255 protein-coding genes, 4 tRNA genes, 1 pseudogene and 1 other annotated feature (2 of these 261 cut by a window edge) are annotated in these 222,021 nt (G+C 67.0%); of the genes and pseudogenes, 174 read left to right on the top strand and 86 right to left on the bottom strand.

Annotation, left to right across the window (positions count from 1 at the left end; all coding sequences use genetic code 11):
* Positions 1-50: pseudogene (locus AC0VYB_RS09040) on the bottom strand (hypothetical protein) (its annotated part extends 241 nt beyond the left edge of the window); the annotation flags it as partial.
* A 227-nt stretch (positions 51-277) separates the two neighbouring features.
* Between AC0VYB_RS09040 and mobF (AC0VYB_RS09035) the strand changes: the two are divergent.
* A complete protein-coding gene (gene mobF / locus AC0VYB_RS09035; protein ID WP_475385261.1) occupies positions 278-3,886 on the top strand; it encodes a MobF family relaxase in 3,609 nt (1,202 codons plus the stop codon).
* Positions 3,887-3,905: 19 nt separating this feature from the next.
* On the opposite strand, the gene AC0VYB_RS09030 is transcribed toward mobF (AC0VYB_RS09035), so the two are convergent.
* Positions 3,906-4,682 (bottom strand): SAVED domain-containing protein, encoded by a 777-nt coding sequence (locus AC0VYB_RS09030; RefSeq protein WP_231945518.1) that lies wholly within the window; start codon positions 4,680-4,682, stop codon positions 3,906-3,908.
* Positions 4,683-5,019: 337 nt separating this feature from the next.
* On the opposite strand from AC0VYB_RS09030, the gene AC0VYB_RS09025 reads away from it, so the two are divergent.
* The 4 genes from AC0VYB_RS09025 (at position 5,020) to AC0VYB_RS09010 (ending at position 8,206) form a co-directional block, all read left to right on the top strand.
* Positions 5,020-6,330 (top strand): hypothetical protein, encoded by a 1,311-nt coding sequence (locus AC0VYB_RS09025; RefSeq protein WP_259801012.1) that lies wholly within the window; start codon positions 5,020-5,022, stop codon positions 6,328-6,330.
* Between the two features lie 205 nt (positions 6,331-6,535).
* Positions 6,536-6,895 (top strand): Cd(II)/Pb(II)-sensing metalloregulatory transcriptional regulator CmtR, encoded by a 360-nt coding sequence (cmtR, locus tag AC0VYB_RS09020; protein ID WP_259801011.1) that lies wholly within the window; start codon positions 6,536-6,538, stop codon positions 6,893-6,895.
* Positions 6,892-7,485, top strand: a complete 594-nt coding sequence (locus tag AC0VYB_RS09015; protein ID WP_475385246.1) for a cadmium resistance transporter — start codon at positions 6,892-6,894, stop codon at positions 7,483-7,485. The genes cmtR and AC0VYB_RS09015 overlap by 4 nt, the downstream gene beginning before the upstream one ends.
* Before the next feature lie 79 nt (positions 7,486-7,564).
* Positions 7,565-8,206, top strand: a complete 642-nt coding sequence (locus AC0VYB_RS09010; RefSeq protein WP_259801010.1) for a signal peptidase II — start codon at positions 7,565-7,567, stop codon at positions 8,204-8,206.
* A 202-nt stretch (positions 8,207-8,408) separates the two neighbouring features.
* Here AC0VYB_RS09010 and AC0VYB_RS09005 read toward each other — a convergent pair whose 3' ends face one another.
* Entirely contained in the window at positions 8,409-8,813 is a 405-nt protein-coding gene (locus tag AC0VYB_RS09005) for a DNA processing protein DprA (protein WP_021009746.1), read from the bottom strand.
* Between the two features lie 202 nt (positions 8,814-9,015).
* On the opposite strand from AC0VYB_RS09005, the gene AC0VYB_RS09000 reads away from it, so the two are divergent.
* On the top strand, positions 9,016-9,387 hold the full coding sequence (locus AC0VYB_RS09000) for a sulfate permease (RefSeq protein ID WP_259801009.1): 372 nt from the start codon (positions 9,016-9,018) through the stop codon (positions 9,385-9,387).
* Between the two features lie 2 nt (positions 9,388-9,389).
* Here the strand turns inward: AC0VYB_RS09000 and AC0VYB_RS08995 are convergent, their stop codons facing one another.
* The 5 genes from AC0VYB_RS08995 to yczR all read right to left on the bottom strand — a co-directional run bounded on the left by AC0VYB_RS08995 (position 9,390) and on the right by yczR (position 14,601).
* Entirely contained in the window at positions 9,390-9,737 is a 348-nt protein-coding gene (locus tag AC0VYB_RS08995) for a hypothetical protein (RefSeq protein WP_021064891.1), read from the bottom strand.
* 352 nt (positions 9,738-10,089) lie between these two features.
* Positions 10,090-10,620 (bottom strand): methylated-DNA--[protein]-cysteine S-methyltransferase, encoded by a 531-nt coding sequence (locus AC0VYB_RS08990; RefSeq protein WP_131247575.1) that lies wholly within the window; start codon positions 10,618-10,620, stop codon positions 10,090-10,092.
* A gap of 80 nt (positions 10,621-10,700) precedes the next feature.
* Positions 10,701-12,137 (bottom strand): DNA-3-methyladenine glycosylase 2 family protein, encoded by a 1,437-nt coding sequence (locus AC0VYB_RS08985; RefSeq protein ID WP_063250623.1) that lies wholly within the window; start codon positions 12,135-12,137, stop codon positions 10,701-10,703.
* A 32-nt stretch (positions 12,138-12,169) separates the two neighbouring features.
* The gene (locus AC0VYB_RS08980; RefSeq protein WP_475385245.1) at positions 12,170-13,159 is read right to left on the bottom strand and encodes an arsenic resistance protein; all 990 of its coding nucleotides are present in this window, start codon (positions 13,157-13,159) and stop codon (positions 12,170-12,172) included.
* A complete protein-coding gene (gene yczR / locus AC0VYB_RS08975) occupies positions 13,156-14,601 on the bottom strand; it encodes a MocR-like transcription factor YczR (RefSeq protein ID WP_227007049.1) in 1,446 nt (481 codons plus the stop codon). Before yczR ends, AC0VYB_RS08980 begins: the two co-directional genes overlap by 4 nt.
* 93 nt (positions 14,602-14,694) lie before the next feature.
* Here yczR and yczE point away from each other — a divergent pair, with 93 nt between their 5' ends.
* Entirely contained in the window at positions 14,695-15,372 is a 678-nt protein-coding gene (gene yczE, locus AC0VYB_RS08970) for a membrane protein YczE (RefSeq protein WP_063250621.1), read from the top strand.
* Positions 15,373-15,449: 77 nt separating this feature from the next.
* Here yczE and AC0VYB_RS08965 read toward each other — a convergent pair whose 3' ends face one another.
* A complete protein-coding gene (locus AC0VYB_RS08965) occupies positions 15,450-16,823 on the bottom strand; it encodes a pyridoxal phosphate-dependent decarboxylase family protein (RefSeq protein ID WP_009375516.1) in 1,374 nt (457 codons plus the stop codon).
* Between the two features lie 199 nt (positions 16,824-17,022).
* On the opposite strand from AC0VYB_RS08965, the gene AC0VYB_RS08960 reads away from it, so the two are divergent.
* From AC0VYB_RS08960 to AC0VYB_RS08950, 3 genes are read left to right on the top strand one after another with little or no spacing between them, the layout of a single operon-like run.
* Positions 17,023-17,880, top strand: coding sequence for a TetR family transcriptional regulator (locus AC0VYB_RS08960; protein ID WP_009375514.1), 858 nt, complete (start codon positions 17,023-17,025; stop codon positions 17,878-17,880).
* A gap of 12 nt (positions 17,881-17,892) precedes the next feature.
* Entirely contained in the window at positions 17,893-18,804 is a 912-nt protein-coding gene (locus AC0VYB_RS08955) for a beta-keto acid cleavage family enzyme (protein ID WP_009375510.1), read from the top strand.
* Positions 18,801-20,267, top strand: a complete 1,467-nt coding sequence (locus tag AC0VYB_RS08950; protein ID WP_475385244.1) for a 3-hydroxyacyl-CoA dehydrogenase NAD-binding domain-containing protein — start codon at positions 18,801-18,803, stop codon at positions 20,265-20,267. Before AC0VYB_RS08955 ends, AC0VYB_RS08950 begins: the two co-directional genes overlap by 4 nt.
* Before the next feature lie 273 nt (positions 20,268-20,540).
* Here the strand turns inward: AC0VYB_RS08950 and bioB are convergent, their stop codons facing one another.
* Positions 20,541-21,734: a biotin synthase BioB gene (gene bioB / locus AC0VYB_RS08945; RefSeq protein WP_193338302.1), complete on the bottom strand. Its 1,194-nt coding sequence runs from the start codon at positions 21,732-21,734 to the stop codon at positions 20,541-20,543.
* A 212-nt stretch (positions 21,735-21,946) separates the two neighbouring features.
* On the opposite strand from bioB, the gene AC0VYB_RS08940 reads away from it, so the two are divergent.
* Positions 21,947-22,480: a YdeI/OmpD-associated family protein gene (locus tag AC0VYB_RS08940; protein WP_101623840.1), complete on the top strand. Its 534-nt coding sequence runs from the start codon at positions 21,947-21,949 to the stop codon at positions 22,478-22,480.
* 47 nt (positions 22,481-22,527) lie between these two features.
* Here the strand turns inward: AC0VYB_RS08940 and AC0VYB_RS08935 are convergent, their stop codons facing one another.
* Positions 22,528-22,791 carry a hypothetical protein gene (locus AC0VYB_RS08935; RefSeq protein ID WP_162909018.1) on the bottom strand — a complete coding sequence of 88 codons (264 nt, stop codon included), beginning with the start codon at positions 22,789-22,791 and terminating at the stop codon, positions 22,528-22,530.
* 74 nt (positions 22,792-22,865) lie between these two features.
* Positions 22,866-23,261: a DoxX family protein gene (locus AC0VYB_RS08930; protein WP_223289863.1), complete on the bottom strand. Its 396-nt coding sequence runs from the start codon at positions 23,259-23,261 to the stop codon at positions 22,866-22,868.
* A gap of 222 nt (positions 23,262-23,483) precedes the next feature.
* On the opposite strand from AC0VYB_RS08930, the gene AC0VYB_RS08925 reads away from it, so the two are divergent.
* The 5 genes from AC0VYB_RS08925 to AC0VYB_RS08905 all read left to right on the top strand — a co-directional run bounded on the left by AC0VYB_RS08925 (position 23,484) and on the right by AC0VYB_RS08905 (position 29,117).
* On the top strand, positions 23,484-24,152 hold the full coding sequence (locus AC0VYB_RS08925) for a DUF998 domain-containing protein (protein ID WP_475385243.1): 669 nt from the start codon (positions 23,484-23,486) through the stop codon (positions 24,150-24,152).
* Positions 24,153-24,452: 300 nt separating this feature from the next.
* Positions 24,453-25,010, top strand: coding sequence for a type IV toxin-antitoxin system AbiEi family antitoxin domain-containing protein (locus tag AC0VYB_RS08920; protein ID WP_063249806.1), 558 nt, complete (start codon positions 24,453-24,455; stop codon positions 25,008-25,010).
* A complete protein-coding gene (locus AC0VYB_RS08915; RefSeq protein WP_101623842.1) occupies positions 25,007-25,861 on the top strand; it encodes a nucleotidyl transferase AbiEii/AbiGii toxin family protein in 855 nt (284 codons plus the stop codon). The genes AC0VYB_RS08920 and AC0VYB_RS08915 overlap by 4 nt, the downstream gene beginning before the upstream one ends.
* 543 nt (positions 25,862-26,404) lie before the next feature.
* Entirely contained in the window at positions 26,405-27,430 is a 1,026-nt protein-coding gene (locus AC0VYB_RS08910; protein WP_036340952.1) for a hypothetical protein, read from the top strand.
* A gap of 313 nt (positions 27,431-27,743) precedes the next feature.
* Positions 27,744-29,117: an ISL3 family transposase gene (locus AC0VYB_RS08905; RefSeq protein WP_318604081.1), complete on the top strand. Its 1,374-nt coding sequence runs from the start codon at positions 27,744-27,746 to the stop codon at positions 29,115-29,117.
* Here AC0VYB_RS08905 and AC0VYB_RS08900 read toward each other — a convergent pair.
* Positions 29,034-29,429: a TetR/AcrR family transcriptional regulator gene (locus AC0VYB_RS08900; protein WP_164509702.1), complete on the bottom strand. Its 396-nt coding sequence runs from the start codon at positions 29,427-29,429 to the stop codon at positions 29,034-29,036. The two genes, AC0VYB_RS08905 and AC0VYB_RS08900, sit on opposite strands and share 84 nt — an antisense overlap.
* 171 nt (positions 29,430-29,600) lie before the next feature.
* Between AC0VYB_RS08900 and AC0VYB_RS08895 the strand changes: the two genes are divergently transcribed.
* Both AC0VYB_RS08895 and AC0VYB_RS08890 read left to right on the top strand, forming a co-directional pair.
* Positions 29,601-31,397: a carboxylesterase family protein gene (locus AC0VYB_RS08895; protein WP_475385242.1), complete on the top strand. Its 1,797-nt coding sequence runs from the start codon at positions 29,601-29,603 to the stop codon at positions 31,395-31,397.
* A 230-nt stretch (positions 31,398-31,627) separates the two neighbouring features.
* Positions 31,628-32,878: an IS256 family transposase gene (locus AC0VYB_RS08890; RefSeq protein WP_125106309.1), complete on the top strand. Its 1,251-nt coding sequence runs from the start codon at positions 31,628-31,630 to the stop codon at positions 32,876-32,878.
* Positions 32,879-33,147: 269 nt separating this feature from the next.
* Here the strand turns inward: AC0VYB_RS08890 and ychF are convergent, their stop codons facing one another.
* Positions 33,148-34,242, bottom strand: a complete 1,095-nt coding sequence (gene ychF, locus AC0VYB_RS08885; protein WP_125106310.1) for a redox-regulated ATPase YchF — start codon at positions 34,240-34,242, stop codon at positions 33,148-33,150.
* A gap of 309 nt (positions 34,243-34,551) precedes the next feature.
* Between ychF and AC0VYB_RS08880 the strand changes: the two genes are divergently transcribed.
* Positions 34,552-35,121, top strand: coding sequence for a BCCT family transporter (locus AC0VYB_RS08880; RefSeq protein WP_125106311.1), 570 nt, complete (start codon positions 34,552-34,554; stop codon positions 35,119-35,121).
* Here the strand turns inward: AC0VYB_RS08880 and AC0VYB_RS08875 are convergent.
* The gene (locus AC0VYB_RS08875) at positions 35,112-36,485 is read right to left on the bottom strand and encodes an ISL3 family transposase (RefSeq protein ID WP_475385241.1); all 1,374 of its coding nucleotides are present in this window, start codon (positions 36,483-36,485) and stop codon (positions 35,112-35,114) included. The two genes, AC0VYB_RS08880 and AC0VYB_RS08875, sit on opposite strands and share 10 nt — an antisense overlap.
* A 174-nt stretch (positions 36,486-36,659) precedes the next feature.
* Between AC0VYB_RS08875 and AC0VYB_RS08870 the strand changes: the two genes are divergently transcribed.
* Positions 36,660-36,842, top strand: coding sequence for a hypothetical protein (locus AC0VYB_RS08870; RefSeq protein ID WP_058630940.1), 183 nt, complete (start codon positions 36,660-36,662; stop codon positions 36,840-36,842).
* A gap of 101 nt (positions 36,843-36,943) precedes the next feature.
* Here AC0VYB_RS08870 and AC0VYB_RS08865 read toward each other — a convergent pair whose 3' ends face one another.
* On the bottom strand, positions 36,944-37,876 hold the full coding sequence (locus AC0VYB_RS08865) for a sce7725 family protein (protein ID WP_101556367.1): 933 nt from the start codon (positions 37,874-37,876) through the stop codon (positions 36,944-36,946).
* Positions 37,877-38,223: 347 nt separating this feature from the next.
* Here AC0VYB_RS08865 and AC0VYB_RS08860 point away from each other — a divergent pair.
* A protein-coding gene (locus AC0VYB_RS08860; RefSeq protein WP_100227560.1) for an IS3 family transposase occupies positions 38,224-39,371 on the top strand; the annotation gives its coding sequence in 2 pieces (ribosomal slippage) (positions 38,224-38,494 and positions 38,494-39,371; 1,149 coding nt in all).
* On the opposite strand, the gene AC0VYB_RS08855 is transcribed toward AC0VYB_RS08860, so the two are convergent.
* The 3 genes from AC0VYB_RS08855 to mobF (AC0VYB_RS08845) all read right to left on the bottom strand — a co-directional run bounded on the left by AC0VYB_RS08855 (position 39,351) and on the right by mobF (AC0VYB_RS08845) (position 45,229).
* Complete coding sequence (locus AC0VYB_RS08855) at positions 39,351-39,989, bottom strand: sce7726 family protein (protein WP_475385240.1); 639 nt, start codon at positions 39,987-39,989, stop codon at positions 39,351-39,353. The genes AC0VYB_RS08860 and AC0VYB_RS08855 overlap by 21 nt on opposite strands.
* Positions 39,986-41,524, bottom strand: a complete 1,539-nt coding sequence (locus AC0VYB_RS08850; RefSeq protein ID WP_080695011.1) for an SIR2 family protein — start codon at positions 41,522-41,524, stop codon at positions 39,986-39,988. Before AC0VYB_RS08850 ends, AC0VYB_RS08855 begins: the two co-directional genes overlap by 4 nt.
* A 144-nt stretch (positions 41,525-41,668) precedes the next feature.
* On the bottom strand, positions 41,669-45,229 hold the full coding sequence (mobF, locus tag AC0VYB_RS08845; RefSeq protein ID WP_231728764.1) for a MobF family relaxase: 3,561 nt from the start codon (positions 45,227-45,229) through the stop codon (positions 41,669-41,671).
* Positions 45,230-45,562: 333 nt separating this feature from the next.
* Between mobF (AC0VYB_RS08845) and AC0VYB_RS08840 the strand changes: the two genes are divergently transcribed.
* Positions 45,563-46,102, top strand: coding sequence for an ArsR/SmtB family transcription factor (locus AC0VYB_RS08840; RefSeq protein ID WP_052001286.1), 540 nt, complete (start codon positions 45,563-45,565; stop codon positions 46,100-46,102).
* Positions 46,099-46,983, top strand: a complete 885-nt coding sequence (locus tag AC0VYB_RS08835) for a M23 family metallopeptidase (protein WP_475385239.1) — start codon at positions 46,099-46,101, stop codon at positions 46,981-46,983. The genes AC0VYB_RS08840 and AC0VYB_RS08835 overlap by 4 nt, the downstream gene beginning before the upstream one ends.
* Here the strand turns inward: AC0VYB_RS08835 and AC0VYB_RS08830 are convergent.
* The 6 genes from AC0VYB_RS08830 to AC0VYB_RS08805 all read right to left on the bottom strand — a co-directional run bounded on the left by AC0VYB_RS08830 (position 46,974) and on the right by AC0VYB_RS08805 (position 52,814).
* The gene (locus tag AC0VYB_RS08830; protein WP_318604081.1) at positions 46,974-48,347 is read right to left on the bottom strand and encodes an ISL3 family transposase; all 1,374 of its coding nucleotides are present in this window, start codon (positions 48,345-48,347) and stop codon (positions 46,974-46,976) included. The genes AC0VYB_RS08835 and AC0VYB_RS08830 overlap by 10 nt on opposite strands.
* Before the next feature lie 124 nt (positions 48,348-48,471).
* Complete coding sequence (locus AC0VYB_RS08825) at positions 48,472-49,104, bottom strand: DUF1345 domain-containing protein (protein ID WP_052001289.1); 633 nt, start codon at positions 49,102-49,104, stop codon at positions 48,472-48,474.
* Between the two features lie 150 nt (positions 49,105-49,254).
* The gene (locus AC0VYB_RS08820) at positions 49,255-49,893 is read right to left on the bottom strand and encodes a GNAT family N-acetyltransferase (protein WP_036340964.1); all 639 of its coding nucleotides are present in this window, start codon (positions 49,891-49,893) and stop codon (positions 49,255-49,257) included.
* 32 nt (positions 49,894-49,925) lie between these two features.
* Entirely contained in the window at positions 49,926-50,498 is a 573-nt protein-coding gene (locus tag AC0VYB_RS08815) for a TetR/AcrR family transcriptional regulator (RefSeq protein ID WP_036340967.1), read from the bottom strand.
* A 55-nt stretch (positions 50,499-50,553) separates the two neighbouring features.
* Positions 50,554-52,056, bottom strand: a complete 1,503-nt coding sequence (locus tag AC0VYB_RS08810) for an MFS transporter (RefSeq protein ID WP_036340970.1) — start codon at positions 52,054-52,056, stop codon at positions 50,554-50,556.
* A gap of 116 nt (positions 52,057-52,172) precedes the next feature.
* Positions 52,173-52,814 (bottom strand): TetR/AcrR family transcriptional regulator, encoded by a 642-nt coding sequence (locus AC0VYB_RS08805; RefSeq protein ID WP_259790909.1) that lies wholly within the window; start codon positions 52,812-52,814, stop codon positions 52,173-52,175.
* Between the two features lie 211 nt (positions 52,815-53,025).
* Here AC0VYB_RS08805 and AC0VYB_RS08800 point away from each other — a divergent pair, with 211 nt between their 5' ends.
* The 22 genes from AC0VYB_RS08800 (at position 53,026) to AC0VYB_RS08695 (ending at position 79,760) form a co-directional block, all read left to right on the top strand.
* Positions 53,026-56,184, top strand: a complete 3,159-nt coding sequence (locus tag AC0VYB_RS08800) for a bifunctional cytochrome P450/NADPH--P450 reductase (protein ID WP_036340976.1) — start codon at positions 53,026-53,028, stop codon at positions 56,182-56,184.
* A gap of 254 nt (positions 56,185-56,438) precedes the next feature.
* Complete coding sequence (locus tag AC0VYB_RS08795) at positions 56,439-57,308, top strand: helix-turn-helix domain-containing protein (protein ID WP_080695013.1); 870 nt, start codon at positions 56,439-56,441, stop codon at positions 57,306-57,308.
* A gap of 281 nt (positions 57,309-57,589) precedes the next feature.
* Positions 57,590-58,555, top strand: a complete 966-nt coding sequence (locus AC0VYB_RS08790) for a bifunctional DNA primase/polymerase (protein ID WP_052001291.1) — start codon at positions 57,590-57,592, stop codon at positions 58,553-58,555.
* Positions 58,555-59,220, top strand: a complete 666-nt coding sequence (locus AC0VYB_RS08785; RefSeq protein WP_052001293.1) for a DUF2637 domain-containing protein — start codon at positions 58,555-58,557, stop codon at positions 59,218-59,220. Before AC0VYB_RS08790 ends, AC0VYB_RS08785 begins: the two co-directional genes overlap by 1 nt.
* Positions 59,217-59,678: a hypothetical protein gene (locus AC0VYB_RS08780; protein WP_052001295.1), complete on the top strand. Its 462-nt coding sequence runs from the start codon at positions 59,217-59,219 to the stop codon at positions 59,676-59,678. Before AC0VYB_RS08785 ends, AC0VYB_RS08780 begins: the two co-directional genes overlap by 4 nt.
* Positions 59,679-59,770: 92 nt before the next feature.
* Complete coding sequence (locus AC0VYB_RS08775; protein WP_036340978.1) at positions 59,771-60,619, top strand: hypothetical protein; 849 nt, start codon at positions 59,771-59,773, stop codon at positions 60,617-60,619.
* Positions 60,616-61,596 carry a ParB N-terminal domain-containing protein gene (locus AC0VYB_RS08770; RefSeq protein ID WP_058630943.1) on the top strand — a complete coding sequence of 327 codons (981 nt, stop codon included), beginning with the start codon at positions 60,616-60,618 and terminating at the stop codon, positions 61,594-61,596. The genes AC0VYB_RS08775 and AC0VYB_RS08770 overlap by 4 nt, the downstream gene beginning before the upstream one ends.
* Positions 61,597-61,632: 36 nt before the next feature.
* The gene (locus tag AC0VYB_RS08765) at positions 61,633-62,358 is read left to right on the top strand and encodes a hypothetical protein (protein ID WP_036340984.1); all 726 of its coding nucleotides are present in this window, start codon (positions 61,633-61,635) and stop codon (positions 62,356-62,358) included.
* A 16-nt stretch (positions 62,359-62,374) separates the two neighbouring features.
* Complete coding sequence (locus tag AC0VYB_RS08760; RefSeq protein ID WP_231728765.1) at positions 62,375-64,006, top strand: M23 family metallopeptidase; 1,632 nt, start codon at positions 62,375-62,377, stop codon at positions 64,004-64,006.
* A 12-nt stretch (positions 64,007-64,018) separates the two neighbouring features.
* Positions 64,019-64,285, top strand: a complete 267-nt coding sequence (locus AC0VYB_RS08755; RefSeq protein WP_036340989.1) for a DUF6112 family protein — start codon at positions 64,019-64,021, stop codon at positions 64,283-64,285.
* Positions 64,286-64,400: 115 nt separating this feature from the next.
* Complete coding sequence (locus AC0VYB_RS08750) at positions 64,401-64,670, top strand: DUF6112 family protein (protein ID WP_052001297.1); 270 nt, start codon at positions 64,401-64,403, stop codon at positions 64,668-64,670.
* A gap of 36 nt (positions 64,671-64,706) precedes the next feature.
* Positions 64,707-66,110 (top strand): hypothetical protein, encoded by a 1,404-nt coding sequence (locus tag AC0VYB_RS08745; protein ID WP_058630945.1) that lies wholly within the window; start codon positions 64,707-64,709, stop codon positions 66,108-66,110.
* Positions 66,111-66,116: 6 nt separating this feature from the next.
* Entirely contained in the window at positions 66,117-67,589 is a 1,473-nt protein-coding gene (locus AC0VYB_RS08740) for an SCO6880 family protein (protein WP_052001299.1), read from the top strand.
* A 52-nt stretch (positions 67,590-67,641) separates the two neighbouring features.
* Positions 67,642-68,442 carry a hypothetical protein gene (locus AC0VYB_RS08735; RefSeq protein WP_036340994.1) on the top strand — a complete coding sequence of 267 codons (801 nt, stop codon included), beginning with the start codon at positions 67,642-67,644 and terminating at the stop codon, positions 68,440-68,442.
* A complete protein-coding gene (locus AC0VYB_RS08730) occupies positions 68,439-69,941 on the top strand; it encodes an ATP-binding protein (protein WP_058630946.1) in 1,503 nt (500 codons plus the stop codon). The genes AC0VYB_RS08735 and AC0VYB_RS08730 overlap by 4 nt, the downstream gene beginning before the upstream one ends.
* Positions 69,938-70,390, top strand: a complete 453-nt coding sequence (locus tag AC0VYB_RS08725; RefSeq protein ID WP_036341000.1) for a hypothetical protein — start codon at positions 69,938-69,940, stop codon at positions 70,388-70,390. The genes AC0VYB_RS08730 and AC0VYB_RS08725 overlap by 4 nt, the downstream gene beginning before the upstream one ends.
* A 35-nt stretch (positions 70,391-70,425) precedes the next feature.
* Positions 70,426-70,941, top strand: coding sequence for a hypothetical protein (locus tag AC0VYB_RS08720; RefSeq protein WP_036341003.1), 516 nt, complete (start codon positions 70,426-70,428; stop codon positions 70,939-70,941).
* Positions 70,938-72,728 (top strand): TraM recognition domain-containing protein, encoded by a 1,791-nt coding sequence (locus tag AC0VYB_RS08715; protein ID WP_036341006.1) that lies wholly within the window; start codon positions 70,938-70,940, stop codon positions 72,726-72,728. Before AC0VYB_RS08720 ends, AC0VYB_RS08715 begins: the two co-directional genes overlap by 4 nt.
* Positions 72,729-72,949: 221 nt before the next feature.
* Positions 72,950-73,498, top strand: coding sequence for a hypothetical protein (locus AC0VYB_RS08710; RefSeq protein WP_036341009.1), 549 nt, complete (start codon positions 72,950-72,952; stop codon positions 73,496-73,498).
* Positions 73,499-73,557: 59 nt separating this feature from the next.
* The gene (locus tag AC0VYB_RS08705; RefSeq protein ID WP_231919627.1) at positions 73,558-78,567 is read left to right on the top strand and encodes a helicase; all 5,010 of its coding nucleotides are present in this window, start codon (positions 73,558-73,560) and stop codon (positions 78,565-78,567) included.
* 86 nt (positions 78,568-78,653) lie between these two features.
* Positions 78,654-79,154, top strand: a complete 501-nt coding sequence (locus AC0VYB_RS08700; protein WP_052001302.1) for a single-stranded DNA-binding protein — start codon at positions 78,654-78,656, stop codon at positions 79,152-79,154.
* Between the two features lie 15 nt (positions 79,155-79,169).
* The gene (locus AC0VYB_RS08695) at positions 79,170-79,760 is read left to right on the top strand and encodes a hypothetical protein (protein ID WP_036341012.1); all 591 of its coding nucleotides are present in this window, start codon (positions 79,170-79,172) and stop codon (positions 79,758-79,760) included.
* Positions 79,761-79,824: 64 nt separating this feature from the next.
* On the opposite strand, the gene AC0VYB_RS08690 is transcribed toward AC0VYB_RS08695, so the two are convergent.
* Positions 79,825-80,538, bottom strand: coding sequence for a DUF6349 family protein (locus tag AC0VYB_RS08690; RefSeq protein ID WP_036341015.1), 714 nt, complete (start codon positions 80,536-80,538; stop codon positions 79,825-79,827).
* Positions 80,539-80,724: 186 nt separating this feature from the next.
* Here AC0VYB_RS08690 and AC0VYB_RS08685 point away from each other — a divergent pair, with 186 nt between their 5' ends.
* Complete coding sequence (locus AC0VYB_RS08685; protein WP_036341018.1) at positions 80,725-81,141, top strand: hypothetical protein; 417 nt, start codon at positions 80,725-80,727, stop codon at positions 81,139-81,141.
* A gap of 62 nt (positions 81,142-81,203) precedes the next feature.
* Complete coding sequence (locus tag AC0VYB_RS08680; RefSeq protein WP_475385238.1) at positions 81,204-82,961, top strand: recombinase family protein; 1,758 nt, start codon at positions 81,204-81,206, stop codon at positions 82,959-82,961.
* Between the two features lie 8 nt (positions 82,962-82,969).
* Here the strand turns inward: AC0VYB_RS08680 and AC0VYB_RS08675 are convergent, their stop codons facing one another.
* Both AC0VYB_RS08675 and AC0VYB_RS08670 read right to left on the bottom strand, forming a co-directional pair.
* Positions 82,970-83,353 (bottom strand): ImmA/IrrE family metallo-endopeptidase, encoded by a 384-nt coding sequence (locus tag AC0VYB_RS08675; protein ID WP_475385237.1) that lies wholly within the window; start codon positions 83,351-83,353, stop codon positions 82,970-82,972.
* A gap of 17 nt (positions 83,354-83,370) precedes the next feature.
* Complete coding sequence (locus AC0VYB_RS08670; RefSeq protein WP_475385236.1) at positions 83,371-83,793, bottom strand: hypothetical protein; 423 nt, start codon at positions 83,791-83,793, stop codon at positions 83,371-83,373.
* A 180-nt stretch (positions 83,794-83,973) separates the two neighbouring features.
* Here AC0VYB_RS08670 and AC0VYB_RS08665 point away from each other — a divergent pair, with 180 nt between their 5' ends.
* Genes AC0VYB_RS08665 through AC0VYB_RS08645 form a run of 5 tightly spaced genes read left to right on the top strand, consistent with a single transcriptional unit; the run spans position 83,974 to position 85,647 of the window.
* The gene (locus tag AC0VYB_RS08665) at positions 83,974-84,228 is read left to right on the top strand and encodes a helix-turn-helix domain-containing protein (protein ID WP_475385235.1); all 255 of its coding nucleotides are present in this window, start codon (positions 83,974-83,976) and stop codon (positions 84,226-84,228) included.
* A complete protein-coding gene (locus AC0VYB_RS08660) occupies positions 84,225-85,025 on the top strand; it encodes a Rha family transcriptional regulator (protein ID WP_475385234.1) in 801 nt (266 codons plus the stop codon). The genes AC0VYB_RS08665 and AC0VYB_RS08660 overlap by 4 nt, the downstream gene beginning before the upstream one ends.
* The gene (locus tag AC0VYB_RS08655; protein ID WP_475385233.1) at positions 85,022-85,279 is read left to right on the top strand and encodes a hypothetical protein; all 258 of its coding nucleotides are present in this window, start codon (positions 85,022-85,024) and stop codon (positions 85,277-85,279) included. Before AC0VYB_RS08660 ends, AC0VYB_RS08655 begins: the two co-directional genes overlap by 4 nt.
* Positions 85,272-85,466 (top strand): hypothetical protein, encoded by a 195-nt coding sequence (locus tag AC0VYB_RS08650; protein WP_475385232.1) that lies wholly within the window; start codon positions 85,272-85,274, stop codon positions 85,464-85,466. Before AC0VYB_RS08655 ends, AC0VYB_RS08650 begins: the two co-directional genes overlap by 8 nt.
* Position 85,467: 1 nt before the next feature.
* Positions 85,468-85,647: a hypothetical protein gene (locus AC0VYB_RS08645; protein ID WP_475385231.1), complete on the top strand. Its 180-nt coding sequence runs from the start codon at positions 85,468-85,470 to the stop codon at positions 85,645-85,647.
* Between the two features lie 163 nt (positions 85,648-85,810).
* On the opposite strand, the gene AC0VYB_RS08640 is transcribed toward AC0VYB_RS08645, so the two are convergent.
* Entirely contained in the window at positions 85,811-86,203 is a 393-nt protein-coding gene (locus AC0VYB_RS08640; RefSeq protein ID WP_475385230.1) for a hypothetical protein, read from the bottom strand.
* 27 nt (positions 86,204-86,230) lie between these two features.
* Here AC0VYB_RS08640 and AC0VYB_RS08635 point away from each other — a divergent pair, with 27 nt between their 5' ends.
* From AC0VYB_RS08635 to AC0VYB_RS08380, 52 genes are all read left to right on the top strand, one after another.
* Positions 86,231-87,199, top strand: a complete 969-nt coding sequence (locus AC0VYB_RS08635; RefSeq protein WP_475385229.1) for a YqaJ viral recombinase family nuclease — start codon at positions 86,231-86,233, stop codon at positions 87,197-87,199.
* 2 nt (positions 87,200-87,201) lie between these two features.
* Positions 87,202-88,110, top strand: coding sequence for a recombinase RecT (locus AC0VYB_RS08630; RefSeq protein WP_475385228.1), 909 nt, complete (start codon positions 87,202-87,204; stop codon positions 88,108-88,110).
* Complete coding sequence (locus AC0VYB_RS08625; RefSeq protein WP_475385227.1) at positions 88,094-88,294, top strand: hypothetical protein; 201 nt, start codon at positions 88,094-88,096, stop codon at positions 88,292-88,294. Before AC0VYB_RS08630 ends, AC0VYB_RS08625 begins: the two co-directional genes overlap by 17 nt.
* Before the next feature lie 4 nt (positions 88,295-88,298).
* Complete coding sequence (locus AC0VYB_RS08620) at positions 88,299-88,601, top strand: hypothetical protein (protein ID WP_475385226.1); 303 nt, start codon at positions 88,299-88,301, stop codon at positions 88,599-88,601.
* Positions 88,598-89,155 carry a hypothetical protein gene (locus tag AC0VYB_RS08615; protein ID WP_475385225.1) on the top strand — a complete coding sequence of 186 codons (558 nt, stop codon included), beginning with the start codon at positions 88,598-88,600 and terminating at the stop codon, positions 89,153-89,155. Before AC0VYB_RS08620 ends, AC0VYB_RS08615 begins: the two co-directional genes overlap by 4 nt.
* 257 nt (positions 89,156-89,412) lie before the next feature.
* A complete protein-coding gene (locus AC0VYB_RS08610) occupies positions 89,413-89,883 on the top strand; it encodes a single-stranded DNA-binding protein (RefSeq protein ID WP_475385224.1) in 471 nt (156 codons plus the stop codon).
* Positions 89,880-90,290 carry a hypothetical protein gene (locus AC0VYB_RS08605; protein WP_475385222.1) on the top strand — a complete coding sequence of 137 codons (411 nt, stop codon included), beginning with the start codon at positions 89,880-89,882 and terminating at the stop codon, positions 90,288-90,290. Before AC0VYB_RS08610 ends, AC0VYB_RS08605 begins: the two co-directional genes overlap by 4 nt.
* On the top strand, positions 90,287-90,961 hold the full coding sequence (locus tag AC0VYB_RS08600) for a hypothetical protein (RefSeq protein ID WP_475385221.1): 675 nt from the start codon (positions 90,287-90,289) through the stop codon (positions 90,959-90,961). The genes AC0VYB_RS08605 and AC0VYB_RS08600 overlap by 4 nt, the downstream gene beginning before the upstream one ends.
* Positions 90,958-91,374, top strand: coding sequence for a hypothetical protein (locus tag AC0VYB_RS08595; RefSeq protein ID WP_475385220.1), 417 nt, complete (start codon positions 90,958-90,960; stop codon positions 91,372-91,374). Before AC0VYB_RS08600 ends, AC0VYB_RS08595 begins: the two co-directional genes overlap by 4 nt.
* A gap of 64 nt (positions 91,375-91,438) precedes the next feature.
* Positions 91,439-91,609, top strand: a complete 171-nt coding sequence (locus AC0VYB_RS08590; RefSeq protein WP_475385219.1) for a hypothetical protein — start codon at positions 91,439-91,441, stop codon at positions 91,607-91,609.
* Positions 91,610-91,663: 54 nt separating this feature from the next.
* Positions 91,664-92,107: a hypothetical protein gene (locus tag AC0VYB_RS08585; protein WP_475385218.1), complete on the top strand. Its 444-nt coding sequence runs from the start codon at positions 91,664-91,666 to the stop codon at positions 92,105-92,107.
* Positions 92,100-92,345 (top strand): hypothetical protein, encoded by a 246-nt coding sequence (locus AC0VYB_RS08580; protein WP_475385217.1) that lies wholly within the window; start codon positions 92,100-92,102, stop codon positions 92,343-92,345. Before AC0VYB_RS08585 ends, AC0VYB_RS08580 begins: the two co-directional genes overlap by 8 nt.
* Positions 92,342-92,515 carry a hypothetical protein gene (locus AC0VYB_RS08575; RefSeq protein WP_475385216.1) on the top strand — a complete coding sequence of 58 codons (174 nt, stop codon included), beginning with the start codon at positions 92,342-92,344 and terminating at the stop codon, positions 92,513-92,515. Before AC0VYB_RS08580 ends, AC0VYB_RS08575 begins: the two co-directional genes overlap by 4 nt.
* Complete coding sequence (locus AC0VYB_RS08570) at positions 92,496-92,930, top strand: hypothetical protein (protein ID WP_475385215.1); 435 nt, start codon at positions 92,496-92,498, stop codon at positions 92,928-92,930. Before AC0VYB_RS08575 ends, AC0VYB_RS08570 begins: the two co-directional genes overlap by 20 nt.
* Before the next feature lie 94 nt (positions 92,931-93,024).
* Positions 93,025-93,297, top strand: a complete 273-nt coding sequence (locus AC0VYB_RS08565; protein WP_475385214.1) for a hypothetical protein — start codon at positions 93,025-93,027, stop codon at positions 93,295-93,297.
* On the top strand, positions 93,294-93,818 hold the full coding sequence (locus tag AC0VYB_RS08560; RefSeq protein WP_475385213.1) for a hypothetical protein: 525 nt from the start codon (positions 93,294-93,296) through the stop codon (positions 93,816-93,818). The genes AC0VYB_RS08565 and AC0VYB_RS08560 overlap by 4 nt, the downstream gene beginning before the upstream one ends.
* A gap of 241 nt (positions 93,819-94,059) precedes the next feature.
* Positions 94,060-94,251: a hypothetical protein gene (locus tag AC0VYB_RS08555; RefSeq protein WP_475385212.1), complete on the top strand. Its 192-nt coding sequence runs from the start codon at positions 94,060-94,062 to the stop codon at positions 94,249-94,251.
* Positions 94,252-94,340: 89 nt separating this feature from the next.
* Positions 94,341-94,535: a hypothetical protein gene (locus AC0VYB_RS08550; protein WP_475385211.1), complete on the top strand. Its 195-nt coding sequence runs from the start codon at positions 94,341-94,343 to the stop codon at positions 94,533-94,535.
* 38 nt (positions 94,536-94,573) lie between these two features.
* A complete protein-coding gene (locus tag AC0VYB_RS08545) occupies positions 94,574-94,903 on the top strand; it encodes a hypothetical protein (RefSeq protein ID WP_475385210.1) in 330 nt (109 codons plus the stop codon).
* The gene (locus AC0VYB_RS08540; RefSeq protein ID WP_475385209.1) at positions 94,890-95,093 is read left to right on the top strand and encodes a helix-turn-helix domain-containing protein; all 204 of its coding nucleotides are present in this window, start codon (positions 94,890-94,892) and stop codon (positions 95,091-95,093) included. The genes AC0VYB_RS08545 and AC0VYB_RS08540 overlap by 14 nt, the downstream gene beginning before the upstream one ends.
* Complete coding sequence (locus AC0VYB_RS08535; protein WP_475385208.1) at positions 95,090-95,365, top strand: hypothetical protein; 276 nt, start codon at positions 95,090-95,092, stop codon at positions 95,363-95,365. The genes AC0VYB_RS08540 and AC0VYB_RS08535 overlap by 4 nt, the downstream gene beginning before the upstream one ends.
* A 4-nt stretch (positions 95,366-95,369) precedes the next feature.
* Entirely contained in the window at positions 95,370-95,735 is a 366-nt protein-coding gene (locus AC0VYB_RS08530) for a hypothetical protein (RefSeq protein WP_475385207.1), read from the top strand.
* Positions 95,736-96,031: 296 nt separating this feature from the next.
* Positions 96,032-96,544, top strand: coding sequence for a hypothetical protein (locus AC0VYB_RS08525; RefSeq protein ID WP_475385206.1), 513 nt, complete (start codon positions 96,032-96,034; stop codon positions 96,542-96,544).
* Positions 96,541-96,756 (top strand): hypothetical protein, encoded by a 216-nt coding sequence (locus tag AC0VYB_RS08520; protein ID WP_475385205.1) that lies wholly within the window; start codon positions 96,541-96,543, stop codon positions 96,754-96,756. The genes AC0VYB_RS08525 and AC0VYB_RS08520 overlap by 4 nt, the downstream gene beginning before the upstream one ends.
* Entirely contained in the window at positions 96,740-97,015 is a 276-nt protein-coding gene (locus tag AC0VYB_RS08515) for a DUF7352 domain-containing protein (RefSeq protein ID WP_475385204.1), read from the top strand. The genes AC0VYB_RS08520 and AC0VYB_RS08515 overlap by 17 nt, the downstream gene beginning before the upstream one ends.
* A complete protein-coding gene (locus tag AC0VYB_RS08510) occupies positions 97,008-97,226 on the top strand; it encodes a hypothetical protein (RefSeq protein WP_475385203.1) in 219 nt (72 codons plus the stop codon). The genes AC0VYB_RS08515 and AC0VYB_RS08510 overlap by 8 nt, the downstream gene beginning before the upstream one ends.
* 577 nt (positions 97,227-97,803) lie before the next feature.
* A complete protein-coding gene (locus AC0VYB_RS08505; RefSeq protein ID WP_475385202.1) occupies positions 97,804-98,016 on the top strand; it encodes a hypothetical protein in 213 nt (70 codons plus the stop codon).
* A gap of 12 nt (positions 98,017-98,028) precedes the next feature.
* Positions 98,029-98,226, top strand: a complete 198-nt coding sequence (locus AC0VYB_RS08500) for a hypothetical protein (RefSeq protein ID WP_475385201.1) — start codon at positions 98,029-98,031, stop codon at positions 98,224-98,226.
* Positions 98,219-98,542 (top strand): hypothetical protein, encoded by a 324-nt coding sequence (locus tag AC0VYB_RS08495; RefSeq protein ID WP_475385200.1) that lies wholly within the window; start codon positions 98,219-98,221, stop codon positions 98,540-98,542. Before AC0VYB_RS08500 ends, AC0VYB_RS08495 begins: the two co-directional genes overlap by 8 nt.
* Entirely contained in the window at positions 98,542-98,817 is a 276-nt protein-coding gene (locus AC0VYB_RS08490) for a hypothetical protein (RefSeq protein WP_475385199.1), read from the top strand. Before AC0VYB_RS08495 ends, AC0VYB_RS08490 begins: the two co-directional genes overlap by 1 nt.
* Complete coding sequence (locus tag AC0VYB_RS08485) at positions 98,814-99,308, top strand: hypothetical protein (protein WP_475385198.1); 495 nt, start codon at positions 98,814-98,816, stop codon at positions 99,306-99,308. Before AC0VYB_RS08490 ends, AC0VYB_RS08485 begins: the two co-directional genes overlap by 4 nt.
* Positions 99,305-99,556 carry a hypothetical protein gene (locus tag AC0VYB_RS08480; RefSeq protein ID WP_475385197.1) on the top strand — a complete coding sequence of 84 codons (252 nt, stop codon included), beginning with the start codon at positions 99,305-99,307 and terminating at the stop codon, positions 99,554-99,556. The genes AC0VYB_RS08485 and AC0VYB_RS08480 overlap by 4 nt, the downstream gene beginning before the upstream one ends.
* The gene (locus tag AC0VYB_RS08475) at positions 99,553-99,954 is read left to right on the top strand and encodes a hypothetical protein (RefSeq protein ID WP_475385196.1); all 402 of its coding nucleotides are present in this window, start codon (positions 99,553-99,555) and stop codon (positions 99,952-99,954) included. Before AC0VYB_RS08480 ends, AC0VYB_RS08475 begins: the two co-directional genes overlap by 4 nt.
* The gene (locus tag AC0VYB_RS08470; RefSeq protein ID WP_475385195.1) at positions 99,951-100,355 is read left to right on the top strand and encodes a hypothetical protein; all 405 of its coding nucleotides are present in this window, start codon (positions 99,951-99,953) and stop codon (positions 100,353-100,355) included. The genes AC0VYB_RS08475 and AC0VYB_RS08470 overlap by 4 nt, the downstream gene beginning before the upstream one ends.
* Positions 100,356-100,471: 116 nt before the next feature.
* On the top strand, positions 100,472-100,855 hold the full coding sequence (locus AC0VYB_RS08465; RefSeq protein ID WP_475385194.1) for a hypothetical protein: 384 nt from the start codon (positions 100,472-100,474) through the stop codon (positions 100,853-100,855).
* Between the two features lie 72 nt (positions 100,856-100,927).
* Positions 100,928-101,308 carry a hypothetical protein gene (locus AC0VYB_RS08460; RefSeq protein ID WP_475385193.1) on the top strand — a complete coding sequence of 127 codons (381 nt, stop codon included), beginning with the start codon at positions 100,928-100,930 and terminating at the stop codon, positions 101,306-101,308.
* Positions 101,305-101,787 carry a hypothetical protein gene (locus AC0VYB_RS08455; RefSeq protein WP_475385192.1) on the top strand — a complete coding sequence of 161 codons (483 nt, stop codon included), beginning with the start codon at positions 101,305-101,307 and terminating at the stop codon, positions 101,785-101,787. The genes AC0VYB_RS08460 and AC0VYB_RS08455 overlap by 4 nt, the downstream gene beginning before the upstream one ends.
* Positions 101,787-102,182 carry a hypothetical protein gene (locus AC0VYB_RS08450; RefSeq protein WP_475385191.1) on the top strand — a complete coding sequence of 132 codons (396 nt, stop codon included), beginning with the start codon at positions 101,787-101,789 and terminating at the stop codon, positions 102,180-102,182. The genes AC0VYB_RS08455 and AC0VYB_RS08450 overlap by 1 nt, the downstream gene beginning before the upstream one ends.
* On the top strand, positions 102,175-102,339 hold the full coding sequence (locus tag AC0VYB_RS08445; protein WP_475385190.1) for a hypothetical protein: 165 nt from the start codon (positions 102,175-102,177) through the stop codon (positions 102,337-102,339). The genes AC0VYB_RS08450 and AC0VYB_RS08445 overlap by 8 nt, the downstream gene beginning before the upstream one ends.
* Complete coding sequence (locus AC0VYB_RS08440) at positions 102,332-102,616, top strand: hypothetical protein (RefSeq protein WP_475385189.1); 285 nt, start codon at positions 102,332-102,334, stop codon at positions 102,614-102,616. Before AC0VYB_RS08445 ends, AC0VYB_RS08440 begins: the two co-directional genes overlap by 8 nt.
* On the top strand, positions 102,606-103,037 hold the full coding sequence (locus AC0VYB_RS08435) for a hypothetical protein (protein WP_475385188.1): 432 nt from the start codon (positions 102,606-102,608) through the stop codon (positions 103,035-103,037). Before AC0VYB_RS08440 ends, AC0VYB_RS08435 begins: the two co-directional genes overlap by 11 nt.
* Positions 103,034-103,189 carry a hypothetical protein gene (locus tag AC0VYB_RS08430; RefSeq protein ID WP_475385187.1) on the top strand — a complete coding sequence of 52 codons (156 nt, stop codon included), beginning with the start codon at positions 103,034-103,036 and terminating at the stop codon, positions 103,187-103,189. Before AC0VYB_RS08435 ends, AC0VYB_RS08430 begins: the two co-directional genes overlap by 4 nt.
* Complete coding sequence (locus AC0VYB_RS08425; protein ID WP_475385186.1) at positions 103,186-103,317, top strand: hypothetical protein; 132 nt, start codon at positions 103,186-103,188, stop codon at positions 103,315-103,317. The genes AC0VYB_RS08430 and AC0VYB_RS08425 overlap by 4 nt, the downstream gene beginning before the upstream one ends.
* Complete coding sequence (locus AC0VYB_RS08420; RefSeq protein ID WP_475385185.1) at positions 103,314-103,655, top strand: hypothetical protein; 342 nt, start codon at positions 103,314-103,316, stop codon at positions 103,653-103,655. The genes AC0VYB_RS08425 and AC0VYB_RS08420 overlap by 4 nt, the downstream gene beginning before the upstream one ends.
* Entirely contained in the window at positions 103,652-103,873 is a 222-nt protein-coding gene (locus AC0VYB_RS08415; RefSeq protein WP_475385184.1) for a hypothetical protein, read from the top strand. Before AC0VYB_RS08420 ends, AC0VYB_RS08415 begins: the two co-directional genes overlap by 4 nt.
* Positions 103,874-103,883: 10 nt before the next feature.
* Positions 103,884-104,090: a hypothetical protein gene (locus AC0VYB_RS08410; RefSeq protein ID WP_475385183.1), complete on the top strand. Its 207-nt coding sequence runs from the start codon at positions 103,884-103,886 to the stop codon at positions 104,088-104,090.
* Positions 104,087-104,293 (top strand): Hsp15 family protein, encoded by a 207-nt coding sequence (locus AC0VYB_RS08405; RefSeq protein ID WP_475385182.1) that lies wholly within the window; start codon positions 104,087-104,089, stop codon positions 104,291-104,293. The genes AC0VYB_RS08410 and AC0VYB_RS08405 overlap by 4 nt, the downstream gene beginning before the upstream one ends.
* Entirely contained in the window at positions 104,290-104,595 is a 306-nt protein-coding gene (locus tag AC0VYB_RS08400; protein WP_475385181.1) for a hypothetical protein, read from the top strand. The genes AC0VYB_RS08405 and AC0VYB_RS08400 overlap by 4 nt, the downstream gene beginning before the upstream one ends.
* On the top strand, positions 104,592-104,753 hold the full coding sequence (locus tag AC0VYB_RS08395) for a hypothetical protein (protein WP_475385180.1): 162 nt from the start codon (positions 104,592-104,594) through the stop codon (positions 104,751-104,753). The genes AC0VYB_RS08400 and AC0VYB_RS08395 overlap by 4 nt, the downstream gene beginning before the upstream one ends.
* Positions 104,754-104,918: 165 nt before the next feature.
* Entirely contained in the window at positions 104,919-105,164 is a 246-nt protein-coding gene (locus AC0VYB_RS08390; protein WP_475385179.1) for a hypothetical protein, read from the top strand.
* 168 nt (positions 105,165-105,332) lie between these two features.
* Positions 105,333-105,998 (top strand): hypothetical protein, encoded by a 666-nt coding sequence (locus tag AC0VYB_RS08385; protein WP_475385178.1) that lies wholly within the window; start codon positions 105,333-105,335, stop codon positions 105,996-105,998.
* 340 nt (positions 105,999-106,338) lie between these two features.
* Positions 106,339-106,581, top strand: a complete 243-nt coding sequence (locus AC0VYB_RS08380) for a hypothetical protein (protein ID WP_475385177.1) — start codon at positions 106,339-106,341, stop codon at positions 106,579-106,581.
* A gap of 188 nt (positions 106,582-106,769) precedes the next feature.
* On the opposite strand, the gene AC0VYB_RS08375 is transcribed toward AC0VYB_RS08380, so the two are convergent.
* A complete protein-coding gene (locus AC0VYB_RS08375) occupies positions 106,770-107,288 on the bottom strand; it encodes a hypothetical protein (protein WP_475385176.1) in 519 nt (172 codons plus the stop codon).
* 13 nt (positions 107,289-107,301) lie between these two features.
* On the bottom strand, positions 107,302-107,736 hold the full coding sequence (locus AC0VYB_RS08370; protein ID WP_475385175.1) for a hypothetical protein: 435 nt from the start codon (positions 107,734-107,736) through the stop codon (positions 107,302-107,304).
* 334 nt (positions 107,737-108,070) lie between these two features.
* Here AC0VYB_RS08370 and AC0VYB_RS08365 point away from each other — a divergent pair, with 334 nt between their 5' ends.
* The 52 genes from AC0VYB_RS08365 (at position 108,071) to AC0VYB_RS08110 (ending at position 146,552) form a co-directional block, all read left to right on the top strand.
* Positions 108,071-108,694, top strand: coding sequence for a ParB/RepB/Spo0J family partition protein (locus tag AC0VYB_RS08365; protein WP_475385174.1), 624 nt, complete (start codon positions 108,071-108,073; stop codon positions 108,692-108,694).
* Positions 108,695-108,991: 297 nt separating this feature from the next.
* A complete protein-coding gene (locus tag AC0VYB_RS08360; RefSeq protein ID WP_475385173.1) occupies positions 108,992-109,864 on the top strand; it encodes a hypothetical protein in 873 nt (290 codons plus the stop codon).
* Between the two features lie 37 nt (positions 109,865-109,901).
* On the top strand, positions 109,902-110,534 hold the full coding sequence (locus AC0VYB_RS08355; protein WP_475385172.1) for a formyltransferase family protein: 633 nt from the start codon (positions 109,902-109,904) through the stop codon (positions 110,532-110,534).
* Positions 110,531-110,812, top strand: a complete 282-nt coding sequence (locus AC0VYB_RS08350; protein ID WP_475385171.1) for a hypothetical protein — start codon at positions 110,531-110,533, stop codon at positions 110,810-110,812. Before AC0VYB_RS08355 ends, AC0VYB_RS08350 begins: the two co-directional genes overlap by 4 nt.
* A complete protein-coding gene (locus tag AC0VYB_RS08345; protein WP_475385170.1) occupies positions 110,809-111,225 on the top strand; it encodes a 6-pyruvoyl trahydropterin synthase family protein in 417 nt (138 codons plus the stop codon). The genes AC0VYB_RS08350 and AC0VYB_RS08345 overlap by 4 nt, the downstream gene beginning before the upstream one ends.
* 359 nt (positions 111,226-111,584) lie before the next feature.
* Positions 111,585-111,770 (top strand): hypothetical protein, encoded by a 186-nt coding sequence (locus AC0VYB_RS08340; RefSeq protein WP_475385169.1) that lies wholly within the window; start codon positions 111,585-111,587, stop codon positions 111,768-111,770.
* Positions 111,757-111,924 (top strand): hypothetical protein, encoded by a 168-nt coding sequence (locus tag AC0VYB_RS08335; protein ID WP_475385168.1) that lies wholly within the window; start codon positions 111,757-111,759, stop codon positions 111,922-111,924. The genes AC0VYB_RS08340 and AC0VYB_RS08335 overlap by 14 nt, the downstream gene beginning before the upstream one ends.
* A complete protein-coding gene (locus AC0VYB_RS08330) occupies positions 111,921-112,073 on the top strand; it encodes a hypothetical protein (protein WP_475385167.1) in 153 nt (50 codons plus the stop codon). Before AC0VYB_RS08335 ends, AC0VYB_RS08330 begins: the two co-directional genes overlap by 4 nt.
* Entirely contained in the window at positions 112,066-112,263 is a 198-nt protein-coding gene (locus AC0VYB_RS08325; protein ID WP_475385166.1) for a transcriptional regulator, read from the top strand. Before AC0VYB_RS08330 ends, AC0VYB_RS08325 begins: the two co-directional genes overlap by 8 nt.
* Positions 112,264-112,343: 80 nt before the next feature.
* Positions 112,344-112,535 carry a hypothetical protein gene (locus AC0VYB_RS08320; protein ID WP_475385165.1) on the top strand — a complete coding sequence of 64 codons (192 nt, stop codon included), beginning with the start codon at positions 112,344-112,346 and terminating at the stop codon, positions 112,533-112,535.
* Positions 112,536-112,614: 79 nt separating this feature from the next.
* Entirely contained in the window at positions 112,615-113,253 is a 639-nt protein-coding gene (locus AC0VYB_RS08315; RefSeq protein ID WP_475385164.1) for a hypothetical protein, read from the top strand.
* Positions 113,246-113,773: a helix-turn-helix domain-containing protein gene (locus AC0VYB_RS08310; RefSeq protein ID WP_475385163.1), complete on the top strand. Its 528-nt coding sequence runs from the start codon at positions 113,246-113,248 to the stop codon at positions 113,771-113,773. The genes AC0VYB_RS08315 and AC0VYB_RS08310 overlap by 8 nt, the downstream gene beginning before the upstream one ends.
* On the top strand, positions 113,770-115,251 hold the full coding sequence (locus AC0VYB_RS08305; RefSeq protein ID WP_475385162.1) for a terminase large subunit domain-containing protein: 1,482 nt from the start codon (positions 113,770-113,772) through the stop codon (positions 115,249-115,251). Before AC0VYB_RS08310 ends, AC0VYB_RS08305 begins: the two co-directional genes overlap by 4 nt.
* A 96-nt stretch (positions 115,252-115,347) precedes the next feature.
* Positions 115,348-115,749: a hypothetical protein gene (locus tag AC0VYB_RS08300; protein WP_475385161.1), complete on the top strand. Its 402-nt coding sequence runs from the start codon at positions 115,348-115,350 to the stop codon at positions 115,747-115,749.
* A gap of 61 nt (positions 115,750-115,810) precedes the next feature.
* Positions 115,811-116,014 (top strand): hypothetical protein, encoded by a 204-nt coding sequence (locus AC0VYB_RS08295; RefSeq protein ID WP_475385160.1) that lies wholly within the window; start codon positions 115,811-115,813, stop codon positions 116,012-116,014.
* Positions 116,011-116,352, top strand: a complete 342-nt coding sequence (locus tag AC0VYB_RS08290; protein ID WP_475385159.1) for a hypothetical protein — start codon at positions 116,011-116,013, stop codon at positions 116,350-116,352. Before AC0VYB_RS08295 ends, AC0VYB_RS08290 begins: the two co-directional genes overlap by 4 nt.
* Positions 116,349-116,621 (top strand): hypothetical protein, encoded by a 273-nt coding sequence (locus AC0VYB_RS08285; protein WP_475385158.1) that lies wholly within the window; start codon positions 116,349-116,351, stop codon positions 116,619-116,621. Before AC0VYB_RS08290 ends, AC0VYB_RS08285 begins: the two co-directional genes overlap by 4 nt.
* A gap of 98 nt (positions 116,622-116,719) precedes the next feature.
* Positions 116,720-116,950 carry a hypothetical protein gene (locus AC0VYB_RS08280; RefSeq protein WP_475385157.1) on the top strand — a complete coding sequence of 77 codons (231 nt, stop codon included), beginning with the start codon at positions 116,720-116,722 and terminating at the stop codon, positions 116,948-116,950.
* Between the two features lie 71 nt (positions 116,951-117,021).
* Positions 117,022-118,038 (top strand): DUF932 domain-containing protein, encoded by a 1,017-nt coding sequence (locus AC0VYB_RS08275; RefSeq protein WP_475385156.1) that lies wholly within the window; start codon positions 117,022-117,024, stop codon positions 118,036-118,038.
* A 142-nt stretch (positions 118,039-118,180) separates the two neighbouring features.
* Positions 118,181-118,789 carry a hypothetical protein gene (locus AC0VYB_RS08270; protein WP_475385155.1) on the top strand — a complete coding sequence of 203 codons (609 nt, stop codon included), beginning with the start codon at positions 118,181-118,183 and terminating at the stop codon, positions 118,787-118,789.
* A 33-nt stretch (positions 118,790-118,822) separates the two neighbouring features.
* Positions 118,823-119,119, top strand: coding sequence for a hypothetical protein (locus tag AC0VYB_RS08265; RefSeq protein ID WP_475385154.1), 297 nt, complete (start codon positions 118,823-118,825; stop codon positions 119,117-119,119).
* A 60-nt stretch (positions 119,120-119,179) separates the two neighbouring features.
* Complete coding sequence (locus AC0VYB_RS08260; protein WP_475385153.1) at positions 119,180-120,568, top strand: phage portal protein family protein; 1,389 nt, start codon at positions 119,180-119,182, stop codon at positions 120,566-120,568.
* Entirely contained in the window at positions 120,568-122,100 is a 1,533-nt protein-coding gene (locus AC0VYB_RS08255) for a hypothetical protein (protein ID WP_475385152.1), read from the top strand. Before AC0VYB_RS08260 ends, AC0VYB_RS08255 begins: the two co-directional genes overlap by 1 nt.
* Entirely contained in the window at positions 122,097-122,369 is a 273-nt protein-coding gene (locus tag AC0VYB_RS08250; protein ID WP_475385151.1) for a hypothetical protein, read from the top strand. Before AC0VYB_RS08255 ends, AC0VYB_RS08250 begins: the two co-directional genes overlap by 4 nt.
* Before the next feature lie 26 nt (positions 122,370-122,395).
* Positions 122,396-122,716, top strand: coding sequence for a hypothetical protein (locus AC0VYB_RS08245; RefSeq protein ID WP_475385150.1), 321 nt, complete (start codon positions 122,396-122,398; stop codon positions 122,714-122,716).
* Between the two features lie 54 nt (positions 122,717-122,770).
* On the top strand, positions 122,771-124,171 hold the full coding sequence (locus AC0VYB_RS08240) for a phage protease (protein WP_475385149.1): 1,401 nt from the start codon (positions 122,771-122,773) through the stop codon (positions 124,169-124,171).
* 2 nt (positions 124,172-124,173) lie between these two features.
* Positions 124,174-124,542, top strand: a complete 369-nt coding sequence (locus AC0VYB_RS08235) for a capsid cement protein (RefSeq protein WP_475385148.1) — start codon at positions 124,174-124,176, stop codon at positions 124,540-124,542.
* 13 nt (positions 124,543-124,555) lie between these two features.
* Entirely contained in the window at positions 124,556-125,443 is an 888-nt protein-coding gene (locus AC0VYB_RS08230; protein ID WP_475385147.1) for a major capsid protein, read from the top strand.
* A gap of 1 nt (position 125,444) precedes the next feature.
* Positions 125,445-125,807 carry a hypothetical protein gene (locus tag AC0VYB_RS08225; RefSeq protein ID WP_475385146.1) on the top strand — a complete coding sequence of 121 codons (363 nt, stop codon included), beginning with the start codon at positions 125,445-125,447 and terminating at the stop codon, positions 125,805-125,807.
* A 75-nt stretch (positions 125,808-125,882) separates the two neighbouring features.
* Positions 125,883-126,410, top strand: a complete 528-nt coding sequence (locus AC0VYB_RS08220; protein WP_475385145.1) for a hypothetical protein — start codon at positions 125,883-125,885, stop codon at positions 126,408-126,410.
* Positions 126,411-126,413: 3 nt separating this feature from the next.
* A complete protein-coding gene (locus tag AC0VYB_RS08215; RefSeq protein ID WP_475385144.1) occupies positions 126,414-126,875 on the top strand; it encodes a phage virion morphogenesis family protein in 462 nt (153 codons plus the stop codon).
* A 4-nt stretch (positions 126,876-126,879) separates the two neighbouring features.
* A complete protein-coding gene (locus AC0VYB_RS08210; RefSeq protein ID WP_475385143.1) occupies positions 126,880-127,467 on the top strand; it encodes a hypothetical protein in 588 nt (195 codons plus the stop codon).
* Positions 127,468-127,522: 55 nt separating this feature from the next.
* Positions 127,523-127,837, top strand: coding sequence for a hypothetical protein (locus tag AC0VYB_RS08205; protein WP_475385142.1), 315 nt, complete (start codon positions 127,523-127,525; stop codon positions 127,835-127,837).
* Between the two features lie 3 nt (positions 127,838-127,840).
* The gene (locus tag AC0VYB_RS08200) at positions 127,841-129,298 is read left to right on the top strand and encodes a hypothetical protein (RefSeq protein WP_475385141.1); all 1,458 of its coding nucleotides are present in this window, start codon (positions 127,841-127,843) and stop codon (positions 129,296-129,298) included.
* An 18-nt stretch (positions 129,299-129,316) separates the two neighbouring features.
* Positions 129,317-129,745, top strand: coding sequence for a hypothetical protein (locus tag AC0VYB_RS08195; protein WP_475385140.1), 429 nt, complete (start codon positions 129,317-129,319; stop codon positions 129,743-129,745).
* Between the two features lie 179 nt (positions 129,746-129,924).
* Entirely contained in the window at positions 129,925-130,488 is a 564-nt protein-coding gene (locus AC0VYB_RS08190) for a hypothetical protein (protein WP_475385139.1), read from the top strand.
* Between the two features lie 32 nt (positions 130,489-130,520).
* Complete coding sequence (locus AC0VYB_RS08185) at positions 130,521-130,673, top strand: hypothetical protein (RefSeq protein WP_475385138.1); 153 nt, start codon at positions 130,521-130,523, stop codon at positions 130,671-130,673.
* A gap of 18 nt (positions 130,674-130,691) precedes the next feature.
* Positions 130,692-134,735 carry a transglycosylase SLT domain-containing protein gene (locus AC0VYB_RS08180; protein ID WP_475385137.1) on the top strand — a complete coding sequence of 1,348 codons (4,044 nt, stop codon included), beginning with the start codon at positions 130,692-130,694 and terminating at the stop codon, positions 134,733-134,735.
* A complete protein-coding gene (locus AC0VYB_RS08175; protein WP_475385136.1) occupies positions 134,732-135,469 on the top strand; it encodes a LysM peptidoglycan-binding domain-containing protein in 738 nt (245 codons plus the stop codon). The genes AC0VYB_RS08180 and AC0VYB_RS08175 overlap by 4 nt, the downstream gene beginning before the upstream one ends.
* A gap of 38 nt (positions 135,470-135,507) precedes the next feature.
* Positions 135,508-136,347, top strand: a complete 840-nt coding sequence (locus AC0VYB_RS08170; protein ID WP_475385135.1) for a hypothetical protein — start codon at positions 135,508-135,510, stop codon at positions 136,345-136,347.
* A gap of 3 nt (positions 136,348-136,350) precedes the next feature.
* Positions 136,351-136,785 carry a hypothetical protein gene (locus tag AC0VYB_RS08165; protein WP_475385134.1) on the top strand — a complete coding sequence of 145 codons (435 nt, stop codon included), beginning with the start codon at positions 136,351-136,353 and terminating at the stop codon, positions 136,783-136,785.
* 278 nt (positions 136,786-137,063) lie between these two features.
* Positions 137,064-137,369 (top strand): transposase, encoded by a 306-nt coding sequence (locus AC0VYB_RS08160; protein ID WP_009381361.1) that lies wholly within the window; start codon positions 137,064-137,066, stop codon positions 137,367-137,369.
* Positions 137,330-137,458, top strand: a sequence feature (AL1L pseudoknot). Its footprint overlaps the gene before it by 40 nt.
* Positions 137,366-138,289 carry an IS3 family transposase gene (locus AC0VYB_RS08155; protein ID WP_009381362.1) on the top strand — a complete coding sequence of 308 codons (924 nt, stop codon included), beginning with the start codon at positions 137,366-137,368 and terminating at the stop codon, positions 138,287-138,289. Its footprint overlaps the feature before it by 93 nt. Before AC0VYB_RS08160 ends, AC0VYB_RS08155 begins: the two co-directional genes overlap by 4 nt.
* Before the next feature lie 119 nt (positions 138,290-138,408).
* The gene (locus AC0VYB_RS08150) at positions 138,409-141,288 is read left to right on the top strand and encodes a pyocin knob domain-containing protein (protein WP_475385133.1); all 2,880 of its coding nucleotides are present in this window, start codon (positions 138,409-138,411) and stop codon (positions 141,286-141,288) included.
* 2 nt (positions 141,289-141,290) lie between these two features.
* A complete protein-coding gene (locus AC0VYB_RS08145) occupies positions 141,291-141,767 on the top strand; it encodes a hypothetical protein (RefSeq protein WP_475385132.1) in 477 nt (158 codons plus the stop codon).
* A complete protein-coding gene (locus AC0VYB_RS08140) occupies positions 141,764-142,195 on the top strand; it encodes a hypothetical protein (protein ID WP_475385131.1) in 432 nt (143 codons plus the stop codon). Before AC0VYB_RS08145 ends, AC0VYB_RS08140 begins: the two co-directional genes overlap by 4 nt.
* Positions 142,196-142,231: 36 nt before the next feature.
* Positions 142,232-142,435, top strand: coding sequence for a hypothetical protein (locus AC0VYB_RS08135; RefSeq protein ID WP_475385130.1), 204 nt, complete (start codon positions 142,232-142,234; stop codon positions 142,433-142,435).
* The gene (locus tag AC0VYB_RS08130) at positions 142,432-143,430 is read left to right on the top strand and encodes a peptidoglycan-binding protein (RefSeq protein WP_475385129.1); all 999 of its coding nucleotides are present in this window, start codon (positions 142,432-142,434) and stop codon (positions 143,428-143,430) included. Before AC0VYB_RS08135 ends, AC0VYB_RS08130 begins: the two co-directional genes overlap by 4 nt.
* A gap of 1 nt (position 143,431) precedes the next feature.
* Positions 143,432-143,797, top strand: a complete 366-nt coding sequence (locus tag AC0VYB_RS08125) for a hypothetical protein (protein WP_475385128.1) — start codon at positions 143,432-143,434, stop codon at positions 143,795-143,797.
* 106 nt (positions 143,798-143,903) lie between these two features.
* Positions 143,904-144,260, top strand: a complete 357-nt coding sequence (locus AC0VYB_RS08120; RefSeq protein ID WP_475385127.1) for a hypothetical protein — start codon at positions 143,904-143,906, stop codon at positions 144,258-144,260.
* Positions 144,257-145,414 (top strand): hypothetical protein, encoded by a 1,158-nt coding sequence (locus AC0VYB_RS08115; RefSeq protein ID WP_475385126.1) that lies wholly within the window; start codon positions 144,257-144,259, stop codon positions 145,412-145,414. The genes AC0VYB_RS08120 and AC0VYB_RS08115 overlap by 4 nt, the downstream gene beginning before the upstream one ends.
* 1 nt (position 145,415) lies before the next feature.
* Positions 145,416-146,552 (top strand): hypothetical protein, encoded by a 1,137-nt coding sequence (locus tag AC0VYB_RS08110; protein WP_475385125.1) that lies wholly within the window; start codon positions 145,416-145,418, stop codon positions 146,550-146,552.
* Here the strand turns inward: AC0VYB_RS08110 and AC0VYB_RS08105 are convergent.
* The 3 genes from AC0VYB_RS08105 to AC0VYB_RS08095 all read right to left on the bottom strand — a co-directional run bounded on the left by AC0VYB_RS08105 (position 146,549) and on the right by AC0VYB_RS08095 (position 148,426).
* Positions 146,549-146,914 carry a hypothetical protein gene (locus AC0VYB_RS08105; RefSeq protein ID WP_475385124.1) on the bottom strand — a complete coding sequence of 122 codons (366 nt, stop codon included), beginning with the start codon at positions 146,912-146,914 and terminating at the stop codon, positions 146,549-146,551. The genes AC0VYB_RS08110 and AC0VYB_RS08105 overlap by 4 nt on opposite strands.
* 54 nt (positions 146,915-146,968) lie before the next feature.
* The gene (locus tag AC0VYB_RS08100) at positions 146,969-148,138 is read right to left on the bottom strand and encodes a tyrosine-type recombinase/integrase (RefSeq protein WP_475385123.1); all 1,170 of its coding nucleotides are present in this window, start codon (positions 148,136-148,138) and stop codon (positions 146,969-146,971) included.
* A 215-nt stretch (positions 148,139-148,353) separates the two neighbouring features.
* Positions 148,354-148,426: transfer RNA gene (locus AC0VYB_RS08095), tRNA-Ala, on the bottom strand.
* Positions 148,427-148,607: 181 nt separating this feature from the next.
* Between AC0VYB_RS08095 and AC0VYB_RS08090 the strand changes: the two genes are divergently transcribed.
* A complete protein-coding gene (locus tag AC0VYB_RS08090; RefSeq protein WP_009375462.1) occupies positions 148,608-149,816 on the top strand; it encodes an NAD(P)/FAD-dependent oxidoreductase in 1,209 nt (402 codons plus the stop codon).
* An 8-nt stretch (positions 149,817-149,824) separates the two neighbouring features.
* Positions 149,825-150,547 (top strand): alpha-ketoglutarate-dependent dioxygenase AlkB, encoded by a 723-nt coding sequence (locus tag AC0VYB_RS08085; protein ID WP_475385122.1) that lies wholly within the window; start codon positions 149,825-149,827, stop codon positions 150,545-150,547.
* 59 nt (positions 150,548-150,606) lie between these two features.
* Here the strand turns inward: AC0VYB_RS08085 and efeB are convergent, their stop codons facing one another.
* The 9 genes from efeB to AC0VYB_RS08040 form a co-directional block, all read right to left on the bottom strand.
* The gene (efeB, locus tag AC0VYB_RS08080) at positions 150,607-151,857 is read right to left on the bottom strand and encodes an iron uptake transporter deferrochelatase/peroxidase subunit (RefSeq protein WP_475385121.1); all 1,251 of its coding nucleotides are present in this window, start codon (positions 151,855-151,857) and stop codon (positions 150,607-150,609) included.
* Positions 151,857-153,008 (bottom strand): iron uptake system protein EfeO, encoded by a 1,152-nt coding sequence (gene efeO / locus AC0VYB_RS08075; RefSeq protein ID WP_095375866.1) that lies wholly within the window; start codon positions 153,006-153,008, stop codon positions 151,857-151,859. Before efeO ends, efeB begins: the two co-directional genes overlap by 1 nt.
* 132 nt (positions 153,009-153,140) lie before the next feature.
* A complete protein-coding gene (gene efeU / locus AC0VYB_RS08070; protein ID WP_095375865.1) occupies positions 153,141-153,992 on the bottom strand; it encodes an iron uptake transporter permease EfeU in 852 nt (283 codons plus the stop codon).
* Between the two features lie 119 nt (positions 153,993-154,111).
* Entirely contained in the window at positions 154,112-154,534 is a 423-nt protein-coding gene (locus AC0VYB_RS08065) for a cation:proton antiporter (RefSeq protein ID WP_009375456.1), read from the bottom strand.
* Complete coding sequence (locus tag AC0VYB_RS08060; protein WP_009375453.1) at positions 154,534-154,794, bottom strand: monovalent cation/H+ antiporter complex subunit F; 261 nt, start codon at positions 154,792-154,794, stop codon at positions 154,534-154,536. Before AC0VYB_RS08060 ends, AC0VYB_RS08065 begins: the two co-directional genes overlap by 1 nt.
* Positions 154,791-155,219, bottom strand: a complete 429-nt coding sequence (locus tag AC0VYB_RS08055; protein WP_162909019.1) for a Na+/H+ antiporter subunit E — start codon at positions 155,217-155,219, stop codon at positions 154,791-154,793. Before AC0VYB_RS08055 ends, AC0VYB_RS08060 begins: the two co-directional genes overlap by 4 nt.
* A complete protein-coding gene (locus tag AC0VYB_RS08050) occupies positions 155,216-156,733 on the bottom strand; it encodes a monovalent cation/H+ antiporter subunit D family protein (protein WP_009375450.1) in 1,518 nt (505 codons plus the stop codon). Before AC0VYB_RS08050 ends, AC0VYB_RS08055 begins: the two co-directional genes overlap by 4 nt.
* Positions 156,730-157,062 carry a sodium:proton antiporter gene (locus tag AC0VYB_RS08045; protein WP_009375449.1) on the bottom strand — a complete coding sequence of 111 codons (333 nt, stop codon included), beginning with the start codon at positions 157,060-157,062 and terminating at the stop codon, positions 156,730-156,732. The genes AC0VYB_RS08050 and AC0VYB_RS08045 overlap by 4 nt, the downstream gene beginning before the upstream one ends.
* On the bottom strand, positions 157,059-160,109 hold the full coding sequence (locus tag AC0VYB_RS08040) for a DUF4040 family protein (RefSeq protein WP_063249801.1): 3,051 nt from the start codon (positions 160,107-160,109) through the stop codon (positions 157,059-157,061). Before AC0VYB_RS08040 ends, AC0VYB_RS08045 begins: the two co-directional genes overlap by 4 nt.
* Before the next feature lie 108 nt (positions 160,110-160,217).
* Here AC0VYB_RS08040 and AC0VYB_RS08035 point away from each other — a divergent pair, with 108 nt between their 5' ends.
* Positions 160,218-161,348: a glycosyltransferase family 4 protein gene (locus AC0VYB_RS08035; RefSeq protein WP_009375443.1), complete on the top strand. Its 1,131-nt coding sequence runs from the start codon at positions 160,218-160,220 to the stop codon at positions 161,346-161,348.
* A 23-nt stretch (positions 161,349-161,371) separates the two neighbouring features.
* Here the strand turns inward: AC0VYB_RS08035 and AC0VYB_RS08030 are convergent, their stop codons facing one another.
* From AC0VYB_RS08030 to AC0VYB_RS07975, 12 genes are all read right to left on the bottom strand, one after another.
* Complete coding sequence (locus AC0VYB_RS08030) at positions 161,372-161,968, bottom strand: histidine phosphatase family protein (RefSeq protein WP_009375442.1); 597 nt, start codon at positions 161,966-161,968, stop codon at positions 161,372-161,374.
* Complete coding sequence (gene rsfS / locus AC0VYB_RS08025) at positions 161,965-162,372, bottom strand: ribosome silencing factor (protein ID WP_009375441.1); 408 nt, start codon at positions 162,370-162,372, stop codon at positions 161,965-161,967. The genes AC0VYB_RS08030 and rsfS overlap by 4 nt, the downstream gene beginning before the upstream one ends.
* Positions 162,373-162,407: 35 nt before the next feature.
* Positions 162,408-163,814: a hypothetical protein gene (locus AC0VYB_RS08020; protein ID WP_009375439.1), complete on the bottom strand. Its 1,407-nt coding sequence runs from the start codon at positions 163,812-163,814 to the stop codon at positions 162,408-162,410.
* Positions 163,807-164,412: a nicotinate-nucleotide adenylyltransferase gene (gene nadD, locus AC0VYB_RS08015; RefSeq protein WP_040340979.1), complete on the bottom strand. Its 606-nt coding sequence runs from the start codon at positions 164,410-164,412 to the stop codon at positions 163,807-163,809. The genes AC0VYB_RS08020 and nadD overlap by 8 nt, the downstream gene beginning before the upstream one ends.
* A 1-nt stretch (position 164,413) precedes the next feature.
* Positions 164,414-164,566: a hypothetical protein gene (locus AC0VYB_RS08010; protein ID WP_162909020.1), complete on the bottom strand. Its 153-nt coding sequence runs from the start codon at positions 164,564-164,566 to the stop codon at positions 164,414-164,416.
* Between the two features lie 97 nt (positions 164,567-164,663).
* Positions 164,664-165,953 (bottom strand): glutamate-5-semialdehyde dehydrogenase, encoded by a 1,290-nt coding sequence (locus tag AC0VYB_RS08005; RefSeq protein WP_063249794.1) that lies wholly within the window; start codon positions 165,951-165,953, stop codon positions 164,664-164,666.
* 3 nt (positions 165,954-165,956) lie between these two features.
* On the bottom strand, positions 165,957-167,123 hold the full coding sequence (gene proB, locus AC0VYB_RS08000) for a glutamate 5-kinase (RefSeq protein WP_095375864.1): 1,167 nt from the start codon (positions 167,121-167,123) through the stop codon (positions 165,957-165,959).
* Entirely contained in the window at positions 167,120-168,664 is a 1,545-nt protein-coding gene (gene obgE, locus AC0VYB_RS07995; protein ID WP_063249789.1) for a GTPase ObgE, read from the bottom strand. The genes proB and obgE overlap by 4 nt, the downstream gene beginning before the upstream one ends.
* A gap of 86 nt (positions 168,665-168,750) precedes the next feature.
* Positions 168,751-169,002: a 50S ribosomal protein L27 gene (gene rpmA, locus AC0VYB_RS07990; protein WP_009375430.1), complete on the bottom strand. Its 252-nt coding sequence runs from the start codon at positions 169,000-169,002 to the stop codon at positions 168,751-168,753.
* A gap of 15 nt (positions 169,003-169,017) precedes the next feature.
* Positions 169,018-169,326, bottom strand: coding sequence for a 50S ribosomal protein L21 (gene rplU / locus AC0VYB_RS07985; protein ID WP_009375428.1), 309 nt, complete (start codon positions 169,324-169,326; stop codon positions 169,018-169,020).
* A gap of 181 nt (positions 169,327-169,507) precedes the next feature.
* Positions 169,508-169,813, bottom strand: a complete 306-nt coding sequence (locus AC0VYB_RS07980) for a chorismate mutase (RefSeq protein WP_009375426.1) — start codon at positions 169,811-169,813, stop codon at positions 169,508-169,510.
* 80 nt (positions 169,814-169,893) lie between these two features.
* Positions 169,894-171,426 (bottom strand): alanine/glycine:cation symporter family protein, encoded by a 1,533-nt coding sequence (locus AC0VYB_RS07975; protein WP_009375424.1) that lies wholly within the window; start codon positions 171,424-171,426, stop codon positions 169,894-169,896.
* A gap of 142 nt (positions 171,427-171,568) precedes the next feature.
* Between AC0VYB_RS07975 and AC0VYB_RS07970 the strand changes: the two genes are divergently transcribed.
* Positions 171,569-172,687: an SPFH domain-containing protein gene (locus AC0VYB_RS07970; RefSeq protein WP_082834906.1), complete on the top strand. Its 1,119-nt coding sequence runs from the start codon at positions 171,569-171,571 to the stop codon at positions 172,685-172,687.
* Between the two features lie 120 nt (positions 172,688-172,807).
* Here AC0VYB_RS07970 and AC0VYB_RS07965 read toward each other — a convergent pair whose 3' ends face one another.
* Complete coding sequence (locus AC0VYB_RS07965; protein ID WP_223289861.1) at positions 172,808-175,729, bottom strand: Rne/Rng family ribonuclease; 2,922 nt, start codon at positions 175,727-175,729, stop codon at positions 172,808-172,810.
* A gap of 303 nt (positions 175,730-176,032) precedes the next feature.
* On the opposite strand from AC0VYB_RS07965, the gene AC0VYB_RS07960 reads away from it, so the two are divergent.
* Entirely contained in the window at positions 176,033-176,695 is a 663-nt protein-coding gene (locus AC0VYB_RS07960; RefSeq protein WP_009375419.1) for a vitamin K epoxide reductase family protein, read from the top strand.
* Positions 176,696-176,869: 174 nt separating this feature from the next.
* Here the strand turns inward: AC0VYB_RS07960 and ndk are convergent, their stop codons facing one another.
* The 6 genes from ndk to AC0VYB_RS07930 form a co-directional block, all read right to left on the bottom strand.
* Positions 176,870-177,283, bottom strand: coding sequence for a nucleoside-diphosphate kinase (gene ndk, locus AC0VYB_RS07955; RefSeq protein WP_063249784.1), 414 nt, complete (start codon positions 177,281-177,283; stop codon positions 176,870-176,872).
* Positions 177,284-177,350: 67 nt separating this feature from the next.
* The gene (locus tag AC0VYB_RS07950) at positions 177,351-177,716 is read right to left on the bottom strand and encodes a DUF4233 domain-containing protein (RefSeq protein WP_063249782.1); all 366 of its coding nucleotides are present in this window, start codon (positions 177,714-177,716) and stop codon (positions 177,351-177,353) included.
* Complete coding sequence (locus AC0VYB_RS07945; RefSeq protein ID WP_063249781.1) at positions 177,713-179,083, bottom strand: bifunctional folylpolyglutamate synthase/dihydrofolate synthase; 1,371 nt, start codon at positions 179,081-179,083, stop codon at positions 177,713-177,715. The genes AC0VYB_RS07950 and AC0VYB_RS07945 overlap by 4 nt, the downstream gene beginning before the upstream one ends.
* Positions 179,080-182,358 (bottom strand): isoleucine--tRNA ligase, encoded by a 3,279-nt coding sequence (gene ileS / locus AC0VYB_RS07940; protein WP_063249779.1) that lies wholly within the window; start codon positions 182,356-182,358, stop codon positions 179,080-179,082. Before ileS ends, AC0VYB_RS07945 begins: the two co-directional genes overlap by 4 nt.
* A gap of 357 nt (positions 182,359-182,715) precedes the next feature.
* Positions 182,716-183,471, bottom strand: a complete 756-nt coding sequence (locus tag AC0VYB_RS07935; RefSeq protein WP_063249777.1) for an SDR family oxidoreductase — start codon at positions 183,469-183,471, stop codon at positions 182,716-182,718.
* Positions 183,472-183,562: 91 nt separating this feature from the next.
* Complete coding sequence (locus AC0VYB_RS07930) at positions 183,563-184,654, bottom strand: acyltransferase (RefSeq protein ID WP_475385120.1); 1,092 nt, start codon at positions 184,652-184,654, stop codon at positions 183,563-183,565.
* 129 nt (positions 184,655-184,783) lie between these two features.
* Here AC0VYB_RS07930 and valS point away from each other — a divergent pair, with 129 nt between their 5' ends.
* The 3 genes from valS (at position 184,784) to AC0VYB_RS07915 (ending at position 189,166) form a co-directional block, all read left to right on the top strand.
* Positions 184,784-187,429 (top strand): valine--tRNA ligase, encoded by a 2,646-nt coding sequence (gene valS / locus AC0VYB_RS07925; protein ID WP_119296279.1) that lies wholly within the window; start codon positions 184,784-184,786, stop codon positions 187,427-187,429.
* A 192-nt stretch (positions 187,430-187,621) separates the two neighbouring features.
* On the top strand, positions 187,622-188,311 hold the full coding sequence (locus tag AC0VYB_RS07920) for an AIM24 family protein (RefSeq protein ID WP_009375398.1): 690 nt from the start codon (positions 187,622-187,624) through the stop codon (positions 188,309-188,311).
* A 447-nt stretch (positions 188,312-188,758) separates the two neighbouring features.
* Positions 188,759-189,166, top strand: a complete 408-nt coding sequence (locus tag AC0VYB_RS07915; protein WP_095375859.1) for an SRPBCC family protein — start codon at positions 188,759-188,761, stop codon at positions 189,164-189,166.
* Positions 189,167-189,272: 106 nt separating this feature from the next.
* Here the strand turns inward: AC0VYB_RS07915 and AC0VYB_RS07910 are convergent, their stop codons facing one another.
* The 7 genes from AC0VYB_RS07910 to AC0VYB_RS07880 form a co-directional block, all read right to left on the bottom strand.
* Positions 189,273-189,509: a hypothetical protein gene (locus AC0VYB_RS07910; protein WP_063249765.1), complete on the bottom strand. Its 237-nt coding sequence runs from the start codon at positions 189,507-189,509 to the stop codon at positions 189,273-189,275.
* Between the two features lie 394 nt (positions 189,510-189,903).
* Positions 189,904-191,190, bottom strand: a complete 1,287-nt coding sequence (locus AC0VYB_RS07905) for an MFS transporter (protein ID WP_095375858.1) — start codon at positions 191,188-191,190, stop codon at positions 189,904-189,906.
* A 15-nt stretch (positions 191,191-191,205) separates the two neighbouring features.
* Positions 191,206-192,492 (bottom strand): ATP-dependent Clp protease ATP-binding subunit ClpX, encoded by a 1,287-nt coding sequence (gene clpX / locus AC0VYB_RS07900; RefSeq protein WP_095375857.1) that lies wholly within the window; start codon positions 192,490-192,492, stop codon positions 191,206-191,208.
* A gap of 272 nt (positions 192,493-192,764) precedes the next feature.
* On the bottom strand, positions 192,765-193,406 hold the full coding sequence (locus tag AC0VYB_RS07895; protein WP_040340976.1) for an ATP-dependent Clp protease proteolytic subunit: 642 nt from the start codon (positions 193,404-193,406) through the stop codon (positions 192,765-192,767).
* A gap of 26 nt (positions 193,407-193,432) precedes the next feature.
* On the bottom strand, positions 193,433-194,029 hold the full coding sequence (locus AC0VYB_RS07890; RefSeq protein ID WP_009375387.1) for an ATP-dependent Clp protease proteolytic subunit: 597 nt from the start codon (positions 194,027-194,029) through the stop codon (positions 193,433-193,435).
* A 235-nt stretch (positions 194,030-194,264) separates the two neighbouring features.
* Positions 194,265-195,617, bottom strand: a complete 1,353-nt coding sequence (tig, locus tag AC0VYB_RS07885; protein WP_009375385.1) for a trigger factor — start codon at positions 195,615-195,617, stop codon at positions 194,265-194,267.
* Positions 195,618-195,820: 203 nt separating this feature from the next.
* Positions 195,821-197,155: a glycoside hydrolase family 15 protein gene (locus tag AC0VYB_RS07880; protein ID WP_259801708.1), complete on the bottom strand. Its 1,335-nt coding sequence runs from the start codon at positions 197,153-197,155 to the stop codon at positions 195,821-195,823.
* Positions 197,156-197,863: 708 nt separating this feature from the next.
* Between AC0VYB_RS07880 and AC0VYB_RS07875 the strand changes: the two genes are divergently transcribed.
* The 3 genes from AC0VYB_RS07875 (at position 197,864) to AC0VYB_RS07865 (ending at position 201,668) form a co-directional block, all read left to right on the top strand.
* Positions 197,864-199,021 (top strand): hypothetical protein, encoded by a 1,158-nt coding sequence (locus tag AC0VYB_RS07875; RefSeq protein WP_259801709.1) that lies wholly within the window; start codon positions 197,864-197,866, stop codon positions 199,019-199,021.
* Between the two features lie 340 nt (positions 199,022-199,361).
* Entirely contained in the window at positions 199,362-200,621 is a 1,260-nt protein-coding gene (locus AC0VYB_RS07870; protein ID WP_259801710.1) for a hypothetical protein, read from the top strand.
* Positions 200,622-200,894: 273 nt separating this feature from the next.
* Complete coding sequence (locus AC0VYB_RS07865; protein ID WP_366231747.1) at positions 200,895-201,668, top strand: hypothetical protein; 774 nt, start codon at positions 200,895-200,897, stop codon at positions 201,666-201,668.
* A 319-nt stretch (positions 201,669-201,987) separates the two neighbouring features.
* Here the strand turns inward: AC0VYB_RS07865 and AC0VYB_RS07860 are convergent, their stop codons facing one another.
* From AC0VYB_RS07860 to AC0VYB_RS07850, 3 genes are all read right to left on the bottom strand, one after another.
* The gene (locus AC0VYB_RS07860; RefSeq protein ID WP_475385119.1) at positions 201,988-202,416 is read right to left on the bottom strand and encodes a site-specific integrase; all 429 of its coding nucleotides are present in this window, start codon (positions 202,414-202,416) and stop codon (positions 201,988-201,990) included.
* Between the two features lie 92 nt (positions 202,417-202,508).
* Positions 202,509-202,913, bottom strand: coding sequence for a tyrosine-type recombinase/integrase (locus AC0VYB_RS07855; RefSeq protein WP_144589600.1), 405 nt, complete (start codon positions 202,911-202,913; stop codon positions 202,509-202,511).
* A gap of 158 nt (positions 202,914-203,071) precedes the next feature.
* Positions 203,072-203,145, bottom strand: a tRNA-Gly gene (locus AC0VYB_RS07850).
* A 126-nt stretch (positions 203,146-203,271) separates the two neighbouring features.
* On the opposite strand from AC0VYB_RS07850, the gene AC0VYB_RS07845 reads away from it, so the two are divergent.
* A tRNA-Pro gene (locus tag AC0VYB_RS07845) sits at positions 203,272-203,345 on the top strand.
* A 120-nt stretch (positions 203,346-203,465) separates the two neighbouring features.
* Positions 203,466-204,704: a PQQ-dependent sugar dehydrogenase gene (locus tag AC0VYB_RS07840; RefSeq protein WP_475385118.1), complete on the top strand. Its 1,239-nt coding sequence runs from the start codon at positions 203,466-203,468 to the stop codon at positions 204,702-204,704.
* An 86-nt stretch (positions 204,705-204,790) separates the two neighbouring features.
* Here the strand turns inward: AC0VYB_RS07840 and AC0VYB_RS07835 are convergent, their stop codons facing one another.
* From AC0VYB_RS07835 to AC0VYB_RS07825, 3 genes are all read right to left on the bottom strand, one after another.
* Positions 204,791-205,903 carry an alcohol dehydrogenase catalytic domain-containing protein gene (locus tag AC0VYB_RS07835; RefSeq protein WP_009375379.1) on the bottom strand — a complete coding sequence of 371 codons (1,113 nt, stop codon included), beginning with the start codon at positions 205,901-205,903 and terminating at the stop codon, positions 204,791-204,793.
* Between the two features lie 37 nt (positions 205,904-205,940).
* Entirely contained in the window at positions 205,941-206,414 is a 474-nt protein-coding gene (locus tag AC0VYB_RS07830) for a ribose-5-phosphate isomerase (protein ID WP_009375377.1), read from the bottom strand.
* A gap of 111 nt (positions 206,415-206,525) precedes the next feature.
* Positions 206,526-207,131 carry a mycothiol-dependent nitroreductase Rv2466c family protein gene (locus AC0VYB_RS07825; protein ID WP_009375375.1) on the bottom strand — a complete coding sequence of 202 codons (606 nt, stop codon included), beginning with the start codon at positions 207,129-207,131 and terminating at the stop codon, positions 206,526-206,528.
* 165 nt (positions 207,132-207,296) lie between these two features.
* Between AC0VYB_RS07825 and pepN the strand changes: the two genes are divergently transcribed.
* The 3 genes from pepN to AC0VYB_RS07810 are packed head-to-tail and all read left to right on the top strand — an operon-like array spanning position 207,297 to position 211,508.
* Complete coding sequence (gene pepN, locus AC0VYB_RS07820; RefSeq protein WP_475385117.1) at positions 207,297-209,957, top strand: aminopeptidase N; 2,661 nt, start codon at positions 207,297-207,299, stop codon at positions 209,955-209,957.
* A 13-nt stretch (positions 209,958-209,970) separates the two neighbouring features.
* On the top strand, positions 209,971-211,107 hold the full coding sequence (locus AC0VYB_RS07815) for a mechanosensitive ion channel family protein (protein ID WP_119296287.1): 1,137 nt from the start codon (positions 209,971-209,973) through the stop codon (positions 211,105-211,107).
* The gene (locus tag AC0VYB_RS07810) at positions 211,104-211,508 is read left to right on the top strand and encodes a globin (RefSeq protein ID WP_119296288.1); all 405 of its coding nucleotides are present in this window, start codon (positions 211,104-211,106) and stop codon (positions 211,506-211,508) included. The genes AC0VYB_RS07815 and AC0VYB_RS07810 overlap by 4 nt, the downstream gene beginning before the upstream one ends.
* A 64-nt stretch (positions 211,509-211,572) precedes the next feature.
* On the opposite strand, the gene AC0VYB_RS07805 is transcribed toward AC0VYB_RS07810, so the two are convergent.
* Both AC0VYB_RS07805 and AC0VYB_RS07800 read right to left on the bottom strand, forming a co-directional pair.
* The gene (locus AC0VYB_RS07805) at positions 211,573-212,232 is read right to left on the bottom strand and encodes a DUF8185 domain-containing protein (RefSeq protein ID WP_119296289.1); all 660 of its coding nucleotides are present in this window, start codon (positions 212,230-212,232) and stop codon (positions 211,573-211,575) included.
* Positions 212,229-212,762 (bottom strand): acyl-CoA thioesterase, encoded by a 534-nt coding sequence (locus AC0VYB_RS07800; RefSeq protein ID WP_119296290.1) that lies wholly within the window; start codon positions 212,760-212,762, stop codon positions 212,229-212,231. Before AC0VYB_RS07800 ends, AC0VYB_RS07805 begins: the two co-directional genes overlap by 4 nt.
* 85 nt (positions 212,763-212,847) lie before the next feature.
* Between AC0VYB_RS07800 and AC0VYB_RS07795 the strand changes: the two genes are divergently transcribed.
* Both AC0VYB_RS07795 and AC0VYB_RS07790 read left to right on the top strand, forming a co-directional pair.
* Entirely contained in the window at positions 212,848-213,759 is a 912-nt protein-coding gene (locus AC0VYB_RS07795) for an acyl-CoA thioesterase (protein ID WP_119296338.1), read from the top strand.
* Complete coding sequence (locus tag AC0VYB_RS07790) at positions 213,756-214,004, top strand: hypothetical protein (protein WP_119296291.1); 249 nt, start codon at positions 213,756-213,758, stop codon at positions 214,002-214,004. Before AC0VYB_RS07795 ends, AC0VYB_RS07790 begins: the two co-directional genes overlap by 4 nt.
* 198 nt (positions 214,005-214,202) lie before the next feature.
* On the opposite strand, the gene ettA is transcribed toward AC0VYB_RS07790, so the two are convergent.
* From ettA to AC0VYB_RS07745, 9 genes are all read right to left on the bottom strand, one after another.
* Entirely contained in the window at positions 214,203-215,885 is a 1,683-nt protein-coding gene (ettA, locus tag AC0VYB_RS07785) for an energy-dependent translational throttle protein EttA (protein WP_119296292.1), read from the bottom strand.
* Between the two features lie 44 nt (positions 215,886-215,929).
* Positions 215,930-216,583, bottom strand: a complete 654-nt coding sequence (locus tag AC0VYB_RS07780; protein WP_119296293.1) for a DUF6993 domain-containing protein — start codon at positions 216,581-216,583, stop codon at positions 215,930-215,932.
* 256 nt (positions 216,584-216,839) lie between these two features.
* The gene (locus AC0VYB_RS07775) at positions 216,840-217,667 is read right to left on the bottom strand and encodes a single-stranded DNA-binding protein (protein ID WP_119296294.1); all 828 of its coding nucleotides are present in this window, start codon (positions 217,665-217,667) and stop codon (positions 216,840-216,842) included.
* Between the two features lie 176 nt (positions 217,668-217,843).
* Positions 217,844-219,424 carry a GTPase gene (locus AC0VYB_RS07770; RefSeq protein ID WP_063249738.1) on the bottom strand — a complete coding sequence of 527 codons (1,581 nt, stop codon included), beginning with the start codon at positions 219,422-219,424 and terminating at the stop codon, positions 217,844-217,846.
* Positions 219,421-221,118, bottom strand: a complete 1,698-nt coding sequence (locus tag AC0VYB_RS07765; RefSeq protein ID WP_227007047.1) for a dynamin family protein — start codon at positions 221,116-221,118, stop codon at positions 219,421-219,423. Before AC0VYB_RS07765 ends, AC0VYB_RS07770 begins: the two co-directional genes overlap by 4 nt.
* Before the next feature lie 77 nt (positions 221,119-221,195).
* Positions 221,196-221,269: transfer RNA gene (locus AC0VYB_RS07760), tRNA-Arg, on the bottom strand.
* 105 nt (positions 221,270-221,374) lie between these two features.
* Positions 221,375-221,584, bottom strand: a complete 210-nt coding sequence (locus AC0VYB_RS07755; RefSeq protein ID WP_009375340.1) for a hypothetical protein — start codon at positions 221,582-221,584, stop codon at positions 221,375-221,377.
* Between the two features lie 69 nt (positions 221,585-221,653).
* A complete protein-coding gene (locus tag AC0VYB_RS07750) occupies positions 221,654-221,974 on the bottom strand; it encodes a thiamine-binding protein (protein WP_101623868.1) in 321 nt (106 codons plus the stop codon).
* Between the two features lie 22 nt (positions 221,975-221,996).
* A protein-coding gene (locus tag AC0VYB_RS07745) for an acetyl-CoA C-acetyltransferase (RefSeq protein ID WP_095375847.1) crosses the window boundary here: on the bottom strand, positions 221,997-222,021 show its end. 1,166 nt of this gene lie beyond the right edge of the window; the window shows 25 of its 1,191 coding nt (coding positions 1,167-1,191); the start codon falls outside the window, past its right edge; its stop codon occupies positions 221,997-221,999.

Raw genomic sequence — 222,021 nt, 5'->3', positions numbered from 1 at the left:
GTGCATGAAGTCTGCTCCGGTGACGGTCGTTCTCGGCATCCGTGCCTCATCGAGAACTGATGCCGAGCTGGTCACCTGTCAGGTGCACGGCTCCGACACGCGCCTGCTGCTCGAATGAGCCCTCGCTTGCCGCCGCCCGAGGTCCTCCATCTCCGGCCTCAGCTCCGACCGCCATCCGAGGTCACACGCGTCTTGCAGATCGAGGTGGTGCGGGCACTACCGCGTCCGAGATCACCGGGTGCGGGTGCTCACCTACCCGGCAGGAGCGGAGGTGAGCATGACGGTTTCGATGCGTGTGATGTCGGCGGGCGACGGCTACAAGTACCTGCTCAAGACGGTCGCGGCTGCCGACGGCAACAGGCCGCTCTCGACGCCGCTCACTCGCTACTACATGAAGGAGGGCACACCTCCTGGTCGCTGGATCGGCGCGGGAGTAGCGGCCCTCGGCAAGGGCGAGATTCATGTGGGCGACCGAGTATCGGAACACCAGCTCCAGCTCCTGATGGGGACCGGCCATGATCCGATCACCGACGAGCCGCTCGGGCGAGCGTTCCCGAACTACAAGAGCCCGGAAGAGCGGATCGAGGCGCGGATCGCTGACCTCGAACCGACGACGACGCCCGGCGCCAAGGGCGAGGCTGTCGCGCAGATCGTGGCCGAGGAGACTACCCGGAGCACACGGCGTGCGGTGGCGGGCTTCGACTTCACCTTCTCGATCCCGAAGTCCGCGTCAGTGTTGTGGGCGGTCGCCGATGCCGGGGTCCAAGCGCTGATCGCGGAGGCGCATCATCGCGCGGTTGCGGAGGTGGTTGCGTTCATGGAGCGCGAGGTTGCAGCCACCCGTACCGGCGCAACCGCCGGGGACGGCGCGGTTGCACAGGTCGATGTCACCGGGCTCATCGCGACCGCATTCGATCACTTCGACTCCCGCGCCGGCGACCCCCACCTCCACACGCACGTCGTCATCAGCAACAAGGCCAAGACCGTCCTCGATGGCAAGTGGCGCTCGCTCGACGGCAGACCGATGCACGCCGCCGTCGTCGCGCTCTCCGAACTACACGAAGCCGTGTTCGCCGACCAGATGACCCGAACATTCGGCGTCTCCTGGGAAGCGCGCGAGATGGGCCGCGACCGGAACCCAGCATGGGCGATCACGGGAGTTCCGGAAGGGCTGGTCACAGAGTTCTCTACCCGCGCCCGCCACATCGACGCCGAGAAGAACCGGCTCATCGCCGAGTACGTCGCCCAGCACGGACGCCAACCATCGAACGCGACGATCCTCAAACTGCGAGCCCAAGCCACACTCGCGACCCGCCCCGAGAAGCAGGTCCGATCCCTTGCTGACCTGACCGCCGAGTGGCGAACGCGAGCGAGCAAGACCCTGGGCCAGGACGCGACGTTGTGGGCGCGCGAGGTCACCGACAACGACAAGCCGATGCTCCTGCGTGCCGACGACGTGCCGCTCGACGTGATCAGCGAGCTGGGGCGTACGGTCGTCGAGGTGGTCGGTGAGAAACGGTCGACCTGGCGGCGATGGAATCTCATGGCCGAGGCATCCCGGCAGACGATGGGGTGGCGGTTCGCCACCATGCAGGACCGGGAAGCGATCGTCGCGATGATCGCCGACGCCGCCGAGCTCGTCTCGCTGCGGCTGACGCCACCTGAGCTCGCCACCTCGCCGGTCGTGTTCCGTCGCCCCGACGGCACCTCGGTGTTCCGTCCGAAGAGCTCGACCGTATTCACCTCCGAGTCCCAGCTCGCGGCCGAGGACAGACTCCTCGAACGAGCGGCCAACCTCGGCGGGTCGACGGTGACGCTTGCCACGGTCGAGAAGATCACGTACAGACCCGACGCGGACGGTCGGATGCTCGGCGATGACCAAGCCGATGCCTTGACCCGGATCGCGGTGTCGGGTCGGATGCTCGATATCCTCGTCGGTCCCGCGGGGGCGGGCAAGACAACCGCTATGAACGCGCTCCGCCGCGCGTGGGAAGCCGAGCACGGCTCCGGGGCCGTCGTCGGGCTCGCGCCATCAGCGGTCGCCGCCCAGGTCCTCGCCGACGACCTTGGAATCGAGACTGAGAACACCGCGAAGTGGTGGCAGAACCACCTCGTCCACGGCACCACGTTCGAGGCGGGACAGCTCGTCATCATCGACGAAGCCTCCCTCGCCGGCACCCTGTCACTGGACCGCATCACACACATCGCTCAAGACGCTGGCGCGAAGGTGCTGCTGGTCGGCGACTATGCCCAACTGCAATCCGTAGACGCCGGCGGCGCGTTCGCGCTGATCGCCAGGGACCGGGCCGACACCCCCGAACTGGTCGACGTTCACCGCTTCACCCACACCTGGGAGAAGACCGCCTCGCTGGAGCTACGCCACGGACGCACGGCGGCTATCGACACCTACCTCGCCCACGAGCGCATCGCGGAGGGCGACGGCGAGGCGATGACCGACACGGCCTACAACGCCTGGCGTGCCGACCGGGACGCCGGGCTCGTCTCTGTGCTGATCGCCGAGACCCACGAAGACGTGACCACGCTGAACGGTCGCGCCCGCGCCGACCTGATCCTCAGCAAGACGCTGAACCCCGACCGCGAAGTCGAGCTGCGCGACGGCACCGCCGCAGGCGTCGGCGACACCATCATCACCCGACGCAACAACCGGAACCTCCGCACCCTGGCCGGGCGGGACTGGGTGCGCAACGGCGACATCTGGACCATCAAGGCCGTCGGCGACGACGGGACCGTCGCCATCGCACGCGACTACGGGGCCGGCACAGCGGTCAAGGAAGACGGAACCATCACGTCTCGCAGGCGTGGCCGCAGGTTCGGTGGCAGCATCGTGCTTCCAGCCTCGTACGTAGGTGAGCATGTCGATCTCGGCTACGCAGTCACCGCCTACCGTGCGCAGGGCATCACTACGGACACGGCGCACGTGTTGGTCGAACCGACCTCGACGAGGGAGACCTTCTACGTCGCGATGACACGAGGGCGGCACGCGAACCACGCCTACGTGACTCTCGACCGCGCCGACGACCACGGCCAGCCACACCCTGGCGACGACCCGCATGCCACTGCGCGAAGCGTGCTCTACGGCGTTCTGCAGCACAGCGCGGCCGAACTCTCTGCGCACGAGACCATCGTGACCGAGCAGGAGCAGTGGGGCTCCATCGCGCAGCTCGCCGCCGAGTACGAGACCATCGTCGCCGCAGCCCAGCACGACCGTTGGGCCGCTCTCGTCCGCGGCTCCGGGCTTACCGCGGAACAGGCCGAGAGCGCCGTCGAGTCCGATGCGTTCGGCCCGCTCGCGGCTGAACTCCGTCGTGCCGAAGCCAACCATCACAATGTCGATGCGCTCCTCCCGCGCCTCGTGGCCGCGCGCGGATTCGGTGACGCCGACGACATCGCCGCCGTTCTCCACTACCGGGTCGACCGGGCGACCGCGCGTCCCGCAGGCTCCGGCAGGACACGCAAGCCAGCGCGACTCATCGCCGGCCTCATCCCGCAGGCGCATGGTATCATCGACGCCGAGATGCGAGCAGCCCTTGACGAGCGAGAAGCGCTGATCGAGGCCCGTGCCGACGCCGTACTCGAAGCTGCGCTGACCGAGAGTGCACCGTGGACGAACGCCCTTGGAGCGCCTCCCGCCGACCGACGACGAGCCACAGCGTGGCGCAAGGCCGCACGCGTGATCGTCGCATACCGCGACCGCTACCGCGTCACCGACGACGCACCCCTCGGCACCCCGCCCGAGTCCGCCGCGCAGAAGATCGACGCCGCACGAGCACGAACTGCCCTCGATCGAGTTCGTGGCTTCATCGCTGAGGTGAGCGAAGTACCGCAGCATTCACAGGGACGCTATGGCGCCGAGCGCTCACTGTGAAGCGCGCCGACTGCCGTAGTCAACACGCATCCGGGAGAAGCACCTCTTCGATCACCCCTGCGCTAGCGGACGTACGTACACGAAGGGTAGGCACGTACCTTGCGCGGTGATCTTCACCAGTGATGGGATCGGAGTCATCCCACTCGTGGACGACCACGCGCAGGGTATTGGTGAGCCTCCCGATGAGCAGCGCAAGTGGGAACGGGCACCGTAGCAGGAGGTGCACCTCGGCGTTGGAGTTGTCGTTCGACAGGGCACGAATGTGCGCGGCAACGTCTGCGGCGATCAGGCCTGCATCAGAGGGGTCGAGTAGCGTGCCGCTCGCACTTGTGAGATGACGCCAAGCCGCGAGAAACGGTTCGTGGGCTTCGATGTACCGAACGAAGGCGGTGTCGCTGCGTTGCGGCAGGAGATCGACGTAGACGGCTACGGAGGGCCGGCCGGCTGTGATCGCCGAAGGACTTCGCCCCTCTCCTGCGACTTGTACTTGTGGTTGGGCGATGAACCGCGCCTCACCATCGCTCGCCCAGGTGGCGCCCTGTTGGTCAATCACGTCCATGTATCCGATACGAGACGATGGCAGGGCAGCCCCGACTGCGAAGGCCACGGAGAGATGAGCCCCTCCAGCGACACGTAGGCGATGTGCCCCAGAACGGGTCACTGCATCGGGGAGGAGACCGATGGTGTCCTTGAGGTCTTGGAGCCCGCCGACGCTCGGAAGCCGCTCATGAACAGAGGGTCGGAGCCGGATATCCAGTTCGTCGCCGGTCCGGTCATAGACCTGTGGCGTGTTCATGTGCTGGCGATGCCGGGCCGTCCCGGTCCCGGACGTCTGCACCCGATGCGGCACCGAGGCCGAGTGCCGGTTCCAAGGCACTGATAGGGCGACCTGCCTCGCGTGCTACGCCGCTGCACGGATGGACACCTGCACCCGGTGCGGATCGAGGGGCGAGTGCAAGTTCGCAGCCACGGACAAGGCGATATGCCTGCCGTGCGACCGCCGTCCCGAGCCGTGCTCGCTCTGCGCCCGACTCACCGTGCCGAGAGCTCGAGACGCCGATGGCGCACCGATCTGCTGGGCATGCGTCCCCCAGAACATCGAGCGGTGCATCAACTGCGCGCTGCCCAAGCGGGTGAACGCGCGCACGACCGTCGGACCGCTGTGCCTCAGCTGCTCGACCAACAGCCCGCTGATGCATCGAGATTGCAAGCGATGTGGAACTCGAGCGCGCCTCCACCTGCGAAAGTGGTGCAGTCGCTGCTACGCCGACGACAAGCTCTATCGACTGCTGCCCGATGAACTCATCGCGGCCCGACCCGCCCTGGCTCGACTTCGGGAGCGCTGCCTCGCCGCCGATGCGCGCCGCACCCTGCGCGCCTTCCGACGCAACACCACCACAGCAAAGCTTGCCCTGGCCCTCTCGAGGACGGACACGCTAAGCCACGAGCTCCTCGACAGCCTCGGCAGTCTCGACGAGGTCGCACCGGTGCGCTCGCTCCTCGTTGAGAACGAGCTCCTGCCGCCACGTGACGAGCACCTCGTCCGCTTCGAGCGATGGTGCGCCGAAACGGCAGCCCGCATCACGGACGCTGCGCACCGCCGCGCCTTCGAGAGATTCGCGCGCTGGCGACCGCTACGACAGTTGCGCGAGCAGGACCGCCCAGTCACACCGGGGCAGACCTCCGGCCGACGCGACGAGCTGCGGCAGGTCTTGAGTCTGCTCGCCTGGCTCACCGACCGGTCCGAGTCCATCACCCAGCTCGACCAAGCCAGACTCGACCTCTGGCTCTCGACGGGCACGACCCGCCGGGTTCGAACCGCCGCATTCCTGCGCTGGGCAGCGCGCAACCAGCTGTGCCCCCGACTCAGGGTGCCGCCGCAGCGCAAGTCGACCCTCACGCCGACCGGCTCGAGCGTTGAGGAGCGATGGGAGCTGCTCGAACGCCTGCTCCACGAACGGGCCATCGACCCGCGGACTCGTCTCGCCGGCGTGCTCGTGCTGCTCTACGGCACTCGGGTCGTGCAGCTGCGGCGACTGCGCGTCACCGACATCACCGGGGAAGCTGGGCGAGTTGCCATCCGGCTCGGTGCCGACCCACTCGATCTGCACGGCGCGATAGGCGAGCTGGCGGTAGTGGCTAGAGGACATCGAGAAGCGCCGCGGCTTCTCTCCGACGCAGGTGAGGATGACTGGCTGTTCCCCGGCCAATACCACGGCACCTCGATCTCTACGGACGCCCTCACCGACCGCCTCAACGCGGTCGGTGTGCGCGTGCGTGCTGCCCGAACCGGCGCGGTGGTCTCGCTCGTGCAGGAACTCCCGGCGCCGGTCGTGGCGCGGCTCACCGGCCTCTCGACCGCGACGTCCTGGGCGCAGGCAGTCGCCGTCAGCGACGGCCGCTACGCCGCCCGCACCGGCCTCTTCGACGATGGCGGCCCTTAGACTGTTTGCCGAGCCCCGGCCTACCTGCGCCGCTCTGGTTCGCGCCTGCAGCCGAGGATGATCCGCTCCTTGGGAGCGGAGGATGCCGAAGCGCTTGGGGCGCCGACGCAGCGCACTCCGGGGCCTGACACCCTCGCCATGTCGACGACGAATCGGACGGCGCGAGTGCCGATCGCAGTTCAGTGAGTGCTGTATAGTTCAGCATATGCTGATTATTGCTTCTCGTGTGGATGTGATGAACCGGTTGGGGCGCGCCATGTCCGACCCGACGCGATCCCGGATACTACTGACGCTGCTCGAGGCGCCGGCTCACCCCGCGGAGCTTGCCGAAGCTCTGGGGTTGACGCGCTCGAACGTGTCGAACCATCTGGCGTGCCTGCGCGACTGCGGCATTGCGGTCGCCATACCCGAGAGCCGGCAGACGCGATATGAGATCGCCGACCCGCACCTGTCGCGGGCACTGACCGCCCTGGTCGACACCACCCTGGCGGTCAACGAGGACGCACCCTGCCTCGACCCGGCCTGCTCGGTGCCCGGTTGCTGCGAGACGGGTGCGGGCGCATGATCCTGTCCTCGGTCCTGCAAGCGATCGGCTTGTTCCTCGCCACCAACATCGACGACATCATCATCCTCTCGCTGTTCTTCGCCCGAGGCGCCGGTGAGCGCGGCACCACCGCCCGCATCCTCATCGGGCAGTACCTCGGGTTCATCGGCATCCTCGGTGCGGCCGTGCTGGTGGCCCTGGGAGCCGGGGCGTTCCTGCCCCCGGAGGTCATCCCGTACTTCGGCCTCATCCCGCTGGGCCTGGGGTTGTGGGCCGCCTGGCAGGCTTGGCGCGGGGGCGACGACGACGACGCGAAGATCGAAGGCAAGAAGGTCGCCGTGTGGACCGTCGCCGCGGTGACCTTCGCCAACGGCGGAGATAACATCGGCGTCTACGTCCCAGTGTTCCTTAGCGTGGGCACGGCCGCCGTGATCGCGTACTGCGTCGTGTTCCTCGTGCTGGTGGCGGTGCTCGTGGGCTTGGCCAAGTTCGTTGCCACCCGCCGACCGATCGCGGAGGCGCTGGAGCGCTGGGAGCACATCCTGTTCCCGCTCGTCCTCATCGGCCTCGGCATCTTCATCCTGGTCAGCGGCGGAGCCTTCGGGCTCTGACTCGACCGGGGATGCTGCACCAAGGTGCGCATGACCCGTGCGGCACCACACAATCGAAACGGCGAAGGATGTACATCCATTGAATGCGGACCAGATGCCGTCAGAGGCCGCGGACCCGGACTTGCCGCGCGCACTGATCGCGGATGGCGATGTGACCCAGGCCACCGATGCGAGCGCGCCCTCGGCGGCGGCCGGCGCTACCGCCTCGCGATGGGACGGCCGACCACGTCGTCGAGCGGCCATGCTGGGATTCGTTGTGGCCCTCGTCGCGGGTTCGGTCGATCAGCTCACCAAGGTCTGGGCGGAGGCGACGCTCGCCCTAGGAGAGCGGCAGCCCTTGCTCGGCGACCTGCTCGCCATTCAGCTTGCCTTCAACCCCGGCGCGGCGTTCTCGCTGGGCGCCAGCGCCACCCCGATCATCACGGTCATAGCCATTGCCGGCTCCGCGGTCGCTGCTTGGCTCATCGGGAGGACGACGTCGCTGCCCTGGGCGGTGGGACTCGGACTGATCCTCGGTGGCGCCTTCGGGAACGTGGTCGATCGCCTGACACGAGCCCCTGGTCCGGGTAGGGGCCACGTCGTTGACTTCATCGCCTATGCCGACTGGTTCATCGGAAACGTCGCAGACGTCTTCGTCTTTGCTGGCTTGGCGCTGTGCGTGATCCTGGCGGCCAATGGCAAGCGAATGCGTCCCGAGCACGCGCCGCGGTCCACCTGCTAGCGGCACGAACTCCACCGACGCCGCGCCGAGCGCGCCAGCCGAGGCCGCTTTGAACGCTGGAGAGCGATGACGCCGCTGGCCCATCCTCCAGGAGCTTTGCCTGGCCCCGGAGACGGACCACTGAGGGAAGCTCCGTCGCCCTGAAATACCCCGGAACGAGAGCCTCGAATCTGACCGAGTCCGGAGCTATAGCGTCAAGTTGCTACAGCGCAGGTTGCCAGTCGAGATCATTGAGCGGTCGCGCGAGGAAAGATGTCGTGCCACGAGTCCACAGGACGTATGGCCGTCGGTCGCCAAGCTCGTCGAGCGCAGAGGGCCATTCCTTGTCGCCGGGGATCAGCGTGCCGATACCGGCGCGCTCGGCGTCGACGATGCGCTGCTCAAGTGTCTGAGCGTCTGAGCGCTCGAACTGGGCGCGCCACACCTGAGCGTCAACAGCACTGAGGCCTGTCACGGCGTCATCACGCTCGGCGAGTCGGAGCACCTCAAGCGCTCCCAGGTCGCCCAGGAGACGGCCTGTCACGGCGTCGTCTGGCTCGACGATCATCGACAGCAGCATCCGTGCTGTGCGCTCGTCCTGGACTACCTGGCTCAGGGTCGTCGTCATCGTCGGGTCCTCTCACTCGTATAGAGAGGTGCGCGCGGCGACGCGGGGAGCCCGAGGGCGAGGGTTCCATGAACGCCGACCCCGGCGTACAGTGGATGGTGAGGCAGGTTCTCCTAATATTGCGGGTCCTCCGGGACGGCCTTCGGGCACTCACACACGTTCTGCCTCCTCGACGGAGTAACACGTGTGACGAGAGGCCGTCATGTTCCGCCTTATCTGGACGCTCAGCGTTCACACTCGCGACTATCTGCACCGCTACATGCCGAGCAACCGGCTGCTCGCTGCCATCCGCACCCGTCGCGGACTCAAGTGGGGGATACCCGCGATGCTGGTCGCGCTTCCGTACATCCTGATCGCCAGCGTCTGCTCTGGCGCGGCAGCCGACGGCGGCCCCGGCTGGCTCCACCTAATCATGCTGTGGGCCTGCTGGAACGCACTGAAGTTCATCATCATGGGACCCGTGAGCGTCGTCTTGCTCATCCGCGCGCGCCTGCGCGAGGCCGCGAACCGTCGTCACCAGCGCCGCGAAGCGGTCGCCGAAGCAGACACTCGTGTGCCGGTCCTTCGTTCCTAGGCTCAACCGCCCACGGCAGCGGATGCTGTGATGCTAGAACCACGGCGCCCGCCAGGCCGGATCACGACACCGTGCGAAGCGAGCGCTTGCCGGACTGCCTGAGGCCCCACCCCAACCTTCACGCCGACCTCTACCAGCGTCAACCCGCTGAGGTAGAGGTCGGCTGCTTCGTGGATGCGGGCAGGATCGAACCGCCCGCGGCGGATCGTCACCTCCCGACGGGTGAGGTGCATGGCGACCGTGCGGCGGTTCACTCCGAAGCGGGATGCCAACTCGACGAGCGTCGCGCCCTCGCGATACTGCGCTACCAAATCGTCGACCTGCTCCGGGCGAAGGAGGGTTTGAGCCATCCCAAGTGATCGCACCATCCGACCCCTGGAGTCGGAAACGGTAGGCTCGGAGGAACGCTGGTCGTGGTCGTAGAAGCCCCGTGACCTGCGCAAAGACAGAGTTTTCAGGTGTGGGCAGGGGTTCTCAAACTCTCTACGGAGGTCCACCGCAGGGCGAAGGCCCCGGACCGATCGGTCCGGGGCCTTCGTCGTTCTCGCAGGTCAGTGCCGCAGCGCAGCGTGCTCGTTCAGGTGAGTCGCGGCGAAACGTTCTCTCCCGGGTCAGTTGCGGCACCGCTCCGAGGCAACCGCTCGGTGTCGGTCCGCATGGTACGGATCGATCCATGCCATGCGGATCCAGACCGCGCGGTCATCACCGGCGGGCCGTCACTCCTTCGAGGTCGAGCAGCGTGCGCTTGCGCTCCTCTCCCCACGCGTAGCCGGTGAGCGCGCCGCTGGCGCCGATGACCCGATGGCAGGGCACGATGATGCTGATCGGATTCCTCCCATTCGCCGCACCGACCGCCCGCGAGGCCCTGGGACGGTCGATCCGCGCGGCGAGTTCGCCGTAGCCGGCTGTGGTGCCGAACGGGATCGTCGTCAGCGCCTCCCACACCTGCAGCTGGAAGTCGGTGCCTGACGGCGCAAGAGGCAGCTCGAAGGTCGTCCGCTGTCCGGCGAAGTACTCCCCCAGCTGCGCAGACGCTGAGACGAGGACGGGAAGGTCGGGACTCTCGACCGCCTCGGCGCCGGTGCGCAGGGACAGCCGCTCGAGGACGGCCTCGAAGCCGTCGAGGTAGACCCCGGTGAGGTGCTCGTCGTCGGCGGTGAGGAGGATCTCCCCGACGGGTGAGTCGATGGAGGTGAAGTGCAGGACGTCGGTGTTCGGTGCGGAGAAGCGCATGGCGGTTCCTCTCTGGGATGTCGCGGCTGGGATGGTCTGGTCTGGTGTGGTCGGCGCTGGGCCGGTGCGCGTCGGCGTCATCATGGCACCGATCGCGCGTGGGCTGCCCACAGCAGGTGGGTGAGGTAGGACCGCCACGGTCGGGCAGCCGCGAGCTGCCCGTCGGTGAGCGGCACCGGGAGGGCGTCGAGAGCCTTCCTCACTCCGAGGTCGGAGGCGAGGAGGACATCGGGGTCGCCGAGTGCGCCCATCCGGATATAGCCGACGCTCCACGGTCCGATCCCTGGCAGGGCGAGCAGAGCTCGGGCCGCCTCATCCCGGTCGGTGCCCGGACCGAGGTCGATGGTCCCGTCCGCGAGTGCTCGCGCCAATGTGCGCAGGGTCGCGATCCGTCGCCGAGGCAGCGCCCAGTCATCATCGGTCAGCTCGGTGATCGCCTCGGCGGTGGGGAAGATCCGATCGACGGTGCCGCAACGCAGCTCCTCGGGCAGGCTCTCCCCTGCGATCTCGACGAGTCGGCGCAGGTGGGTCTGGGCGGCGCGCACGGAGATCTGCTGTCCGAGGACGGTGCGGATGGCGAGTTCGACGGGTTCCCCGTGCCCGGGCGAGCGGATGCCCGGGATTCGGCCGACGAGGTCGCCGAGCCCGGCGTCGGTGAGGGTCGAGTGCACCGCGGCGGGGTCGGCATCGAGGTCGAGGATGCGTCGCGCCCGCGCCACGGCTGCCCCGAGGTCCCGGGTGTCGGTCAGGCGCAGTCGGCAGGTGACGAAGTCGCCGTCGCCGGGGGTGAGCGTGATGATGGCGGGCCCGTGGGCGAGGCGCAGCGAACGACTGTAGTGATGGGCCCCGACGTCCTCGACTCCGGGGATCTCGCGCAGCCCGAGGTAGGCGAAGAGGTGGTCGAGGTCGATGGGGGCACGGTACGCCAGACGTACCGCGAGGTCGTCGGCGCGGGCGGGAGCCGCACCCGTGCGCAGCCGACCCGGGGCCATGCCGTACGTGTCCTTGAACGTGTCGTTGAACTGTCGGATGCTCGAGAATCCCGAGGCGAAGGCGACCTCGCTCATCGTCATCCCCGTCGATTCGACGAGGGTCCGGGCAGTGCGCACTCGTTCGCTGCGGGCCAGGGCCAGGGGGCCGGCACCGAGTTCGGCGTGGAGGACGCGACCGAGTTGGCGGCTGCTGTATCCGAGCGCCGACGCGAGCCCGGAGACTCCGGCGCGGTCGACGAGACCGTCGCGGATGAGGCGGAACGCCCGGGCGCTGACATCGGCGCGGACGTCCCAGTCCGGGGAACCGGGGCTGACATCGGGACGGCAGCGCTTGCATGCCCGATACCCTGCTTCGACCGCGGCCGCAGCCGTCGGAAAGAAGTCGACGTTCTCCCGCAGCGGGGTGCGTGCCGGACACGAGGGTCGGCAGAAGATCCGGGTCGTCGCCACGGCGGTGAAGAACATTCCGTCGAAGCGCCGGTCGCGTCCGGTCACCGCCTGATAGCACTGGTCCGAAGTGAGCATACGGCTATTCTGCTCCTCCCAGGAGACCAGTGCTAGCGGTTTTCGGACATCGCAGTTGAGGGGACTATCCGCGGGACGAGCCAGACGAGGACAGCCATGACGACGAGTTCGACGAGAGTCTGCGTGACGACGGCGGCCGTGCCGGGTCCCTCACGATCGACGGCGCGGACGAGCGGAAGCACGACGAGGGAGTTGCGGGTCACCCCGGTGAAGACGAGCGCACGCCTCTCTCCTCCGTCGGCGAGCACCACCCGGCCGATGCCCCATCCGAGGCCGACCATGACGGCTGCGAAGAGCACGCAGGCGAGGACCGCCGGTCCGAGGTCGGGCAGGTACGGCAGGACGGTGCGCACCTCGGCGGCGGTGATGACGATGAACGTGAGGAGCATGACCGGCATCATCACGTGCTCGCTGACGCTGAGGGTGCGTCGGGCACAGGCCGAGCGGCGGGCGAGCAGACGGAGGACCAGCGCGGCGAGAAGGGGGACGACGATGAAGGTGACGAGGGCTGCGAGGAACGGGCCCGGGGTGATGAGCACGGTCGCACGCTCACCGAGGATGAGGCGCAGCCAGACCGGAAGGAGGACGATCTGGACGACCATGAGGACGGGGGTGAGCGCGAGCAGGCGTGCGCTTGCGCCGCCGGCGAGGCCGGTGAAGACGATGACGTAGTCGATGCACGGGGCGAGGAGGACGATGAGGACGGCGACGACGATCGTGCTCGCCAGCGGGATCGCCCAGTGGAGGCCCGCGACGACGAGGGGGACGAGGACGAAGTTGAGCACGAGGACGGTGACGGCGAAGCGTCCCCCACCGCGCATCCCGGTGAGCCGTTCGAGCGGGATCTCGGTGAACGTCGTGACGAGGAGGACGACGAGGGCCGGTGTGACGAGGGCTGAGGCCGCCTCGCCGGGACCGGGGACGAGCGTGCCGAGCAGCACGCCGATGACGATGGCACCGAGACAGGCCGGCGCCGTATGCCGGGTCAGCCACTCCGAGACGGCAGCCGCGCCGGTGCTCATGCGACGATCCGCGCGCGATCGGCTGGGCGCGGATCGGACATCGCCTGTGCATCCTCCCACGCCGCGGCCAGGCGGGGGGCGACGTCGGCAAGCTCCGCCTCGGCGACCGTGAAGGGCACGCGGATCCAGCGGTCGAGACCACCGGCGGGGGCGAAGTTCGGCCCTGAGGCGAGCGTGAGCCCATGCGCGAGCGCAGCGGAGACGAGGGCTCCGGAGCGCTCCTCGGGCAGGCGCACCCACAGGGCCATGCCCCCGGACGGCACGACGACGTGCCAGCTCGGCAGGAGCGCCCGGAGGTCGTCGACGAGTCGGTCACGGGCGACGGCAAGGCGGGCGCGCATCTGCATGAGGATCGCGTCGTCGGCGGCGAGGAGCTCGGCGGCGACGAGCTGTTCGAGCACCGGTGCCCCGAGGTCGAGGGTGAGGCGCACGGCCGCGGCGTCGTCCATTCGGGACGCGGGCACCCGCATCCAGCCGATGCGCACGCCGCCCCAGAAGACCTTGCTCATGCTCCCCACGGAGATCGCGTCGGGCGCGAATGCACCGAGTGGGGTCTGCGGTGCAATCCCGTCGAGCCCGAGGTCGACGAGGGATTCGTCGATGACAGGCACGACGGAGGAGCGGGTGAGCTCCTCGGCGAGTTCGACGCGCTGTTCGGTCGGCATGAGGGCACCGGTGGGGTTGTGGAAGTCGGGGATGAGATAGGCGGCGCGCACTCGCCCTTCGCGCATCGTCTGCCCCATCGCCGCGACGTCCCAGTGGTGTCCCGCCTCGGTGATCTCGAGCGGATAGGGCACGATGCGGGCGCCGGCGGCGGCGATCGTCGCGATCGCATTCGGGTAGCTCGGACTCTCGACGAGCACGCCGCCGCTGCCGTTGAGCAGCGCGCGGATGCCGATGGCGGCACCACCGAGCGCCCCGGAGGTGATGAGGATGTCGTCGGGACGGGTGGGCAGTCCGCGACGGGTGTACCGGTCGGCGATGAGTTCGCGCAGCTGCGGGATCCCCGAGGGGTAGTACCCCGTGCCGGGAAGGTACGCGTGGAGCTGGGAGAGCGCGCGTTCATAGGCGTCGAGGAGTCCGATGGGGGCGACGGTGGCAGTGCACGTGAGGTCGATCCCGTCGGCGGCGGGACCGGTCGGTGAGAGGAGGTGGTCGATCCTGCCGCCGGGCACCTGCGGCAGTTCGACGAGACTGCCCGAACCGCGGCGGGTGCGCACGTAGCCGAGTTCGCGCAGCTGCGCATAGGCCCGCGTCGACGTCGTCCGCGACAGGCCGAGCGCTGCGGCGAGTTCCCGTTCGCTCGGCAGGCGCACGCCGACGGGAACGCGGCCGTCGGTGATGGCGTGGGCGATCGTCCCGGCCAGGGAGTCGTAGGCCGGGGCGGGCCACGGTCCCGTGCCGATGATGGCTGCGAGTCGTCGGGCGCTCATCGTCGTCATAGAACCACTTTCCTGCAATTGGCTCTTTTTCGCAATGCCAATCCGGTCCATGATGGGGTGACGACAACACAGACCCCACCGAAAGAGCACTCCATGCCCACGACTCCACCGCAGCGCCGGGAACTGGCGAACGCCGGTCCCCTCGAACAGCTCCGAGGCGGCCGACTCCCCCGCCGGCTTCTCCAGCTCGTCGTCGGCCTCTACCTCTACGGCGCGTCGATGGCGATGGTCGTCGTCTCCGGTCTCGGCATGATCCCCTGGGACGTCCTCCACTCGGGGATCCTCCGCCACGTCCCGCTCACCTTCGGCACGATCATCACGATCACCTCGGTGCTCGTCCTCCTCGCCTGGATCCCGCTGCGACAGCAGCCGGGGCTCGGCACCGTGCTCAATGCGCTGAGCATCGGTCCCGCGCTCGACCTCACGCTCCTCTTCCTCCCCCGCCCAGAGGCGCTGGGGTGGAACATCGTCCTCCTCGTCGCAGGCGTCGTCCTCAACGGCGTCGCCTCGGCGATGTACATCGGCTCACAGCTCGGGCCCGGACCCCGCGACGGGCTTATGACCGGCCTCTCCCGTGTCACGGGACGCTCGATCCGCCTCGTGCGCACACTCATCGAGGTCACCGTCGTCGCCGTCGGCTGGGCGCTCGGCGGCGTCGTCGGCATCGGCACCGCCCTCTACGCCGTGAGCATCGGACCGATCACCCAGGCGCTGCTGCCCTTCTTCACCGTCGCACTCCGCCCCCGCCGCACGGCCTCGCCCGACGAGTGAACGGCACCGGCCGGGTGCCCGTTGCGGGCACCCGGCCGGTCGCCGTCGTCATCGGGCACGCACGGTGCCGATGAGCCTCATTCCATCGTGTCGAGGATGTCGACGAGGTCGTCGAAGGTTGTCAGCGGATTGACGATCGCAAACCGCGCATTCGGCTTGCCCTTGTGCGAGCTGGGCACGACGAAGGCCCGCTGCTCTTCGAGAAGCCGGTCCGACCACGCGTCGTAGTCCGCGCGCTCCCAGCCGACGCGTTCGAAGACGACGACCGAGAGCTCGGGGTCGCGGACGAGGCGGAGGTTGGGCCGCTTCCTGATCTCGGTGCTGATCTCGCGGGCAAGCTCGATCGAATGGCTGATCGCCGCCCGGTAGGTCTCCGCCCCGTAACTGGCCAGGGAGAACCACAGCGGCAGGCCGCGGGGCCGGCGGGTGAGCTGGATCGCGTAGTCCGAGGGGCTCCACTCGTCGGATTCGGTGAGCGTGTCGAGGTACTCAGCGTGCTGGGTGTGCGCACGGCGCCCGTTGCGCGGGTCGCGGTAGATGAGCGCACAGGCATCGAAGGGGGCGAAGAGCCACTTGTGCGGGTCGACGATGACCGAGTCGGCATCCTCGACGCCGGCGAACTTGTGCTTGGCCAGCGGAGAGAGCATCGCCGCGAGGCCGTAGGCGCCGTCGATGTGGAGCCAGAAGTCGAACTCCTTCTTCAAGGCGGCAATCCCGGCGATGTCGTCGATCGTGCCGAAGTTCGTCGTGCCCGAGGTCGCGACGACGGCGATGACGGCGTCGCCGTGCTCCTCGAGGGCCGCACGCACCCCGTCGGGACGGAGGATGCCGTCGTCGTCGGTGGGAACGGGGGCGACGTCGACGTCCATGACGGCGGCGGCCGAGGCGACGGAGGAATGCGCCTCGGCGCTGCAGACGATGACCCAGCGGCCGGGGCGCTTGTCCCCGAGTTTCGCCTTCTGGGCCTCACGGGCGGCCACGAGGGCGGAGAGATTGCCGATCGTCCCGCCCTGGACGAAGACGCCGCCTGCCGTCTTCGGCAGACCGAACTCGGCGGCGAGCCACGAGAGGACCTCGTTCTCGGCGTGGACGACTCCCGCGCCCTCGAGCCACGAGCCGCCGTAGAGGGCACTGGCGGAGACGACCAGGTCGAAGGCGACAGCGGCCTTCGTCGGTGCGCTGGGGATGAAGGAGAGGTACTTCGGGTGGTCGGTGGTGATGCAGGCAGGAGCGAAGATGTGCTCGAAGATCGCCAGCGCCCGCGCCGATCCCACGCCCTCCTCGCTGATCGTCGGACCGGCGAGGCGGGTGAGCTCGGAATCCTTCATCGGATGGTCGAGCGGGGTGTCGACGGACAGGGTCCGGCGTCGGGAGTAGTCGAGGACGAGGTTGACGAGGTTCTGGGTCTCATCGGAGACGACGTGCATGCGGGAGTGGAGATCGGTGTCCATGGGTGCCTCCGAGGGTGAGTGCGTGGTGTTCATCCGTTCGAGGATATCCGCTGCGGGAGGTCGGCGGGGCGAACGCAACCCGGAACGACCGACCACCGGACCGCGACCGCCCGGCGATTCCCGAATCCACCGATCGCAAGTTCTGACTTCTCATCACATATGCTTGCGATTCCCGCAGGGGCTCGGGTAGGTTCGAAGCATGGCTGCCACGATCGCCGCTCGAGCACGGGAGTCCGTCGCCGAGAGCGGACTGTCCCAGCGTCATCTCGCTCGAGTCATCGGCATCGACGAGACGAAGCTGTCGAAGTCGCTCTCGGGTCGGCGCAGGTTCACCGCCGAAGAGCTCCTCGGCCTCGCCACGGCGACCGGGGTGACGGTGCGCTGGCTGCTCGGAGACGAATCGACGGTCTCGGCCGTGCCGACCGGGCTGCGCGACGCGGCCCCGGCCGCCGCCGTCGATCCGGATTCGCCGCGGCGTCTCATCGTCGAAACCGCCTGGGATCTCTTCGCCCGCCGCGGCTACGACGCGGTGCGCATCGCCGACATCGCCGAGGCGGCCGGAGTCTCGAGCGCGGCCGTGCACTACCACTTCGACGGCAAGTCCGAACTCTTCGACGCCACCCTCGAGTTCTCGGTCAAGCTCGCCTTCGACCGGCAGGTCGCGTGGCTCGATGAGATCGTCTCCCCCAGGCGTCGCCTCGAGCGGCTCCTCGAGCTGCAGTCCCCGATCGGTCCCCGCGCCCGCAGCGAGTGGTCGATCTGGATCCAGACGTGGAGTCGCCTCGCCGTCGAGGATCCCGACGAATCGGCCTATCCGGCCGGCTACGACCGGTGGTCGCGCACGGTGCGGGCGACGATCGAGGACGGCCAGGCCCGCGGAGTGTTCCGTCCCGGAGACTCCGGACCGATGACCGACGAGCTCACCTCCGTCCTCGACGGACTCGGCATCAAGGTCGTCACCGGGATCATGGACGTCCCGACGTTCCGTGACCGTCTCGAGGACTACGTACAGCGGGCGATCATCGCGCCCGGCACAACCGACCCATCCACCGACTGACGAGGAGTCATCATGAATCGCAAGGTCATCCTCACGTGCGCCGTCACCGGCGCCGGCGATACGACGGGCAAGAGTGAGCACGTGCCGGTCACCCCCGAGGAGATCGCCGCCGATGCGATCGCCGCCGCCCGCGCGGGCGCGTCGGTCGTCCACATCCACGTCCGCGACCTCGAGACCAAGCAGGGCTCGCGGGAGGTCGCCTACTACCGGGAGGTCGTCCGCCTCATCCGCGCCTCCGACGTCGACCCGGTCATCAACCTCACCGCCGGCATGGGCGGTGACCTCGTCATCGACCCGCAGGATCCGACGACGCACATGCCCGGCACCGATCTCGTCAATGCCCTCGAGCGTCTCCCCCACGTCGAGGAGCTCCTGCCCGAGATCTGCACCCTCGACTGCGGTTCGCTCAACTTCGGTGAGGGCTCGAACCTCTACGTCTCGACCCCCGACATGCTTCGCGAGGGGTCGAAGAAGATCCAGACGCTCGGCGTCCGCCCCGAGCTCGAGATCTTCGACACCGGCAACCTCTGGTTCGCCAACGTCCTCGTCGAGGAGGGGCTCATCGATCCGCCGCCGCTCTACCAGCTGTGCATGGGCATCCCCTACGGCGCCCCGGTCGACGCCGGCCTCCTCCAGGCGATGGTCCATCTCCTGCCCAAGGGGGCCGAGTTCACGTCGTTCGCGATCGGACGCAACCAGCTTCCGTGGGTCGCGCAGTCCGTCCTCGCCGGCGGTCACGCCCGCGTCGGCCTCGAGGACAACCTCTACATCTCCAAGGGCGTCAAGGCGACGAACGAGGCGCTCACCGACCGTGCCGTCTCGATCATCGAGGACCTCGGGGCCGAGGTCGCCACCCCCGCCGAGGCGCGCGAGATCCTCGATCTCCGCGTGCAGACCCCGACCGCGAAGGGAGCCGATCTGTGACCGACACCTCCTTCCCCGACCCCGGCTCCGTCCGCACGATCACGTGCATCGGGGCGGGCACGATCGGCGGCGGCTGGGCCGCCTACTTCCTCGCCCGCGGGTTCACCGTCAAGGTGTGGGACCCCGACCCGAACGCCGGGGACAGGCTCGCCCGCCTCATCGACGCCGCATGGCCGGCCCTGGCCGAACTCGACATGGTCGACGGTGCCGACCGGAATGCGTGGACGGTGCACACCGACCTCGCCGAGGCGCTGGCCGGCACCGACTTCGTCCAGGAGTCGGCCCCGGAGAACCTCGACCTCAAACGGCAGCTGCTCGCCGACATCGACGCGCTCACCCCCGCCTCGGTGCTCGTCGGCTCCTCGACGTCGGGGTACGCGATGACGGAGATGGCCACCGAGGTGGCCCGCCCCGAGCGCTTCGTCGTCGGGCATCCGTTCAATCCGCCCTACCTCATCCCCCTCGTCGAGGTGGTCGGCGGGGAGGCGACCGCGCCCGCGGCCGTCGACTGGGCAGCGGAGTTCTACGACCTCATCGGGAAGTCCGTCATCCGCATGGACCGTGAGGTGCCGGGGTTCATCGCCAACCGCCTCCAGGAGGCGCAGTGGCGCGAGGCCCTGCACATGGTCGCTGCTGGTGAGGCGAGCGTCGAGCAGATCGACCGGTCGATCACGGACGGACCCGGCCTGCGCTGGCCCTTCCACGGACCGATGCTCACCTTCCACCTCGCCGGCGGACCCGGCGGGATGGGGCACATGCTCGACCACTTCGGGCCCTCGCTCAAGTCCCCGTGGACCCGGCTCGAGGCCCCGGAGCTGACGACAGGTCTGCGCGACGCCGTCGTCGCCGGGTGCGAGGACGAGGCCGACGAGCGGTCGATCGCCGATCTCGTCGCCGAACGCGATGCCGGCATCGTCGCCCTGCGGAGGCTCACGGCCTCCCTCGCCGGTGACGCGACTCCGCAGTCGGCCGACGAATCCTCGGCGACGGCCTCCGCGCCCGCCGCCTCGGCAACGGTGGAGGGGCGGCAGCTCGCCGACTATTCGACGCCGGTGCGTGAGGAGTGGATCGACTACAACGGGCACCTCTCCGAGGCGTTCTACGTCCTCGTCTTCGGCTTCGCGACCGATCAGGTCATGGACGAGCTCGGTCTCGACGCCGCCTATCGTGCGGCGAGCGGCTGCTCCCTCTACACCGTCGAGTCGCATGTGCGCTACCTCGACGAGGTCTCGCTCGGGGCGACGCTGACCGTGCGTCCGCGGCTCGTGTTCGCGGGGGCGAAGAAGCTCCATCTCGCCTACGAGATGCTCGTCGACGACCGGGTCGTCGCGACCGAGGAGATCCTTGCCCTCCACGTCGATCAGAACGCGGACCGGGCCGTCGGGTTCCCAGCGGAGATCGCTGAGCGCATCGCCGAGGTGGCCCGCTCCACCCCGGAGTGGAGCGGGCGCAGCGTCGGCTGATCGATGACGGCGTTCGACCGGCCGGGGTTGGTCAGTCGAACGCCGTCCAGGCCGGGGCCTCAGAGACCGTCATCGCACCCGCAACGGTGAATCCGTGCTTCGAGCGCACAACGCACCCGTAGCAGTGGATCGCACCCCGAGCGTCATATCCGCGGCGAAGAACGCCACACACCACCCGGAGCGTCACGTCCTACGTCTGCAGAGGTAGGACGTGACGCTCCGGGTGGTGCTGGTCGCAGGTCGCCTCCGCGGGCACTCATCGCAAGGGCGTCATCACGCATTCGGTGAGACCGTGGTGCCGGCGCCGCGACGGCGGATGGTCGGGACGAGCACGTTCTCACGGCCGTCGTCGGAGGCTCCGCTCGGGACGGTCTTCCCGCACGGCAGGGTCGAGGCGGGTGCGGCCTCGTCGGTCGGCTCCGGTGCGCCGAAGGCGGCGGTGTGCGCGGCCTTCTCGGCGCGCACCCGGTCCCGCAGCGCCTCGGCGCTCTCGTGACCGATGATGGAGAAGCCGCCGTCGACGATCATGTCGAGGTCGGCTTCGGCGTCCTGTCCCTCGCTGGTGAGGTAGTCGCCGAGGAAGAGGGAGTTCGCGACGTGGAGGGCGAGCGGCTGGAGGGTGCGCAGGTGCATCTCCCGTCCACCGGCGATGCGCAGCTCGCTGTCGGGGCACATCAGCCGCACGGCGCAGAGGATGCGCAGGCAGTGCTGCGGGGTGAGCTCGTAGGTGCCGGCCAACGGCGTGCCTTCGAAGGGGATGAGGAAGTTGACCGGGATCGAATCGGCGTCGAGGTCGCGCAGGGCGAGGATCGCCTCGACGATCTGCTCGTCGGACTCCCCCATCCCGACGATGAGTCCCGAGCACGGGGAGAGTCCGGCCGTGCGTGCCTGCTGCACGGTGTCGACGCGGTCGGCGAAGGTGTGGGTCGAGCAGATCTCCGCGTAGTTCGACTCCGCGGTGTTGAGGTTGTGGTTGTAGGCGTCGACCCCGGCGGTGCGCAGGCGCTCGGCCTGACCGTCCTTGACGAAGCCGAGGCACGCACAGACTTCGACGTCGGGATTGTTCGCCTTGATGTCCTCGGTCATCGCCGCGACACGGTCGACGTCCCGGTTCGAGGGCCCGCGACCGCTGGCGACGAGGCAGACGCGGGAGGCGCCTCCGGCCAGTCCGAACTCGGCCTGACGGCGGGCTTCGTCGCCCGGCAGCCACGAGTACTTGAGGATCTCGGTGTCCGAACCAAGTCGCTGGGAGCAGTAGCCGCAGTCTTCGGGGCAGAGACCCGACTTGAGGTTGACGAGATAGTTGACCTTGACCGATCGGCCGAAGAAGTGCCGCCGGACGCGGCCGGCGGCGGCGACGAGGTCGAGGAGTTCGTCGTCGGCGGACCGCAGGATCGTCAGCGCTTCCTCGGCGATCGCAGGGTCACCGGCACAGGCGCGTTCGGCGAGAGTCGTCATCATCGTCATGCCCAGATCATTGAACAGTGTTCAGGAAAAGTCAATTCACCGTTCGCATCTCCGATGCCGCTGCCGTACCCCGGCCTGCCCACTCGTGCGCCCGGCCGCATCCGTCAGGATTCGAGAAGTCCCCGCTGATCCGCCGAGGCTATCCTGGAGTCCTCAGATCCGTCCGCCTCCGGGCGGCTCACCCCCATATCCGGTTCAGCTTGAGGAGAACCATGACGACGACGAAGCAGGCAGAGATCACGTTCGACGCCGAGGTGGAGACCCTCGGCGACCGCGTCCTCGTCCGGTTGCCGGCCGAGGCCAGTGCGGAACTGCCCTCACGCGGTCAGGTGGCCGCCGAGGCGGTCGTCGACGGGGCAGAGTTCCCTACCGTCGTCGAACCCGACGGAATGAGGGGGCACTGGCTCAACCTCGACGACCAGACGGGGCTGAGCGACGGTCAGTCCGTGCATGTCTCGCTCACCCCGACCAAGGCGTGGCCGGAGGTCGTCGTTCCCGAGGATCTGCGGTCGGCGCTCGATGAGGCCGGCGATCTCGATGACATCTGGGAGAGCCTCACCCCGATGGCCCGCTGGGAGTGGGTGCGCTGGATCAAGGCGACGAAGAGCGAGGCGACCCGCGCCAAGCGCGTCGGCGTTGCCATCGACAAGCTCGAGAACGGCAAGCGTCGGCCGTGCTGCTTCGACCTGTCGTCCTGCACGGATCCGGAGCTGTCGAAGAGCGGAAAGCTCATCAGTCTGAGCTGAGGCGGCATCACAGCAATTCTGCGGAGCATCGTCGCGCCTGCCTGAGATCAACTGACAGAGATCACGGACGTCGCGTAGACCGTGCCCGGCCTCGAGCGATCACGTCGCATCGCATCGATCGCGATGGTCGGAATCGCCTGCAGGCCCGCCATGGCAAGCTCCTCGTCGAGCCCCCCGAGGTCCCGCACACGCACCGTACCCGGAAGACGCTGTCCTGCCCGCTCTCCCCAGCATTCGAATCGAAATCCGTCAACCTCGGCTAACTGTGCGCAGACGATTTCCGTGTCTGGGGAAACGATCGCGATGTCCATGGACTATAAGTACCACCGGGCAGACAGACTGCGCGGTCGCCGTTTCATACGCAGTCACAGCCACTCCCAAGGAGTCAGTCGCCGTTGCGGGCGATTGCCCATGACATCTGCACGAGCGGGATCTGCAGGGGCAGCCTGGCCAGCGCGATCGCGCGGCCCTTCGGTGACTTCCAGTGCTTGACCACGGTGTAGATGTTGGCTGGATACACAGCGACCATGAGCGCCGCCGTCGCCGCACCGCCGAGGCGTCGCGTGGCGGGAACGGCGAGGAGTGCCGCGCAGCCGATCTCGGCGACGCCGCTGGCATAGGTCCAGGCGCGCCGGTTGCCGAGGCTGGGCGGAACGATCGAATCGAACGGCTGCGGTCGGATGAAGTGCATGGTCCCGGCGAAGCCGAGAAGACCGCTCATGAAGAGGGCGCGCGGAGTCGTCGACCTTCCGCGCCCTCGCTTGCCTGGTGAAAAGGTCATGGACACGATTGTGCCTGAGATCCGCCGACGTTCCGCGCTCCTCCCCGCCGGCGAGTCACCTTGCCGGAACCGGACACCACACGACACGCACCGACTGCGTCGGAAGGGTGCCGCCGCCGATCGGTGCCCTACGATGAACCCTTCGGAGCCCCACCGTCAGTCGAGCCGCACCGGCGAGCACGGCGCGATGGTTCGGATGCTCCGGCCGAAGCGTGGGACGTGATGACTCAGCGATGGCGCATCGGAGCCGTACTGTGGGTGGCCAGTGCCGTGCTTCTGCCGATCCAGCTCGTCGTCGCCGTGCAGTGGCCGCAGGGCTACTCCGCGACGGCGAATGCGATCAGCGATCTCGGAGTCACCGTCTGCGGCCTGTTCACCGAAGGCGGCCAACCCAGGGAGGTGTGCTCACCGTGGTTCGCCGTGTTCAACATCGGCTTGGTCGCCTCCGGTGTCCTCACGGCGCTCGGGGCTATCCTCCTCCACGGACGCTGGTCCAGCCGATCCGGTCGCGTAGGGACGATTCTCATGGCCGTGGTCGGGGCCTGTGTCGTGGTCGTCGGCTTCGCGCCATGGGATCTCCAACCGGGCCTCCACGACAGTGCTGCCGCAATCCAGGCCCTGGCACAGTGGGTGGCGATGATCCTCCTCGCCGTCTCGGCCGGCCGCGGACTCTTCCGAGGGCTGACGATCGCGACCGTCATCGTCTCGGTCATCGGGTTCGCAGCGTTCCTTCTCGCGCTCGACGGGGCCGCGATTCCGGGACTGAGCTTCGGCATCGCCGAACGCCTCTCGTTCGACACACTGACCGTATGGACCGCCGCGGTGGGCGTCGCCGTTCTCGCCCAGCGCAGTCACCACGAAATCGGCGCCTCGGACGAACCAGTGCGCTGACCCGATTGTCGGGAAGGGCCGATCCCTCGCACATGCCAGGCGGTCCTGCACTGGACGACGACTCAAACCGCACGAGGCCCGAAGAGTCGCAGGCAACCCTCGGTCGGCGGCGTTCACAGGCGGGCCATGAACACTATGCGGGTCCGGCAGATGCCACACCTGCCGGTTGCCATCGGTCGCGTCGACGGGGCATTGGCGGCGGGTTGGACGCATGCTTCCTCTCGGCCGCCCGTCGTGGCACAATTCGTCATCAGATATGCTTACGTGTATACAGTTTGTATCATTTGAAGGGTGGCGACGATGGCGACGTTGAGGCCGAGCGCGGCCGAGGAAGCCGGCATGTCACGCAGCGGGCTGTACCGTGCGGTTCGCGAGGGGCGACTGGCGCGAGTCGCGCGGGGCATATACCTTCCGGCGGATGCGGCTGCGGCGGACTGGGACTGGATCGAGGCCGCTGCTCGTCGCCCGAATGCGACGATCTGTTTGGCCTCAGCACTTGCTCACCACGATCTGACAGATGTGATCCCCGCCGCTTTGGATGTCGCGATCCCGCGTGGGTCGCGCACACCGGCGAGCGATGGTGCTATCGCCTGGCATCAGTTCGACCGGTCCACATTTGACATCGGACGTGAGGAGATCCTGATTCCGGGCACGGATCAGGCGATCCGGATCTATTCGCCTGAGCGATCGATCGCTGACGCGTTCCGACTGCGGGGCGAGGTCGGGTATGAGCTGGCGCGGGAGTCGCTGAAGGAGTGGCTGCGTCGTGGCGGGAAACCTGCTCGGCTCATGGAGATCTCCTCTCGGCTTCCTCGCGCGAAATCTCCCGTGCTTCAGGCTTTGGAGGCGCTGTCGTGAGTACGGGCGATGAAGTGTTCCGCCGCGTCCAATCCGCGGCACGCGCCGCGGGCACGAAGGTTGGGACAGGTGCGCCGACGCAGGAATATCTGATCCGGCACACGCTGGAATCGTTCCTCGATCGCTTCTCCCGCACTGCTCATGCCGAGGACTTCGTGCTCAAAGGCGGGATCCTGCTGGCCGCCTACGGTGTACGTCGTCCGACCAAAGACGCCGACGCGAATGCCATCGGAGCCGACGTCACCGCCGATCACCTCATTGAGGTCGTCCACGACATCAATGCCATCGAGACCGGCGACGGGGTAGCGTTCGATCTCGGCTCGCTCAGTGTGCAGGAGATCCGCGAGCACGCCGACTACCCAGGCTTCCGGGTGCGGGTCGGTGCGTCGATCGGACCGTGGAAGGGCACCGCGCCGTGGGATGTCTCCACCGGAGATCCGATAGTGCCCGCGCCTCGGCAGGTACGCATCGACCGCATTTTGGGAGACCCGATCGTGCTCTTCGGCTATGCACCCGAAACCACGATCGCCGAGAAGGGCGTCACCATCCTGGAGCGGGGCATCACGAGCACGAGGTGGCGCGACTACGTCGACATCGTCCAGCTCGGCCGGCAGGGCATCGACAGTGACGAGCTATTCCGCTCCGCTCTGGCCGTTGCCCGCTACCGCGGCGTCACCCTCGAACCCGTTGCGCCACACGTCGTCGGCTACGGGCGGATCGGGCAGGCTAAATGGGCAGCGTGGCGTCGCAAGGAGCGACTGGAAGCAGTCTGCGAAGCGGACCTCGATGAGCAGATGGCACTGGTGTCTTCGTACCTCGACCCTGTATTCGATCTCGGAGACACCACGTAAGCTCGCACTTAGCGCCTGTGCGCCTGTCGAAGCGTTGGAGGTCTGACTGTCGCAACCACAGAGAACCCGTTGTCGCCGCTTCGAACCGTGATCTCTGTCGACAGAAGAGCAATGTGTCGCGACACCGTAGGAACGATGTCGCGACACTTCATGGGGTGGACGCGGGTGGACTCAAACCGAACACCTGGCAGCGATTGGAGCGGCTGAGTTCCGCGTGGAATCAGGCGAAGCTCGTGCTCGGCGACCAGCCGGACGGCGCAGCTGACGATGAGCCGGGAGTCGTCGTGAACCCTAGGAGACGAGCTAGAACACCCCTCACGGAGAGCCAAGTGGACGCTATCCGAACAGCCCGCGCGAACGGTGAGAGCGTGGTCTCGATCTGTCAGCGGTTCAACGTGCATCGGATGACCGTCTGGACGCACACGAGAGACTTGTTCTGACGTCCCCTTGTGCTGCACACTCCGAGGTGACCGTGCACGAGCTGCGGCACACGAGCGTTGCTGAGTCCGGAGGCCTGTCGGCTTCACTTGCGATAATGGCACCGTGAAGTTTAAGCGCCGCAACCTCGAAGCTCTTGCTGACCTCATCGTGGGCAACACGGGCCGTGACGACGCGGAAAATGAGGACGAAGCCAAGTACTTCCCCTACCGGTCCAGCATGTACATCACCTCGTTCTTCCAAGAGCTGGAGACTGAGTACCAGCATGACGGTTCCACTCGCCACCGCTGGGTGGCAGATGTGCTGGAACAGATGCTGGCCGAACCGCACGACGGACCCAACCGCCCGCCAGAGATCTTCTGTCGCCTCATCGATCAGCTGATGAGCCCGGCCGATCGTCTCAACGAAGGGTCAGACCGTCCTCGGGCGCTCGCGCAACTCAACGAGGTCCTTGGCCGCGAAGGTTTCGAGGCATTCTATGGCGAAGACAACCACTGCTATCTGCGTCATGTCGGCACCCAGACCGTGACCATCCTTGCCACCAACCCCCACCGACCCTTCAGCAAGGCTGAGCTGGAACGGCGGCAACTCCTGACGGCGTACCTCAACGAGTGCAGCGAGGATGACCTCATCGAGGAGGTGCTACTCCCGATGTTCAGACAGCTTGGCTACCACCGCATCACGGCTGCCGGGCACAAGGATAAGGCTCTGGAGTACGGCAAGGACATTTGGATGCGATACACCTTGCCGACGCAGCACATTCTCTACTTCGGAATCCAGGCGAAGAAGGGCAAGCTCGACGCTTCGGGGGCAACCAAGACGGGTAACGCCAACATGGCTGAGATCCACAACCAGGCGCTCATGATGCTGGCGCACGAGATCTTTGACCCCGAGACCAATCGTCGCGTCCTGGTCGATCATGCCTTCATCGTGGCGGGCGGCGAGATCACCAAGGCGGCGCGCAACTGGCTCGGCAACGCACTCGACGCCCACAAGCGCAGCCAGATCATGTTCATGGATCGCGACGACATCTTGAACCTCTACGTCGTCGCAAACCTACCGCTCCCAGAAGGTGCGTTGCCGCCAACGCCAACCAGTCCGTGGTCCACGAACGCCGAGACTCCGTTTTGAACCGCGACGGCGTTCGCCAGCGGCATCGGTGCGACGAAGGCAAGTTGACGTACGCTGCCAGCCTCGCCCGGCTAGCAGAATCGAGGAAGGAGTGCGATGAATAGTCACTTTCAAAAGGCAGGTGAGTTCCTGCGAGATACTGCGCAGGAGTCTGCTCGACAGGTATTAAGCGATCATCGTGATGACGGCCACATAAGGGGTTTTACTGGCCATTCGCGGTTAAGCGTGGAGGTGTCGTGAGTCAAGGGGCTCGCGCCCTTGTTGGATGATGGGTTCTGCGAAGAATCACATCGTCTACCGAAGGACGCGAGCCATGTTCCAGCCTACGGGCACTGACCTGTCCCTGCCCACTGCCAGCAGCACTGCCGAGCTCTTTCGGGATCCGGCCTCGGTGGTGTTCAACCTCGACGGCTACCAGGTGCTCTCAGCGTGTGATCTGCCGATGGGTGGCCGCCGGGTCATCGCCGCGGCCAACAGCAGTGAGGCGGCCTGCCCTGACTGTGGGGTGATCTCGGCCCGGGTGCATCAGCGCACCCGCCAGAAGGTCAAAGACCTCGGCGTCGGCGGCAAGAACATCGAGCTGATAGTCATCAAGCCTCGGTTCCTGTGCACCGAGGTTGCCTGTGCTCGGCGGACCTTCACTCAGGTCACCAGCCAGCTGCCCTTCCGTGCCCGGTGCACCGCCCGGTTGAAGGCCGCCGCTGTCGAGTCGGTGCTGGATGAGGGGATGCCGATCTGGCGGGCTTGTGCCCGTCACCGGTTGGGCTGGGCAACGATCAACGCCGCAGTAGTAGCCGATACGCTCACTATCCCTGACCCGGACCTGGTGCCGGTGCGGGCGCTGGGGATCGATGAGCACCGCTTCGCTCGAGCGAAGTGGTTCAAGCACCCCGAGACTGCTCAGTGGTGCCGGGTCGAACCGTGGATGTCGACCTTCGTCAACGCCGACACCGGCAACATCCTCGGCGTCGTCGACGGCCGCTCCAGCGCGAACATCACCCGCTGGCTGAAGCAACGCTCCCAGGCGTGGCTGGAGCAGCTGCAGGTGGTCGCGATCGATCCCTCCAGCGCGTTCCGCAACGCCGTACGCCAGGTGCTGCCGGCGGTGGAGATCAGCGTTGATCACTGGCACGTAGTCCGCCTCGGTAACCAGATGCTCACCGAAGTCCGTCAACGAGTCACCCGCGAAGTCCTGGGCCGCAGAGGCCGCAAAGAAGACTCCGTGTGGGCTCACCGGATGCTGTTGCTAAGAGCCGGAGACCGACTCACCGATGCTGGGCTGCACCGGCTCGAAGAAGTCCTCGCCGACGCCGACTTCGAGCAGGTCGCAGCTGCCTGGGCAGTCAAAGAGCGCCTGCGGGCCATGCTGGCCGCCAAGGACATCCCAGCAGCCCAGAACGCCCGGATCGACTTCGAAATGGCGGTCACCGCCGCTGACATGGTCGAGACCGATAAGCTCGCCGCCACGGTCGCGAACTGGTGGACCGAGATCAAGGTCTTCGTCCGCACCCAGGTCACCAACGCCAGGACCGAATCCGCGAACACCGGGATCAAACAGATCAAGCGTACTGGCCGCGGATTCCGCAACCAGAGGAACTACCAATCACGTATTCTGGGTACCAGCGTCAGGCAGACACGCCGACGCCGCAGGATCCCCCACCAACAGGGACTCCACGCTCAACGGTGAATAGCCGGCATACTCGTCCAGATCGACTTCATGGTCGAACAGGAAGTTCAAGGCGTACTCCGTGGCACTGATACCGGTCACTTCAGCATCAGCAAGACTCGGCGGCGCGTAGCGCTGAAGGATCCGGGTCCGGAACAGCGCGATGAGGTCAGCCCGATTGCCGACATAGTGCCGAATATGGCTGCGACTCATTCCGCTCTCGGCGGCAACCTTCTCCAGGGTGGTGCCATTTACGCCGTTGCGGGCGATAGAACGACCGGTCGCAGCAAGGATCGTCGCGATCCGCTCCTCCGCCAGACTTGGACGCCCCACAACCACTCCTCCCTTTTGTTTGTCATTAATGACAATAGAGCAATGATCAGAACCTGTGGATGGCCCTCGGCGGGGTGACGTGAAAGTGGCGTACCTCCCGAGCAAGATCTGAAGCCCATACAAGTTCTGATCAGGGTCGGCGTTGGCGCGCCGGCTCGGGAAGGTACGCCCATGCTCAAGGTAGTCCAGGAGAGCACCAAGTCCAACGTCGACGCGACCACCGTTGGGGGTGGGTCGCTGCTGGATGAGATCGTGCGCGATGGCGCCAGGCAGATGCTCGCGGCCGCGCTGCAGGCCGAGGTCGCCGCCTACATTGAGCGGTTCATCGAGGAGGTCGACGAGCACGGCCACCGGCTCGTGGTGCGCAACGGGTACCACGCGCCCCGGGTGGTGACCACCGCCGCTGGTGCGGTCCCGGTCCGGCAGCCTCGGGTCAACGACCGGCGGGTGGATGAGGCCACCGGTCAGCGCAAGCGGTTCGCCTCGGCGATCCTGCCCGCGTGGGCCCGCAAGTCCCCGCAGCTGGCCGAGGTGCTGCCGCTGCTGTACCTGCACGGCCTGTCGAGCTCGGACTTCGCTCCGGCGCTGGAGCAGTTCCTGGGCACCGCCTCCGGACTATCGGCCAAGACGATCACCCGGCTGACCGAGCAGTGGCAGGCCGAGGCCGCCGCGTTCAACCAGCGGTCGCTGGCCGAGACCGACTACGTGTACGTGTGGGTCGACGGGATCCACCTCAAGGTCCGCCTGACCCAGGACAAGGTCTGCCTGCTCGTCATGGTCGGCGTCCGCGCCGACGGCACCAAGGAGCTCGTCGCGCTCAGCGACCTCGGCCCCGAGTACGCACAGAGCATGAACAACGGCCTGAAGGATCAGATGGCCGCACTGCAGTGGGTCCGGCAGAACATCGCTGCCTTCGGCGGGGATCCGCGGAACGTGACGGTCTCAGGTGAATCTGCTGGCGCGATCAGCATCTCCGCACTCATGGGAGCCCCGGAGGCTGATGGACTCTATGATCGGGCCATTCTGCAAAGCGGCACCGCCGGCACTGTAGCCTCCCGCAAGTGGGCCGCAGGCGTGGCGAAGACCTTCGCCAAGAAGGCTCGGGTGAAGAACCTGGCGGAGGTGCTCGAGCTCAGCACCGAACAGATGCTCCGGGCCGCATCGAAGCTGTACTCCTCCGAGTTCTTCGACACTGTGTTCCACCCGGTGGTCGATGGCGGGCTCATCCCCGAACTGCCGTCTGCGCGGATCGCCTCACCAGATGGCCCGAGCACACCGGTGATCATCGGGACCACACTCGACGAGGCCCGCTACTGGTACTACCCACTGCCTGTGATCCGACGACTCCCCTTGGTCTATTCGCGTCCCTGGCTGGAGGCCCTGGTCAGCGACCGCGCTGATGAGGTCATCGAGGCGTATCGGACCGAACGCCCGGATCTGACTGACTCGGAGCTGCAGCTGGCGATGATCGGCGACGTCGGGTTCCGCATGCCGGCGATCCGCATGGCCGATGCGCTCTCAGCCCGCGGCGTCGAGACCCACATGTACCTCGCGACCGTTCCGACCATAGACATGGACGGCGCTCTGGGCTCCCCGCACGCGGTGGAGCTTCCATTCGTCTTCGGCACCACCGGCGCCGCCACGACGTTCGTCGCCGACGATGCCGCCAACCGTCGCCTCTCCGAGCAGGTTCAGGATCTGTGGGTCTCCTTCGCCCAGGGGCAGACTCCGACCACCGCGGAGACAACCTGGACTCAGTACGACGAGGACACCAGGTCCACCTTAATCATGGACACTGACCTGCGCGTCGAGAGCGACCCATATCCGGCCGCCAGACAGGCGTGGGGCGAGCTGTCCTTCAACGGTGCCGAGCCCGGCTTGGAAGGCCTCACCCCATTCCAGTACGCCGGCACCAACACATACGACCCACGAGTCATCGGTGCTGTCATCGGATGGGGGCGGGTCTGAGCTGCAGGTGCAGTGCTGCTCGGTCTGGCGGCCGGGGCATTGCTGCTGGGGCGGCGTCTCTGGCGCGGGTGATGCCGGCGGCGTGGACGACGATCTGGTGCGTCCTGTGGAGTAGCGTCCGGGATAGTGGTGTACGAGCCTCGGTGAGCTGGCTGTTGGAATGACAGTGACGGCCACCGCGTGTTCTTTCGAGTGAACCTCTCACAGCACTCTCGAAAGGAGCCACGACGATGACCGTCACCCCTTCCAGTATCGACCTGAAGGCCCTTCTGGAGAAAGAGGTCCTGCAGGCCTCTCCGGACCTGATTCGGGAACTGCTGCAGATCTTCATCAACACCCTGCTCTCGGCCGAGGCTGACGCGGTCTGTGGGGCCGAGTACGGTGCCCGTGATGCATCCCGGAGCAACCGGCGCAACGGCTACCGGCACCGAGAGCTCGATACCCGGGCTGGGACCATCGATGTCGCAGTCCCGAAGCTGCGGGAAGGCTCCTACTTCCCCGACTGGCTGCTGGAGCGCAAGAAACGCGCGGAGCGGGCTCTGACCTCGGTGGTGGCCACCTGCTACCTGCTCGGTGTCAGCACCCGCCGGATGGACAAGCTGGTCGGCTCTTTGGGGATCACCAGCCTGTCGAAGTCCCAGGTCAGTGACATGGCCGCCGAGCTCGATGAGCAGGTCGAGGCCTTCCGCACCCGGCCGTTGGATGCCGGGCCCTACACCCTGGTCGCCGCAGACGCGATGGTGATCAAGGTCCGTGAGCATGGGCGAGTGATCAACGTCCACGCGCTGATCGCTACCGGAGTCAACAGCGACGGATACCGTGAGATCCTCGGGGTCCAGGTCACCTCTGCTGAGGACGGAGCCGGATGGCTCTCCTTCTTCCGCGACCTGGTCGCAAGGGGCCTGTCCGGGGTCAAGCTGGTCACCTCTGATGCCCACCCCGGGCTGAAGGCCGCGGTGGCCGCGACCCTGCCTGGGGCAGCCTGGCAGCGGTGCAGGACCCACTACGCGGTGAACCTGATGAGCATCACTCCCAAGCAGCAGTGGCCAGCAGTGCGGGCGTTGCTGCACAGCATCTATGACCAGCCCGGCCCTGAGGCCGTCCATGCCCAGTTCGACCGAGTCGTTGAGGACCTCGATGCCAAGCTGCCCAAGGTCGCTGACCACCTCGCCGCCGCCCGGGAAGACATCCTGGCCTTCACCGCCTTCCCCAAGGCCATCTGGCGCAAAGTCTGGTCCAACAACCCCAACGAGAGACTCAACCGCGAGATCCGCCGCCGCACCGATGTCGTGGGGATCTTCCCCGACCGCGACTCCATCACCCGGCTGGTCGGAGCGGTGCTGGCTGAGCAGCACGATGAATGGGCAGAAGCCCGCCGATACCTCTCGCTGGAAGCCATCGAAGCAGCCCAGGCCCTCGAGCCCACCAGCAGTCAGGAGGTGAGCACCACAGAGCCCACCCTCGAAGCCATCCCCGCCTGAACACACCCTGAAACGAGAGCACACCGCGAACACGACTCATACACCACTACTCAGGACTTGACCTCCTGTGGGGATCGAACCCACAATCAGCGGGTCAAAAGTCGCAGCACCTTGGGTAGCACCCTGGCTGCCTACCCAGGAGGTACCGAACACACCCACACAGTACCTACCCTCGGCTACCAAACCAGCCAGAACAGCAGTGTGAGGGAATCGAGGCAGTCTTCCAACCGCCACCATTCAGCATCACTGCTGTAATTCTGCGTAGGCAGTCAGCGCCGCCCAGAGGTTAATCCGCTTTTGAACTCGACCACGTCGCCGTCCTTCATGACGTAGTCCTTGCCCTCCAGGCGGACCTTTCCGGCGGCTTTGGCCTCGTTCATGGAGCCGGCAGCCACCAGATCATCGAAGCTGACGATCTCGGCCTTGATGAAGCCACGCTGGAAATCAGTGTGAATCACACCAGCCGCCTCCGGCGCTGTCGCGCCCTGCGGGATAGTCCAGGCGCGTGTCTCCTTCGGGCCCGCCGTCAGGTAGGTCTGCAGCCCCAGGGTGTTGAAGCCCACGCGTGCCAGCTGATCCAGACCGGACTCCTCCTGACCGTTGAGCTCCAGCATCTCGCGGGCTTCCTCCTCAGAGAGATCCACCAGATCAGACTCCAGCTTGGCGTCAAGGAACACCGACTCAGCCGGTGCCACCAGATCCGCCAGCTCCTTCTGACGCTCAGGAGAACCCAGCACACCCTCATCTGCGTTGAAGACATAGATGAACGGTTTAGCGGTCAGCAAGCTGATCTGCGCCAGCTGATCCATATCCAGTGATGAAGCCTTGGAGAACACCGTCTCCCCCGCCTCCAGCACGGTCAGCGCCTCCCGGTAAGCATCCAGGGTGGCCTTATCAGCCTTCTTACCCGAGACCTGCTTCTCCAACTTCGGGATCGCGTTCTCCAGGGTCTGCATATCAGCCAGGATCAGCTCAGTGTTGATGGTCTCCATGTCAGAGGTGGGATCCACCTTGCCGTCCACATGGATGACATTCTCATCCTCGAAGACACGCACCACCTGAGCGATCGCATGAGCCTCACGAATATTGGCCAGGAACTGGTTGCCCAGACCCTCACCCTCGGAGGCGCCCTTCACAATGCCGGCGATGTCCACAAAAGACACCGTGGCCGGAAGGATCTTCTCCGAGCCGAAGATCTCGGCCAGCTTCCCCAACCGCTCGTCCGGCAGGTTCACCACGCCCACATTGGGTTCAATGGTCGCGAACGGGTAGTTCGCCGCCAGGATCGTCTGCCGGGTCAGTGCGTTGAAGAGGGTCGACTTACCCACATTGGGGAGTCCCACGATTCCGATAGTCAGTGCCACGATCCCCTAACCTACCGCGGGAGCCCCCGCTATGCCGAGTCCAGTGTCCGTTCCACCGATTCCCGTCTCGGAGCACCCTGTGCCAGTATGAGGTGATATTGCCCACAAATAGGACCCGTTATCGTCTTGCTCCTTTCCGCGTGACTATGCGCCACAATCAAGAATCCGCCCCCTCCTAATTCGCGAGTCTCACTTCAGATTCGAAATAACGTAGGGATGTTTTGTGCACAAGCATGTTTGGTCCGCGCAAGGCTGCCCCGTCAGCCGTGCGCCTGACTGACGAGGTAAAGAACTGAAAGGTAGAAAATCATGGCAGCTGCGTCTGCAGTCTCCAAAGTGAATTGGCCGGTGTTCATCGTGTCCGCGGTGCTCATCCTGGCCTTCACGCTCTGGGCCGCCCTTGCACCGGGCACCGCCTACACCACGCTGGAAACAGCGTTCACATGGCTCAGTGAGTACCTGGGCTGGTACTTCATTCTTACGGCGGCGATCATTGTCATCTTCGTACTGATCGTGGCATTCTCACGCGTCGGTAAGACGAGGCTTGGCCCCGACCACTCCAAACCCAAGTTCAGCCTTTTCACCTGGGCCTCCATGCTCTTCGCCGCCGGTATCGGCGTAGACCTGATGTTCTTCTCCGTAGTTGGTCCCGCCACGAACCTGCGAGTAGGCCCCGGAGCAGCCGAAGGCACCCTCCAGGCCGCTGAAGAGGCTGCCCTGTGGACTATGTTCCACTACGGCATCCCAGGTTGGGCGATGTACGCCCTTACCGGTATGGCATTCGGGCTCTTCGCCTATCGCTACCACCTGCCGCTGTCTATCCGCAGCGCGCTCTACCCCATCATTGGCAAGCGTGCTAAAGGGGCTATTCACCGTTGAGCGTGGAGCCCTTGTTGGTGGGGGGTCCTGCGGCGTCGGCGTGTCTGCCTGACGCTGGTGCCTAGGATACGTGATTGATAGTTCTTCTGGTTGCGGAACCCGCGGCCGGTGCGCTTGATCTGCTTGATCCCGGTGTTCGCCGACTCGGTCCTGGCGTTGGTGACTTGGGTGCGGACGAAGACTTTGATCTCGGTCCACCACTTCGCCACCGTGGCGGCGAGTTTATCGGTCTCGGCCATGTCAGCGGCGGCCACGGCCATTTCGAAGTCGATCCGGGCGTTCTGGGCTGCTGGGATGTCTTTGGCGGCCAGCAGGGCCCGCAGGCGCTCCTTGACCGCCCAGGCAGCTGCGACCTGCTCGTAGTCCTCATCATCGAGGACTTGCTCTAACCGGTGGAGTCCGGCGTCGGTGAGTCGATCTCCTGCCCGGAGTAGCAGCATCCGGTGAGCCCACACCGAGTCCTCTTTCCGGCCCCGCCGGCCCAGGACTTCGCGGGTGACTCGTTGACGGACCTCGGTGAGCATCTGGTTACCGAGGCGGACTACGTGCCAGTGATCAACGCTGATCTCCACCGCCGGCAGCACCTGGCGTACGGCGTTGCGGAACGCGCTGGAGGGATCGATCGCGACCACCTGCAGCTGCTCCAGCCACGCCTGGGAGCGTTGCTTCAGCCAGCGGGTGATGTTCGCGCTGGAGCGGCCGTCGACGACGCCGAGGATGTTGCCGGTGTCGGCGTCGACGAAGGTCGACATCCACGGTTCGACCCGGCACCACTGAGCAGTCTCGGGGTGCTTGAACCACTTAGCGCGGGCGAAGCGGTGCTCATCAATCCCGAGTGCTCGTACCGGCACCATGTCGGGGTCGGGGATGGTGAGGGCATCGGCAGTGACGGCGGTGTTGATTGTTGCCCACCCAAGCTGGTAGCGGGCGCAGGTTCGCCAGATCGGCATCCCCTCATCCAGCACTGCTTCGACGGCGGCTTCCTTCAACCGGGCGGTGCACCGGGCACGGAAAGGAAGCTGGTCGGTGACCTGGGTGAAGGTCCGCCGAGCACAGGCGGCCTCGCTGCAGAGGAACCGGGGTTTGATGATCACCAGTTCGATGTCTTTGCCGCCGACGCCGAGGTCTTTGACCTTCTGGCGGGTGCGCTGATGCACCCGAGTCGAGACCACCCCGCAGTCAGGGCAGGCCGCCTCGACGCTGTTGGCAGCGGCGGTGACCCGCCGGCCGCCCAGCGGCAGATCACAGGCTGCGAGAACCTGGTAACCGTCCAGGTTGAACACCACCGAGGCCGGATCCCGAAAGAGCTCGGCAGGGCTGCTGACAGTGGGCAGGGACAGGTGTGGGCCCGTAGGCTGGAACATGGCTCGCGTCCTTCGGTAGACGATGTGATTCTTCGCAGAACCCATCATCCAACAAGGGCGCGAGCCCCTTGACTCACGACACCTCCACGCTCAACCGCGAATGGCCGTTTTACTAGCGCTGCTGGTATAGCCTTGCGCCGAATTCAAGAGAAGCTCGATGCGTACAGAGAACAGATGAAGGGTCCAGGTCTGTCCAAGTCTGAGCAAGCGAACTACGCGCAACTGGACGAACTGAAGTCTGAGATCGAGGCGGAATGCGACCGCTACTGGCGAGGCAGCGGCATCGACTGGAGACCTCTAAAGCCGGTCGCCAAGGGCGTCGTCAAGCGAGCCGACGAATCACAGTCTGATGACTGAAGTGATGTCTCACTTCTAGTTAGGAAGGCTGGGATCCTCGTGCAAAGTCGTCCGCTCGTATCTCCGTGCCCTCTCCGACTGGAGTCATACCGACACGAAATCTAGATAATTGCGTCCTGCATGACCAACATGTGATTCATGATCGACAACTCCTTGACCTTGCCAAGCCCGGGAAAGTGCTGACGCTGATACAGATCGCGGAACCCGTCGATTCCTAGGTTTGTTGGGAGCGACCTTTCGTCAACGAAGTCGATGAGCTTCTCAAGGGCCTCGAAGAACTTCCCAGCCGGGTCATCCTGAGTCTCGTTGCTGTCAGAGCAGAAGTGCTTCAGGCGGACAACATCACCGGATTCATATGTGAAGTGGATAACCACCGCATAGGCAGGCCCGCCGCCGGATTGAAATCCCCTTCCAAGCGTGAGGAAATCGCTGACGCCGAGGTAGCCTGCGCTCTTGTAGCCGGCAACGCGAGTGCTGAAGATCCCCTCTTCACGGCCGACGTACTCTCGATTGCGCGGCAAAGCAGGAAACGGGTCATTCGCCCAAACCACCGGAAGGCCTCCGAGGGGAAGACCATATGACGCCGGGACCGTCCGATCTTCGGCAATGTTCCATCGAACTCCGTGATACGTCGCACCTTGTAGGGTCACGGAGAGATCCAGTTCATGAACGATGTCGAGTGTGAACTCGTGTCCAGCACCCCTGGCCTCACTGATCCAACGTGACATCGCCGCGTGATCAGCGTCAGCATTGGAGAGGACCGCAAGTCCGTGGTGCTTGAGAAGATCATTCTCAAGGTAGTAGTCGCCAAGCCCTCTCCAACTACCCTTCGAACGTAGGTCACCAACCGAGGGGTTAAGGACGAGGTCACAACTGCCTCCCTCGTCGGCTATCGCTCCCAACCTCCGCGTGAAGAGGTCGTTTGGCGCGGCCACCGGCTCGAGAACCGGTACGACACGCGAAGATGCAGCAAAACTTGAGGCGCAGTTACGCACGGCGAAGACCTCATGCTGTCGTGCCCTCAGCCTAGGCATATACATTTGCCACCTCCTGGTTCATCCAATCTTGAAGACTGGATATCTGCTGTCTCGTCGGATCAAGCTTTAAAACGGCGGGCCGCACCGGTTCGGGCAATTTAGCGATCAATGTACGGCCAGCCCGCGGCTTCCGCGCTCTCAGCTGATCGGCTACCGCGTTGTGGAAAATCAGCGGGTCCAGATCTCGGGAAGCTGCTAGTGCGTATGAGAACACCCGCGTGTTCGGGAGATCGGGAACAGTAGAGCCAAGAGCAGACAGGATGGGCTGACCCCGGGATGTAGGTCCAGTCGTTGTGTGAGTCGTCTTGATGCTCGCTGCTGCGGGCAGGAAGACTGGTCTCATCATGACGAACACGAGGAAGCGGCACACGCCTGAGCAGGTCGTGCGCAAGCTCGGACAGGCCGACCGGATGCTGGCCGATGGCGCGGACGTCGCGGCGGTGTGCCGCGAGCTGGGCGTGTCGGAACAGACGTACTACCGGTGGCGCAACCAGTACGGCGGGCTCAAGGCCGACGACGCCAAGCGCCTCAAGGAGCTCGAGAAGCAGAACGCCACCCTCAAGCGTCTGCTCGCTGAAGCAGAGCTGGAGAAGGCGGCGCTGAAGGAGCTGGCAGAGGGAAACTTCTAGGCCCGGGCAGGAGGCGCGCCGCTGTCGCTCACCTCATCGCGAAGATGCGGGTGAGCGAGCGGATGGCGTGCCGGCTGACCGGGCTATCCAGGTCCGCCTACCGGCGCACCCTCAAGGCCGATACCGTCGCCGACCCCGACGCCGCCTTGCGTGAATGGCTGCGCGGTTACGCGAAGAAGCACCCCCGCTGGGGCTACCGGCGCGCGTGCCACGACGCCCGCGGCGAGGGCTGGCAGGTCAACCACAAGAAGATCCAGCGGCTATGGCGCGAGGAAGGCCTACGCGTGCCCCAGCGACGTCGCCGTAAGCGCATCGGCTCCTCGACCACGGACGCCCCCAAGGCGTGCGCCCCGAACGTGGTGTGGGCCATCGACTTCCAGTTCGACGTCGACGAGGCCGGGCGTCCGATCAAAATCGCGTCGATCGTGGACGAGCACACCCGGGTCTGCCTCGGCGGCCTCGTGGAACGCTCCATCACCGCCGACCGTCTCACCGACCATCTCGACGACCTCGTTAAGCTGCACGGACCGCCCGCGGTCCTCAGAAGCGACAACGGGCCCGAGTTCATCAGCCAGGCGATCGCCGACTGGGCCGGCACCCGCACCGGCTTGTCGTACATCCCGCCCGGCTCGCCGTGGCTCAACGGCTACGTCGAGTCGTTCAACTCCCGCCTGCGCGACGAGTGCTTGAACATCAACAGCTTCTACTCACTGCTGCACGCCCAGGTCGTCATCGGCGACTGGAAGGTCGAGTACAACACCGTGCGACGCCACTCGGCGCTGGGCTACCTCACCCCGGCCGACTATGCTCGCCACTGCACCCACGAAATGGAACCCGACGACTCACACAGAGACCGGACCTAACAACGGGGGCGGCCCAAGGACTCTGAGATACTCTGCGCGACGAAGTGACCGCATTAAGACCTCTGAGTCAAGGTATTCACGGCTAAACTCCGCGTTGCGGACAGTCTCCACGCGACCGTTCACATTAAGCCAGTGAAGACCAACAGTCTCGAACTCCCGGGCAGCGAGCAGTCGTTCCACTACGCGCTTTGATGCCATAACAGACACCAAGGGTGCAATTTTCCGGTAATCGTGTAGTTGGCTATCGAGTCGGGAAGTGTTGTCGAGGTCGCTCTTGATCTCGACGGCGTGCAACGAGTCTGTCACGGCCAAGAAGTCGACGATGGAGCGGCCGACCCTGAACTCCGGCAGAAGGATGCCGTCGCTCCACGGGATCATCTGACCGAGAACGGCTCTACGGTAGACGAGATCGTTACGGTAGTGGCGCGAAAGCCATCGGTCGCAACGCCAGATCAGTGTTCGAACGGTGGATGCGCCAATGGCTAGACCACTCTCAACAAGACTTGAAATGGTGCGATTCGCCAACTTCGATGCCGGGCCGTCTCGCATCGCTGAGCGGAGAACGGGAGCCGAAAGCAATGCCGAAGCCGCTGCCGCCTGGCTCTCTACAACGCTCATGATTTGGCCTCGTTCGGGGGTCCGTACATCAGCCAGTCGAGAGTCACGGCCAACTTGGCGTACTGCGTGAGGTAGTAGGACTGCTGACGATAGCTTCGGTTGTTGTTCAGGTACTCTCGCAAGCCCTCACCGTCGCGGGTCTCGTCGAGCAACGACCAAGGGTGGCCAAGAATCCAGTCCTCTCCTTCGCGATCGAGCACGTCTTGAAAGGTCACACCATCCGGGAGAGAGCGTTTTCCCAGGTTCTTGGTTTCTCGGGATATATAGGAATGAATCTTGGATGGGACCTCAAGCTGCGGCAGCAAGCTCCCCGCCTCGTCAAGGAATCCACCTTGCCGGAGATGCTTCCAGTAGGGCACATACCAGTTGCTAGCGAAGGAACTCCCGAACGCCTCCGATATCACCTGGTCACTGGGAAGCCCACGGTCTGGCGAACCAAGCACATCATCAACGAGGTCCCAGCGAGATAGGCCAATGATCCCTTTAACAGTCATCTTGGCACCAACACCGAACACCACGTCGAGTTGATCCGAAGCTGACTCAATGTCGGAAACCTGCACGAGTCGACCGTCAGGATCGTTGCTCTTCACCAGTTCGTAAATCTGATTCTTGAGCTGACGTAGAACACGAGCCGGAAGCGCCCTCTCCTTGATTCCTAGCGCTCGAAAGACGTCGATGAAGTCGGGGACAACAATCTCAAATGCCTCGATTTGACCACCTTCGATCTGCACAGTTCGAGAGCGAATCTCTGGGGAAGCTTCCGAGTCCCAGTTGACGAAAAGTAGGCGCTCCTTAAGCTTGCTCGCGTTGGTGCCACGCATCGCCTTCACCAGCGAACGAAGTATCTCAAGTACGTTGTTGTCACTCAGGCTGTAGCCAAGGAAAACGATCGGGTGCTCGACGAAGAAGGTCATCAGCTTGGCGGCAAGGTACGCATCTCGCTCTTGAAAGTCCTCGTAGTCCTCCCCCGTCAGAACGAGTGAACGCGGCTGCTGCGAGGACCCGTGAATCATGTAGATTTCCGCGATACCTTGTGGATCGGCAAACAGCAACTCATCTTGGCCAGTAAAGACGGTGTAGTCAGGGTAAACAACGGACATCAGCCTGTCGAAGTTGGTCGTTATCACTCCTTCGACGTTTGCGCTCTGCAGGAGCGAGAACTCGGAAGCGTGCTCGGCCGTCGGCTCGAATCCTTCAATCGCTTCTTCGAAATACCTTGCCACTTCGATCTTTAGCGCTGATGAGGGATCAGTAACCTCAGGACCATACCTGTCTCTCGAATCTGAGAATCGCTTATCGGACCACCACACCGAGTAAAACTCATTGGCCAGCAGTGAGGCAGTCTTAGGAAGATCGCCTGAAGCGAGGCCACGGTAGTACTCATACGGGTGGCTAGTAAATGCAGCAAAGTGTCTGAGGAGACCTTCCCAATCGGGCAGATCAGCATACCGTCTTGAAATCCCCGAGCCGATAAACAGGTACGGCGCAGCCATCGTCTTCAGATGAGAGCTGAGGAAGTCGTACGCGGTACCCATGCTACATAGGGTATCTTCCGGCGTCCTCCCGCGTAGTCGGTTCCGTGGTGACACGCCCGGCGGAGCAGTTTTCCACCCGCCACAACGTCGTCACCGAGTGGTTCTCCGCGTGGCGTGTCGTCGCGCGCCTGATGAGGTCGCGGGTCAGAGTCCACGTCGTGGTGTGTTGCCGACGGTCGACTGAGGTCCTCTGTGATCATCGTGTTGAGCACTCGCCTTGATGTGCCGCAACGCATGCTGACCGGCTCGGTACTCGGCCGCTTGGTCAGGGCCACGCACGATGTTCGGGTCGCCCAGCGGTGCCGGGCCGCTGACGTCGTATTGGTAGCGGTACAGCGCGACCGTGGCGGCGTGTGCTTCCCACCGCTCTCGCGCTTCGGGTCGTGAACTCGGCTGGCCGAGCCGCGCCACCCATTCGGCTCCCGCTTCTTGGGCGTCGTGCAGGAGTCCGCGCGCGGCAGCCTCGATCAGCGCCTGCCGCTCGGTGAGCGCGGTCTGCATGTCGTCTGCGATCGGCTCGGCAGGCGTGGAGATGAGTCCGGCAACTCGTACTGTGGTTCGTTTGCCGGGCCGGAGCTTCTGAGTGGCTTGGTCGAGCATGTCGGCCAGCTGCGCGGCGGGGTCGGCCTGGTCTTCGCCGGGCGTGAGTCTCGGTGCGAGCGCGGTGAGCGCGACGGCTGCAAGGTGGCCGGCTGCCTCGTGACGTGCGAGTGCGCTCTCCAAGCGCTCGTAGTAGGGGCTGGTGAACACGTCGTCGGCCACGTTCTCGGGGAACGGCGCGATGTCGAGCAGCGCGGCCCAGCGGTCGATCTGCGCTTCGCGGGCGAGCACGTCGTACTCGGCGAGCAGCGTGGACAGCGAGGCGTGACGGTCTACCTCGAGCGTCAGCGTCTCGGTCGCGGAGAGGTCGGCGTCGCTGCGCGCAAGCACCTTGGCAAGCCGGTCGATCAGGGTCAGCGGCTTCGGCTGGTCGAGATGCGGCTCGACCTCGTGCGGGTCAGGCACGATCACGTAGGCGTGGTTGCGGTGCTTACCGCGCGTCATCGCCACGTAGAACAACTCCCGCGACGAGACTTCGGGGTCAACGAGCGCGTGCGCGGTATCCACGCTGGCTCCCTGGGCACGGTGGACGGTGGAGGCGTAGCCGAGTTCGAGTTCCTCGCGCACGTACTTCGCAGGCAACACGAGCGCCTTGCCGTGGGGCTTGTCGCCGCGCCCCAGCCGCCGCACAGCGAGCGAGCCGTCGTCGTAGCGGTGCGTGACTTGCCAGCGATCACCGTTCTTGACCCATGCCCTGCCGGTGGACAGGCGGCGGTCGTTGAGCCGGGTGACGACGAGATCGCCGACGCCTGCGGTGGTGCCGTCGTGCAGACGCAGACCGTCGGCCTCAACCTGCCCGGTCTCGATGAGGTCGGCGCGGGCGCGCTCGTTGAGTTGGGCGACCATCTCGCCGGTGCCCGCAATCATCAGCGTGCGCAGGCCCGCGTCGCGGTCGCTGCGCCATGCTTCGTAGATCGCATTGAGCATGGCCTCGGCGTCACCGTCCGCCAGCCTGCCGCGCTCCTGGTACTCGTCGAGCGCATCGGTGCGTCCGTGTCGCAGGCCGAGGCTGGCGCTCTTCTCCCAATCGTTGGCGAAGCGGCGCACATCGGTGAGTTCGGGAACGCTCTGACGGTGTCGCACGAGCATCCCGAACGCCCCGCCTGTCTCGACCGCGCTCAGTTGCGCCCAATCGCCGATGAGGACGACCTTGGCTCCGACTTCGGTGGCGTGCTCGGCGATGCGATCGAGCGCGAGGGTTCCGGCAAGCGAGGACTCGTCCACAAGCACGAGCTGCCCGGCTTCGAGGTTCCAGCGTCCGTGATGGTGTTCGTAGAGGAACTTCGCGGTGTTCTCTGCTCGCACGCCGAGGGAGTCGCCGAGCACTTCGGCGGCAGCTGCCGACGGCGCGAGGCCGATCACCGAGTCGCGTCCGTACGCGGCTGTCCATGCCCGGTGCAGAGCGCGTAGCGCGGTGGTCTTGCCGGAACCAGCGGGGCCGACCAGCAGATCGAGGCTCAGCCCGGAACGGGCGATGCGGGTGATAGCGACGGCCTGGTCGGGGTCGAGCCGAACGCCCCTGATCTTGCGAGAGGTATGCCGCGCGACGAGCCGCGCCGTCAATGCTGGCCCGCCGGTGCGCTGGCTGTGTGCGAGTAGGCGCTGCTCGGCGTCGAGGATGTCTTGGCTGGAGTACGCGATCTGATCGACCGGCTGGAACCTGTTGCCCTCGCTCTCGACGTAGTGGGCGGGTAGGGCGCGGTGGTAGTCGGGGGTGAGCCGCAGCGATTCGGCTTCGGCGTGCGCGACGATCTGGTCGAGCACCTGGAGACGGTCGTCGGTGGTTGCGAACCGGACGCCCATGATCTGCCGCATGGTCTCGGCGTGCAGGTTGAAGCGCCCCCAGGTTGCGCGCCGGTTCGCCACGCTCATCAGCACCACCGAGGCGAGATCCTCGATCTGCTCCAGCCCGAGATCGTCCGCGCGCAGCCGGGCTTCGGTCGCACCCCGGTCGAGCAGGTGCTGCGCCCAGGTGGGTGCGTCCTCGCCGAGCACGACCTCGGCACGCGCCCGCCAGTCGGTGGTGAGGTCGGCCAGCGAGTGCAGTTCTTTCTCTGGTCGCGTCTCCAAGGTCGCCTGTTGCCGGAGCTTCGCAATCGTCGCCGCTGAGGGTTGCCTGCCGTGCTCGGCGACGTACTGCTCGATCAGCCGGTTCTTGACCTGCTCGATGCCCGCCCCGCCGTCGCTGCCGCCGGTGGTGCGTCGGGAGAACTCCGCGATCAGCGCCGCCGGTACGCCTTCGATCTCCCATCCGGTGTTGCGGTCTTTGCCCCGGTCGACGGGCACCCACGTCACGCCGAGCAGCCGCGCGGTGTGATCGGTGAGGAAGGCGTTGTACGACTCCGAGAGAGCGACAGCGGCCTTGTGCAGTCGGCGGGAGTCGAGGGTGCGCCAGCGCCCATCTACGCCCTGCACCTTGTTTGACACCACGACGTGCGTGTGTAGTTGCGGGTCGGCGGCTCGGGAGTCGTAGTGGTCGAACGCGGTGGCGATCACGCCCACGATCGGCATCTGCGCGATACCGCCCGCACCGACGCGGGTTGCAGCGACCCGCTGTTCCAGCAACGCGATCGTGTCGCGCATCGCGGCGTGATGCGCCTGCGCAATCAGGGCTTGCGTGCCCGCGTCGGCCACGCCCCAGATCGCGCTGACCGACTTCGGTGGGGAGAACGTCAAGTCGAACCCTGCAACGGCGGTGCGAGGCTTCTTCGCAACCTCTCCCTCACGGATGCGCTCCACAGCCTCGGCCCGCGCCGCGCCACGCAAGCCGGGGTCGAGGCGTGCAACGCGCGCCGCAATCCGCTCGCGTGGGGGTTGCAACGAGGGGAACCTCTTGCCGAGCTTACCGCCAGTGACCGGATGGATGCCGTCACCGAGCAGTCGGGCCAGGTGTTCCTCAGTCACCGTGTCGCCCTCGGCCAGCGCCGGGGTGCGCCCGTCGTCGAGGCTCATCAGGCCGGTGCCGACCCAGGTTCCGGGCGGGCAGCCGGACTCGGTGTAGTACCGGGTCAGCGGGCTGCTCATCTCCCGGTCGCCGTCGCCGACGACGACCGATTTCAGCAGGTACTCGTAGCCCTTGCCGGACGACATGACACGGATGGTCATCACCACGACGGCCCCTCCCCGAGACCGTCACATCAGGGGCGATCTCGGGGGTTAGGTGCGCGCGCAGCGCGCGGCTCGCACTCTTAGTGCCAGACGTGTGGGGGAATCTGAGGGGCGGTCAAGGGAGCGGGAGCGCGGAGGCCCTAGCGCTGGGAGTCGTAGCCGGGGCTGGGCTGACCGGATACGTTCCGCTCTCGCCCTCTGAGTGCCTGAGCCGCGTGACGACAACGACGGCGAGCGGTGGCACTGACTCGCTTCGTCGAAGGGATGCGGCAAGTGAGAGAGGAGTTCCAGAGTTAGTACGGAAGAACGATATAGCGTACTATCGTGCTTATGATCAAGCCTGGTGAGGATTTGAGAGCGGAGCTGGAGGCGCTGTCCGAGCGCATGGCACGGTTGGAAGCGATGGCCGAAAGCCCCGATCGGGCGCGTGATTCTTCACCAATCCTGGATGAGGAGCAGTTCTGGGCTTTGACGGGCTTACAGTCCCAGCTGAACGATCACCCCTCGACAGTCGAGGGGGCGGTCATGCTGGTGGGTTCGCTCAAACTGCCGGATGGTACGCCGGTAGCGTGGCAGCAGGCCGCGGGCACCGCGGGTATTTGGGAGACGGAGTGGTCCGATCAAGCCGCGGCATTCTCTGCGCTCGGGCATCCTGTGCGACTGGAACTGCTGCGCCATATCCTCTCGGGCACGCACGCGACGGCTGATCTTGCCGAGGTTGCGTCTCTCGGCACGACCGGACAGCTGCACCACCATCTCCGGCAGCTTGTCGCAGCGGGCTGGGTCAAGCAGAGCGGTCGCGGGAATTACGAGGTGCCCGCGGCGCGGATCGTGCCGCTGCTGGCCTGCCTGGTGGGGGCGGGGCGATGAAACGAGCAGTGCTGGCGCTGTACCGCGTGCGAATCCCGCTCTACTACCTCGCGGCAGTGGTCCTCATCGGCAACGCAGTCTTGGGGCGCTTCATGAGTGCCGGAGGTGTTCGTGAGGTGTGGCTCGCTGCTGTGTTCGCCGCTCTCGCACTTGCCGGTCTCTGTCTGATGCTGGTGTTCCTGGCACCGCGACTACTCCCGGACTCTCCGGTCCGGGTGGTCGAGCCACCAGTGCGAGGCCGGTGGTTGGGGATGAATAGTCCAGCCTCGAAGGTTCCTAGCCACGGTGTGAGGGCCTATGGGCAGGCTTATGCCATCGATATTGTCGCCGACCCGGTGGCTGAACCGCGCCCGGAGTTCGGTGGCGCGATGATGCGGCTACCGAGTGCGTATCCTGCGTTCGGTGAGCCCGTATTCGCGATGGTCGACGGGGAGGTCGTACGCGCTTCAGGATGGCGCAGGGATCACCGGGCCCGCTCCAACGGTTGGGGCATCGTCTACATGATGATCGAGGGCATGATCCGCGAAATCGGCGGGCCAGGGTTCGTCATCGGAAATCACGTCACCATCCGCAGTGGCGATGGCGCATACGCGACTGTCGCACATCTGCAGCAGGGATCGCTGACCGTGAAGGTCGGTGACCGGGTGACTGCTGGCACGGTCATCGGAGGCTGCGGGAACTCTGGCAACACCAGCGAGCCGCATGTGCATGCGCAACTCATGGACCGCGCCTCACTTTGGACCGCACAGGGCCTCCCGATGAGCTTCTCCGGCATCACGCTCGACAACCATCCCGAGGCCGTTGACGCGCTCCCAGCGAACGAGCAGCATATGACAGCGACAGGAGAGCGCCACGAAGCATTGCCGGCTATTCACCGTTGAGCGTGGAGTCCCTGTTGGTGGGGGATCCTGCGGCGTCGGCGTGTCTGCCTGACGCTGGTACCCAGAATACGTGATTGGTAGTTCCTCTGGTTGCGGAATCCGCGGCCAGTACGCTTGATCTGTTTGATCCCGGTGTTCGCGGATTCGGTCCTGGCGTTGGTGACCTGGGTGCGGACGAAGACCTTGATCTCGGTCCACCAGTTCGCGACCGTGGCGGCGAGCTTATCGGTCTCGACCATGTCAGCGGCGGTGACCGCCATTTCGAAGTCGATCCGGGCGTTCTGGGCTGCTGGGATGTCCTTGGCGGCCAGCATGGCCCGCAGGCGCTCTTTGACTGCCCAGGCAGCTGCGACCTGCTCGAAGTCGGCGTCGGCGAGGACTTCTTCGAGCCGGTGCAGCCCAGCATCGGTGAGTCGGTCTCCGGCTCTTAGCAACAGCATCCGGTGAGCCCACACGGAGTCTTCTTTGCGGCCTCTGCGGCCCAGGACTTCGCGGGTGACTCGTTGACGGACTTCGGTGAGCATCTGGTTACCGAGGCGGACTACGTGCCAGTGATCAACGCTGATCTCCACCGCCGGCAGCACCTGGCGTACGGCGTTGCGGAACGCGCTGGAGGGATCGATCGCGACCACCTGCAGCTGCTCCAGCCACGCCTGGGAGCGTTGCTTCAGCCAGCGGGTGATGTTCGCGCTGGAGCGGCCGTCGACGACGCCGAGGATGTTGCCGGTGTCGGCGTTGACGAAGGTCGACATCCACGGTTCGACCCGGCACCACTGAGCAGTCTCGGGGTGCTTGAACCACTTCGCTCGAGCGAAGCGGTGCTCATCGATCCCCAGCGCCCGCACCGGCACCAGGTCCGGGTCAGGGATAGTGAGCGTATCGGCTACTACTGCGGCGTTGATCGTTGCCCAGCCCAACCGGTGACGGGCACAAGCCCGCCAGATCGGCATCCCCTCATCCAGCACCGACTCGACAGCGGCGGCCTTCAACCGGGCGGTGCACCGGGCACGGAAGGGCAGCTGGCTGGTGACCTGAGTGAAGGTCCGCCGAGCACAGGCAACCTCGGTGCACAGGAACCGAGGCTTGATGACTATCAGCTCGATGTTCTTGCCGCCGACGCCGAGGTCTTTGACCTTCTGGCGGGTGCGCTGATGCACCCGGGCCGAGATCACCCCACAGTCAGGGCAGGCCGCCTCACTGCTGTTGGCCGCGGCGATGACCCGGCGGCCACCCATCGGCAGATCACACGCTGAGAGCACCTGGTAGCCGTCGAGGTTGAACACCACCGAGGCCGGATCCCGAAAGAGCTCGGCAGTGCTGCTGGCAGTGGGCAGGGACAGGTCAGTGCCCGTAGGCTGGAACATGGCTCGCGTCCTTCGGTAGACGATGTGATTCTTCGCAGAACCCATCATCCAACAAGGGCGCGAGCCCCTTGACTCACGACACCTCCACGCTTAACCGCGAATGGCCGCATTGCCACGTTAGGTGTTAGGAAGCCACGGCGTGTTGGAGGACTTGGAATGCGACGGCGACGACAAGGGCGTTGTAGAAGAAGGAGACCACGCCGTGGATGAGGACGAGTCGTCGAGCGGGGAGGGTTTTGAGTGTGGCGTCTGAGGTGGCGAAGGATGTTCCGATGGTGAAGGAGAAGTAGAGGTAGTTGAGGAAGACGGGGCGGTCGTTGCCGGGGAAGGTGATGGCGTCTTGGTCTGAGGCGATGTCGGTGGCTTCATACATCTGCGCGAAGCCGGTGTGCAGGAGTGTCCAGGACAGGACGACACCGATGGATGCGGCGACGCCGAGCAGGGCGTCGTTGTGGATGCCGTCGCCGCGGGCGATCAGGGCGAGCACGGCGGAGTTGACGCCGGCGAAACTGGAGATGAGGGGAAGAACCCACGACCATCGTGCGACGGCGCGGACGTCGCCGCGGGAGACTCGGGAGGGGCGTTTGCCGCTCCAGGCGAGGGTGAACCCGATAGCGAGGTAACCGGTCGCGAGTGCTTCCCAAGCGATCAGCGCCCAGAGTTCGCTGGAGACCACGTAAACGAGGCTGGCGACGATGATGCAGATTTCTGCGACCGCGCCGACCCAGAACCCTCCGCGGGAACGTGTACGTGCCATCGGCTCCTGCTTTCGTGTCGGGTGGCGTGGTCGGTCTGCCGGTGTTCGGCGACGATCGCGTGCCGTAGGCGGGAACGGGCCGATGCGACCCATTGTCCCATCGAGGGTTCCGGGCTTGAAGTCCTGGAGCCCGGTGCTCGTGTCGTGGTCTTAGGTGGCGGTGCCCGAGTACAGGTAGACGCCTAGGGCTTCAGGTTTGCCGTCGAGGACGAGGTTCATGTCTTCGGAGGCGGTGCGGGTCATGCCCTGCTTCTCGTAGAACTGGAAGGTGCACAGGGAGTCGGTGTAGAGGTAGAAGTCGCTGCGTCCGAGGCTGCGGAGGTGGTCGAGGTAGTCGCGGTAGAGGGTCTTGCCGATGCCGAGTCCGCGGGTGCTGGAGTCCACGGCGAAGAGCGTCAGTTCGTCGGTCAGCGGGCTCGGGGTTTTCTTGCGCAGCTCACCGTATACGCGGTCGAAGGCGAAGTATTGGCGCATCGACTTCCACTGGGGCAGGCCGAGGATGCCGGCGCGGAGCGTGTGCGCCAGGGTCAGGAGTCGGTTGGTGAATCGGCCGCCGAGGCGTGGCTGCCCGTCGACTTGGCCCATGATGATGCCGACGACACGTTCGTCCTGGACCGCGACGCGGGTCCAGGTGCTGGCCAGGAGGCGCTCGCGCAGGTAGATCTCCAGCGCACTGTCAAGGACCAGGCGGCCGGTGACGTAGCGGTGGATGTAGAAGGCTTCGTTGATGATCTTCTTGATGTCCTCGGCGTCTTGCGGCTGGTAGGGGCGGTAGACGATGTTGGTCATGGCGTGGTTTTCCTTTCCGTGAATGGTGTGGGTCAGCCGGATGAGTCGTCACGTTGCGTGAGGGCGATCAGGTCGGCTTCGAGGGCGGTGCGGTCGGGCTCGGTCAGGACGGCTCCCCACAGCGGGGCGCTGTTGGACCCGTCGGTGGCGGCGATGACCATGCGAGCGATCGCGGGGTCGAGGCCGTCTTCGAAGAGCGCGCTGCGCCACTGCGCGGCGTCTGCTTGGGCGAGTTCTTCTAGGGCGGGCTCGAACATCAGGTGAGCGGCTAGGGCGATGTAGTCGCGTAGCCCGCTGGGGTCCCCGGCGTGAGCGAAGCTGACGCGGATGTAGGCGCGGGTGAGTCTGCCCGGGACCCCTTCGGGCTCGGCGGTCGCGGCCTGCTCGACGTGGCTGCGGAACTGGGTCATCAGGTTGGTGGCCACCCCGTTCAGCAGTGTTTCCTTGTTCGGGAAGTGGTAGAGCAGGCCGCCTTTGGAGACCCCGGCGGCCTCGGCGATGTCGGTCACGGGCACCGTGGTGCCGTGCCGGCCGATCAGGCGTGCGGCCGAGGTCAGGATGAGTTGTCTGGTCTCGTCTGCGCTGCGTCCGGCGGTCCGTGCCATGATGCGTCTCCTTTCTCGTGGGTTCGGTTCAAGGATTTCAGTTGTGGTCAGGTTTTCAGTGGTCGGCGGTGACGGCGTCCTTGTTGTTCGGGATGAGGGTGAAGGCCACGATCGCGGCGAGGACCATCACTCCCCCGGCGATCAGGGTGGTGGACTGCATTGCCGAGACGAACGCGTGCTGCGCGGCTTCCAGGACCGGGCTTCCGGGCTCGAGGACCGCGGTCGCCGAGGCGAGTGAGTCCTCGACCCGGGCCGCTACCTCGCCGGGAACACCTGTCGGCAGGTCGAGGCCTCCGCGGTAGAACACGCTCATCAGCGAGCCGAGGATCGCGATGCCCAGGGCCACGCCGAGCTCGTAGGCGGTCTCGGCGACCGAGGCCGCGGCTCCGGCCTTGGCTGGCTTGACGGCGGAGACCACCGCATCCACCGACAGGGTCTCGGCGACACCGATGCCCAGCCCGAGTGGGACCACGGCCAGCAGCACCCAGGCCAACTGCTCGCTGCTCTCCAATGCGGCCAGCAGCCCAAGCCCGACCGCGCCGGTGATCAGAGCCACCCCGATCGCCCGGCCGCGACCGAGACGGGTGAGGAGGAACCCGACCACTGCCACAGCGGCCATCGCCGAGAGGGCGGCGGGTAGCTGCGCGAGTCCGGCCTGGAGCGGGCTGAGGCCGCGGGCGAGCTGGAGGTACTGGGAGAAGAAGAACAGCACACCGCTGAGGGCGAACACCGAGATGAAGTTGACCAGCACCGCGCCGCTGAAGGCAGGCACGCGGAACAGGTCCACGTCGATCATCGGAGAGGCGGTCTTGCGCTGACGGCGCACGAACAGGATGCCGCCGACCACGCTCGCGATGATCGCCGCTGCGGTGAGGAGGTCGAACTTGCCGCCGGTGACCTGCTTGATCGTGTACACGAACGGGATGATCGCCAGCATCGACAGGCCGCTGGAGATCAGGTCGAACCGGCCGGGGTTGGGGTTGCGGGACTCCGGCAGCAACCACGCGCCCAGGCCGATGACCAGTGCCATGACGGGCAGGTTGATCAGGAACACCGAGCCCCACCAGAAGTTCTCCAGCAGTGCCCCGCCTACCAGAGGGCCAAGTGCGATGCCGCTGGCGGCCGCTGCCGACCAGATCGCGATCGCACGGGTGCGCTCAATCGGATCGGTGAAGATGTTGCGGATCAGCGACAGCGTCGAGGGCATGATCGTCGCTCCGGCCACACCCAGCAGCAGGCGTGCGGCGATGAGGACTTCCGCGGTCGGCGCGAAGGCGGCCAGGATGGAGGCGAGTCCGAACGCTGCGGCTCCGATCAGCAGCAGCTTCTTGCGCCCAATCCGGTCGGCCAGGTTCCCCATCGTGACCAGCAGCCCCGCCAGGGCCAGGGAGTAGATGTCCCCGATCCACAGCACCTGCGAGGCCGTCGGGGACAGGTCGGCGGTCAGCGACGGCACCGCCAGATACAGCACCGTGGCGTCAATGGCCAGCAGCAGCACCGCTCCCACCAGCACAGCCAGCGAGGCCCATCGCCTGGCTGGCGTCATCAGTTCATTCATGTTCAGTCTCCTCAGTATCTTCCTCAAACTAAACCGTCGTGCCGGTACAGTTCTGGTGGTAGTGCGCAGCCCGTACAGGACTGCTGGTGTGATGTGCGGCGAGGTGCCGCGTGGCGCTAGCTGGTGTGTTCGCTGCTGGTGCGTGCGAACGATGCCGCCAGGCTCGCGAACCGTTCCAGGCTCTGGCGGGCGAGGTCGTTGTCTCGGTGGGCCAGCCAGGACCAGGCGACTCCGTTAAGTGTGTCGAGGACGAGTTCGGCGAGCACTCGCTCGTCCTGGGCGAAGTCCAGACGCGCCTCGTCCGCCAGGCGGGTGATGTAGCCGGTGGCTTTCTCCAGGGAGGCGGCGTGCTCGTGCTGTGGCAGCTCCTGGAGTTCGGGGTCGCGCAGCGCGAAGCTGCCCAGGTCGAACAGGACCAACTGCGCGTCGGGGTCGGTCTCGATCTGTGACCAGAACGCCAGCAGCAAGGTGCGGATGTTCTCAAACGGGCTTGCATCGGGTGAAATATGCGGCCAGGCGGCCCCCAGGTCGATCTCGATGTCACTGGCCAGCAGGGCTGCGTACAGCTCCTTCTTGGAGTGGAAGCAGTAGTGAAACGCCCCGTGCGGCATCCCCGCCTCAGCGCAGATCGCACGGGTGCTCGCCGCAGCGATCCCGTCGCGCCTCATCACCCGCAGCGCGGCGGCCACCAACTGCTCTCGACGCTCGCCAGCGCTGATCTGATTGCGCGGCGTACGCGCCTCTCCTCGATCGTCCATAGCCCCATCATACGCCTTGGGCACACGACGTGGCCAGTTGACCTAGGCGAGTGGCCAAGTTAGTGTGTTGGGAGACGTCACGCGGTGCCCGAACTCATGGCCGGGCTTCAGGCCGCACTCCGACCTCTGACCGGGTGCGCCCGCTCACAGCCAGCCACCAGGGGCGATGGACGGTTCGACCCGATAGATCGTGAACAGGAGGGCCCTTTCGATGACTCCTCCCAACGCCACCGGCACCCCTCGTATCCCCGGCCCTGCCGCCCTGCCGGTGGTGGGGAACCTGTTCGAGGTGCTGGGCGCTTCGCAGGAGACCTCAATCGAGTTCGCTGAGGACTATCACGCCAAGTACGGCGGCATGTTCGCCCTTGATGTGCTGGGCACGCGGCAGATCTTCGCCTCGGAACACGCGCTGGTGGCGGAGATGTGCTCCAGTCCGTTGTGGTCGAAGAAGGTCCATGACGCGATCGATCAGGTGCGCGACTTCGGTGGTGACGGGCTGTTCACCGCGTACAACGAGGAGCCGAACTGGGGGAAGGCGCACCGGTTGTTGATGCCGGCGTTCGGGACGATGGCGATGAAGGACTACTTTGGCCAGATGCTCGACATCGCCGAGCAGATGATGGTCCGCTGGGAGCGCTTCGGGCCAGACGTGGAGATCGACGTCGCCGAGGACATGACCCGGCTGACGCTGGACACGATCGCGCTGTGTGCGTTCGATGTGCGGTTCAACTCGTTCTACTCCGAGAACCATCACCCTTTCGTCGGTGCGATGGTGGGCGCGCTGACCGAGGCGGGGCTGCGCAGCGAGCGCCTACCGGGGGTGCAGCCGTTCATGGTCGGCACCAACCGCCGCTACCGCGAGGACATCGCCACCATGCGGCAGATCACCCAGGACATCGTCACGGCCCGCGCCGGTAGGCCTGTCGATCAGCGGCCTGATGACCTGCTGGAGCGGATGCTGTCGGCTGCGGACCCGCTCACCGGGGAGAAGCTGTCGGAGGAGAACGTCCAGTATCAGCTCGCGACCTTCCTCATCGCCGGGCATGAGACCACCTCCGGGCTGTTGTCCTTCGCGACCCACAAGCTGCTGACCCACCCCGATGTGCTCGCGAAGGCCCGCGAGGTGGTTGATGAGGTCTTGGGTGATCGGACCCCGGAGTTCGCTGACCTGGCCAAGTTGGGCTACATCGGGCAGGTTCTGCGTGAGACCCTGCGGCTGCATCCCACCGCTCCGGCGTTCGCGCTGTCCCCGAGTGAGGACACCACGCTGGGCGGATACGACATCGCCGCCGGAGAGAGCGTGATGGTGATGCTCCCGACCCTGCACACCGATCCGGCCGTGTGGCCCGAGCCGACGCGGTTCGACCCGGACCGGTTCTCCCCGGAACGGATGGATGAGATCCCCGAGTATGCGTGGATGCCGTTCGGCCACGGCGCACGGGCCTGCATCGGTCGTCCCTTCGCGTTGCAGGAGGCCACCTTGGTGCTGGCGATGATGCTCCAGCGCTTCGACATCGCCCTGACCGACCCCGGGTATGAGCTGAAGATCGCCGAGTCGCTGACGATCAAGCCCAAGAACCTCACCATCCACGCCGCCAACCGCCTCAGCCACACCCAGCTCCGCACCGACGCCACAGCACCCGCGTCCGCCCCTGCTCCTGCTCCTGCTCGGAAGGCGTCCGCCGCCGCGACACCACCGGCGGATGCGCACGGCACGCCGATGCTGGTGCTTTACGGCTCCAACGGGGGCAGCAGTGAGGGCTTGGCCCGCACCATCGCCGGCGATGGGGCCGCCCGTGGCTGGCACACCCGAGTGGCCTCCCTCGATGAGGCCACCGCGGACCTGCCCACGGCCGGGCCGGTCGTCATCGTGACCTCCTCCTACAACGGCACCCCACCCGACAATGCGAAGCGCTTCGTCGACTGGCTCACCACCACCGGCCCGGACCTGAGCGGTGTTGAATACCTGGTGCTGGGCTGCGGGAGCCTGGACTGGGCCGCCACCTACCAGCGCGTCCCCACCCTCATCGACGACGCCATGACTGCTGCCGGGGCCACGAGGATTCGTGAACGCGGTGCCACCGATGCCCGCACCGACTTCTTCGGCGACTGGGAACGCTGGTACCAGCCGTTGTGGCCCGAACTGTCCGAGCACTACCAGATCGAGGACACCGCCCCGACAGGCCCCCGCTACCGGATCGCCTCCACCAGCCAGCCCGCCGCCCATCGTGAGGAGGCCACCGCGATCGTGCTGGAGAACCGCGAGCTAGTCCGCGGCGACTCGCCCCGCTCCAAGCGGCACCTCGAACTCCGCCTGCCCGAGGGCATGACGTATCGCACCGGCGACTACCTCTCGGTGCTGCCGCAGAACCACCCCGAACTCGTCACCCGCATGCTCACCCGCCTGGCACTGCCAGGCGACGAGTTGGTGACCATCGACTCCGACGCCCCCAGCGGACGCATCCCCGTCGGAGTGCCGGTGCGGGTCGATGACCTGCTGACCCGCCACGTCGACCTGACCGCCCCAGCCACGCAGGGGGTACTCGCCTCGCTCGCCGAGACGACACGCTGCCCTCCCGAGCGCGCAGAACTCGAAAAGCTGGCCTCCCCTGAACAGGCGGACACCATCAGGCAGCGCCGGTTCTCACTGCTGGACCTGCTGGAGATGTTCGCCTCCTGCGAGGTCGACCTGGCCTGGGTGATCGAACGACTCCCCGCCCCCAGGGCACGGCAGTACTCGATCAGCTCCGCCGCCGAAACCCAGACCGAAGTAGCACTGACCGTCTCAGTCATCGAGGGCCCCGCACTCTCGGGGACGGGCACCTACCGAGGCGCGGCCTCCAGCTACCTTCAGCGCGTCCAGCCCGGCGACCGGCTCACCGTCACCCTCGCTTCGCCGACCGAGCACTTCCGGCCCCCAGCCCAGAACTCGATCCCGGCGATCATGATCGCCGCTGGCTCCGGCATCGCCCCGTTCCGCGGCTTCATCAACGCTCGTCATGCTCGCGCCACCGGCGGCGAACCGGCGGGTGAGACGGTGCTGTTCTTCGGCTGCCAGCACCCCGACTGGGACGACCTCTACGCCGAAGAGTTCGCCACCTACGAGGCTGCCGGGACGCTGCGCGTGCACCGGGCATACTCACGCAAGCCCGACGGCGAGGTCCGCTACGTCCAGCACCGGCTCTGGGCCGAACGAGACAGCATCCTCGACCTCATCGAGCAGGGCGCGCACGTGTATGTGTGCGGTGACGTCACCGGCATGGGGCCAGCGGTCGAGGAGACCCTGACCCGGATCGGCCAGGACGTCCACGGACCCAACTGGCTCACCGAACTCAGCCAGACCGGGCGATACGCCACTGACCTCTTCTGAGCCACTCACATGAGACTGCGGGCTCAGACGACTGACAGTTCCTTTCGAGAACTCAGACTCTCGGAGCTGAGTTCTCGTCACGTCGCACGCTTCGGAAGTGGTGCACGCGGACCTCACGCCGATTCGCGTGTTGCTCCTGATCGTGGAGGTAAGCCATAGGCGCGCGCGAGGCTGTGAGGAGACTCCATCTCGAACTCGACAACGGCGCGGATTGGTCGCACTCGCTAGCAGAGAACCGAGATGTTCCCGGAGGGATGACGGCTCTCGAACTTGTCCGGACGCTCGCGTCGAGTCGAGCGCTCTTTCGCCATGCGCAGATCATGAATGTGATGGAAGGCAGTACTCGGATCGAGACTGCCAACGGCGACTATATGCTGAGGGCCGGGATGTCGATCGCCCTAGGGGCAGACAGATGGTGCCGGATCAAGCCACAAGGCCGGGTGCGCATCTGGTCGATCTATGCAGATGAGCAGTTTCTTCGCATGCAGATGTCTTGGTTTCTTCCTCATCGCGAACGTGTTCACAGTGGGCTGCACCCCTGCGAATGGGATGGTACGGCAATAGTGTTGACTCCGGGGACTGCCGCCCTACGCAAGGTCGAGCCGCTGTGGCGTCAGATGAGCATCCTGAATGATGGTACCCATGCGCCAGAAGTAGCTGCGATCCACACCATTGAGCTGTTCGCTCGCTGGGTTTCCGGTGTTCTTCCTGTCTTCCTGGACGCTAGCATGTCACCGCAACCCATTCGCCCGTTGTGGCGGCCGATCGCTGGACGGCTGACCCGGCCACCCTCAGCTGGCCATGTCACCAAAGCGATTGACCTTCTGCGCGCTCGACTGGCGGAACCTTGGACTGTGAACTCTCTGGCAAACGAGGTCGCTGTGTCGCGCACCCATCTCACGCGTCTCTTTACGGCACACGCCGGCGCGCCTCCGATGCGGTTTCTTGCTGAGATTCGATTAACGGAGTTCACACGCTTAATCGAAGAAACAGATGTGCCTATAAGCGCGGCCGCCCGGCAAGTGGGGTGGGTGGATTCTCGCATCGCCTCCGCTCGATTCCGACGTCGATTCGGCGTATCCCCATCCGAGTTTCGGGAGACACCTCACCCGGCCGCGACCTAGGGACGTCCTGCGGGCAGCTCCAGCCGACGCACCTCCGCGCAGCGTGGCGTGATGCGTCATTCGTGCCCCGTCATGCGCGATGTGTACCGCAGTCGTGACAACTGCTGGACAGTCTGCCTCGACGTAGGTAGTCCGGAATAGACACGTCGGGTTCTTCAAGATGCCTGACGGTCACAGTCTCGATTCCTTGTCCGTCTCGTCTTCCTGATCCTCCCGACGCACCTCACGGTCGTAGGGCCACCCAGCGAGGGGTGGTCTCCGGATGGGAGGGAGGTCTGGCGATGGTGAAGGTAGGCGACGCTCGCGGGGCGCACGATCTGATCGAGCGGCGGGCCTCATCGGTCGCTGCGGTCTTCTCCCGGCTCGGCGGGGACGTGCCGCTACCGCTGGTCGCGCACGAGCTAGCCCGACACGGCGTGCCGGTGTTCCCGTGCGCGCCCGGCGGGAAGCGCCCGATTCCCGATCGAGGTTTCCACGAGGCAACCAACGATGTGAGACAGGTGGAGGCGTGGTGGCGGCATCGGCCTCATGCGAATCTCGCCATCCCGACTGGCGCAGCCTCGGGTGTCGTCGTCGTCGACGTCGATGTACACAAGGTCAACGGGTATCCCGCATTCAGACGCGCTACACGCGCCGGGCTGCTGCCGGAGCCGTTGGCGGTCGTTACCACGCCGACCGGCGGCAGGCATCTGTACTACCCAACGGACGCCGAACGTGAGCAGCGATCGTGGCAGGCGGGCCGGGCGGGTATCGACTTTCGGGGCGACGGCGGCTACATCATCGTGCCGCCCTCGCAGCGCCCCATCGACGGTCGCCGGGTGCCGTATCGGGTCGAGAGCATGGCGACGCGCCCTGTCGCGCTACTAGACGCGCAGCAGTTGCGTGACTTCCTCGACCCGCGCCCGAAATACGCGCCCGCGCCGGAACCGCCGGGCGGCTGGCCGCTGGACGTTGCCCGGCTCGCCTCGCAGGTAGCTCGCAAACCCGAGGGCGAACGCAACCTCGGGTTGTTCAAGGCCGCGTGCCGCATGGCTGAGCACGGACACTCACCCCGCGACGCGCTCAACGCGCTCGGCCCAGCAGCGGGCCAGTCCGGGCTGGGAGAGCACGAGATCACCCGGACAGTCGGCTCGGCGTATCGCCACGTCAGCACCTACGGGCCGCGCCGTCGCGCCCCGGTACGTCAGACGGGTTCCGGGTTCGCCCACACCGAGCCGCCTGTCTCGGTGAGTGGTCGGAGGCTGTGATGAGCGTGCGGCAACCGGCATGGGGTTGGGCGGTGGTGACCGCCGCGACCGGCACCGTGCTGATCGGTATCGGCGCGTTCTGGCTCTCGTTCATGGCGCTGGCCGATCTCGCGGCCCGGTCGGGTATCGCGCCGGGGCAGGCGTGGATCTGGCCCTTGCTCGTGGACGGCCTGATCGTAGTCTCCACCATCGCGGTTGTCGCACTCGATGGTCGCCGGGGTGCCTGGTATCCGTGGGCGTTGCTGATCTGCGGAGCACTCGTGTCGGTTGCTGCAAACGCGCTGCACGCGATCGTCGCCGCCGACGCCAGCGTGCCCGCCATGCTCGCCGCAACGGTCGCGGCCGTGCCGCCGCTGGTACTGCTCGCCAGCACGCACCTCACCGTCGTCCTCACACGCTCGACCACCGCGCCACCGAGCACGGCGCAGGCACCGCCCGAGCTATCCGCCGCGACCGAACCCATGGCCGCGATCGAGTCCGAAGCAGACCCGGAGGCCGAGCTGGTGCTGGGGCGGCGTGAGCGTGCCACTCGGCTGCGGGAGGCCGGCTGGTCGAACAAGGCCATCGCCGACGAGCTCGGCGTCCATGCCTCGACGGTGGGCCGCTGGTTTACCCCGCCGGTCAAGGAGCCGGAAACCACAACAGAGATGGAGACAACACCATGAACATCGACCCGCGCGAGCAGGCGCATGCCTACGACGACTGGCACGTCGAGGATGTGCCTGAACCGGAGATGCCGGAAGACCGCAGCGAGGTTCGGCAGGTGCCCGAGGCGGTCGCCGCTGCCGACGTGACCAAGCGCAAGGACACCACGGTCGAGACCCCCGCGACTGACGAGATGACCGGTGCAGCTGAGGCGGCAGAGGTCGAGCAGAAACTCGAGGAACACCGGGCGCGCGGTATCGAGTGGGTGCGGCCCACCGATCTCATCGCCCGTAACACGGCGTCGCTGGCCGGGCGGGGCATCGACATGGAAGTCGAGATGTCACGCAAGGCCCGCGAACCACTCGTGGCCGGGCTGCGGAACCTCAGCGACCGGGCCAGGCGGCTGTCGCCGCTGACGGCGTTCGGGCACGGTGCCCGGCACCACGCGCCGACGAGGGCCGCGGTCGGGAAGTCGTGAAGTGGTGAGTAGCGATGATTCGACAGCGAACGCCCGACCGCCCCCGACCTGTTGGGCATGGGAGCGCACCTGGCTGGCAGGAGGTGCCTACCATGACAACTCGCACAACCGAGCACGTACCGGAGGATTTCACTCGCAGCGAGGGCTTGCGTGCCCTGCTGAACCGACTGCACGAGGGCGGCCCTGGCGCTTGGCAGTGCGATCCGGTGGCCGCCGACCTGATGGCCTACGCCGCCGACAAGTACGGGGCGCTGGCCCGCAAGCACGGCCTCGACCCGTGGGAGGCAGCCAGTGCCGCGTTCGATGTGATGCGCACCAAGGCCGCCCGCACCGCGAACGATCCGTGGGGCGTGGTGACCCACGCGGTTCGCATCACCTGCATCGCCGAGGAACGCGGGCAGGGCCTGCTCTGTTCGGTGCATCAAGCCCGGCGTCCGCACATCTCCGCGTTCCACGACGCCGAGCGGCTGTCAGATCGAGAGAACCCGCTCACGGACTACCACACGGCGTTCCACGTTACCGACCCAGACCCGACTGGCACGGACGAACCGGCAAGCACGACGGCGTGCTGCTCGACAGACTCGGCGGTCGAAGACGCCATCGCACTGTTCACGCTGCTGGGCTGGCCCCCGCATGTCGCCCGCGCCGGGGTCGAGCACATCTGCCAGGCGCTTGCCCGGGCGGGCAGCCGCCAGAGCGCCTATGAAGCGCTGCGCCGCGACAAGCACGCCCGCGCCCTGCTCGACGTGAACAGCACCGCGTGGACAGCGCTGCTGAAGGCACTGCTCGGGCACCCCAGCCCGGCCTACGCCGCGACCGCTGCCGGGCGCGGCATCTTGCTCAGGCTGCTGATCGGCGAGAGCCTGCGCGCGCTGCTGCGCGACGACGATCTCGTGCTGATGATCTCGCTCGCGGCCCCAAAACGTGGGGGCCGGTCATGAGCAGGCATACCGGGCACATCGAACTCAACCGCACCGTCGAGTCCATCGTCGTCGGCAACCGTCACCGCACTGACTTGGGTGACCTGACCGCGTTGGCCGAGTCCATCGCCCGCGACGGCCTCCTGCAACCGCTGACGGTCACCATCGACGGGGTGCTGGTGTGCGGTGCGAGGCGGCTGGCCGCAATCAAGATGCTCGGCTGGCGCACGGTGAGCGTGTGGGTGCGCTCGGGCATCTCGGGCAGGCTCGGTCACCTGCTGGCCGAGCAAGACGACAACATGCTCCACAAAGACCTCACCCCGGTCGAGGCGGCTGCGCTCTACCGCGAGCTGAAGACCCTCATGGCCGAGGATGCCGCGCGCAGGCAGGCCGCGACACGGTTCAGCGCGGAGAACCAGCCCGGAAAGGACGGTGCGGGAAAGTTTCCCGCACCGTCCGAACCTGTGGGCCGTGCCAGCGAGCAAGCCGCCGCGATGATTCCCGGCGGCGCGTCGTACAAGACGCTCGACAAGATCGACTACCTGCGGCAAGTCACCGACGACCCCGACCTGCCCGCCACGGTGCGCGGCGACGCCGCTGCCGAACTCGAACGCATCGACGCCGGTGCCCCGGTGCATCCCGGCTTCGAGCGCATCCGCGCCGCCGTCACCGAGACCGCAAGCGAGACCACCGACCTGGAGGCACTCGCACGAGAGGCCGTCGCCCGCGCGCAGGCGGCACAGACCAAGCCTGCGCCGGTCACCTTCGCGGGCGCGGCCGAGCCTGCACGGTGGCCGGTGCGCGCGTTCGTCGCCACCTGGAGCGAGCTTGCCGACTGGTGGACGCACTACGACGCCGAGGTGCTGGCGAACGAACTCAGCGATGAGCAGATCGCCTCGTTCCTGGCGACCGCTGACGGCACCAGCACGTTCGCCGACGACCTGCGCACGGCGCGGCAGGCGTTGAGCAATCCGCGCAGGCACCTCCGGGCGCTCTGACCCTCGTCGGGTGCGCGGACGGCGCACCTGGGGGTCATGAAGACGACTCCCGATGATCCCGCCCGCACCCGCCGCCGACTGATCTCCTTTGTCTGCGCCGGCGTCGCGTTCCTCGTCCTGGCTGCGATCGGCGTCTACGGGCTGGTGACCGGCCCGAACGACGACGGCACCCGACCCGAAGCACCGGCAGCGCCTGCGCCCACCGACCCGACCCGGCCGACTCCGCGCCTGCCCTACATCGCCCCGTCGACCGACCCCGACGAGTTCGCGCGCGAGGCCGCGCACGTGCTGTTCACCTGGGATACCACCAGCGGGTTCCTGCCGCTGGATTACACCGCCGTGCTGCTGGACGTGGGCGACCCGACCGGGAACGAGCAGGCGGGCCTGGCCTCTGACATCGCCTCCTACCTGCCGTCGCGTGACGCCTGGGTCGATCTGCGCCAGTACAGCACGAGCCAGCACCTGACCATCACCGAAGCCTACGTGCCCGAGCAGTGGGCACAAGCGGTCGAACAAGCCCGGCCCGGACAACTCCCGGTCGGGGCGACCGCCATCACGATCGAGGGCACCCGGCACCGCGAGGGCATCTGGAACGACGAACCCGTGACCTCCGAGCACTCGGTGGCGTTCACGATCTTCCTCGCCTGCCCGCCCGACGACCCGCCGACCGGCAGCCAAAGCGAGACCAGCACGCCCGATGCGGGTGTCGTGCCGTCCTGCTACCTGCTGCGCCTGTCGATTCTCGACCAGCCACTGCGCTGAGACGGAGGCCATGACGATGAAGAAAGCAGTCATCGCCCTCGCCCTTCTGCTCCTGCTCGGCCCATTCATGGGCCTGCTGGGTATCGGCGTGCTGATGAACCCCTCCGCGAACGCCGAGTGCACCATCGACGGCTCCGGCATCACCGTAGGGAACATCCCCGACTCGTTGACCGCGACCACCGCGAACGGCGAGACCATCACGCTCAACCGGCAGCAACTCACGCACGCGGCCACCATCATCGAGATCGGTTCCGGCATCGACGGGGTGGGGCGCGACGGCATCCAGATCGCGCTCATGGCCGCACTGACCGAATCCAGCCTGCGGATGCTGTCGAACACCTCCGCCTACCCCGAGAGCGCCGACTACCCGAACGATGGCAATGGCTCAGACCACGACTCACTCGGCCTGTTCCAGATGCGCCCGCAGTCGGGGTGGGGAACGGTCGCCGACCTCATGGACTCCACGTATCAAGCGCGGGCGTTCTACGGCGGGCCGGACGGCCCCAACTACCCGAGTCCGCGTGGCCTGCTCGACATTCCTGGCTGGCAGCAGATGGGCAAGGGCGAGGCGGCACAGGCTGTCGAGGTCTCAGCCCACCCGGACAGGTACAACAACTACGAGCCGGTCGCGGCCACCATCCTCAGTGCCCTCACCGGCTCCGGCGGCCCGACCACCGCGACTGGCCCCTACCTGGTGACGACTAGACAAGTCACGGAGTCTTCGCGCGTGGTGTTCCCGCTGCCCGAGGGCACCTGGGTCGTCACCAGCGAGTTCGGGTATCGCAGCGACCCATTCACCGGCGAGACCTCCTATCACTCCGGTCTCGACCTCGGCGCAGCTGACGGCACCCCCATCCTGGCCGCCGCTGACGGCACAGTGACTGTGGCTGAGTTCTCAGGCGGTTACGGCGGTCTCATCATCATCGAGCACACCATCAGCGGGCAGACCGTCGCCACCGCCTACGCGCATATGTGGCAGCACGGCATCCACGTCTCGGTCGGAGATCACGTGCGCGCGGGCCAGCACATCGGCGATGTCGGGTCGAGTGGACGTAGCACCGGAGCACATCTGCACTTCGAGGTTCGACCCGGCGGCACCAACGGCGAACAGATCGACCCGGCAGCATGGCTGAACCAGCACAACGCCGCCGACCTCCCCGAAGCCTCAGTCGGGCCTCCCCACGGTTGCGCGGGCACCAACGGTATCGCCGGTGACCCGGCTCCATTCGACGGCGACGACCCGAGCCGGATGGTCGATGACCCGACGTCGACCGGGCAGATCACTGCCCGGATGCTGCACCTGTATGAGCAGACTCTCGCCCAGTTCCCCGACACGGGCTGGGGCTGCTACTCGCCCCGGCCCGGCACGCAGTCAGAGCATCCCCTGGGCAGGGCGTGTGATCTGACGTTCGGCAACGCGATCGGCCAGTATCCGGCCAGCGAGCAACTCGACTACGGCTGGCAGGTCACCGAGTGGATGCAGACCCACGCCGAAGCTCTCGGTGTCGAGTACCTGATCTGGCAGGGCAAGATCTGGTCGCTCTCGCGCGACTCCGAGGGCTGGCGTTCCTACAACGGCGGCGGGATGCACGACCCCGACAACGTGACGGGTGGGCACTACGACCACCTGCACGTCACGGTGAAGTAGCGGGGGTGCGTCATGGATGTATTTCCCGACTTCGATGGACTGGCCGGTATCGACGATCTACGGGAGGTCGTCGGGGCGCTGCTGATGTTCGCGCTCGTGATCGCGGTGCTGATGCTGATCGTCTCGGCGATCATCTGGGCGGTCTCATCGAGCACCGGCAACTATGCCGCCGCCGCCAAGGGCCGCGTCGGAGTGCTGGTCTCCCTCGGAGGCGCAGTCCTTGCCGGTGCCGGTGTCGCGTGGATGAACTGGCTGATTGGCATCGGCCAGCAACTCTGACGACTCCGGCTTCTTCTGAGCGCCCGCCCCTCTCTGGGGCGGGCGCTTTCGTGTGCGTGGCAGCGGAGAGCACCTGACGGCAGAACCATCCGTCCTCTCACAAAGGAGAACTGCCGTGATCGACATCGACCCCAACTCCAGTGGCTTGCCGGGTATCGACCAGCTGCGCATCATCGTCGGCGCAGTCATGACCGTGGGCTTGATCCTGTCGGTCCTGGCGTTGATTGTCTCGGCGATCATCTGGGCCTACGGGTCCAACTCTTCCAACCCGCATCTGGCCGGTCGCGGCAAGATCGGCGTCTTGATCTCGTGCGGTGCCGCCGTCGTCTGTGGCGCGTCGGTCACGCTCATCAACTTCTTCTGGGGCGTCGGCCAAGCCGTCTGACCCGCCCATCTACTCCGAACCACTAGGAGGCTCGTGATGGGCGTGTGCGATATCCCCGTCATCTCCACCGTCTGCGACGTCGCCGGTGAAGCCGCAGCGACGCTGATCTCGGCACCATTCGACTGGCTCGCCAGTGCGATGGGCGCGGCAGCCGCCTGGATGTTTGAGGCTGTCTGGACGGTCTTCGACACGACCACGATGGTCGACGTCACCAGCGGCGAGTACTTAGGCGTCTACAACCTGATCTTCGGAATCGCCGTGTTCGTCATGCTGCTGTTCTTCTGTCTACAGCTCATCACGGGCATGATTCGCCGAGAACCCGCCGCCCTCTCCCGAGCGGCCCTCGGGCTGGCCAAGAGCGTCCTCGGCTCCTTCGTGGTGATCACCCTCACGGCCCTACTGCTAGAGATTGTTGACCAACTCTCGGTCGGCATCATCCAAGCCGCTGGCGAAACCACAGCCACGATGGGCGACAAGATCGCGATCCTCGTCGCCGGATTGACCGCGCTGAACGTGGGGGCACCCGGTGTCGGTGCGATCTTGACCATCTTCCTCGCGGCCTTGGCCATCGCAGCCGCTGCGATCGTCTGGCTGAGCCTGCTAGTCCGCAAGGCGCTCCTACTGGTCGCGGTGGTCTTGGCCCCGTTCGCGTTCTCCGGCGCCTCCTGGGATGCCACGCGCGGCTGGATCTCCAAGTGGGCGATGTTCGTCGTCGCGCTCATCCTCTCCAAGCTCGTACTCGTCGTGATTCTGCTGGTCGCAGTGACCCAGGTGTCGGCCCCGATCGACGGCGATTTGTCGAGTATCGCCGACCCCCTCGCCGGGGTCGTGCTGATGGCGCTGGCCGGGTTCGCGCCGTACATGACATACCGCTTCCTGTCGTTCATCGGGTTCGACCTCTACAACTCGATGGGCACCGAGCAGGAAGCCAAGAGCGCGCTCAACCGGCCCATTCCGACGCCGGGCAAGCCACAAGGGGGCGAGCCGAAGAAGGTGCTCGACGAGGGCAGCAAGGGAGGCGGCGACAAGTCCAGCAGCGCAGGTAGCAACGGGGGCGGCGGGGCCGGTGGAGGCCCCAAAGCCAACCCCACGCCTGCCCCGTCCTCGGCAGGCGGCGGAGGAGCCGGTGCGAGCAGTGGTGGTGCAGCTGGTGCAGGCGGCTCCGCCGGAGCCGCAGGTGCCGGTGCCGGTGGAGGCGCGGCGGCGGCAGGGCCGGTCGCCGCCGGAGTCGTGGCGGGTGCCGCCGTGGTCAAAGCCGCCGCCACCGCCGGGCCGAAAGCGGGCCAGGCGCTGGCCGGTCAAGCCGATCAAGCGGCCAGCGGTGCCGAGCAAGCGGGGTCGGCTCCGGTCACCCCGCACGCGCCGCCGCCCTCGCAACCGCTGCCGAAAACCCCGACCAGTTCCGCGCCGCCGCCGAAGCCCAAGCCGACGAAGGAGTGACACGCCATGCCCAGCCCGGAGACGCCCCACGAGCCAGGTGGCGGCGAACTGGTGCCCGTGAAGTTCTCACGCCTCACCAGACGCGGCATCCTGCTCGGCCTGTCGCTGAGCCAGCTGATTACCCTCGGCGTCGGTGGGGCGAGCCTCGTGGCCGCGTTCTACGGCGGCGGCGGCCTCCTGTTCCTCATCACCGCCCCGATCTGGGTACTTGCTGCCGCGATCACCTGGATTCCCGTGGCGGGCCGCCCGCTCGTCGAGTGGCTGCCGGTGGCCTGCTGGTGGCTGTGGCGCAAGACCGGCGGGCAACTGGCCTACCGGCGCAGAATCGTCACCCCGCGCCCTGCGGGAACGCTCGCGCTGCCCGGCGACATGGCCCGGCTGCGCGAGTACACCGACCCCGAGACCGGGGCCGGGATGGTGCACGACCCGACCGCCGGAACCCTCACCGTCGTCACCGTGATCACCCATCCCGCGTTCGTGCTGCTCGACCCCGGCGAGCAGGAACGCCGCGTGACCGCGTGGGGCCGGGTGCTGGCGACCGTGTGCCGCTCCGGGCGCATCGCCACCCTGCAAGTGCTGGAACGCACCCTGCCGGACTCCGGGCAGGGCTTGGCCGAGTGGTGGGCCGCGCACGGCACCGCCGACGGCTCGTGGGCGGCGACGACCTATCAGGAGCTGATCGACCGGGCCGGACCTGCCGGGGAACGTCACGCGACCACGCTCAGCCTGAGCCTGGACATGCGCGCCGCCGCCCGCCAGATTCGCACCGCTGGCGGCGGCATCAAGGGCGCGGCGAACGTACTGCGGCAGGAGATGGGCACCCTGTCGGCAGCGCTGCGCTCGGCAGACCTGACGAGCAAGGGCTGGCTCAGCACCGGGCAGATCGCGGTCATCCTGCGCTCGGCGTATGACCCGGCTATCGCCGCGACGCTGGAACGCCACGGCGACCTCGGACACGACCTCGCCACCGCCGGGCCAGTCGCGGTCACCGAGTCGTGGGGGCATCTGCGCAGCGACTCGGCCTATCACACCGTCGTCTGGATTTCGGAGTGGCCGCGCTCGATGGTGCATCCGGGGTTCCTCTCACCCGTGTTGCTGTCCAGTGGTATCCACCGTGCGTTCTCGCTGATCTGTACCCCGCTGCGCACCGATCAGGCCGCGCGCGACATTCGCCGCAAGAAGACCGAGTACATCAGCGACGCGGCCCAGCGCGCCCGCATCGGGCAGATCGAAGACGCTTCGCAAACCGCTGAATACCACGACGTGCTCCAGCAGGAGGCAGACCTCACCGCCGGGCACGGAGTGCTCCGCTACACGGGTCTGATCTCGGTGTCTGCCGACTCGCTCGAGGAACTGGAAGCGGCAGTCGCTGCGATCGAGCAGGCCGCCATCCAAGCCTCGTGTGAGGCCCGCGTGCTGGTCGGCCAGCAGGCCCAAGCGTTCACCGCCGCCGCGCTGCCGCTGTGCCGCAAGGTCTGAGCCGTCGGGCGCACCTCGAAGCCACCTGCACCTGTTCATCTGGAGGTCCGACATGCCCACGTTCAACGACCCGACCGCTGACGCTGCGGAAGCAAACGCGGCGTTGCGAGGCCTCGCGCACGCCAGCCGACGCATCGACAACCCCGACAAGCTCCACGGCATCGTCGGGGAACTACTGGCCGCGACCCGCTTGCTGGAACAGTCGTTCATCCAGCTCGCCGGAGCAGGTATCACCTACCAAGGCCGGGCCGCTCATGACGACGGTGACCGCGACCTCGGTGCCGCGGATGTCTGGGCCGCTGCCGATGCGCTGCGCCAGGCCGCGCAGCATGTCAGCGCCGCCGAGAGCTGCCTGGATCAGGCGTCCGGGCACCTGGGGCGCATCGCCTGGCAGCCGTCCGAGCGCCAGTGGGTGACCGTGGTGTTCTTGCAGGGCGAGGAAGCCGACCGGGTGCTTGACTTCATCGACCGCGACGGCACCGACGCGGCAATCGAGTATCTGCGAGGCTTGGACTACGGCGACGAGACCAACAATGCCGCGCTGGCAAACGGGCACGTCTACGACGAGCTGCCCGACAGCACAACCGACAAATACGCCAAGACCGCCGGCTACTCCCTCACCTACAACCGGACGCTCGGCAACGTCGCCCTCTACCGTGACTACAACCCGCCAGCCAACGCCACAGCAAACGCCGACGGTTCACAGCGGGTGGAGCCCGCACAGGATGCGGCGAACGTCGAGGCCGCGCGCCGCGCGCTCGATGAGCGCCGCGACCGCGTGCGTGGCGATGGGTCCTGGTTCACCCCCGACCGCATCGCGGACATCAAGCGCGACCGGGGGCTGGAACGATGAGCCACAGCGACGAGGAGAAGCTGCACGCCTCGGTGCTGGTCGCCCCCGCGAAAGAGCGGCGCCGCTACCGCAAGCAGCGGCGCCAAGCCGCGGACCAGCTGCACCGCGAGCAGCGCCAGCAGCGGATAGACGAGGCCAAGGCCCGCGCCGAAGCGGACAAGGCCGAGCGCGCCGCACGCCAGTATCTGCCCGCCGCCGGGGAACCCGGACCCTCGATGCTGCGTACACCGGGCCGCTTCCAGTTGCCCCGACATCAAGACACCTCCGCCACCCTCTCCGGCGCGTACCCGTTCGTCGCCGAGGGCGGCCTCGGCTCGTCCGGTGTCTTCGTCGGTCAAGACTTGTACTCGGGCGGGAGCTTCGTCTACGACCCGTGGGTGCTGTACGCCAACGGCGTCATCACCGCGCCGAACGTCGTGCTGGCCGGAATCGTCGGGTCCGGCAAGTCCTCACTGGCCAAGTCGCTCTACACGCGCAGCCTGCCGTTCGGGCGGCGCGTGTACGTGCCGGGTGACCCGAAAGGGGAACATACCGTCATCGCTGAAGCGGTCGGCGGCAGGGCGATCGCGCTCGGCCACGGCATGGCCAACAGGCTCAACCCTCTGGACGAGGGGTATCGGCCCTCCCACTTCACCGATGCGGAGTGGGAGAGCACCGTGGCAGCGCGCCGCCGCGACCTCATCGGCGCGCTGGCCGAGGTCGTCCTCAACCGAGGCCTCACGCCGCTGGAGCACACCGCAATCGACACGGCGCTGATCGCGACCGTGCGAGAGAACACCGTGCCGATTCTGCCGATGGTCGTAGACCGTATCCTCGCCCCGTCCGACGACGCCGACGGGCGACTGACCGAGGACGGCCGCATCGTCGGCCACGCCTTGCGGCGTTTGGTCGCAGGCGACTTGGCGGGATTGTTCGACGGCCCCTCGACGGTGCAGTTCGACCCGACGCTGCCGATGATGAGCCTCGACCTGTCGCGGGTGACGGAGAACAGCACGCTCATCAGCGCGCTAATGACGTGCTGTTCGGCGTGGATGGAGTCGGCGCTGCTCGACCCGGCAGGCGGGCAACGGTGGGTGATCTATGACGAGGCGTGGCGGCTGATGTCTCAGCCGTCGTTGCTGAGACGGATGGACGCGCACTGGCGGCTCGCCCGGCACTACGGCATCGCCAATGCCTTGATCTTCCACAAGCTGACCGATCTGGAGAACGTCGGTGACTCCGGCAGCGCCATGCGTTCGCTCGCCAACAGCCTGCTGGCGAACGCCGAGACGCGGGTGATCTACCGGCAGGAATCCGACCAGCTGGGCGTCACCGCCAAGGCCCTCGGCCTGACGACCACCGAGCGTAAGCTGCTGCCCTCACTCGGCGTCGGGCAGGGCCTGTGGCGCATCAAAGAACGCAGCTTCGTCGTCCAACAGCAGTTGCACCCTGCTGAGCTCGCGCTCTTCGACACGAGTGCCCGGGCATCGGGGCGCTCTCCGGGCGGGAGCGTGCGATGAGCCAGAGCGAACCTGATCGGGAGCGCCTCACGCTGACGATGACGGCGCTCGACGACGGCCTGAACCGGATCGCTCGGAAGCACGAGGGCGCGGTGCAGTTCTTCTACGAAGATCCCGAGACGTTCGGCGCCGGGCACTTCGTGTTCTACCCGGAGAACGACACCCGCTCACGGTTTGCGATCGAAGAGCAGTACACCGGCACCGACTGGTCAGACGACGAGCGGCTGCCGACGTCGTGGACGTGGACAGCGGAACGTCGCGTGCGCCACTCGGACGGCACGCACATGTGGGGCGTCGAGCGCACCGGCGAAGCGCGTGCGGAGGACTTCTGGCAGGTGCTCGTCGAGGCCGAGAACTGGGCGCGGCGCATACAGAACCGCACCACTCAGGCCGCACAGTTCGGCATCGGTCACCGCCGAAGGAACGAACCGCCCGCGCCGAGGCTCTAGCCGCTCGCCGGGAGGCGTCAGGCGCACCTGACGGCATGAGAAAACCACTTGCCCATGCCGCTGCTCCCGCGCCGGTCTCGATGCCGCTGATCCGCCTCGCCGTGCACGACGACGGCACGATGAGCGCCACCGTCGACGGGGAACCCCTCGCCCCGCCGGTCGCCGAGGGCGCATGGCGGCGCGGCTCGTTCGCGCGGATTGTCGATCAGGTCACCGCCGAGCGGATGATTCCGGCACGAGTCGAGGTCACCGAGGCCGATGGCTCGACGTTCACCGACATCATCACCGCCACCGCCCGCAAGAACACCCCCGCTCCGGCCCCGCCGGAACCCGAACCTGCGGATGCGCCCCGGCTGCTGGAAGTGACCGGGGATGGTTTCGTGCCCGGTGAGGACATTGCGGTGTGCCACATCATCAGGCACACCGACGCCGCCCCGACTGGCACCGCCCGCGCGCTCATCGACCTGGCCTGTGACCACGTCGACCCCGGCGACGAGGTTGTGCTCGTGGGCAGGGTCTCGGGCACGTTCGTCGTGCGGAGCCTGTCATGAGTGCCCCGGCACCGGGCAGGCAGACCGGCTCCTTCGGTGACGAGCTGACCAACGCCGCCATGATCGGACTGATCGGGGTGTTCGCGCTCACGCTGCTGCTGCGCGGTGCCGGGTCGGTCGCGGCGTTCCTCACCGGCACCGCTCAACCCCTGGCCGGCCCCGCCGCCGGGGTCGGGGTGCTGTTCAACCCCGGCGACCCGGCGACCGCGCTGGAGGCCGATGGCCTCAGTGTCGTCGCCTATTGGATCGTCGCGGTCGTGCTGCTGGGGCTGCTGGCGGCGGCGATCACCTGGGCGTGGACACTCCTGCGCCGCCAGTCGCGCAAGAGTGCGCAAGACCCTCATCGACTTCCCGGCACGGCAACGAAACATGACGTGGCTCAGGCCGCCTCCGCCAAGGCGCTGCTATCTCGGGCAGGGAATCTCCGGCCCTCTCTGGAGCGTCCCGCGCCGTCCGATGTGGGCTATCGGATCGGCACCTCGCATGGGCTTGACGTGTGGGCCAGCGTGGAGGACTCTCTGCTGGTCATCGGCCCGCCTCGAAGCGGCAAATCCCTCCAGATCGTCGTGCCGACGATCCTGGATGCGCCCGGCGGAGTGGTCGCCACCTCGACCCGCCCGGACAACCTCACCGCGAGCCTGCGCGCGCGCCAACGCATCGGCCCGACCGCCGTGTTCGACCCGCAGCACCTGGCCGAGGGCATCCCGGCCGGGCTGCGCTGGTCACCGATCAGGGGCTGCGAAGACCCGCTGACGGCGATGATCCGCGCAACCGGCCTCGCCTCGGCCACCGGCCTAAGTTCGGGCGGCGTGGAGGGCGGCGGGTTCTGGGAGGGCAAGACCCGCTCCGCGCTGCAGGCGCTCTTGCACGCGGCCGCGATCGACCACAGGCCACCGTCGGAATTGTTCCGGTGGACGCTCGACCCCACAGCCGCCGCCGATGCGGTGGCGATCTTGACGAACAGCCCACTCGCGGCGGGCGGCTGGGCCGAGTCGCTGGAGGCGATGATCGACGCCGACCCGAGGACGCGCGACTCCATCTGGCAGGGCGTGTCACTGTCGCTGAGCGCCCTGGCCGACCCGCGCGTGCTCGATGCGGTCTCACCTGGCGCGGGCGAAGACTTCGACCCGGAGAAGTTCATCCTCTCGCGCGGCACCCTCTACCTGCTCGCCACCGGCGCGGGCGCGGGCGCGAGTGCCGCGCTCGTGGCGGCGTTCGTGGAAGACCTCGTCGAGGCAGCCCGCCGCGTAGCGGCACGCTCACCTGGCGCACGCCTCGACCCGCCCCTGCTGCTGGCCTTGGACGAGATCGCCAACCTCAGCCCGCTTCCCAGCCTGCCGACACTCATGTCGGAGGGAGGCGGAACGGGAATCACCGCCATGCCCGTGCTCCAAAGCCTCGCCCAAGCGCGGGATCGCTGGAGCGAGAACCAGGCCAACGCGATCTGGGATGCCGCGATCACCAAGATCGTCCTCGGCGGCGCATCCAACAGCCGTGATCTGCAAGACCTCTCCTCACTGATCGGGGAACGCGACGAGTTCACCGACAGTGTGACCTTGGGCGACCACGGCACCCGGTCCAATCAACGCTCGGTCAGACGCATCGCGATCATGCCGCCCGAGCGAATCCGCACCCTCCCGTTCGGCACCGCGGTCACGCTGCTGCGCTCGGCCCCGCCGATCATCACCGATCTGCGGGCCTGGACGAAGCGAGACGACGGCGAGCGACTGAAAGCCGATCGGATCGAGATCGAGGCGTTGCTGGAACGAGGCGCGAATGGCCCCTGAGCTGCACCTCATTCACCGACCGCTGAACCGTGGCCGCGAGCTGCGATCGGTGGTCGCAGCAACGACGGCAGAGGCGTGGAGGTGATGGCCAATGGCCCGCAGGAGCCGGAAAGCGCCGCCCGGTCAGCTCGAGTTCGACCTGTGGGGGCTGGCCGAGCAGACCGCCGACGAGCAGATCAACGAAGCAGCCGAAACCGCGACCGGACTGGAGGGATCGACACATGAACAAGTACGGAGCGCAGGCGATGGCGCACTGGAAGACCCACGCACCCCAGCGGTTCCAGAACCTCGACGACCCGACCCGGTTCTTCACCGATCTGGGCCAGGAGGCGCAGGGCCAGATCAGCGAACTGGCGCGACAGATCGAGACAACACCGGCGTCGGTGCTGGCGAAGACGGCCTCTTCGGAGCAGACTTACTTGCAGGACGTGGCACGCCGGATGACGGCGCTACGGATAGCGGAGGAGGTCGTGATGCAGCAACTCGCCTGGGTCAGCGACCCGAGCCTGCCGCTGGACGAGGCCCGCGAGGAGTGGGAGCAGACCCGGCCGTCGGACGAGAATCTGGTGACCTGGGCCGAGCGGATGCAAGACGCCCCCGACCTGATGCCCTCGACGGTCGACCTGGAGCAGAAAGCCAAAGACTGGGCCGTGCCGACTTGGTTCTTGGAGGGTCTGGTCGAAGCGGAGATCCCGAGGCAGTACCTGGAAGAACACCAGAGCCTGCTGGCCGAAGCGGCGACGATCCGCTTCCTGCGCGAAGTCCGCTAACCTCCACCGCCGACGAGACCGCCACCGACTCGGAGCCTGCCGCGACGGTGGGGCGGTTCGTGCCCGCCACGCACGACGACCTCGCTCCCTCGGGCGCGAAAGCCCGCTTTCGCGCGAACATCGCGGCGATCGAAACCGCCCGGCTGCTGGTCGAGCAGGAACGCCCGGCGACCGCTGATGAGCAGCAGACGCTCGCGCGCTGGTCGAGCTGGGGCGCGGTGCCCGATGTGTTCGACGAGTCCAGGCAGGACTGGACAACCGAGCGTGAGCAGCTGCGGAGCCTGCTGACCCCGGACGAGTGGGATGCCGCCGCACGCACGACGATCAACGCGCACTACACCGACCCGTTGATCGTGCGGCAGATGTGGCGGACCATGACCGCGCTCGGCTTCGACGGCGGCAGGGTGCTGGAACCCGGCTCCGGGCTGGGCACGTTCCTCGGCATGGCCCCCGAGACCGCGCGCATGACCGGGGTGGAACTCGACCCGGTGACCGCGGCGATCAGCCGCGCCCTGTATCCGCACGCCGAGGTACGGACTGAGTCGTTCGCCGACACCCGGCTGCCCGAAGCCTCGTTCGATGCGGCGATCGGGAACGTGCCGTTCTCAGACGTGACCTTGCACGACCCGGTGCACAATCCGACGCGGCTGTCGATGCACAACCATTTCATCCTCAAGAGCCTGCGGCTCACCCGGCCCGGCGGGATGGTCGCGGTGCTCACGTCGCAGTACACGATGGACGCGCAGAACCCCGGCGCGCGCCGCGAGATGGCGATGCTCGCTGACCTCGTGGGCGCGATCAGGCTCCCCGCCGGGGCACATCGGCGCACGGCGGGAACCGACGTGGTGACCGATCTGCTCATCCTGCACCGCCGCGAGGACGGGCAACCCCCGGCAGATGACCTGTGGGAAACGGTCACCCCGATCAGCCTGGACGGACAGCGCGCGAAGATCAACGCCTACTTCGATCACCACCCCGAGCATGTGCTCGGCACCCTGAGCATCCGGCAGGGCATGTACGGCACCCCGACGCTCACCGTCGATGGCGACCTCGACCGCCTGGAGGCCGACCTGGCCGATGTGCTCGACCAGATCACGTTCACAGCCCGCCGCACCGGAAGGGTCTTCACTGCGCCCACGGCGGAGTATCAGGCACGGCAGGCCGCGCGTGTGCCGTCGCCGCCGCAGTTGTGGGATGGCAGCATCGTCGCCACCGACACCGGGTTCGGCACCGTCGTCCAAGGCTCCGTCGAACCGTTGGACGTGCCGAAATCGGCGGGGCCGGAGCTGCGCGCCCTGCTGGGGTTGCGCGACGGCGCGCACCGGCTGCTCGAACTGGAGGCCGCGACCGTCGATGACACCGACGAGATCAACCAGGCGCGCGAGGGCCTGTACCGCGACTACCGGAAGTATGCTGGCAGGTACGGGCCGCTGAACCGGTACACGCTGCGCCGCACCGGCCGCACCAACGAGGCCGGGGAAGACACCTACGCCCGCACGGTGCCGACCCCGATCCGGCTGCTGCGCTCCGACCCGTTCGGGGCGCTCGTGCTCGCCTTGGAGCAGTTTGACGACACCGACCAGACCGCGACCCCGGCGGCGATCATGACACGCCGCGTCGTCTCCCCGCGCACCGAACCCCAAGGCGTTGACACCCCGGCCGATGCGATAGCGGTCAGCCTCGACCGCACCGGCAGGATCGACCTGCCGCTGATCGCCGACATGCTCGGCATGGACGAAACCGAAGCCCGCGCCTCGCTTACCGGGCTGGTGTTCACCGACCCGATCACCGACGAGCTCATCCACGCCCCCGCGTATCTCTCCGGCGACGTGCGCATGAAGCTGGAGCACGCCACCGAGCGCGCCGCCGACGACCCGGCGTTCCAGGCTAATGTCGACGCGCTCACCGAGGTCGTACCCGAAGCACTCGGGGTAGAAGAGATCAGCGCCCGCATGGGCGCGGTGTGGATTAGCGCCGACGTGCACGCGCAGTTCTTGAACGAGCTGCTGCGCACCCGCGACGTGAACGTGGAGAACCCGCTGCCAGGCATGTGGGAAGTGCGGGGAGGACGCCAAGGGCTGCTGGCCACCAACGAGTGGGGCACCGAGCGTCGCCCGGCCCCCGATATCGCCCAGGCGATCATGGAGCAGAAGACCCTGCTCGTCTACGACGAGATCGAGAACGTCGACGGCAAGAAGCGCCGCGTGCTCAACCCGCTGGAGACCACCGCCGCGCAGGAGAAAGCCGACGCCCTGCAAGAGCGGTTCGCCGAGTGGGTGTTTGAAGACCCGGAGCGTGCCCGCACGCTCGTGGCCGAGTACAACCGGCGCTTCAACTCCATCGTCTTGCGCGACTACACCGACGCGGGCGAGTACCTGAGCCTGCCGGGGCTGGCGGAGAACTTCACCCCGCGCCCGCACCAGCGCTCCGCCGTCGCCCGCATGATCGCCGAACCGGCTGCCGGGTTGTTCCACGAGGTCGGGGCGGGCAAGACAGCGGAAATGATCATGGGCGTGATGGAGATGCGCCGCATGGGGCTGATCGACAAGCCCGTGCTCGTAATTCCGAATCACATGCTGGAACAGTTCTCCCGCGAGTGGCTGCAAATCTATCCGCAGGCCCGGATTCTCGCCGCGTCCAGCAAAGACCTCACCGCCGACAAGCGCCGCCTGTTCGTCGCACGGACCTCGGCGAACGAGTGGGATGGCGTGCTCATGACGCAGGGCGCGTTCGAGAAGATTCCACTGCGCACCGAGACCCAGCAGGCGTACATCCAAGCCCAGGTCGACGACATGCGGGAAGTGCTCGCCACCGCGACGGGCGAGAACGCGATGAGCGTCAAACGCATCCAGCGCAAGCTGCTCCAGCTGGAGAACAAGGTCAAAGCCCGCATCGACACCAGCCGAGATGCCGGGGTGTGCTTCGAGGACACCGGCATCGACTACGTGGTCGTGGACGAGATGCACATGTACAAGAACCTCGCCACCGACTCGAACATCCAAGACGCCGCGATCGAGGGTTCCAACCGTGCCTCCGATCTGCACATGAAGCTCGAATACCTGCGCTCCGAAGGCCGCGAACGGGTGGTCACCGGGGCGACCGCGACGCCGATCTCGAACAGCGTGACCGAGGCGTTCGTGATGCAGAAGTACCTGCGCCCGGACTTGCTCGACGCCGCCGGTATCGGCGCGTTCGATGCGTGGGCGGCGACGTTCGGGCAGACGGTCACGCAGATGGAGATGGCCCCGACCGGCAACAACACGTTCCGCATGAAGACGCGGTTCGCCAAGTTCCAGAACGTGCCCGAGATGCTGAAACTCTGGTCGATCTTCGCGGATGTGAAGACCGCCGAGGATCTGCAACTGCCCACCCCCGAGATCGCCGAGCGCGAGGATGGTAGGCGGGCACCGGCGACGGTCGCGATCCAGCCCACGGTCGAGCTGGAGCAGTTCATCGAGACCCTCGGCAAGCGTGCCGAGAAGGTCGCAGCCCGGGCGGTGTCGCCCAGCGAAGACAACATGCTCACCATCTCGACCGATGGGCGCAAGGCCGCCCTCGATATCCGCATGATCGCATCCACCGACCCGTCTGGGCCGACCAAGGTGGACCTGGCTGCCGACAGCATCCACCGGGTCTGGGAGCAGACGAAAGACAACATCTACCTCGACCCGATCACCGGGCAGGAGTCGCCCGTGCGGGGTGCGTTGCAGCTGGTGTTCTCCGACATCGGCACCCCGAACCCAACCCAGTGGAACGCCTACGACGAACTGCGGGCGCAGCTTGTCGTGCGCGGGATGCCGCCCGAGTCCATCCGGTACATGCACGAAGCCAAGACCGACGTGGACAAAGCCAGGTTGTTCGCTGCCGCGCGTGCCGGGCACGTCGCGGTGCTGATGGGTTCCACACAGAAAATGGGCGTCGGCACCAACGTCCAGAACCGGGCCGTCGCGCTGTATCACCTGGACTGCCCGTGGCGACCCAGCGACATCGCCCAGCGCGAGGGCCGCATCCTGCGCCAAGGCAACCAAAACCCCGAGATCGGCATCGTCCGGTTCGTCACCGAACGGTCATTCGACTCCTACATGTGGCAAGGGGTCGAGCGGAAGGCGACCTTCATCGCGCAGCTCATGCGTGGAAACCTCGACTCCCGCGAGATCGAGGAGATTGACTCATCCGCCCTATCCGCCGCCGAAGCCAAGGCCATCTCCTCGGGGAACCCGCTTCTGCTGGAGCACTCCACGGTGCATACCGAAGTACAACGGCTCCGCCGTCTCGAACGCGCCTATCACCGCAACGAGTCGATGCTCGTCCACGCCCGCGACCGCGCCAGTGACCATGCACGGAGTGCCGCAGCCGACATCGAAGCCCTCGAAGCGGTGCTGCCGCGCGTGACCGACACTTCCGGTGACAGGTTCCGCATCGAGCTACGCGACAACACCTACACCTCCCGGGCCGATGCTGCACACGCGCTCGCAACTTGGGCGCACGACTCCGACCTGAAGTGGGCACCGCGCTACGCCTCCCGCGACCACGGCGTCATCGGCCAGATCAGCGGCTTTGACGTGATCGTCTCGACCAGCCCGGCACTCGGGGCCGACCCCGTGGTGAACATTCGGCTCGACGGGGTGCCGCGTAGCGGGTTCATCATGACCCGCCAGTCGTTCCTCGACGGCGGCGTCGGACTCATCCAGCGCATCGAGAACCGCGCATCCGGCATCCCCTCCCTCCTCGAGCAAGCCCGCAGCGACCTCGCCAGCGCCGAGACCGAACGCGACGATGCCGAGCAGCGCATCGGCCAGCCGTTCCGCCACGCCCAGGCCCTTGCCGACGCGGAGAAAGACCTCGCCAGAATCGAGACCCAGCTGGCCGCGATGCAAGAAGACATCGACCACGCAGCACAACCCGAACCCGCGCCGGGGAACCCACCGAATGGGCTGAACGTCGAGACCGTGCGAGCACACCGGCCCGCGCTCGGTGTCCGCCCGAACCCCGAACGCACCCCGGTATCCAGCAGAGCTGGTTCGTCGGCGCAGTCGTGGGCGCGGGAGACGCCCGCGCGAGGGTTCTAAGGCTCGCGGGCCGCTTCGTGCACCTTGCCGCCACACACAAGCAGCGCCGCCTACTGGCGGGGCACCGTGAGGTAGGAGGCAAGCTGATGGACGAGCAGAACGAGCCGCACGACGGCCAGAGGCAGGAACGGGCGAAGCTGCGACCACGTGAAGCGCTGGTCGGATACATCGACTCCGAACCCAGGCTCACGTACAGCAAGAACGGGATCGCGCGGTTGTACGCGCGCGTCGGCGTCGATCACTTCCGTCGTGACGGCGAGGATTCGTTTGTCAAGACCGGCACCACGTTCCACGACATGGTGCTCTTCCGCAAGACCGCCGAGGAAGCGAGCCAGAAGTTCCAGCAGGACGACCGCTTCATCGCACAGGGGTACGTGCGGCCGTTTACCGATCAGAACGGCAACGAGCGTGAAGAGTTCGTGGCCACGAAGATCGGCCACGACATGATGTGGACGCCCTACACCGTCGACCGTGCGCCGCAGCAGGAGACACCGCAGCGTGAGGCCCCGGGCCTCGACCGCAGCCAGGGGTTCGAGCGCGACGACCGGCCCGCGCAGCAGCGCGAACCGGCCGTGATGTCGCAGTAGGACAGGGCCGACACCATGAATGACGAAGAGGACTTCGTACCCGAGCAGGACGAGCCAGAACCCGAAATCGACCACGGCACCACAAACCGGGTCGGGGCGGCGGGGCCGATGCTCGATGAACCGCCCGGCCCGATCAACTGGAATCTGCTGACCGCCGACGACGCCGAGGCCGCATGGTTGGAACTGAACCAGTGGGTGAACTGGCTTCGCACGACCTACGGGCTGCCGTCGTCGGTGGTGCCTCCCATGTGGCACCGTCACCCCGAGCTGCACTGGGAACTCTCAGCGCTTCACACCCATTGGCTGTGCGCGTTCGACCCGCAGCAGAACGGTTCGGCCCCGATCGGCTGGCACCGGGATTTCGCGGACGCCAGGCAGCGGCTGCGTGATTGGGTCGCCGCGTGCGGCACCCGCCTCGACCGCGACCGGCCCACGCGCCAGACCGTCTGGCCCGGCGAGGACGAGGCCGAACCGATCGAAGACACCCCGATCACCGACCGCGACGAGGACTTCGTGGCCTACGTCATCGCCGACGTCGAGCGCCGCCGCCAACTCGAACACGACTTCTACGCCAACCTCAACCCCGAGACCGGCGAGATCAGCTGAGCATCGCACCGCTTACGGGGCCGAAGCCCTACTCCCAAGTTTCGGCCCCGCTCTCGTGTGCCGGTCAGTCGCCGAGCATGCGCCCGGTCCGACGCGGCGCGCTCACTGACGGCTCGAACTGGGCAGGCTCCCGGCGCACGGCGTGACCTGCGGGCCGAGGCGCGGGGCGCTCCAGCGCGGTAGCGGACAGGTCGTAGCCGCCCCAGGGTGAGTAGGCAGGAACGTGGCGGATGCCGAACTGCTGGCGTTCGGTGATGATCGGGGCACCAGGTATCTGCATGTGCTGCGGGTAGCGTTGCTCAATCCACCGCAGGGCCACTTTCGACAGGCCCTTGTCGGTGCGTACCCGAATCTGGCCGGGAACCACGGGGAGGTCTCGCCACCCCGGTACGGCGTGATCGTGCCACGCTTCGACCGCATCTGACTCGCCGCCGGCGTCGGACTGCCACGCGCACGGCCCGCAGACGATCTTCTTCAGCAGATCGCCCGGCCCCTCCGCGTCGGGCTCAGGGCGAAGATCGGCGTGGAACATCTCGGCGCGATGCTCGCCGAACTCGACAGTGGCATGACTGAAGCGGTGCCACATATGGCTACGCGCGAACGAGCCGAAGCTGCCGTTGATGAACCGCCAGTGCTCAAACGCCTCGTCCAGCAGCCTCGGTGGGTAGTAGTCCTCGGTGTAGTGCAGCGGTGCTCCGGCCCACTCGGGCAGTCGCGCGCGGGCGTCCTCGCGGGCGAACTCATCGAAGTCGAACGCCAGCTGCTCCATCGTGGCCATACGGGTAGGTACCCGACCCACGACGACCGCTCTTCCGACAGCAGCGTGCAGGCGCTAGACTAGGGGTAGGCGACATCAATGTTCAGCTAGTCGTCACCGGCCCCAGGCAGGTGGCAGACGAACCGGGGAAGCCGCCCCGGCAAGTCCATCCCATAGGAAGCGTCGCCGCTTCGGGAGGACTTGACCATGATCTGGCTCATCTTCATCGCAGTCGTCATCCTTTTCCGGGTGCTGCGGCCTTGGATACCCTCGACCATCCTGCTCGACTGGTTCCGCACTCAGCGCGACCCGAAGTGGGGTCTGTGGGCCGTGCTCGCCGGGGTCGTCTACTTCGGTTTCGCCTACGGGTGCACCGTCCTGATCGACAACGGAGGCCCGGAGTGGCTCCACCTCTTCGTTCTGATCGGGATCTGCGAGGGCTTCCGCTTCCTCTTTCACGGCTTCGGCATCTACCTCCGGCTCCGTGCCGCCCGCCGCAAGGAACGCCGCGTCGCCCGTGACGCTAACGGGCAGGCGAGTTCACCTGGCGGGTATGAGGCACTACCGGGTGACGAGCACGGGCCGACGTATCTCGGCCGAGCCTCGGGTGCGCTCCAAGCCTGACAACAAGCAACTGATCGCGCTGGTTCTGCACATCGCGGATGGACTTCACGCCCAGGAGCTTGATGAGCAGCAGCGTCGCATCGGTGATCGACACAGCACCGGAAACACGACGCACGCCCATTCGTCGTCTGGCGAGCAAGGAGGCCACCATGACCCTGACAATGCCGATACACGACACGGATACGTCGCCGCTTCTGACAGCGGTGACGTATCAACGTGTCTCGACCAAGGAGCAGGCGACCAAGGGGGGTCGTGACGAGGGGTTCTCCATCCCCGCTCAGCGCCAGGCGAACGCGCGCAAGGCCGAAGACCTCGGCGCACGCATCGTCGCCGAGTTTGTGGACGCCGGAGAGTCCGCCCGCTCAGCTGACCGGCCAGACCTGCAACGGATGCTGGAGTACATCGCCACGCATCAAGTCACATACTGCATCGTCCACAAGGTCGACCGCCTCGCCCGCAACCGACTGGACGATGTGGAGATTCACCGCCGCCTGGTCGAAGCCGGGGTGACCTTGGTGTCTGCGACGGAGAACATCGACGAGACGCCCTCGGGGATGCTGCTGCACGGCATCATGTCCTCCATCGCAGAGTTCTACTCCAAAAACCTCGCATCCGAGGTCAGCAAGGGCCTGAACCAGAAGTTCGAGACCGGCGGAACCCCGATGCGAGCACCAGTCGGGTATCTCAACGTCCGCAAGCGTGACGAGCAGGGCCGCGAGTACCGCACCGTCGAGATCGACGCCGAGCGCGCCCCGCTGGTGAGGTGGGTATTCGAGCAGTACGCGACCGGTGAGCACACCGTTGTCAGCCTGCTCGCCGAGGCCACCGCGCGCGGACTCACCACCGTACCCACGCCGAAGCGTCCGTCCGGGCCGGTGGGCCGTTCCACGTTCTTCTCGATGCTGCGCAACCCGTACTACATCGGCATCGTCCGCTACAAGGGAGCCGAGCAGTCCGGCACCCACGAACCGCTGGTCGATGTCGAGACCTGGCAGCAAGTCCAACGTCTACTCGACTCCCGCAAGATCGCGGCCGAGCGCCGCCGCACGCACGACCACTACCTGAAAGGCTCCCTGTTCTGCGGCCAGTGCGGGTCACGGATGCAACTGGACTACCCCGCCAACAAGCAAGGCGTGCGCTACGCCTACTACGTGTGCTCCGGTCGGGCCTCCAAACGGAAGAACTGCACCCGGCGGGCCGTGCCGGTCGGTATCGCCGAGCAGCTGGTCGCGGACTGCTACCGAGACATCTCCATCACCGAAGAGCAGTACGCCGCCCTCGCCGCTCAGGTCGAGACAGCGTTCGATGAACGGCTCGCCTCCCGCTCCCAGGAACTGGCCGACCTGACCGAGAACCGCAAGCGGCTCCAGAACGAGAGCGACAAGCTGCTCGCCGCACACTTCGCCGACGCCATCGACCTCGACACCCTCAAACGGCACCAAGACCGCATCCGGGCCGGGCTTGCAGACATCGACCGCCGCCTCGCCAGCGAACACGACCAGCACGAGGGCTCACGCAAGCACCTCAGCACCGCGCTCAGCCTGCTCGTTGACTGCGCGACCCTGTACGCGCGCGCCGACGACCAAGGCAAGCGGCTGGCCAACCAAGCGCTCACCAACGGCATCGAGATCAGCGAAGACGAGAGGGCGACGATCAAGCTCGCTGAGCCGTTCGCCGCCCTCGCACCAACACCGGCTTCCACCGATGTCAGGTGTTCTAGTACGTCTGAAATTGTGGAGCTAAGGGGAATCGAAACTCAACCCTCGCTGACCAGGAACAACACCCGACCCACACCCGCCTGGGGGCTGTATGGGGGCTGAACGCTATCTCACGCCGCCTCCCACTCGTCCACAACACTGACCGCGATGCACCGCAGCTCACGCACCGTCAACTGCTCCAGCCGGTCCTCCAGCACGGACTCCGTCACGTCGAGCGCGTCCGCCCACTCCGCCATGCACCGCGAGGCGCGCCACGTCTCGATCAGCCGGGAGTCGTCCACGAGCGTCCGGGCGACCGCGTGCCGCACACTGCGCTCCTCCCCCTCCGACTGGCACGACGTGTGGCCGCGCCGAACGTGCTCCATCTCGTGCTCGTAGGTGCACCGGAATCCGTTCGCTGACAGCTCGGCGTTGAGCCAGATCGTGCGCCCGTCGGTTGCGCCGAGCCGGTCGTCGCCGTTAGGGAAGCGAGTGATGACGACTTCAATGTCCATCGCGGTTCTTCCTGCCCCTATGCGGGGTCGTCGTGGCCGTGGTCCTGTGTTTCCTCCCCGCGGGTGCGGGACCGCTTGCCCTCCTCGACGCCGTCGTCGGTGCTCGTGTCGGCGGCCAGGTGGAGCGGCGGTGGTGTTGCGGCTGCGGGGGCGGTCATGCGGCGTTCAATCTCGTCGAGCAGTTCGCGGTTGGAGAACGTCGCGACCCCTGCAGGCGGTGCGGGGACGTGTGACACGTCCGCGGCGTCGAGTAGACCCGCGGCGACGAAGGCGTCGACCCTCCGGAGGCCGTAGGCGTCGGCGAAGGTTCTCACGTGCTCCGGCTTCGGGGTCGAGTCGCGCCACCGGTGAACGGATATGGGTGAGAGGCCGACGCTCTCGGCGATGCTCACGACCGACGCGCCGTCGGAGTTCTCCCGCACCCACTCATACCAGCCCACTGGCTCAGGGTATATAACGCGCGCGCTAATCGTCAATCGACTGGACGATATTTCCCCAGGTGGACCGGCCTGCGGTGCCGCCGTAGCGTGCAGTAGCCACGCCCGTAACGTTGACGCTTGCTTCACCGTAGCGTCCAGGTTACGCTCGGTGTAACGCCTACGTTACGGAAGGAGGAGCGCATGGCATACGAGTTCCAGTTGAACAGGCACCTGTTCGACAAGCTCTGCAAGGAGGCCGGTCTCACGACGCAGGCCCAGATCGCGGAACGCATGGGCCTGCACGTGGTCACCCTGAACCGCGTGCTCAACGGTCACGGTTCGCCCGGTCCTGAGTTCATCGGTCGGCTGCGAAACACGTTCCCGGACTACCCGCTCGATGACCTGGTCCACATCACTCTCAAGGCCACCCCGCCCCGGAGAAGGGAAGCAGTATGACCCAGCTAGTACAGGCTCGGGGCGGTGAGCCGGTCACCACCAGCCTCGTCATCGCCGAGCAGACGGACAACCAGCACAAGAACGTTCTGGAACTCGTGCGGCGATACGCCGCCGACTTCGAGACGTTCGGGACGGTCGCGTTTGAAACGCGACCCTTCGAGACGGCGGGAGGAACGCAGAAACGGGAGGTCGCGATCCTCAACGAACCGCAGACCACGCTCCTCATGACGTACCTCCGGAACACCGAGCGCGTCCGCCTGTTCAAGAAGGCGGTCGTGGCCGAGTTCTACCGGATGCGGCAGGAACTCAACAACCCGCTCGCGCGACCGGAACTCGTCGACCGAGCCATGCTCGCGCAGATGGTGCTCGACTCCGAGCGCGAGTTGCAGGCGGCCAAGGCCCAGGCCGAACTCGACGCGCCGAAGATCGCCTACCACGAGCGGTTCATCGCCGAGACCGACGACGTCATGACCATCGAGTTCTTCGCCTCGGCGTGGGGCACGACGGAGCCGAAGGTTCGGCAGGCACTCCTCGACAACGGGGTCGCGGTCCGCCGGTGCATCGGCGAACGGTGGTCGGCGTCCAAACGGCGGATGGTGAGGGTCTACGAGTGGCGGCCCCGGCAGGGCACCCGCTACGCCGAGTGGTTCAAGGTGCTCCCGCAGCACAACGCGCCCCGGCACCACAACGGGCAGGTGCGCCAGACCATGTACCTGTTCTCGTTCCACTCGGAGGACTTGGCGAAGAAGCTCGGCCTCTCCCAGCCGACGATGTTCGCCGGGGGTGACGTGGCATGACTACCCCAACGACCGGGCACCGCACCCACGTCGGCCTCGGCGAACTCGCCGACATCACGGCCAGCCACGCGGTGAAGTCCACGAAGCTCCTCGGGTTCGGGCACCAGACGCTCACCTGCGAGTGCGGCCAGGAGTTCGACGGCTACTCCGAGCACGCGTTCCACCTCGCTACCGAGGCCGTGGCCTACGCCGACGGGCGCACGCTCGACCCCCTCGCCATGTTCGACCGGAAGTACGGAGGCACCCATGACTGAAACGAAACTGTCCCTTGACTACGACGCCCTGCACGCCGACTACATCCACGCGCTCCTCGCGTGGGAGGAGTTGTGCCTCAGCGGGGAGCACGAGGCCGCCGCCGTGCTGCGGGTCCGCGTCATCAAGCTCCGCGGTCGCAAGGACGAGGCGAGGAACCAGCTCGCCGCGTCCGGAGTGGAGGTGTGACATGGCCGCGATCAACTTCTGCACTGACGGTCGAATCTACCTCGAACTGTCGAAGGCGGAACTCGCCGAGGCGGCCAGGGCGAACGGGACCGTGTGCCTCACCCCCGACCTCGCCGAGGAGCTTGGCAACGGCGCGTTCGTCGCGCTCGAAGAACGAGGGGAGTTCGCAGGTGTCCACTGACGAAAACAGGTCCAGCGTGGGCGGTGCGTCCGACCAAGAACGCGCCCACGTGGACCCTGCCGCCGATAGGAAGCAGTCCCAATCGTACCTTCACCGGATCGCCCTCGGCGTCGCGTTCCTCGGAGCCGTGTGCGTCGCGGCAGCGGGTGGAACCCCGAACGGCCTATTCGTGATCGGGTGGGGTCTCGCCTTCGGCGGAGTCCTCGTCGCGTGCGTGACCGGCAAGGAAGTGCCCGATGAGTGAGAGCACAACCTCGCGTTCGGCCCGAGTGAGGAGGTCAACGTTGCGCGGCAGCTCCGCAGAGAACTCCGGCAGCCGCCCCTTACCCGCCGCCGCGAACACCTTGTCGCGGGGCACGTTGAGTAGCTGGGCGACCATTCCCAGACGGCTCGCCGAGAGGTTCAGCCGTCCCGCACGAACCATGTTGATCGTCGACCGGGCGAGCGGGATACCCCGCTTCTCGGCCTCCCGCGCCGCGTGCGCACCCGACCAGCCCAACTCCGCCAACCTCGCGTTCATGAGGTCCGCCAACGATTCATATTCTTCAACGCCCACCCGACCAGCCTACATAGGAGGCACCCGATGACCGCGACAATCGAGTCGACACTCCCGACCTACATGGACGGCAACTGCCGTCTGATCCTCACCCCGGACGCCGACGAGTACGAGTTCCGGACGGTCCGGCGCGGCGGCCTCGGCGCGTCCGACATGTCCACGATCCTCGGCCTCAACCCGTGGTCCGACCTGCACACACTGTGGATGGACAAGGTCCACGGCGTCGAGCAGGAGGTGCACGACCGGATGCGTCTCGGGCAGGCCCTGGAACCGTTCATCCGCGACAAGTTCGCCCGTGACACCGGCATCGACGTGGACCTGTGCGGGATGCTGCAGTCCACCGAGAAACCGTTCATGCGGTACTCCCCCGACGGCCTGACCTCCGACGGCGGCCTGTTCGAGGCGAAGTCCACAGCGTGGTGGCAGGCCCACCACTGGGACGACGGGCAGACCGCCGACCACGCGGAAATCCAGGTGCAGGACGGAATGTTCGTCACCGGGGCCACGCACGCGTGGGTCGCGGCCCTCATCGACGGAAACCCGGAGCGATTCGAGGTTCGCCGGGTCGAACGCGACGACGAGTTCATCGCCGCGATGGTCGACGCCGCCGAGACGTTCTGGACCGAGTACATCGTCGGCAACGTCGAACCTCCGCTGACGTTCGCGTCCCTCGACTGGGCGAAGGACAGGTGGACCCCGACCGAGTCGAACCCTGTGGATATCGGTGTGGATGGTCTCGCCCTCGTGAAGCGGCTCCTCGCGGCCAAGTCCGCTGAGAAGGAAGCCAAACGCCTCGCCGAGGACTGCGAGGCCCAGGTTCGTGCGCTCGTCCAGGACGGGTCCGAGGTGATGGTCGGCGACCGGAAGCTCGGCACGTTCAAGTCGGTGACGCAGCGGCGTCTCAGCAACACCCTCATGAAGGACGCCGGGCTGGACCCGGAGGACTTCAAGACCGAATCCACCTACACCCGATTCTACTGGGCCAAAGGAGTCTGACCATGGGAAACAACCTCCTCGACAGGGCGAAACAGTCCAGCCTGCTGCTGCAGGACCACCAGCAGCCGCTCGTCAACCACGGCGACGACGCGGAGACCGGGATCGCGTCCATGCAGTCCCAGTTCGCGGCCCTCATGCCCTCCGACGACGAGTCCGCGCGCCGCATCACCGCCGACGCAATCCAGCTCGTCCGCAAGACGCCGAAGCTCAAGCAGTGCGACCCGAACTCGGTGCTCGGCGGCCTCGTCACCTGCGCCCAGCTCGACCTGCGGCCCGGCGTCGGAGGCGAAGCGTGGCTGATCCCCATGTGGAACCGCAACGGCAACGGTGGGAGGGGCGGGTTCGAGGCTACCCTCGTCATCGGCTACCAGGGGCTGGTGACGCTGGCGCGCCGTTCGGACCTCCTCGGCGACGTGCAGGTCATCCGCATCTACGAGAACGATGAGTTCCGGTTCTCCTGGGACTACGACCGGCTCGTCCACGACCCGAACTGGCGCGACCCCGGCGAGGTCGTCGGCTGGTACGCCGTCGTGAAGCTCACCAACGGCCTCACCCGTGTCGAACGACCGTGGACCGTCCGCGACATGGAAATCCACCGCGACCTCTACGCCATGGCCCGGAAGAAGGGCGGGGAGGTGGTTGGCCCGTGGCGGGACAACTTCAACGCCATGGCCGACAAGACAATGATGATCCGCGCGCTCAAGACCGCCCCGAAGTCGTACTCGCTACAGGCCGGACTCTGGTCCGACGGTGGTGTGCGTCGCAACACCGACCGGGACGCCGACGTGTTCGAGGTCACGCACACCCGGGACGAAATCAAGAACCTGATCGAGGCCCCCGAGGCCGTTGAGGGGGAGGTGGAACCCGATGCCGAGACCGCCGAAACCGTCGACGTTGAGCCTGCTCGATGAGATGCGGTTCTTCGCCGAGCACACGAGCGTCGACCTCGATGAGTTCGCCCACGTGATGGGCATGAAGGTCAACTCGATCTACGCGGCAGCCCGGAACCATGGATGCACGGACCTCTACGACGTGCTCGCCCGGCGACGGGCCGCGACCGGAGAGGCGGTGAGACCCGGTGCGATCCGACTATGAGGCGATGCAGCAGGTGATCGCCCGGGACGGGGCGAGCGTCATCTCCGGTGCGACGGAGAACCTGCGCGCGATCAGACGGTGCCAGGTCCGCCCGTTCACGCCCGAGAACATGATCGCGGTGACGTTGGACGAGACCTACCGGATCGCCAGCGACCTGACCCTCGCGCGCATCGGGCACGACCGCGGGTGGCTGGTCAACCGGTCCGAGGACTTGGAGCTGACCCCAGTCCGGGACTTCGACGGCACCTACTACCGTCTCGACCGCCACGGCAACCGCCACCAGATTCACGTGGAGAGAAGGAAATGACCGGAAACAAGTTCACCTACCTTCCCAGGGCGTTAGCGCACGACTTCGACTGGGCGCACATGCACTGGTCGGCTCAGTGGCTCTACGTCACGATTCAGCAGTCCCGGACGCAGATCATCCCGTCCGTGTTCAAGTGGGACACCGACCTGTGGAAGGTACAGGCGCAGGCACTCACCGAGGACATGATCCTCGCAGCTGCGGAGGAACTGGCGTCCGCCGGGTTCCTCATGGTCGACGAGGCGTCACGGGAATGCCACCTGCGCCGCTTCCTCGAATTCGACAACCTCGTGAAGTACCCGAACACGCTGGTGGGTCTCGCCAACGACCTGACGAAGGTGGGTTCGTGGGAGATTCGGTCGGCGGTGGTCACGCAACTCCGCGCCCTGCGGGACATGTTCCCGGACCTCTCCGGGTGGTCGCGGACGCAGGTGGCCGAGGTCATGCTGGCGTCATACGGGGTGCCGGAGTTCGCGTGGATCAACGAACGGTCGAAGGGCGAGATGCCGTTCGTCCTCCCCGACGCCGAGGCAGAACCGGTCCCGGAGACCGAGTGAACAACCCATCCGGCAACCCATCGGTTAACCCATCCGGGAACCTATCGGGAATGGTATCGACAAACCTATCGGGTAACCCATCCGGTAACCCATCGGGGAACGATATTTAACCCATCCGGGAACATATCCCGAAACCCGTCCCGGAACCCATGCGTTAACCCATCGCTGAACAATAAGTAACTAAGTAACTAAGTAACTAAGTTCCTACTAACCGTTACGTACGTAACTAGGGAACCCGAGCCGAAACGAGAAACCGCATGAGCGAAACCACCGTCACAGCAACCGGCCACCTCACCGGACCACCCGAGATGCGGGAGGGCGAGAGCACCACCAAAGTCGAGTTCACCATCGCCTCCAACCCCACCCAGTTCCGGGACGGCCAGTGGCAGAAACTCCCCACCGTGTTCACCCCGTGCGTCGCCTGGGGCCGCCTCGCGCAGACCATTGCCGACCGTCTCAGCCAGGGTTCACTCGTCGTCGCTACGGGCCGAATGCGCGCCCGAGAGTACGAGAACGCCCAGGGCCAGACGAAGCGGTTCCAGCACCTCCTCGTCGACGAGATTGGCACCCACCTCATGGATCGGTCCTCGACCGTCGGGCAGGACTCGACCCGGTACGGTTCGGAAACGGGCCACGGCGGCGGTTGGGGGACCAGTCCGGCGTCCTCGTCCGGCGAGAGCGATCTGTCGCCGGAAACGGGCGAATTCGGCGGTTGGGGTTCCCGGTGACCACGGACCGGCTATTCCACGGCGGTGTGCCCGGGCTGAGACCCGGCGACCTCATCGAACCCGGACACGAACGACGCCCCCACGACGGGTGCCCCTGGTGCGAGGCACGAGCCAACGGCGAGGCACACCACGGCATCGACGGACCCAGCGCGGAGACCGACCGGGTCTACGCCACGGGGAACCGCCTCTATGCGAAGTTCCACGCCTCCCTGTGGGGCCTCGGCGACCTCTACAGCGTCGACCCCGTCGGCGATGTTCGGGCGTCGCAGGAGGACTCGATCCCCACGGTCACCGCCCCCGCACTCAGGGTGGTGTCCGTCGCCGACCGGGCCGTGCGGCTCACGGACAAGGAACGGCGGAGACTCTACCGGGAGTGGACCGCAGCCGACAGGGCGGTGGGCTGGTGAAGCACACCCACGATCACCCGCCGTGCGCGACCTGCTACCAGGCGCGGACGTGCCGGTGCAACGAGTGCAAACTCGCTCAACGCCGGTACCGGAAGCGTCGGCAGTACGAGGTCGACCACGGGGTCGAACGCCTCGTCGACGCGGCACCGGCCCGGGAGCACGCGCTGCGGCTCATCGGCTGCGGCATGACGATCACCGCGGTCGCCGAGGCGGCGGGAATGCACCGGGGGTCGCTCTCGGACATTCTTCGCTCGAAGGGGCGGAGGCCCCGCACGGAGCGGGTTGCTCGGGCCGCCGCGGCGAGAATCCTCGCGGTCCGGTTCGACGCGGACGCCTCGGCGCGGGTCGACGCTACGGGCACGGTGCGGCGGGTCCGCGACCTCGCGCTCCTGGGGTTCACCTCCACCGAAACGGCGAAGCGAACAGGGCTGAGTCGCAACGCGATCCTGTCGCTGCGCCGGGGCGAGTGGGCGACCGTGCGTGCCAGTCTGCGTGACACGGTGCGTGACGCGCACCCGGTGCTCGCCGAGTCGGGACCGCACCTGTCGCCGCCGAGGCAACGCACCCGGGCCAGGCTGCACGGGCAACGGTCCGGGTGGGTGCGGTTGGGGTACTACGACGACCCCGACAACCCGCTGTCGGTCCCGGCGACGGGCGGTGAGGCGGCGTGACCCAGTGCTTCATCGTCAACGTTCAACGCGACCACCTCGTCCACTCCAACCGGAACGCGGACCGGTGGCGGCGGACGAAGCTCAAGGAACTCGTCGCCCAGCAGGTCGGGTGGCGCGCGAAGGGCCTGAACCCGGTGCCCCGGGCAACGATCTGGGTGGGCGTCATCAAGGGCAACCGCAACGCCTACGACCCGTCGAACCTCACCGACAGCATGAAACCCGTCGTCGACCAGCTCAAACGGTCAGGGATCATCGTCGACGACTCCCACCGGTACGTGGAGGGACCGTGGATGCTGCACCTCGGCCATGACCGGCGGTTGCGGGACGTGGTCGAGTTCGTGGTGTGCATCGCCCCGTGGGGTACGGACCAGAATTCTGCGCGAGAAGTGATGCGGGAGTACGTCCTCCCGTGATTGTGTGTTAACGTATAACTACGCGGCAACGACAGGCGAGGCCGACGAACGGTAGGAGACCGACATGGACGAAGCCAACTACTGCGAGGACTGCTTCGCGAAGACCACCGGAGTCCGGATCGTCGACTTTACCGACAACCCGTTCGCAACCTGCACCGCCTGCGGTGTCAGCGCGAGCGACAGCGACGGACTGACCGTGACCCAGCCCGTCGAGAACCCCGCCGTCGCCGTTTGACCATCACAGCCATCCGCTACATAGCCTAGTAGCCGACAGAAAAGGAACCCTGCAGTGAACATCGAAACGCTCGTCAAGGCCAACGCCAACCACGTCCGCGTCACCCAGCTCTCCGAGGGCGACGTGTACAAGCGGCTGTCCGAAACGTACGGTCGCCCCGAACTCAAGCTCGGCGTCGTCACCGGCATCCTCTCCGACGGCGACACCACCGTCGTCACCGCACTCGAATTCGACGACAGCTACACCTCCAGCGAACGAATCAAGGAGTACGTCATGAAGTCCGGCGAGAACGTCGCGATCTTCCCGGCGACACCGGAGGAAATCGAGGTCGTCACCGACCGGATCACCGACAGGGCCAAGGACGACGTGGCCAACGCCAGACAGGCCCTAGAGCGGAAGCAGGACCAGCAGCGACGCATCGCCGACCTCATGGCCCGAATCGGGTCCGGCGCGCTGTCCACCCCCGCCTTCGAGGCCCTGGAGGACTCGAATGGTTGAGAACACCACCTACACGTGGGTGACCGTGCCCGTCGCCGAACTCTGCCTCAACCACTGCGGTCGCCGCCTGCGGTACGCCCAGCAGGGCGTCTCGATTGAGGGCGTGCTCGCGGCGTTCGCGATCCTCTCCCACGACGAGCACCACCACATGACGGTGCTCGTCCGCACCGGCGAGGGCGGCACGCAGGTCGAATTCGACGGCACCGAGACGGTGTCCCTGACCCTGGAGAAGTCGTGAAGCCGACACCGCAGCAGTGGGACACGATCCGTCGCGCCGTGCAACTCGCGGAGGCCGAGGACTGGCTCGGCCTCCCCCGGCGCGCGTCCATCGCGAACAAGCTCTCGCAGCGCGCCTACACGCGCACCCGGGACCGTCTGGAGGCGCGCCGTGCCCCGGCCAAGCACTGACCGGTCTGAGGACCGGAACGTCGGCGAGAACAACCCGCAGGCGAGGCTCACCGAGGACACCGTCCGCGAAATCGACCTGCGCCTGCAGCAGGGCGAACGGCAGGCCGACCTCGCCCGAGAGTTCGGGGTCGACCAGTCACGGATCAGCCGCATCAAGACTCGAACCGATTGGGCGCACATCCTGGACCCGGACACGGTGTTCCCGAGGCGCGAGTATCGGCGGCGCACCGCTAAGAACCGCCCGAGGCTTTCGGCTGCCGAGGTGGCCGAGATTAGACGCCTGCTGGCGTCCGGCGAGACTCAGGCGTCCGTCGCGGCCCGGTACGGCAGGAGCCAGGAGACGATCAGCAACATTGCCCTCGGGAAGTGCTACGGGCCGGTTGGGGGTGCCGCGGGTGGGGATGACGAGCGCTGAGGTCCACCGGATCGTCCACGCCCGAGACGGTGGGAAGTGCGTACACTGCGGGACCGCGTCGAACCTCTCAATCCAGCATCGGCGAGGCCGAGGCATGGGCGGGTCCAAGACCCTCGGCGGTGCCGAGAACCTGCTCTCCCTGTGCTGGGCGTCGAACTCCGGCATGGAGGCCGACGCCGACCTCGCTAAGGAGGCTCGGCAACGCGGGTGGAAGATCGACCGCGCCGACCCGAGAGAGGCGTGGGAGGTTCCCGTGTGGAGGTGGCCCGGCGGGTGGGTGGAACTCCTCCCGGACGGCACGTTCTACCACCTCCTCGGCCCAGACGACTACCGTCCACCGCGACCCGACCAGCTGGAGGCACTGTGAACACCGAGGCAGTCCCGGGCCAGCAGGACATTCTCGCCGCGCTCCGTGTCGACGGCGACCCGGTCGTCCGGAAGATCGAGAACGCCGTCGAGTACCGGGAACCGCCGGAGGAACTGGTCGCCCAGCTGCGGGAACAGTCGTCCGACTTCTGGTACCAGGTCCGTGCGTGCCCCGGGTGCGGCCAGTACACCACCCGCCGAGGACTCTACGCCGCCCACGGTGTCGCGTTCGGTGACGACGGGTCCGAACACCTCCCTCCCATGGCCGGGAGCGGCGGGGAGTCCGGGGTGTGCTCGCTTATGGCGTCCGTCGCCCTCGACGCGAACGTCGCAGCCGAGCTGGCCGCGAACAACCCGCACTGGGCCGAGTGGAAGGGCCGGTGCTACCGGCACGAACTCGCGAAACGCCGGTGCCCGGACAAGTGCTGGCCCGACCACGCCGAGCACACCGCTACCGTCGCAACCCGCGTGTGGGGGTCGACGGCGTGGACGACGCAGAAGTGGAAGGAGATGACCTCGTGAACAGGCACGCAGGAATCCTCCGGTGGCTGCGGGACAGGAGGCGGCGGGAACTCCGCTCCGCGGTCGTCGCGAAGGGTGCGGCACGGCAGCACGCGCACCGGGTGCTCGCCGAACAGATCGGGTCGGCGATGGTCGACCTGGAGAGGGCAGGAGCGAATGAGACTGATCGAGGCACTGGCGATGCTGGGGGCGCACGCGCTGGCGTTCGTCGCAGCGCGGATACGGGAGAGGAGGAACCGTCGTGACGACACGCGCGGTCGGGGCGAGGGCCAACGATAAGAAGGCCGGGATGACGCTGAGCGAGGTGTCCGCGTTCGTGTTCGACGCCCTGCAGGTCGGACTTCCGGGGGGGGACACGAAGGTGGAGGTGAGCATCGGGTTCCGGTCGCAGATTCAGGAGATTCGCGCGTCGGGTGTCCCCGAACCCGGGTAGACGTGGCGTTGCCTCAAACTCGCACCCGTGTTAACCTATAACTACAGGGCAGGGACGAACCCGAAGCCCACAACCGGCAGGAGGCCGACATGGTCAAGCTCACCGCAATCCACTCCGATGGACCGGTCAAGGCACGCGAACTCGGCAAAGGGTTCGGCGGCGTCCTCTGGACCGTTCAGCCCAAGGACTTCGACACGCTCATCGAGCACATCAACAAGCACGGCGGCCCCACCTTCTGGGAAGTCACCCCCACCGAGGACACCCCCGCACCGTTTCTGCCCTGACCTGCCACACGCTACCTAGCCGCTACAGGAGAACCAGCATGACCACCATCACGATCCAGCCAGCGAACACCCAGTCCGGGGAGTACAACGTGAACCTCCCCCTCCCCTACCCGTACCACGTCGACGCCGCCACCGGCGACGTTGGCCGCCAGGAGTTCTGGAAGGGCGAACCCGCCGCAGTCCTCGGGTTCCAGAACGACCCCGACGTGCAGATCATCGACCTGCTCTGGGCGGACGCGGCCAAGCACCCCGAGGACATCGTCGGGAAGTACGTCGTCACCGTCAACGCGGACGGCGGAATCTACAACGAGACCCGCCCGATCACCAGCGTGCACGTCAGCGAGGAGGCCACCCGTGAAGTCCCCTGACCCCGACTACCTGACACCCGCCGAGGTGGCCGCACGCGCCCGGGTGACCCGCCGCACCGTGTACTCGTGGATCGCGACCGGCGCGCTCGACGCACGCCGCGTCGGCCCCCGACGCCTCCTCATCGCATCCGACCAACTCGACAAGGCCGGTCAACCGGTCGGCCTCAACGCCTACAGGGAGACCGCATGACTACCACCCCCAACCCGCTCCCCGGGAACCAGTTCGCGAACGACGCCGTCGCCGAGGCCGTGGCCTTCGCGGACTCCCCCGCCACGACGCTGGAGGTGCTGCTCTACGACGTGAGGACCGCGCTTCTCGCCCTCGCGTTCGAGCAGCGGACGGCGAACCTCATCTCCGTGCTGATCGCGAATGCTCAGTGTGCCGCCGTCAACGCCGCCGTCTCGGACGACGCGTCCGCCCGGATCAACACCCGCCTCGGACTGGGAGGCGACGATGCGTGAACCGATGCTCGTCCTCGACAGGGGCGACCAGTACGTGACCATCGGCACCGGCGGTGTCCCGACCGTGTGGATGGTGAAGCCGAACGGTGCCTCGACACCGATGACCGACAAGCGGAACGCACCGGACCTCGTTTCGTTGATCGCGGAGCACTGGCCGTTGTCTACCGGGCAGGAGACCGTGGTGCACTGGCCGTCGTCGACCGGGCAGGCGACCGTGGTGCGGTGTGAGTGCGGGGTCCGCACCGAGGCGAGAATTCCGGATCAGGGACCGCTCCCGGACCTTACGCAGGCGGGTCGTGAGGCGTTCGCCGAGCACGTTGCCGAGGTCATTCGTGACGCGGTCGCGGTCGTTGGGAGGGACGATGAGTAACCAGTACCTGAGACTGGCGGAGAGGCCGGGCCTCAACCATCCCGGCTACCCGACATGCGACGCCTGCTCCGTGGAAACAACGCGGGAGGACGAGGAGTGGCTGTGCCCGTCGTGCGGGACGACGTGGCCAGGGGACAACGCGGAGGCGGCCCCCGAGGCGGCTCAACTGTTCCCAGAGTGGAGCGGCGAAGAGTTGACCGGTCCGGTGTGCCCGAACGAGATAGCGCGGCTAGTCTCCGGCTACCCCCCTAGCGATAGAGACCGCCTCATTGCGGCGGTTACGGGGGCGGATAGCGATGCCTGACACCTCACTCGAAGCATGGCTCGCGGAGCGTCGAAGCATCCACGCGGCGGCGACGGAAGGACCGTGGGAAGCGGACGGAACCGAAATCTCACAGCACTGGTCTCGGCCCGAACCGTGGGCGGTCGTCGCGAGCAACGAGATTGCGTGCATGGCCTACTGCTACGGAGGGTCTGCACGTGGGATTGAGCGCGAGGAGGACGCTGCTGCCGCTGTCGATGCGTTCAACGCCCTCCCCGCGCTGGTCGCGATGGTGGAGGCGGTGCTGGGGCTGCATCAGAAGTGGCCTGTTCTCACTGTAGACATTGAGGACTGTGGGCATGACGTTGAGACCTACGGCGTGGAGTACGACGGATGCGGATACGTTTGCTCGCACTCATCCCATATCACTGACTGGACTTGTCGGGAGTGCGCGGAACTGAGCGAGGGCACAGACGAGTTGCCGGAGTTCCCCTGCCCAACAGTCCGCGCCCTTGAGGCGGCTCGGGAGGCGGTGAGTGGGCGATGACCCGAGGACACCTGCCGATCATGCAGTGCGACGGCGATGACGGCCTGTGTGGGGCCAGGGAAACCGACTACTACGAGACCGCCGCATCGTCTGTGGGCGGCGTCCAGGTCACCGCCACTGCTCGCGCGCCCGGATGGGTGAGCGTCGGTGACGAGGACTACTGCCCGGAGCACAGGGCTGAGGAGGTGATCGCTGATGCGTCGAGTGTTTAAGTACCCGCTCGAAGTCACCGACCGGCAGTTCGTTGACACGCACGCCGGGTGGAAACCGCTGAGCGTGCAGGTGCAGGACGGGGCGGTCTGCCTGTGGGCGGAGGTTGACGACGACGCACCGGAGGCACGCTACCGGGTGTTCGTCCACGGCACCGGGCACGAGGTTCACCCCGCTGCCGCAACGTTCGTCGGGACGTTCCAACTGCCCGAACTCGGGCTGGTGTTCCACGTCTACACGGAGGAGGCCAGTGATGACTGAGCAGCTGGACCTGTCCGGGATGGACCCGGAGTTCGACTTGACCGAGTTCCTGGATGTCGTCCACTTCGAGGTCGAGTCGAAGCACGGGGTACTCGGCACCCAGTGCACGTGTGGATTCGAGTCGTTCGTGGGGCGCGCTCTGACGAAGCACATCGTCACGGAGACGCTGATCGCGGCGGGATTGGAGGCCAGTGATGCCGACGACAACTGACCGGTGCACGTGCCCTCCGCTCGGCGCATACGAGGGTCCGTACCAGGGAGACCGAGCGTGCCCCGTGCGCGGCAGTGCCGACGCGATCATGACGTTAGGGGAGTACGTCGATAGGCGGTGGCGGATATGGCGCAGGAACAGGGTCGGGGTCTGGTCTCACATGAAGGACTTTCACCCCACCTACGGGCCTGTCTATGACCGCATTGGCGACGCTCAGATGCGCCTGCTCATCCGGCGAGACCAGCACCGAGCCGTGTGCCCGGGATTGCGGGAATGCCAGAACCACCCAGTGCCGCATGTTGTGAGCTACGGGCGGAGCGGTTACTTCGTGGTGCACTCCTCGGGCATGTACGCCGTCGGAAAGAGCTTCCCCGCCCTCCCGGAGGCGTTCGCTGCCGCCCTCCAACTGGCGTTGGACCGTGAGGGCGGACCCCCAAGCGAAACCGGGTCCGAGTTGGACCGCTTAAGTACGGGCGGCGAATACGAGACGGATACGAAACCATCTACGAAAGAAAACGGCTTTCCACGTCCCGCTGACGTGTAAAGAAACCGCACGAATTTTGACAGGAGAGAACAGATGAGTGAGACGACAGAGGTTCCGTGGGAGGACCGCGTGCGCGCCGACTTCCGGACCGTGAGTGCGCTCCCCACCGTGGACCACACGTGGCTCAACGCCTTCGCGTGCATCAGCCCGACCGATGCGTTCGCCGCCGAGGTGGGGCGTGCCGTCATCGAGAAGATCATGAGCGCGCCGGGCCGTCGGGTCGCGTTGACGTTCAACGCGTCGTGAGGAGGCAGCACCGTGAGTGAACGAACACTGTGGGCGACCGGCTTCGTAGCAGTCTCCCTGACGATCATGGCACTCATCGCCGGAGTCACCGTCGTCATTACCGACGCCCGGCACTCCGACGAACGCGAGCGCACCGCCTGCGTGGAGGCCGGAGGAAGCTACGTCGGAGGCCAGGACACCGCGTGCATCCAAGGAGACGACGATGAGTGAACACACACTCCCGAGGCTTGCGGCCTCGGGCGACCGCAGCAACGGCCTGGAGCGTGTGTCGGACGGCGGCGGCGAGTTCCCCGACGGATACCGTCTCACCAGGTACGGCACCGCCGAGGTGGGCCGGTGGTTCATCGACCACTTCGACGCCGACCCCGAGGAGTGCGGGGCGTGCGCGGTGTCAGACGACCAGTGCCCCGTGCACTACGGCGTCTCGGCGGGGATCGACCTGGTGGCGAGGAAGCTCGTCGTCCTCGGGGACGACCCCGAACTGTTCGCTCGCATCCCCGACCCGGCTCCCGGGGGTGGAGAGTGATGGGAAGGCAGCCGTATGTGCCGGACGAGGAGGAACTGGTCACCGGGTACGCCGAGATGATGGCCGGGGCCGGTGAACCGGCGGACGTGGCGGACGCCGACGCCCGGCGAGGAATCGCACGGATCAAAGCCGACGCCGCAGCCCAGGCACTCCGGGACGCGGCGGACGAGTACGCGCCCGGACAGATCAGCGGAATGTTCCCGGACCGGACCGCGTACACACGCCAGTGGTTACGCGACCGGGCGGCCAGGTTCGAGAGCGAGGCTGACGGATGAGCGACCACGTGATCGTGTTCGTGTTCGACGACGGGAGCGTGACCACCCGGCTCGAATGCCGCGCAGCCGCGGGGGCGGACTGCCGTCTCGTCGGCGGAGACGACTGCCAGTGCGAGGAATGGGCGGTTGAACGCGACGCCGAGGGCAACCCTTACCACGAGTCCGACTACACCCGGCACTACATGGTCGACAGCGGCCACTGCAACGCCGAGCTGTTCGTCAACGACGCCCCTGAGGACAGCGGGACCGGGCGGTTCACCGCCGCCACGATCCCCGTGAACCTCACCTGGGAGGGCGACTGGTACTCGTGGCAACGCGCCGACACCGACCGAATCACCGCGCTCGCGCGCACCCTGTTCAACGACGAAACCGGCATGGACTGGGACACCCACGAACGGGACTGCAACCACACCGAGGACTGCACCCTCAAAGCCATGTATCTGGCCGACGCACGCCGCTACGCAGCCATTCTGAACGGAGAACCCCGATGACCGATTCGCAACCGTTGAAGTCCCTCGACGAGACGATCCGGCAGTTCCACAGCAGCATCCGCGACAGCGACCACCCGCCCGTGGTCACCGGATGGGTCGTCGCCTACGTCGCGGTCGACGGCGACGGCGCAGATGTGACCCAGTACGCGATTGGTGAGGGCACGAACAGCGCGACCGCTGTGGGATTGTTGGAGTGGGCAAAGAACCACATCCTCAACCGACGCTACGAAGGAGACGATGACGAATGAACGGTGCAGAACTCTGGGTCAAGTGGAAACTGCTCGGCAGCACGGTCGCTGACCTCGCCGAACTCCTCGACCTCAACCCGCGCACCCTCACCCGGTGGATGCAGCGGGACGAACCGGTCCCCCAGGACGTGGCCGACCGGGTCGAACGTCACGTCAACCGGCACCTTGACCTCGTCACTGACATTCGCGAACGGTTCGTCGACGACTGGGACGCCGCCGAACCGGTGCGGCTCCTGCTCCTCAACCGGCAGGAGGACGTGCCGGACTGGGCCGAGGCGGGTACGTCACCGGAGGACTGGAACAACGCCGTCGTCGCCGTCTACCGTGACGCCCTCGACCGCGACTCCCTCGATACCTCGGACTTCGAGTTCGACTGGCACCGGCACGCCGACACGTGACCGGGCCGGTCCTGCCCCGGAACATGGCGCGCGGGTTCGACCTGCCGCCGAGGTGGGACGGACGCGTCGTGATGTGGTCGGGCTGGGAGGAGTCCACCGTGCTCCTGTGCGCCCCGCCGGAGCGGGAGGCGTGCACGGTGTGCGGCAGCGTCACTCCCCCAGCGGTGAACCGTGGCACGTTCTACCCGGGGAACGGCGACACGCACGAGGCCCTGGTCGAGGTCACGGCGAAGCGCACCGGCAGACGGTACCTCAAGGGGCGGACGGTGCGCACGAAGCCGCACCCGCGGTTTCTCGCGTTCCGGTGCCCGGACTGCCGCCACGATTACGTGTTCGACATGACCACGGAGACGTGGTGGGACTTGGACGACGGCGACTACGGGCCGGACGGCAGCACCTAACCGTCCAGGAATTTCCTGCACAAGAATTCGTTCGGGTGTTGCCTCCCACCCTTTCCTAGTGTTAACGTATAACTATCGGGCACACAGGGAGGCCCACCAACGGTAGGGAGACCGACGTGAACACCATCGACCGCATCGCCACCGCCTACGGCGTCCGCGAGGACAACGGACTCATCGACCCCGACAACTACCATGCCGGACGCGTCGGCCAGGAGTACATGGGACTCAAGGGCCTCGCGTCTCTCGGAGGCCGCGTCACGCGACTCCGGTTCCTCACCAGCGAGAACCTGGGCGGAGGCCGCCGAGGCTGGGACGTGTCCTACTGCCACGCCGTTCTCCCCGACGGTACCCCCGTCGAGGTCACCGACGCCCCGCTCGGAATCGACGGCACGAAGCGCGACGTGATGGGCGCGCTCATCGACTGGGCGAAGTCCGAAGGCGTCTACGCTAAGGGCCTCGGCCTCCTCGACCAGTCCAACTGGTCGGTCCTCTACGGCTGAACCAGCCACACGCTACATGGCCGCCCGGCACCGGGCCGGGCGGCCCCGACACCCGCAGAACGGAGACACACCGTGCACACCCCAAACGACGCCGAACCGGCGAACGACACCGGCGAGGACCAGATGGTCACCAACCTCCGAGCCGATCTCGACCTCGACACCCTCAAGCAGGCGACCACCATCGCCGTGGCCGAGGCGTTCCACCGAGTTTCCGTCGGCGACCCTCTCCTCGCTCAGCTCATCCCCGCCCCCGACGGCCTGGTCGAAGGTGTGCAGGCAGCGGTGGACACAGTTGTCGACGAAATGCTCGCCAACACGGCTGCGAAGGCTCTCCGTGACGCTGCGGACGCACTCACCGAGGCGAACACCGGGCGAGGCGTCGCGTTCCCCACCAGGGACTCGGCGTGGCTCCGCGACCGCGCCGACCGAATCGAGAGGGGCGAGGAGCTGTGACCTACGAGCTTGAGGACAAGCTGACGAACGACGTGTACGCGGAGACCGGCGGGGACATTCCGACTATCCGGAGGACGGTCAGGTACCTGATCCGTCACTGGTGGGTGCAGCAGCCTGAGGGTCCGAGGCCGAAGCTGGCAGACCTGGCGGAGCAGATCAGCGAGGACACGGAATCATACAACCCGGCGGTTAAGCGCACCCTCCGTTGGCTCGACGAGCACCCCGAGGCGGTCCCGTCGCCGTCCCCGGCGAAGCCTACGATCACGGAGAGCGAGATCGCCAAGGCGTTCGGCCCGGAGTATGTCGCGTGGGAGCGAATGTGCTTGGCCCGTATTGGCATCGCTGTCATCCCCGACCCGGTGCCGACGAACGCGGAGCTGCTGGCTGAAGTTCTGATCGACCTCGGGCACCCCGAACCCCACGACTATGCACGCCGACTCGATGATGCAGGCGTGACCGCACCGGGGGGTGAGGAGTGATGGGCAACCACGAGTGCCGGGTCCGCTACGATCCGGACGACCGAAAAGCACCGATCGTCCATGAGGCCGCCCCGGGGTTTCCGGTCGAGGCGTGGCACCAGGACGCTATTGCGGACACCGGGGAGGCGTACAGCCCCGTTGGTATGCGCTACGTCATCACCTGCCCGTGGTGCCGGTGCGCGTTCGTCGCTCCCACGAAGCGGCAGGCGATAGTCCTGTTCGGCTACCACGAGCGCGAAATGGCCGCCGACCCCGGACCCACGGAGGCCGAGAAGATCGAGGACGCCCTCGAACTCCACGATCTGGACGTGATCCGCAACGAGGGTCGAGCGGTGTTTGCCGCCCAGCTGGCCGCCGACGGGTTCCGCGCCCCGGGAGGTTTGGGCCGTGAGTGACGGAATCCTGGGGTTCATCCACATCACCTATGAGGTGGGAGAGAACGGCGAGGTGGAGACGAGCGTCACGACGGACGAGGAGCTTCCCCTCGTCATCCAGCTCGGTCTCCTCGACCTGGCCAAGGACACGCTCCTGAGAGGCGAGACGGATGAGTAGTGAACCCTACACGCCGACCGAGGAGGAGCTGGCGAAGAACGCGACAATCCGCTACCGCCGGGTGGTCGCACTCACGCGGGACGAACGGCTGCGGGGCCTCGCGAGGGTCCGGGCGGACGCGCTGCGGGAGGCGGCGGACCTCGTGGAGGTTCAGATCACCGGCTATGTGCACGGCGGTGACTTCGAGGACGGTGTGCGCTCGGGGCACCGGAACTCGGTGCACCGCATTCGCGACGAGGCAGACCGGATCGAACAGGAGGCGCGTGATGGACAGTGATGCGCTGCGGGAGCGGATCGCGAGGGTCGTCCATGACGAGAACGAGCGGATTCGCTCGGCGGACACGAACCGGAACTACAACCCGCTCGGCTACGACGAGCTGGGCGACGAAGCACGGGAGAACCGGAGGTCCGTCGCCCAGGCAGTCATCGACGACCTGGGGTTGACGACGGTGGAGATGACGCTCGGAGGAGAGAAGGAAGACGGCACCCCGTTTACCAGCGTGCGCCTCGTCGGGCAGTGGGAAGAGGTGCGAGAACCGCCCCCACGCACCCGCCGACTCAAGGCATGTGTCGACGAGTGGCCGGACTGCGAGGAAGGCGAGTACCACCCGTTGTGCTGCCGGTTCCCGAAGTCGTGCTCATGCACCGTATACGACCCCGAGCGGGTCTCACCTGAGGATTTGGAGGACTTGCCGTGACCGCTCGCGACGAGGTGTTCGCGACGTGGGCCGAGGCGTCCGCCGCGCACGCCCTAGCGAAACGTCAGGGCCGCGCGGTAGGGCCGATACGCCGCCGGGTCGAGTCCGGGGAGTACCTGTTCGAACGCGCCGAGGGGACGGAAGAGCAGTGACCTACGAACCACCGGAGACCGTGATCCGAGACGCGATGGAGACGTTCGGGCAAACGCGTGACGAGGCAATCGCCGAGATGTCCCGCATCGACCGGGCGTTCGGAATCGCAGACGAGGAGGAGAAGTGACCTGGGACAAGCAGATCGCGGAATGCGCGGATGAGATGTTCCCGCCCCCGGATACCGACCACCGCTTGTGGCCCCTGCTGAGCCAGTTCCGGGAGTCAGGCCGGACTGCGTACCGGGCCGGAGCCACCCGGCAACGCATCCTCCTCCGCACCGACGAGGCGGTGGAGAAGGTGGCACAGGTGCTGCACGACCGCATGTACGACGCCACGGCGGAAATCACCTACCCGAGCGGCGGCGCGGTCCCACCGAACTTGGTCGACGAGGTTCGCCGCCGCCGCTGGGCCAACGCCGAGGGCGTCGCCCGGGCCGCGCTCAACGCCCTGCTGGGGGAAGCATGAAGTGGGGGACGTTCTGGCGGCTCGTCGGCACCTTCACCGCGCTCCTCGGAGGCGGGACGGGCCTGGTGCTCGGCCTCTTCGCCCTGGAAAAGGTGATCGGCACGGGGTGGGCGGTCGGACTGTTCGCCGTCGTCCTCGTCGTCGGGGTGAGTGCCGCCGTCGCGGTGTTAGAGGCCAAGGACGAGCGGGATGCGGAGAACGGCTATGAGTACTGGTGAGGGAGGGCACGTGAACGAGTGGGAGGAAGCGAAGCTCGCGTTTCAGCGCGCCGCCCGGGCGACCGTGCGCCTCGCACGCGAGGTGGAGGCCCGGGACCACCGGCGGTCGCTTATCGACCGCGGCGAGTACGTGCGCACCAGCGAGGCACCCAAACCGGGCCTGGCGCAGTTCCTCACCCGGCTGCCGGAACCGTACCGTCCGGGGGCGAAGCGGTGACCGTTGCGCCCCCGGACTGGCGGCACCCTCGGTGGGAGGAGTCGCGGGGACCGCACCGGTGCAACAACTGCCCACACCCGCACGTCGAGCTGTGCGGGTGGGTGTGGGTGCTGTGGTCGGCCTACGGGGACACGATCATCGGCGAATTCGACAACCTCGACGACGCGACCGCCGAGACACGGCGACGATTGGAGGACACGTGAGCAACCACGAGCACGAGGCTTGGCAAGTCCGCGTGAACGGCAGCATCGAACCCTACTGCACCGGGTGCGGAGCGGTCCTCGCCCGGGACGATCCAGCGGTCCTCGCCGCCCTCCGCCTCGAGCAGCACGGCATCGCCGCCAAGGCCCTTAACGCCGTCTACGGGCAGGCCCGGGCCGAGGGGCCGCACGCCCCCGGGTTCCGAGGCGGGAAGGTTCCTCCGCCTCGGTCCGTGCACAGTCGGGGCAGCGCGATCTACGACCCGGTGTTCCGGGACCGCGCCGAGGAGGGGGACGCGCCGTGAGCGACTTCATCGACGCCCTCCGCCACGACCCGCACTCGGGACCGGCGGCGCAGCCGGGCACGGCCCTCGATCCTACGGTGGCCGCCGTCCTCGACCTGTTCGGGTTCGTCCGTGCCAGCCGTGAACTCACCCAAGCCGATATGGCACTCGCCGAGTAGGAGACCCCGATGACTGAGACTCAAGGTGGACCGTGGACGGTTCAAGGTGGACCGTGGACACGCCACGGCTACGACGTAGACGGTGTGACCGTAGCGGGTGCGGGTCGACCGCCCAAGGCCCGGTGCGGCGGCCCCGGACTATGCGAGCAGTGCTCCCGGGACGCAGTGAGCCTACGGGCCGGGAACGCCCGTTGGCTGGTCCCGCACGGGGACAACCCGCTGGGCCGGTCCTTCACAGTCCGGGAAGTCCTGGCCGCGGAGCGCGTCGGCCTCGCCGAGGTCAAGAACGGCGTCCTGACCGGCGGTCCCCTCCTGTCCGCGATTGGGGACTTCCTCCCGGAGCACGCCCGGAAAATGGCAACGAGCTGGGGGATCGTCGCGGACGCCGTGGAGCGGGAGTGGATGAAGTGAACCCCCGCCCCATCGTCATCTACGGGAGACCGCCCCCGCCTCCAACGTTCCTCTGCGCCTGCCCAAACTGCGGGTGGGCCGCGACCTCGCACGACCCGAACCGACCCGTCGGCTGCCCCCGCTGCGGGGCACCCGTCGCCGTCAAACACCACCGTTAGGAGACCCACCATGCACGACCCGTCCACCCTCGCCCTGTCCGTCAGACTCCCGATCCCGTCCCGCATCAGCAAGACACGAAGCGAACGGCGGGGACTGTCCTGGCCGTTCCTGCGCATCGGCGGGTACGAAGCGTACTTCGGCCACGACCTCATCGACGTGTGGCACGAGGAACCCGGCGGGGCGGACTCCGGCACTGTGTGCCGCGACCGGCACCTGTGGACCCACCTCAGCCACCTCCGCCTCCGGTTCCCACCGCTCATACGCCTCCGCCGCCGCCTGCTCACCACCTGCGAGTGGTGCGGGGAACTCGGCGACCGCCGCAACCCCGTCAACGTCTCCCACGGCTGGTATGGGGACGAACGCGACGGGAAGGCCCCCTGGTGGGTCGGGGACCGTGGCTGCTACCACCGGGAGTGCTCCACCGTCGCCGACGCGCACCGCCAGTGCGTGTGCGAGACACCGGCACTGGCCACGGCGGCCCCGGGTGTTCGCGTCAACTGGGGAACATGCACGGGGTGCGGGAACGTGGTGGACTACCGGCAGGCGGAGTTCCGCGAGGCCCGGCGCGCCGCCCGACGTGCAGGACGCGGACACCGGCGTCCGTCCCGGGTGGACTCGGAGCACGTCACCGCCCTGTTCCTCGCAGCACGAGCCGAACAGGACGACACCCCATGACCAGGACACGCGAACTCACCCTCATCGGCGGCCCCAGCAACGGCACAACGGTGACCGTCCCCGCCGAGAACCGCGAAGTCACCGTCCCGGTCCTCCCGGACGAACTCCCGACCCTACCCGGCGACGGCCTCCCGACCCGCGTCATCGAACCCCGCACCGTCACCTACATCGTCACCTACATCGTCCACCGCTACCTGAACGTAGCCGTCACCCACGCCGTCAACAACCTCCCCACCGCCGAAGCCCTCAACGTCATCGCCAGAACCACCGGCACCGACCCCGTGCACCTTGCGGTACTCATCCTCGAACGCATATGGGAACAACACCACGGGAGAACCGCATGGCCCGGGAGCCAGGACGCCGTCAACGCATCCGCCGCACCATCGAGACCACCGCGTTCATCGTGTGCGTCGCCGCCCTCACGACCCTCGTCGCCTACGGACTCGTCGGGGCCACCATCCTCGTCATCGGCCTCATCGCCGACGGCACCCTCGAACCGGTCCCCACCATCGCCTTCGCCGTGCTCATCCTCTCCGGGACTGTCAGCATCATCTCAGCGGCCCTCGCACACCCCCGGAACTGACACGGGGCCGAGGCCCAATCGTCACCGCCGCGTGCTATAGTCGCCGCATCGCGCAGCGGTACGACCCTCCCCGCCCCGGCGGGAGTGACCCGAGTTAGAAGTTCGCTGACGCTGCGCTCCCCGCCTCCGCGGGGGCAGGAAACAGCCCCACCGCATCACGCGGTGGGGCTGTCGTCGTACACCCGTGACTACTGCGCGTCGGCGATCCACCTGTCGAGGGTGGCGCGGGTGACACCGGCGGCCTTCGCAATCTCCGACTTCTGCACCCCCATCGTGAACGCGACCCGAGCCGTCTTCCGCCTCGACTCGGTCGCCTCGGCAATCTGCTCCGCGTCGCGCCGAAGGGACCGGAGTATCGCCCCGTAGGGTTCCGCGGCGACGGTGACTCCCAGACCCTCGGCATACGCCCTCACGCTGGTGAGGCGTCGCTTCCCCGCCAGCTCGTCGGCGAGTACACGAATCTGCTCCCGCTCCTCAGCCTCTTGCTCGTAGTCCGCTTCGTTCCAGTCGCCTCGGCGCGGCTTGTTCACGGCGTCCCACCACCCGTAGAGGACAGTCACGATGTACGCGGACGCCCCGGGCAGGGTCACGTCGACGGTGCAGGAGAACCCCTGCCCGTCGTCCGGTGAGGTGGCACTGAGGGTGAGGACATCGTCGGCGATCACCTGCGACGGGACTCCGTCGTTGAGCACGGTCTCGATCTTCACAGCGCGCCCCTCCTCAGCGGTTCTTGAGCAGGTCAATGGCAGCGGACGCCTGCTCCTTGGTCAGTGTGGCCGTGTCGACCGTCATCGCGAACGCCCACGCTCTGGCCCGGTACGCGGTGTGCGCAATGTACGCCTCAGCGGCGAGAGGTTCGAGCCGGTCCGTCTCCGCCCTGTACGCCGCGTTCTCCGCGTCCCACTCCTCCTGGGTGAGCTTCACACGTGCGAACGGCTGCCCGGCCTTCGCAGGGTCGGTCCCCCTGGGCGGCTTCGGCGCGGCAATACCCTCACGTTCGCAGTACCAGGCGACCACGTCGGAGGGGACCGCAGCCTTCAACCACTCGAACAACGCCCGGTCGCCGGTGTCGGCAGCCTGCTGGTTGGCCAGGTAGCCGCCCCAACCGGAACGGAGATTGGTGATGAAGTCTATCTGCGCGGGGGTAGCGGTCACGGTGTCTCCTTCGGGTCAGTTCAAACGATATGTATAGAACTATACACGTGTGTTCACGACAGTACAACACGGCAACCCAAAGACAAGAAACCGCACCACCAACGTAGGCGCAACCACGGAACACGTCGCCGCGGGTACGGAATCGCTCGAACCGTCACGCGCCGAGACCCGACCAATCTTCGGTTCTCGTTCTTCGCCCGGTCGGCTCGCACGGATTCAGTCGTTTCGGACGGTTCCACGCCTGTCGGGGCGACACTGGGCTGGTCCCACCACTGTTGCGGGTTCCGTGGTCCACTCCCGGGCAGGAGACCGAAACGAGCCGGAGGGTGTGGGAATGACGGACAAGGTTGCCCCGACTGGGGTGCACGAAATGCAGGTGGAGCACGTCGACCCGGACACGCTGCGCCTGTGGCCGGGGAACGCCCGGCGCGGTGTTGTCGCTGGGATCAAGGAGTCGATGCGGGTCAACGGCATGTTCGCGCCCGTGGTGGTGCAGAAGTCGACGAACCAGATCATCATTGGCAATCACCGGTTCCAGGCGTGGCAGGAGTTGGCCGGGGAGGAGCCGGAGAAGTTCGGGTCCACGGTTCCGGCGATCTTCCTCGACGTGAACGATGCTCGGGCGACGAAGATCAACCTGGCGGACAACAAGACCGCGGACGACGCGTCCTGGGACAACCAGGCGTTGCTCGATCAGCTTGTGCAGATCGCGAACGATGACGGGTTGGAGGGGACCGGGTTCGCCGACGACGAGCTGGACGCGATCCGTGACGCCGTCGAGGACGAGTTCCTGAACCAGGGTGCGCCCGGGTCGATGGACCTCGCGGAGAAGCCGGAGGAGGACAACTACGTCGAGCAGTACGCCGTCATAGTCACCTGCCGGGACGAGGAGCACCAGGAGGAAGTGTTCGAGGCCCTGACCGCCGAGGGGTACAGCGTGAAGGTCGTGACGGTGTGAGCATCAACGTCAAGGTCCGCAACGAGTCCCCCCGCGTTCAACTCCTACCGGGCGGCACGCGTCAAGTCGCTGTTCAACGCCACCGACGACCAGGCCACGAAGTTCAACCTCGACGCGGAACTCGGCATCGACCCCGACGGCGACTGGTCCATCGGCGTCATCGCCGGACCGTCCGGGTCCGGGAAGACCTCCATCGGACGGCAGCTGTTCGGCGGCGGCCACATCTACCAGGCCGACGACTGGCCCGACGAGGCCCCCATCATCGACGCAATCGCACCCGACGGCGGGTTCGACGACGTGACCGCCGCCCTCGCCTCCGCAGGACTCGGTGACGTACCCGCGTGGCTGCGCCCCTACGGTGTCCTGTCGATGGGGCAGAAGTTCCGCGCCGACCTCGCCCGTATCCTCGCCGAGCAGCCCGACCAGATCGTGTTCGACGAGTTCACGTCCGTCGTCGACCGGCAGATCGCGCAGGTCGGTGCCGGGGCGTTCGCGAAGGCATGGCGGCGCACCCCGGGCAAAGCGGTGCTCCTCACCTGCCACTACGACGTGCTCGACTGGGTCGAACCCGACTGGGTGTTCGACACGGCCACACGGTCGTTCCAGACCAAGGAGTGTCTTCAACACAAGCGGCCACGCATCGACGTGGAAATCAGGATGGGCGGGTGGGACCTATGGCCGTTCTTCAAGCCGCATCACTATCTAGACTCCCCGAACATGGTCGGCGCGAAGTGCTACGTCGGGTTCGTCGGCGGTGAACCCGTCTGCCACCTCGGCGTCGGCACGAAGAACTTCCCGACCAAGGACAAGCGGGGCCGCAAGGTGCAGGCCGTCGAAGCGCGCGCGTCCCGCCTCGTCACCCTCCCGGAGTGGCAGGGGGCAGGGGTCGGTATGCGGTTCCTCAACGAGGTCTGCCGCCTCCAGGCCGTCGGGGAGGGCGTCCTCCCGGGACGGAAGATGACCACCCAGTTCCAAACATCCCACCCCGGCCTCGCCGCCGCCCTCCGACGGTCCGGCAAGTGGCGGCAGATCAGCGGGAAGCTGCACGGCGGGAACAAGGGGTCGTCCCGCAGTTCACTCGCCGCCGCAGCCGCTGCCAAGGGCAGCTTCGCGGGAACCGGCTTCGGCGGCCACCTCCGCGCGGTCCAAGGATTCAGGTTCTACGGGTGACCCGGGCGGGGACACCCACGACACGAAGGAGACACGCATGACGACCATCTTCATCTCCGGCTCCGGCACGTTCGGGGCCACCACAGCGGACGCGCTCACCGGCGACGGGCACACCATCGTCGGTGTCGCCTCCCCCGACGAGGCCCGGAGGGGCGGCACCGACCACCTCACCGCGTGGGCGACCCGCACCGGCACCCGCCGCGTCTCCCGCGACGTACTCAGACCCGAAGACGTACCCGAACGCACCGACCTCATCGTCACCGCCCACTCCCACGCGTTCATCGGCACCCGCACCCGAGCACGCGCCGCCCAGGCCGTCGGCTACCACCCGTCCCTGCTCCCCCTCCACCGGGGACGCGACGCCGTGAAATGGCAGGCGCGCATGCACGAACGCGTCGTCGGCGGCACCATCTACCACCTCACCAACCGCGTCGACGGCGGCCCCATCGCCTACCAGAAGCACATCGTCGTCGAACCCGGCCTCACCGCGTCCCAACTGTGGCGCGTCCACCTGTTCCCCCTCGGCATCGACCTCATCCGGCAGGCCGCGAACAACGCAGCGCACGGAGACCTACCCCGCTACCCGCAGGACGACGCCCTCGCCACCTGGGAACCGTCGTTCGACTCGAAGCCGCTCTACCGGCCCGAACTACTGGAGATTGAACCGTGAACCCGAACACCCAGCACGAAGCACGCACCGCCGTCGCCGAGGCCGCCGCGTCCGTCCTCTCCGCGTTCCGTCTCCTCGCCCTGCACGGTGCGTCGTTCACCGCGTACCCGGGGCACGAGGAGGCGTCGGACAGTCTCGGGCGCGCCCTCACCGAGGTCAACGAGGCAGTGCGCGCCCTCGTCGACCCGCCGGAATACCTCGACCGGATGCCCGAACTCAGCAGGCCGGTGGCGGACACGTCCCGAGTCTCGAAGGGCGTGATCGGGGGGCAGCCGTGAACCCGGGGAACCGCACCCGCGTCAGCGTCGGCTTCGCGTTCTCCGCGTACCGGCGGATCGAGGGGCTGCCCAACGCTCACCCGCAGTCTCAGTACCGCGGCGTGGACTACGAGGTGACTGCGAGCGTTACCGGGCACGTGGTCGATCCCGGCCTCGTGGCGGACTACGCGGAGTTCGACCCCGTCGGAAAGTACATCGACGACAACCTCGACCGCCGGATTCTCAACCAAGTGCTCGACTTCAACCCGACGCCGGAACTCCTCGCCGCGCATCTCCTTGAGGCCGTCATCGACCAGCTCGCGAAGTCCGGTGTCGGCCACATCGGCAACGTGGCGGTCACCGTGTCGGAGTTCGGCGGCAGGTCCGCGACCGTCGACCGCGACATCGACTACGCCAGCCCAGCGTACTGGTAGGCCGCCGGAAAGTTCCTCGCGATCTGGGCGGATACCGCTGGCTTCACACCCCGCAAGGGTAGTAGAATTAAGGTGTTGAAGGGGACACCGGAGGGTGAAACTGGAAACCCGCCCCGCAACAGCGGGACGGGCCAACCGGGAAAGGAACCTGAGAATGATCGACTCATTCCTTTCCTGCCTAGACATCCTAAGCAAGGGAGTCGCCGTCGTCCAGGTCGTCATCTGGACCACGGGCCTCACCGCCCGGATGTTGAAGCGCAAGGCTTGCGACGGCAAGCGGTGCACCAACTGCGCTGACTAGGTAGGGGTGCCGGGGTCGGACGCGGCCCCGGCACCTGCTACCAGACCAGGAGACGACCATGAACCTCATCTTCAAGGCGGCAATCGGCGTCGGGATCATCGGCATGATAGTCGGCACGCTCGGCATCATCCTCTCCCCCGCCGACCCCGGCCCCTTCGTCACCACCGTCATCGTCAACGGCGGCGCAGTCGCCGCCGCCACCTACCTGCTCACCCGAGGAGAGAAGGCCCATGACCACGACTGACGCACCGTACCAGCCCACACTGCCGAGGAACGCCAGGCCACCCCGCAGCCTGTCGCTGGCCGAGCTGGAAGAGCAGATCAACACCGAAATGGCGAGGCACCCGAACGGGTCACGATACGCCGACCTGCTACTTGAGGAGTTCGGCCGGCGATGACCACCAAGCACGCCTGCAGCGGCGGAGACGAAGTTGCCGTGTCCTGGGACGAGGGCCTTGTCCTCCACGAGGGAGACGACGAATGGCACTTGTGGGACACGGAGGTCTACGGACCCCTGCCCGGCGGCGCACGGACAGACGATGACTGAACCGGTCCGTTACCTATCCACGACGGAGTTCGCGCAGCGGCTCGGCCTCAAGGACCGCAGCAGCCTCGCGAAGAACCTCCCCGAACCCGACGCCTACATCGGCACCACACGCGGGTGGCTACCCGAGACCGTCGACCGGTACGACCGGGAACGCCCCGGCCACGGCGGGAGACCACCCAAACGGCAGTAGGACACGGGACGCGTCCCACTCGGGAGGCCAGGAACCACGATCATGGTTCCTGGCTTCCCCTGTGCCCGAAGGAGACACGCATGGCCCCGCTGCCCGACCCGGAACCACCCACAGTCGACGACCTCGCCTATCTCGCGGAACTCTCCGCCCCCGTCGAGACGCTGGCCACCCGCATGTCCCGGACACCGACGTTCCTGGAGAACACGGTCCGCCGCGCCTCCGACATTCGCCAGCGCACCCCGAAGGAACGCATCAACGCTCAGGCGTGGTGATCGCGCGCCCCGCCGCGGTGTTTCACTATAACGTGCCATACTTGCTAGGTAGCGAATGGCCGAACCGTGTGGGGTGGACGTGGCAGCGAAACTCAGGCAACCCGAAACAGCAACCATGGCGTGCCCGGCGTGCACCCGCACCCGGTACCACGTCATCGACCGTTCCTGCCCCATCTGCGCCGGAACCGGCACCCTGCGCCTTGGTGCCCCGGCCCTCGCCTACTACCCGCCGGAGACCGTCGCCCACGCCGTGAGCATGGCCCTCGAATCGTTGGCACGCACCATCACCACGACCACCGACCTCTCCGCGGACCGGAGACGGTTGCTCACCGCCGAGCTGGGCAAGCTCGGGCAGGCCGGACTCATCGACACACCCGCGGCACCAGTCGCCCCGCTCCCCCGCACACTCACATCCGAGGAACTGGCCGAGCACGCCACCGGACAGCAACTGTCCCTGTTCGACATTCGCGTCTCCGACACCGGCGTCCGCGCGTTCGAGTACCACGCCGACGACCGGCCCCGCGCCCGTGGCCTCCCCGTCCTCTCCGCCTCCGGGCACCCGTCGAACGTCGCGATGATCTGCGACCCCGCCGACCCGTTCGGCGACACCCGCACCGACCACATGAGACAGAAGCTCACACACCGACAGGCCACCGTCCTCCGGGAAGCCGCGAACGACGCCGCACGCCGCCGGGCAAGGAGGCGGATCAGTGCCTAAGACCGCGAACGTCAACGAACAGTCCCGGGCGATCAAGGCCCTCAACCTCCGCGCCCAGGGAGCCACCTACGACCAGATCGCCGAACGCCTCGGGTACTCCAACCGCGGCGGCGCGCACAAGGCCGTGGCCCGGCTGCTGCGTGGCCGTGAGGCCGAGGGCGTCGACGAACTCCGCGCCCAGGGACAGGCCCGATACGAGACGGTGATCCGGGAGATGGGTCTGCTCCTGTCCGAACGCAAACAGGTCACCGAGGTCACCGACACCGGTGTGGAGACGAAGGTCGTGCCCGTCCACGACAACGCCTCACGCACCGCAGCCGCACGCGCGATCATCCGCGCCCAGGACTCCCTCAACCGACTGTTCGGACTCAACATGGAACAACCCTCGTCGGTGTCGAACCACCAGGTGCTCATCGTCGAGGCCGAGGTGCTGTCGAACAACATGGCGCAGAACCTCCTCGACCAGCCGCAGCTCATCGAACTCGGTGAGATTGTGGACGTGGTGGTCGATGACGATTGACCGCCACCGTCGCTGACACCCTTCCCGCCTCGGTCACCCACGAACCGTTCGTCCCGACCGAGAAGCAACGCCTCGCCCTCGCCTACGACGTAGACGAACTCCTGTTCGGAGGAAGTGCTGGGGGCGGAAAAACTGACGTGCTCATCGCCGCCGGGCTGCGACTGTGCAAGACCGTCGACGGGGCGACCGCGCTCCTGCTGCGCCGCACCCACGGTGAGCTGCACGAAATCAAGAACCGCATCCAGGTCCGGGAACCGTCCGCTCACTTCAACAAGACCGAGGGCATCTTCTACTTCGGCAATGGGTCCGAACTCCACCTCGGGCACGCCCTCTACGACGACGACGTGCTCAAGTGGCAGGGTGCGGAACTCCAGCTCCTCCTCGTCGACGAGCTGACCCACTTCACGCGGTGGCAGTACACGTTCCTGCTGTCGCGTCTGCGTGCCACCGGCGGTGTGAAGCGACGCATGGACGAACTCGGGTTGAAGCCGCGCGCCATGGCCTCGGCGAATCCCGGCGGTGTCGGCCACGCGTGGGTGAAGAACCGGTTCATTGAACCGGCCCCCGCGTTCACCCGGTTCCGCACCCAGCACGGTTCGGTGCGCGTCTACGTGCCGTCTCGACTCACCGACAACCCGCACATCAACGAGGCCGACTACCTCAAGCAGCTCAAGAACCTCGACCCGGTGATGCGTCGGGCGATGATCGACGGGGACTGGGACATTCTCCTCGGGTCGGTGCGGTTCCCGCAGTGGCGGCGGCACCTCCACGTCGTCACCCCGGAGGAGTACCCGCTCGACATTCTCGAACACCCGCGCGCCGTCGGCGTCGACTACGGTGTCGCTGACCCGTTCGCCGCGGTGTGGGGTGCCCTCATGCCCGACGGCACCGTCGTCATCTACCGGGAGACCGGGGGCACGGACAAGACGGCGGCGGAGCAGGCGGCGATCATCAAGGGCCTCGAAGCCGAGGGTGAGCGGACACCGACCCGCCCGGTCCCGGTCAACGCGGACCGGTCGATGTGGAACCGCACGGGACGGTCCGGGGCGAAGCTCCCGTCGGGTGACGACCGGCCCGACAAGGGGTCCATCGCCTATGACTACTTCCAGGAGTTCGGGGGTGCGCTGCGGAAGTCGAACTCGGACCGGCGTGCCGGGTGGGCGTTGATCGACGCGCTGCTGCGGCCCCGGGAGTGCGACGGGTCGTGCGGTGTCGAGGACTGTGAAGGGCATCCCCGGCTCGTTGTCTACGACTCGTGTGTCAACGTCATCCGTGACCTCGCGTCCCTCCCCCGGTCGAAACGTGACCCGGAGGACGCGGAGACGAAGAACGTGGACGACCACTATCCGGATGCTCTGCGCTATATGGTGATGGACCTGGTCAACCAGCCGAAGCGGCGCACGCAACCGGCCCCGGAGCAGGGCCGCCGCCCGGCGGCGAAACCGGTCACGGCGGGGCTGCGGAACCGCGGGTTCTGATTCTCACCCCGGGAGTGGCTTTCCCATCCGGGTATGTGTTAGCGTATAACCACAGGGCAAGGGAACGACCCGAGGCCCACCACCGGAAGGACCGACATGGACACCACGCAGAAGCTCGAAGCCGAACTCGCCGCCGCAACCCCCGGAACCCCGGAAGCGTGGGCACTGCGCAACGAACTCAACCGCCGCCCGGCACTCGACACCAGCCTCGTCGCCAAGGTCTCCCAGGTCATCTCCGACACCCGAGAACTCAACTCCGGTGCCTCCGCCGCAATCCACGGCGACCACTTCCACCAGGGCACCGCCAAGGGCCTCATCACCCGCCAGATCACGAAGCTCCGCAAGGCGATCCGCCCCTCCGACCGCGCAGCCTACGTCGACGCCGCCGAGGCCCGGCTCGCGAACCGCGACCGGAACTACTTCGGCGACGCCTACCCCGCGGTCGCCCGGTTCACCCCCGCCGCCGTCGAGAGCGTCCGCGACCGCCTCACCGCCTGACCACCACCCACCCTCGGCGGGGCCGCCCGGCCCCGCCCCACCCCCAAGGAGACGAAGAACAATGACCGCGCCGAAGTACCCCCACGTCGAGATTGAACTGTCCGGGCAGGACGGCAACGCGTTCTCGATGATCGCCCGAACCGCCAGGGGCCTCCGCGCCGCCCTCGTCGACGCCGACGAAATCAACGAGTTCCGCGAGGAAGCCACGTCCGGCGACTACGACAACGTGCTCGCCACCATCGCGAAGTGGGTGACCGTCGTATGAACCCGCACCCCACCAAGCCCGGCCAGGCAGTCCGCAGGCGCGTCGACGGGACGCCGGGAGTCACCACGACCGCGCCCGACAGACTCACGAACCGCATCGCCGTGATGTTCGTCGGCGGCGTGTCACCGACGATGGTCGGTGTGGAACAGCTCCGTGTGGTCTCGACACTGGAGGTCGGCGCGCAGCGCGCAGCCGACGAAGCGCACGAGGACGGGCTGACCGTCGCGCGCCGCGTGTCCCAGTGGCACATCGGTGACCCGTCGTGGGCCAACCGACTCGTCGAGGCATACCTGCGCCCGGACGAGGCGCAGGCCGTACTTGAGGAGGACATGAAGTGAGCGACAGGCACATGCACGTCGTGAACATCAGCGGCCACGATGGAGTGCGCAGCGTCGGGTTCGTCCTCACCCGGGAGCGCGCGATCACCCTCCACGCGACCGTGGCCCTGCTGAGCCGACTCGCACCTCCGGGGGTGGAGGTCACGGCGGTCGCGGTGGAGAACCCGGCCCCGGGGGCCGAGTGGATGCTCGACGAGGTGAGGGTGGTGTCGGATCGGGAGTTCGGCGAGTGCGTCGCGGAGGCTGTCGGTCTCGTCGACGGCGACTGATTCTTTCCCGTCCCCGGTTGCTTTGCGGTCCGAACCAGTGTTACCCTATAACTACAGGGTACGGATAGGCCAAGACCCCCGCACGGCAGGAGCCGCACATGGACCTCACGAAGATGATCCAGAACCGAATCTACCGGGCCACACTGGAAGCACCCAGCATGGACAGCAACCAGCTCATCTTCGCCCTCGAATCCACCACCGCCCAGATCACCCGCATCAGCATGGAAGACACCACGGAGGACGAAGTCGCCGCGGAACTCTACCTCAACGAGCAGCTGCGCCTCATCTACCGGAGCGAACTCAACAACCGGCTCACCCGCGTCGGCTGACCGGCCACACACCACCTAGTCCCCGGCCCCTCCCGGGCCGGGGCACCCACCACCTCACCAAGGAGACCACCATGGCACACGAACTCGACACCACCGACGGCATCACCTCATTCGCAGCACGCGAGGACGCCTGGCACCGCCTCGGCACCACCGTCGGCGAAGCGATGAACGCCGAGCAGGCACTCGAACTCGCACACCTCGCAGACTGGAACGTCCGCAAGCTCCCCCTCACCGCCACCGAACCCGTCGTCACCGACACCGGCGTCACCGAACTGCAGATCGAGGTGCCCGACCGGTTCGCAACCGTCCGCACCAACCCCATCAACGGTCGCCCCGAAACCCTTGGCGTCGTCGGCAACCAGTACGTGCCCGTGCAGAACGAGGACAACGTCGAACTCCTCAACGCCCTCGTCGACCAGTCCGGTGCCCACTTCGAGACCGCCGGGGCACTGCGCGGAGGCCGCGAAGTGTTCGTGACCATGCAGATGCCCGACCACATCAAGGTCGGCGGCGTCGACCCCGTGTCGCTGAACCTCGCAGCCCTGAACTCCCACGACGGGTCGTCCGCGTTCCGGTTCCTCGTCACCCCCGTCCGCATCGTGTGCGCCAACACCCAGTCCGCGGCCCTGTCCGCCGCGAAGTCGTCCTTCTCCGCCCGGCACACCCGCAACATCCGCCAGGTCGTCACGCAGGCCCGGGAAGCCCTCGACCTCACATTCGAGTACGTCGAAGCGTTCGAGGCCGAGGCCGAGCGGATGATCCAGACCGAGATGACCAACCGGGAGTTCGAGAACCTGGTCGACACCCTCTGGGCGACCCCCGCCGACGACGACGAGTCCACGAAGAAGGCGTCCAAGCAGTCCCTGGCCCGGAAGATCACACTCATGGACCTGTTCACCGACTCGTACACGAACAAGGAGATTCGCGGCACCCGGTGGGCCGGATACCAGGCGGTCACCGAGTACGTCGACCACTTCGCCCCCGTCCACGCGAAGGGCGGCGACAACCGCGACGTGCGCGCCGTGCGCGCCCTCTCCGCCGACGCCGACGCCCTCAAGCGTCGCGCGTTCCGACTCACCACCGTGTGAGAACCCGATGACCGGGTGCGGTCGGGAGAGGAAGCCCACCGCACCCACCCGGGAGGAGCCGACGCAATCCGGCGTCGGCTCCTCCCCCACCACCGCTTAAAGTGTCCTTGTGGGCACCCCCAAACCAACCAGGAGACACGCCATGCGCACGATCAGGACCGCCGTCGCGGTCGCAGCGGTAGCCGCACTGACCCTCACCGGCTGCACCGGCAACACCCCCGCACCGACCGCCTCAACGGCACCCGCGGCCACGAGCACCCCCACCGCCGAGGAGACACCCCTCACCGACGAGGAGGCAGCCAACGCCACCGACGCCCCCGCGGACGCCGCCGGGGTGAAGGAGATGACGGGCAACGGCGACGAACTGTTCGCGTTCGGCGACCGCGTCCGCGACCCGGAGACCGGCATCATCGTGAGCGTGAAGTCCCTCGGACCGCAACCGGTCAGCAGCATCGCCGCCACCGACGCCGACGAAGCCTACGTGTTCGAGGCGACCATCGAAGTCCCGGACGGGTCACCGTTCAACGCGGACGCCGCATCCGTGCAAGTCGCCGACGCAGCCGGAGTCGCCGAGGTGGTCGTCGACGGCGACAACGACTGGCCCATCGTCCCCGACTTCGGAACCATCGAGGGCGGCGACTCGAAGACTGTCACCCTCGCATACGCAATCAGCGACCCCTCCTGGGTGCAGTTCGGGATCGTGCCGAGCTTCGCACCGACGACGATGTACTTCACCGGCGAGAACCTGTGACCGACCGCCGTGTACCCGCAGACGAGACCGCAGTTGACCGCGCGGACGCTGCGCCGAGCGATCAGCGACCTGCGTGACGAACCCACGTGGAAGGACCGCCCCGGGTTCATCGCCCTGTGGGGTGCGTGCCTCGACGTGGTCAACGCCGACGACACCGTGTTCGCTCTCGCACCGGTAGAGGTGCGCTCAGCGGCCCGGCAGGTGTGCGCCCACTGCGAGAACGCCGTCGACCTCATTGAGACGAACGGTCGCCGTGACCTCCTCGACGCGCACAAGACGCGCGCGATCAAGCTCGGGAGGACCGTGCTCAAGTACCTCGGAAACGCGTGATCCCACCCGCTCACGGCCCTCGTCCCACACAGTCCGGGACGGGGGCCGCACCATGTGCGCATGAGCGTCGCACACCCCGAAATCGGTTACCCCGGCAACATGGAACAGGCGTGGGGGTACCCGTTCACGCCGACCCCGTACCGGTTCACCCCGAAACCCCCGGAGCACACCTGGGACTTGGAGTACCCGGCGAACCTCGCCGTGTACTCGCAGATGCGCCGCTCGGACGGGCAGATCGGCTCCCTGCTGCGCGCGATCCGGCTCCCCCTGCAGCAGGCCGCGTGGACCCTCGACGACACCGGGTGCGACCCGAACGTGGTGCGGTTCGTCCGGTCCGAACTCGGGCTGCCCGTCCCCGGCGAACCCCGGCAGCGGAAGCGACGCAACGGCATCGTGTGGACACACCACCTCCGGGACGCCCTGCTCATGCTCCCCTTCGGCCACATGTTCTTCGAGCAGGTGTACGCGTACCGGCCCGACGACAACCGGTTCCACCTCCGCAAGCTCGCACCCCGCATCCCGACCACGATTGAGGAGATTCTGCTCGCCAGAGACGGCGGCCTCGTCGGCATCCGGCAGGCCGCACCCGACGGAACGTTCACGATGGTCAACGGTGAAGCCAACCCTGGCGTGTTCATCCCCGTCAACCGTCTCGTCGCCTACGTCCTCGACCAGGAGGGCGCGGACTGGACCGGAAACTCGATCCTCCGCACCGCCTACAAGCACTGGCTGATCCGCGACCAGATCATGCGCGTCGACGCACAGTCCGTCGAACGCAACGGCATGGGCATCCCCGTCATGCCCTACGACCCGGAGACGCCGGGGGCGAAGGAGGAGGCCGAGCGCATCGTGTCCGAGATGCGTGCCGGTGAGTCCGCTGGTGTCGTCTACCCCGCCGGTGAAGGGCTGGGCGGGTTCCAGCTCATCGGCGTCAGCGGGGCCACGGTCGACGCGATCCCCCGCATGGAGTACCACGACCAGCAGATCAGCCGATCCGCGCTCGCGATGTTCCTCGACCTCGGCCACGACACCGGTGCCCGGTCCCTGGGCGAGACGTTCCGGGACTTCTTCACCGACGCGCTGCAGGCCGTCGGCGACGACATTGCCGAGGTCGCCACCGAGCACATCATCCGTGACCTCGTCGAGGTGAACTGGGGGTCCGACGAACCCTACCCGGTGCTGACCCCGGGCCGCCTCAAGGACCAGCAGGGCATCGTCGCCGACTCGCTGGCCACGCTCGCGAACTCCGGCATCATCACCCCGGACGCCGATACGGAGAACTACGTGCGATCCCGTATGGGTCTGCCCGTGAAGGCGAAGGACGCGCCCCGTCTCGCCCCGGTGCAGCCGTCCCAGTCGTTCGTGGCGTCCGAGTCCCCGTCGTCGAACGCGTTGGACCGGTTGGAGGCGATCACCGCGCGCATGGCCGCCCTTCACGGGGACCGGTGATGTGCCGGGAGTGTGACCTCCTCGTCGACGAGGCGGAACGGATTGTCCTGCTCGCCGAGGCCGAGCGCATCCTCATCCTCGCCGAGTCGGACCGGGGTGTGAACATCCCGGACGCACGCCGCCCCCTGTTCGCGCACGAGGTGCGTGCCGGGGTCCGGTTCGGTGACATGAACGACGCGCTCGCGCAGGGCGAACGCCTCAACGCCGCCCACGTGTCGAAGGCCGCCGACGCCCTCGTCGACGAACTCCTCCGGTACGTGCCCGACGGCACCACCGCTGCCGACGCCGCGGGGATCATCGCGCAGCTCGTCGTGAAGCCGCCCGAGACGGTGCAGAACATCCTCGACCAGCTCACGGGGCAGGTCGCCGAAGTCCTCGCGTCACTGCGCGTGTACGGGCACGACTCGGTGGTGGAGGAGGCGAACCGGCAGGGAGTGGAGTTCACCGGGTTCGCCGGTGACTCGTACCTCAAGCGTGCCCTGTCCAAGGCGACCGGTGCGGCTGCGGGTGTTGCGGCGTCCCTGTGGACGACGATCACCGGTCGCGCGAACGCCGCGGTGACGAACACCTACGACGTGGCTCGGCCAGCGGTCAGGAAGGACGTGCTCGACCCCGGGTTGAAAGGCACTCTCGACCTCGCCCGGCAGGCCACCCACGACCAGCAGAACGAGGGCCGCCGGGACGGTGCCGCCGAGGCCCCGGAGCCACCGGCACGCATCTATGCTGGGGAACTCCTCGACGGGAGCACCTGCCCGAGGTGCGAGGACATTGACGGGTACGAGTTCGCCGACGAGGAGGAGGCCGAACGTTGGTACCCGGCTGGCGGACCCATGCGGTACTGCCTCGGCGGGAACCGGTGTCGGGGCACCCTCATCTACGACTGGTCCGACCTCGGTGAACCGTTCGACGGCGGCGTCGACAAGGAACGGCCACCGCGGCTGCCGCTGACCCCGGACGCCGACAGCCTCCCCACCGGGCTGCCGCCGGTGCCGCCTCCCGACGGTTTCAAGTCCCGGGGGCTGCCCGACGACGCGGACGAGGCAACTCGGACGCAGTTCAAGGACTTCGCCGCGATGGAGAAGCACCTGACCCGGGAGAACATGGCGGTCTTCTGGGGTGGGGCCTCGGTCGGCAGGACCGCGCGCGGCGGACACCGCCCGGACTCGGAGGCCAAGGGGAAGACGCTCCTCCCGAAGGACCGCAACTGGACCAGGGAGGGGTTCGAGGACGCGATCCGGCTCACCCTCGCGGACCCCGACGTGATCGAGAAGCCCTCGAAGAACGCGACCTCGCTGGTGGCGTGGAGGGTCATCAACGGCGTCCAGTTCAAGGTGGAAGTCCTCGCGAAGGAGGTGACCGGAGGGCGCGAAGGCAAGCGGAAGGGCAGTGTCCTCCACGCGTACCCGGTCAGCGGTATCGGCGTGGTCCGCGTCGACAAGGACGGCAAGCGGCATTCGGTGCCGCTGTACGACCCGCCCAAGCGCAAGAACAACGTGTTATACTATCACACTAGGAAAGGAGACGGGTCGTGACGAACGACGAACTCGCCGAGGCGTTGCGCACAGCCGCCTCGGCCAACGACGTGACCGAAGACTGGGACACCGTTGAGCTGAACGCTCAAAGCGACCAGGGTTCGGTGTTCTTCGTGCTCCAGGCCCTCGCCGACGACCCGCTCACCGTGCCCCCAGAGTTGAAGGCCGAGGTCATGAACTGGGAGGGCTGGGGCGACGAGTTCTGGTACGAGGTCGACGGCGTCCGCGCCAGCATCGAATCGAACTGGGTCTCCGCCTCCCCCACCTGACCAATCCCCGCGCCCACGATGTGGGCATGACTGAGAACACACTCCCGCCCGTCGGCGTCTCCATCACCGTCCCGTTCACCGGCTACGTCTCCACCGTCAAGGACGGTCTCGTGACACTGCGGCTGCGCAACGGCGACACCCTCCAAGTCCGCGAACCCGTCTGGTCGTTCGCGCTCCCCGACTGGCTCCCCGCCCGGTTCGGCGACCTCATCGAGTCCTCCGGCGACGAAGCCACCCGGTACCTGTACATCGGCAACGACCTATGGGTGAACTCGGACACCGGACAGGCGGGGAAGCTCACCGCCGACGAAATCTCCCGGTGCAGACTCCTCACCCGATCCAACTGAACCGACACGCGGCCCGTCCCACTACCCCGGGATGGGCCGCTTCACTCTGTGCGCATGGCGTACACAACTATCAAGGACGTGCTCCTGCTGCGCACGGGCACCTGGAACGCGAGCATCGGCGGCAACCTGCCCGTCACCGCTGGCGACCTCCAGGCAATGGCGGACGCGGCTGCCGACACGGACCTGGACCCAGCAGTCATCAAGATCGGCCACCTCGACAACCGGTTCCCCGCGGCGAACGAGGACGGTGAACCCGCCTACGGGCAGGTCGCGAACCTCCACCTCACCGAGGACGGGCAGGGCATCCGCGGCGACCTCATCAACGTGCCCGTCGAACTCGCGGAGAAGATGCCCTCCGCGTACCCGCACCGGTCCGTCGAAATTCGGTCGAACGTCGCCCTCAAGGACGCGGCTGGCGCAATCGTGAAGAAGTTCAAGCGCGTCATCACCGCCGTCGCCCTCCTCGGCGCAACCCCACCCGCGGTGAAGGGACTCGGCAACGTCCACGCCGCCCTGTCCCACGGCGACGAAATCGACGATGAGGGCGACGGGTACGTCGTCCACTTCAAGCTCGGCGCACCGCTGACCGCGGAGCAGACCCGGCAGGCCCTGGAGGCCGCAATCGGTGGTGCCGGTGCCGTCGTCGACTTCACCGACCGCCTGTTCTGGTTCAAGCAGGCCACCCCCTCCCCCGACGGCGGGGCGGCGACGCGGTACTTCCAGCAGGCGTACACGGAGACCGACGGGCAGGTCGTCCTCTCCGGTGAGCGGGTCGAGGTCGAACCGTCGGCGACGGTCGGCTACATCCCGAAGTCCGCGGGTGCAGCACCCGCAAGCGACACGCCACCCGTCCCACCCGTCGCGGATCAGCCCACCCAGTCTTATGCCGAACCACCTACTACCGAAAGGACAGGCGACATGGCAACGCTCGCTGACCTGTTCTCCACCCTGGGGCTGGAAGTCCCCGAGGACGAGGACTACGCCGCAATCGAACTCCCCGACTCCGCAATCGACGCCCTCACGACCGCGTTCGAGGAGGCCAAGAAGGCCCCCGCCGGTGAGGAGGCACCCCCTGCCGGTCTCTCCGAAGCACCGACCGGCAGCGTCGTCGTCTCCGAGGCCGCGTTCTCGGAGATGACGGCCCAGAACGCGCAAATGGCGACCCGGCTCCGGCAGATCGAGGACGAGCGTGACGCGAAGCGTCGCGACGACGCAATCGAGGCCGCGCTCTCCCAGGGCCGCCTCCACCCCGACGAGGTCGACGCGTGGCGCAAGGCCCTCGACGACTCGGAGGGTCCGACGATGACGCTCCTGTCGGCGCGCACCCCCGTCGTCCCCGTCGAGGAGCTGGGCAGCTCCCACGCCCCGGCAGCCGCATCGTTCGCCGAGGCACAGGAGAAGGCCCTCGACGACTTCGAGGACGCAATCTTCGGCACTACCGGAAAGGACGCCTGACCATGGTTCAGTCTCTCCACTACTTCAAGCCCGGCCAGGACGTGACCAGCGTCGCCAACGAGGACGTGACCGGTGCCCGGTTCGTGACCCTCGGTGCTGGCGGCACCTACAACGTCCCCCACGTCGCGCACTCCGCCGCGGGTGACCTCACGTTCGGTGTGTCCGCACGTGACGCGAAGAAGGGCGAGGAATTCCTCACCCACACGGGCGGCATCGTCCCCGTCACCGCCGGTGCGTCGCTGACCGCCGGTTCCACCGTCGCCGCTGGCGCAGACGGCAAGGCGGTCCCCTCCGCCGAAGGTGCCGTCGCCCGTGGCCTTGTCCTCGCGGATGCCGCAGCCAATGAGCTGGCATCCGTCCACATGCTCTGAAAGGGATCACGACATGCCCAACATCGGTTTCTTCCCGCCCAAGATCGACCCGGCGAACGCGAACCTGGAAGCCCTGATCGCGAACCCGACCCGCCTTGAGCGCAAGCTTCGCGAAATCAACAAGGACCAGTTCATCGTCGACTACCTGTTCAGCCAGTCCCCGGCGAACGGCGGCGCGGTGATCTTCGACCGCACCGACCAGGATCTGTACCTGGACCGTGAGGCGCAGGCTATCGACGACGGTGCCGAGTTCCCGAAGCTCACCTCCGAGGACGTGAAGTCGGAACTCGCGATGGTCAAGCGGTACGGCGGTGAGGTCGATCTGACCTTCAAGGCCGTGCAGCGCAACGACACCGCCGCGTACCGTCGCAAGGTCGGCCAGCTCGCGAACACGGTTCTCCGGAAGTCGAACCTCATCGCGGTCGCCGCGCTCAACCGTGACGAGGACATTCCGAACCTCGTGGTCAGCACCCAGTGGACCAGCACCTCCGCCGACCCGCTCATCAACCTCGCCCAGGCGCAGTCGATGATCGACGACTCGGATATGGGGTACGTGTCCGACACGGTCCTCATCAACCCCCAGGACTCCCTGACCCTGCGCACCCGCAAGGACATTCGGGACGCCCTGCCGCGCGAGAACGCCGACCTCAACCCGGTCCTCACCCGCGACCTCGCGGGACTCCTCGACATGCAGTACATCAAGTCGAAGTTCGTCCCGAAGGGAACCGTGTGGGTGACCTCGAAGCAGAACATCGGCACGTTCGCGGACGAGGACGGCGGCGTCAAGGCCGACACCTACGAGGAGAAGAACCGGCACGTTCACGTCCTGCAGGCGTGGCGCACGTTCGTCCCCGTCGTCACCGACCCGCTGGCCGCCGTGAAGATCACGGGGGTGAGCTGACATGGCTACGACCCGTCGCACCAACTCGCCTCGGCAGAAGCCGCAGGCGGACCCGGCAGAGGCACCGCTGACGCCGGAGGAGACGCCGGACGTGGCGGTCGCAACGGAGCCGGAGACGGCTGACGAGGAAGCCGTTGAGAACGCCACGATCACCGACGCGGAGGCGAAGGCAACCGCGGAGGAAAGCGACGACCGGGTCGCACCGGAACCGGTCGTCGGCCCCGGCACCCGCAAGGCCACCGTGATCGTGGCCGGATTCTCCTACCCGGAGGGTGACATCACCGTCACCGCGGTCAAGGGCGACACCATCACCGTCGCCCCCGAGGTGTACGAGCGCGGCATCGCGCTCGGTGCCCTCGCCTGACCGGACAACTCAACGCCCGGCCCCCGTGGTACCAACCGCGAGGGCCGGGCGTTGCACGATTCTGAGGAGACAAGCATGGCCGACGTGGCCGAGGAACGATACTCCGAGTTCGGCGTCAGCGTCCGCGACGTGCTGCAACTCGTCGACACCGTCTCAGTCGCAATCGGAGACACAGGCCGGGACCAGCACGGCAAGGAAGTCCGCAAGGGCACCGTGTACCTCAACGACCGGCAGGTGCAGGAGTGGATCACCGACGTGGCGAACCGGCTCAAGACCCGGATCACCGCATTCCACCGGATTCGGGAGGACTCGCGCCTGTACCGCCGGGTCGCCGTCGCCGGGCACGACCTCGTCGCGAACGGGGCCGCGTCCTACCTCTACGCCGCAGCCGCACCGGAGAAGGCGGAGCAGACCGACACCACGTCGTATGCGGAGGTGCTGTGGCGGCGGTTCCTCACCGGACTCGACGAACTCGTGGAGGCGTTCGAGGACTGGGTGAAGGAGAACCCCGACGACCTCGAACCCGAACCGGGGATGCTCAGCCGCCTCCCCGGGTCCGGGCGGTTCCCGGCCCCGTTCTTCCGCGACCGAATGCAGTGGTGAGCGATGACAGTCCTATCGGTCAAGGTCGACGGCGAGGAGAAGATCAAGCTCCAGTTCCGTCGCCTCCACAACGCGATAGCCGACCCGCGGCCCGTGTACGAAGAGGCCGCGAACTGGTTCCAGCGCGAGCAGAAGAAACAGTTCGCGTCCGAGGGCGGCGAGTACCCACCGAAGTGGGCCGCCCTGTCCCCCGGCTACGCGGCCCGGAAAATGGCGGCGGTCGGGCGTAAACCGATCCTCGAATACTCCGGTGACCTCGTGCGGTCGCTGACGAAGCGACCGTTCGCCGTCGAGGTCATCACCCAGCGTGCTGCAACGTTCGGAACCGACGTGCCCTATGCGATCTTCCACCAGCGGGGAACCGCGTTCATGCCAGCCCGGCCCCCACTACTGAGGGCGAACAACAAGTCCCAGCGCGGCCTCCAACGCATCATCCAGGCCGCCCTCGCGAAGGAATGGAAGTGAACCCATGATCGGTGCACACGGTGTGATCCGGGCGGTCGGCGACCGCCTGAACGAAGCCCTCCCCGGCAAGGTCGACGCGATCCGGGAACGGCACGGCTACTCCGAGTGGGAACTCCCCGACCCTGCCCCCGCACTGCCGTACATGCCGGAAATCACGACCATCGGTGACTTCCCGGCGATCCTCGTGACCTACCAGGAAATGCAGCAGGAGGACTCGACGCTGACGACACCTGAGTCGGGTGCGTTCACGGAGATGTACGTGTTCGTGTACCAGGTCGAGGTGTACGTCATCTGCCGGTCGGACTCGTATGAGTCGACGGAGGTGCAGACGGAAATCATGGAGTCCGCGGTGCGGGAGACGATCCTGCAGCGCAAGGACATCTCCCCCGACACCCTCGCCGACGGTGAGTCCATCGTCATCAACCCGGTCAAGGTCGCCTCCCAACCGTCCGACGTGGTCCCCGACGGGTCGTCCCGGTTCGTCGGTGCCGTGGTGGTGAACTTCCCGGTCAAGGTCAACGAAGCCGTCGAGTCTCCGTTCGCGAGCCGAGGCGTCGCCGAGTCGATCCCAGTCCACCCGGCGTTGCAGTGATGCCGACACGCCACCCGTCCCACCCGGGAACGATCCGCCCGGTCACTGTAAGCGCATGAGCCGCTACAGAAACACCACATCCCAGCCGCTCGTGTTCGACACCGCCGGTCACCTGATCGACGCGTTTGGCGTGGCGGAGGTGAACCCGGGCGACCGGCGTTCGGCACGCCTGATTCAGGCGCGTCGACTCGTCCTGGTTCCCGATCCCGTCGAGTTCATCGAACCCGTCGTCCCGGAACCGGCCCCCGAACCGGCCCCGGAGCCGACGCCGGAACCGGCCACCGAACCCGAGCAGGCGGACGCCCCCGAGCCAGCCCCCGAATCCACGTCGCGCAAGTCGCGCACCCGAACCACTCAGAAGGAGGAGTGAACCATGAGCCGAATCGGCGTTCACGTCACCACCAGCAGCCAGGCCGGACGCTCGAACTCGGGCGTCACCTCGGGCCGGTTCTTCGTTGCCGGACTCACCGAGCGAGGCCCGGCATTCAAGCCCACCGTCATCCGTTCCATCGCGAACTTCGAGTCCGTGTTCGGTGGCCGCACCGCCTACAACTCGCCCCTCTACGACGCCCTGCGCACGTTCTGGGAGGAGGGCGGTTCGGAGGCCGTCGTCGTCCGCGCCACCGGCTCCGGTGCCACCAGCGGCACCCTGGCACTCACCGACGACACGGGAACGCCCATCGTCACCCTTGAGGCGTACAGCCCCGGCGCGTGGTCCGAACAGCTCGGCGTCACCGTCGAGACCATCGCCGCCACCGACTTCGCCCCGGCGCGCACGAAGGTCACCCTCACCGGCCCGGCGGGGAACGAGACCTACACGTACGCGACCGCGGGTGAAGCCGTTCGCGCGATCAACTCCCGGTCCGTGTACGTCAAGGCCAACCTGACCGGAGACGCCGAGGGAACCCTCGCCGCGAACGACGGCGCGGCCCTCTCCGCAGGCGACGACAAGCGCAGCACCATCGTCGGCACCGACCTCATCGGTGCCCTCGACAACGCCGGAACCGACTGGGGTACCGGTTCGGTTGCGGTCCCCGGCTACCCCGCCGACATTGTCGGCGCGGGACTCCTCCAGCACGCCGCCGACAACAACCGTGTCGCGCTCATGGCCGCCGACGCCAGCGCGTCCGAGGCCGACGTGGTCGGAATCGCCGCGGAACTCACCGCGACCCCGCTCGCCGAGTACGGTGCCCTACTCTACCCGCACATCGTCGTCCCCGACGGCACCGCGCGCCGCACCGCACCCCCGGAAGGGTACGCAGCCGCGAAGCGTGCGCTCGTCCACAACCGGGTCGGCGCATGGCGTGCTCCCGCCGGTGACATCTCCACCGCCGAGTGGGTGCTCGACACCGTCACCCCCGTCGGAACGGCCCTCAACGACCGTCTCGCCGAAGCCAACGTGTCCGGGATCATCAACACCAACGGACGCATCCGCCTCTACGGCTGGTGGTCGCTGTCGGCGGACGCCGAGGCGTTCGAGATGCTGACCGCACGCGACATGCTCAACTCCCTCGCGGTGCTGTGCGCCGACGTGCTCGACCCGTTCGTGTTCGAGGAAATCGACGGACGCAACATCCTCACCTCCCGCATCGAGTCGGCACTCGTCGGTGTCCTCGACCCCATCGCCCTCGCGAACGGGTTCTTCCCGATGCGCGACGCCGAGGGCAACGAGGTCGACCCCGGCTACCGGGTGGTCGTCGACGGAACCCTCAACACACCGGAGTCCATGTCCGCCAACAAGATCGTGGCTCGCGTGTCCGTGCGCCTGTCCCCGACCGCCAACCTCATCGAACTGGAAATCGTCAAGGTTCCGTTCACGGCGAGCGTCTGAGAATAGGAAGGAAGAACCATGGCACAAGGCAAGGCAGCAGCCGCCCGTCAGTTCCTCTGCAACGTCACGGCTGGCCCGGTGCCGGTCGTCGACCCGTTCGCGTCCATGTCGGGCGGCGCGGTGGAGGCCGAGACGAACCCCGTGTGGGAGGGCGGAGCGTCCTACCCGGACATGCTCGGCGGCCCCGCAACGACGGGCGATCTGGAACTCACCCGCCCGTACCGGCCCACCCGCGACCAGCCGATCATCGACGCCCTGCAGAAGGTCGTCGGGTCGGGTGTGTTCACGGTGACGAAGCAGCCGACGGATGCGGACTTCATGAAGGTCGGGAAGCCGACCACCTACCCCGAGTGCGTGCTCAAGGCGGTCACCCCGCCCGAGCCTGACGCGTCGTCGGGTGAGGGAGCCACCTGGTCGATCACGCTCGCGCCGACGCGACCGGTCTGACACCTCAGGTTCCGGCATCGTCTCCATGCCGGTCCGGTTCCCGACCGCCCACACTCTCGGGGGCCGGGCATTCGGGTGGGACGCGACACTGCGCGCGTCCCACCCGCGTGTTTTCATCCCACGCATCGTTGCCACAGACCCGCAGATCGCGGGTTCTCCACTCACACAAGGAGACAGCAATGGTGGACCTTTCCAAGCTCGACGACTACAGCGACACCGACGAGCTTTCAGACAGCATCTACGGCGACGACTCGGTGGGCACGGGCGTCGTCACCATCTCCGAAACGTCGATCCTCGACAAGCTCAAGGCGAGCATCGAGGAGGCGGAGAAGGACACCGTGAACTACCCGGTTCCCGAGGGCCGGTTCCCGAAGCTCGGCGCATCCGTCGAGCTGGAGTTCTCGAAGAACATCACCACGCAGGAACTCAACCGGTTCCAGAAGGCTGCGAAGGCGAAGCGACGCGGCGACGAGGTCGACGCGGGTAAGGCGTCGGCTCTGATCCTCGCCGCGAAGTCCGTGGCCGTGTGGATCGGCGGGAAGCAGCTCGTCGACGACGACGGGGAGCCGATCACCCTCCGGTCGGAGGAAATGCTCTCGATCACCGGTTCGCACACCGCAGCGGACGGGGTGCGCAGGCTCCTCGGCGACGGTGGCACCACGTCCATGTCGGACTCCCTCATCGGTGACGCCGGGTTCGGTGACTCCGTCGACGACGCGGGAAACCCTACCTCTCGCGCCTAGCGGGAATCCTCCAGGGACGGCACGAGGTGCGCATGGCGGCGCAGATAGGGGCGGAGTTCCGCATGGACCCCGTGGCCGTCCTGGAGGAGCGCGATGAGTTCAGGACCGCGATTCGTGTGGCGGCCCTGCAGTTCAACGCACGGCAGCGCGAGCAGCAGATGAAAGAAGCCCGTAAGGGCAAATAGCCCGAAAGGTAGGCGGCGGTGGCCGAAACGCTCCTCTACACGGTCGCACTCAGGGACCAGTTGACCCCGTCCCTCAAGCAGGTCAACAAGGCCCTCGACCAGACCACCGCCGCCACCGGCAAGGCCGCCTCCGCGTCGGCGGGGAAGAACTTCGAGTACGACAAGGCCGAGAAGAAGGCCACCGGGCTGGAGAAGGCCCTCAAGCAGGGCGAACGCACCGTCTCGGCGTTCAACACCCAGTCGGGCAAGACGGTGTCCACGATGACCCGCATGGGGTCCGCGTCGGGGTCCGCGGCGCAGAAGATCGCGCAGCAGGAGACCGCGACGGCGAAGGCATCGTCGGGGTGGGGCAAGCTCGCCTCCGCGGTGCAGGGCACCGTGTCGAAGGTCAACTCCGGTCTCAGCAGTGCCGGTTCCCGATTCAACGGGTTCGCCTCGAACGTGCGGGGTGCAGCGTCGAAGGCTGCAACCGGGTTCGGAACCGGGCTGGCCCCCATCTCCGGGAAGGCGCGCGAGGCGTTCGGGAAGGTCGACGGGGCCGCCCGGGCAGGACTGAACAAGGCCAAGGGCACCCTGTCGAAGTTCACCGACCAGGCGAAGCGTGAGGGCAAGGAGGGCGGTTCCGGGTTCGCGAACGCGTTCAAGGGTGCCGTCGGTGCCCTCGGCGTCGGTCTGACCATCGGTGGGGCGTTCACCCTTGGCAAGGACATGGTCGTCGAGGCCGGTAACGCCGAGCAGGCGATGGGTGCTATCGACGCCGTGTTCAAGGGCGGGTCGAAGTCCGTCCGCGACTTCGCGAAGACCGCCGACCAGTCCGTCGGCCTCTCGATCAACCAGTTCGGCGAACTCGCGACCGTGCTCGGTGCCCAGCTCAAGAACGGCGGCACGTCGATGGACGTGCTCGGGTCCAAGACGACCGACCTCGTCAAGGCCGGAGCCGACATGTCGGCGATGTTCGGCGGTACCGCCGCCGAGGCCGTCGAGTCCATCTCCTCGGCACTCCGCGGCGAACGCGACCCGATTGAGAAGTACGGTGTCTCACTCACCCAGGCCGCGGTCGACGCGAAGGCCGCCGAGATGGGGTTCAAGAAGGTCGGGAAGACGTTCGGCACCGAGGCCAACCAGGCGGCGACCATCGCGCTCATCATGGAGCAGACCGCGGACGCGCACGGGCGGTTCGCGGACGAGTCCGGCACGGTGATGAACGAGCAGCAGAAGCTCACCGCCGGGTGGGCGAACATGAAGACCGAGATAGGCGACCGGCTCATCCCGTATGTGTCCAGCCTGTTTTCGTGGCTCTCGGGAGTCCTCCCGGGTGCCCTCGACACTGTCCTGGGCGCGCTGGACGGAACCATCGCGGGGCTGAAAGCGTTCGGCGGCTGGGTGCAGGACAACGTGTCCTGGCTTCGGCCCCTCAGCATGGTCCTTCTTGGCGCAGCGGTCGCTTACGGCGTCTATCGCGGTGTGCTCGTGGCCGGAACGGTCGCTACCGCTATCGCCACGGCGGCGCAGAACGCGTGGAATGCCTCGCTCCTCGCCTCACCAATTACGTGGATCGTCCTCGCTATCGGTGCCCTTGTAGGTGCGCTCGTCTGGTTCTTCACTCAAACTGAGACCGGGAAGGCTGTCTGGGAGAACGTCTGGAACGCGATGAAGACCGCGGTGGGCGCGGTCGTCGGCTGGTTCCAGAACACGGTCGTCCCCATCCTGCAAGGCGTCTGGAACGCAATCGTCACCGGCGCGACCTGGATGTGGGAGAACGTCCTCAAGCCCACCTGGGAGGCAATCCAGATCGCCGTCGGCGCGGTCATCAACTGGTTCCAGACGACCGCGGTACCCATCATGCAGGCCGTTTGGAGCGGCATCGTCGCCGGAGCACAGTGGATGTGGAACAACGTGCTCAAACCGATCTGGGACGCCATGCAGATCGGGTTCCTCATAGTCGCCACCCTCATCGGCGCGGCGTGGGAGTTCGTCCTCAAGCCCGTGTGGAACGCAATCTCGACCGCCGCGATGTGGCTGTGGAACAACGGCATCAAGCCAGCGTTCGACGGAATCCAGTGGGGGTGGAACCTCCTCGTCACCGGAATCAAGGCGTACTGGGAGTTCGTCCTCAAACCGGTCTGGGACGCAATCGTCGCCGCCGCCAAGTGGATGTGGAACAACGCGGTCAAGCCCGTGTTCGACGCGTTCAAGTTCGGCTGGGACGCGCTCCTGCTCGGCATCAAGATCATCTGGGAGACGGTCCTCAAGCCGGTGTGGAACGCCGTCGTGTCCGCCGCACGCTGGATGTGGTTCAACGCGATCAAGCCCGTATTCGACGCCTTCAAGCTGGGCTGGGACGCCCTCGGCAACGCGATCAAGTGGGTCAAAGACACCCTCATCTCCCCCGTGTTCAACGCGGTCAAGAACGCCGGGCAGACGATGTGGAACGGGCTGAAAGTCATCTTCGACTCGATGAAGTCCGGCATCCGCGCCGTCGGCGACGGGTTCAACCTCGCCAAGGACGTGATCGCGAAAGCGTGGACCGGGATCAAGGACGCCGCGAAGGGTCCGGCGGAGTTCGTCGTCAACACGGTCTACAACAAGGGCATCCTGCCCATCTGGAACAGGGCCGCTGGCATCTTCGGGATGGACGACAAGAAGCTCAAGGAAGTGAAAATGGCGACCGGTGGCCGAGTCCGCGGCCCCGGCTCCGGCACCTCCGACTCCATCCCCGCGCGCCTGTCGAACGGCGAGTTCGTCGTCAACGCCAACGCCACCCGTAAGCACCTCCCGCTCCTCCACGCGATCAACGGACCGCAGGGCGTCGGCGCGAGCGAGTTCCGCCGCCGCAGCAGCCGCACCGGGCGGCTCCGCACCGTCGACGGGGTTCCCGCGTTCGCCTCCGGCGGCACACTCATCGACGGCGCGAACTGGTGGGTGCGCAAGGGTGCGCGTGGCTCCCGCCACCCGGCGTTCGGCGGGGCCGTCCGGTCCGGCCACTCGAAGAATTCATTGCACTACCAGGACCGCGCGGTTGACCTCAACTACGGGCCGGGCGGCACTAATGCAACCGAGCAAGCATTCTTCGATAAATGGGTTAAGGAATTCAAATCACAATTCCCCGGACTACGGGTGATATGGCGTGCCCCAGGGCATTTTAATCACCTCCACATCGACACAAGTAATGGTGCCGATATCGGCGAATTCAGCGGTGCCGCGAGCAGCGGCGGCGGAGGCGGGTTCCCGTTCTTCGACCTCAACCCGCTGCAGGGCTGGATCGACAAGATCACGAACTTCAAGCACAGCTCCGGCCTGTTCGGCGACGGCCTCAAGAACGCGGCGAAGTCCCTCGTCCAGGGCGCAATCGACAAGATCAACCCGTTCAACTCCGGGGCCGACTCCGGCTCGGTGAGCGACCCCGGCGGCCAGGGCAAGGGAGTCGAGCGGTGGACGCAGGTCGTCATCGAAGCCCTCAAGTTCGTCGGCCAGTCCACGTCGACGGCGATGGTCAACACCGTCCTCAGGCGCATGAAACAGGAGTCGGGTGGTAACCCGCGCGCGATCAACAACTGGGACGTGAACGCCAGGCGCGGAACCCCGTCGAAGGGCCTCATGCAGGTCATCGACCCGACGTTCCGCGCGAACGCCAAGGCTCCCTACAACAAGAATATTTGGGATCCCATGTCGAACCTGGTCGCGTCGATGCGGTATGCGCTCAAGCGGTACGGTTCCCTGCCAGCGGCCTACAACAAGAAGGGCGGCTACAAGACGGGCGGCCTCGTCACCCCTGCCGGTCCGGTCAGCGTGTTCGACAACGGTGGCCCGTGGGCACCCGGGACGTGGGGATTCAACGCCGGGAACGACACGGAGATGGTGCTCACCGGTCAGCAGGCAGACCTCGTGACCACCGGCATCCGGGAGATGACGCAGGGCGGCGGCGGAACCCTCACCGTCGAGCAGGTCAACATCAACATCAAAGGCGACGTGTACGGCGTCGACGACCTCGACGCGTACCTCCGGGAGGCCGTGGAGGAGCTTATGGAGGACATTGAACGCGAGTGGGAGGAGCGGCGTTGAGCGAGAAGATTTACTACGAGCGGACGAACGTCGGTGGCGGCAAGATCGTCACGACGAAGGGGCCGAAATGGTCCGGCACGTCCACGCTGCTCGGTGGCCGTCCCCGCATCATCACGGAGCGCAATGCGGTGTACGTGATGGGCGACGGGCTGCTGCGGCACCCGCCCGAGTTCTCGTTCACCGCTGGGTCCGAGTTCGACACGATTGAGCGTGAGGGTCTGACGCCGGTGAGGCGGTTCAAGTCGAAGAAGCTGCGCACCCTGTCGTGGAAGGTGAGCATCGGCTACCGGGATTGGAAGCGGCCCGTGGACTTCCAGGTGCGGTGGCTCATGGATCGGGCTGAGAGGCACGAGAAGATCAGGTTCACCGGGCACGGGTCGCAGGCCCTTGAGCACGGCAGGTGGTGGGTGATCGACGACTTCCAGGTCAACGTCACGCAGCGCACCCCGACCGGGTTGGTCTCGCGCGCCGACGTGACTCTCTCCCTTGTGGAGGCGTCGGACGTTCCGGCGACCGCGGCGAAGAAGCCCAAACCCAAGCCGAAGAAGAAGGCGAAACCGAAGCCTAAGCCGAAGAAGAAGGAGCGGAGTTACAAAATGCGGAAGGGCGACACCCTTTGGGAACTCGCCCAGAAGTATTACAAGAACCCTTACAAATGGCGCATTCTCGCTAAGCGCAACAAGATCAAGAATGTGCGCCGTATCCCTATCGGGAAGATCATCTACATACCATGAGCCGCTACCGTTCCGGGACAGATAACCGGCTCCGCAAGGTGTCATTCAGCGGGGCCGGTGTCTCGCATACCCTCACCGGGCAGGTCCGCGCCGGGTCGAAGATCAGCCTCGAATCCTCTCAGGTCAACCAGCTCAACGTCGACCTCATCGACGACACCGCGATGAGCCTGTGGAACAAGGGCAACATCCGCAAGGGCACCACCGTCATCTACGACGGGTGGCTGCGGTTCGAGGTGCGCGGGTTCGCGGTGAACCCGAACACCGGGTCGCTGGCCGTGACCGTCCGGTCGAAGGGCACCGCGAAGCTCAAGGAGCAGCGGGGCGCGAAGAACTGGGGCAAGCAGGACGTGAAGAAGTGGTTCGAGGCCCGGTTCCGGGAGGCCGGTCTCAAACCCATCGTCCAGTCCGGTCTCGGCTCCCGCGACTTCGCCCGGCAGAAGGCGCAGTCGGGGTCGCAGGCCGAGTCGACGTGGGATGTCATGTCCCGGGCACGAGACGAACTCGGGGCATGGCTGTTCGAGGCCGGTGAGTACGGTGTGCTCGCGAAACCGTCGTGGCTGGTCAAGCACCGCCCGTCGGGGATGGACCGGTGGGACTTCTGGTGGAACTCCGCGACCAGCTACTCCGCGGTGCTCGCCGGGTCGCCGCTGTACAACTACAGTGCCGACTCGTCGCCGACGGAGGAGTTGTCGTTCGGTCTGCTGTCCTACGATGCCGGTGACATGAAGCCCGGGGACACGGTGAAGTTCTCGGGCAACTACTACGGGATCAACGGGGAGTGGATCGTGAAGTCGGTGACGATCCCGTTGGCGAACTCGAATCCGGTGGAGGTGTCGTGTATGCGGCCCCGCGACCCGGTTCCGCAGAAGGCGGGGTGAGTCGTGGAGAAGATTTGGGGTCCGTGGTTGGCGTCGAACGTCTCCGAGTCGTGTGTGGCGGAGGTCGTCGACATTGACGCCGCTCTCGCCGGGTTCGAGCTGCCGGTGGAGGGCTGGCACGCGTCGGTTGCCGAGGTCATGTCGATTGTGGCCGCGAAGTACTCCGAGGTGTGGCCTCCCGCGGACCGGGAACTGGTGGCGTGGCTGCGGTTGCGCCCGTACCTGGCGACGGGTGTGGACTTCACGACGGCGGGTCTGGCCCTCGTGCGGGGTGTCGACGAGTCGATCTGCCTGACCCTCGGCGGGGGCCGGGTCGCGGAGTCGTGGGGTGGGGGTCTCGTCATCAACCACTTCCCCACCCGGGAGCGGTATGTGGAGGCGTTCGAGATGCCGTACACGGTGTACATGAGGAGTGTCCGTGGTCGCACGCAGGTTTGACCGTCAGCCGAAGCGTCCCGGGCTGTTGGGCGTCTACCGGGCGACGGTGCAGAAGGTGGACGCGGACGGTCGCCTGTGGGTGCAGGCACCGCGCCTGTCCGGGGGTGATTCGGTGGGTCCGCTGCCGACGGTGGTGCTACCGCGCCCGGTCGCGGCGGGTGACCGGGTGATCGTGCAGTCGGTGGAGGGGATGCCCGGGGTTCTCCTGGTCACAGGGGTGAATCGCCCCGGGGATAATAGAGGCAGGGAGATTGGAAGAAGGAGATTCTCTCTTGCCAGTGAAATACACCGACGAACTCAAGGCTCGCGCCGTCGAACTCGTCATTCATGCTCAGGCCGATCCGGAGACGGCGAACGGGGCAATCACCCGTGTCGCCGGCGAGCTCGGTCTGAGCAAAGAGACCCTGCGAGTCTGGGTCCGTAAGCACAAAGACTCCGGCAAGGCCACACCGACTGAGTCAGTCGATTTGGAAGCGGAGAACCGTCGGCTGCGGGCGGAGTTGGCTGAAGCGAAGCGGGCCAACGAGATCTTGAAGAGAGCGTCGGCTTTCTTCGCGGCGGAGCTCGACCGCCCATCGAAGTGATTGTCGTCTTCATCGACGACAATCGTCACGAGTTCGGAGTCGAGCCAATCGTACGCGCCCTGTCCGGGACTGCGGCACGGATTGCTGTGAGCTCGTATTACGCGTTCAAGAAACGCGAACCATCGGCCAGGGCCCGCCGAGACCAGGCGCTGATGGTCGTCATCCAGGATGTCTATGAGGCGAACTACTCGTGTTACGGGGTGCGGAAGATGTGGAAGGCGATCAACCGCGAGTACGCGGATCAGTTCGGCCCGGTGGCCCGCTGCACGGTGGAGCGGTTGATGCGCCAGTTAGGCATCGACGGTATTCGACGCAGGAGGAAGCGCCCGAAGACGGCTTCGGCTAGGGCTGAGGAGTGTCCGGATGATCTTGTCGAGCGTGAGTTCGCAGCACCGGCACCCAATTGTCTATGGGTCGCGGACATCACCTATGTTCCGACGACTGCTGGGTGGGTATACACGACGTTCATCCTCGATGTCTTCCACAGGGAGATCGTCGGCTGGCAGGTGACGAACCACATGCGGGAGTCCCTGGCCAGGGACGCTCTGACGATGGCTCTCGCTGCGAAATATCGGGCCGGTGAAGACGTTTCCGGGCTGGTGCACCACTCGGATCGCGGGGTGCAATTCCGATCGATTCGCTATGGCGAGACCCTGGCGGAATCCGAGGTCGTGGCGTCGGTGGGGTCGCGTGGGGATTCGTACGACAACGCCATGGCCGAGGCGCTGAACTCGGTCTACAAGGCCGAACTCATCGACCGGAAGGGGTGGTCGGGGTTGATCGAGGTGATGGCGGAGACGTCGAAGTGGGTGGCTTGGTACAACCAGTCCAGGTTGCATTCAGCGATTAACTACCGACCGCCCGTCGAGGTCCATTCCGAATGGATCAACCAGTCCGGGACAGAACCCGCGGCTGCTTAGGAAACCAAGAATAGGAGCCTCTACGAAACCCGGGGCTTGACAGGGTGCTCGCGAACCACTGACCGGGCGACACCCGGCCCGTCCCACAAGGCTCGCACCGGTCGCGTCATGGTGCGGGTATGGCAGTCACGAAATCACCCCGACTGGGCCTTGACCGCTGGTCGGCTGGCACCGACCTCCACCCGAATCGCGCCGAGTGGGACGCGCAGCAGGGCCGTCTCGACGACCTCGTGGCAATCGACGTTGAGGTGGCTACGTTCGCGGACCGTCCCGCCCCGAAGCGGGGCGTGTACATGTGGGTCGTCGACGAGCAACGCCTGTACCGCTCGACGGCGACCGGGTGGGTGACGACGGCGAAGATCGGCGGCGGCGGACGCGGCACCCAGATCACGATTGGGGCGGCGTCGGCGGCGGTCGAGGGTGCGTCGGCGTTCGCGGCGCGCGCGGATCACACGCACAACCTGCCGCTTGCTACGTCGACGGTCGACGGGGCCATGTCGCGCGCCGACAAGGCGAAGTTGGATGCTGCGACCCCCGATGCGACGCCGGGCACGGTCGTGTCCCGGTCGTCGTCCGGTGGCGTGTTCTTCAACGCCGTCGCTCTCACCGCGCAACCGGTCACCGTCAACCACGCGACCCGCAAGGACTACGTCGACGCGTCGGTCGCTGCCCGGTTCCCGTTCGCCCTGTCCGCCGGGTCCGGGTCGATCAACGACATTCTCACCGAGGGCCAGTACCAGCAACCGTCGGCCTCCCCGGTGACGACCGCGAACGGGTACCCGATCAACGGGGGTGCGGGTGTGCTCCTCGTGTGGAAGTTCGGTTCCGGTGCGTGGGTGATGCAGGAGTGGTTGGACTGGGGCAACCGTCGCCGGTTCCTCCGCGCCACGAACGGCGGCGCGACCGGGTGGTCGGCGTGGCGTGAGTTCGCTGGCACTGAGACCGCGACCGCGTCGGCGGACGGTCTCCTCGCGAAGGCCGACAAGGCCCTCATCGACACCGCGACCTCGGCGGCCACCGCAAACGCCCTCGTGCGGCGCGGTGCCAACGGTGAGGCGACGTTCACGCAGATGTTCCTCGACGCGTCCGCCCCCCTGCAGGCCAATCATGCGGCGCGGAAAGACTACGTGGATGCGACCGCGCGCGCCGAGGCGTCGGCTGCCGCGTCGTCGGCGGTCGGTGCGATCCCGTTGGCGTCGTCCACGGTCGACGGCCTCATGTCGAAGAGCGACAAGGGCGTCCTCGACACTGCCACGTCGAACTCTGTGTCGAACGCGCTCGTGCGTCGCACCCCCGCCGGGGATGTTGCGGTTCCGTCGGCCCCGTCGTCGCCCTCGGGGGCCACGTCCAAGGCATACGTGGACGCCGGAGACGCCCGACAGGTCACCGCCGCGACCGCGATCCCGGACGCAGCCGACCTGAACACCTACCAGACGGACGGGTTCTACATCCAGAGTCAGAACGTACAGGCGACGAACGGCTCGAACTACCCGGTGCCGCTGGCCGGGTTCCTCGCGGTATCGAACCTCGGTGCGATGACGTTCCAGACCTACCAGACCTACAACGGTTCGTCCGGCAACAAGGTCTACGTCCGTGGCCGCTACAACACGGGGTGGTCGGCGTGGCAGGAACTCGCGTACACCGACCTCGCCACGTCCTCGACGGACGGTCTCATGCCGCGCGCGGATAAGGCGAAGCTCGACGGGGCCACGTCGGCGGACACTGCGTCGAGCATGATGATCCGCGACTCGTCCGGGCGCGCCCGGGTCAAGAACCCGTCGAGCAGCCTCGACATTGCGAACAAGTCCTACGTGGACGCCCAGGATGCCGCGACCGGCAACGACGCGAAGATGTGGGCCGAGTCAATTGCCACGTCGAAGGCTGCGTTCTCGGCGGTGCACGCACCCACCAGTGTGGCGGCGTCGACGAACGCGAACACCCTCACCACGCCCGGTCTGTACTCCTACCCGGCCCAGTCGGCGGCTCTCAACAACAACACCCCGAGCACCGCGTCGGCGGTGCTCGAAGTCCTCAGCAACGGCGGCCAGGAACTCATCCAGAAGTGGGATGACGGGGTTGCCACTTACGTGCGCTCCTATGTCGCACAGTCTTTCCCCGTCGGGGCATACGCGTGGACTTCGTGGCAGAAGCTCATCAACACCCGCGACTTCAAGCCCCTCGACTTCCAGTTCAAGGAACTCAAGGGCGGCCAGAAACTCACCAGCGTCGTCCCCTCCGACGTGGGGTGGGGTCTCGGTGGGGCCATGGCCTCCGACCTCGATGCGCGACGCTACAACGCGCAGACCGGTGTGATTGAGGGCTGGTGGAAGGGTGTGCCGGTCGGCGGTCCCGTCGCGAACGGTCTGTCGGCGGGGTTCGTCAAAGACCCCATCTGGAAGGTCGACGTTCGACCCGAAGGGTTGGACTACACCACGCAGCGCATCGAACTCCTCGACTGCCAGCCGAAGTTCATGATCGGGTTCGCCTGGGAACGGGTCTACAACCCCGGAGCATCGAAGTGGGGTGCGTGGGCGTGCGTCGCCGGTGACACGCAAGACATTCCCTCCGTGTCCAGGGCGGTCGCCGAGGCAACGACCGAGGAACCCCTCATCCACAACACATCATCTGCCGGGCAGCTCTACACATCCTCGGCACCGTACACGATTCGCCGGATCGGGCAGAACGTCTACCTCACCGGTGCCGCCACGTCGACAAGTTCGGGCCTGACCGGTTCCAACTCGGATGCCGGTGCGAACCTCGGGTGGTTCGTGCAGACCTCCGAATCGGCGGCCACCGTTCCCGGTGCCGACTACACGCTCATGCCGTACAAGTTCGACGCCGGGGTGCAGCAGGGTTCGGGGACGAGCCGGTGGTGCACCGCCTGGTACCCCCGCAACTCGCTTCGCGCCTACCGCTACGACGGCACGCCGGGGTCGAGGCCGTGGCTGTACTTCAACATGATCTACCCGGCCCTGCCGATCAACACCTACGGAGGATGACCGTGAGTGACGACGCAATGGCGGCCTTCAACCCGCTGCCGGTGCCCTCGCTCGGGGAACGAATCTCGCGGTGCATCGGACACGCGGGACTCGTCATCGCCGGTATCTACGGGGCGGTCGGAACACTCCCCAAATCGCTCCTATTCGCCGCCGAACCCGACCAACTCATGGTGTGGTCGATGTTCCTGTGCACGGGCCTCATTGCCGCCGTCGCGACGCTGCGCGGTGCGTTCCTCATCGAGTACGCGATGCTGCCGTTCATGACCGGTGGCGTGCTCGTCTACTGGGCTGCAATCGGGTGGGCCGTCATCACCGGCGAGAACCTGGGGTCCGGTGTCGCGTTCGGCCTAATGGGTTCCCTGTCTTCCTACCTCATTGCGAGGTGGTTCTCCCTCAACCAGCTAGTCCGCGGACCGGCACGGCTGCTGGGGGAGAAGGTGAAGCGGCGGTTCAACCGCACCCAGGAGGGCGATGAATGAGCGAAATCAACATCGTCATCGCGGTCATCACCATCCTCATGGGCGGTGGCGGCCTCGGCGCACTCTACGCATCCCGGGTGAACGCGAAACGGTTCAGGTCGCAGTCGGAGACGGAGGCACGCGCGGGATTCACCGCCGAGTTCGAGGCATTCGCGAAGGCCCAGGGCGACCAGATCAGGGAGCAGAAGGACGAAATCGCGACCCTCAAGACCGACATGGCCGCCCAAATGGCGACTCTCAGGGCGGAGACGAAGGCGGAGGTTGACCAGATTCGAGCTGAGCACCGCAACGCCGAGGACTACATCGACGTGCTCATCATCGGCATCTCCGACGGCACGATACCGCCGATCCCCCACCGCGCACCTCTCGCGCTCCCCCGCATTCTGCCGACTCCGCCCAACGTCCCACCTAACCCGCCTGAAACATGACACAACAGGCGCGGGAGACAACCACAGGAGGAACCCATGACCGAAACCCCAGACCCCACTGTTCAGGCCGGTATCGAGGACGACCCGGTCATCCCCGACCCGGACGAGTTCGACGACGGCGACGAGACCGAGGAGTTCGACTACGTCGACGGCATCGACGTTCCCGACCCGGACAACGCCGACGAGGAGGAGGAAGCCGACGAGGCCGACTTCCCCGACGACTTCGAGGGTGGTGAGTGACCGTGGCCGTCTCGCAGAACGGATGGAAGGCCAACGACCGATCCCTCATCGCGTCCTACAAGGTGCCCGGCGGCAAACTCGCCATGCGCAAGGGCGACGTGGCGACGATCCTCGTCTACGTCGTCAACCGGTTCCACAACGAGGTCGAGAAGCTGGAATGGCCAGGCTGCTGGGGGTACGCCGAGCGGCCCATCCGCGGCGGCTCCGCACTGTCCAACCATGCGTCCGGTACGGCGGTGGACCTCAACGCACCGCAGCACTGGCTCGGTGCCCGAGGTACGTTCACCAAGGGACAGGTCACGGCGATTCGCCGCATCCTCAATGCCTGCGAAGGTGTCATCCGGTGGGGCGGGGACTACCGCAACCGCAAGGATGAGATGCACTTCGAGATCAACCGGGGTTCAGCCGCGGTGCGTGCCCTGGCGAAGAAGATTCGCGCCGGTGAGAAGCAGGGCGGCAAGGGTGCACCCGCCCCCTCGTCGAAGTGGAAGGCCGTGAAGTACGGTGACCAGCTCCGCAACGGCGTCCAGGGTCCGCCCGTGCGCGAGTGGCAGGAGTTCGGCCTCGGCTACACCGGGTCGAAGGTCGACGGATACTTCGGCGACGACACCGAGCGCGACACGAAGTCCGTGCAGAAGCGCAACGGCCTCCCGCAGACCGGAGTCGTCGACTCCAAGACGTGGGCGACCCGCCGACGCCCGAAGCCCAAGCCGAAGTCGAGCGCACCCAAGTTCCCGTGGCCCAACGACCACTGGATCGGGCGCGAGTCGAACAACGCGAAGAACCACTCCGGTGCCCTCAAGAAGGACGAACCCGGCATCCGGCAGTGGCAGTCGAAGATGAAGTCCCGCGGCTGGGAACTCACCGTCGACGGCGAGTTCGGTCCCGCGTCGGAGAAGATCGCACGCCAGTTCCAGAAGGAGAAGGGCCTCAAGGTCACCGGCAAGGTCGACCTCAAGACCTGGAACGCGACCTGGAACGAGAAGGTGACCTGACATGCCCGAATTCACGTTCACATTCGACTGGGCGGGAGTCATCCAGCTCGTACTCGTCGGTGTCCTCCCGCTCCTGGTGGGACTCGTCACCACCCGGGTCACGTCGGCGAGGGTCAAGGCGGTTCTGCTCGCGCTCCTCTCCTTCGTGTCGTCGCTCCTGACGGAGATTCTGGCCGCCGCCGAGGCCGGAGTGGCCTACGACCTCTGGCAGGGCCTGTTCAACGGCCTCCTCACGTTCATCGGCGCGGTCGCCCTCCACTACGGGTTCTGGAAGCCCGTGGGGGCGTCCGAGGCCGCGCAGAACGCACTCACCGGGAAGCCCGTCGCCCAGGGCGAGGCCGTCGACGACAGCCCCGACCAGTCATAGTTCGACCGCACACGCAACAGTCGCGCCCCGCCGCTCCCATCTGAGCGGCGGGGCGTTCCCGTCCCTCATCCCACCCATCACCGGCCAGGCGCGCCACCATGGGCACATGCCGCACCGCATCCTCCAATACCCGTTCAACATCACCCCGGCTGGGAACGCCGCCGTCATCCCCCAGGGTGGGGAGCAGGAGGCCGGACAGACCATTCTCGTGATCGTGTCCACCGTGCTCGGGGAACGGCCCATGGCCGCGTCGTTCGGCATCCCCGACCCGGCGTTCGTCGGACTGGAAACCGCGGACGTGGCCACGGTCCTCAACGACTACAACCTCACCCACATCGAGGTGCAGGAGGTCTCCGTGGAGTGGCCGCAGGAGTCGGTGCAGCAGGCGGAGGTGCAGTGGCGGTTGGCGGAGGTCGAGCCGACTGACGGAGACGAACTAGGCGAGGGGTACGACGAGGAATGAGCGAGAGCGCGAACTACGAGGATGTGTCGTTCATCGACTCCACCAGCGAGGATGAACTGGTGCAGGCGGCGGTCGACCGGATGCGGCAGTCCATCCCCGAGTGGGAACCGGACGAGTCGCAGACGGAGATGGTGCTGCTGCAGGCCCTCGCGATCATGGTGGGCATGGAGGTGTACGCGATCAACCAGCTCCCCGAGACCGTCCTCGAACAGCTCCTGCGTCTCTACGGTGTCGAACGGTCCCCGGGTGTCGCGGCGACGACCCGTGTGGAGTTCGGCGTCGACGAGTCCGCGCCCACGCAGACGGTGCCGTCGGGCACTCGGCTACGGTTCACGTTGGAGGCGACCGGGGAGACCTACGACCTGCTGACCACCGAGTCGGTGACGATCACCACGTCGGAGAGTCTGACTGGCACCGCGAACGCCGTCATGGTCGACGTGGGTGGGGAGATCAACGGTCTTGAGGACGTGCAGCTCGACGTGGTCGACCCGCTGTACTTCGTCGAGTTCGCCCGGGTGGTGTCGCCGTTCTCCGGCGGCGCGGACGCCGAGACGGACGAGTCCCTGTACCAGCGCGGATCGGCGCGTCTGCAACGGCAGGTCGCGACCCTCGTGCTCCCGCAGCAGTTCGAGCTGGCCGTGATCGAGGACGACCGTGTGGGGCGCGCGAAGGCCCTGAACCTGACCCGCCCCGACCAGTCCGGGCAGGCCCTCGGACACATCACTGTCGTCGCCACCGACCGGTCCGGCAACGCCCTCACCGAGCAGGTGATGGACGAGCTGCGGTTCCGGCTTACCGACATGGCTCTCGCCGGTCTCACCGTGCACGTAGTGCCGCCCGTGTACACGAGCATCAGCCTCGTCGTCGACGTGGTCCAGAACCGCCCCTACAACACGGACGTGGTGCGCAAGAACGTCGAGGACCAGTTGCGCGCCTACTTCTCCCCGCTGGGGTGGCCGTGGCGGACGGAGGTGTTCGCGACGGAGGTCACGTCGACGGCGGCGAAGGCTGCGGGGGTGGCCCTGGTGACGAAGTCGACCATCGCCGTGCAGGGCGGCAGCCCGTCGTCGACGAGCGTGAAGCTGACCTCCACGGGACTCGCCGCTCTCCCCCGCATCGCATCGGTGACGGTGAACATCACCGGGGAGGCGTGACGTGACGGAGGACATGACGCTGGCCCTGTGGGAGATGCTGCCGGAGCAGTACAAGATCGCCGACTCCGTGCAGGAGCCGAACCCGTACCCGCTGCGCAGGTGGCTCGACGGTCCGGGTTCCATCATGACGCAGGTGCGGCACTACGCCGACATGGCCGAGAGCGGCAGCCTCACCACGATCAACACGACCAACCTGATCGCGGACCCGGCGGACGACGGCACCCTGTCACTGGCGAATTTCAGGTTCACCTCCGACTCGAAGTACCTCGTCGACGACGGTGGGTATCCGGCGGTCGAGATGATCCAGACCAACGAAGCGGACCCGCTCTACTTCGACACCCGGGACAACTGGGACGCTCGCAACGGCCTGGCCGTGGGCAAGTGGATCGCGTTCTCAGCCGAGGTGAAGCTGATCGGCGAGTGGAAGCCACTCACGCGGGTCAACACCATCGGCGTGTACGGCGGGGCCACGATCACCGGCTCGCAGCACCTCACCGTGGACGCGAATGGTGAGGAGTACCGGCGCGCGATCACCGTGGCGAAGGTCGCCGCGCTCCCCGCTGGCGGGTACCTCCGCACGCTCGTGTACCCGTCACCGTCCCCGGCGGCGGGTGTGGGGTTCCGCGCGCGTCGTCTCATGGCCGCCGTCGGTGACACCCGTGAGGAGGCGATCAGCCGGGTCGCGGAGTGGACGGGTACGCCGAAGAAGATGCTCCCGTGGCTGGCCCGGATGCTCGGCATCGACCCGCGCCCGAACACGCTCGCCGAGACGCGGCAGGCGATCCTCTCCCGCGCGTCCGGGTCCGCACCCTACATCGGAACCCGCAAGCACATCGGCGACGCGGCGGCGCGCGTCCTCGGATCGGACGCACCGCTCGGCGTGTTCCCGCACCCCACGGACCCGTGGGTCATCATCGTCGCCTCCGACGTGCAGTCCATCGCCGACGCTGGCGGACTCGACGTGGTGTGGACGAAGCTGTCCAGGCTGTCGGTGGCACCGGCGGGGTTCTACATCATGCCGATGGAGGCACGGGTGACGTGGGACCAGTTCGACACGGCGAAACCGCCCACGTGGGAGGTGTTCGACCAGAAGCTGCAGACGTGGAATCAGGTCGACTCCGTCGGCGTGGTGTTCTAGTCCTTCTTCCGGTAGTCGACGCGCTCACCCTTGAGGGACTGGATAGCGGAGGCGACGGCGTGCTGCGTCGGGTAGCCGAGGTGCTTCGCGAGCCGGTACGTGGACACCCCGTCCTCGGTGGCGGCGAGGAGAAGTTCTGCGCGCTCGATGCGCGCGGTCTCCACGCTCTGCCACGCTTCCTTCGCCTCGGGGAGGTTCCGCAGCGTCTTACCGGTGACGCCGTTCTTCCGCTCCAACCGGGCGAGCAGTTCCTCGCGTTCGCGTTCGCGCCGCCGCCACTTGGTGTCGGCGTTCTCGACGCGGCGAAGCCAATCCTGCCAATTCTGCGGGAGGTCGTTGAACGACTTCGACGGTCGAGCCACAGCACCACTTCCGATAGTTATACGTTAACAACACAATCCTACCAGGGCGTCAACTCACGCGCCGAACATGGTCGCTATCTCCTCCGACATGCGCTCGGCGAGAGAGTGGTCCCGCTGCTTCTCGGCGTGCTGGTACTTCATCGCCGACGACAGCGACTTGTGGCGGCCCCGGCGCATGAGTTCCTTCGTCGTGGCCCCGTACCGGGCGTACATTGTCAGCCCGGTGTGCCGGAGGTCGTGGAACACGAAGTTCTCCATCCCGTCGACCTGGGCGCGCGCCTCGTTGAACTTCTTGCGGAACGAGTTCGGGTGGAGGTGCTTGGTCCGATCCCTCGGGTGCGGCACGATCAGGCCGTCGTCGCCGGGTCCAGCGAACTGCAGGATGTGTCGTTTGAGCGCGGGGATCATCGCGGCGGGGATCGCGACCTCCACGTCGTCCTCGTCGTTCTTCGTGGTCGTCACGACCGCGCCAGTGCCGGTGATGAACTGGACCTGCCGGGACGGGAGCGCGAACCCCTCGTCGAGGTTGAGGTCTGACTTCCGCAGTTCCAGAATCTCACCCTCGCGGAGTTCGAGCCACGCGGCAATCGGGACGGCAATCGCGAGGTGCGGCACCATCGCCGCGGTGAGAGCTTCGACCTGCTCGACCGTGGCGACGCGCTCCTCGGCGGACTTCCGGCGCACCGGCCTGTGCTTCGTCGCGCCTGGCAGGTTCATGGGGTTGCGGTCGAGATAGCCGAGCTTGACGGCCTGGTTGAGCAGCGCGGAGAACGTGAGCACCACCGACGCCGGGACGCCGGGCGACGCATCGACGATGAGACGGTCGTACCAGCGGGTGATCGACTTCTCCGTGAGCGACTTGAGCGGGGTGCTGCCGAACGTCGGCTTCACGTGCCGTGCGTACCGGTACCAGTGGACCTGCTTCGTCTTCGGCTTGAGGCCGCGACGCCGCATCGTCGCGAACCACTCGGGGACGAAGGCATCGACGGTGAACTGGTCCTCGGCGGCCTGCCGGTCGGCCTCCTCGCGTTCGGCGCGCTCCTGCGCCCTCGACTTCCACGTCCCCGCGGTGATCCGTGCGTGCTCGGAGTTCAGCCACGCCCTTGCTACGGTCTTCGCGTTCTTCGGGAACACCTTCGACGGTCGTGTCCCGTCTGGTGCGTTGTAGCGTGCCCGGAGCTTCCCGTTCTTCGTCTCGATGGTGCCGAACTGTCGTGATGCCATGATCGTCTCCTGTGTCCTTCCCCGCCCTGGGAGGAGTGTCGGCCCGTCCCCGCGCCCTAGTGGGGGCTGAGTGGGGGCGGAACAATCGTCACTTGTTTCATACTGTTTCATATTAATCGAACACAGCCCCGGCGGTGAAGATCAGGAGAAACGCCTGGTCAGACGCAAAACACCCGGCAACTCAGGGAAGTGAGTTACCGGGTGTCAATCGAAAGTGGAGCTAAGGGGAATCGAACCCCTGACCTCTTCATTGCGAACGAAGCGCTCTACCAACTGAGCTATAGCCCCTGACAGGGATCAACTTTAGCCCCGACCACCCGTGTTGCACAAAATCACGTGACGACCGCCTCGGCGAAGCCTGGGGAGGACAGGCGGCCTGCGAGACAACCCACCATGTCGATCCGCTGTTTGACTCTCACCCCACGGCAGTACAGGCTGTGACTGACACCACTGTTGAGAAGGAGCGGACATGGCACAGGAATTCGGAATCGTCGTCGTCGGAGCCGGCATCGGCGGAGGTCAGGTCGTCGAGTCGCTGCGGAACGACGGCTTCGCCGGCACGATCGCACTCGTCGGCGCCGACCCCCTGCCCCCGTACTACCGTCCCGACCTGTCGAAGAAGCTCATGCTCGAGGACACCGACCCCGGCGATTCCGAGCTGCGCGGCGAGGACTGGTACGCCGCCCACGACGTCGAGACGTTCTTCGCCGACGCGGCCACGAAACTCGACACCGCGTCGCGGACCGTCACCCTCGCCTCCGGCGATGAGCTCTCCTACGGGCAGGCGATCCTCGCGACCGGATCGACCCCGCGCACCCTCGACGTCCCCGGCGCCGACCTCGCCAACGTCCACACGCTCCGCAGCGCCGGTGACGCCGTCGCCATCCGCTCCCAGTTCGGCGAGGGACGGAAGGTCGTCATCGTCGGCGGCGGCTGGATCGGACTCGAGGTCGCCGCTGCCGCCCGCTCCCACGGCTCCGAGGTCACCGTCGTCGTCCGCGACGCCCCTCCGCTCAAGGCCGTCCTCGGTGAGGAGATGGGGAGGTACTTCGAAGAGCTCCACGTCTCCCACGGGGTGACGTTCTTCGGCGACGCCGAGGTCACCGGCTTCACCGGCGACGGCGCCGTCGAGACCGCGCAGACCACGCAGGGAGACATCCCCGCCGATCTCGTCGTCATCGGCATCGGTGCCGACCCCACCGTCGACCTCGCCGAGGCGGCCGGGATCGACGTCGACAACGGCGTTCCCACCGATGAGCGGATGCGCACGAGCGAGGGCAACGTGCTCGCCATCGGTGACATCGCCAACGCCTTCAACACCCGACTCGACTCCCGCATCCGCGTCGAGCACTGGGACAACGCGGTGCGCCAGGCCGATGTCGCCGCCTCGACGCTCACCGGCGGCAGCGCCGTCTACGACTGGGAGCCGTACTTCTTCACCGACCAGTACGACCTCGGCATGGAGTACGTCGGCCACGGCTCCGGAGACGACGAGGTGACGATCCGCGGCGATAAGGACTCCGGCGAGTTCATCGTCTTCTGGACGAAGGACGGCACGCTCACCGCGGCGATGAACGTCAACATCTGGGACGTCAGCGACGAGCTGCGCGCCCTCATCGGCAAGCAGGTCGACACCGCGAAGCTCGCCGACGAGGCGGTGCCCCTCTCCGAGCTCTGAGCCCGGCGATGGACTCCCTCTTCGCCGACGACGCCTTCGATCGCGCGGCCCGGGTCGTCGCCCCGGGCGCGGTCTGGCTCCCCGGTTTCCTCGACGACGCGGCGCAGGCGTGGATCCTTCGGCAGTACGCGGCCTGGCGCGCGGGACCCGTCCCGGCACACGCGACGACGATCCGCGGGCACCCGATGAGCGTGACGACGATCGGGCTTGGCTGGCATTGGCGTCCCGGCCGCTACGACCGGGAAGCCAAGGACGTCAACAATGAGCGCGTCCTCCCGTTCCCCGACTGGATGACCCGGCTGGGACGTCAGGTCATCGCTGCCGCCGCCGAGGCGGTCGCCGCCGACCCCGACTCCCCCGGCCCTGCACCCGCCTCCTGGGGTCTCGACCCGGATGCGTACTCCCCCGACGTCGCGCTCGTCAACTACTACGACGGGTCGGCGAAGATGGGGATGCACCAGGACAAGGACGAGCGCGACCCAGCCCCGGTCGTCTCGCTCTCCCTGGGCGACTCGTGCACGTTTCGCTTCGGGAACACGGAGACGAAGAACCGACCCTATGAGGACATCCGCTTCGCCTCGGGCGATGCCTTCGTCTTCGGCGGACCCGCCCGGTTCGCCTACCACGGGGTGACGCGGATCCACCCGGGAACGGCACCGGAGAGCGCACAGCTGAACGACCTCGGCGGGGGCCGGATCAACATCACGATGCGCGCGACCGGACGGGACTGAGCACGCTGGCGCACCCACGCTGGCCCGGCGCGACTGAGTTCAGCCCAGCGGCACCCACCTCACGCGAACAGCGTCTGTCCGATCCACCCACCCTCGTTCACCCCGGGCGGGATCGCGAAGAGTCCCGACCCGGTGTGGAGGAGGTATTCGCTGAGCGCATCCTCCTTCGCCAGGCGGTTCTGCATCGGCACATAGTCGCCGGCAGGATCGGCAACGAAGGCGATGAAGAACAGGCCCGCGTCGAGGTTGCCCTGGGCGTCCGCGCCGTCGGCGTAGTTGTAGCCGCGCCGCAGGATCCGGGTGCCCCCGTTCTGCTTCGGATGAGCGAGGTGGACATGAGAACTCGTCGGGATGATCGGCAGATTCCCTGCCCCTGCCATCCCGAAGTCCGGCTCCGTGAACTCCTCACCCCCGGACAGCGGTGCCCCGGTCATCTTCGTGCGCCCGAAGATCTGCTCCTGACCGTCGAGGCTCTCCCGGTCCCACGTCTCGATGTGCATCCGGATCCGCCGGGCGACGAGGTAGCAGCCGTCGTCCATCCACGACCCGTCGCGCACCCACACATGCTCGCCCAGCGCCTTCTCCTCATCGGAGCGGATGTTCGCCGTCCCGTCCTTGAACCCGAAGAGGTTGCGCGGGGTCCCCTGCTTCGGCGACGTCGAGGCGGTGCGCCCGAAGCCGAGCTGCATCCACCTGGTCGAGACGATCCCGAAGCCCATCCGGATGAGGTTGCGCACCGCGTGGACGGCGACCTGCGGATCGTCCGCACATGCCTGGAGGCACAGGTCCCCACCGGTTCGCGCCTCGTCGAGGCGGTCGCCCGGGAAGTGCGGGAGCTCGATGAGACCCGACGGCAGCCGGTCGGCGATGCCGAACCGGTCCTGCCCGTCGGCGTCGGTGAAGAGGCTGCGCCCGAAACCGATGGTCACCGTGAGGTGCCCGGCGCTCAGTCCCTGCGCCTCCCCCGTGTCCATCGGCGGTGCGAACCGAGAGCCCCCGGCCACGCCGTCCTCGACGACGGGCAGTCCCCGGCTGAGGTTGGCCGCCGCGGCCGTCCACTGCTTGAGGAGGTCGATGAGCTCGTCCCGGTCATCGGTGAGGACGTTGACGGCGGCGAAGCACATCCGGTCCTGCGCTTCGGTGACGATGCCGGCCTGATGCCGCCCGAAGAAGTCGACGATGTCGTTCTCCGCCCCGACCGCCTCGGCGATCGGATCGTGGGCGAAGAAGCCCGCGGCGGCACCGGCGGCAAGTGTGCCCGCCCCGACGCCGAACATCGCGCGTCGGGAGACACCTGGCCGGTCGGTCATCAGCCGACCACTTTGTCGGTGAGCTGCGACAGCGGCTCGGAGAGCGCGTTGACGGCGTCGGAGAGCTCCTTGACCTCGTCCTTGCTCAGCTCGGTGTAGAGGACGAAGCCCTCGCCCTTCCGGTGTCCGTCCAGCAGGGTCTGCAGATCGGCGAACCGGGTGCTCAGCGTCTCGTCGAGCTCCTTGTCCCGGGTGGCCAGCAACGGCTGGAGATCCTCATACGCGACCCTGGCGCCGTCGACGTTGGCCTGGAAGTCCCAGAGGTCCGTGTGCGACCACGTCTCCTCCTCACCCGTGACCTTGCCCGTGGCGACCTCGTCGAGGAGCTCCTTCGCCCCGTTCGAGAGCTGATCGGGGGTGAACGTCATCTCACGGGTGCGATCGTAGAGGACCTTCGTGTCCTCGATGAGGAGATCGGCGTACTTCTCCCTGTCCGCGTTGCTCAGCGCCGTGTAGCCGTCCTGCGGCGGCCAGAGGTCCTTCTCGAGCAGGTGCCAGCCCGTCCACTCCTGGCCGTCCTCGAGGTCGGCCTCACGCAGGTCGAGCTTGGGGTCGAGGTCGCCGAAGGACTCGGCGACGGGTTCGATGCGCTCCCAGTTCGTGCGCACCTTCGGGTAGAGTTCGCGCGCCTTGTCGTCGTCCCCCGCCTTGTACGCCTTAGCGAAGTCCTCGGTGCCGGTGAGCAGCTGCTCGGTCTGATCCTTGACGTAGGCCGAGTACTGGGTCGTCGCCTGTTCGGCGAGCTGGGAGTCCTCGGCGCTGACCTGCTCACCGCCCTCACCCTTCGTCACCGTGAAGTCCCCGCGCAGTCCGTCGCCGACCATGCCCGGCTTGCATGCGGTGAAGTACTTGCCTTCGGGTGCGGTGACCGTCAGCGACCGTTCGAGTCCCGGGGCGATGTTCTCGACCTCGCCGATGATCCGCAGCCCGTCCTCGCCGAGGAGGTAGAACTCGGTGACCTTCGATCCTTCGTTCGTGACGTCGAACTTCAGGGTGCCCGCCGGTGCCTCGGTGGCGGCGACCTCGCACGAGTCGTCGGTGCTCGTCACGGCGATCGCGCCGCCCTGGTCGGCGTTGGGCTCGCAGCCGGTGAGCAGCAGTGCCCCGCCGACGGCCATGACGACGGCGACGCTGGGGTTGAGGGTTCTCATATCCATCCTTGGGGTGAGTCTCCGCTGGCTGAGCGGAGGAGGTGACGGTCCGCAGGTCGCGGTCCGGAGCGGTGCGCCCGCGGTGGAGCGGGAGCGCGAAGCGTCGTCGGGAGCGGGCCCGAGGACGCGAGGTCAGGCGGTGGCGGCGGCCGGAGCGGCCGCGGGCTTCGGCGCGGACCGCAGTCCGCGGACGAAGAGCGTGCCGACGACGATGACGTAGAGCCACCACACGGCGAACTCCACCCAGGTCGTGGCCGGGGAGAAGTTGAAGATTCCCTTGAGGAGCACGCCGTACCAGCTCGTCGGCGGGATCGCCTCAGAGACGTCGAAGGCGAGCGAGTGGAGTCCGGGGATGATCCCCGCCTCCTGCAGGTCGTGGAACCCGTAGGCGAGGACGCCGGCGGCGACGATGATGAGGAACGCCCCCGAGTACGTGAAGAACCGAGAGAGGTTGAGCCGGAGCAGTCCTTTGGCGATGAGCCACGCGAGGGCGACGGCGATGAGGATGCCCGCGACCGCGGCGAGCGTGAGACCGAGGGCGGACGCCCCCGCCGAGGCGTTCGCGCGGGTGGCCGCCCAGAGGAAAAGGGCGGTTTCGAGACCTTCGCGACCCACCGAGAAGGCGCCGAGGACGACGAGTCCGATGAGCGGACCGTCGAGGGCTCTGTCAGCGGCCGTTCGCAGTTCGCCGGCGAGCCCTTTGGCGGTGCGCGCCATCCAGAAGATCATCCACGTGACGAAGCCGACGGCGATGATCGAGAGTGTGCCGCCGATGAATTCCTGGGCCTCGAACGTCAGGGTCGAGGGTCCGAAGGTGAGCAGGGCACCGAAGCCGAGGGAGACGACGATGGCCGCGGCGATCCCCCACCACATCGCCCGGATCTCCCGGGTGCGGCCGATGCGCCCGAGATAGCCGATGAGGATGCTGACGATGAGAGCGGCCTCGAGGCCCTCACGCAGGCCGATGAGAAACGTCTGGAACATGGCTGGCTTTCTGCTGAGATGGCGCGCCGGCGTCTGCGGCTCGCTCATCCTAGCATAAGGAAAGGCTCACCTAATCCTCAGCTGTCGGTGCGATGTTTCCGCTTCTCAGCTGCCGGTTCTCAGCCGTTCGGCCCGGGCCGGTCGTCCTTCGTCACCGGCTCCGCATCCGCGGGGTCCGGGTCCTCGATCCCCTCCGGGGGCTGCGCCAGCCGGTTCGGCGAGGTCTTGCGGTAGATCGGCTGTCCCGAGAGCACGCTCGCGCGCGACAGCGTGTTGCTCGCGACCGAGGAGACGATGATGAGGCAGAGGATCGTGGCGAGGAGGACGAGCAGAGACGTGACGCTGAAGCCCTCGACGTAGAGATCGCTGACGTAGGCGGCCAGCGCGATGAGCGGCAGGCCGAGACCGGTGGCAGGAGAGAACACGTTGATCCGCGAGAGTGCGTCGCGGACCCGGAACATCGCCAGCGCAGAGGCGAGGACGATGAGGGACCCGGTGATCCCGAAGACGCCGACGAGGATGGTTGCGGTGAGCTCATTCATCAGCGATGCCCCCTCGTGAGGATGCGGGAGAGCGCGATGGTGGCGAGGATGCCGACCATCGAGGCGAGGAAGATGACATCGAGGACGATCGAGGACGAGACATGGATCCCGATGATCGTGAGCATGCCGACCGCGCAGAAGTACACGAGGTCGCTGACGACGGCACGGGAGCCGAGGTCCTTCGCGGTGATGACGCGGATGAGGCCGATGACGATGGCCACGGCGAGGATGATCGCACAGACGGCGACGATGACGGTCATGGTCTGCCCCTCTCTCCGGCCGAACCCGGGTCGATCCAGTTCGCCTCCACCTCGGCGACGCCCGAGGGAGGACTCTGCGGGGCCCGTCCCCGAGTCATCGCCAGCAGCCGCGACTCCATGTCGTAGAGGCCCTCGAGGGCAGCGTCCTCGGAGTCCTCGAACAGGGCGTGGACGAAGAGGACCGGCGGGGTCGTCGCCGTGCCCGCGGCGATCGCGGTGACGAGCGTGCCCGGGGTGATGGTGATCGAGGAGGCGAACAGGGTCACCTCGAGGTCCGTGCGGCACCGCAGCGGCACCTCGACGATCATCGGGTGGGCGTAGGGGCGGTTGACCCTGAACAGGTGGCCGACGACCTTCGCGGTGCCGACGATGATGGCCCAGAGGATAAAGAACACGTAGGAGAGGCCGTTGATCACGCGTCTCATGGTGTCGTCACCGCCTCGATGTAGTCGGTGTGGTCAAGGAGGCCTTCGGCGACGCGCGCCGTGACCTCGAGCAGCGGTTCGGGCCAGACGAAGATCGCCACGGACACGGCGATCATGATCGTCCCGGGCACGAGCAGGCGCGCGGGGATGCGCAGTCCGTCGGGGACCGGTTCGGTCGGTGCACGCCCGGTCTCCGCGGAGTCGGGCCGGTAGGACTGCATGGGCGGACCCCAGAACGTGTTCCGCCACGTCCGCTGGAGGGCGAGCATCGAGATGAGCGCCCCGACGACGATCGCCGTGACGATCCACCAGCCGGCGGCGTCACCGACTCCGGTCGCCGCCCGGATGAGTCCGATCTTCGCCCACATGCCCGAGGTGGGCGGCAGCCCGATGAGGGAGAAGAGGCCGAGGACCATGAGCACGCTCGCCCACTTCTCCCGGCTCGCCAACCCGGAGAGCTTCTTGAACGATCCCGTGCCGTAGGTCTGCTCGACCGCGCCCATGACGAGGAGGAGCCCGGCCATCGTGATCATGCTGTGGACCATGTAGAACGCGCCCGCGGCGAGCGAGGCGACGGTGAGGAGGGCGACGCCGACGAGAGTGTGGCCGACGCTCGCGGTCATCTGGAAGGCGAGGACGTTGCGCACGCGGTTCTGCCCGAAGCCCGAGAGCGCGCCGAGGATGATGCTGAGCACGGCGATGACGACGATGAGGTTCGCCCACGCCGGCGGTTCCCCGTAGACGGTCGTGCACACCCGGTAGATCGCGTAGAGCGCGACCTTCGAGTGGAGACCGGAGAAGAGCGCCATCATCCCCGCCGAGGTGTTCGGGTAGGACCGTGCCAGCCAGCCGTGGAAGGGAGCACCGCCGGCTTTGACGAGCATCGCGAAGAGGACGATGCCGAGTGCCAGCGCTCCCTGCCCTGTGGGTGTGCCGAGCTGGGCGAGGACGGCGAGGTTGACCGTGCCGGTCGCACCGTAGACGAAACCGACCCCGATGAGCAGGATCGTCGAGGTCAGGAGGTTGACCATGACGAACATCCGTCCCACGCCGAGGCGGCGCCACGTTCCCGTGACCGCGATGAGCGCGTACGCGGGCAGGACCATCACCTCGATGAAGACGAAGAAGTTGAAGAGGTCGCCGGTGAGCAGCGCCCCGTAGACGCCGGTGAGCATCATCATCACCAGGGCCGGGACGAACCGGTACTGGTCCTCGCCGGTGTTGATGAGGAAGATGCAGCTCACGAGCGCAGTCAGGGAGGTGAGCACGAGCATGAGCGCCGTGAACGAGTCCGAGACGAACGGGATCGCCAGTCCCGGGATGTAGCCGCCGACGTCGTGGGCGATGACCGGGATCCGCTGGTGGAGGACGAGCAGACCGAGGCCGCTGAGACCGACGAACGAGGGCACGGCGAGCAGGAGGACCCGGTCGAGGGTCCGGGAGGTGATGAGGACGCTGAGCGCCGAGGCGAGCAGCGGAAGGCCGACGAGGAGGAGCAGGAGCGATGAGTTCACGATTCGCGGACCTCCCCGGTCTCGGGGGCGCGCTTCTGGTCGTCGTCATGGCCGAGCACGGCGAGGGCGAGCATGAAGATCGTCACCGCCAGGGTGATGACGATGGCGGTGAGGACGAACGCCTGCGGCAGCGGGTCCGCTGCGAGACTCTGGTCGCCGCGGCCGCTGAGCGGTTCGACCCGCCACGCACCGACGCCGGCCGAGAGGAGGACGAAGTTCGCTGCATGCGAGAGCAGGGTGAGGCCGAAGACACCGCGGACCATCGACCGCTGCATCATCAGGTAGACGCCGCCCGCGGTGAGGACGCCGATCGTTATGGCCAGGATCATCGGGTCTCCCCCTCAGCCGTGGTCGGGGCTTCACCGCGGTCGAGCGGTGCGTTTCCGTCGAGGATGTGCGTCGTCGAGGCTCTCACCTTCCGGTCGGATCCGCGCGCGGCGATCCGGTCGCCGAGGCCGGGACGCTCACCCCTGATCGACTCCATCGGGCCCTTGAGCTCACCGTAGAGGAGTTCGTCGGCGCGTTCGCGGGTCCGCTCGACATCGCGGCGGATGATCCCGTCGGTGAGCACATCGTCGCCGGCCGGCGTCGCCGCGGAGTCGGAGACGCCGAGGAGGTTGAAGGAGAGGAGGATGAGCCCGAGGACGGCGAGGTAGACGCCGACGTCGAAGAGCAGGGACGAGGTGTACTTCTCACCGAGGATGTAGACCTGCATCGGCTCGAGGAAGGACCCGGCGACGACGAGGCCGAGGAGACCGGTGAGGATGGCGATGCCGATGCCGACGCCGATGAGGTAGAGCGGGGCGCGCGGCGGACCGATCGCCCGGTCCTTGGCTGTGGACATGTAGAGCAGCCCGATGACCGCGGAGCCGATGAGGGCGGCGATGAAGCCGCCTCCGGGCTCGTTGTGCCCGCGCCAGAAGATGAGCAGTGAGGTGACGACGAGCAGCGGACCGAGGACCTTGATCGTCAGCTGCAGCGGGATGACGTTGGGCCACGCTTCGTGGACGCCGCGGTAGGCGCTCGTGCCCTTCGGCCGCACGGTCACCCACGCCCGCCTCGGCGGCTCCGGGATGTTCTCCGCCGGAGGGTCGATGTAGCGGTCCTTGACCGTCGACATCACGGCGACGATCGCGATCCCGGCCATGCCGAGGACGGTGAGCTCGCCGAGCGTGTCGAGGGCTCGGAACTCGACGAGGATCGTGTTGACGATGTTGTGCCCGCCGCTGATCTCCGGGGCGTTCTCGATGTAGTACATGCCCACCAGCGAACGCTCCCGGCGCCCGTTGAGGGTGAGCGTGAGCAGGGTGACGGCGGCGCCGACGAGGATCGCGAAGACCGCACGGGTGGACTGGAGGCGCTTCGAGTACCGCCAGAACGAGCGCGGCAGCTTCTGGAGGACGAGCATGATGACGATGATCGTCATCGCTTCGACGAGCAGCTGCGTGAGCGTGACGTCGGGCGCCCCGAGCGCAAGGATCTGCACGGTCGCGAGGATGCCGACGGCGGAGAGGGAGACGACGGTGGTCAGGCGCGAGTGCGAGGTGCACACGACGAGGACGGCGATGGTGATGAGGACGAGGAGAACGACGTCGGGGGCCCGCCACAGGTTGTCCTGCAGCGGCGGCAGGTTCGGGAAGATCACGGGCACCGAGACGAAGGCGATGAGGGCGAGTCCGCCGAGGCTCGTCGCGAGGTAGGGTCCCGAGTTCATCGGGCGCACGACGATGCTCAGCCCGCGGCCGATGCGGATGAGGCCCACAACGATGCCGTTGATGACGTCGGCGCCGTCGAAGCTCAGCCGCGCCCGGTGGAAGAACGCGAAGACCTTCGACCGGTTGATGATGAGGATGATGCCGATGGCGATGATGAGGGCAGAGGCGAAGAGCTCAGGGGTGAATCCATGCCAGAACTTCACATGGACCTCTTCGGGCTCACCGGGGATCGCGGCGGCGACGACCTCGGTGAGCGGGGTGTCGAAGACGAAGAGGACGAAGCTCAGCGGCAGGGAGGCGACGATGGGCAGTCCGGCGGCGATGAGCATGACCGGTGAGGAGTGCCCGAGCTCGCTCTTCGTCACGGGTTTGCCGTCGATGAACGCGCCCCACACGGTCTTCGCGCAGTAGGCGAAGGTGAGCACCGAGGCGGCGACGGCGAAGATGAAGAGCATCCACCCGGAGCCGGGGACCTCGAAGAGCGCGGTGAACAGCGACTCCTTGGACACGAATCCGAGCAGCGGCGGGATGCCCGCCATCGAGGCGCACCCGAGCGCCATGACGGCGAAGGCGACCGGAGCCGGACCGATGAGGCGCGGGATGCGGGTGAGCTCACGGGTGCCGGCGAGGTGATCGACGACGCCGACCATCATGAACAGCCCCGACTTGAACAGCGCGTGCGCGATGACGTGGAGGGCGGCCGCGGCGATCGCAGCCTCGGTGCCCACGCCGATGACGGCGGTGATGAGCCCGAGCTGGGAGACCGTCGAGTACGCCATGAGCTTCTTCACGTCATGCTGGTTGAGGGCGAACCAGCCGCCGATGAAGGCCGTGATGAGGCCTGCTGACACGAGGATGACGTTCCATGCGGGGGTGGCGTGGAAGGCGGGCGAGAAGCGCATCATGAGGAAGATGCCGGCCTTGACCACGGCTGCCGCGTGGAGGTAGGCGGAGACCGGGGTGGCGGCGGCCATCGCATCGGGCAGCCACGAGTGGAACGGGAACTGCGCGGACTTCGTCATCGCCGCGACGGCGACGAGGACGGCGACGAGCGTCGTCACGGCCGGCTGGGTCGCCCACACATCGGAGACGAGGGCCTCGTGGAGGTTCGTCGTCCCCGTCGCCGCGATCGTCACGCCGACGGCGACGAGGAGGGTGAGCCCCCCGATGAAGGTGATGAGCAGGGTGCGCAGGGACGGTGCCTGTCCGGGCGAGCCGGAGCGGGCGATGAGGAAGAACGAGGCGAGCGAAGTCAGCTCCCAGCACACGAAGAGGACGATGAGGTCGTTGCTGAGCACAAGCGCGACCATCGAGAAGGTGAAGACGACCATGAGCCAGTAGAAGCTCGTCTCCCCTCCTCCCCTGGGCAGGTAGGCCGTCGAGTAGACGAAGACGATCGCGCCGATGATAAGGGCGATGTAGGTGAAGACCACGCCGATGCCGTCGGCGCGCAGAGCGAGGTCGACGCCGAGACTCGGCACCCACGGAAGCGTCGCTTCGGGATCGGCCCCGGCCATCACCTCGGCGGCGGTGGGCGTGAAGAGGGCAGCCACGCCGAGGTAGGCCGCAGCCAGCGGCCATCCCGCGGCCCGACCGAAGAGGCGGGTGAGGAGAGGGGTGAGGACGACGAGGGCGGCGAGGGCGATTATCGTTAGGATCATGACCGGAGCCTCAGGGCTTCGGACGCAGGTGCTGGTTCCTTCACTCACTGGCCCTTCGTCGCGGCGAACGCTCACTTTCGAATGTTCAGACTATCGACTCGGAGTTCCATGAGCAAAAACTCAGACGGCCTTCAGACCTCCTCTCCCATCCGCGTCTTCTTCGATGCCCGGTTCACCCGGACCACCCACCACGACGGCATCTCCCGGTACGGATCCAGCCTGCTCGCCGCTCTGCTCGAGGCCACCGCGGGCACGGACATCGAGGTCACGGCGATCATCAGCGACGAGGCGCAGCTCGGACTCCTGCCGCCGTGCCGGTGGGTGCGGCTCAACTCCCCCACATCGCCGTCCGAGGTCGCCGTCGCGCGCCGACTCAACGCCCTCGGTGCCGATGTCGTGTTCTCGACGATGCAGGTCATGGGGTCGACGGGGCGCCGATACGGGCTCATCCTCACCGTCCACGACCTCATCTACTACTCGCATCCGCTGCCCCCGGCCGATCTTCCCGCCCCTGTGCGCCTGCTCTGGCGCCTCTACCACCTCAGCTTCACTCCCCAGCGACTGCTGCTCAACCGGGCCGATGCCATCGCCGCGGTGAGTGAGACGACGAAGTCCCTCATCGCCGACCAACGTCTGACGACCCGCCCGGTGACGGTGGTCTCCAATGCCGCGGAGGTGAGAGTCACCGAGCCGCGGACGACGAACCGGGCGGGCGCAAGATCGCTGGTCTACATGGGCTCGTTCATGCCCTATAAGAACGTCGAATCGCTCATCCGCGCGCTCGAGCACCTGCCGGGCTGGACCCTGCACATCGCAAGCCGGATCGAGGGGCGCAGGGAGGCGCAGCTGCGAGCCCTCATCCCCGACCGGGCCAGGGTCGTCTTCCACCGCGGAGTCAGCGATGAGGAGTACGCCGATCTCCTCGCCGAGGCGACGGCCCTCGTCACGGCCTCCCGGGCGGAAGGATTCGGTCTGCCCGTCATCGAAGCGATGGCCAAAGGGGTGCCGGTGGCGGTCTCGGACATCCCGATCTTCCACGAGATCACCGGCGATGCCGCGGTGTTCTTCGATGAGGACGATCCGGCGTCGATCGCCGCTGCGGTCGGGGAGCTCACCGATGCGCGCACATGGGAGGAGACGGCTGCGGCGGGACAGGTGGCGTCACAGCGGTTCTCCTGGGACGCCTCTGCCGCGGCCCTCGTCGACCTCATCAGGACGGTCCACGCGGCGCGCAGATGAGCGGTGGTCGGCGCGGGAGCGTCTCAGACCGCTGCGGTCCCCCAGTGGCGCAGCACCCACGTGTCGCCGGTGAAGCCGAACTCGCCGTGGCCGCAGTTGCCGAGCACGGCGAGGCGCCCGGTGCCGCTCATCCCGAGCAGCTCCTCGGAGGCGGCGCGCAGCACGGCACCGTGGGCGACGATGACGATCGACTCGGCATCGGTGCCGGTGACGATGTCGGTGATGGCCCGGGCCACGCGGTGCCCGGATTCGGTTCGGGTCTCTCCCCCGGGCGGACGCGTGTCGGCTCCGGAGATCCAGGCGTGGAGCTCATCGGGCCACGTCTGGGCGATCTCGTCGCGGGTCAGTCCCTCCCAGTCGCCGAACGAGGTCTCCCGCAACCGTGCGTCACGGCTGACGGTCAGTCCGACGCGTTCGGCGAGCTGGTCAGCGGTCGCCGTGGCGCGCAGGAGGTCGGAGGAGACGATGAGATCGGGGTGGAGTTCGGCGAGGGCGACGGCGGCGCGTTCAGCCTGTTCGAGTCCCACCGCGTTGAGAGCGATGTCCGACTGCCCTTGGAACCGCCGGGCGACGTTGTAGTCGGTCTGACCGTGTCGCCAGACGACGACGGTCGTCGTCATCGGACGTCGGTCTCGCCGGGCGTCTCCTCGGTCCCGGTCGCCTGCCCGGACTCGTCACCGAGTCCGACGTCGATGACCGGGACGTCCTTCCACAGACGCTCGAGGGCGTAGTACTCCCGCTGCTCGGACGAGAAGACGTGGACGACGATGTCGCCGTAGTCGAGCAGCACCCAATCGCCCGAACCTCGGCCCTCGCGGCGCAGCGGCTTGCGGCCGAGCTCCTTGAGCAGGGCCTCCTCGACACCGTCGACGATCGCGCCGACCTGCCGTTCGCTGTCGGCGGACACGATGAGGAAGGCATCGGTGATGTAGAGGGTCGAGCTGACGTCGAGGGCGACGATGTCGGTGCCGAGTTTGTCATCGGCGGCCTTCGCGGCCGTCCTCAGCAGTTCGGTGGTGTCCACGCGGTCCTTTCGGGATGGTCAGAGCAGTCGGGAGGTCAGAGCAGCATGACGAGGGCGATGACGATGAGGGCGACAGCGAAGAGCGCCGCCACGCCCAGCACGATAAAGGGTACTTTGGACGGCTCCTCGCCGACAAGGATCTGTCCGTCGTGACCGGTCACGGCACTCGCCTTGATCCGGTGTCCCGGCGGGTTCTCCGTCTCTTCGTCCTCGTAGTCGGCGTTCGGCAGAGCCCATGCCTCGGGGACGGCATCCATCGGCCGGGTCTCCGGGTTCGCGGCCAGCGCCCGGGCGGCGTCGTCGGCCGACTGTGCGGACTCCGCTTCGTCACCTGCCCGCTCGTCCTTCTTCGCTGTCTCGGCCCCGTCGGTCGGCGACGTCGTCCCGGTCCGCGGGGTCGACGTCGGTGACGCGGTCGCGGTCTCGACGACCTCGGTCTCGGTGATCTCGGTCTCCCGTGCCCCCGTCTCCGTCGTCGTCTCGCTCACCTGCGCCGAGGCGGCGGTGACGACGCGCACGCCCTTCGTTGCCGGCGGCTGGACGATAGGCATCCGCCGCGAACGCGTTGTCGCCTCCCGGTCGGCAGTCTTCGCCGGTGTCGCCGGCGCGGCAGACTCTGCGTCGGTGCCCGCCCGTGCGGCCGGCTTCTCCGCCGCCGCGGACGTCCCGGCCTGCTTGATCGCCGGCGTGTTCGGGGTCGCGTCGGTCTGCGCAGCGGGCTTCTCACCCGGTGCGGGGGTCTTCTCCGCCTTCACGTCGGGAGCCTTCGACTCCTCCCGGTTCGGCATAGTGCCCTTGCCCGGTGCGTCGGCGGGTTTCGCTACGGTGTACTCCGCAGGTGCGGAGCCGGTCGGCCGGGCGGGGGCGTCCTCGGGTGCGGCGGGGCGCGGTGCCGAGTCCGGGGTCACCGGGGACTCGAAGTCGCGCGCGGCCACCTCGTCGGAGGTGCCCCCGAAGCCGGCGGTGTCGAAGGATTCGTGTTCGACGGGTCGGGCGTCCGCGTCGGGTTGCGACTCCTCGGGTTCGGCGATGACGGGGATCGCGCCCGTCGAGAGATCACCGTCGAGGGAGAGTCCGTATTCGCGGAGGTAGCGTTTGCGCTCGGCACGGGATTCGAAATGCGGCAGCGGCGCACGCCGGGGATCGAGGCGATCCGCGGCGTTGACCGGGGGACGTTCCTGCGGGAGGTGGTCCGAGGCCAGCGCACCGCGTTCGTGGGCGACCTTCTCCGCCGGCGCCGGATCGATGCGCGAGGCGGAGTCCTGGACCGCCTCGGCAGGGGCCTTGGGCTTCTCCACCGGACGCTCAGGCGGCGTGAGGAGATCGGCCCGGTTCGTCTCCGTCGGCTGTGCAGGGGTCGACCTGGCCTCGAACTCCTGTTCGGCGGCCAGACGCTCGGCTTCGCGCCTGGCACGCCGTGACGTGAACTGCTCTTCAGCCATTATCACTCCTGTACAGGTCATGTTTCGCGATGTACTGCACCACGCCGTCGGGCACGAGGTACCAGACCGGGGCTCCGTCCATCACCCGTTGTCTGCAGTCCGTTGACGAGATCGCCAGGGCCGGGATCTGCGCCAGGCTCAGCCGGTCGACGGGCAGTCCCTCGCTGCGCAGTTCGTGGCCGGGTCGGCTGACCCCGACGAAGTGCGCCAAGGAGAACAGCTCATCGACATTCTTCCACGTCAGGATCTGAGCCAAAGCGTCCGCGCCGGTGATGAAGAACATCTCCGTGTCCTCGCCGAGGCTGGCGGTGAGGTCGCGCAGGGTGTCGATCGTGTACGTCGGGCCGGGCCGGTCGATGTCGACGCGGGAGACGCGGAACCGCGGGTTCGACGCCGTGGCGATGACGGTCATGAGGTATCGGTGCTCGGCATCGGTGACCTCTTGGGCGTCCTTCTGATAGGGCCGACCGGTGGGGACGAAGATCACCTCGTCGAGGTCGAAGGTCGATTGGACCTCGCTCGCGGCGACGAGGTGCCCGTGGTGGATGGGGTCGAAGGTGCCGCCCATGACACCGACCCGACGGGTGCGATCTGCCATATCAGTGGCGGTAGGAGATGCCCTTCCACGACCGGACCACGACGGCCATCGTGAGGAAGATCGCCAGGGTGATGAGTCCGTAGCCGATCGGCTCCATCGGCAGCTCGTTGTGGGCCGCTGCTTCTTCGGCGGCTGCCAGCAGAGTTGCGTTCACGGTAGTGCTCCTTGTGTCTCGGACCGGCGGTGACCGGTGTGGTGTCCCATCAGTTTCTCACGTCATGTCGGCTGCGCGTGCAGCGACATGGGCGAAGTCAGTCGCGGATCTGCCCGTTTCCCTGCATGATCCACTTCGTCGTCGTCAGCTGCTCGACGCCCATCGGACCACGGGCGTGGAGCTTCTGCGTCGAGATCCCGACCTCCGCGCCGAAGCCGAACTCTCCCCCGTCGGTGAACCGGGTGGAGACGTTGACGCCGACGGCGGCGGCGTCGATGGCTGTGACGAAGGTCTCCGCGTTGTCGATGTCCTTCGTCACGATCACCTCGGTGTGTCCGGAGGTGTAGGCACGGATGTGGTCGATGGCCTCGTCGATGCCGGAGACGAGCTTGACCGCGAGTTCGAGGTCGAGGTACTCCTTGGCCCAGTCCCGCCGCGAGACGCGGCGGATGCGCATCGACTGCGGGGCCAGGGCGGCGACATCGGCGTCGGCGTGGACGACGACGCCGGCCGCCTCGAGGCGCTCGAGGAGCTTCGGCAGGATCCTCTTCGCGGCCTTCTCGTGGACGAGGAGCGTCTCAAGCGAGTTGCACACGCTCGGGCGCTGCGTCTTCGAGTTGATGACGAGGTCGACGGCGGTCTTCACGGTCGCCGAGGAGTCGATGAACATGTGGACGTTGCCGATCCCGGTCTCGATGACGGGGACGATCGAATCCTGGACGACGGCGTTGATGAGCTCGGCGCCGCCGCGTGGGATGAGGAGGTCGACGTAGTCGCGGGAGTTCATGAGCACGCTCGCCCCGTCGCGTCCGTACTGGTCGATCGTGCTGATCGTGTCCGCGGGCAAACGGACGGATTCGACGGCACGGCGGAGGACGGAGACGAGTTCGGCGTTCGTGTTCTCCGCTGCCGAGCCTCCGCGCAGGATCGAAGCGTTGCCGGCTTTGAGGGCGAGGATGGCGATGTCGACGGTGACGTTGGGGCGGGCTTCGTAGATCGCACCGATGACGCCCATGGGCACGCGGGACTGCGTGAGCCGGATCCCGTTGGGCAGGGTGCGCCCGAGGACCGTGGTGCCCACCGGGTCGGGGATGTCGATGACCTGCTCGACGGAATCGGCGATCGCTGCGATCCGCGCCTCGTCGAGGCGGAGGCGGTCGAGGAGCGATTCGCTCATCCCGTTCTCAGCACCCCTGGCAAGGTCGCTCTCGTTGGCCTTGACGATGCGGGCAGAGGACTCGCGCAGCCCCTCGGCGATCGCCTGCAGTGCCGCATCCTTCTCCGCCGTCAAGGTCGTGGCCAGACGAGCGGCGGCCGCCTTCGCGTTCCGCGCGATCCTCGTCACCCCGCGCACGGTCTTGGGGTGGATGTCGGCTGCTGCGGTCATGGACTAGCTCCTCCCGCTCACGTGGGTGAGGACGAGATCGTTGCGATGGATGACTTCTTTACGGTAGTCACTTCCCAGGCGGGTGCCAAGTTCCTCTGTGGTCAGCCCGAACATCATCGGCAGCTCGGCGGAGGAGAAGTTCGTCATCCCCCTCGCCACGGTCTCTCCGCTCAGACTGCGGATCTCGACAGGGTCACCTGCCTCGAACTCGCCGTCGACGCCGACGACCCCGGCGGCGAGCAGACTCGTCCCGCGTGAACGCACGGCCGTCGCGGCGCCGTCGTCGATCGTCACCGAGCCGAAGGTCCGCGCCAGATGCCGCAGCCAGAGCAGACGCGTGCCGCGGCGACGGTGGGTGACGGAGAACGCCGTGCCGACGTTTCCGCCGGCAAGCACCTCGCCGACCCTGTCCGCCGAGGTGAGGACGGCGGGAATGCCCGAATCGGTGACCATGAGCGCGGCATCGACCTTCGTCGCCATGCCCCCGGTGCCCGTGCCGGCCGAGCCCACTCCCCCGATCGCGACCCCGCCGAGGTCGTCAGGACCGGCGACATGGCCGATCCGGGAGGAGGTGTCCAGGTGGGGCGGGCCCGTGTAGAGGGCGTCGACGTCGGAGAGGAGGACGAGGGCGTCGGCGTGGGAGAGGTGGGCGACGAGGGCGGCGAGCCGGTCGTTGTCGCCGAACCGGATCTCCTCCGTCGCCACCGCGTCGTTCTCGTTGACGATCGGCAGCGTGCCGAGGGTGAGCAGCCTGTCGATGGCCCGTTGGGCGTTGCGGTACCGGGTGCGACGGATGAGGTCGTCGGCGGAGAGGAGGACCTGGGAGGGCACAAGGTCCCAGCGGCCCAGTGCCCGGGTGTAGGCGGCCATGAGCAGGCCCTGTCCGACGCCCGCAGCCGCCTGCTGGGTGGCGAGGTCGCGGGGGCGGCGGCGCAGCCCGACGGGTTCGAGGCCGGCGGCGATCGCACCGGAGGAGACGAGGACGACCTCGCGGCCTTCGGCCCGGTGGGCGGCGATCGCGTCGGTGAGGGCAACGAGGCGGGATTCGTCGAGTCCGCCGTCGATCGTCGTCAGCGACGACGACCCGACCTTGATGACGATGCGCTTGGCCGCCGCGATGTCCGCGCGCACAGCTGCGCCGGCCTCCTGCGAGCGGGTCGTCGCGGTCATCGGTCGTCGCTGGGTTCGGCGTCGCCGCGTGCTCGCGCGGCCCTTTCGGCGAGGCGCTCGGCCTCGAACTCGGCACGCACCGCGGCCTTCGCGTCCTGCCGTTCGTGGTAGGCGGCCTTGCGCTCCTTGCGGCTCGCGCGGGCCTCCTCCTCGAGGCGGAGATCGGTGCCGCGGGACCCGAGCAGTTCGGCCCCGCCGACGCTCGTGGGATCCCAGTCGAAGACGACGCCGTCGCCCTCGCCGATGACGACGGTGTCGCCGGGCTTCGCACCGGCCTTGAACAGCGCCTCTTCGACGCCGAGGCGCTCGAGCCGGTCGGCGAGGTAGCCGACGGCCTCGTCGTTGGCGAAGTCGGTCTGGACGACCCAGCGTTCGGGCTTGTCACCGAGGACGCGGAAGACCGGACCGTCGGAGTCGCGTTCGGAACGGATCTCGAAGCCCTTGTCGTCGACGGCCTTGGGTCGGATGACGACCCGCTGGGGCACCGCCTCGAGCTCCGCGCGGCGTTCGCGTTCGGCGGCGACGAGGCCGGCCATGGCGAAGGAGAGCTCGCGCAGGCCCGCATGGCTGACAGCGGAGATCTCGAAAACGCGGTAGCCCGCCGCCTCGAGGTCCGGGCGGACGATGTCGGCGAGATCGCGGCCGTCGGGGATGTCGACCTTGTTCAGTGCCACGAGCTTCGGGCGTTCGGAGAGAGGAAGGTCGCTCGTGCCGTCGCCGAGGTCGACGGAGTAGGCGGCGAGTTCGGACTCGATGGTCTCGAGGTCGGAGACGGGATCCCGACCGGGCTCCCACGTCGCCATGTCGATGACGTGGACGAGGGCCGCGCAGCGTTCGACGTGGCGGAGGAACTCGAGTCCGAGGCCCTTGCCCTCGGAGGCCCCGGGAATGAGCCCGGGGACGTCGGCGATCGTGTAGCGCACGTCTCCGGCCTCGACGACGCCGAGGTTGGGCACGAGCGTCGTGAACGGGTAGTCGGCGATCTTCGGCTTCGCGGCCGAGAGCGCGGCGATGAGGCTCGACTTTCCCGCCGAGGGATAGCCGACGAGGGCGACGTCGGCGATGGTCTTGAGTTCGAGGACGAGCGTCGAGGACTCTCCGGGTTCACCGAGGAGGGCGAAGCCGGGGGCCTTGCGCTTCGTCGAGGCCAGCGCGGCATTGCCGAGTCCGCCGCGGCCGCCGGCGGCGGCGACGAATTCGGTGCCGGGTCCGACGAGGTCGGCGAGGACCTCACCCGACTGCGTCTTGACCACGGTGCCGTCGGGGACGGGGACGATGAGGTCCTTGCCGTCGGCGCCGTGGCGGAGGTCGCCCTTGCCGATGCCTCCGCCGTCGGCCCTGAGGTGGGGGCGGTGGTGCAGAGGAAGCAGCGTCGTCGTCTGCGGGTCGACGACGAAGGTGATGTCGCCGCCGCGGCCGCCGTTGGCGCCGTCGGGGCCGCCGAGGGGCTTGAACTTCTCCCGCCGGATCGAGGTGCAGCCGTTTCCGCCGTCGCCGGCGGCCAGGTGGACCGTGACACGGTCAATGAACTCGGTGGCCATGATGTCCTTATATCAGATGAAGGGTGAGTCAGGAGACTCACCCTTCATGCTCCCCCGCCGAGCGGGAGACGTTCAGTGTCCGTCGGTCAGACGCCGACGATGTTGACGACCTTGCGGCCGTTGCGCTTGCCGAATTCGACGGCGCCCGCCGTCAGTGCGAAGAGCGTGTCGTCGTTGCCGCGGCCGACGCCGACGCCGGGGTGGAACTTGGTTCCGCGCTGGCGGACGATGATCTCACCGGCCTTGACGACCTGGCCGCCGAAGCGCTTGACGCCGAGGTACTGCGGGTTCGAGTCGCGACCGTTGCGGGTCGAGCTGACTCCCTTTTTGCTTGACATGTCAGATGTCTCCTCTTACTTGATGTTCGTGATCTTGAGACGGGTGAGGTCCTGGCGGTGGCCCTGACGCTTCTTGTAACCGGTCTTGTTCTTGTACTTCTGGATCACGATCTTGGGACCGCGCAGTTCATCGACGACCTCGGCGCTGACCGAGATCTTCGAGAGGGCATCGGCATCGGTCGTGACCGCATCGCCGTCGACGAAGAGGACGGCATCGAGCTCGACGCTGTCTCCGGCCTTCGCCTTCATTCGGTTGACTGTGATGATGTCGCCGACGCTGACCTTTTCCTGGTGGCCACCGGCACGGACAATGGCGTAGACCATGGTCGAACCCTTTCTGCTCTTTCGCATACGAACGGCGGCTGATCCCTTGGCTCTGACGGAAGCGGCGCTTCCGCAGGAGACCCATTGAGAGGAATCACCGGCCGTGGTGCAACACGCGCACCGACGATCCAGTCTAGTCGATCCGGGTTCGTCTCGGCAAACCGCTGACGGGTCGGCCGACTCAGCCTTCGCGGGACTCGGCGATCCGCTCGTGGTGATGGATGACCTCGGCGACGATGAACGCGAGGAACTTCTCGGCGAACTCGGGATCGAGGTGCGACTCCTCGGCCAGACGGCGCAGACGGGCGACCTGTCGGGCCTCACGGGACTCGTCGGCGGGCGGGAGCCCATGGTCGGCCTTGAGCTCCCCGACGGTCTCGGTGAGTTTGAATCGCTCCGCGAGGAGGTGGATGAGGGCGGCATCGATGTTGTCGATGCTGCCGCGCAGCTCGAGGAGTCGGTCCTGGGCTCGGGTGTCGTTCGTCACCGGATCAGTCTAACCGCGACGCACGCACTGCGCCCCGGGACCCGACCGGGTTCCCGGGGCGCGGTGAGGGCCGCAACCGCTCAGGCAGGCTGTTCGACCGGGACGGCGTCCTTGGTGTCCGGGTCGGTGAGCGTGCCGGCCTTGCGGTCGGCGAGGTACTTCTTGAGCTCCTTCTTGACCACCGGCATGAGGATGTAGAGGCCGAGGATGTTGATGAAGGCGCACATGAACAGTGCCGCGTCGGCGAACTCGACGACCTTGCTGAAGCTGGCGACACAGCCGATGACGACGAAGACGCAGACGAGGACGCGGAAGACCATGATCGTCGCCCTGCCCCGTCCGAAGAGGAAGCTCCATGCGCGCTCACCGTAGTAGGCCCAGGTGATGAGCGTGGAGAACGCGAAGAGGGCGACGGCGATGGCGAGCAGCACCGGGTACCACGAGGCGACGGTCGAGAACGCGTCCGAGGCCAAGGTGACGCCGCCGATCTCGCCGGTGCCGATGGATTCGGTGTAGGAGGGCTGGTTGGCGACGATGATCGTCAGTGCGGTCATGGTGCAGATGACGACGGTGTCGATGAAGGGTTCGAGGAGGGCGACGAAGCCCTCGGAGATCGGGCGCCGGGTCTTGACCGCGGAGTGGGCGATCGCAGCCGAGCCGATCCCGGCCTCGTTCGAGAAGGCGGAGCGCTGGAAGCCGATGATCATGACGCCGACGATGCCGCCGGCGATGCCCTGCGGGTTGAACGCGCCTTCGAAGATCTCGCCGATCGCCAGCGGGATGGTGTCGAAGTTGATGGCGAGGACGAGGAGGCAGGAGATGACGTAGAAGATGCCCATCGCGGGGACGAGTTTGTCGGTGACCTTCGCGATCGAGCGGATGCCGCCGAGGATGACGAGTCCGACGAGGAGGGCGAAGAGGATGCCGAAGATCAGTCCGGCGAAGGGGCCGCCGAGGAACCCGTCCTCGCCGCCGGTCGCGGTGCGCACCTGGGCGAAGGTCTGGTTGGCCTGGAACATGCCGCCGCCGACGACGCCGAAGATGAGGATGGCGATGGCGAAGATGCCGGTCAGCGTCATCGCCACGGGGCGGGAGAAGCGGCGGAATGCGACGGGCAGGTACTTGAAGGGCCCGCCGTGGACGACGCCGTTCTCGTCGATCTCGCGGTACTTCACACCGAGAGTGCATTCGACGAACTTCGTGCACATGCCGAGCAGCCCGGCGATGATCATCCAGAACGTCGCACCGGGACCGCCGAGGGCCACCGCCACACCGACGCCGGCGATGTTGCCGAGGCCGACGGTTCCCGACAGTGCCGAGGCCAGCGCCTGGAAGTGGGTGACCTCACCGGGGTCGGTCGGCGAGGAGTACTTGCCGCGGACGACCTCGAGGGAGACCTTGAAGCCGCGGAACTGGATGAAGCCGAAGTAGAGGGTGAAGATGAGGGCGCCGATGATGAGCCACGCGACGACGAACGGGAAGGAGATCTCCCCGATGGTCACGGGAACGAAGATGACGCTCGAGAACCAGGTGGCGATCGGATCGAACCACGCGTTGATGGCGTCGTCGACGGGAGAAGTGGGGGCGTCTGAGGCTAAGAGGAGTCTGTCCATGAAGCCTCAATGTTCCGCAAAGGGGCCGCCGGATCAAGCGAATTCGCGTCCGTCATCCGGACAGTTACGGAACTGTTACGTGAGTCACATATTCGGTCGCACCAAATGATTCGCGACTCCCTCGGTGCCCTAAGCTGGCGTCATGTCAGAGAACCATCCGCCGTCATTCCCGAACGATTCCGACCCCCGACCGCATCCGCCGGGGCAGGCTGGTCCCGGGCAGGTCGGCCCGACCGACCCCGGACGCGGACTCGGCGCTCCCCCACACGGTGGGGGCCCAGCGGGAGAGGCTCCGAACGATCATCGCGGACCCCTGCGTGACGGCCCGGGACGGCCCACCCGCATCGTCTCTCCCGAGGGTGAGCGGGTGCGCGAGCGGCCCGCAGGAGGGGTCTCCGGCTACTTCGCGATCGTCGCCGCCGTCGGACTGCTCATTCTCGCCGCGCTTCTCGCCCTCATCGGCTTCGGGCTGATGATCGCGCAGCAGCCGCTGGGGGTCATCCTCATCGTCCTCGGCGTCCTCGCCTTCATCGCCTCGATGTTCCTCTTCAAGGGATGCACCTCGGTGGCGCCCGGCCATGCCGTCGTCCTCCAGCTCTACGGCCGCTACGTCGGAACCGTGCGGCAGTCGGGGCTGCGCTTCGTCAATCCGCTCTACTCGAAGCAGCAGGTCTCGACGCGCATCCGCAATCATGAGACGTCGACGCTCAAGGTCAACGACCTCGACGGCAATCCCATCGAGATCGGCGCCGTCGTCGTCTGGCAGGTCAGGGACACCGCGCAGGCCCTGTTCGAGGTCGACGACTTCGAGGAGTTCGTCGCGATCCAGGCCGAGACCGCCGTCCGCCATATTGCGAACTCGTACGCCTACGACTCCTCCGATCCGCGCCGCATGTCCCTGCGCGACAACGCGGACGAGATCACCTCGAAGCTCTCCGAGGAGGTCGCCGCGCGCGTCGCCTCCGCCGGTGTGACGGTCATCGAGTCGCGGATCACCCAGCTCGCCTATGCCCCGGAGATCGCCCGCGCGATGCTGCAGAGGCAGCAGGCGACCGCCGTCGTCGCCGCCCGCCAGCTCATCGTCGAAGGAGCTGTCGGGATGGTCGAGACCGCGATCGAGCAGATCGAGCGCCGCGACATCGTCACGCTCGGCCATGCCGAACGCAGTGACCTCGTCACGAACCTCATGATCGTCCTCTGCGGGGACCAGGCGGCTCAGCCGACGATCAGCACGACGAGGAACCGACAGCCCGGCAGTTGAGATCCCCGCCAGAGGCCACAGGGCTCGATCCCCGCGCACAGAGAAGCGCCCCACCAGCCGGTGGGGCGCTTCTCTGTGCGCGGTGCCGATTGCCGACGGTGCGGAGTCGGCGGTTCGGCCTCAGTCCTCGCCGATGATGACGAACGAGGTCGGCAGGGACTCCTGCGGGGCCTCGGCGGGCTTGTCCTTCTTCACCGGAGCCTTGCGCCGAGGTGCCGGCTCCTCAGCGGCCACCGCGACCTTCGTCGTGGTGTCGGCACCGATCATCAGCGGCAGCTCTCCTGCCGGCTGCTCGGGCTCAGCTGCCGACGGTGCAGACTGTGCGAGCGACTCCGACTCGGTTTCCGTCGGCGGCTCGGGCTGGGCCTCCTCGGCCGTGGACCCGGCCTTCGCGTCGTTCGTCGACTCGGCGTCGCGCGCGGACTTCGTCGACCGCTTCCGTCCCCGCGACTTCGATCGGCCCTCGGACTTCCGCTCGGACCGGTTCGGCTGAGACTCCGAGACCTCGGACGGCTGCTGCGCGTCCGCCTCGGTCTCGTCGTCCTTCTTCAGGGTCGCCTTGGCGATCGCGGCGACCGCGGAGCGGGAGGCCTCATTGGCCGCCGCATCCGACTGCGTCTCGGTCTCGGTCGACTTCGCCGACGATCGGCGCTTGCGGTCGCGCTTGCCGCCGGTCTCCGAGTTCGACGATCGTCCGCCGCGGTGGGCCTTCGAACCGTCCTCCTCCGAACCGGGCAGGAGCAGCCCGCGTCCGCTGAGGTCGGCACCGGCGGAGACCATCGACTCGGCCAGACCGGTGCCGATGCGCTTGCGCGTCATCTGGACGAGACCGAGCGAGGTCACCTCGGCGACCTGATGCTTCGTCCGGTCGCGACCGAGGCATTCGACGAGACGGCGCACGACGAGGTCGCGATTGGATTCGAGGACCATGTCGATGAAGTCGACGACGATGATGCCGCCGATGTCGCGCAGGCGCAGCTGGCGGATGACCTCCTCGGCGGCTTCGAGGTTGTTCCTCGTCACGGTCTCCTCAAGGTTGCCGCCGGCACCGGTGAACTTTCCGGTGTTGACGTCGATGACCGTCATCGCCTCGGTGCGGTCGATGACGAGCGAACCGCCCGAGGGCAGGTTGACGGTGCGGTTGAGCGCCTTCTGGATCTGCTCCTCGACCCGGTAGTGGTCGAAGATCCCATCGTCCTCGGAGTACCGGTGGACCCGGTCGAGGAGGTCGGGGGCGACGGCTTCGACGTACTCGTGGATGGTGTTCCACGCGCCGTCGCCGTCGATGACGAGCGAGTTGAAGTCCTCGTTGAAGACGTCGCGGATGATGCGCACGATCATGTCCGGCTCGCTGTAGAGCAGCTGCGGGGCGAGCACCTTCGTCGACTTCGACTTCTTCTCGATGGTCTCCCACCGCTTCGTCAGGCGTTCGACGTCCCGGCTGAGTTCCTTGTCGGTCGCGCCTTCGGCTGCGGTGCGGACGATGACGCCGTTGGAGTCGCCGACGAGCTCTTTGAGCAGCTTCTTCAAGCGGGCGCGTTCGACGTCGGGCAGCTTGCGGGAGATGCCGGTCATCGAGTTCCCGGGCACGTAGACGAGGAAGCGTCCCGGCAGGGAGATCTGACTCGTCAGACGGGCACCCTTGTGCCCGACCGGATCCTTCGTCACCTGGACGAGCACGGAGTCGCCGGGGCTGAGCGCCGTCTCGATCCGACGGGCCTTGCCGTCCATACCGAGGGCGTCCCAGTTGACCTCACCGGCGTAGAGCACGGCGTTGCGGCCCTTGCCGATGTCGATGAACGCCGCCTCCATGCTCGGGAGCACGTTCTGGACCTTGCCGAGGTAGACGTTGCCGATGAGCGAGGACTGCTGGCGGTTCTCCTTGAGATAGTGCTCGACGGCGATGCCGTCCTCGACGACGACGAGCTGGGTCTGGTCGCCGCTCTCGCGCACGAGCATCGTGCGATCGACGGACTCGCGGCGGGCGAGGAACTCGGCTTCGGTGATGACCGGGCGACGGCGTCCGGCCTCACGGCCCTCCTTGCGGCGCTGACGCTTGGCCTCGAGGCGGGTCGAGCCCTTGAGCGAGGTGACCTCGTCGCCGTCGGACCCGCGCGAGCGGGAACGGCGACGGCGGCGACGGCGCGAACCGCCGTCCTCGTCATCGTCGTCGGAGTCGCCGGTCCTGTCCTTCGGCGAGTCCTCATTCGCCTCGGCCTTCTCGGACCTCTCCGACTTCTCGGACTCCTCACGCTCGGAGCTCTTCTCCGCCCTGCCGCCACGGCGCTTCGACCGGGAGGGACGCTCGTCCTCATCCTCGGTCTGCTCGGACTCAGCGTCGTCACGGGCGTCGCCGTCATCGTCGCGGCTGCGCGAGCGGCGGCCGCGGCCGCCGCGGCGACGGCGCCGTCCGCCGGACTCGGAGTCCTCGTCCCGGTCGCTGCGGTCGTCGTCGCTGCGGTCGTCGTCGTTGCGCGAGTCCCGGTCCTCGGCGAGGTCGTCGTCCTCATCGTCGTAGTCGTCATCGACCGTGACGACCTCGGCGAGTTCGGCCTGGGGCACCTGGAAGATCAGGCCGCCGTGCTGCGGAACGGCGGGGGCAGGGCGGCTCGCGGGTTCGGCCGGCTGCGGGGCGGCGGGAGCGGCGAAGGGGTTGCGGGGATCGAATGCGGGCGCCTGCGGGCGGGCCGGTGCATGGGCGGCGTCCTCCTCGGCGTCGGCGTCGGACTCGGATCCGTCCGACCCGGTGCGATCCGTCTCGCGGACGAACTCCTCGAAGACGAGCCCGCGGTTGGCCACCGCCTCACGGGCCCGCTTCGGGCCGCGACGGCTGCGGGGGCGGGAGTCCTCGCCGTCCTCGTCGGGGTTCTCCCGCAGGGAGCCTGCCGCATCGGCGAGGCTGTCGAGCTCTTCGCGCACCTTGTCGTCGACCTGGTGGTCGGCGCTGCGCGCGGCATTCGCGGACTCCTGCAGATCGGCGAGATCGGCGAGGATGCCCTCAGTGGCATCCGATGTGCCGTTGTCGTTCGTCGAATCGTTCATGATCACTCCTGGACCGGTGTCTCCGTCCACACCACACGGATGACCGGTGTCCTGCATGGCCCGTGTCGGGCCGAAACCTGTGGATGTCATCCCGGGCTCGCGCTCAGCGCGTTGGCTCAGGATGCTGCCTCATCTTCGTGTCGACCTGCGAGGCCGTTCCCTCGACTCGGTGGAGGCACGTCTCCCGCCCGGTGTGAGGGCGAGTATCCGTCGCACCATTATGTCACAGTTTCTCCTGTCATCTGCGGTGCGAGGGGCTGTGCGCGGTTTGCCGCGGACCCCGCGGGCAGGCATGCTTGAGGGGTGAACACCGCACACGCGCCCGCAGACGACGACCTGGCCGACGACATCGCTCCAGCAGCACCGACGAGGTCGTGGGTGCTGCGGCCGACGGCCTTGGGGATCTTCCTCATCGTCGGCTCCGTCATCGGCTTCCTCGCCTCCTTCGCCCTCGCCGTCGAGAAGTACGAGAAGCTCGAGAACCCCGAAGCGGCGCTCTCGTGCGACCTCAACCCGTTCTTCTCGTGCGGTTCGGTCATGGAGTGGCCGCAGAGCCAGCTCTTCGGCTTCCCCAATCAGCTCATCGGCGTCGCCGCGTTCATCTTCCCGCTCCTCCTCGGCGTCCTCCTCGTCGCGAAGGCGCGGATCCCCGCCTGGGTGATGATCGGGCTCAACATCGGCCTCGCCCTCGGCGTCGCCCTCGTCATGTTCCTCTTCTACACCTCGATCTACGTCATCGGCGTCGGCTGCCCGTGGTGCATGGTCGTGTGGACCGTGACGATCCCGATGTTCTGCGCCGTCACCGCTCACAACGCCCTGGCCGGCAGCTTCGGTCGCGGCGTGCGCGACAGTGCGATCGTCCGGGTGCTCGCGAAGGAGAACATCGCGATCGCCGTCGTCTGGCTGCTCATCATCGCCTTCTGCGTCGTCGTCCAGTTCTGGAACTTCTTCTCGACGCTTCTCTGAGTTCCGGTCCCTCCTCTGGGTCCCAGGCCCCTTCTGGGTCCCAGTCCCCCGCCGAGGCGGTCGTCCCTCCTCCAGGTCCCGTTTCCCCGTCGATGGTCGGGTGCGGACCCCAGACAGCAACGTGCCCCGCAGGTCGGCTGACCTGCGGGGCGCTCTCGTCTCGGCGGACCCGGCTCAGTTGGGGAACCAGATGCCGATCTCGCGCTCGGCCGACTCCGGGGAGTCGGAGCCGTGGACGAGGTTCTTCTGCACCTTCTCGCCCCAGTCGCGGCCGAGGTCGCCGCGGATCGTGCCGGGGGCGGCCGCCGTCGGGTCGGTCGCCCCGGCCAGAGAGCGGAAGCCGGGGATGACGCCCTGCCCGGAGGCGATGATCGAGACGATCGGGCCCTCGGACATGAAGTCGACGAGCGGCTGGTAGAACGGCTTGCCCTCATGCTCGGCGTAGTGGGCGGCGAGTTCCTCGGCGGTGGCGGTGCGCAGGCTCAGCGCATCGATCGTGTAGCCCTTGGCCTCGATGCGGGAGAGGATCTGTCCGACGAGTCCCCGGGCGACTCCGTCGGGCTTGATGAGGATGAGCGTGCGTTCCATTCCGGTCCTTCCGGTCGATGAGATCAACGTTGGACAGTGTACCCGGGCGGTTCCCGGCGATGACCGCTCACGCGCGTTCGGCGACCTCGCGGTCGATGCGCGCCGACCAGTAGACGGCCACGGCGTACATCGCGACGAAGATGGCCGCGACGAAGAACATCGCCGGAATGACGAAGCCGGTGGCCACGAGGAGCACCTGGACGAGCCACCCGATCGCCGCCCCGGGGCGGCGCTGCCCGATCTGCCGCGGCAGGAGGACGACGGCGACGATCGCGACGACGGCGATGATCGAGGCGCCGACGAGCAGCTGGGTGAGTGTGAGCGTGCCGTTGGTCTTCACCGTCAGTCCGTACGCGGTCAGTGCCGCGAAGTAGACGACGACGAGTTCGCAGATGAGGATCGACCCGGCGAGCACGGGGTACTTCGACTTCATTCGGCCTCCTCCCGTCCCAGCAGCAGGCGGGCCTCGGCGACGGTGTAGAGCGAGCCGGTGACGACGACGCCGGGGCGCTCCGCATCGGCGGCGGCGACGAGGTCGAGGGCCTTCATCAGGGCCGCGTTGAGGTCGGGGGCGGTGAGGACGGCGTCCTCGTCGACCCATTCCCGGGCCGCCTCGGCGAGGGTGTCGATGTCGAGGGCCCGGTCGCTCACCGGGGCGGTGACGACGAAGGCGTCCGCGGACCGGTGGAGGGCCTCGAGCACCCCGTGGACGTCCTTGTCGGCGAGCATGCCGAGGACGATGACGGTGTAGTCGAAGTCGAACGCCTCGGCGATCGTCTCGGCGAGCACCGCTGCGGCGTCGGGGTTGTGGGCCCCGTCGACGAGGACCGCGGGTCCGGTGCGCACGAGTTCGGCGCGTCCGGGCGAGGTGACATGGGAGAGTCCTTCGGCGACGGTGTCGCGGTCGAGGGGTTTGTCCTCATCGCCGAGGAACGTCTCCGCGGCGACGAGGGCGACGGCGGCGTTGTGCGCCTGATGCTCCCCGTGCAAGGGCAGGAAGAGGTCCGAGTAGACGTCGCGCAGACCCTGGACCGTGATGAGCTGGCCGTCGACGGCGCGCTGGCGCTCGAGGAGGCGGAAGTTCCGGTCCTCGACGAGGGTGGGCACGCTGCGTTCGGCGGCTTCGGCATCGAGGACGGTCAGCGCCTCGTCCTCCTGGAGGGCGATGACGGCGGTCGGCTCGGGGGCAGGGCTGGGATCGACGGTGCGGTCGAGGATGCCCGCCTTCGTCCGGGCGATCTCTGCCAGCGTGTCGCCGAGGAACGCCTGATGGTCCATGCCGATGCGCGTGAACACGCAGACCTCGGCATCGGCGACGTTGGTCGAGTCCCACTCCCCTCCCATGCCGACCTCGGCGACGACGACATCGACGGGAGCGTCGGCGAAGATCGCGAACGCGAGGATCGTGAGCACCTCGAAGTAGGTGAGGGTCGCCCGGCCCGCCTCGGCGAGTTCGGCGTCGACGATGTCGAGGTACGGGGCGATCTCGTCGAAGATCCGCACGAAGTCCTCATCGGCGACCGGGTGGCCGTCGACGGAGACCCGCTCGGTCACCGAATGCAGGTGGGGGCTGGTGAAGCGTCCCACCCGCAGGTCGTGGGCGGTGAGGATCGCATCGATCATCCGCGCCGTCGACGTCTTGCCGTTCGTCCCGGTCACCGTGATGACCGGCGCTGCCCGGTGGATGTCGCCGAGGAGTTCGACGGCGCGCTTGGTCGCGTCGAGGCGGACCTCGACCTGGGTCTCCCCTGCCCGGGTGAGCAGGGTCGCGTACACCCGGGTGAGCTCGTCGGCGCTCATGCCCGCACCACCGAGATCCGGGTGCCCGAGGGAAGCTCCTCGGGGGCGAAGACCTCGGCGGCCCCATCGAGGGACGCGAAGTCGAGCCCGGTGGCCAGGGTCTCTGCGCTGATGAGGTCCCGGTGGGCGCCGAGCGCCTCGGCGACGGAGTCCTCGGCCTCGATGACGACGGTGATCCTGTCGGCGACGTTGAGGTCGAGCTGCTTGCGGATGCCCTGGATCGCGCGCACGGTGTCACGGGCCACGCCCTCGGCCTCGAGCTCCGGGGTGACCCGGGTGTCGAGGGCGAGGAAGCCCGAGTCGAGGGCGGCGAGCTCCATGCCGTCGGAGCCGGATTCGGCCACCGACTCGAGCGTGTACTCGCCTTCGACGAGGTCGACTCCCCCGCTCGTCACGGTGCCGTCGGCGCCGACCGACCAGTCCCCGGTCTTCGAGCCCTTGATCGCGGCCTGGACCTGCTTGCCCAGACGCGGTCCCGCGGCACGGGCGTTGACGACGAGGTTCTGGGTGAGCGAGAAGCCTGCTGCCTCCGCCTCGGCGAGGTCGAGCGATTCGACCTCCCGCACGTTGAGCTCATCGGCGATGATCGCGGTGAACTCGGACCCCAGATGCTCGCCGCTGGCGACGACGAGGCGGCTGAGCGGCAGGCGCACCCGCAGGCGGTTGGCCTTGCGCACCGACGAGGCGGTCGAACTGATGTCGCGGGTGAGATCCATCGCGGCGACGAGGTCGGCGTCGGCCGGGAACTCGGAGGCATCCGGGTAGTCCTCGAGGTGGACGGAGCGGTTGCCGGTGAGTCCGCGGTAGATCTCCTCGACCGTGAACGGCAGCAGCGGGGCTGCGACTCGGCAGAAGGCCTCGAGGCACGTGTAGAGGACGTCGAAGGTCTCATGCGTCTCGGCGCCGCCGTCCCAGAAGCGGCGCCGGGACCGGCGCACGTACCAGTTGGTGAGCATGTCGAGGTAGCTGCGGACGATCTCGCAGGCCGCCCACACGTCGAAGTCGTCCATCGCCGCAGCGAAGTCGACGATGAGGTCATGGGTCTTCGCGAGCAGGTAGCGGTCGAGGACCTGGGTGGAGTCGAAGCGCTTCTGCGCGCGGTAGCCGCTGCGATCCTCGCCGGCATCCCCTCCCGCGGCGTCGGCCGTGTTGGAGTACGTCGCGAAGAACTGCCATGTGTTCCACAGCGGGAGGACGACCTGGCGCACGGCATCGCGGATGCCCTGCTCGGTGACGACGAGGTTGCCGCCGCGCAGGATGGACGAGGCCATGAGGAACCAGCGCATCGCATCCGAGCCGTCGCGGTCGAAGACCTCGTTGACGTCGGGGTAGTTGCGCAGGGACTTCGACATCTTCTGCCCGTCGGAGCCGAGCACGATGCCGTGGGAGATGACGTTGCGGAAGGCCGGACGGTCGAAGATCGCGGTAGCGAGGACGTGGAGGAGGTAGAACCATCCGCGGGTCTGGCCGATGTACTCGACGATGAAGTCCGCCGGGAAGTGGTTGTCGAACCATTCGGCGTTCTCGAACGGGTAGTGGACCTGGGCGTAGCTCATCGACCCCGAGTCGAACCACACGTCGAAGATCTCCGGGATCCGGCGCATCGTCGACTTCCCCGTCGGGTCGTCGGGGTTCGGGCGGGTGAGGTCGTCGACCCACGGCCGGTGGAGGTCGACCTCGCCCCTGTCGTTGACCGGGAGGCGGCCGAAGTCGGCTTCGATCTCCGCGAGCGAGCCGTAGACGTCGGTGCGGGGGTAGGAGGGATCGTCGGAGATCCACACCGGGATCGGCGACCCCCAGAAGCGGTTGCGCGAGATCGACCAGTCGCGGGCGTTCTCGAGCCACTTGCCGAACTGGCCGTACTTGACGTTCTCGGGCACCCAGTTGATCTGCTCGTTGAGTTCGACCATGCGGTCCTTGAACTCGGTGACGCGGACGAACCAGGACGACACGGCCCGGTAGATGAGCGGGTTGCGGCAACGCCAGCAGTGCGGGTACGAGTGCTCGTAGCTCTCGTGGCGCACGAGCAGGGCGTTGCGGCCGGCGAGCGGGCCGGTGTGGTCGCGCAGGTCGCGGATGATCTGACGGTTGGCGTCGAAGACCTGCTGTCCCTCGTAGTCGGGGACGGTCGAGTCGAAGAGGCCCGCGTCGTCGACGGGGCGCACGGCGAGGATGCCGTAGGAATCGGTGAGCTCCTTGTCCTCCTCACCGAAGGCCGGCGACTGGTGGACGATGCCGGTGCCGTCCCCTGTGGTGACGAAGTCGGCGGAGAGGATCGTGTGCATCCGCTGCCCGTAGTCGTCCTGGCGCGCCTCGAAGTAGGGGAACGGCGGTTCGTACTCGCGTCCGACGAGCTCGCCGGCGGGGAACGTGCGCAGTATCTCCGGGTTCTCCCCGAGTTCACGGGCGTAGGCGCTCAGGCGCGCCTCGGCGAGGATGAGGGTCTTGCCCTGGAGTTCGGGCGCACCGTCGTCACCGGCGACGACGGCGACGAGCGGGATCTCCGGGTTGACGGCCACGGCCTGGTTCGACGGCACCGTCCACGGGGTCGTCGTCCAGATGAGGACCCATTCGTCGGCGTCTGAGAGCTTGTACCCGATCGTCACCGCCGGGTCCTGACGCATCTTGTAGACGTCGTCGTCCATCCGCAGCTCGTGGCTCGAGAGCGGGGTCTGGTCCTTCCAGCAGTAGGGCAGGACGCGGTAGCCCTCGTAGACGAGGCCCTTGTCCCAGAGCTGCTTGAACGCCCAGATGACGCTCTCCATGTAGTTGACGTCGAGCGTCTTGTAGTCGTTGTCGAAGTCGACCCAGCGTCCCTGGCGGGTGACGTACTCCTCCCACTCCTTCGTATAGCGCAGCACGGAGGCGCGGCACGCGTCGTTGAAGGCGGCGAGTCCCATCCGGCCGATCTCGGACTTGTCGGTGATGCCGAGCTGGCGTTCGGCCTCGAGCTCGGCGGGCAGGCCGTGGGTGTCCCAGCCGAACCGGCGGTCGACCTTCTTGCCCCGCATCGTCTGGAACCGCGGCACGACGTCCTTGACGTATCCGGTGAGGAGGTGACCGTAGTGGGGCAGGCCGTTGGCGAAGGGAGGGCCGTCGTAGAAGACGAACTCGTTCGAGCCGTTCTCGCCCGGGTCGCGCTCGTCGATCGAGGCCTGGAAGGTGTCGTCCTGCTTCCAGTACTCGAGCACGGCGCGCTCGATCTCCGGGAAGTTCGGGGAGGCGCTGAGGCCGAAGGCGGAGGTCGAGACCTTGGGGTAGAGCGGTTGCGTCATGAGCGTCCTTGTGCGTAGCAGCGGTCACGTGCCGCGAGGACGACATCACTGCCGCGGTACCACCCCGCTTATCCGTTCGCACCGCGGGGCGGCGGCGAGCGGATCGCTCATCGGCGGACGATGACGGGTCCAACCGTCCGGGTCTAATGGGCGAGGTCGACCGTCGAGGCGGTCGGAGTCGCTGTTCTTCCGGATGCTCCCCGGTGATGGCCGGATCATCGCAGTCCCGATTCTATACCCTGTCCGCAGCCCCGGACCACCCGCCGGGTGCCGGGCGGCGCCGGGCGCCCGGCGGGCGGTGCGGACTGCGCTGCGGGCAGCGCGGAGACGGCGCTGTGGGCGGTGTGCTCTCCCTTCTCAGAGCCCCTTGTTCCGGGCGACCTTGTGCTGGGCTGCCTGGGCGATGGGGCGGATGACCATGAGGTCGACGTTGAAGTGGTGCGGTCGGGTGAGGGTCCACACCACGGCGTCGGCGACGTCTTCGGCCGTGAGCGGGTTCTCGACCCCTTCGTAGACCTTGCCTGCGCGTTCGGCGTCTCCCCCGACGCGTTTGAGCGTGAACTCGTCGGTGGCGACCATGCCCGGGGCGATCTCGATGACGCGCACCGGCTCACCGGCGAGTTCGAGGCGCAGGGTCGCGGCGATCGAGTGCGTGCCGTGCTTGGCGGCGACGTACCCTCCGCCGCCCTCGTAGGCCTGATGGCCCGCGGTCGAGGACATGACGACGATGTCGCCGCGGCCCGATGAGATGAGAGCGGGCAGGAACGCCTGGACGACGCGGAGGACGCCGAGGACGTTGATGTCGAACATGTCCCGCCACCCCTCGACCGAGGCCTCAGCGACGGTGTCGGTGCCGTACGCGGCTCCTGCGTTGGCGACGAGGGCATGGACGGGTCCGCCGGCGAGCACCTCGGCAGCCATCGCGGCCACGGCTGCGTCGTCGGTGAGGTCGGCGACGATCATGCTCGCCCCGGTCTCCTCGGCCAGGGCGGAGAGCCTGTCCTCGCGTCTGGCCACGGCGACGACGTCCCAACCCTGTTCCCGCAGGTCACGCACGGTGGCCGCGCCGATGCCCGAGCTCGCTCCTGTCACCACTGCCCGCAGTGCGCTCATCTCTTCCCACTCCTCTGTGCTCGCTGACTGACTGTGGGGCCAGTCTACGAGTCGTGACGGGGGCGGGGCTGGGACGATCCGGTGTGCGGGACTAGGCCGAGCGCCTCGGCGGTGGTGAGGGGTTGCGGGGAGCGCCTTCGCCGAAGACGGCACGGACTCCGGGGATCTTCACCGCCACCCATGTGATCGCGACGCAGATGACGGTGTAGACGACGGGCATGACGAAGGCGTGGACGAGGACGCCGGGCACGGTCGTCGGCAGGCCGATCTCGTTGCGCAGGGGATAGAGGACGAGGGGGTGGAGGAGGAAGACGCCGAAGGAGTACGGGTAGAACCAGTGGAGGAACCGGAAGCCCGTGCGCATGTAGTGGTGGAGGAGGAAGTAGGCGGCCAGTGAGGCGATGACGACGCCCGGGGACAGGTATTCGTACGGGTAGAGCCACGGCTTCTCGCCTGGTCCGAAACCCGCCCACAGTGCCGTCGTCGCCGTCGCCGCGACGAAGGCGACCCAGGCCCAGACGACGCCGCGGGTGGAGAGCACGACGTCGCGGAGCACCCAACCGAGGATGTAGAAGCCGGCCATCGGCAGGAAGCGGGTGGCGATGTTCGCCTCCCCGACGGAGAAGATCATCGACACGAACTGGTCGACCATGCCGATGCCGAGGAAGATCAGCCCCGTCCCCCATTGGAGGCGCCGCGAGCCGTGGACGCTGAGCAGTCGGAAGAAAGGGGTGAGAAGGGTGAGCCCGGCGAGGACGTAGAGGAAGTAGAGCTGGACGAAGGGTGAGCCGGAGAGGATGGCGAGGAACGCGTTCCAGTCCGAATCGGGCGGCAGCAGGTAGAAGCGTCGGAAGGCGACGTAGACGACCGTCCAGAACACGAGCGGGATGCCGATGCGCCACACGCGTTTGGAGAGGAACTTCCGCGGCTCGGTGCCGCGACGGGGGTCGAGGGCCAGGGCGCCGGAGATCATGATGAACACGGGCACCGACCAGCGGCACGCGGAGTCGATGACGTTCGCGACCCACCAGTCGGGGCCCTGAGCGGCGAAGTTCTCTTCGACGACGGTGCCGAGGGAGTGGATGGCGACGACCGCGACGATGGCGAAGGCGCGGGCCGGATTCATCCAGCCCGTCGAGGTGGGCGGCGGATTCTCTGTTCCGATCTTGTCCAAGGTCGCCATGTCCCCATCGTCTCATCTCCGGACCTGCTCCTGCCGCGGGGCTGGACCGCTCCGCATGCCGGTGAGGCGCACGTGCGGGGGCCGGGACCGGTTTGGCGAGTCGGGGTGCGAGTGAGAAAATCGACAACTATGAACTCACCTGCCTACGGAGACTCGACGCACGAGTCAGTCAGCCTGCCGGACAAGCCGGCCCTCGAAGGACTTCGCGACAAATGGGATGCCGCCTGGAGCGAGTCCGACGTCTATGCGTTCGACGTCGACACCGACCGTGAGCAGGTCTACTCGATCGACACTCCCCCGCCGACGGCGTCGGGATCCCTCCACGTCGGCCACGTCTTCTCCTACACCCAGACCGACATCATCGCCCGCTTCCAGCGGATGCAGGGCAAGAACGTCTTCTATCCTCTCGGCTGGGACGACAACGGCCTGCCGACCGAACGGCGTGTGCAGAACTACTACGGGGTCACCTGCGATCCCTCCCAGCCCTACGATGCCGACTTCGAACCGCCGGCGAAGCCGGCGAAGAACTCCCGGGACTTCGTGCGCGTGTCCCGGCGGAACTTCATCGAACTCTGCGAGCAGCTCTCGGCTGAGGACGAGAAGGTCTTCGAGGACCTCTTCCGCTCCACCGGCCTGTCCGTGGACTGGAAGTACACGTACCGGACGATCGACGACACCTCCCGTGCTGTGAGCCAGCGGGCGTTCCTCGCCGACCTCGCCGGTGGGCATGCGTATTCGCAGGATGCCCCGACGATGTGGGACGTCACCTTCGGCACCGCCGTGGCCCAGGCCGAACTCGAGGACCGGGAGAAGGAGGGCGCCTACCACAAGGTGAGGTTCTTCCCGCAGGGCACTGACGGTCTCGCTGACACCTCGGCCGACCCGATCATCATCCTCACCTCGCGGCCCGAGCTCATCCCCGCTGTCGTCGCCCTCGTGGCCCACCCCGACGACGAGCGCTACCAGCCGCACTTCGGCACGACCTTCGTCTCTCCCCTCTTCGGCGTCGAGGTCGAGGTCAGGGCGCACGAGCTCGCGAAGTCCGACAAGGGCACCGGCATCGCCATGGTCTGCACCTTCGGCGACCTCACCGACGTCACGTGGTGGCGGGAGCTCGACCTGCCCACCCGCGCCGTCGTCAACCGCGCCGGACGGCTCAGCCTCGAGGTGCCCGAGTGGATCGCCGCCTCCCCGAAGCCCGACGCCGTGGCCAACTACGAGCAGCTCGCGGGCAAGACGACGTTCACCGCCCGCAAGGACATCGCGGAGATGCTCAGGGACAGCGGCGACCTCGTCGGGGAGATCGAAGCGATCACCCATCCGGTGCCGTTCTACGAGAAGGGCGACAAGCCGCTCGAGGTCGTCACCTCCCGCCAGTGGTACATCCGCAACGGCGGGCGTTCGGCCGAGCTGCGCAACGAGCTCATCGCCCGCGGGCGGGAGATCGACTGGCACCCCGCGTTCATGCGCTCGCGCTACGAGAACTGGGTGGAGAACCTCAACGGCGACTGGCTCGTGTCCCGGCAGCGCTACTTCGGCGTGCCCATCCCCCTGTGGTACCGCCTCGACGAGGCCGGTGAACCCGACTACGAGAACCCGATCGTTCCCGAGTCGCTGCCCGTCGATCCCATCGCCGAGGTGCCCGCGGGCTTCACCGAGGAGCAGCGCGACCAGCCGGGCGGGTTCTCCGCCGACCCCGATGTCCTCGACACGTGGGCGACGTCGTCGCTGACCCCGCAGCTGCTGGGCAAGTGGAGCCGGGACGAGAAGTTCTTCGAGACCGTCTTCCCGTTCGACCTGCGCCCGCAGGCCCACGACATCATCCGCACGTGGCTCTTCTCGACGATCGTGCGCGCGAACTCTCTCAACGACGCCGCCCCATGGAGGCACGCCGGCCTCTCGGGCTGGATCCTCGACCCCGACCGGAAGAAGATGTCGAAGTCGAAGGGCAACGTCGTCGTCCCCTCCGACATCCTCGCCGAGGCGAAGCCGGGGTTCGGCCCCGACGCGGTGCGCTACTGGGCGGCGAGTGCGAAGCTCGGCGCCGACACGGCCTATGACGTCTCGCAGATGCAGATCGGCAGGCGGCTGGCGATGAAGCTGCTCAACGCCTCGAAGTTCGCTCTCGCCCAGGGTGTCCACGCCGGACTCGTCGGACAGGTCGGTTCGGTCACCCATGACCTCGATCGGGCGCTGCTCGTGCGCCTCGGCGAGGTCACGGCGAGTGCCACCGAGCACATGGCCGCGTACGACTACGCCCACGCCCTGCGCGAGGTCGAGAGCTTCTTCTGGGAGTTCACCGACGACTACGTCGAACTCGTCAAGGACCGCTCGTACGGTGCGGGCACCGAGGAGGATCAGCTCTCCGCCCACGTGACGCTGGCCACGGCCCTCGACGTGCTGCTGCGGCTGTTCGCGCCGATCATGCCCTTCGTCACCGAAGAGGTGTGGTCGTGGTGGCGGACCGGGTCGGTCCACCGTGCACCGTGGCCGGGCAGGGAGCAGCTCATCGATCCGATGGGCTCGGTCGATCCGGGCCTGCTCACCTCGGTGGCGGCTGTGCTCAGCGAGATCCGGCGGGCGAAGACCGAGGCGAAGGTCTCGCAGAAGACTCCGGTGCTCAGTCTCTCGATCGAGGCTCCGGCCCAGATCACCGGGGCCGTCGCCTCGGCGGAGGGCGATCTCAAGGCCGCCGGACGGGTGCAGACGCTCACGACCGACGTCGGCGGGGACGCGATCACCATCTCGGCGATCGAGTTCGAACCGCAGGCCTGAGGGCCGACGCCAGGACGCAGGGCGGAATCGGGGAGCATCCCGGTTCCGCCCTGCGTCGTGTTCGCACCGAATTCACCCGTGTTCCAGAATCACCACATCATTCGCCCGCTCACCGGCGCGGAATCCCTCTACGATTGAGACGACGAAGGAAGGGACACTGGGTCCCTCCTGGTGAGAAAGGCATGACAGACGATGAGAAGTGAGCTCTTTGCCCAGCGCAACGCCGAGGTGCAGAACCGCGACCGTTGGACCCTGCAGTCGAGCAAGATGCTGCGGACCGTGATCACGCCGGACGCGCCGATGATCGCCACGAAGGGCGCCATGGTCGCCTACCAGGGCGACGTCCGCTTCTCCCACCAGGGATCGAAGTCGGTCGGCCAGTTCATGAAGAAGGCCGCGACCGGTGAGGGCGGCAACGTCATGCGCGTCGAAGGCAACGGCGAGGTCTTCTTCGCCCGCGAGGCCTCGAACATCTTCATGATGACCCTTGAGGGCCAGCAGGATGCGCTCACCGTCAACACTGCCAACCTCCTCGCCTTCGACGATGCTCTCGCGTGGGAGATCAAGCGGATCAAGGGCGGCGTCGGCGCGCTCGCCAGCGGATCGGGCCTGTTCAACCTCGAACTCAGCGGCACCGGCACGGCCGCGATCTGCTGCAAGGGCGACCCGATGGTCCTCGACGCATCCCAGCAGCCGACCTTCGTCGACCCGCAGTCGGCCGTGTGCTGGTCCTCCTCGCTCGCCCCGCAGATCAAGACCGACGTCAGCCTTGGATCGTTCTTCGGCCGCGGCTCCGGCGAGTCGATCCAGCTCGCCTTCCACGGCCCGGGCTTCGTCGTCGTCCAGCCGGCAGAGAACGCGGTCTACACGCCCCAGGCCTGACCGCACGGTCGCTTCACCCCACCGCGGGGCCGCGGGCACCGTCGCCCGCGGCCGCGCGGTCATCATCAGCACTCCCCTCGACCCCGGCGCGCTCCCCACCGCGCCTGTCTCCCCACGCCGCGCCGCGCCGCGCCGAAACCTCCGGCCGTCGAATCCACCGTGTGCCGACAATTCATCCCTGCAACCGCACATCATCCCCGCCGGGGCATAACGCCTCGGCAGCTCAGCACGTCAGAGTCTTAGCGGCAGATCCTACGTGTGCCAGGGTTGTTTTTGCGGCCGCACGTATGGGGTACGATCTCGGACTGACGTTGCCAGCGGCCACGACCGGCGTTGCGCGCCGCCACCGACCGATGCTTCGCATGTCGCCCACGCCGAGTGGCGCGTCGCATGTCGCCCACGCCGCGCGGCGCGTCGCCCGGATTCACGACTTCTTGGAGGCCAGCGATGACCGACGATCGCACGATCGACGTCGATCAGTTCCTCACCCATCCGCCCCGCACAGTGTGGCGGGCACTCACCGAACCCGAGATCCTCGCGATGTGGTGGGCGCTCGGCGACGTCGCGCCCGTCGTCGGGCACGCCTTCACCCTCGATATGGGCGGCTTCGGCCAGCAGCCGTGCACCGTCACCCGAGTCGAACCTGAGACCCTCTTCGCTCATACGTACGCCGAGGGCAGTCTTGACTCGACGCTCACCTGGACACTCCACCCCGAAGGCACGGGCACCCGTCTGCACCTCGCTCATTCAGGCCTCGACGTCGATACCCCGATGGGCAGGCAGGCGTTCACCGGGATGGGGGCCGGCTGGCCGCGGGTGCTCGCGAACATGGAGTCCGCCCTCACCGAGGTGTGAGGGAGGCAGCCTCTTATGCGGGGCAGTCGCTCACCGGGCTCGAACTCGAAGTACCCCGGTTGGTCGCACTCCGCCTCTGTCGTGCCAAGTGGCATGTATCGGGTAGTCAGCCGTGCACGGAGTGCCTTTCCGCCCTGTATCTCAGAACGCCATCGATGGCGAGAACAACGGCTCCTCCGACGACGATGAGAACAGGCACCACAGCGCCCATAGAGCTGTTCATTGTGAGCAGCCATCCGAGCAGAGCGAGCGGTATCAGCACCAGCGCTTTGATCCCGAACTTCTTAAGGTGCTCGTTCCTGAGCTCGCCGCTCGACAGAGATTCCTTCCGATCGTGAGTCATACGCACTTCATCGCCTTGATCGCTTTGTGGCGGTCATGGACACGTCGGCTGACCGGCTGACGCGATGTGCGCGGGGCCGATAGCGAGGGAGAGTGCGGCAGCTGCGAAAAGCGTCCCATTCCTGTCCTTTCTTGTGAGGTGTTATGCACCAACGACGCTACATCGATCATTGCCTGCTGGCGGCCCTGTTAAGGAATTGATGAAATATCGACGTCTCATGACAATCGCGCACATCCGCGGGCTTGTCAGGAAAGCGGAGATCTCACCAGCATTGGTTCCACAGGAACGTAATATATCCGCGACCTTCTCATCGATTCGTGTTCGGATATCGCTGTACATCAGCGTTGCTTCTCGCGTCGTCACCCCGAGGCGCACGTCCCCGCGGGGACGTCGGCTACGCCACGGTGCGAAGGTCGTCCGGTCCCCCGCGGTCGACGCTGTAGCGGCGGAACGCCGGGAAGACCGCAGCGCAGATGAGGACGAGGACGATGACGGCGATGCCGCCTCCCGCCGAGGCGATCGTCGTGTTCGTCGCCTCTGCCGCGTAGCCGTGGAGGATGTCCGCGATCCGCGGGCCACCGGCGACGACGACGATGAAGACGCCCTGCATCCGCCCGCGCATGTCATCGCTCGCCGCCTCCTGGAGCATCGTCGAGCGAAACGCCGCGGAGATGATGTCGGCTCCCCCTCCGAGGGCGAGGCCGAAGAGGGCGACGATGAGAGCCGCCGTCCAGAAGCCGGAAGCGAACTCGAGTGAGAAGCCGAAAATCGCCATCGCCGCACCCCAGACGAGGATCGCGACGATGACCGCGAGGCCTTGGCGTTCGACTTTCGACACCCACCCGGAGAAGATGCCCGCCAGAGCACTGCCCGCGGCAAGTGCGGCGAAGAGGAGGGAGAAGACGATGCCGCCCTCCGGGGGCCCGCCGAAGGTCTCGGTCGCGATCTGCGGGAACAGTGCTCGCGGCATCCCGAAGACCATGGCGATGACATCGACGAGAAGGGAGACCATGACGACGGTGTTCGTCCCCAGGTAGCGGAAGCCGTCAACGACGCCCTTGAACCCGGAGCGCGTGTCCGGCTGCTTTCCCGGGATGAGCGCGGGCAGTTTCACCACGGCATAGAGGGTGGTGGCAAGGAAGAGCGCGTCGAGGATGTAGAGCATCTGATACCCGAAGACCGGGATGAGCGCTCCGCCGATGACGGGACCGGCGACCGCTCCCAGGGTCGCGACCGTCATGTTGAGCGAATTCGCCGCCGGCAGGAGCGCGAGCGGCACGATCGTCGGCAGCAGCGCCCCTCGCGCCGGCTGGTTGAGACCGAAGAAGGCCTGTTGGAGTGCGAAGACGCTCAGCAGCAGCCACACATTGTCGATCCGGATGATCGCGAGCACCGCGAGCAGGGCGCTTGTGACGATGAGGCCGGCAGTGGAGACGATGAGGAGCTTGCGCCGATCGACGACGTCGGCGAGCGATCCGCCCCAGAGACCGAAGACGATAAGGGGAACGAGACCGAAGACCCCGCTCAGACCCACGTACCCGGACGAGCCGGTGATGTGGAAGATCTGCGCGGGGATCGCGACAACGGTCATCTGCGCCCCGAGGACGGTGACGATGTTCGCCAGCCACAGCCGGCGGTAGTTGTCGTATCTGAGCGGTCTGGTGTCAGCGAACAGCTTCATCTGCGCGTGACACGCTCAGGCAGATTTCTTGCGCGTCCGCGTCTCTTCCCGAGGAACGAGGGTGGGGGCGACATTGCTCTCGACGACATCCTTGGTCACGACCACCTCGGCGACGTCCTCACGGGAGGGCACGTCGAACATGATCGGCTGGAGGACCTCTTCCATGATCGAGCGCAGTCCGCGCGCACCCGTGCCGCGCAGGAGCGCGAGGTCGGCGATCGCCTCGAGGGCCTCGGTCTCGAAGCTGAGCTCGACGTTGTCGAACTCGAACATCCGCTGGTACTGCTTGACCAGGGCGTTCTTCGGCTCGGTGAGGATCGACATGAGAGCTTCACGGTCGAGGTTGGAGACCGTGGCGAGGACCGGAAGGCGGCCGATGAACTCGGGGATGAGGCCGAACTTGAGGAGATCCTCGGGCAGGATGTCCGCGTAGAGGTCCTCGTCATCGTTCTTCGACTGGAGCAGCGCTCCGAAGCCGATGCCGTGCTTGCCCTTGCGTCCGGCGACGATCTCCTCCATCCCGGCGAAGGCACCGGCGACGATGAAGAGGACGTTCGTCGTGTCGATCTGGAGGAAGTCCTGGTGCGGGTGCTTGCGCCCGCCCTGCGGCGGCACGGAGGCCTGCGTGCCCTCGAGGATCTTCAGCAGCGCCTGCTGCACACCCTCACCGGAGACGTCACGGGTGATCGACGGGTTCTCGGACTTGCGGGCGATCTTGTCGATCTCGTCGATGTAGATGATGCCGTGCTCGGCGCGCTGGATGTCGAAGTCCGCGGCCTGGATGAGCTTGAGGAGGATGTTCTCGACGTCCTCGCCGACGTAGCCGGCTTCGGTCAGGGCGGTCGCGTCGGCGACGGCGAAGGGGACGTTAAGGCGCTTGGCCAGGGTCTGGGCGAGATAGGTCTTGCCGGAGCCGGTGGGCCCGACGAGGAGGATGTTCGACTTCGAGATCTCGACGTCGGACTCGGACGACCCGAGCGTCTTCGCATCGTCACTGCCCTGGAGGGCGCGGATGCGCTTGTAGTGGTTGTACACGGCGACCGAGAGGGCCTTCTTCGCCGGATCCTGTCCGACGACGTACTCGTGGAGGAAGTCGAAGATCTCCCGCGGCTTGGGCAGTTCGAGCTCGGCATGGTCGGCCGTCGACTCGCTCAGCTCCTCTTCGATGATCTCGTTGCACAGGCCGATGCATTCATCGCAGATGTACACCCCAGGTCCGGCGATGAGCTTCCGAACCTGCTTCTGTGATTTGCCACAGAAGTTGCATTTGAGCAGATCTGCTCCGTCCGCACTGCGAGCCACTGTCACAACCTTTCGCCAGGGCACTTGGCCCCAACTCTACCGCTCGTGTTTCCTGTACCTCAATAGCTTCCCACATGACACTGACACAGTCCCTGCGCGGTGTCACACGGTGTGTCGTCACATCTCGGGCGCCCGGGGCCGACACGCCTGGTCGGACCGTATGGTCCGACCGTGCGCGGACGACGAACGGGCCCGGGCGATCAGTGATCGCCCGGGCCCGCTGCGAGAGCGCTCGGACTCCCCGGCGGGAGGTCAGACTCCCCTGCGGGGAATCAGACTCCCTTGCGGGAGGTGAGCACCTGGTCGACGAGACCGTAGTCCTTCGCCTGCTCGGCGGTGAGGAAGAGGTCGCGTTCGATGTCGTTCGAGACCTGCTCGGCCGTCTTGTTCGAGTGGTTCGCGAGCGTCTGCTCGAGCCACTGGCGCATCCGCAGCACCTCGGCGGCCTGGATCTCGATGTCCGAGGCCTGCCCCTGTCCCTGGCCCTGCATCGAGGGCTGGTGGATGAGGACGCGGGCGTTGGGCAGAGCGAGGCGCTTGCCCGGGGTGCCCGCGGCGAGCAGCACTGCCGCGGCCGAGGCTGCCTGGCCGAGGCACACCGTCTGGATCTCCGGCTTGATGTACTGCATCGTGTCGTAGATCGCGGTGAGCGCGGTGAACGAGCCGCCCGGCGAGTTGATGTAGAGGGTGATGTCGCGGTCGGGGTCCTGCGATTCGAGGACGAGCAGCTGCGCCATGATGTCATCGGCGCTCGTGTCGTCGACCTGCACGCCGAGGAAGATCACGCGATCCTCGAACAGCTTGGTGTACGGGTCCTGGCGCTTGAAGCCGTAGGGCGTGCGCTCCTCGAACTGGGGCATGACGTACCGTGAAACCGGCATCTGGCCCGCGGCCCCGCCTGGCATGAGATTCATCGAGTTCATTCTTCCCTGTCTTCCCGTCAGTTGTCGGTGACTTCGGACGACTGGGTCACGACATCGTCGATGAAGCCGTATTCGAGGGCCTCCTCGGCGGTGAACCAGTGGTCGCGGTCGTTGTCTTTGAGGATCTGCTCGAGCGACTTGCCCGTCTGCTCGGCGGTGAGCTCAGCCATCTGCTTCTTCATGTGGAGGATGAGCTCGGCCTGGATCTTGATGTCCGTGGCCGTTCCTCCGATGCCGCCGAGCGGCTGGTGCATGAGGATGCGCGCGTGCGGGGTCGCGTACCGCTTGCCCTTGGCGCCGGAGGAGAGCAGGAACTGACCCATCGAGGCAGCCATGCCCATCGCGACGGTCGCGACGTCGGGCTTGATGTACTGCATGGTGTCGTAGATCGCCATGCCCGCAGTCACCGAGCCGCCGGGCGAGTTGATGTAGAGCCAGATGTCGGAGTCGGGATCCTCGGCTGCCAGCAGCATCATCTGCGCGCAGATCGCGTTGGCGTTGGAGTCACGCACTTCCGAGCCCAGCCAGATGATCCGCTCCTTGAGCAGACGGTTGAAGATGTGGTCGTCGAGGCCCATGCCCCCACCGGCGTCGAGGCCGACGGGCGCTGTCATGTCGTGTGCGCTCACGTTTCTCTCCTGATTGGTCGTGATCGGTTGCTATGGACTCTAACTGGTCGGCAGTCCCTTTTAGTCCCCCCGCTCACCCGTGTTCGCCCTCAGCGTGATACGGGGGTGATCCGGGGTGCGCGGGGACTCCGCCGCCTCGGCGAGGGGTGTGAATGACGAAACGGCGGGCCCGGGTCTCCCCGTGCCCGCCGTCGCACTCACTCGCCGAGGCGGTCAGTGGTCACTTCTGCTCAGCGTCGTCCGCCTCGTCTGCGGCAGGTGCCTCGTCGTCGGCTGCGTCGTCAGCGGACTCCTCGGCGGGAGTGGTGAACTCCTCCATGTCGACGACGTTGCCGTCGGTGTCCTTGACGACCGCGCCGGCCAGTGCCGCCGCGAGGGCCTTGCGCCGGGAGACCTCGCCGACGAGGGCGTTGACCTGGCCGGAGTTGTCGAGCATCTGCGCGAACTCGTTCGGGTTCATCCCGTACTGCTGCGAGGCGGAGATGAGGTATTCGATGAGCTCGGGCTGGGTGACCTCGACGTTCTCGGCTTCGGCGATGGCGTCGAGGACGAACTGCGTGCGCAGGTTGCGCTCGGTCTCCTCGGTGACCTCGGCGCGGTGCTCGTCGTCGTCGACCCGGTTCTCGGACTCGAGGTGGCGCTCGACCTCGTCGGCGACGATCTTGGCCGGGACCGGCACGTCGACGGCGGCGATGATCGCTTCGAGGACCTTGTCACGGGCCTCGGCACCCTGGGCGAACTCCTTCTGCTTGCCGGCCTGGACCTTGAGGTCCTCACGGAGTTCGTCGATCGTGTCGAACTCGCTGGCGAGCTGGGCGAAATCATCGTCGGCCTCAGGCAGCTCGCGCTCCTTGACGGCCTTGAGGGTGACGGTCACAGCACCGGACTCGCCTTCGTGCTCGCCACCGGCGAACGTCGTCTCGAACGTCGTCGACTCCTCGGCGGAGAGGCCTTCGAGGGCCTCGTCCATGCCCTCGAGCATGGTGCCGGCGCCGACCTGGTAGGAGATGTCGGAGGCCGAGTCGATCTCCTCGTCGTCGATCTTCGCGACGAGGTCGAGGGTGACGAAGTCGTCCTTGGCGGCCGGGCGGTCGACAGCGGTGAGGGTGCCGAAGCGCGAGCGCAGCTGCTCGAGCTCGTTCTCGACGTCGGCGTCGGTGACCTCGATGGGGTCGACCTCGACGGTGATCGAGTCGTAGGCGGGCAGGGTGATCTCGGGGCGGACGTCGACGTCGACGGTGAAGACGAGGTCGCCGTCCTCGGTGCCGTCGAGGCCGGGGACCTCGGAGATCTCGACCTCGGGCTGGCCGAGCGGCTTGAGGTCGTTCTCCTCCACCGCGTCACGGTAGAAGCCGTCGAGTCCGTTGTTGATCGCTTCCTGGATCACCGTCGGGCGTCCGATGCGCTGGTCGATGATGCGAGCGGGGATCTTGCCCTGCCGGAAACCGGGAACGGTGACCTGGGCACCGATGGTCTTGTAGGCCTCGTCGACGCTCGGCTTGAGTTCGGCGTAAGGGACTTCCACGCTGATCTTGACCCGGGTCGGGTCGAGTTGCTCGACGGAGCTCTTCACAGTGTGACCTTTCAGAATCGACAGTCATGCTCGGGGTCGGCACGACCCTGCAGGGCCATGGGACCGGTGAGTGGACGGACATGGACCATGTCCGCGCAATGCAGTCACCCATCCTACTTGACCCGAGCGCCAAAACACGAAACCCGCCGAGGCGGCCGGACCCGGGTTCGCGCCCGGCGCAATCGCCGGTGCGGACAGCCCACTCAGCCGCGGAGTGCGTCGAGGGCGAGGACGACGTTCGCGGCCGTCCATGCCAGCGGTGCCACGGAGACCGGTGTCCCCTCACCGTCGACCTTCTCCGGCAGCGAACCGGACGCGGTCCGATGGCCGGCGAGCCAGTCGAGGACCGCCTCAGCGCGGGCACTCTCCCCCAGGCGGGCGTACCCGAGGGCGAGCAGAGAAGTTGACGGGGTCCAGCTCGCGTCGTCGAGGATCCAGCCGGTCCCCGGACGGATGCCACCGGCGGGCTGCCGCAGCCGTTCGCCCATCCGGTCGAGAGCCGCGGCATCGACGAGGTCGGGTCCCATCCCCGACGCAGGCAGGTAGGCCGCCGCGGAGTCGAAACCGCCGGAGCTCGGATAGCGCTGCAGTCCTCCGGCGCCGAAGGTGCGGGCGAACGTCTCCGTGAACGCTTCCGCGACCGCTGTCCTCTCGCCGAGGCGCTCGGCCGTGCCCGCGTCACCGAGGGAGGTGAGAGCGCGGAGTCCGATGAGGGTGGGCGCGGCGATGCCGAGGGTGATCCGGCCCTCCCCGACCTCCCAGTAGTCGGGTGAGACGGGTGGCAGGGTGCGACCGCTGCCGGTGAGCTCGTCGAGCAGCGCGGCCGAGCGGTCGATCATCGGCTCGAGCTCGGAGAGTGAGCGCGCCGGCGCCGGTGCGGGCGTTTCGGGTTCTGAGGCGGCGCCCACCTCGGCGATGGACCAGAGGACGAGACCGACGGCATCGAGCTGGGGCGCACGGTCGTCGGGGACGGACCCGGTCTCCGGGTCGTAGCGGGCGGCGAACCATCCGTCCTCACCCTGGAGGGCCTGGAGGTGGCGCAGCTGGCCCCACGCGAGCTCCGCGTGTCCGACTGCGGCAAGGGCGGCGGCGACGAACGCCGTGTCGCGCGGCCAGATGTAGCGCCACGCCCCTGACCAGCTCGCCACCGGTCCGGGCAGGTCGTCGCTGAGGATCCAGAGGTCGAGGAGCGCGGAGACGGCGAGGTCGACGAGGCGCTCGGGAACCTTCGCGAGCCACGGCACGGCGACGGCGAGAAAGTCACGTTCGCGTTCGGCGGCCGCACGGGTGCCGGTTCCCGGCAGGACCCGGGAGCGCGGCGGCAGGTCGCGGGCGGCCGCAGAGGAGAGGGCGGCGCGTTCGGAGTCGGAGACGTAGGCGGCGGCCACCGAGCGGACGGGATCGGACTTCTTCAGGGACTCGATCCGGGCAGGCAGCCCCGGGGCGGCGAGTCCGATGCCGAAGAGCCCGGCTCCGGTGAGGGCCCCGGTGAGCAGGCGGCGGCGCGCAAGGGGACGCTGGGCGGATCCGGGGGCCATGGATGCCTCTCTGCAGGAGACGACGGGCTCGGCACGGGCCGCCGCGACGAGTGACCGGGGTGGGGGTCAGACTATCGCGCGGAAGCATCGGCGGACCAGAGCAGAGCGTCCGGGAATGCAGAAACCGGCCGGACCAGGTGGTCCGACCGGCGGTGGAGGGGATGACGGGACCTGCTCCCACATGCCCTCTGATCAGGCTAAATGCTGCTCTCACAGGGTCCGTGACCCATATGTGACCACAACCAGGTTACAGCCTGTCCGCGTGTCATGGAACCGGATGACCGAAAACCCCCGAAGAACATCTACATCAGCACACTTCACCTGCCAGACACAGGCTGCTGCGTCAAGAGTCAATGCTCGCGTGAGGGTCGCGGGCGTGCGAGCATGAGAAAAGCGGCCCCCGTGGACCCAGGTTTCTCAGGCCTGGCGGGAGCCATTCGGAATATCACTCATGTCTGAGTCTACGGGCGCTCCCGGCTCTGTGTCACCCGCGACACGACCCGATGGCCCAGCACCCCAGCGGGTCCCCGCTGGCGTGCGCATGTCGCGCGGAGCTGAGGACTTTTTGTCGTTCTACATGCGCGCTCACTGCAACCTCCACAGGCCTGCGGCCCTTGGGGGGGCGGGTGTCCGTGGTCGCTTTTTCCGAGCCGGACCCCGCGCGACCCACTCGACGGCTGGCACGGCTCACACATTAGACGACGTGACATGGTGGCAAGTCTCGCTTTGCTCGTGATGCAGCAGGCAGCCGACGGCGTGACGACAACCTTCCTCGCCCTGTCCCCGACGCTCCCGGCGGGATCTGGAGCCTCACGGACGGGTGCGGCTCTGCTCGCGCTCCAGGACCTCGTGACAAGTATCCGCGCACTCCCTGGTCCGTGGGGGCGGATGGTCGGCACGATCACTGTACCGATAAGCCAGCTTGGCACCGCCGCCTGGACGGCCCGACCCCACCTTCAGATCGCGGTCGCGGCGGCGCTCGTGCCGACGATCCGCGACACGTGGGACGATCTGGCGAGCCTGTACGACGTCTCACGCGGCCCGGACCCCGATGCCGTCCATTCCAGCCTCATAGACCCTGACTACCCTGTCGGTATCGCCGCCCTCGGCGTCTATTTCGGCCAGAACGACGAGGTCTTACCGCCGACAAGTAAGGGGAAGGACTGGCCGCTGACGGCGGTGGCCCGCCACGGAGCGGAGATCGGTGCGGCGGGCGACTCGACCGAGGCGCGCGTGAGGCTGGACCCGTGGGCGGAGACTCAGGCCGCGATCGCGGCGGCGTCCGCCGTGCCGGGTCCGGTAACGACGCGAACGACACGGGCTGCGGCGGCCCACATCGCGGCAAGGATCGGACTGGAAGGGGCGACGGCACGCGCCAATGCGGGCCGAATCGCTGCCAGGATGCTCGCGTTGCGTCCGCACGTCACGTCGATGTCTCAAGCCGCACCGGAGGACCTACTGGACCAGTGGCGAGCTGCGGAACACCATACCCCCATCAGCGAGAACGGGGAGACGCGGATGATGGAGAAGCCACGGGATGATGTGAGCCTTATCCCCGCCGCTGACTCTGAGCGCAGTGAGGACATCGAAGTTCCCCTGGAAACCTCTAGTACGAGCGATGTGCAGGCGGAGACGACAAGTGCCGCTATTCTGCACGGGCACTGGGGAAACTTGTCCGGACTGGTCGAGGTGCGTCCTCGCGCTACGCAACTCGCTCGCACGGTTATGATAGCGATCATGACCGGCGTGGTCTCGGCTAGCCGGAAGCTGGTCACCATGCTCCAGCACCGCCTGGTGCTCGTTCGCCGCTGTGCACGATTTGTGTCGCCCGGGTCTGGCGGAGGCTCCGGTCCCAGGGGAGGGTAAGGAGAACGTCTCCTGCGAGAAAATAAATCCAACCGTTCCTACCCTCGATCACGAGCAAGTGAGCCCGACGGTTTGAGAACAGTCGTCGGACTACTGGTGAAATCGTCTACCGATACCGCGCCGGTAGAGGTTCCTAGGGAATCATTTAAGTAACGGGAGAGACTACGCGGCCTGCACGCCAGGCACGCAGTCGTAGGTCTGCTCGCGGCGCTTTGGCCACCTCCGGGAACAGCGAACCCGCACGACAACGTAGCTCCAAGCCCGTAGCGGCGGTTATCGGCTCAGATACGATTCTCTGGCTCATCAGAGAACACGTTTGAACATGACGGAGAATCATGCCATGACCACCTTTGCCCACGAACACAAGCTCACCTCATCGAAGCTGGACTTCACCACACACGCTGATGCGTGGATCGCCCAGTTGGAGGCCGCACTGTCGAAGGCCTACCCTGACGTTTCTCTCTGTTCGAGTACTCGCTCCAGCGACTTCGGAGGGACGTTCATCGATCTCGGCACCATTCGCTCCGATCGTGAGCACCGCAGTCGGCTCGGACTACTCGTGGAGCAGGAAAGCACCCGCAGTCAGTTCTATGTAGTCGGCGACGAACCCATCGACGACAACCTCATCAACACGTTGTTGAAGTCAGTGCAGCAGGCGTGCCAGCGCGCTGCTGCGGAAGCGTCTGACTTCGAATGGTCGGCCCTGTTGACACAAACGCCGAGAATGCTCAGTCATCCGTCCCGACTTGAAAGCCCGATGCAAATCGGGACGATGACGCTGCGCGCCACGGACACCGACTTCACGGATCTTGTCTACCATTACGATTCTGGCAACTCGATGTCGTCGGGCTACAAGATGCAAGTCTCTCGACCCATTTGGGTAACGGGACGTACAAACGCGTCGTCGATCGAGAGTGCGATCAGCCGAGCAGGCCGAGAGCTGCGCCGCTTGTGCGGGTTGCTTGCTGTTGCCTGGGACGTTCCGTATGAGATAGCGGTTGCCCCGATGCCGCAATACGATCAGGGACCGTCCCAGTACAGAAACCGGCCAGGAATGCGGCTCGTTCAAGAAGCACCGCCTGTGGAGAAGTGGCAGGCACATCCGGTGCCTAACTGGTTAGACGATGCGTGGTCCCCAGCTGCAAAGAAGGAACTCACTTCGGCTCTCGATATGTTTCTCGAAGGCGAGTACGTCGGTGCACGTCATCCTTCTCTGTCTGCCGTATGCTACGTTGCCGCCATCGAAGCGATTGGCAACACACTCTTTACCACCGAGGTTTGCCAGTGCTGCAACTCCGTGCAAGGAGCGACGAGGAAATACAAAGCGTCCATTCGGCTCGTAGTCTCCGAACACGTCGCTCGCGAGCTCGACCGCGTGTATAAGTGGCGCTCGACCACAGTCCACCAGGGTTCACTTCATTCGACGGAGGTGAACTGGAGCCGTGGATGGGCACATATGCTCGACCCGCACTACTCGAAGAATCTGACCCACGTCATACCGGAACTAAGACGTGCTGCTCGATTGCTCATCGTCCGCGGCCTCAATGATGAACTGCCCGAGTCTCGACCCCTGCAAGTCGCTGAGCGGACGGAAGGCTAGAATCTCGACACATGCGTCGCCACGCTGTTGCGGTATCGCCTCCCTCATCTATCGCGACTGTTGCAATCAGCACTCGATTTGCACGGGTGCACTGAAGGAAACTTCGTATCCGGAAACGGTCTGCCCCTGAACAAGTTAGTACCTTGCCTTCGACATTTATTTCGAGACCACTGCGGCGAATCTCGTCAACAGTTGCCTATGCGGAGGCCCGAGGACGCGGTCGCAGCTCTCTTGGCCAAACGATTGAGTGACGGCAGGAAGATAATTGAGTTCATGAGTAGCGAGACGCCGATCCCAAGCAGGCCTCCAGCTTTCGACTGGCGACAGCATCTCGGGCTGTGCATTGGTGCCGGAGCAACAGCCCTGGTCTGCCTGAAGTTGCTTGCTGTCGCGGGCTGGGACAGTACCACGGCGTTCGGAATCCTTGCAGCTAGCGGAACCGCTAATGTGCTGACAGGAACCCTTCTCGCGGTCCTGCCACCTCTTTACGGGGCAATCGTATTTGCAGTTTTGCCGAGAGTCGAACGGCATCTGAAGCGACGTTCATCGGTTGAGCGGTCGACAGCGCGTTTGCTGGAGACCTGGCCAGTGGTTCTACTCAGTTTCATCGCACCTGTGGGGCTGCTACTGGCAATCGCTGTAATCGTCATTGTCTTGGTCGCATTAAGTCTAATTCGACATCTGCGAGAACGTCGATCCTCCAAGAAAGATCAACCTCAAATTACGACCAATACTGAAAATGACGCCCCCAGCCGATTCGAACCAGTAGGTGTCGGACTTGGAGGGCTGACGATACTAGCGTTCTGGTCTCTGGCGACGCCTTGGGTACCACCAGAGTCGATCAGCACGTCGAACGGTGCGCAGACTGCATATGTACTGGAGACACAGAACGACATCGCAACAGTACTGATGGCCGACAATCGGCGTCTGCTCCGAGTGCCGAGCGACGCCGTGACGGGTGAGTATTGCTCCCTTGACCTTGGATGGTGGACTGAGCCGATCCTGCAAGTTTTCGCGAAAGACAAGTATCCCAGTTGCCCAGAATGATTAGTCGAAAGGTACTGTGACCACGGTCGCCCCGGCAAATGCGCCGAAGTCGGGACAACCCTGAATCTACGATCAGTCCATCTGATCGACGCTGGAGAGGCGGCCTCGTCCACGTTCGACCGCGGCGTGCAGGTACGTCATTGCCACTCGGACGTCGGCGTGCCCAGCGTCTGCCAAGAGATCTGCCGTTATAGCCCCGGCACGAACGACGCGAGTCAATGGTGTGTGCCTCAACTGATGCCAACCTACGCCGAGAATCTGAACCTTCTCCCCGGCTCGCCGCAACTGCCGTCAGCGCGGAACTCTGATGATTCTGAACTCACCCGTTGGAACCAGGGCGGGGGAACGCAAGCCCCCTCTGAGCACCCTGAGCTGCATGGCGGTTGAAGTGAGCGACGGCGACAGCGTGCACGGAAGGCGGCACGGCGATTCGCCGCCGTCCCGGCTTCGACTTCAGACCGTGCTCAACCAGCCCTTCGCCGATGATGGATGGCACGGCGCAGCGAACATAGATTTTGTCAGCATCGGGGTCGGGATCGTTTCGATTGAGCTCCCAAATTTCACCTAGGCGCAGGCCGCAGACTGCCGCCACGAGCACGGCGAACTTGAGCCTGTCCGGCACTGCCTTTGCTACGGCCTGAATCTCGGCTCCGGTGAGGATATGCGGCCGCTTACCGTCGGGATCTGTGACGCTCTTGTGCCATGCGGCTCTAGGAACCAAGAGCGAAACACTGTCGACGATCCCCACGGCAACTGCGGCACGAAGTATGGTACCGACGGTCACGTTGACGGTGCGCGGAAACCCGGGTAAAGCACGTCGCCGCAATCAGCGGAACCACGTTACCCACTTGGGGGTGGAATTGTGACAAGCGGTTTCGGTCCGAGATGCGGAACCACATGCCGTCGCAGTCGCTTTGTGTGCGTCTGCAAGGTCGCGGGCTTCCACGTATCGGCATTCGTAACGAGCCACCGCTCCACCCATGTTGCAACTGTGATTGCTAACCGTTCAGCCTCCCGTGCTTCCCTTTCCGTATCCTCCCACTCCTTGCTCGGCGGCACCCACCTGTCATAGGCGATGTCAGCCTCGGCGACAGTGAGCCAGACACTGGCGATCTTCATATCAGGAAAGTCCCGGGCATAGCGCTGCTCGTCCGGTGCAAGGTAGCGGGCGCGGATTCGCCCGGATTTGAGTGTGTCGAGCGAGCCAAACTGGCGGCGAGCCGCCTTCTTCGTCTTCGACGTCACCGTTCTCCTTCGCGTGAGCTCTATGCGACCTCAACGGTGGGCGCCGATAGTGTCAACGATTATTCTGCGTTCGCACACATGACCTCGTACCACGTGAAGCTGCGCTGGAGGAACGAAAAGCTCCAGCTCTCGGTTGAGAGCTGGAGCTGATCTTACTTTGGAGGGGATGACGGGAATCGAACCCGCACCATCAGTTTGGAAGACTGAGGCTCTACCATTGAGCTACATCCCCGTGCTGCGAGTATGACTATATCCGAGGTCCTCACCAGCCGCCAAATCGCACTTTCGTGACGTGTCTCACCCACCGCTGCGGACATTGGGCAGAGGCTGTGCGGGTGTGATTAGATTGATTCCGTCGCGGGATGTGGCGCAGCTTGGTAGCGCATCTGTTTTGGGAACAGAGGGTCGCAGGTTCAAATCCTGTCATCCCGACGATGTGAGCCGTTCGGACCAGAGGGTCCGGACGGCTCTTTTCGTCGCGATGCGGGGTCTCGCCCTGCGGTGGGATCATCGGCGACAATGGTGTTCCGACCACCCGGGAAAGGACCCGCGATGGCGCCTTCGTCCGCATCTCCCCGCCCCCTCATCTCCACGACACGGTTGCGCACCTCCACGACACCGCCCCGCACCGGCGCGCTGAGCAGAACCCGCTCTCGCTCCGGCAGCACCGCGCCGACACGATGCGCCGCGCTCGCCACCGCTCTCACCCTGGTTCTGTCGGCCTGCACGACTCCGAACTCCGACCGAGGGTATGGCCCCGAATCGGCGCCTGCCGAGGGTTCGACTTCGGCGGAGCCGACCGCCTCGGCGGGGGCCCCGGACATCGCCGAACCGGAGACCGTCGTCGAGGGACTCGCCGCCCCTTGGTCGATCGCATTCGCCGGCGACGTCGCGCTCGTCAGCGAACGCGACTCGGGGCGGATCCTCGAACTCACCGAGACGGTTCCCGCTCAGGCGCGCGAGGTCGGGACCGTTCCCGGGGTGGCCGCCTCCGGCGAGGGCGGTCTGCTAGGCCTCGCGACAGCCGAGGACTTCCTCTACGCCTACTTCACCGCGGCCGAGGACAACCGGATCGTGCGCTTCCCCCTCGACGGCGAACCCGGCTCATTCGCCCTCGGCTCCCCCGAGGTGCTCCTCGACGGCATCCCGAAGGCCGGCAACCACAACGGCGGGCGCATCGCCTTCGGCCCCGACGGCAAGCTCTACGCGACGGCCGGCGATGCCGGCGACCGCGAATCCGCGCAGAACCGCGAGGCGCTGTCTGGGAAGATCCTCTGCCTCGACCCCGACGGATCGGTGCCCGAGGACAATCCTTTTCCCGGCTCCCCGGTCTACTCCTTCGGCCACCGCAACCCGCAGGGCATCGCGTGGGACGAGACCGGACGGATGTTCTCGAGCGAGTTCGGGCAGAACACGTGGGACGAGCTCAACATCATCGAGGCCGGCGGCAACTACGGCTGGCCGGACGTCGAGGGCATGGCCGACCCGGGCGAAGGGTCGGACTACATCGATCCGGTGCAGCAGTGGTCGACCGGCGAGGCGAGCCCGAGCGGAATGACGATCACCGAGGGGACCATCCTCATCGCCAACCTCCGCGGAGAGGTTCTGCGCGAAGTGCCTGTCTCCGACCTCTCCCAATCGCGCACCCGCTACGAGGGCGAGTACGGACGCCTCCGCGACGTCGTCACCACCCCCGACGGACAGCTGTGGATGCTCACGAACAACACGGACGGTCGGGGCAGTCCCGCCCCCGGCGACGATCGGATCCTCCGGATCCCGCTGCCGGACTGACGGCGCCGTCCCGATGATCCCGTCCGGATCACCGCGTGACGTCGATGACCTGCCGCCTCACGCCGTGGCGTCGATGCCCGGTCGACTCACCGGGTGAAGTCGATGACCTGCCGGATGACGCGCCCCTCGGCGAGGGCGTCGAAGGCCGTATTGATCTCGGAGAGCGCAACGGTGTCGGAGATGAGCTCCTCGACCGGCAGCTTCCCCTCCCGCCACAGCTGCGCGTAGATCGGGATGTCCCGGCTGGGCACGGCCGAACCGAGGTAGGACCCGACGACCGTGCGGGCCTCGGCGGTGAGCGTCACCGGGGTGATGCGGGCTTCCGCGTCCGGGGAGGGCAGGCCGACGGTGACCGTCGTCCCGCCGACGGCGGTGGCCGCGAATGCGGTCTCGAACGCGCGCGGATGACCGACGCATTCGATGACGATCGGGGCCTTCCGCTCCCCCAGGGTCTCGGGAGTGTACGCCTCGACGGCTCCGAGTTCCTTCGCAGCCTCGAGTTTGTCGGGGTTGGCATCGACGCCGATGACGCCGGCGGTCTCGATTGAGAGCGCCGTGATGAGGGCGGCCATCCCGACCCCGCCGAGGCCGACGATCATCACCTCGTCCTCAGGTCCGGGGGCTCCCGCGTTGAGCACGGCCCCTCCGCCGGTGAGCACCGCACAGCCGAGGACCGCGGCGATCGGGGCGGGCACATCGTCGCCGACGGGCACGAGGGAGGCCCGGTTGACGACGGCGTGCGTGGCGAACACGGAGGCGCCGAGGTGGTGGAGCACCTCGGCGCCCTTCTCGTCGTGGAGGCGGACCCTGTGTCCGTCGAAGGGCAGGGTGCCGGCCGCGTTCGTCGCGCTGCCGGGGATGCACGGCAGCTTGCCGTCGGTGAGGCAGTTGGCGCACACCCCGCAGCGGGGCAGGAAGACCGTGACGACCTGCTCGCCGATCTCGAGGTCGTCGACCCCCTCGCCGAGGGCCTCGACGACGCCTGCGCCTTCGTGACCGAGGAGCATCGGCAGGGGCCGCGGGCGGTTGCCGTCGACAACGGAGAGGTCGGAGTGGCAGACCCCGGCGGCGGTGAGCCGGATGCGGACCTCGCCGGGGCCCGGGTCGTCGAGGTCGAGCGGTTCGATCGTCAGCGGCCGCGAGTCGGCATAGGGCTGCGGGCGCCGCATCTCCCGCAGCACCGCCCCCTCGATCCTCATGACCGGCCCCTCACACCGGCCCTCGCGCCCGCGATGTTCACAGCCCGGCCTGACCGTCGTCCTCGTAGGCGGCCATGATGCCGATGCGTCGCGAGTGCCGCTCGTCGCCGGAGAACGGCGTGGTGAGGAAGGCGTCGACGATCGCCAGCGCCTCGGCCTCCGAATGCTGGCGGGCTCCGACGGCGACGATCTGCGCATCGTTGTGCTCGCGGGCGAGCTTGGCGATCTCCGGATTCCAGGCCAGTGCCGCCCGCGCCCCGGTGACGAGGTTGGCCGCCATCTGCTCCCCGTTGCCGGAGCCGCCGATGACGACGCCGAGCGAGTCGAGGCCCGCCGCCCGATCGTCGACGACAGCCTGGGCGGCGGCGATGCAGAACGCCGGGTAGTCATCGAGGGCGTCGTACTCGAGCGCACCGTGGTCGATGACCTCATAGCCGGCCTCGCCGAGGTGGCCCTTGAGGATCTCCTTGAACTCGAACCCAGCGTGGTCGGTTCCGAGGTGGACCTTCATCATGTTCCTTTCGTTCCCGGCCTGGCCGGGGTGCGGGTCCCGGGCTGTCCGGGCTGCGGTGGTTCCCGGGAGTCCCCGGGAGACGGGCGCCGCCCCTGGGCGGCGGTCTCGTCAGTCGAAGACGGGACCCTGGTCCCGGGTGCGCTTGAGCTCGAAGAAGCCCGGCGTCGAGGCGACGGCGAGGACGCCGTCGAAGAGGCGACCGGCATCCTCGCCCTTCGGAGCGGGCGTGACGACGGGACCGAAGAACGCGGTGCCGGCGACCCGGCAGACCGGGGTGCCGACGTCGTCGCCGACGAGCGCGAGCGCCTCGTCGTGGGAGGCCTGCAGGGTGGCGTCGTAGTCGTCGCGGTCGGCGTAGTCCATCAGGGAGGCCGGAAGATCGAGCTCAGCGAGCGCCTCGGCGACGGCCTTGTCGAAGTCCTTCTCCCCACCGGGGTGGATGCGGGTGCCGATCGCGGTGTAGAGCGGTTCGGCGATCTCCTCCCCGTGTTCGGCGATCGCCGCTGTGACCACGCGCATCGGTCCCAGGGTGCGGTCGATGAGCTCCCGGTAGTCCTCGGGCAGCTCACGATCCCGGTTGAGGATGTTGAGGCTCATCGGGTGGAAGCGGACGTCGACATCGCGGACCTTCGCGACCTCGAGGGCCCACCGGGAGGTCATCCACGCCCAGGGGCACGCCGTGTCGAACCACAGGTCAAGGGTCTCTCTGCTCATTCTCACTCCTCGTTCTCAGCGGCGGCGGGGGCCGCAGCGGCCTCCGCGATCTCCGAGGCCAATCTACCAAGTCGGCGCCCACCCGTCCCATGGGTCCGCGTCACCGGGCGTCCATGACAGAATGACGACAAACACACCCGGACCCGATGCGGAGGTCGCCAGCCAGTGCCCCAGTACAACCTCACCCGTGAAGAAGCCAGGTCGCGTTCGTCCCACATCACCGTGCAGAGCTACGAGCACACCCTCATCCTCACCGGGGTCGGCGAGTCCTTCCGCGTCCGGTCCCGGATCCGGTTCACCGCCGATCCCGAATCCGAGACCTTCATCGACGCGATCACCGCAAGCGTCGAACGCGTCCAGCTCAACGGGCTCGACCTCGAGATCGGCGAGGTCGTCTCCCCCTCCCGCATCACCCTCGCCGGGCTCGCCGCGGAGAACGAACTCGTCATCGACGCGCACTTCTTCTACATGAACACCGGTGAGGGCCTGCACCGCTTCGTCGACCCCATCGACGACGCGGTCTACCTCTACTCCCAGTTCGAGGTCCCCGATGCTCGCCGCGTCTTCCCGGTCTTCGAGCAGCCCGACCTCAAAGCGCCGTTCTCCTTCACCGTCATCGCCCCGGAGCAGTGGACGGTCGTCTCGAACTCTCCGACCCCGACCCCTGGGGACCCTGCGGAGATCCTCTCCGACCTCGACGCCGAGGAGGCCGCGGCCGAGGACATGGCCGTGTGGCAGTTCGCCCCGACCACCCCGATCTCGTCCTACATCACCGCGATCGTCGCCGGCCCCTACCGCAGCGTCCACTCCGAGCTCGTCTCCTCCGACGGACAGCCCGTGCCGCTCGGGCTCTACTGCCGTGAGTCCCTCTTCGAGCACCTCGACGCGGAGAACCTCTTCGCCGTCACCCGCGCGGGCTTCGAGTTCTTCGAACGCGAGTTCGGGGTGCCCTACCCGTTCGAGAAGTACGATCAGCTCTTCGTCCCCGAGTTCAATGCCGGGGCGATGGAGAACGCCGGAGCGGTGACGATCCTCGAGAACTACATCTTCCGCTCCCGGCCCACCGAGGCACTCGTCGAGCGCCGCACGGTCACCGTCCTCCACGAGCTCGCCCACATGTGGTTCGGCGACCTCGTGACGATGCGCTGGTGGAACGACCTGTGGCTCAACGAGTCCTTCGCCGAGTTCATGTCGACGCTGGCCACGGCCGAGGCGACGAAGTACTCCGATGCCTGGACGACGTTCGCGACGATCGAGAAGTCCTGGGCGTACCGGCAGGACCAGCTGCCGAGCACCCACCCCATCGTCGCCCCCATCGAGGACCTCGCTGACGTCGAGGTCAACTTCGACGGCATCACCTACGCCAAGGGCGCCTCGGTGCTCAAGCAGCTCGTCGCCTGGGTCGGCCGCGCCGAGTTCTTCGCGGGCCTGAAGACCTACTTCGACACGCACGCGTGGTCGAACACGGAGCTGGGCGACCTGCTGCGCGAACTCGAGGCGACGAGCGGGCGCGACCTCACGACATGGTCGAAGCTCTGGCTCGAGGAGTCCGGGGTCAACCTCATCGAAGCCGACGTGGCCTACGGTCCCTCCGCCGACTCCGGCGCCGAGGTGGTCGAGCGGCTCACGGTGACCCAGAAGCCGTGGGCGATCGAAGGACAGCCGGAGCCGTCCCTGCGCCCGCACCGCCTGGCGATCGGCTTCTACTCCGACAACGGCGAGGGGCGCCTCGTGCGCACCCACACCTTCCCCCTCGACCTCGACTCCGCCGAGGCGGACGTGCCCGAGGCCGTCGGTGTGCCCCGGCCGGCAGTCATCGTCGTCAACGACGCCGACCTCACGTATGCGAAGGTCCGGTTCGATGCCGAGAGCTTGGCGACCGCGACGGCACGGCTGTCGGACTTCGACGACTCGCTCACCCAGCTCCTCGTGCTCAGCACGCTGTGGGACGGGGTGCGCGATGCAGAGATCCCTGCCCGGGACTACATCGACACGCTGCTGAGCCACCTCGCCGCGATCACCCACTCCTCGGGCCTGCTCACGCAGATGCGTCAGCTCGAGACCGCGGTCGGGGCCTACCTGCCCCCGGCCGAGCGCGCGGAAGCCCACACGCGCATCGCCGACCGCCTCGGCGAGCTCTTCGAGGCAGCCCCTGCGGGCACGGACCAGGCGTTCCAGTTCTTCCGCGGGATCATCCGCCACGCGGAGTCCGAGGAGCAGATCGAGACGCTGCGCACGTGGCTCGACGCGCAGGAGGTCGGAGGCATCACGATCGACACCGATCTGAGGTGGGAGCTGCTCATCGCCCTGTCCAACCACGATGCGGTCGACGAATCGGCGATTGCGGACATGGCCGCCGTCGATCCCAGCGCCACCGGCCAGCGGCAGGCGGCGACGGCCCGGGCCGCTCGGGCCACCTCGGCGGCGAAGTCGAGCGCCTTCACCCGGATGATCGACGAGATCGAGATGCCGAACTCGGAGCTCGGAGCGCTCGCGGCCGGGTTCGCGATGGGACTGCAGACCGGTGACGGGGAGCTCATCCCCGCCGAGGCGCCGCTGCAGGACTTCGCGACCGAATACTTCCAGCGGATCTCCGGCTGGTGGGAGACCCGCACGCTCGAGATGGCGCAGACGATGACCCTGCGGCTGTTCCCGCCGGCGAGTGCGCAGACCGTGGCCGCGGCCCGGACCTGGCTCGAGGAGCACCCGGCGGCACCGAAGGGTCTGCTGCGGCTGATGCGGGAGAACCTCGCCGATGCCGAGCGGGCGCTGGCGGCTCAGCGGACGTCCAGCGACATTGAGGACCTGTCCAAGAACAGCCGATAGGGTCGATGGCATCATGACACCTGACTCACTGCAGACCACCCTGCTCTCCGCCGCGCAGATCGACTGGAGCTTCCTCCTCGACGTCCCGCTGCGGGTGACGATCGTCATCGTCGGCGCCCTGCTGCTCAACTTCCTCATGCGCATCGTCATCCGACGGTTCGCCGCGAGCGTGGCCAAAGGCACCGTCGACAGTTCGAAGCCGAACTCGCGCTTCTCCACCTCGGCGATGGAGTCGCAGTTCACCGGCATCGATCAGGCGACGATCCGGGAGAGACGGGCGCAGCGAGCGGAGACCGTGGGGCGGATGCTCTCCTCGGTGACGTCGATCGTCATCGCGATCGTCGCCGGCCTCATCGTGCTCAGCGAACTCAACTTCAACGTCGGCCCGATCCTCGCCTCGGCCGGCATCGCCGGTGTCGCGATCGGCTTCGGCGCGCAGGCACTGGTCAAGGACTACCTGTCCGGGTTCTTCATGGTCATCGAGGACCAGTACGGGATCGGCGACTCGGTCGACCTCGGCGAGGCGATCGGCGTCGTCGAGGACGTCGGACTGCGCACCACCCAGGTCCGCGGCCTCGACGGCACCCTGTGGCATGTGCGCAACGGCGAGATCCTCCGCGTCGGCAACCAGTCCCAGGGCTGGGCGCGGGCCGTCCTCGACATCCCCATCGCCTACAACACCACGGTCGCGACGTACGCCTCGGTCATCGAGGACACGACGAAGGAGATCGAGAAGGACCCGGAGATCGCCGACGCCATCCTCGAACCGCCGGAGATCTGGGGCGTCGAGTCCCTGTCGGCCGAATCGCAGGTCATCCGCACCGTGCTCAAGACGAAGCCGAACCAGCAGTGGAAGGTCGCGCGCGCCTTCCGCGCCGAGCTCAAGCGGCAGATGGACCGTCGCGGCATCCACATCCCGATCACCCAGGAGACGGTCTTCCGCACCCTGCCCGACCCGAGCGAGGCCGTGCGGATCAAGTCGATGGACGATTCGGTCACCGACGCCGACGCGCACGAGAAGAAGTCCCACCGGGAGTCCGCCGACGACGATGGTGCATCGACCGGCGACGCCGCCGGCGCGGGGGCTGCCGGGGCGGGCGCGAAGGGGACCTCCACCGGGGACGGTCCGCGGACGGGAAGCAGGAGATGAGCCAGGACACGAGCGCGGACACGATCTTCGCAGCGGTCGGCGGTCACGAGACGTTCACCCGCCTCGTCGACGCCTTCTACGCCAATGTCGCCGCCGATGAGCCGCTCATCGCGATGTACCCGGAGGGCCACGAGCTCACCGGCGCCAAGCGCCGGCTGCAGATGTTCCTCGAACAGTACTTCGGCGGGCCGACGACCTACCAGGAGGAGCGCGGCCACCCGCGGCTGCGGATGCGCCACTTCCCGTTCCCCATCGACTTCGACGCCCGCGACCGCTGGCTGCGGGCCATGCGCGCGGCCCTCGACGAGGTCGCGCTGCCCCCGCTCTACGACGAGCTCTTCTGGGACTACTTCCAGCGGGCGGCCACCGCGATGGTGAATACGAACAGCACCGGGGCCTGAGCAGGTCCGGCATCATCGCGATCGCCGGGTGAGCAGGTGACCGCCGCTCGCGTGGGCGAATCCCTCAACCCGCCTTCCGGGTGAGCAGGTGACCGCCGGGGGTGACGAGGCGCAGCCATCCTGAGCTCTCCATCACCGGGACATCCGCCTCGGCGCCCGGCGGAACGAACCGCAGGCCGTCGGCCGCGAACGCGAGCCCGCTCGGCAGCGGCGTGCCGCCGGCAGCCTCGATGGGCCGGGACCACACCGAGGCCCGCAGGGCCTTGACCGCATGGGAGCCCGCGCCCTCGGGGGTGCCCTCCCCCACCTCGGCGATCCCCGCCTCGGCGGCCGACCTCAGCTGCTCCGCGGTGACGGCGTCCGTGTTCTCCCACGGCCCTCGGGGCGGGGAGATGCCCGCCCAGGAGACGAGCATCGTCGTCGGCGGCAGCGGCACAGCGGTGCCGCCGTCCTGCCGGGCGAAGCGATCGGTGAGGCCGGCGAGGGGGACGACCTCGTCGAGGCCGTCGAGTTCCGGGCTGGCCAGCTGCTGCATGCGCATCGCGAGCACGAGCGGGGTCGAGTCGCCGATGCCGTGGGGGTAGAGCGGGGCGACGGAGACGACGAGGACGGACGAGACGACCTGGAGGCGCATCGCCCCGTCGCGGTCGAGGCGGTGGGCAAGGGACGTGAACGCGACGAGGTCGCGCATCGCCATCTCATCGGCGATCTCCAGAGTCGTCATCGCCGCAGGCTCCGCAGTCGGACCGGTTCGCGCACGACGCCCGAGAGTTCCGCGGCCTCCTCCTCGGTGAGGCGGCGGGGTCGTCCCGTGGTCCGGTCGACGAAGGCGATGACGGTCTCGGCGACGGTGTAGACCCGCGAACCGTCGGGTTCGACGACGACATAGCCGATGGTCACCGAGGCGGGACTGACATCGCTGATGACGAGGTCGACGGCGATCGGGCCGGGACGGTAGCCGATCGGGCTGCGGTACTCGACGGCGTGCGAGGCGACGAGGAGTTCGGTCGTCGCCGAGGCCGCCCCGAAGACCTCGGGCATCGGAGTGCCGGAGACCACCTCGGCGGCACCGGGGGCGGCGACAGCGTCGCGGCTCTGCGTGGGCGAGCCGAGGGCACGCACGCGGGCTTCCTCGAGCAGCTGCATCTGGGTGACGTTGTTGACGTGCCCATAGGCGTCCATGTCACCCCATCTCAGTTCGAGGAGGACCCTGGTGCAATCGTCGAGAAGGGGATTCGTGGTGCCGTTGTGCATGTGTCCATGATGCCATCTTCGATCGCCTGGCGATGTCCGCGATAGGATCGGGAGTTGTCACCCGTCCCTGCCCATGGAGGCCCATGTGAGCGATTCCCAACCGACACCTGCCGAGGCGAACGTCGCACGCCTGCACGAACTCCTGCAGCTGCGTCGGCTCGACTCCGATGCCGGGCCGAGGGAATCCGACCTCTTCGTCGGCCCCAGCCAGTACAAGCCCGATGGGCGGGTCTTCGGCGGACAGGTTCTCGCTCAGTGCATCGTCGCCGCCGCCGCGACCCTGCCGCCCGACCGGCTCATCCACTCCCTGCACGGGTACTTCCTCCGCGCCGGCGATGTCGCCGAGCCGATCGAGTTCGGTGTCGAGCGCCTCCGCGACGGCCGGTCGTTCTCCGCCCGGCGCGTCCACGCGTACCAGAAGGATGCGCCCATCCTCTCGCTCATCGCCTCGTTCCAGGAGGAGCAGGCGGGTTTCGAGCACACTGAGACGATGCCCACCGGGATCCCGGGGCCCGAGGACTCCCCCGACCTGCGCGAACTCCTCGCCGCCGTCGATTCCGTCCAGGTCACCGAATGGCTCAACCGGCGTCCTTTCGACATCCGCCCGGTCGAGCCCTTCGGCGTTCCGGGTGCGACGACGATCGACACCGAGCTGCCCGAGCAGCACATCTGGTTCCGTGCCAGCGCCCACTTCGGCGATGACCCTGTGCTCAACGCCGCAGCCTTGGCATACGCGAGCGACTTCAACCTCCTCGAACCCGTGCTGCGCCGGCACGGACTCTCGTGGGGCAGCCCGGGCCTGCGGGTGGCGAGCCTCGACCATGCGATGTGGTGGCATCGACGCGTCCACGTCGACGACTGGATGCTCTACGTCCAGGAGTCCCCGGCCGCCCGGGGCGGTCGCGGACTCGGCTACGGGCGCATCTTCTCCCACGACGGAGAGCTGCTTGCGACCGTCGCCCAAGAGGGCATGGTCCGAGTCAAGGACGCCCCGTGAGCGACGAGAAGGCAGCGATGATCGAGATCCTCTCCTCGATTCTCAGCCGGCTCGTCAACGTCGCCCTCTGTCTCGTTCTCACTTCGATCGCACTGCTCATGCTCCGCGATCGCACGGACCTCCACCTCGGCGTCGTCGCCCTGCTCGCCCTCGTCATCGGCATCCTCGGCACGATCGCCGTCCGCCGGGTGCTGCGCCTCCTCCACCGCCTGTGGCGGCGGATCTTCGACTCGTTCGCCCGCTGAGGGCGACGGACCACCCGGAACCGGTGCGGCCGACGGACGCGCAGGCGCAACGGCTGACCGCCTCGGCGCCGGTGCGGTGCACCTGACCAGCGCCGGCGCGGCAGACGGACGCGGAGCCGGGTATGCGATCGGGCCCCAGCGGATTCCGCTGGGGCCCGATGCCGTACCGGTCGGGGTGCGCTCCCGCCGGCTGAGTGCTCAGTCGCGCGTGAGGCGACGGTGGGTGACCCGGTGAGGACGCGCGGCCTCCTCGCCGAGGCGGTCGATCTTGTTCTTCTCATACGCTTCGAAGTTGCCCTCGAACCAGTACCACTTGGCCGGGTCCTCGTCGGTGCCCTCCCACGCGAGGATGTGGGTGGCCACGCGGTCGAGGAACCAGCGGTCGTGGGAGACGACCACGGCGCAGCCGGGGAACTCGAGGAGCGCGTTCTCGAGCGAGCTCAGGGTCTCGACGTCGAGGTCGTTCGTCGGCTCGTCGAGGAGGAGGAGGTTGCCGCCCTGCTTGAGGGTGAGCGCGAGGTTGAGGCGATTGCGCTCACCGCCGGAGAGGACGCCGGCCTTCTTCTGCTGATCGGGTCCCTTGAAGCCGAACGCGGAGACGTAGGCACGCGAGGGCATCTCCACGGCTCCGACCTGGATGAAGTCGAGTCCGTCGGAGACGACCTCCCACAGCGATTTGTCCGGGTCGATGCCGCCGCGGGACTGGTCGACGTAGGAGATCTTCACGGTCTCGCCGACCTTGAGGTCTCCCCCGTCGAGCTCTTCGAGGCCGACGATCGTCTTGAACAGCGTCGACTTGCCGACGCCGTTGGGTCCGATGACGCCGACGATGCCGTTGCGCGGCAGCGAGAAGCTCAGACCGTCGATGAGCAGGCGACCGTCGAATCCCTTCTCGAGGTCCTTCGCTTCGATGACGATGTCGCCGAGGCGGGGGCCGGCCGGGATCTGGATCTCTTCGAAGTCGAGCTTGCGGGTCTTCTCGGCTTCGGCTGCCATCTCCTCGTAGCGGGCGAGGCGTGCCTTCGACTTCGTCTGCTTCGCCTTCGGGTTCGACCGCACCCATTCGAGTTCGTCCTTGAGGCGCTTGGCCAGCTTCGCGTCCTTCTTGCCCTGGACCTGCAGGCGCTCCTGCTTCTTCTCGAGGTAGGTCGAGTAGTTGCCCTCGTACGGGTAGAGGTGGCCGCGGTCGACCTCGGCGATCCATTCGGCGACGTGATCGAGGAAGTACCGGTCGTGGGTGATGGCGATGACGGCGCCGGGGTACGTCTTGAGGTGCTGCTCGAGCCAGAGCACCGACTCCGCGTCGAGGTGGTTCGTCGGCTCGTCGAGGAGGAGCAGGTCCGGCTTCTCGAGGAGGAGCTTGCACAGGGCCACGCGACGGCGCTCACCACCGGAGAGGACGCTGACGTCGGCGTCCGGCGGCGGGCACCGGAGGGCGTCCATGGCCTGTTCGAGCTGCGAGTCGAGGTCCCACGCATCGGCGGCGTCGATGGCCTCCTGGAGCTTGCCCATCTCCTCCATGAGGGAGTCGAAGTCCGCATCGGGATTCGCCATCTCCTCGGAGATCTCGTTGTAGCGGTCGAGCTTGGCCTTGATCTCGCCCACGCCCTCTTCGACGTTGCCGAGCACGGTCTTGTTCTCGTTGAGCGGCGGCTCCTGCATGAGGATGCCCACCGTGTATCCGGGGCTCAGCCGGGCTTCGCCGTTCGAGGGCTGTTCGAGGCCGGCCATGATCTTGAGGATCGTCGACTTGCCGGCGCCGTTGGGACCGACCATGCCGATCTTCGCCCCGGGGTAGAAGGACATCGACACGTCGTCGAGAATGACTTTGTCACCGTGCGCCTTGCGCGCCCTGTGCATGGTGTAAATGAATTCGGCCATAGTGGCCCCAGATTATCGGTTGGGCACCCCATGTGCCAATTGGTCTAGCCTCCGCCGAGCGAGGGCGAATCACCCTCCGAGGAGCCTTCGGACGACCCCTCCGAACCGCTCGAGGACGAGCCCCCACCGGACGAGGAACCGCCCGATTCCGAGGATCCCTGAGAGGGCTCGGGGCTGTTCGTCTCCGCGTCGTCACCGGTGATGTTCTCCCCCGGCATGTGGCCGGCGCCGTTGTCGTCGCCGTCCTGGTCGCGCTGTTCGCCCTTGGGAGCATCGACGCCTTCGGGGCGATCGACCGCGCCGAGGAGGCACGCCCCGGTCGACTCGGTCGGCGGCATGAGCTCAGCAGTGGCTTTGCCCTTGCGGATCTCGCCGATCACGCAGCCCTTCTTCGTCTTCACACCGAAGACCTTCGAGGGCACCTCGTTGCCCAGCGGCGAGGCGTCGAGAGTGGCCTCGAGCTGATCGGGCTTGTATCCGGCGTCGATCATCGTGTCGAAGAACTCCTTCGTCGAGGGGATCTTCTCTTCGTCGCCGGTCAGCGGCTCGACGGCTTTGAGGACCTTGTCGACTTCGGCGGCAGGCTTCTCCTGCGACTTCTTGGGTGTCGGCGCGGCGTCGTCGTCCAATCCGAGCAGGGAGCACCCTGAGAGGGCGAGGGAGAGGGCTGCGACACCCAGGAGGGGAACGAGACGCATGGATCACCTCGGTGAGGACGAACACGAACTCCTCCACTCTAGCCGATCGCGCCCCCCCTCCCGTCACCGACGCCCGGACCCGCTGCCTCCCGGCGACTGTCTTGTCGACCGTCCCGGCGTCGGCGTCCCGGCGGCTGTCCTGTCGACCGTCCCGGCGACAGTCCCGGCGGTAGGCCGGCTGCTCCCGCCGCGTCCCGGCGACTGTCCTGTCGTGCGCGTCCCGGCGGAGCGCCGGTCGAGTCCGGCCCAAAGGGGCTCAGAACGGTGCCGCAGCGGCGGCGGTCGCACCGGCGATGTCGTCGCGCTCGCTCGGGGTCGAGTCGTCGTCATCGAGCGCGGCTGAGTCGTCGCTGTCGTCTGCCACCGCTTCATCGCCGTCAGCGGATTCGTCATCACCGCCCGCGGGTGCGCCGCTCTGCCACGTCGGGTACCTGCCTGCCCGCGTGGCATCGACACTGTCCCCTGCCTCGGCGTCGTCGGCGGACCCACCGGCGGCATAGCCGGGCGCCTCGGTGCCGTGACCGGAAATGTCGTTGCTGTAGCCCGACGACGCGGTGCCGTAACGGGAGGTCTCGGTGCGCGCTCCGTCGGTACTCCCGGCAGCGCTGCGTTCGAAGGAATCTGTGCGGCCGGCAGCGCCTGTGTTCTCGCGCGGGAGTGCGTCCCACCCTGATCCGGAGCCCTCCGCCTCCTGCGCCGGGGCCGACTGCCTCCCCGACGCCGTTCCCTGGGCCTTGACGTAGTTCGCGGTACCGAAGCGGAGGTCCGGACCGAGATGATCGGCGATGATCGTCGGAGCGATTCCCGAACGCTCCTGGGACTCCCATTCGCGGATGCGCAGGTGACCTTGGATGACGACGCTCATACCCAGGGTGACCGAGGAGCCCACGTTGCTCGCCAGCGACCCGTAGCAGTCGACGCCGAACCACGAGGTCGTGTCGCTGACGAACTCACCGGTCTGCTTGTCCACCCGCCAGTGGTTGACGGCGAGCCGGAAGGACGCACATGGGCGTCCGGTCGGCAGGGTCCGGGCCTGTGGGGCCGTCGCGACGGTGCCGCAGACGGTGATCGGGATGTTCGACATTGCTCATTCCTCGCTCTGCTCTGGGTCGGCGGGAACTGTCTGGTCGCTCCCGCCAGGGATCCCTCCAGCACAGCGCGGCCGACGCTGAGCTGTCGAGCATGCGAAAAGGCCCTGTGGACGACGGTTATGCGTCCACAGGGCCTGAGCACACGAGTGAGCGTGCCTGTGAGGATGAGTCAGGCGAGTCGCTGATACGCATCGCGATGGGTGGCGATGACCGCATTGACCGGCTGCAGGTACGAACTCTGCGCCGCGTGCGCGACCGCCGAGCGCAGGTCGGCGTCGACGGCGGCCGCAGCCTCGTCTGCCCCTCTGTTCCGGGCTGACTTGGCGACGACCGAGGTGATGATCGAGCCGAGGATGCCGAGGACGAGGACCCCGATCGAGGCCGCCCACGCCCACCACGGCATCGCCCCTGGAGTCGCGACGGCGATCGCGGCGACGACGATGAGGCCGAGGGCGCCGATGATCGTGGCGAGGAAGAAGATGATCTGCAGGGCGTTGGCAACCGCCCACCACCCCGGCGTCCGCCGCTCGATATCCACAGCCGTGACGGCCGAGTCGAGGGTGTCGGCGAGCTGGTTCGTGCTTGCCCGTTCCGCTTCCGCAGCCGCGGTCTGCCATGGCCGAGGCAGCGTCGAGACGGATTCGGTGATGAGGTCGTGGGCCATGAGGCGGACCTGCGAGCTCTGCGTCTTGCTCGTCGCCGGGACGGAGGCGCGGATGAGTTCGTCGCGGGTCAGACCGTGCTTCGCGCCGAGCGGGTCGGGGGCGTTGCGCTGCATCCACGCGAGCAGCGGGTATCCGGTGCGCCGGTAGGCGCGTCGGATGTAGTCGTCGTGGACTGTCTGTGCGACGGCCTCGACACCGGCAGCCTCCGACATCGTCTCGACGAGGTGCGATGCTCCCGGAAGTTCGTCGGGGGTGGCCACGGGCTCGCCGAGTTCGGCGCGGATGCGCCGCGCCATCGCCTGCATGTCGGAGAGGAGGCGTTCGGCGGCTGCCTGCTTGGAGTCGAGGGTGTCGGCGAGGATCGACCGGATCTCCGGGATGCCCTCCCGGGTCACGGCAGAGGACAGGCGCACCTCGGTGTCGGTGAGTCCGTCCTCGTTGAGCAGCTGGCGCAGATGGGCGGCTGCGGCCTTCTGCTCCTCGACGCTGAGCTTGTCGACCTGGTTGAGGACGACGACCATGTTCGAACTGTTCTCGGCGAGCTTGGTCAGGTACTCGGAGTGGAGGGAGAAGTCAGCGTACTTCTGCGGGTCGACGACCCAGAAGACGACGTCGACGAGGCCGACGAGGCGGTCGGACTCGACCCGGTGCTCGACGGCCGTGGAGTCGTGGTCGGGCAGGTCGAGGAGGATGAGTCCGTGGAGACGGCGCTGGTCGTCGCCGTCGAGCGCCGATTCGCGCCATGTCCGACTCCGCTCGGGGACCCGCAGCCAGTTGAGGATGTCCTGTCCGCCCTCGCCCCAGACGCATGCCGTCGGGCGCGAGGTCGTGGGCCTGCGCACGCCGACGCGGGCGATGTCGAGGCCTGCCACGGCGTTGAACAACGACGACTTGCCCGAGCCGGTCGACCCGGCGAAGGCGACGACGGTGAAGTCCTCGCCGAGGTCGAGTCGGTCGTCGGCCCTCTCGAGCAGGCTGGAGGCATCGGCCCGCACGTCGGGGCTGATCCTGTCGTCCTCGAGCGCCAGCGCGTGGCGGATACCGTCGGCGAGCCGGCGGATCTCGGACTGGGCCGAATCGTTCACAGTGCCTCCTCGAGGCGGGCACCGGCAGTGCGGAGGGCTCCGGACTGCCTGGTGGGAACCGCTGTCAGTCGTAGTGCTTGGTCGAATGGGGTGCGGCAGTCGCCGATGATGCCGGCGGCCGCGGTGAGGAAGCGGTCGCGGATCGAGCCGATGATGTCGACGGCCTCCTGTTCGCCGAAGATCGTTCCGGCCAGGCTCAGTGCCACTCCGGCGCCCGACCGTGAGGCACTGTCGTTCGACGAGGTGTGCGCCGGGTCCCAGAAGGTCGCGTACTCGAGGACGGCGCAGACCCCGCTGACGCCGAACGAGAGGATACGAGCCTTCGACTTCTTCCCTTGGCCGATGTCCCGGACGAGGGCGTTGACATCGTTCGACCACCCGCTCACCGCGGCTTTCACTCGATCCTCGAGTTCGCTGGTGGGTTCGCGCAGCGCCGGCTCGGAGGTGACGAGGGCCTCGCCTGCCGGTGTGCGCCGCCAGTCGTCGGCGACGACGTCGACGACGTCGACGGCGGCCTCGCGCAGCGTGATCGCCGCACTCCGGAGGATTGCGATGTGGAGCGGGGCGGCGGCGTCGTGCTTGCCGGTCACCGCCGCGGAGATGCGGTCGCGCATCCGCGCCATCGTGGGCTCGAGTCCGCGGAAGAGCTGACCCGTGCCGACGAAGTCCTGCCAGCGGGCGTTGACGGCGCCGTGGAGGATCCGGCCGTCGGTGACGACGGTCGCCAGCGATTCGTGGGCGGAGCGGAAGCGCTCATCGACGATCCGCTCGAGGTGGGCGTGGGCGTCCTCCTGGGATTGGGCCGCCTCGGCGAGGGCATCGACCCGGCCGGGCAGGGAGGCGATCGCACCGGACAGCGTGCGGCGACGGATTCGCCCGCGGGACTCGGACTCGGCACTGACCTCGCGGATCCACGACTGGATCGGATAGACAGCGGCGTGCGGAAGCCGGCCGTCCTCGAGCGGGAGTTCGGCGACAGAGAAGATCGGTGACTGCGCGAGCCCCGCCTCGGAGAGGAGGTGGGAGAGGTGGTGCCGGACTTCGCGGTTCGCCTCGGGGGGAACGCGGTCGAGGACGAGCGCGACCGAGGTGCTGCGGGCGGCGGCTTCGCGCAGGAGCGCCCAGGGAGCCGCGTCGGCGTAGCGGTTGGCGGTGGTGACGAAGAGCCAGAGGTCGGCGCACATGAGGATGCGGCGGGCGAGGTCGCGGTTGGACTCGGCGATCGAGTCGATGTCGGGGCAGTCGAGGACGGCGGTGCCCGGCGCGATGTCGGCGTCGGGGATGAGCACGAGCGCCGGGGACGTCGTCTCCGGGTCGGAGCTGCGGGGCAGATCGCCGAGGAACGTCGCGGTCTCGAAGTGCTTCGCATCGGCCGGGTTGTGGATGACGATCGGGTTGGCGGTCGTGGGACGACGCACGCCTGCGGGGCTGACGGTGCGGCCGATGAGCGAGTTGACCAGTGTCGACTTCCCCGCCCCCGTCGAACCGCCGACGGCGATGAGGAAAGGAGCCGGCGCGCGGTTGATCCGCGGGAGGATGAAATCGCCCATCTCCGAGCTCAGGGATCCAAGCAGTCGGCGGCCGTCTGCCGCGTCGTCGGTCTGCAGGGTGAACCGGGTCTCGGAGATCTTCTTCGCGATATCGCTCAGTGCTCCGCCCACCGGTGGCGTCACGGCATTTCCGCTGTCTGTCATCACGCATCCACTTTCCACGTTTTCACAGCTGAGCACCACCAGGCACGCCGTGACGGGGTTCAATTGCCTGCGCACTGCGCCCCCGGCGGGGCTCGAACCCGCGACCTACCGCTTAGAAGGCGGTTGCTCTATCCGACTGAGCTACGGAGGCCCACACATCGTAACCGATGGGCAGCGGGCAGACGAAAGCAGCCCCGCACCGACCAGTCCGGCCATGTGGCCGGGGTCGGAGCGGGGCCGTCGGAGACGACCGGGGTCAGTGGGTGCTGCCGGCCTTCTCAAGCGCCTTGCGGACCGTGATGATCGCGAGGATGACGACGCCCGTGAGCGCGAGGATGACCGCGGCGGCTTCGACGCCGAACGCGACCTCGGCCGCGACGGGGAAGAATCCTGCGATCATGAACCCGAGCAGGGCGATCATGGTCAGAGCAGTGGCAGTGGTGAAATACGCGGATCCATTCTTCATGGGTCATCCTCCTTCGTCCTTGAGACGAGGATAGACCCATCTGAGATCTGCGTCACTGCTTTTTCTGCGTCAGGCGTCGTTTCTCCGCCGCGCGTCGATCGCCTGCTCGAGGCGGTCGACCTTTCCCTCGATCTCTCCCTCGTGCCCGGGACGGATATCGGCCTTGATGACGAGCGAGATCCGGGACCCGAACGGCGCGACCGCCTCGGTGGCACGACGGACGACATCGAAGACCTCGTCCCAGTTCCCTTCGATCTCGGTGAACATGCTCGTCGTGCGGTTCGGCAGCCCGGATTCGCGAACGACTTCGACAGCCGCGGCCACGGCCTCATGGACCGAGCCGTCGGGGCCTTCGCCGCCGCTGGGGGCGACAGAGAATGCGAGCAGCATGGCGGTTCCTCCTCCCCTGGACTCAGCCCTGTTCGGGAACGGTGATG

It is taken from the genome of Brevibacterium sp. Z349TD_9 (assembly GCF_056173565.1).
The sequence above is the reverse complement of the archived record's forward strand: the minus strand, read 5'-3'. Positions and strand labels throughout refer to the sequence as shown.

Coding starts and splice junctions, on each gene's coding strand:
- AC0VYB_RS08545 (WP_475385210.1), top strand. CDS start 94,574: ATGACCACCATCACGATCCAGCCAGCGAACACCCAGTCCGGGGAGTAC.
- AC0VYB_RS07920 (WP_009375398.1), top strand. CDS start 187,622: ATGAGAAGTGAGCTCTTTGCCCAGCGCAACGCCGAGGTGCAGAACCGC.
- AC0VYB_RS08620 (WP_475385226.1), top strand. CDS start 88,299: ATGCAGCAGGTGATCGCCCGGGACGGGGCGAGCGTCATCTCCGGTGCG.
- AC0VYB_RS08330 (WP_475385167.1), top strand. CDS start 111,921: ATGACCACCAAGCACGCCTGCAGCGGCGGAGACGAAGTTGCCGTGTCC.
- AC0VYB_RS08230 (WP_475385147.1), top strand. CDS start 124,556: ATGCCCAACATCGGTTTCTTCCCGCCCAAGATCGACCCGGCGAACGCG.
- AC0VYB_RS08815 (WP_036340967.1), bottom strand. CDS start 50,498: ATGGCACGGACCGCCGGACGCAGCGCAGACGAGACCAGACAACTCATC.
- AC0VYB_RS09000 (WP_259801009.1), top strand. CDS start 9,016: ATGTTCCGCCTTATCTGGACGCTCAGCGTTCACACTCGCGACTATCTG.
- AC0VYB_RS07750 (WP_101623868.1), bottom strand. CDS start 221,974: ATGCTGCTCGCATTCTCTGTCGCCCCCAGCGGCGGCGAAGGCCCCGAC.
- AC0VYB_RS08800 (WP_036340976.1), top strand. CDS start 53,026: ATGACTCCTCCCAACGCCACCGGCACCCCTCGTATCCCCGGCCCTGCC.
- AC0VYB_RS08225 (WP_475385146.1), top strand. CDS start 125,445: ATGGCTACGACCCGTCGCACCAACTCGCCTCGGCAGAAGCCGCAGGCG.
- AC0VYB_RS08850 (WP_080695011.1), bottom strand. CDS start 41,524: ATGGGTACCGCGTACGACTTCCTCAGCTCTCATCTGAAGACGATGGCT.
- AC0VYB_RS08475 (WP_475385196.1), top strand. CDS start 99,553: ATGAACGGTGCAGAACTCTGGGTCAAGTGGAAACTGCTCGGCAGCACG.
- AC0VYB_RS08825 (WP_052001289.1), bottom strand. CDS start 49,104: ATGGCACGTACACGTTCCCGCGGAGGGTTCTGGGTCGGCGCGGTCGCA.
- AC0VYB_RS07755 (WP_009375340.1), bottom strand. CDS start 221,584: ATGAAGAATGGATCCGCGTATTTCACCACTGCCACTGCTCTGACCATG.
- AC0VYB_RS08195 (WP_475385140.1), top strand. CDS start 129,317: ATGGCACAAGGCAAGGCAGCAGCCGCCCGTCAGTTCCTCTGCAACGTC.
- AC0VYB_RS08035 (WP_009375443.1), top strand. CDS start 160,218: ATGAGCAAAAACTCAGACGGCCTTCAGACCTCCTCTCCCATCCGCGTC.
- yczE (WP_063250621.1), top strand. CDS start 14,695: ATGCCCACGACTCCACCGCAGCGCCGGGAACTGGCGAACGCCGGTCCC.
- AC0VYB_RS07890 (WP_009375387.1), bottom strand. CDS start 194,029: ATGACAGCGCCCGTCGGCCTCGACGCCGGTGGGGGCATGGGCCTCGAC.
- yczR (WP_227007049.1), bottom strand. CDS start 14,601: ATGACGACGATGAGCGCCCGACGACTCGCAGCCATCATCGGCACGGGA.
- AC0VYB_RS08335 (WP_475385168.1), top strand. CDS start 111,757: ATGACCACGACTGACGCACCGTACCAGCCCACACTGCCGAGGAACGCC.
- rpmA (WP_009375430.1), bottom strand. CDS start 169,002: ATGTCAAGCAAAAAGGGAGTCAGCTCGACCCGCAACGGTCGCGACTCG.
- AC0VYB_RS08260 (WP_475385153.1), top strand. CDS start 119,180: ATGAGCGTCGCACACCCCGAAATCGGTTACCCCGGCAACATGGAACAG.
- AC0VYB_RS08980 (WP_475385245.1), bottom strand. CDS start 13,159: ATGAGCACCGGCGCGGCTGCCGTCTCGGAGTGGCTGACCCGGCATACG.
- AC0VYB_RS08870 (WP_058630940.1), top strand. CDS start 36,660: ATGAAGGGTCCAGGTCTGTCCAAGTCTGAGCAAGCGAACTACGCGCAA.
- AC0VYB_RS08820 (WP_036340964.1), bottom strand. CDS start 49,893: ATGACCAACATCGTCTACCGCCCCTACCAGCCGCAAGACGCCGAGGAC.
- AC0VYB_RS08735 (WP_036340994.1), top strand. CDS start 67,642: ATGCCCACGTTCAACGACCCGACCGCTGACGCTGCGGAAGCAAACGCG.
- AC0VYB_RS08480 (WP_475385197.1), top strand. CDS start 99,305: ATGACCGATTCGCAACCGTTGAAGTCCCTCGACGAGACGATCCGGCAG.
- AC0VYB_RS08490 (WP_475385199.1), top strand. CDS start 98,542: ATGGGAAGGCAGCCGTATGTGCCGGACGAGGAGGAACTGGTCACCGGG.
- AC0VYB_RS08965 (WP_009375516.1), bottom strand. CDS start 16,823: ATGGACACCGATCTCCACTCCCGCATGCACGTCGTCTCCGATGAGACC.
- AC0VYB_RS08125 (WP_475385128.1), top strand. CDS start 143,432: ATGCCCGAATTCACGTTCACATTCGACTGGGCGGGAGTCATCCAGCTC.
- AC0VYB_RS09015 (WP_475385246.1), top strand. CDS start 6,892: ATGATCCTGTCCTCGGTCCTGCAAGCGATCGGCTTGTTCCTCGCCACC.
- nadD (WP_040340979.1), bottom strand. CDS start 164,412: ATGGCAGATCGCACCCGTCGGGTCGGTGTCATGGGCGGCACCTTCGAC.
- AC0VYB_RS08940 (WP_101623840.1), top strand. CDS start 21,947: ATGACGACGACGAAGCAGGCAGAGATCACGTTCGACGCCGAGGTGGAG.
- AC0VYB_RS08895 (WP_475385242.1), top strand. CDS start 29,601: ATGCTCAAGGTAGTCCAGGAGAGCACCAAGTCCAACGTCGACGCGACC.
- AC0VYB_RS08685 (WP_036341018.1), top strand. CDS start 80,725: ATGATCTGGCTCATCTTCATCGCAGTCGTCATCCTTTTCCGGGTGCTG.
- AC0VYB_RS08100 (WP_475385123.1), bottom strand. CDS start 148,138: ATGGCATCACGACAGTTCGGCACCATCGAGACGAAGAACGGGAAGCTC.
- AC0VYB_RS07930 (WP_475385120.1), bottom strand. CDS start 184,654: ATGGCGACCTTGGACAAGATCGGAACAGAGAATCCGCCGCCCACCTCG.
- AC0VYB_RS08645 (WP_475385231.1), top strand. CDS start 85,468: ATGGCCGCGATCAACTTCTGCACTGACGGTCGAATCTACCTCGAACTG.
- AC0VYB_RS08185 (WP_475385138.1), top strand. CDS start 130,521: ATGGCGGCGCAGATAGGGGCGGAGTTCCGCATGGACCCCGTGGCCGTC.
- AC0VYB_RS08890 (WP_125106309.1), top strand. CDS start 31,628: ATGACCGTCACCCCTTCCAGTATCGACCTGAAGGCCCTTCTGGAGAAA.
- AC0VYB_RS07970 (WP_082834906.1), top strand. CDS start 171,569: ATGTCAGAGAACCATCCGCCGTCATTCCCGAACGATTCCGACCCCCGA.
- efeO (WP_095375866.1), bottom strand. CDS start 153,008: ATGAGAACCCTCAACCCCAGCGTCGCCGTCGTCATGGCCGTCGGCGGG.
- AC0VYB_RS07775 (WP_119296294.1), bottom strand. CDS start 217,667: ATGTCGAACATCCCGATCACCGTCTGCGGCACCGTCGCGACGGCCCCA.
- AC0VYB_RS07910 (WP_063249765.1), bottom strand. CDS start 189,509: ATGACTCACGATCGGAAGGAATCTCTGTCGAGCGGCGAGCTCAGGAAC.
- AC0VYB_RS08755 (WP_036340989.1), top strand. CDS start 64,019: ATGGATGTATTTCCCGACTTCGATGGACTGGCCGGTATCGACGATCTA.
- AC0VYB_RS07975 (WP_009375424.1), bottom strand. CDS start 171,426: ATGGACAGACTCCTCTTAGCCTCAGACGCCCCCACTTCTCCCGTCGAC.
- AC0VYB_RS07780 (WP_119296293.1), bottom strand. CDS start 216,583: ATGCGTCTCGTTCCCCTCCTGGGTGTCGCAGCCCTCTCCCTCGCCCTC.
- AC0VYB_RS08525 (WP_475385206.1), top strand. CDS start 96,032: ATGCCTGACACCTCACTCGAAGCATGGCTCGCGGAGCGTCGAAGCATC.
- AC0VYB_RS08920 (WP_063249806.1), top strand. CDS start 24,453: ATGGCGACGTTGAGGCCGAGCGCGGCCGAGGAAGCCGGCATGTCACGC.
- AC0VYB_RS07815 (WP_119296287.1), top strand. CDS start 209,971: ATGACACCTGACTCACTGCAGACCACCCTGCTCTCCGCCGCGCAGATC.
- AC0VYB_RS07895 (WP_040340976.1), bottom strand. CDS start 193,406: ATGAATCTCATGCCAGGCGGGGCCGCGGGCCAGATGCCGGTTTCACGG.
- AC0VYB_RS08270 (WP_475385155.1), top strand. CDS start 118,181: ATGCGCACGATCAGGACCGCCGTCGCGGTCGCAGCGGTAGCCGCACTG.
- AC0VYB_RS08200 (WP_475385141.1), top strand. CDS start 127,841: ATGAGCCGAATCGGCGTTCACGTCACCACCAGCAGCCAGGCCGGACGC.
- AC0VYB_RS07880 (WP_259801708.1), bottom strand. CDS start 197,155: ATGGCCCCCGGATCCGCCCAGCGTCCCCTTGCGCGCCGCCGCCTGCTC.
- AC0VYB_RS08385 (WP_475385178.1), top strand. CDS start 105,333: ATGCACGACCCGTCCACCCTCGCCCTGTCCGTCAGACTCCCGATCCCG.
- AC0VYB_RS08830 (WP_318604081.1), bottom strand. CDS start 48,347: ATGTTCCAGCCTACGGGCACTGACCTGTCCCTGCCCACTGCCAGCAGC.
- AC0VYB_RS07830 (WP_009375377.1), bottom strand. CDS start 206,414: ATGAAGGTCCACCTCGGAACCGACCACGCTGGGTTCGAGTTCAAGGAG.
- AC0VYB_RS09030 (WP_231945518.1), bottom strand. CDS start 4,682: ATGAACACGCCACAGGTCTATGACCGGACCGGCGACGAACTGGATATC.
- AC0VYB_RS08045 (WP_009375449.1), bottom strand. CDS start 157,062: ATGATCCTGGCCATAACGATCGGCGTCCTCACCGCGGGCGGCGTCTAC.
- AC0VYB_RS08790 (WP_052001291.1), top strand. CDS start 57,590: ATGGTGAAGGTAGGCGACGCTCGCGGGGCGCACGATCTGATCGAGCGG.
- AC0VYB_RS08635 (WP_475385229.1), top strand. CDS start 86,231: ATGACCGCGACAATCGAGTCGACACTCCCGACCTACATGGACGGCAAC.
- AC0VYB_RS08300 (WP_475385161.1), top strand. CDS start 115,348: ATGGACACCACGCAGAAGCTCGAAGCCGAACTCGCCGCCGCAACCCCC.
- AC0VYB_RS08415 (WP_475385184.1), top strand. CDS start 103,652: ATGAAGTGGGGGACGTTCTGGCGGCTCGTCGGCACCTTCACCGCGCTC.
- AC0VYB_RS08615 (WP_475385225.1), top strand. CDS start 88,598: ATGACCGGAAACAAGTTCACCTACCTTCCCAGGGCGTTAGCGCACGAC.
- AC0VYB_RS08680 (WP_475385238.1), top strand. CDS start 81,204: ATGAGCAGCAGCGTCGCATCGGTGATCGACACAGCACCGGAAACACGA.
- AC0VYB_RS08365 (WP_475385174.1), top strand. CDS start 108,071: ATGACGGACAAGGTTGCCCCGACTGGGGTGCACGAAATGCAGGTGGAG.
- AC0VYB_RS08740 (WP_052001299.1), top strand. CDS start 66,117: ATGCCCAGCCCGGAGACGCCCCACGAGCCAGGTGGCGGCGAACTGGTG.
- AC0VYB_RS07840 (WP_475385118.1), top strand. CDS start 203,466: ATGGCGCCTTCGTCCGCATCTCCCCGCCCCCTCATCTCCACGACACGG.
- AC0VYB_RS09005 (WP_021009746.1), bottom strand. CDS start 8,813: ATGACGACGACCCTGAGCCAGGTAGTCCAGGACGAGCGCACAGCACGG.
- AC0VYB_RS08355 (WP_475385172.1), top strand. CDS start 109,902: ATGACGACCATCTTCATCTCCGGCTCCGGCACGTTCGGGGCCACCACA.
- AC0VYB_RS08880 (WP_125106311.1), top strand. CDS start 34,552: ATGGCAGCTGCGTCTGCAGTCTCCAAAGTGAATTGGCCGGTGTTCATC.
- ileS (WP_063249779.1), bottom strand. CDS start 182,358: ATGACGCAACCGCTCTACCCCAAGGTCTCGACCTCCGCCTTCGGCCTC.
- AC0VYB_RS08725 (WP_036341000.1), top strand. CDS start 69,938: ATGAGCCAGAGCGAACCTGATCGGGAGCGCCTCACGCTGACGATGACG.
- AC0VYB_RS08380 (WP_475385177.1), top strand. CDS start 106,339: ATGGCCCGGGAGCCAGGACGCCGTCAACGCATCCGCCGCACCATCGAG.
- AC0VYB_RS07875 (WP_259801709.1), top strand. CDS start 197,864: ATGGTGGCAAGTCTCGCTTTGCTCGTGATGCAGCAGGCAGCCGACGGC.
- AC0VYB_RS08810 (WP_036340970.1), bottom strand. CDS start 52,056: ATGAATGAACTGATGACGCCAGCCAGGCGATGGGCCTCGCTGGCTGTG.
- AC0VYB_RS07945 (WP_063249781.1), bottom strand. CDS start 179,083: ATGAGCGCCGACGAGCTCACCCGGGTGTACGCGACCCTGCTCACCCGG.
- AC0VYB_RS07865 (WP_366231747.1), top strand. CDS start 200,895: ATGAGTAGCGAGACGCCGATCCCAAGCAGGCCTCCAGCTTTCGACTGG.
- AC0VYB_RS08120 (WP_475385127.1), top strand. CDS start 143,904: ATGCCGCACCGCATCCTCCAATACCCGTTCAACATCACCCCGGCTGGG.
- AC0VYB_RS08440 (WP_475385189.1), top strand. CDS start 102,332: ATGAGTAGTGAACCCTACACGCCGACCGAGGAGGAGCTGGCGAAGAAC.
- AC0VYB_RS08515 (WP_475385204.1), top strand. CDS start 96,740: ATGCGTCGAGTGTTTAAGTACCCGCTCGAAGTCACCGACCGGCAGTTC.
- AC0VYB_RS08245 (WP_475385150.1), top strand. CDS start 122,396: ATGACTGAGAACACACTCCCGCCCGTCGGCGTCTCCATCACCGTCCCG.
- AC0VYB_RS08840 (WP_052001286.1), top strand. CDS start 45,563: ATGATCAAGCCTGGTGAGGATTTGAGAGCGGAGCTGGAGGCGCTGTCC.
- rplU (WP_009375428.1), bottom strand. CDS start 169,326: ATGGTCTACGCCATTGTCCGTGCCGGTGGCCACCAGGAAAAGGTCAGC.
- AC0VYB_RS07950 (WP_063249782.1), bottom strand. CDS start 177,716: ATGAAGTCGAAGTACCCCGTGCTCGCCGGGTCGATCCTCATCTGCGAA.
- AC0VYB_RS08520 (WP_475385205.1), top strand. CDS start 96,541: ATGACCCGAGGACACCTGCCGATCATGCAGTGCGACGGCGATGACGGC.
- AC0VYB_RS07825 (WP_009375375.1), bottom strand. CDS start 207,131: ATGAGCAGAGAGACCCTTGACCTGTGGTTCGACACGGCGTGCCCCTGG.
- AC0VYB_RS07810 (WP_119296288.1), top strand. CDS start 211,104: ATGAGCCAGGACACGAGCGCGGACACGATCTTCGCAGCGGTCGGCGGT.
- AC0VYB_RS08765 (WP_036340984.1), top strand. CDS start 61,633: ATGAAGACGACTCCCGATGATCCCGCCCGCACCCGCCGCCGACTGATC.
- AC0VYB_RS08205 (WP_475385142.1), top strand. CDS start 127,523: ATGAGCCGCTACAGAAACACCACATCCCAGCCGCTCGTGTTCGACACC.
- AC0VYB_RS08930 (WP_223289863.1), bottom strand. CDS start 23,261: ATGACCTTTTCACCAGGCAAGCGAGGGCGCGGAAGGTCGACGACTCCG.
- ettA (WP_119296292.1), bottom strand. CDS start 215,885: ATGGCCGAATTCATTTACACCATGCACAGGGCGCGCAAGGCGCACGGT.
- AC0VYB_RS08835 (WP_475385239.1), top strand. CDS start 46,099: ATGAAACGAGCAGTGCTGGCGCTGTACCGCGTGCGAATCCCGCTCTAC.
- AC0VYB_RS07870 (WP_259801710.1), top strand. CDS start 199,362: ATGACCACCTTTGCCCACGAACACAAGCTCACCTCATCGAAGCTGGAC.
- AC0VYB_RS08550 (WP_475385211.1), top strand. CDS start 94,341: ATGGTCAAGCTCACCGCAATCCACTCCGATGGACCGGTCAAGGCACGC.
- bioB (WP_193338302.1), bottom strand. CDS start 21,734: ATGACGATGATGACGACTCTCGCCGAACGCGCCTGTGCCGGTGACCCT.
- AC0VYB_RS08530 (WP_475385207.1), top strand. CDS start 95,370: ATGCTCGTCCTCGACAGGGGCGACCAGTACGTGACCATCGGCACCGGC.
- AC0VYB_RS08630 (WP_475385228.1), top strand. CDS start 87,202: ATGGGAAACAACCTCCTCGACAGGGCGAAACAGTCCAGCCTGCTGCTG.
- AC0VYB_RS07915 (WP_095375859.1), top strand. CDS start 188,759: ATGACCGACGATCGCACGATCGACGTCGATCAGTTCCTCACCCATCCG.
- AC0VYB_RS08220 (WP_475385145.1), top strand. CDS start 125,883: ATGGCCGACGTGGCCGAGGAACGATACTCCGAGTTCGGCGTCAGCGTC.
- AC0VYB_RS08660 (WP_475385234.1), top strand. CDS start 84,225: ATGACCCAGCTAGTACAGGCTCGGGGCGGTGAGCCGGTCACCACCAGC.
- AC0VYB_RS08115 (WP_475385126.1), top strand. CDS start 144,257: ATGAGCGAGAGCGCGAACTACGAGGATGTGTCGTTCATCGACTCCACC.
- AC0VYB_RS08290 (WP_475385159.1), top strand. CDS start 116,011: ATGAACCCGCACCCCACCAAGCCCGGCCAGGCAGTCCGCAGGCGCGTC.
- AC0VYB_RS08005 (WP_063249794.1), bottom strand. CDS start 165,953: ATGACCGCAGCAGCCGACATCCACCCCAAGACCGTGCGCGGGGTGACG.
- AC0VYB_RS08135 (WP_475385130.1), top strand. CDS start 142,232: ATGACCGAAACCCCAGACCCCACTGTTCAGGCCGGTATCGAGGACGAC.
- AC0VYB_RS08235 (WP_475385148.1), top strand. CDS start 124,174: ATGGTTCAGTCTCTCCACTACTTCAAGCCCGGCCAGGACGTGACCAGC.
- AC0VYB_RS08065 (WP_009375456.1), bottom strand. CDS start 154,534: ATGAATGAGCTCACCGCAACCATCCTCGTCGGCGTCTTCGGGATCACC.
- AC0VYB_RS08960 (WP_009375514.1), top strand. CDS start 17,023: ATGGCTGCCACGATCGCCGCTCGAGCACGGGAGTCCGTCGCCGAGAGC.
- AC0VYB_RS08905 (WP_318604081.1), top strand. CDS start 27,744: ATGTTCCAGCCTACGGGCACTGACCTGTCCCTGCCCACTGCCAGCAGC.
- AC0VYB_RS08610 (WP_475385224.1), top strand. CDS start 89,413: ATGAGCGAAACCACCGTCACAGCAACCGGCCACCTCACCGGACCACCC.
- AC0VYB_RS07905 (WP_095375858.1), bottom strand. CDS start 191,190: ATGAAGCTGTTCGCTGACACCAGACCGCTCAGATACGACAACTACCGC.
- cmtR (WP_259801011.1), top strand. CDS start 6,536: ATGCTGATTATTGCTTCTCGTGTGGATGTGATGAACCGGTTGGGGCGC.
- AC0VYB_RS08935 (WP_162909018.1), bottom strand. CDS start 22,791: ATGGACATCGCGATCGTTTCCCCAGACACGGAAATCGTCTGCGCACAG.
- mobF (WP_231728764.1), bottom strand. CDS start 45,229: ATGACCATCCGTGTCATGTCGTCCGGCAAGGGCTACGAGTACCTGCTG.
- AC0VYB_RS08805 (WP_259790909.1), bottom strand. CDS start 52,814: ATGGACGATCGAGGAGAGGCGCGTACGCCGCGCAATCAGATCAGCGCT.
- AC0VYB_RS08700 (WP_052001302.1), top strand. CDS start 78,654: ATGGACGAGCAGAACGAGCCGCACGACGGCCAGAGGCAGGAACGGGCG.
- AC0VYB_RS08855 (WP_475385240.1), bottom strand. CDS start 39,989: ATGAGCGTTGTAGAGAGCCAGGCGGCAGCGGCTTCGGCATTGCTTTCG.
- AC0VYB_RS08995 (WP_021064891.1), bottom strand. CDS start 9,737: ATGGCTCAAACCCTCCTTCGCCCGGAGCAGGTCGACGATTTGGTAGCG.
- AC0VYB_RS08510 (WP_475385203.1), top strand. CDS start 97,008: ATGACTGAGCAGCTGGACCTGTCCGGGATGGACCCGGAGTTCGACTTG.
- AC0VYB_RS08710 (WP_036341009.1), top strand. CDS start 72,950: ATGAACAAGTACGGAGCGCAGGCGATGGCGCACTGGAAGACCCACGCA.
- AC0VYB_RS08650 (WP_475385232.1), top strand. CDS start 85,272: ATGACTGAAACGAAACTGTCCCTTGACTACGACGCCCTGCACGCCGAC.
- AC0VYB_RS07800 (WP_119296290.1), bottom strand. CDS start 212,762: ATGCACAACGGCACCACGAATCCCCTTCTCGACGATTGCACCAGGGTC.
- AC0VYB_RS08565 (WP_475385214.1), top strand. CDS start 93,025: ATGGGCGGGTCCAAGACCCTCGGCGGTGCCGAGAACCTGCTCTCCCTG.
- efeU (WP_095375865.1), bottom strand. CDS start 153,992: ATGTTCCAGACGTTTCTCATCGGCCTGCGTGAGGGCCTCGAGGCCGCT.
- AC0VYB_RS08695 (WP_036341012.1), top strand. CDS start 79,170: ATGAATGACGAAGAGGACTTCGTACCCGAGCAGGACGAGCCAGAACCC.
- AC0VYB_RS08495 (WP_475385200.1), top strand. CDS start 98,219: ATGAGTGAACACACACTCCCGAGGCTTGCGGCCTCGGGCGACCGCAGC.
- AC0VYB_RS08745 (WP_058630945.1), top strand. CDS start 64,707: ATGGGCGTGTGCGATATCCCCGTCATCTCCACCGTCTGCGACGTCGCC.
- AC0VYB_RS08325 (WP_475385166.1), top strand. CDS start 112,066: ATGACTGAACCGGTCCGTTACCTATCCACGACGGAGTTCGCGCAGCGG.
- AC0VYB_RS08780 (WP_052001295.1), top strand. CDS start 59,217: ATGAACATCGACCCGCGCGAGCAGGCGCATGCCTACGACGACTGGCAC.
- AC0VYB_RS08580 (WP_475385217.1), top strand. CDS start 92,100: ATGGTTGAGAACACCACCTACACGTGGGTGACCGTGCCCGTCGCCGAA.
- AC0VYB_RS08730 (WP_058630946.1), top strand. CDS start 68,439: ATGAGCCACAGCGACGAGGAGAAGCTGCACGCCTCGGTGCTGGTCGCC.
- AC0VYB_RS08485 (WP_475385198.1), top strand. CDS start 98,814: ATGAGCGACCACGTGATCGTGTTCGTGTTCGACGACGGGAGCGTGACC.
- AC0VYB_RS08030 (WP_009375442.1), bottom strand. CDS start 161,968: ATGACGACGACCGTCGTCGTCTGGCGACACGGTCAGACCGACTACAAC.
- AC0VYB_RS08275 (WP_475385156.1), top strand. CDS start 117,022: ATGGCACACGAACTCGACACCACCGACGGCATCACCTCATTCGCAGCA.
- AC0VYB_RS08140 (WP_475385131.1), top strand. CDS start 141,764: ATGAGCGAAATCAACATCGTCATCGCGGTCATCACCATCCTCATGGGC.
- AC0VYB_RS08150 (WP_475385133.1), top strand. CDS start 138,409: ATGGCAGTCACGAAATCACCCCGACTGGGCCTTGACCGCTGGTCGGCT.
- AC0VYB_RS08770 (WP_058630943.1), top strand. CDS start 60,616: ATGAGCAGGCATACCGGGCACATCGAACTCAACCGCACCGTCGAGTCC.
- AC0VYB_RS07805 (WP_119296289.1), bottom strand. CDS start 212,232: ATGACGACTCTGGAGATCGCCGATGAGATGGCGATGCGCGACCTCGTC.
- AC0VYB_RS08505 (WP_475385202.1), top strand. CDS start 97,804: ATGAGTGAGACGACAGAGGTTCCGTGGGAGGACCGCGTGCGCGCCGAC.
- AC0VYB_RS08450 (WP_475385191.1), top strand. CDS start 101,787: ATGGGCAACCACGAGTGCCGGGTCCGCTACGATCCGGACGACCGAAAA.
- AC0VYB_RS08040 (WP_063249801.1), bottom strand. CDS start 160,109: ATGATCCTAACGATAATCGCCCTCGCCGCCCTCGTCGTCCTCACCCCT.
- AC0VYB_RS08020 (WP_009375439.1), bottom strand. CDS start 163,814: ATGGCTGAAGAGCAGTTCACGTCACGGCGTGCCAGGCGCGAAGCCGAG.
- valS (WP_119296279.1), top strand. CDS start 184,784: ATGAACTCACCTGCCTACGGAGACTCGACGCACGAGTCAGTCAGCCTG.
- AC0VYB_RS08775 (WP_036340978.1), top strand. CDS start 59,771: ATGACAACTCGCACAACCGAGCACGTACCGGAGGATTTCACTCGCAGC.
- AC0VYB_RS07965 (WP_223289861.1), bottom strand. CDS start 175,729: ATGAACGATTCGACGAACGACAACGGCACATCGGATGCCACTGAGGGC.
- AC0VYB_RS08240 (WP_475385149.1), top strand. CDS start 122,771: ATGGCGTACACAACTATCAAGGACGTGCTCCTGCTGCGCACGGGCACC.
- AC0VYB_RS08875 (WP_475385241.1), bottom strand. CDS start 36,485: ATGTTCCAGCCTACGGGCCCACACCTGTCCCTGCCCACTGTCAGCAGC.
- AC0VYB_RS08785 (WP_052001293.1), top strand. CDS start 58,555: ATGAGCGTGCGGCAACCGGCATGGGGTTGGGCGGTGGTGACCGCCGCG.
- AC0VYB_RS07935 (WP_063249777.1), bottom strand. CDS start 183,471: ATGAGCGCACTGCGGGCAGTGGTGACAGGAGCGAGCTCGGGCATCGGC.
- AC0VYB_RS08055 (WP_162909019.1), bottom strand. CDS start 155,219: ATGAGACGCGTGATCAACGGCCTCTCCTACGTGTTCTTTATCCTCTGG.
- AC0VYB_RS08280 (WP_475385157.1), top strand. CDS start 116,720: ATGGACCTCACGAAGATGATCCAGAACCGAATCTACCGGGCCACACTG.
- AC0VYB_RS08720 (WP_036341003.1), top strand. CDS start 70,426: ATGAGAAAACCACTTGCCCATGCCGCTGCTCCCGCGCCGGTCTCGATG.
- AC0VYB_RS08085 (WP_475385122.1), top strand. CDS start 149,825: ATGGACTCCCTCTTCGCCGACGACGCCTTCGATCGCGCGGCCCGGGTC.
- AC0VYB_RS08690 (WP_036341015.1), bottom strand. CDS start 80,538: ATGGCCACGATGGAGCAGCTGGCGTTCGACTTCGATGAGTTCGCCCGC.
- AC0VYB_RS08990 (WP_131247575.1), bottom strand. CDS start 10,620: ATGCGCTTCTCCGCACCGAACACCGACGTCCTGCACTTCACCTCCATC.
- AC0VYB_RS07765 (WP_227007047.1), bottom strand. CDS start 221,118: ATGACAGACAGCGGAAATGCCGTGACGCCACCGGTGGGCGGAGCACTG.
- AC0VYB_RS08985 (WP_063250623.1), bottom strand. CDS start 12,137: ATGCTCACTTCGGACCAGTGCTATCAGGCGGTGACCGGACGCGACCGG.
- AC0VYB_RS08675 (WP_475385237.1), bottom strand. CDS start 83,353: ATGGACATTGAAGTCGTCATCACTCGCTTCCCTAACGGCGACGACCGG.
- AC0VYB_RS08535 (WP_475385208.1), top strand. CDS start 95,090: ATGACTACCACCCCCAACCCGCTCCCCGGGAACCAGTTCGCGAACGAC.
- proB (WP_095375864.1), bottom strand. CDS start 167,123: ATGACCGCGACGACCCGCTCGCAGGAGGCCGGCGCAGCTGTGCGCGCG.
- AC0VYB_RS08295 (WP_475385160.1), top strand. CDS start 115,811: ATGACCGCGCCGAAGTACCCCCACGTCGAGATTGAACTGTCCGGGCAG.
- mobF (WP_475385261.1), top strand. CDS start 278: ATGACGGTTTCGATGCGTGTGATGTCGGCGGGCGACGGCTACAAGTAC.
- AC0VYB_RS08090 (WP_009375462.1), top strand. CDS start 148,608: ATGGCACAGGAATTCGGAATCGTCGTCGTCGGAGCCGGCATCGGCGGA.
- AC0VYB_RS08190 (WP_475385139.1), top strand. CDS start 129,925: ATGGTGGACCTTTCCAAGCTCGACGACTACAGCGACACCGACGAGCTT.
- ndk (WP_063249784.1), bottom strand. CDS start 177,283: ATGGAACGCACGCTCATCCTCATCAAGCCCGACGGAGTCGCCCGGGGA.
- AC0VYB_RS08955 (WP_009375510.1), top strand. CDS start 17,893: ATGAATCGCAAGGTCATCCTCACGTGCGCCGTCACCGGCGCCGGCGAT.
- AC0VYB_RS08320 (WP_475385165.1), top strand. CDS start 112,344: ATGGCCCCGCTGCCCGACCCGGAACCACCCACAGTCGACGACCTCGCC.
- AC0VYB_RS08665 (WP_475385235.1), top strand. CDS start 83,974: ATGGCATACGAGTTCCAGTTGAACAGGCACCTGTTCGACAAGCTCTGC.
- AC0VYB_RS08590 (WP_475385219.1), top strand. CDS start 91,439: ATGGACGAAGCCAACTACTGCGAGGACTGCTTCGCGAAGACCACCGGA.
- AC0VYB_RS08340 (WP_475385169.1), top strand. CDS start 111,585: ATGAACCTCATCTTCAAGGCGGCAATCGGCGTCGGGATCATCGGCATG.
- AC0VYB_RS08215 (WP_475385144.1), top strand. CDS start 126,414: ATGACAGTCCTATCGGTCAAGGTCGACGGCGAGGAGAAGATCAAGCTC.
- AC0VYB_RS07835 (WP_009375379.1), bottom strand. CDS start 205,903: ATGAGGATCGAGGGGGCGGTGCTGCGGGAGATGCGGCGCCCGCAGCCC.
- AC0VYB_RS08255 (WP_475385152.1), top strand. CDS start 120,568: ATGTGCCGGGAGTGTGACCTCCTCGTCGACGAGGCGGAACGGATTGTC.
- AC0VYB_RS08925 (WP_475385243.1), top strand. CDS start 23,484: ATGACTCAGCGATGGCGCATCGGAGCCGTACTGTGGGTGGCCAGTGCC.
- efeB (WP_475385121.1), bottom strand. CDS start 151,857: ATGACCGACCGGCCAGGTGTCTCCCGACGCGCGATGTTCGGCGTCGGG.
- AC0VYB_RS08760 (WP_231728765.1), top strand. CDS start 62,375: ATGAAGAAAGCAGTCATCGCCCTCGCCCTTCTGCTCCTGCTCGGCCCA.
- AC0VYB_RS08435 (WP_475385188.1), top strand. CDS start 102,606: ATGGACAGTGATGCGCTGCGGGAGCGGATCGCGAGGGTCGTCCATGAC.
- AC0VYB_RS08715 (WP_036341006.1), top strand. CDS start 70,938: ATGAGTGCCCCGGCACCGGGCAGGCAGACCGGCTCCTTCGGTGACGAG.
- AC0VYB_RS08210 (WP_475385143.1), top strand. CDS start 126,880: ATGATCGGTGCACACGGTGTGATCCGGGCGGTCGGCGACCGCCTGAAC.
- obgE (WP_063249789.1), bottom strand. CDS start 168,664: ATGGCCACCGAGTTCATTGACCGTGTCACGGTCCACCTGGCCGCCGGC.
- AC0VYB_RS08865 (WP_101556367.1), bottom strand. CDS start 37,876: ATGCCTAGGCTGAGGGCACGACAGCATGAGGTCTTCGCCGTGCGTAAC.
- AC0VYB_RS08795 (WP_080695013.1), top strand. CDS start 56,439: ATGACGGCTCTCGAACTTGTCCGGACGCTCGCGTCGAGTCGAGCGCTC.
- AC0VYB_RS08060 (WP_009375453.1), bottom strand. CDS start 154,794: ATGACCGTCATCGTCGCCGTCTGTGCGATCATCCTCGCCGTGGCCATC.
- AC0VYB_RS08655 (WP_475385233.1), top strand. CDS start 85,022: ATGACTACCCCAACGACCGGGCACCGCACCCACGTCGGCCTCGGCGAA.